217 protein-coding genes, 3 tRNA genes and 1 riboswitch (2 of these 221 cut by a window edge) are annotated in these 226,690 nt (G+C 67.1%); of the genes, 108 read left to right on the top strand and 112 right to left on the bottom strand.

The genetic code is table 11. The annotated features are described in order from the left end of the window. From CAURIS_RS04345 to CAURIS_RS04335, 3 genes are all read left to right on the top strand, one after another. Positions 1–730, top strand: partial view of a hypothetical protein gene (locus CAURIS_RS04345; protein ID WP_290342995.1) — the 3' portion only. It extends 206 nt beyond the left edge of the window; the window shows 730 of its 936 coding nt (coding positions 207–936); its start codon lies beyond the left edge, outside the window; its stop codon occupies positions 728–730. Positions 731–749: 19 nt separating this feature from the next. Then, entirely contained in the window at positions 750–4,376 is a 3,627-nt protein-coding gene (locus CAURIS_RS04340; protein ID WP_435384036.1) for an ABC transporter ATP-binding protein, read from the top strand. A gap of 124 nt (positions 4,377–4,500) precedes the next feature. Beyond that, positions 4,501–8,259, top strand: a complete 3,759-nt coding sequence (locus CAURIS_RS04335; protein ID WP_290342993.1) for a multifunctional oxoglutarate decarboxylase/oxoglutarate dehydrogenase thiamine pyrophosphate-binding subunit/dihydrolipoyllysine-residue succinyltransferase subunit — start codon at positions 4,501–4,503, stop codon at positions 8,257–8,259. Positions 8,260–8,362: 103 nt separating this feature from the next. Here CAURIS_RS04335 and CAURIS_RS04330 read toward each other — a convergent pair whose 3' ends face one another. Together CAURIS_RS04330 and CAURIS_RS04325 are read right to left on the bottom strand one after the other, a co-directional pair. Beyond that, entirely contained in the window at positions 8,363–9,085 is a 723-nt protein-coding gene (locus CAURIS_RS04330) for a hypothetical protein (protein ID WP_290342992.1), read from the bottom strand. Between the two features lie 34 nt (positions 9,086–9,119). Further along, positions 9,120–9,650, bottom strand: a complete 531-nt coding sequence (locus CAURIS_RS04325; RefSeq protein WP_290342991.1) for a YflT domain-containing protein — start codon at positions 9,648–9,650, stop codon at positions 9,120–9,122. 120 nt (positions 9,651–9,770) lie between these two features. On the opposite strand from CAURIS_RS04325, the gene CAURIS_RS04320 reads away from it, so the two are divergent. Beyond that, positions 9,771–10,925: an Mrp/NBP35 family ATP-binding protein gene (locus tag CAURIS_RS04320; RefSeq protein ID WP_290342990.1), complete on the top strand. Its 1,155-nt coding sequence runs from the start codon at positions 9,771–9,773 to the stop codon at positions 10,923–10,925. On the opposite strand, the gene CAURIS_RS04315 is transcribed toward CAURIS_RS04320, so the two are convergent. The 3 genes from CAURIS_RS04315 to sigE form a co-directional block, all read right to left on the bottom strand. Next, complete coding sequence (locus CAURIS_RS04315) at positions 10,922–11,335, bottom strand: twin-arginine translocase TatA/TatE family subunit (protein ID WP_290342989.1); 414 nt, start codon at positions 11,333–11,335, stop codon at positions 10,922–10,924. The genes CAURIS_RS04320 and CAURIS_RS04315 overlap by 4 nt on opposite strands. A gap of 10 nt (positions 11,336–11,345) precedes the next feature. Then, positions 11,346–11,726, bottom strand: a complete 381-nt coding sequence (locus tag CAURIS_RS04310; protein ID WP_290342988.1) for an anti-sigma factor family protein — start codon at positions 11,724–11,726, stop codon at positions 11,346–11,348. Between the two features lie 102 nt (positions 11,727–11,828). Next, positions 11,829–12,470, bottom strand: a complete 642-nt coding sequence (gene sigE, locus CAURIS_RS04305; RefSeq protein ID WP_290342987.1) for an RNA polymerase sigma factor SigE — start codon at positions 12,468–12,470, stop codon at positions 11,829–11,831. Positions 12,471–12,587: 117 nt separating this feature from the next. On the opposite strand from sigE, the gene CAURIS_RS04300 reads away from it, so the two are divergent. Continuing rightward, positions 12,588–13,262, top strand: a complete 675-nt coding sequence (locus CAURIS_RS04300) for an O-methyltransferase (RefSeq protein WP_290343307.1) — start codon at positions 12,588–12,590, stop codon at positions 13,260–13,262. Here the strand turns inward: CAURIS_RS04300 and glgC are convergent, their stop codons facing one another. Next, positions 13,263–14,480 (bottom strand): glucose-1-phosphate adenylyltransferase, encoded by a 1,218-nt coding sequence (glgC, locus tag CAURIS_RS04295; RefSeq protein ID WP_290342986.1) that lies wholly within the window; start codon positions 14,478–14,480, stop codon positions 13,263–13,265. 103 nt (positions 14,481–14,583) lie between these two features. Between glgC and glgA the strand changes: the two genes are divergently transcribed. Continuing rightward, positions 14,584–15,738, top strand: coding sequence for a glycogen synthase (gene glgA / locus CAURIS_RS04290; protein ID WP_290342985.1), 1,155 nt, complete (start codon positions 14,584–14,586; stop codon positions 15,736–15,738). A gap of 15 nt (positions 15,739–15,753) precedes the next feature. Next, positions 15,754–17,157, top strand: coding sequence for a GH32 C-terminal domain-containing protein (locus CAURIS_RS04285; protein ID WP_290342984.1), 1,404 nt, complete (start codon positions 15,754–15,756; stop codon positions 17,155–17,157). Positions 17,158–17,170: 13 nt separating this feature from the next. Here the strand turns inward: CAURIS_RS04285 and CAURIS_RS04280 are convergent, their stop codons facing one another. Genes CAURIS_RS04280 through dapE form a run of 7 tightly spaced genes read right to left on the bottom strand, consistent with a single transcriptional unit; the run spans position 17,171 to position 22,129 of the window. Then, on the bottom strand, positions 17,171–18,028 hold the full coding sequence (locus CAURIS_RS04280; protein WP_290342983.1) for a methyltransferase domain-containing protein: 858 nt from the start codon (positions 18,026–18,028) through the stop codon (positions 17,171–17,173). 36 nt (positions 18,029–18,064) lie between these two features. After that, complete coding sequence (locus CAURIS_RS04275; RefSeq protein WP_290342982.1) at positions 18,065–18,235, bottom strand: DUF3117 domain-containing protein; 171 nt, start codon at positions 18,233–18,235, stop codon at positions 18,065–18,067. Then, positions 18,177–18,620: a hypothetical protein gene (locus tag CAURIS_RS04270; protein ID WP_290342981.1), complete on the bottom strand. Its 444-nt coding sequence runs from the start codon at positions 18,618–18,620 to the stop codon at positions 18,177–18,179. Before CAURIS_RS04270 ends, CAURIS_RS04275 begins: the two co-directional genes overlap by 59 nt. A 3-nt stretch (positions 18,621–18,623) precedes the next feature. Further along, positions 18,624–19,358, bottom strand: a complete 735-nt coding sequence (locus tag CAURIS_RS04265) for a glucosyl-3-phosphoglycerate synthase (RefSeq protein WP_290342980.1) — start codon at positions 19,356–19,358, stop codon at positions 18,624–18,626. After that, on the bottom strand, positions 19,355–20,182 hold the full coding sequence (gene folP / locus CAURIS_RS04260) for a dihydropteroate synthase (protein WP_290342979.1): 828 nt from the start codon (positions 20,180–20,182) through the stop codon (positions 19,355–19,357). Before folP ends, CAURIS_RS04265 begins: the two co-directional genes overlap by 4 nt. After that, a complete protein-coding gene (locus CAURIS_RS04255) occupies positions 20,183–20,989 on the bottom strand; it encodes an LOG family protein (protein ID WP_290342978.1) in 807 nt (268 codons plus the stop codon). Positions 20,990–21,028: 39 nt separating this feature from the next. Continuing rightward, positions 21,029–22,129, bottom strand: a complete 1,101-nt coding sequence (gene dapE / locus CAURIS_RS04250) for a succinyl-diaminopimelate desuccinylase (protein WP_290342977.1) — start codon at positions 22,127–22,129, stop codon at positions 21,029–21,031. Positions 22,130–22,241: 112 nt separating this feature from the next. On the opposite strand from dapE, the gene CAURIS_RS04245 reads away from it, so the two are divergent. The 4 genes from CAURIS_RS04245 (at position 22,242) to dapD (ending at position 27,050) form a co-directional block, all read left to right on the top strand. After that, positions 22,242–23,177 (top strand): 2,3,4,5-tetrahydropyridine-2,6-dicarboxylate N-succinyltransferase, encoded by a 936-nt coding sequence (locus CAURIS_RS04245; RefSeq protein WP_290342976.1) that lies wholly within the window; start codon positions 22,242–22,244, stop codon positions 23,175–23,177. 73 nt (positions 23,178–23,250) lie between these two features. Continuing rightward, positions 23,251–24,669: an amino acid permease gene (locus CAURIS_RS04240; protein ID WP_290342975.1), complete on the top strand. Its 1,419-nt coding sequence runs from the start codon at positions 23,251–23,253 to the stop codon at positions 24,667–24,669. Beyond that, the gene (locus tag CAURIS_RS04235) at positions 24,666–26,066 is read left to right on the top strand and encodes an amino acid permease (RefSeq protein WP_290342974.1); all 1,401 of its coding nucleotides are present in this window, start codon (positions 24,666–24,668) and stop codon (positions 26,064–26,066) included. The genes CAURIS_RS04240 and CAURIS_RS04235 overlap by 4 nt, the downstream gene beginning before the upstream one ends. An 18-nt stretch (positions 26,067–26,084) precedes the next feature. Next, a complete protein-coding gene (dapD, locus tag CAURIS_RS04230) occupies positions 26,085–27,050 on the top strand; it encodes a 2,3,4,5-tetrahydropyridine-2,6-dicarboxylate N-succinyltransferase (RefSeq protein WP_290342973.1) in 966 nt (321 codons plus the stop codon). Positions 27,051–27,075: 25 nt separating this feature from the next. On the opposite strand, the gene CAURIS_RS04225 is transcribed toward dapD, so the two are convergent. From CAURIS_RS04225 to typA, 7 genes are read right to left on the bottom strand one after another with little or no spacing between them, the layout of a single operon-like run. Further along, on the bottom strand, positions 27,076–27,666 hold the full coding sequence (locus CAURIS_RS04225; protein WP_290342972.1) for a GtrA family protein: 591 nt from the start codon (positions 27,664–27,666) through the stop codon (positions 27,076–27,078). A 41-nt stretch (positions 27,667–27,707) separates the two neighbouring features. Then, positions 27,708–28,832, bottom strand: a complete 1,125-nt coding sequence (gene dapC, locus CAURIS_RS04220) for a succinyldiaminopimelate transaminase (protein WP_290343306.1) — start codon at positions 28,830–28,832, stop codon at positions 27,708–27,710. A 21-nt stretch (positions 28,833–28,853) separates the two neighbouring features. Further along, a complete protein-coding gene (gene fdxA, locus CAURIS_RS04215) occupies positions 28,854–29,177 on the bottom strand; it encodes a ferredoxin (RefSeq protein ID WP_070421608.1) in 324 nt (107 codons plus the stop codon). Positions 29,178–29,189: 12 nt separating this feature from the next. Beyond that, entirely contained in the window at positions 29,190–29,567 is a 378-nt protein-coding gene (locus CAURIS_RS04210; RefSeq protein WP_290342971.1) for a hypothetical protein, read from the bottom strand. After that, positions 29,564–30,433 carry an N-acetyl-1-D-myo-inositol-2-amino-2-deoxy-alpha-D-glucopyranoside deacetylase gene (mshB, locus tag CAURIS_RS04205; RefSeq protein ID WP_290343305.1) on the bottom strand — a complete coding sequence of 290 codons (870 nt, stop codon included), beginning with the start codon at positions 30,431–30,433 and terminating at the stop codon, positions 29,564–29,566. Before mshB ends, CAURIS_RS04210 begins: the two co-directional genes overlap by 4 nt. Before the next feature lie 39 nt (positions 30,434–30,472). Then, a complete protein-coding gene (locus CAURIS_RS04200; protein ID WP_290342970.1) occupies positions 30,473–32,080 on the bottom strand; it encodes an ABC transporter family substrate-binding protein in 1,608 nt (535 codons plus the stop codon). Positions 32,081–32,091: 11 nt separating this feature from the next. After that, positions 32,092–34,008, bottom strand: coding sequence for a translational GTPase TypA (gene typA, locus CAURIS_RS04195; protein ID WP_290342969.1), 1,917 nt, complete (start codon positions 34,006–34,008; stop codon positions 32,092–32,094). A gap of 202 nt (positions 34,009–34,210) precedes the next feature. On the opposite strand from typA, the gene CAURIS_RS04190 reads away from it, so the two are divergent. Continuing rightward, positions 34,211–34,882 (top strand): Rv1157c family protein, encoded by a 672-nt coding sequence (locus CAURIS_RS04190; protein ID WP_290342968.1) that lies wholly within the window; start codon positions 34,211–34,213, stop codon positions 34,880–34,882. 2 nt (positions 34,883–34,884) lie between these two features. Next, entirely contained in the window at positions 34,885–35,421 is a 537-nt protein-coding gene (locus CAURIS_RS04185) for a ribonuclease FAU-1 family protein (protein ID WP_290342967.1), read from the top strand. 27 nt (positions 35,422–35,448) lie between these two features. Here CAURIS_RS04185 and CAURIS_RS04180 read toward each other — a convergent pair whose 3' ends face one another. From CAURIS_RS04180 to CAURIS_RS04165, 4 genes are all read right to left on the bottom strand, one after another. Beyond that, positions 35,449–37,152, bottom strand: a complete 1,704-nt coding sequence (locus CAURIS_RS04180; protein ID WP_290342966.1) for a dipeptide ABC transporter ATP-binding protein — start codon at positions 37,150–37,152, stop codon at positions 35,449–35,451. After that, complete coding sequence (locus CAURIS_RS04175) at positions 37,149–38,123, bottom strand: ABC transporter permease (protein WP_290342965.1); 975 nt, start codon at positions 38,121–38,123, stop codon at positions 37,149–37,151. Before CAURIS_RS04175 ends, CAURIS_RS04180 begins: the two co-directional genes overlap by 4 nt. Next, a complete protein-coding gene (locus CAURIS_RS04170; RefSeq protein ID WP_290342964.1) occupies positions 38,116–39,042 on the bottom strand; it encodes an ABC transporter permease in 927 nt (308 codons plus the stop codon). Before CAURIS_RS04170 ends, CAURIS_RS04175 begins: the two co-directional genes overlap by 8 nt. A gap of 112 nt (positions 39,043–39,154) precedes the next feature. Beyond that, positions 39,155–40,768: a peptide ABC transporter substrate-binding protein gene (locus tag CAURIS_RS04165; RefSeq protein WP_290342963.1), complete on the bottom strand. Its 1,614-nt coding sequence runs from the start codon at positions 40,766–40,768 to the stop codon at positions 39,155–39,157. Between the two features lie 333 nt (positions 40,769–41,101). Between CAURIS_RS04165 and CAURIS_RS04160 the strand changes: the two genes are divergently transcribed. From CAURIS_RS04160 to CAURIS_RS04140, 5 genes are all read left to right on the top strand, one after another. Continuing rightward, positions 41,102–42,016, top strand: a complete 915-nt coding sequence (locus CAURIS_RS04160) for a DUF808 domain-containing protein (protein ID WP_290342962.1) — start codon at positions 41,102–41,104, stop codon at positions 42,014–42,016. A gap of 115 nt (positions 42,017–42,131) precedes the next feature. After that, positions 42,132–42,566 carry a cupin domain-containing protein gene (locus CAURIS_RS04155; protein ID WP_290342961.1) on the top strand — a complete coding sequence of 145 codons (435 nt, stop codon included), beginning with the start codon at positions 42,132–42,134 and terminating at the stop codon, positions 42,564–42,566. A gap of 154 nt (positions 42,567–42,720) precedes the next feature. Further along, on the top strand, positions 42,721–43,686 hold the full coding sequence (locus CAURIS_RS04150) for a hypothetical protein (protein WP_290342960.1): 966 nt from the start codon (positions 42,721–42,723) through the stop codon (positions 43,684–43,686). A gap of 65 nt (positions 43,687–43,751) precedes the next feature. Continuing rightward, a complete protein-coding gene (locus CAURIS_RS04145; protein WP_290342959.1) occupies positions 43,752–45,053 on the top strand; it encodes a DUF4185 domain-containing protein in 1,302 nt (433 codons plus the stop codon). A gap of 10 nt (positions 45,054–45,063) precedes the next feature. Continuing rightward, a complete protein-coding gene (locus tag CAURIS_RS04140) occupies positions 45,064–46,506 on the top strand; it encodes a DHA2 family efflux MFS transporter permease subunit (protein WP_290342958.1) in 1,443 nt (480 codons plus the stop codon). Positions 46,507–46,513: 7 nt separating this feature from the next. Here the strand turns inward: CAURIS_RS04140 and CAURIS_RS04135 are convergent, their stop codons facing one another. Next, the gene (locus tag CAURIS_RS04135; RefSeq protein WP_290342957.1) at positions 46,514–46,939 is read right to left on the bottom strand and encodes a GNAT family N-acetyltransferase; all 426 of its coding nucleotides are present in this window, start codon (positions 46,937–46,939) and stop codon (positions 46,514–46,516) included. A 21-nt stretch (positions 46,940–46,960) separates the two neighbouring features. Between CAURIS_RS04135 and CAURIS_RS04130 the strand changes: the two genes are divergently transcribed. Together CAURIS_RS04130 and CAURIS_RS04125 are read left to right on the top strand one after the other, a co-directional pair. After that, positions 46,961–47,725: a spermidine synthase gene (locus tag CAURIS_RS04130; protein WP_290342956.1), complete on the top strand. Its 765-nt coding sequence runs from the start codon at positions 46,961–46,963 to the stop codon at positions 47,723–47,725. Between the two features lie 31 nt (positions 47,726–47,756). Beyond that, the gene (locus tag CAURIS_RS04125; protein WP_290343304.1) at positions 47,757–48,170 is read left to right on the top strand and encodes a GNAT family N-acetyltransferase; all 414 of its coding nucleotides are present in this window, start codon (positions 47,757–47,759) and stop codon (positions 48,168–48,170) included. 3 nt (positions 48,171–48,173) lie between these two features. Here the strand turns inward: CAURIS_RS04125 and CAURIS_RS04120 are convergent, their stop codons facing one another. Beyond that, positions 48,174–49,661, bottom strand: a complete 1,488-nt coding sequence (locus tag CAURIS_RS04120; RefSeq protein ID WP_290342955.1) for a purple acid phosphatase family protein — start codon at positions 49,659–49,661, stop codon at positions 48,174–48,176. A 153-nt stretch (positions 49,662–49,814) separates the two neighbouring features. Here CAURIS_RS04120 and CAURIS_RS04115 point away from each other — a divergent pair, with 153 nt between their 5' ends. Both CAURIS_RS04115 and CAURIS_RS04110 read left to right on the top strand, forming a co-directional pair. Continuing rightward, complete coding sequence (locus CAURIS_RS04115) at positions 49,815–49,976, top strand: hypothetical protein (RefSeq protein ID WP_290342954.1); 162 nt, start codon at positions 49,815–49,817, stop codon at positions 49,974–49,976. Between the two features lie 91 nt (positions 49,977–50,067). Beyond that, positions 50,068–50,595, top strand: coding sequence for a hotdog fold domain-containing protein (locus CAURIS_RS04110; RefSeq protein WP_290342953.1), 528 nt, complete (start codon positions 50,068–50,070; stop codon positions 50,593–50,595). A gap of 2 nt (positions 50,596–50,597) precedes the next feature. Here CAURIS_RS04110 and CAURIS_RS04105 read toward each other — a convergent pair whose 3' ends face one another. Further along, the gene (locus tag CAURIS_RS04105) at positions 50,598–51,674 is read right to left on the bottom strand and encodes an alcohol dehydrogenase catalytic domain-containing protein (RefSeq protein ID WP_290342952.1); all 1,077 of its coding nucleotides are present in this window, start codon (positions 51,672–51,674) and stop codon (positions 50,598–50,600) included. A 520-nt stretch (positions 51,675–52,194) separates the two neighbouring features. On the opposite strand from CAURIS_RS04105, the gene cmtR reads away from it, so the two are divergent. Next, positions 52,195–52,554, top strand: coding sequence for a Cd(II)/Pb(II)-sensing metalloregulatory transcriptional regulator CmtR (gene cmtR, locus CAURIS_RS04100; RefSeq protein ID WP_290342951.1), 360 nt, complete (start codon positions 52,195–52,197; stop codon positions 52,552–52,554). Further along, entirely contained in the window at positions 52,551–54,443 is a 1,893-nt protein-coding gene (locus tag CAURIS_RS04095) for a heavy metal translocating P-type ATPase (protein ID WP_290342950.1), read from the top strand. Before cmtR ends, CAURIS_RS04095 begins: the two co-directional genes overlap by 4 nt. Before the next feature lie 273 nt (positions 54,444–54,716). Here CAURIS_RS04095 and ychF read toward each other — a convergent pair whose 3' ends face one another. Further along, complete coding sequence (gene ychF, locus CAURIS_RS04090) at positions 54,717–55,802, bottom strand: redox-regulated ATPase YchF (protein WP_290342949.1); 1,086 nt, start codon at positions 55,800–55,802, stop codon at positions 54,717–54,719. 93 nt (positions 55,803–55,895) lie between these two features. Here ychF and CAURIS_RS04085 point away from each other — a divergent pair, with 93 nt between their 5' ends. From CAURIS_RS04085 to CAURIS_RS04075, 3 genes are read left to right on the top strand one after another with little or no spacing between them, the layout of a single operon-like run. Next, complete coding sequence (locus tag CAURIS_RS04085) at positions 55,896–57,278, top strand: AI-2E family transporter (RefSeq protein WP_435384025.1); 1,383 nt, start codon at positions 55,896–55,898, stop codon at positions 57,276–57,278. Positions 57,279–57,316: 38 nt separating this feature from the next. Then, positions 57,317–58,366, top strand: coding sequence for a DNA recombination protein RmuC (locus tag CAURIS_RS04080; RefSeq protein WP_290343303.1), 1,050 nt, complete (start codon positions 57,317–57,319; stop codon positions 58,364–58,366). 38 nt (positions 58,367–58,404) lie between these two features. After that, complete coding sequence (locus tag CAURIS_RS04075; RefSeq protein ID WP_290342947.1) at positions 58,405–59,034, top strand: DUF6542 domain-containing protein; 630 nt, start codon at positions 58,405–58,407, stop codon at positions 59,032–59,034. 12 nt (positions 59,035–59,046) lie between these two features. On the opposite strand, the gene CAURIS_RS04070 is transcribed toward CAURIS_RS04075, so the two are convergent. Beyond that, a complete protein-coding gene (locus CAURIS_RS04070) occupies positions 59,047–60,000 on the bottom strand; it encodes a 4-hydroxy-3-methylbut-2-enyl diphosphate reductase (protein ID WP_290342946.1) in 954 nt (317 codons plus the stop codon). Positions 60,001–60,134: 134 nt separating this feature from the next. Here CAURIS_RS04070 and xseA point away from each other — a divergent pair, with 134 nt between their 5' ends. Further along, the gene (gene xseA, locus CAURIS_RS04065) at positions 60,135–61,391 is read left to right on the top strand and encodes an exodeoxyribonuclease VII large subunit (RefSeq protein WP_290342945.1); all 1,257 of its coding nucleotides are present in this window, start codon (positions 60,135–60,137) and stop codon (positions 61,389–61,391) included. Positions 61,392–61,426: 35 nt separating this feature from the next. Then, a complete protein-coding gene (locus tag CAURIS_RS04060) occupies positions 61,427–61,744 on the top strand; it encodes an exodeoxyribonuclease VII small subunit (protein ID WP_290342944.1) in 318 nt (105 codons plus the stop codon). Positions 61,745–61,748: 4 nt separating this feature from the next. Here the strand turns inward: CAURIS_RS04060 and CAURIS_RS04055 are convergent, their stop codons facing one another. Then, the gene (locus tag CAURIS_RS04055; RefSeq protein ID WP_290342943.1) at positions 61,749–62,321 is read right to left on the bottom strand and encodes a DUF4245 domain-containing protein; all 573 of its coding nucleotides are present in this window, start codon (positions 62,319–62,321) and stop codon (positions 61,749–61,751) included. 167 nt (positions 62,322–62,488) lie between these two features. Between CAURIS_RS04055 and glpX the strand changes: the two genes are divergently transcribed. From glpX to CAURIS_RS04030, 5 genes are all read left to right on the top strand, one after another. Beyond that, the gene (gene glpX / locus CAURIS_RS04050; RefSeq protein ID WP_290342942.1) at positions 62,489–63,514 is read left to right on the top strand and encodes a class II fructose-bisphosphatase; all 1,026 of its coding nucleotides are present in this window, start codon (positions 62,489–62,491) and stop codon (positions 63,512–63,514) included. A gap of 80 nt (positions 63,515–63,594) precedes the next feature. After that, positions 63,595–64,995 (top strand): class II fumarate hydratase, encoded by a 1,401-nt coding sequence (locus CAURIS_RS04045; protein ID WP_290342941.1) that lies wholly within the window; start codon positions 63,595–63,597, stop codon positions 64,993–64,995. Positions 64,996–65,037: 42 nt separating this feature from the next. Further along, a complete protein-coding gene (locus CAURIS_RS04040; protein ID WP_290342940.1) occupies positions 65,038–65,568 on the top strand; it encodes a hypothetical protein in 531 nt (176 codons plus the stop codon). A gap of 45 nt (positions 65,569–65,613) precedes the next feature. Continuing rightward, a complete protein-coding gene (locus tag CAURIS_RS04035) occupies positions 65,614–66,240 on the top strand; it encodes a TetR family transcriptional regulator (RefSeq protein ID WP_290342939.1) in 627 nt (208 codons plus the stop codon). Then, complete coding sequence (locus tag CAURIS_RS04030) at positions 66,234–67,775, top strand: MDR family MFS transporter (protein WP_435384024.1); 1,542 nt, start codon at positions 66,234–66,236, stop codon at positions 67,773–67,775. The genes CAURIS_RS04035 and CAURIS_RS04030 overlap by 7 nt, the downstream gene beginning before the upstream one ends. Here the strand turns inward: CAURIS_RS04030 and CAURIS_RS04025 are convergent. From CAURIS_RS04025 to CAURIS_RS04015, 3 genes are all read right to left on the bottom strand, one after another. Beyond that, a complete protein-coding gene (locus CAURIS_RS04025) occupies positions 67,772–68,308 on the bottom strand; it encodes a GNAT family N-acetyltransferase (protein WP_290342938.1) in 537 nt (178 codons plus the stop codon). The genes CAURIS_RS04030 and CAURIS_RS04025 overlap by 4 nt on opposite strands. Before the next feature lie 103 nt (positions 68,309–68,411). Continuing rightward, a complete protein-coding gene (locus CAURIS_RS04020; RefSeq protein WP_290342937.1) occupies positions 68,412–68,993 on the bottom strand; it encodes an LGFP repeat-containing protein in 582 nt (193 codons plus the stop codon). A gap of 69 nt (positions 68,994–69,062) precedes the next feature. Continuing rightward, entirely contained in the window at positions 69,063–69,680 is a 618-nt protein-coding gene (locus CAURIS_RS04015) for a LysR family transcriptional regulator substrate-binding protein (protein WP_290342936.1), read from the bottom strand. A gap of 23 nt (positions 69,681–69,703) precedes the next feature. On the opposite strand from CAURIS_RS04015, the gene CAURIS_RS04010 reads away from it, so the two are divergent. Then, a complete protein-coding gene (locus tag CAURIS_RS04010; RefSeq protein WP_290342935.1) occupies positions 69,704–70,084 on the top strand; it encodes a DUF5997 family protein in 381 nt (126 codons plus the stop codon). On the opposite strand, the gene glyA is transcribed toward CAURIS_RS04010, so the two are convergent. After that, positions 70,081–71,373: a serine hydroxymethyltransferase gene (gene glyA, locus CAURIS_RS04005; RefSeq protein ID WP_290342934.1), complete on the bottom strand. Its 1,293-nt coding sequence runs from the start codon at positions 71,371–71,373 to the stop codon at positions 70,081–70,083. The genes CAURIS_RS04010 and glyA overlap by 4 nt on opposite strands. A gap of 134 nt (positions 71,374–71,507) precedes the next feature. Between glyA and coaA the strand changes: the two genes are divergently transcribed. After that, a complete protein-coding gene (gene coaA / locus CAURIS_RS04000; protein ID WP_290342933.1) occupies positions 71,508–72,431 on the top strand; it encodes a type I pantothenate kinase in 924 nt (307 codons plus the stop codon). Positions 72,432–72,560: 129 nt separating this feature from the next. Here the strand turns inward: coaA and CAURIS_RS03995 are convergent, their stop codons facing one another. From CAURIS_RS03995 to mca, 3 genes are read right to left on the bottom strand one after another with little or no spacing between them, the layout of a single operon-like run. Further along, complete coding sequence (locus CAURIS_RS03995; protein WP_290342932.1) at positions 72,561–73,331, bottom strand: isoprenyl transferase; 771 nt, start codon at positions 73,329–73,331, stop codon at positions 72,561–72,563. Between the two features lie 44 nt (positions 73,332–73,375). Next, on the bottom strand, positions 73,376–73,669 hold the full coding sequence (locus CAURIS_RS03990; protein ID WP_290342931.1) for a hypothetical protein: 294 nt from the start codon (positions 73,667–73,669) through the stop codon (positions 73,376–73,378). Continuing rightward, complete coding sequence (gene mca / locus CAURIS_RS03985; RefSeq protein WP_435384023.1) at positions 73,670–74,599, bottom strand: mycothiol conjugate amidase Mca; 930 nt, start codon at positions 74,597–74,599, stop codon at positions 73,670–73,672. 79 nt (positions 74,600–74,678) lie between these two features. Here mca and CAURIS_RS03980 point away from each other — a divergent pair, with 79 nt between their 5' ends. The 3 genes from CAURIS_RS03980 (at position 74,679) to CAURIS_RS03970 (ending at position 76,389) form a co-directional block, all read left to right on the top strand. Further along, positions 74,679–75,164: a DUF4307 domain-containing protein gene (locus CAURIS_RS03980; protein ID WP_290342930.1), complete on the top strand. Its 486-nt coding sequence runs from the start codon at positions 74,679–74,681 to the stop codon at positions 75,162–75,164. Between the two features lie 132 nt (positions 75,165–75,296). Further along, a complete protein-coding gene (greA, locus tag CAURIS_RS03975) occupies positions 75,297–75,821 on the top strand; it encodes a transcription elongation factor GreA (protein ID WP_290342929.1) in 525 nt (174 codons plus the stop codon). Between the two features lie 58 nt (positions 75,822–75,879). Beyond that, complete coding sequence (locus CAURIS_RS03970; RefSeq protein WP_290342928.1) at positions 75,880–76,389, top strand: hypothetical protein; 510 nt, start codon at positions 75,880–75,882, stop codon at positions 76,387–76,389. Between the two features lie 73 nt (positions 76,390–76,462). Here CAURIS_RS03970 and CAURIS_RS03965 read toward each other — a convergent pair whose 3' ends face one another. Then, complete coding sequence (locus CAURIS_RS03965; RefSeq protein ID WP_290342927.1) at positions 76,463–77,257, bottom strand: Bax inhibitor-1/YccA family protein; 795 nt, start codon at positions 77,255–77,257, stop codon at positions 76,463–76,465. 230 nt (positions 77,258–77,487) lie between these two features. Between CAURIS_RS03965 and CAURIS_RS03960 the strand changes: the two genes are divergently transcribed. The 7 genes from CAURIS_RS03960 to CAURIS_RS03930 all read left to right on the top strand — a co-directional run bounded on the left by CAURIS_RS03960 (position 77,488) and on the right by CAURIS_RS03930 (position 84,413). Next, complete coding sequence (locus tag CAURIS_RS03960) at positions 77,488–78,294, top strand: ABC transporter ATP-binding protein (protein ID WP_290342926.1); 807 nt, start codon at positions 77,488–77,490, stop codon at positions 78,292–78,294. After that, complete coding sequence (locus tag CAURIS_RS03955) at positions 78,291–78,935, top strand: ABC transporter permease (RefSeq protein WP_290342925.1); 645 nt, start codon at positions 78,291–78,293, stop codon at positions 78,933–78,935. The genes CAURIS_RS03960 and CAURIS_RS03955 overlap by 4 nt, the downstream gene beginning before the upstream one ends. Beyond that, on the top strand, positions 78,932–79,612 hold the full coding sequence (locus CAURIS_RS03950) for an ABC transporter permease (protein ID WP_290342924.1): 681 nt from the start codon (positions 78,932–78,934) through the stop codon (positions 79,610–79,612). Before CAURIS_RS03955 ends, CAURIS_RS03950 begins: the two co-directional genes overlap by 4 nt. Before the next feature lie 11 nt (positions 79,613–79,623). Next, positions 79,624–80,568: an ABC transporter substrate-binding protein gene (locus CAURIS_RS03945; RefSeq protein WP_290342923.1), complete on the top strand. Its 945-nt coding sequence runs from the start codon at positions 79,624–79,626 to the stop codon at positions 80,566–80,568. 70 nt (positions 80,569–80,638) lie between these two features. Continuing rightward, positions 80,639–81,535 (top strand): phytoene/squalene synthase family protein, encoded by an 897-nt coding sequence (locus CAURIS_RS03940; protein ID WP_290342922.1) that lies wholly within the window; start codon positions 80,639–80,641, stop codon positions 81,533–81,535. Next, positions 81,528–83,081: a phytoene desaturase family protein gene (crtI, locus tag CAURIS_RS03935; protein ID WP_290342921.1), complete on the top strand. Its 1,554-nt coding sequence runs from the start codon at positions 81,528–81,530 to the stop codon at positions 83,079–83,081. The genes CAURIS_RS03940 and crtI overlap by 8 nt, the downstream gene beginning before the upstream one ends. A gap of 54 nt (positions 83,082–83,135) precedes the next feature. Beyond that, a complete protein-coding gene (locus CAURIS_RS03930) occupies positions 83,136–84,413 on the top strand; it encodes an alpha/beta hydrolase (RefSeq protein WP_290342920.1) in 1,278 nt (425 codons plus the stop codon). 10 nt (positions 84,414–84,423) lie between these two features. On the opposite strand, the gene CAURIS_RS03925 is transcribed toward CAURIS_RS03930, so the two are convergent. The 6 genes from CAURIS_RS03925 to CAURIS_RS03900 all read right to left on the bottom strand — a co-directional run bounded on the left by CAURIS_RS03925 (position 84,424) and on the right by CAURIS_RS03900 (position 92,673). Continuing rightward, positions 84,424–85,959, bottom strand: a complete 1,536-nt coding sequence (locus CAURIS_RS03925; protein WP_290342919.1) for a hypothetical protein — start codon at positions 85,957–85,959, stop codon at positions 84,424–84,426. Between the two features lie 267 nt (positions 85,960–86,226). After that, a complete protein-coding gene (locus CAURIS_RS03920) occupies positions 86,227–86,808 on the bottom strand; it encodes a DUF3558 family protein (RefSeq protein ID WP_290342918.1) in 582 nt (193 codons plus the stop codon). 140 nt (positions 86,809–86,948) lie between these two features. After that, a complete protein-coding gene (locus CAURIS_RS03915) occupies positions 86,949–87,803 on the bottom strand; it encodes a hypothetical protein (RefSeq protein ID WP_290342917.1) in 855 nt (284 codons plus the stop codon). Positions 87,804–88,290: 487 nt separating this feature from the next. After that, a tRNA-Leu gene (locus CAURIS_RS03910) sits at positions 88,291–88,364 on the bottom strand. A gap of 44 nt (positions 88,365–88,408) precedes the next feature. Then, positions 88,409–92,023 carry a transcription-repair coupling factor gene (mfd, locus tag CAURIS_RS03905; RefSeq protein ID WP_290342916.1) on the bottom strand — a complete coding sequence of 1,205 codons (3,615 nt, stop codon included), beginning with the start codon at positions 92,021–92,023 and terminating at the stop codon, positions 88,409–88,411. Then, positions 92,020–92,673 (bottom strand): TetR/AcrR family transcriptional regulator, encoded by a 654-nt coding sequence (locus CAURIS_RS03900; protein ID WP_290342915.1) that lies wholly within the window; start codon positions 92,671–92,673, stop codon positions 92,020–92,022. Before CAURIS_RS03900 ends, mfd begins: the two co-directional genes overlap by 4 nt. Positions 92,674–92,953: 280 nt before the next feature. Between CAURIS_RS03900 and CAURIS_RS03895 the strand changes: the two genes are divergently transcribed. From CAURIS_RS03895 to hisC, 4 genes are all read left to right on the top strand, one after another. Beyond that, entirely contained in the window at positions 92,954–94,201 is a 1,248-nt protein-coding gene (locus CAURIS_RS03895) for an MFS transporter (RefSeq protein WP_290342914.1), read from the top strand. A 100-nt stretch (positions 94,202–94,301) separates the two neighbouring features. Continuing rightward, positions 94,302–95,741, top strand: coding sequence for a bifunctional UDP-N-acetylglucosamine diphosphorylase/glucosamine-1-phosphate N-acetyltransferase GlmU (glmU, locus tag CAURIS_RS03890; protein ID WP_290342913.1), 1,440 nt, complete (start codon positions 94,302–94,304; stop codon positions 95,739–95,741). 8 nt (positions 95,742–95,749) lie between these two features. Continuing rightward, positions 95,750–96,727, top strand: coding sequence for a ribose-phosphate diphosphokinase (locus tag CAURIS_RS03885; RefSeq protein WP_290342912.1), 978 nt, complete (start codon positions 95,750–95,752; stop codon positions 96,725–96,727). Positions 96,728–96,739: 12 nt separating this feature from the next. Further along, positions 96,740–97,783, top strand: coding sequence for a histidinol-phosphate transaminase (gene hisC, locus CAURIS_RS03880; RefSeq protein WP_290342911.1), 1,044 nt, complete (start codon positions 96,740–96,742; stop codon positions 97,781–97,783). Here hisC and CAURIS_RS03875 read toward each other — a convergent pair. Further along, a complete protein-coding gene (locus CAURIS_RS03875; RefSeq protein ID WP_290342910.1) occupies positions 97,776–99,248 on the bottom strand; it encodes an NAD-dependent succinate-semialdehyde dehydrogenase in 1,473 nt (490 codons plus the stop codon). The genes hisC and CAURIS_RS03875 overlap by 8 nt on opposite strands. Positions 99,249–99,502: 254 nt before the next feature. Between CAURIS_RS03875 and CAURIS_RS03870 the strand changes: the two genes are divergently transcribed. The 4 genes from CAURIS_RS03870 (at position 99,503) to CAURIS_RS03855 (ending at position 103,149) form a co-directional block, all read left to right on the top strand. Then, positions 99,503–100,873 carry an MFS transporter gene (locus CAURIS_RS03870; RefSeq protein WP_290342909.1) on the top strand — a complete coding sequence of 457 codons (1,371 nt, stop codon included), beginning with the start codon at positions 99,503–99,505 and terminating at the stop codon, positions 100,871–100,873. Between the two features lie 195 nt (positions 100,874–101,068). After that, positions 101,069–101,701 carry a 50S ribosomal protein L25/general stress protein Ctc gene (locus tag CAURIS_RS03865; protein WP_290342908.1) on the top strand — a complete coding sequence of 211 codons (633 nt, stop codon included), beginning with the start codon at positions 101,069–101,071 and terminating at the stop codon, positions 101,699–101,701. Between the two features lie 53 nt (positions 101,702–101,754). Beyond that, the gene (pth, locus tag CAURIS_RS03860; protein ID WP_290342907.1) at positions 101,755–102,321 is read left to right on the top strand and encodes an aminoacyl-tRNA hydrolase; all 567 of its coding nucleotides are present in this window, start codon (positions 101,755–101,757) and stop codon (positions 102,319–102,321) included. 3 nt (positions 102,322–102,324) lie between these two features. Then, positions 102,325–103,149, top strand: a complete 825-nt coding sequence (locus tag CAURIS_RS03855; RefSeq protein ID WP_290342906.1) for a fumarylacetoacetate hydrolase family protein — start codon at positions 102,325–102,327, stop codon at positions 103,147–103,149. Between the two features lie 3 nt (positions 103,150–103,152). Here the strand turns inward: CAURIS_RS03855 and CAURIS_RS03850 are convergent, their stop codons facing one another. Then, a complete protein-coding gene (locus tag CAURIS_RS03850; RefSeq protein WP_290342905.1) occupies positions 103,153–104,055 on the bottom strand; it encodes a nitronate monooxygenase in 903 nt (300 codons plus the stop codon). Between the two features lie 18 nt (positions 104,056–104,073). Between CAURIS_RS03850 and pth (CAURIS_RS03845) the strand changes: the two genes are divergently transcribed. Next, the gene (pth, locus tag CAURIS_RS03845) at positions 104,074–104,673 is read left to right on the top strand and encodes an aminoacyl-tRNA hydrolase (protein WP_290342904.1); all 600 of its coding nucleotides are present in this window, start codon (positions 104,074–104,076) and stop codon (positions 104,671–104,673) included. Between the two features lie 44 nt (positions 104,674–104,717). Next, entirely contained in the window at positions 104,718–106,352 is a 1,635-nt protein-coding gene (locus tag CAURIS_RS03840; RefSeq protein ID WP_290342903.1) for a peptide chain release factor 3, read from the top strand. Here CAURIS_RS03840 and CAURIS_RS03835 read toward each other — a convergent pair. The 6 genes from CAURIS_RS03835 to CAURIS_RS03810 all read right to left on the bottom strand — a co-directional run bounded on the left by CAURIS_RS03835 (position 106,349) and on the right by CAURIS_RS03810 (position 112,575). Then, positions 106,349–107,437 carry an inositol-3-phosphate synthase gene (locus CAURIS_RS03835; protein ID WP_290342902.1) on the bottom strand — a complete coding sequence of 363 codons (1,089 nt, stop codon included), beginning with the start codon at positions 107,435–107,437 and terminating at the stop codon, positions 106,349–106,351. The two genes, CAURIS_RS03840 and CAURIS_RS03835, sit on opposite strands and share 4 nt — an antisense overlap. Before the next feature lie 193 nt (positions 107,438–107,630). Continuing rightward, complete coding sequence (locus CAURIS_RS03830) at positions 107,631–108,503, bottom strand: patatin-like phospholipase family protein (RefSeq protein ID WP_290342901.1); 873 nt, start codon at positions 108,501–108,503, stop codon at positions 107,631–107,633. Between the two features lie 66 nt (positions 108,504–108,569). Next, positions 108,570–109,457, bottom strand: a complete 888-nt coding sequence (locus tag CAURIS_RS03825) for an SDR family oxidoreductase (protein ID WP_290342900.1) — start codon at positions 109,455–109,457, stop codon at positions 108,570–108,572. Positions 109,458–109,501: 44 nt separating this feature from the next. Beyond that, positions 109,502–110,638 carry a YihY/virulence factor BrkB family protein gene (locus tag CAURIS_RS03820; protein ID WP_290342899.1) on the bottom strand — a complete coding sequence of 379 codons (1,137 nt, stop codon included), beginning with the start codon at positions 110,636–110,638 and terminating at the stop codon, positions 109,502–109,504. Positions 110,639–110,659: 21 nt separating this feature from the next. Next, positions 110,660–111,022: a DUF2200 domain-containing protein gene (locus tag CAURIS_RS03815; RefSeq protein WP_290342898.1), complete on the bottom strand. Its 363-nt coding sequence runs from the start codon at positions 111,020–111,022 to the stop codon at positions 110,660–110,662. A gap of 32 nt (positions 111,023–111,054) precedes the next feature. Continuing rightward, a complete protein-coding gene (locus tag CAURIS_RS03810) occupies positions 111,055–112,575 on the bottom strand; it encodes an SLC13 family permease (protein ID WP_290342897.1) in 1,521 nt (506 codons plus the stop codon). A gap of 114 nt (positions 112,576–112,689) precedes the next feature. On the opposite strand from CAURIS_RS03810, the gene CAURIS_RS03805 reads away from it, so the two are divergent. From CAURIS_RS03805 to CAURIS_RS03795, 3 genes are all read left to right on the top strand, one after another. Next, positions 112,690–113,082 carry a hypothetical protein gene (locus CAURIS_RS03805; RefSeq protein ID WP_290342896.1) on the top strand — a complete coding sequence of 131 codons (393 nt, stop codon included), beginning with the start codon at positions 112,690–112,692 and terminating at the stop codon, positions 113,080–113,082. Positions 113,083–113,573: 491 nt separating this feature from the next. Beyond that, a complete protein-coding gene (locus CAURIS_RS03800) occupies positions 113,574–114,551 on the top strand; it encodes an SMI1/KNR4 family protein (protein WP_290342895.1) in 978 nt (325 codons plus the stop codon). Positions 114,552–114,870: 319 nt separating this feature from the next. Next, on the top strand, positions 114,871–115,839 hold the full coding sequence (locus CAURIS_RS03795) for an SMI1/KNR4 family protein (RefSeq protein ID WP_290342894.1): 969 nt from the start codon (positions 114,871–114,873) through the stop codon (positions 115,837–115,839). Positions 115,840–116,415: 576 nt separating this feature from the next. Here CAURIS_RS03795 and CAURIS_RS03790 read toward each other — a convergent pair. Then, positions 116,416–116,769, bottom strand: coding sequence for a hypothetical protein (locus CAURIS_RS03790; RefSeq protein ID WP_290342893.1), 354 nt, complete (start codon positions 116,767–116,769; stop codon positions 116,416–116,418). Between the two features lie 47 nt (positions 116,770–116,816). Further along, on the bottom strand, positions 116,817–118,469 hold the full coding sequence (locus CAURIS_RS03785) for an FAD-binding dehydrogenase (protein ID WP_290342892.1): 1,653 nt from the start codon (positions 118,467–118,469) through the stop codon (positions 116,817–116,819). Positions 118,470–118,670: 201 nt separating this feature from the next. On the opposite strand from CAURIS_RS03785, the gene CAURIS_RS03780 reads away from it, so the two are divergent. Next, complete coding sequence (locus tag CAURIS_RS03780) at positions 118,671–119,867, top strand: NAD-dependent epimerase/dehydratase family protein (protein WP_290342891.1); 1,197 nt, start codon at positions 118,671–118,673, stop codon at positions 119,865–119,867. Beyond that, positions 119,868–121,025 (top strand): glycosyltransferase family 4 protein, encoded by a 1,158-nt coding sequence (locus CAURIS_RS03775; RefSeq protein WP_290342890.1) that lies wholly within the window; start codon positions 119,868–119,870, stop codon positions 121,023–121,025. Here the strand turns inward: CAURIS_RS03775 and CAURIS_RS03770 are convergent. Both CAURIS_RS03770 and CAURIS_RS03765 read right to left on the bottom strand, forming a co-directional pair. Beyond that, positions 121,022–122,422, bottom strand: coding sequence for a glyceraldehyde-3-phosphate dehydrogenase (locus tag CAURIS_RS03770; RefSeq protein WP_290343300.1), 1,401 nt, complete (start codon positions 122,420–122,422; stop codon positions 121,022–121,024). The genes CAURIS_RS03775 and CAURIS_RS03770 overlap by 4 nt on opposite strands. A gap of 194 nt (positions 122,423–122,616) precedes the next feature. Continuing rightward, on the bottom strand, positions 122,617–123,615 hold the full coding sequence (locus tag CAURIS_RS03765; RefSeq protein ID WP_290342889.1) for a 3-hydroxyisobutyryl-CoA hydrolase: 999 nt from the start codon (positions 123,613–123,615) through the stop codon (positions 122,617–122,619). Between the two features lie 227 nt (positions 123,616–123,842). Here CAURIS_RS03765 and CAURIS_RS03760 point away from each other — a divergent pair, with 227 nt between their 5' ends. Then, on the top strand, positions 123,843–124,403 hold the full coding sequence (locus CAURIS_RS03760) for a DNA-3-methyladenine glycosylase (protein ID WP_290342888.1): 561 nt from the start codon (positions 123,843–123,845) through the stop codon (positions 124,401–124,403). Here CAURIS_RS03760 and ppk2 read toward each other — a convergent pair. Together ppk2 and CAURIS_RS03750 are read right to left on the bottom strand one after the other, a co-directional pair. Further along, positions 124,400–125,233 (bottom strand): polyphosphate kinase 2, encoded by an 834-nt coding sequence (ppk2, locus tag CAURIS_RS03755; protein ID WP_290342887.1) that lies wholly within the window; start codon positions 125,231–125,233, stop codon positions 124,400–124,402. The two genes, CAURIS_RS03760 and ppk2, sit on opposite strands and share 4 nt — an antisense overlap. A 52-nt stretch (positions 125,234–125,285) precedes the next feature. Further along, complete coding sequence (locus tag CAURIS_RS03750; RefSeq protein ID WP_290342886.1) at positions 125,286–125,609, bottom strand: putative quinol monooxygenase; 324 nt, start codon at positions 125,607–125,609, stop codon at positions 125,286–125,288. Between the two features lie 154 nt (positions 125,610–125,763). Here CAURIS_RS03750 and CAURIS_RS03745 point away from each other — a divergent pair, with 154 nt between their 5' ends. Genes CAURIS_RS03745 through CAURIS_RS03735 form a run of 3 tightly spaced genes read left to right on the top strand, consistent with a single transcriptional unit; the run spans position 125,764 to position 129,851 of the window. Beyond that, entirely contained in the window at positions 125,764–126,525 is a 762-nt protein-coding gene (locus tag CAURIS_RS03745) for a LamB/YcsF family protein (RefSeq protein WP_290342885.1), read from the top strand. Further along, entirely contained in the window at positions 126,522–128,072 is a 1,551-nt protein-coding gene (locus CAURIS_RS03740) for a 5-oxoprolinase subunit B/C family protein (protein ID WP_290342884.1), read from the top strand. The genes CAURIS_RS03745 and CAURIS_RS03740 overlap by 4 nt, the downstream gene beginning before the upstream one ends. Before the next feature lie 42 nt (positions 128,073–128,114). Continuing rightward, entirely contained in the window at positions 128,115–129,851 is a 1,737-nt protein-coding gene (locus tag CAURIS_RS03735) for an ATP-binding protein (protein WP_290342883.1), read from the top strand. Positions 129,852–129,861: 10 nt separating this feature from the next. Here CAURIS_RS03735 and CAURIS_RS03730 read toward each other — a convergent pair whose 3' ends face one another. Beyond that, a complete protein-coding gene (locus CAURIS_RS03730; protein ID WP_290342882.1) occupies positions 129,862–130,644 on the bottom strand; it encodes a putative hydro-lyase in 783 nt (260 codons plus the stop codon). A gap of 11 nt (positions 130,645–130,655) precedes the next feature. Next, a complete protein-coding gene (locus tag CAURIS_RS03725; RefSeq protein WP_435384022.1) occupies positions 130,656–131,900 on the bottom strand; it encodes an NRAMP family divalent metal transporter in 1,245 nt (414 codons plus the stop codon). A 126-nt stretch (positions 131,901–132,026) separates the two neighbouring features. Here CAURIS_RS03725 and CAURIS_RS03720 point away from each other — a divergent pair, with 126 nt between their 5' ends. From CAURIS_RS03720 to CAURIS_RS03710, 3 genes are all read left to right on the top strand, one after another. Continuing rightward, the gene (locus tag CAURIS_RS03720; RefSeq protein WP_290342881.1) at positions 132,027–132,845 is read left to right on the top strand and encodes a TraB/GumN family protein; all 819 of its coding nucleotides are present in this window, start codon (positions 132,027–132,029) and stop codon (positions 132,843–132,845) included. 102 nt (positions 132,846–132,947) lie between these two features. After that, positions 132,948–134,426, top strand: a complete 1,479-nt coding sequence (locus CAURIS_RS03715; protein ID WP_290342880.1) for an anaerobic C4-dicarboxylate transporter family protein — start codon at positions 132,948–132,950, stop codon at positions 134,424–134,426. A 36-nt stretch (positions 134,427–134,462) separates the two neighbouring features. Continuing rightward, complete coding sequence (locus CAURIS_RS03710; protein WP_290342879.1) at positions 134,463–135,812, top strand: M20 family metallopeptidase; 1,350 nt, start codon at positions 134,463–134,465, stop codon at positions 135,810–135,812. A gap of 16 nt (positions 135,813–135,828) precedes the next feature. Here CAURIS_RS03710 and CAURIS_RS03705 read toward each other — a convergent pair whose 3' ends face one another. The 5 genes from CAURIS_RS03705 to CAURIS_RS03685 all read right to left on the bottom strand — a co-directional run bounded on the left by CAURIS_RS03705 (position 135,829) and on the right by CAURIS_RS03685 (position 141,685). After that, the gene (locus CAURIS_RS03705; protein WP_290342878.1) at positions 135,829–137,631 is read right to left on the bottom strand and encodes an ABC-F family ATP-binding cassette domain-containing protein; all 1,803 of its coding nucleotides are present in this window, start codon (positions 137,629–137,631) and stop codon (positions 135,829–135,831) included. A gap of 83 nt (positions 137,632–137,714) precedes the next feature. Further along, positions 137,715–138,695, bottom strand: coding sequence for a 4-(cytidine 5'-diphospho)-2-C-methyl-D-erythritol kinase (locus CAURIS_RS03700; RefSeq protein ID WP_290342877.1), 981 nt, complete (start codon positions 138,693–138,695; stop codon positions 137,715–137,717). After that, positions 138,685–139,536, bottom strand: coding sequence for a 16S rRNA (adenine(1518)-N(6)/adenine(1519)-N(6))-dimethyltransferase RsmA (gene rsmA / locus CAURIS_RS03695; RefSeq protein ID WP_290342876.1), 852 nt, complete (start codon positions 139,534–139,536; stop codon positions 138,685–138,687). Before rsmA ends, CAURIS_RS03700 begins: the two co-directional genes overlap by 11 nt. 32 nt (positions 139,537–139,568) lie before the next feature. Next, complete coding sequence (locus tag CAURIS_RS03690; RefSeq protein WP_290342875.1) at positions 139,569–140,729, bottom strand: resuscitation-promoting factor; 1,161 nt, start codon at positions 140,727–140,729, stop codon at positions 139,569–139,571. Positions 140,730–140,863: 134 nt separating this feature from the next. Beyond that, positions 140,864–141,685 carry a TatD family hydrolase gene (locus CAURIS_RS03685; protein WP_290342874.1) on the bottom strand — a complete coding sequence of 274 codons (822 nt, stop codon included), beginning with the start codon at positions 141,683–141,685 and terminating at the stop codon, positions 140,864–140,866. A gap of 12 nt (positions 141,686–141,697) precedes the next feature. Between CAURIS_RS03685 and CAURIS_RS03680 the strand changes: the two genes are divergently transcribed. Next, positions 141,698–142,078, top strand: a complete 381-nt coding sequence (locus CAURIS_RS03680; protein ID WP_290342873.1) for a DUF3806 domain-containing protein — start codon at positions 141,698–141,700, stop codon at positions 142,076–142,078. Between the two features lie 10 nt (positions 142,079–142,088). Here the strand turns inward: CAURIS_RS03680 and CAURIS_RS03675 are convergent, their stop codons facing one another. The 10 genes from CAURIS_RS03675 to rsmI form a co-directional block, all read right to left on the bottom strand. Next, a complete protein-coding gene (locus CAURIS_RS03675; RefSeq protein WP_290342872.1) occupies positions 142,089–142,898 on the bottom strand; it encodes a MurR/RpiR family transcriptional regulator in 810 nt (269 codons plus the stop codon). Continuing rightward, complete coding sequence (gene phnE / locus CAURIS_RS03670; RefSeq protein ID WP_290342871.1) at positions 142,861–143,745, bottom strand: phosphonate ABC transporter, permease protein PhnE; 885 nt, start codon at positions 143,743–143,745, stop codon at positions 142,861–142,863. The genes CAURIS_RS03675 and phnE (CAURIS_RS03670) overlap by 38 nt, the downstream gene beginning before the upstream one ends. Next, positions 143,746–144,453: a phosphonate ABC transporter, permease protein PhnE gene (phnE, locus tag CAURIS_RS03665; protein ID WP_290342870.1), complete on the bottom strand. Its 708-nt coding sequence runs from the start codon at positions 144,451–144,453 to the stop codon at positions 143,746–143,748. A 101-nt stretch (positions 144,454–144,554) separates the two neighbouring features. Next, a complete protein-coding gene (phnC, locus tag CAURIS_RS03660) occupies positions 144,555–145,361 on the bottom strand; it encodes a phosphonate ABC transporter ATP-binding protein (RefSeq protein WP_019194191.1) in 807 nt (268 codons plus the stop codon). Between the two features lie 16 nt (positions 145,362–145,377). Beyond that, positions 145,378–146,385, bottom strand: coding sequence for a phosphate/phosphite/phosphonate ABC transporter substrate-binding protein (phnD, locus tag CAURIS_RS03655; protein WP_290342869.1), 1,008 nt, complete (start codon positions 146,383–146,385; stop codon positions 145,378–145,380). Continuing rightward, entirely contained in the window at positions 146,378–147,103 is a 726-nt protein-coding gene (locus CAURIS_RS03650) for an HAD family hydrolase (RefSeq protein ID WP_290342868.1), read from the bottom strand. The genes phnD and CAURIS_RS03650 overlap by 8 nt, the downstream gene beginning before the upstream one ends. A gap of 141 nt (positions 147,104–147,244) precedes the next feature. Next, positions 147,245–148,420, bottom strand: coding sequence for an MFS transporter (locus CAURIS_RS03645; RefSeq protein WP_353959246.1), 1,176 nt, complete (start codon positions 148,418–148,420; stop codon positions 147,245–147,247). After that, positions 148,417–150,285, bottom strand: a complete 1,869-nt coding sequence (gene metG, locus CAURIS_RS03640; RefSeq protein ID WP_290342867.1) for a methionine--tRNA ligase — start codon at positions 150,283–150,285, stop codon at positions 148,417–148,419. The genes CAURIS_RS03645 and metG overlap by 4 nt, the downstream gene beginning before the upstream one ends. 25 nt (positions 150,286–150,310) lie before the next feature. Next, positions 150,311–152,041, bottom strand: a complete 1,731-nt coding sequence (locus CAURIS_RS03635) for a BCCT family transporter (protein WP_290342866.1) — start codon at positions 152,039–152,041, stop codon at positions 150,311–150,313. 91 nt (positions 152,042–152,132) lie between these two features. Next, positions 152,133–152,993, bottom strand: coding sequence for a 16S rRNA (cytidine(1402)-2'-O)-methyltransferase (rsmI, locus tag CAURIS_RS03630; RefSeq protein WP_290342865.1), 861 nt, complete (start codon positions 152,991–152,993; stop codon positions 152,133–152,135). Positions 152,994–153,052: 59 nt separating this feature from the next. On the opposite strand from rsmI, the gene pmt reads away from it, so the two are divergent. Then, positions 153,053–154,618 carry a protein O-mannosyltransferase gene (gene pmt, locus CAURIS_RS03625; RefSeq protein WP_290342864.1) on the top strand — a complete coding sequence of 522 codons (1,566 nt, stop codon included), beginning with the start codon at positions 153,053–153,055 and terminating at the stop codon, positions 154,616–154,618. Between the two features lie 23 nt (positions 154,619–154,641). Here pmt and CAURIS_RS03620 read toward each other — a convergent pair whose 3' ends face one another. Then, a complete protein-coding gene (locus CAURIS_RS03620) occupies positions 154,642–155,268 on the bottom strand; it encodes a zf-HC2 domain-containing protein (RefSeq protein ID WP_290342863.1) in 627 nt (208 codons plus the stop codon). Further along, positions 155,261–155,668, bottom strand: coding sequence for a DoxX family protein (locus CAURIS_RS03615; protein WP_290342862.1), 408 nt, complete (start codon positions 155,666–155,668; stop codon positions 155,261–155,263). Before CAURIS_RS03615 ends, CAURIS_RS03620 begins: the two co-directional genes overlap by 8 nt. A 53-nt stretch (positions 155,669–155,721) precedes the next feature. Here CAURIS_RS03615 and CAURIS_RS03610 point away from each other — a divergent pair, with 53 nt between their 5' ends. Continuing rightward, positions 155,722–156,324, top strand: a complete 603-nt coding sequence (locus CAURIS_RS03610; RefSeq protein ID WP_290342861.1) for a DNA-3-methyladenine glycosylase I — start codon at positions 155,722–155,724, stop codon at positions 156,322–156,324. 35 nt (positions 156,325–156,359) lie between these two features. Further along, positions 156,360–157,988 (top strand): thiamine pyrophosphate-dependent enzyme, encoded by a 1,629-nt coding sequence (locus CAURIS_RS03605; protein ID WP_290342860.1) that lies wholly within the window; start codon positions 156,360–156,362, stop codon positions 157,986–157,988. A gap of 1,236 nt (positions 157,989–159,224) precedes the next feature. On the opposite strand, the gene CAURIS_RS03600 is transcribed toward CAURIS_RS03605, so the two are convergent. From CAURIS_RS03600 to CAURIS_RS03575, 6 genes are all read right to left on the bottom strand, one after another. Continuing rightward, positions 159,225–159,353, bottom strand: a complete 129-nt coding sequence (locus CAURIS_RS03600; RefSeq protein ID WP_290342859.1) for a hypothetical protein — start codon at positions 159,351–159,353, stop codon at positions 159,225–159,227. A 592-nt stretch (positions 159,354–159,945) separates the two neighbouring features. Continuing rightward, a tRNA-Ala gene (locus tag CAURIS_RS03595) sits at positions 159,946–160,018 on the bottom strand. A gap of 97 nt (positions 160,019–160,115) precedes the next feature. After that, positions 160,116–161,201 (bottom strand): divisome protein SepX/GlpR, encoded by a 1,086-nt coding sequence (gene sepX, locus CAURIS_RS03590; protein WP_290342858.1) that lies wholly within the window; start codon positions 161,199–161,201, stop codon positions 160,116–160,118. Positions 161,202–161,313: 112 nt separating this feature from the next. Continuing rightward, the gene (locus tag CAURIS_RS03585; RefSeq protein WP_290342857.1) at positions 161,314–161,976 is read right to left on the bottom strand and encodes a GNAT family N-acetyltransferase; all 663 of its coding nucleotides are present in this window, start codon (positions 161,974–161,976) and stop codon (positions 161,314–161,316) included. A gap of 7 nt (positions 161,977–161,983) precedes the next feature. Further along, positions 161,984–163,243 carry a molybdotransferase-like divisome protein Glp gene (glp, locus tag CAURIS_RS03580; RefSeq protein WP_290342856.1) on the bottom strand — a complete coding sequence of 420 codons (1,260 nt, stop codon included), beginning with the start codon at positions 163,241–163,243 and terminating at the stop codon, positions 161,984–161,986. 56 nt (positions 163,244–163,299) lie between these two features. Then, positions 163,300–164,256, bottom strand: coding sequence for a UTP--glucose-1-phosphate uridylyltransferase (locus CAURIS_RS03575; RefSeq protein ID WP_290342855.1), 957 nt, complete (start codon positions 164,254–164,256; stop codon positions 163,300–163,302). A gap of 66 nt (positions 164,257–164,322) precedes the next feature. Here CAURIS_RS03575 and CAURIS_RS03570 point away from each other — a divergent pair, with 66 nt between their 5' ends. From CAURIS_RS03570 to mscL, 3 genes are all read left to right on the top strand, one after another. Continuing rightward, positions 164,323–164,898 (top strand): 5-formyltetrahydrofolate cyclo-ligase, encoded by a 576-nt coding sequence (locus CAURIS_RS03570; protein ID WP_290342854.1) that lies wholly within the window; start codon positions 164,323–164,325, stop codon positions 164,896–164,898. Positions 164,899–164,925: 27 nt separating this feature from the next. Next, the gene (locus tag CAURIS_RS03565) at positions 164,926–165,537 is read left to right on the top strand and encodes an SAF domain-containing protein (RefSeq protein WP_290342853.1); all 612 of its coding nucleotides are present in this window, start codon (positions 164,926–164,928) and stop codon (positions 165,535–165,537) included. 93 nt (positions 165,538–165,630) lie between these two features. Further along, positions 165,631–166,068 (top strand): large conductance mechanosensitive channel protein MscL, encoded by a 438-nt coding sequence (gene mscL / locus CAURIS_RS03560; protein WP_290342852.1) that lies wholly within the window; start codon positions 165,631–165,633, stop codon positions 166,066–166,068. A gap of 10 nt (positions 166,069–166,078) precedes the next feature. Here mscL and CAURIS_RS03555 read toward each other — a convergent pair whose 3' ends face one another. The 7 genes from CAURIS_RS03555 to CAURIS_RS03525 all read right to left on the bottom strand — a co-directional run bounded on the left by CAURIS_RS03555 (position 166,079) and on the right by CAURIS_RS03525 (position 170,838). Continuing rightward, on the bottom strand, positions 166,079–166,240 hold the full coding sequence (locus CAURIS_RS03555; RefSeq protein ID WP_290342851.1) for a hypothetical protein: 162 nt from the start codon (positions 166,238–166,240) through the stop codon (positions 166,079–166,081). Continuing rightward, entirely contained in the window at positions 166,237–166,806 is a 570-nt protein-coding gene (locus tag CAURIS_RS03550) for a MogA/MoaB family molybdenum cofactor biosynthesis protein (protein ID WP_290342850.1), read from the bottom strand. The genes CAURIS_RS03555 and CAURIS_RS03550 overlap by 4 nt, the downstream gene beginning before the upstream one ends. A gap of 100 nt (positions 166,807–166,906) precedes the next feature. Continuing rightward, positions 166,907–168,097, bottom strand: coding sequence for a S1C family serine protease (locus CAURIS_RS03545; RefSeq protein ID WP_290342849.1), 1,191 nt, complete (start codon positions 168,095–168,097; stop codon positions 166,907–166,909). Between the two features lie 76 nt (positions 168,098–168,173). Continuing rightward, entirely contained in the window at positions 168,174–169,508 is a 1,335-nt protein-coding gene (locus tag CAURIS_RS03540) for a HAMP domain-containing sensor histidine kinase (RefSeq protein ID WP_290342848.1), read from the bottom strand. Between the two features lie 47 nt (positions 169,509–169,555). Then, positions 169,556–170,254 (bottom strand): response regulator transcription factor, encoded by a 699-nt coding sequence (locus CAURIS_RS03535; RefSeq protein WP_290342847.1) that lies wholly within the window; start codon positions 170,252–170,254, stop codon positions 169,556–169,558. 104 nt (positions 170,255–170,358) lie between these two features. Then, positions 170,359–170,532, bottom strand: a complete 174-nt coding sequence (gene rpmF / locus CAURIS_RS03530; RefSeq protein WP_290342846.1) for a 50S ribosomal protein L32 — start codon at positions 170,530–170,532, stop codon at positions 170,359–170,361. 33 nt (positions 170,533–170,565) lie between these two features. Next, entirely contained in the window at positions 170,566–170,838 is a 273-nt protein-coding gene (locus CAURIS_RS03525; RefSeq protein ID WP_290342845.1) for a type B 50S ribosomal protein L31, read from the bottom strand. A gap of 213 nt (positions 170,839–171,051) precedes the next feature. On the opposite strand from CAURIS_RS03525, the gene CAURIS_RS03520 reads away from it, so the two are divergent. The 6 genes from CAURIS_RS03520 to CAURIS_RS03495 all read left to right on the top strand — a co-directional run bounded on the left by CAURIS_RS03520 (position 171,052) and on the right by CAURIS_RS03495 (position 174,089). Continuing rightward, complete coding sequence (locus CAURIS_RS03520) at positions 171,052–172,116, top strand: SLC13 family permease (protein ID WP_290342844.1); 1,065 nt, start codon at positions 171,052–171,054, stop codon at positions 172,114–172,116. A gap of 166 nt (positions 172,117–172,282) precedes the next feature. Next, the gene (rpmB, locus tag CAURIS_RS03515) at positions 172,283–172,519 is read left to right on the top strand and encodes a 50S ribosomal protein L28 (protein WP_290342843.1); all 237 of its coding nucleotides are present in this window, start codon (positions 172,283–172,285) and stop codon (positions 172,517–172,519) included. Next, positions 172,519–172,683, top strand: a complete 165-nt coding sequence (gene rpmG, locus CAURIS_RS03510; RefSeq protein ID WP_290342842.1) for a 50S ribosomal protein L33 — start codon at positions 172,519–172,521, stop codon at positions 172,681–172,683. Before rpmB ends, rpmG begins: the two co-directional genes overlap by 1 nt. A 3-nt stretch (positions 172,684–172,686) precedes the next feature. Next, positions 172,687–172,992 (top strand): 30S ribosomal protein S14, encoded by a 306-nt coding sequence (gene rpsN, locus CAURIS_RS03505; protein WP_019194229.1) that lies wholly within the window; start codon positions 172,687–172,689, stop codon positions 172,990–172,992. Between the two features lie 16 nt (positions 172,993–173,008). Further along, a complete protein-coding gene (gene rpsR / locus CAURIS_RS03500; RefSeq protein ID WP_290342841.1) occupies positions 173,009–173,260 on the top strand; it encodes a 30S ribosomal protein S18 in 252 nt (83 codons plus the stop codon). A 151-nt stretch (positions 173,261–173,411) separates the two neighbouring features. Then, complete coding sequence (locus CAURIS_RS03495; RefSeq protein WP_290342840.1) at positions 173,412–174,089, top strand: TetR/AcrR family transcriptional regulator; 678 nt, start codon at positions 173,412–173,414, stop codon at positions 174,087–174,089. Here CAURIS_RS03495 and CAURIS_RS03490 read toward each other — a convergent pair. The 4 genes from CAURIS_RS03490 to CAURIS_RS03475 are packed head-to-tail and all read right to left on the bottom strand — an operon-like array spanning position 174,086 to position 178,453. Continuing rightward, positions 174,086–174,892: a serine hydrolase gene (locus CAURIS_RS03490; protein ID WP_290342839.1), complete on the bottom strand. Its 807-nt coding sequence runs from the start codon at positions 174,890–174,892 to the stop codon at positions 174,086–174,088. The genes CAURIS_RS03495 and CAURIS_RS03490 overlap by 4 nt on opposite strands. A gap of 4 nt (positions 174,893–174,896) precedes the next feature. Then, positions 174,897–176,423: a bifunctional phosphoribosylaminoimidazolecarboxamide formyltransferase/IMP cyclohydrolase gene (gene purH, locus CAURIS_RS03485; protein WP_290342838.1), complete on the bottom strand. Its 1,527-nt coding sequence runs from the start codon at positions 176,421–176,423 to the stop codon at positions 174,897–174,899. Further along, positions 176,420–177,004 (bottom strand): phosphoribosylglycinamide formyltransferase, encoded by a 585-nt coding sequence (gene purN, locus CAURIS_RS03480; protein WP_290342837.1) that lies wholly within the window; start codon positions 177,002–177,004, stop codon positions 176,420–176,422. Before purN ends, purH begins: the two co-directional genes overlap by 4 nt. 21 nt (positions 177,005–177,025) lie before the next feature. Beyond that, positions 177,026–178,453 carry a cell division protein PerM gene (locus tag CAURIS_RS03475; RefSeq protein ID WP_290342836.1) on the bottom strand — a complete coding sequence of 476 codons (1,428 nt, stop codon included), beginning with the start codon at positions 178,451–178,453 and terminating at the stop codon, positions 177,026–177,028. Positions 178,454–178,655: 202 nt separating this feature from the next. Between CAURIS_RS03475 and CAURIS_RS03470 the strand changes: the two genes are divergently transcribed. Together CAURIS_RS03470 and CAURIS_RS03465 are read left to right on the top strand one after the other, a co-directional pair. Further along, entirely contained in the window at positions 178,656–179,384 is a 729-nt protein-coding gene (locus CAURIS_RS03470) for a M23 family metallopeptidase (protein ID WP_290342835.1), read from the top strand. Between the two features lie 272 nt (positions 179,385–179,656). Then, complete coding sequence (locus CAURIS_RS03465) at positions 179,657–180,346, top strand: M23 family metallopeptidase (protein ID WP_290342834.1); 690 nt, start codon at positions 179,657–179,659, stop codon at positions 180,344–180,346. On the opposite strand, the gene pcrA is transcribed toward CAURIS_RS03465, so the two are convergent. Then, on the bottom strand, positions 180,343–182,643 hold the full coding sequence (gene pcrA / locus CAURIS_RS03460) for a DNA helicase PcrA (protein WP_290342833.1): 2,301 nt from the start codon (positions 182,641–182,643) through the stop codon (positions 180,343–180,345). The genes CAURIS_RS03465 and pcrA overlap by 4 nt on opposite strands. A 70-nt stretch (positions 182,644–182,713) precedes the next feature. On the opposite strand from pcrA, the gene CAURIS_RS03455 reads away from it, so the two are divergent. Further along, positions 182,714–183,007, top strand: a complete 294-nt coding sequence (locus CAURIS_RS03455; protein WP_290342832.1) for a chorismate mutase — start codon at positions 182,714–182,716, stop codon at positions 183,005–183,007. An 8-nt stretch (positions 183,008–183,015) separates the two neighbouring features. Here the strand turns inward: CAURIS_RS03455 and CAURIS_RS03450 are convergent, their stop codons facing one another. Further along, positions 183,016–183,321, bottom strand: coding sequence for an antibiotic biosynthesis monooxygenase family protein (locus tag CAURIS_RS03450; protein WP_290342831.1), 306 nt, complete (start codon positions 183,319–183,321; stop codon positions 183,016–183,018). An 81-nt stretch (positions 183,322–183,402) separates the two neighbouring features. Between CAURIS_RS03450 and pgi the strand changes: the two genes are divergently transcribed. The 3 genes from pgi to CAURIS_RS03435 are packed head-to-tail and all read left to right on the top strand — an operon-like array spanning position 183,403 to position 187,213. Continuing rightward, positions 183,403–185,040 carry a glucose-6-phosphate isomerase gene (gene pgi / locus CAURIS_RS03445; RefSeq protein ID WP_290342830.1) on the top strand — a complete coding sequence of 546 codons (1,638 nt, stop codon included), beginning with the start codon at positions 183,403–183,405 and terminating at the stop codon, positions 185,038–185,040. 1 nt (position 185,041) lies between these two features. Then, complete coding sequence (locus CAURIS_RS03440; protein WP_290342829.1) at positions 185,042–186,529, top strand: glutamate-cysteine ligase family protein; 1,488 nt, start codon at positions 185,042–185,044, stop codon at positions 186,527–186,529. A gap of 48 nt (positions 186,530–186,577) precedes the next feature. Next, positions 186,578–187,213 carry a DedA family protein gene (locus CAURIS_RS03435; protein ID WP_290342828.1) on the top strand — a complete coding sequence of 212 codons (636 nt, stop codon included), beginning with the start codon at positions 186,578–186,580 and terminating at the stop codon, positions 187,211–187,213. Here CAURIS_RS03435 and CAURIS_RS03430 read toward each other — a convergent pair. Both CAURIS_RS03430 and CAURIS_RS03425 read right to left on the bottom strand, forming a co-directional pair. Next, positions 187,176–187,967, bottom strand: a complete 792-nt coding sequence (locus tag CAURIS_RS03430) for a DNA-formamidopyrimidine glycosylase family protein (RefSeq protein ID WP_290342827.1) — start codon at positions 187,965–187,967, stop codon at positions 187,176–187,178. The genes CAURIS_RS03435 and CAURIS_RS03430 overlap by 38 nt on opposite strands. Positions 187,968–188,001: 34 nt before the next feature. Continuing rightward, positions 188,002–192,576, bottom strand: coding sequence for an ATP-dependent helicase (locus CAURIS_RS03425; protein WP_290342826.1), 4,575 nt, complete (start codon positions 192,574–192,576; stop codon positions 188,002–188,004). Between the two features lie 29 nt (positions 192,577–192,605). On the opposite strand from CAURIS_RS03425, the gene CAURIS_RS03420 reads away from it, so the two are divergent. From CAURIS_RS03420 to CAURIS_RS03395, 6 genes are all read left to right on the top strand, one after another. Further along, positions 192,606–193,379 carry a 3'(2'),5'-bisphosphate nucleotidase CysQ gene (locus CAURIS_RS03420; protein ID WP_290342825.1) on the top strand — a complete coding sequence of 258 codons (774 nt, stop codon included), beginning with the start codon at positions 192,606–192,608 and terminating at the stop codon, positions 193,377–193,379. A 10-nt stretch (positions 193,380–193,389) separates the two neighbouring features. Continuing rightward, positions 193,390–194,187, top strand: a complete 798-nt coding sequence (locus CAURIS_RS03415; protein ID WP_290342824.1) for a thymidylate synthase — start codon at positions 193,390–193,392, stop codon at positions 194,185–194,187. Continuing rightward, entirely contained in the window at positions 194,184–194,660 is a 477-nt protein-coding gene (locus CAURIS_RS03410; protein ID WP_290342823.1) for a dihydrofolate reductase, read from the top strand. Before CAURIS_RS03415 ends, CAURIS_RS03410 begins: the two co-directional genes overlap by 4 nt. Further along, entirely contained in the window at positions 194,657–194,896 is a 240-nt protein-coding gene (locus tag CAURIS_RS03405; RefSeq protein WP_290342822.1) for a mycoredoxin, read from the top strand. The genes CAURIS_RS03410 and CAURIS_RS03405 overlap by 4 nt, the downstream gene beginning before the upstream one ends. A 17-nt stretch (positions 194,897–194,913) precedes the next feature. Then, positions 194,914–194,986: transfer RNA gene (locus CAURIS_RS03400), tRNA-Arg, on the top strand. Positions 194,987–195,366: 380 nt separating this feature from the next. Continuing rightward, positions 195,367–197,019, top strand: coding sequence for an ABC transporter ATP-binding protein (locus CAURIS_RS03395; protein WP_290342821.1), 1,653 nt, complete (start codon positions 195,367–195,369; stop codon positions 197,017–197,019). A gap of 1,143 nt (positions 197,020–198,162) precedes the next feature. Here CAURIS_RS03395 and CAURIS_RS03390 read toward each other — a convergent pair. The 3 genes from CAURIS_RS03390 to CAURIS_RS03380 all read right to left on the bottom strand — a co-directional run bounded on the left by CAURIS_RS03390 (position 198,163) and on the right by CAURIS_RS03380 (position 201,607). Beyond that, positions 198,163–198,921 (bottom strand): hypothetical protein, encoded by a 759-nt coding sequence (locus CAURIS_RS03390; RefSeq protein WP_290342820.1) that lies wholly within the window; start codon positions 198,919–198,921, stop codon positions 198,163–198,165. A 263-nt stretch (positions 198,922–199,184) separates the two neighbouring features. Continuing rightward, positions 199,185–200,063, bottom strand: coding sequence for a 3-hydroxyacyl-CoA dehydrogenase (locus tag CAURIS_RS03385; RefSeq protein WP_290342819.1), 879 nt, complete (start codon positions 200,061–200,063; stop codon positions 199,185–199,187). Positions 200,064–200,179: 116 nt separating this feature from the next. Then, positions 200,180–201,607 carry a PQQ-binding-like beta-propeller repeat protein gene (locus CAURIS_RS03380; protein ID WP_290342818.1) on the bottom strand — a complete coding sequence of 476 codons (1,428 nt, stop codon included), beginning with the start codon at positions 201,605–201,607 and terminating at the stop codon, positions 200,180–200,182. A gap of 49 nt (positions 201,608–201,656) precedes the next feature. Here CAURIS_RS03380 and CAURIS_RS03375 point away from each other — a divergent pair, with 49 nt between their 5' ends. Then, positions 201,657–203,081, top strand: coding sequence for a GntP family permease (locus tag CAURIS_RS03375; protein WP_290342817.1), 1,425 nt, complete (start codon positions 201,657–201,659; stop codon positions 203,079–203,081). Between the two features lie 35 nt (positions 203,082–203,116). Beyond that, complete coding sequence (gene panB, locus CAURIS_RS03370) at positions 203,117–203,920, top strand: 3-methyl-2-oxobutanoate hydroxymethyltransferase (protein ID WP_290342816.1); 804 nt, start codon at positions 203,117–203,119, stop codon at positions 203,918–203,920. Here panB and panC read toward each other — a convergent pair. Beyond that, positions 203,917–204,708 (bottom strand): pantoate--beta-alanine ligase, encoded by a 792-nt coding sequence (panC, locus tag CAURIS_RS03365; protein WP_290342815.1) that lies wholly within the window; start codon positions 204,706–204,708, stop codon positions 203,917–203,919. The two genes, panB and panC, sit on opposite strands and share 4 nt — an antisense overlap. 90 nt (positions 204,709–204,798) lie before the next feature. Here panC and CAURIS_RS03360 point away from each other — a divergent pair, with 90 nt between their 5' ends. Then, the gene (locus tag CAURIS_RS03360) at positions 204,799–205,641 is read left to right on the top strand and encodes a DUF1906 domain-containing protein (RefSeq protein ID WP_290342814.1); all 843 of its coding nucleotides are present in this window, start codon (positions 204,799–204,801) and stop codon (positions 205,639–205,641) included. 42 nt (positions 205,642–205,683) lie between these two features. Here the strand turns inward: CAURIS_RS03360 and CAURIS_RS03355 are convergent, their stop codons facing one another. The 5 genes from CAURIS_RS03355 to CAURIS_RS03335 form a co-directional block, all read right to left on the bottom strand. Next, entirely contained in the window at positions 205,684–207,339 is a 1,656-nt protein-coding gene (locus CAURIS_RS03355) for a monocarboxylic acid transporter (RefSeq protein ID WP_290342813.1), read from the bottom strand. 6 nt (positions 207,340–207,345) lie between these two features. Beyond that, positions 207,346–207,624: a DUF485 domain-containing protein gene (locus CAURIS_RS03350; RefSeq protein ID WP_290343296.1), complete on the bottom strand. Its 279-nt coding sequence runs from the start codon at positions 207,622–207,624 to the stop codon at positions 207,346–207,348. 267 nt (positions 207,625–207,891) lie between these two features. Continuing rightward, complete coding sequence (locus CAURIS_RS03345; protein WP_290342812.1) at positions 207,892–208,725, bottom strand: aldo/keto reductase; 834 nt, start codon at positions 208,723–208,725, stop codon at positions 207,892–207,894. Positions 208,726–208,788: 63 nt separating this feature from the next. Then, positions 208,789–209,148, bottom strand: coding sequence for an FKBP-type peptidyl-prolyl cis-trans isomerase (locus tag CAURIS_RS03340; protein ID WP_290342811.1), 360 nt, complete (start codon positions 209,146–209,148; stop codon positions 208,789–208,791). Positions 209,149–209,248: 100 nt separating this feature from the next. Further along, complete coding sequence (locus tag CAURIS_RS03335; RefSeq protein WP_290343295.1) at positions 209,249–210,487, bottom strand: citrate synthase; 1,239 nt, start codon at positions 210,485–210,487, stop codon at positions 209,249–209,251. A gap of 310 nt (positions 210,488–210,797) precedes the next feature. Between CAURIS_RS03335 and serC the strand changes: the two genes are divergently transcribed. The 3 genes from serC to CAURIS_RS03320 all read left to right on the top strand — a co-directional run bounded on the left by serC (position 210,798) and on the right by CAURIS_RS03320 (position 213,731). After that, positions 210,798–211,931, top strand: coding sequence for a phosphoserine transaminase (gene serC, locus CAURIS_RS03330; RefSeq protein ID WP_290342810.1), 1,134 nt, complete (start codon positions 210,798–210,800; stop codon positions 211,929–211,931). A 74-nt stretch (positions 211,932–212,005) separates the two neighbouring features. After that, positions 212,006–212,860 (top strand): septation protein SepH, encoded by an 855-nt coding sequence (sepH, locus tag CAURIS_RS03325; protein WP_290342809.1) that lies wholly within the window; start codon positions 212,006–212,008, stop codon positions 212,858–212,860. A gap of 10 nt (positions 212,861–212,870) precedes the next feature. Further along, complete coding sequence (locus CAURIS_RS03320; protein WP_290342808.1) at positions 212,871–213,731, top strand: DUF6928 family protein; 861 nt, start codon at positions 212,871–212,873, stop codon at positions 213,729–213,731. On the opposite strand, the gene CAURIS_RS03315 is transcribed toward CAURIS_RS03320, so the two are convergent. After that, on the bottom strand, positions 213,728–214,549 hold the full coding sequence (locus tag CAURIS_RS03315) for a TrmH family RNA methyltransferase (RefSeq protein ID WP_290342807.1): 822 nt from the start codon (positions 214,547–214,549) through the stop codon (positions 213,728–213,730). The genes CAURIS_RS03320 and CAURIS_RS03315 overlap by 4 nt on opposite strands. Then, the gene (locus CAURIS_RS03310; RefSeq protein WP_290342806.1) at positions 214,546–216,003 is read right to left on the bottom strand and encodes an NCS2 family permease; all 1,458 of its coding nucleotides are present in this window, start codon (positions 216,001–216,003) and stop codon (positions 214,546–214,548) included. Before CAURIS_RS03310 ends, CAURIS_RS03315 begins: the two co-directional genes overlap by 4 nt. Positions 216,004–216,098: 95 nt before the next feature. Between CAURIS_RS03310 and CAURIS_RS03305 the strand changes: the two genes are divergently transcribed. Beyond that, entirely contained in the window at positions 216,099–216,794 is a 696-nt protein-coding gene (locus tag CAURIS_RS03305) for a hypothetical protein (protein WP_290342805.1), read from the top strand. 43 nt (positions 216,795–216,837) lie between these two features. Here CAURIS_RS03305 and CAURIS_RS03300 read toward each other — a convergent pair whose 3' ends face one another. Next, the gene (locus CAURIS_RS03300; RefSeq protein WP_435384021.1) at positions 216,838–217,599 is read right to left on the bottom strand and encodes a DUF3027 domain-containing protein; all 762 of its coding nucleotides are present in this window, start codon (positions 217,597–217,599) and stop codon (positions 216,838–216,840) included. Between the two features lie 10 nt (positions 217,600–217,609). Here CAURIS_RS03300 and CAURIS_RS03295 point away from each other — a divergent pair, with 10 nt between their 5' ends. Both CAURIS_RS03295 and CAURIS_RS03290 read left to right on the top strand, forming a co-directional pair. Beyond that, complete coding sequence (locus CAURIS_RS03295; RefSeq protein WP_290342803.1) at positions 217,610–218,395, top strand: glutaminyl-peptide cyclotransferase; 786 nt, start codon at positions 217,610–217,612, stop codon at positions 218,393–218,395. Positions 218,396–218,405: 10 nt separating this feature from the next. Next, the gene (locus tag CAURIS_RS03290) at positions 218,406–218,903 is read left to right on the top strand and encodes a DUF2771 family protein (protein ID WP_290342802.1); all 498 of its coding nucleotides are present in this window, start codon (positions 218,406–218,408) and stop codon (positions 218,901–218,903) included. Between the two features lie 15 nt (positions 218,904–218,918). On the opposite strand, the gene CAURIS_RS03285 is transcribed toward CAURIS_RS03290, so the two are convergent. Continuing rightward, positions 218,919–219,302 carry a cold-shock protein gene (locus CAURIS_RS03285; RefSeq protein WP_290342801.1) on the bottom strand — a complete coding sequence of 128 codons (384 nt, stop codon included), beginning with the start codon at positions 219,300–219,302 and terminating at the stop codon, positions 218,919–218,921. A 260-nt stretch (positions 219,303–219,562) separates the two neighbouring features. Beyond that, positions 219,563–219,702, top strand: a riboswitch (cyclic di-AMP (ydaO/yuaA leader). Between the two features lie 7 nt (positions 219,703–219,709). Here CAURIS_RS03285 and CAURIS_RS03280 point away from each other — a divergent pair. After that, positions 219,710–220,339 carry a resuscitation-promoting factor Rpf1 domain-containing protein gene (locus CAURIS_RS03280; protein ID WP_290342800.1) on the top strand — a complete coding sequence of 210 codons (630 nt, stop codon included), beginning with the start codon at positions 219,710–219,712 and terminating at the stop codon, positions 220,337–220,339. A gap of 84 nt (positions 220,340–220,423) precedes the next feature. Here CAURIS_RS03280 and CAURIS_RS03275 read toward each other — a convergent pair whose 3' ends face one another. Beyond that, positions 220,424–220,615, bottom strand: a complete 192-nt coding sequence (locus CAURIS_RS03275) for a hypothetical protein (RefSeq protein WP_290342799.1) — start codon at positions 220,613–220,615, stop codon at positions 220,424–220,426. 53 nt (positions 220,616–220,668) lie between these two features. Here CAURIS_RS03275 and CAURIS_RS03270 point away from each other — a divergent pair, with 53 nt between their 5' ends. The 5 genes from CAURIS_RS03270 to CAURIS_RS03250 all read left to right on the top strand — a co-directional run. Next, positions 220,669–222,690: a helicase-associated domain-containing protein gene (locus CAURIS_RS03270; protein ID WP_290342798.1), complete on the top strand. Its 2,022-nt coding sequence runs from the start codon at positions 220,669–220,671 to the stop codon at positions 222,688–222,690. 74 nt (positions 222,691–222,764) lie between these two features. Then, the gene (locus CAURIS_RS03265; RefSeq protein WP_290342797.1) at positions 222,765–223,658 is read left to right on the top strand and encodes an ABC transporter ATP-binding protein; all 894 of its coding nucleotides are present in this window, start codon (positions 222,765–222,767) and stop codon (positions 223,656–223,658) included. Further along, positions 223,655–224,881 (top strand): ABC transporter permease, encoded by a 1,227-nt coding sequence (locus CAURIS_RS03260; RefSeq protein ID WP_290342796.1) that lies wholly within the window; start codon positions 223,655–223,657, stop codon positions 224,879–224,881. Before CAURIS_RS03265 ends, CAURIS_RS03260 begins: the two co-directional genes overlap by 4 nt. 99 nt (positions 224,882–224,980) lie before the next feature. Then, on the top strand, positions 224,981–226,615 hold the full coding sequence (locus tag CAURIS_RS03255) for a DNA repair helicase XPB (protein ID WP_290342795.1): 1,635 nt from the start codon (positions 224,981–224,983) through the stop codon (positions 226,613–226,615). Positions 226,616–226,625: 10 nt separating this feature from the next. Continuing rightward, a protein-coding gene (locus tag CAURIS_RS03250; RefSeq protein WP_353959245.1) for a DUF3239 domain-containing protein crosses the window boundary here: on the top strand, positions 226,626–226,690 show its 5' end (the start). Its footprint extends 592 nt past the window's final position; 65 of the gene's 657 nt are visible here — the first part of the coding sequence; the start codon lies at positions 226,626–226,628; its stop codon lies off the right edge, out of view.

Here is a 226,690-nt window from a genome sequence, read left to right as displayed (position 1 = left end):
GCGTCACCCCGAGGCAACGCCCGCCAAGGTGCAGGAGATCCTGGACAAGCACTTCCGCAATGCCGTAACTGGCACGGGAGCCGGAGTCGGGGCCGCCGCGGCCGTGCCGGGCATCGGGTTCATCGTCGGGGGCGTGACAGTGGCCGGCGAATCCGTCCTCTTCCTCGACATCGCCGTGTTCTACACGGTCGCAAGCGCCCACCTGCGCGGCGTGGATATCTCCGACCCGCAGCGCCGGCGGGCAATTGTCCTCGTGGCGCTGACCGGCGCAAAGGGCCTTGCCGTCGTTGACGCCCTGCTCGGCGAGGACGCGCGCTCCACCCCGGCGGCCGCCTTGTCGCGCTTTTCGGTCCCGCGGCTGGCGGAAATGAACAGCATTCTCACCCGCGTTGCGTTGAAGTCGCTCCAGAAGAGGGTCAGCCGGGCCTGGCTGGGCAAGATCCTCCCGTTGGGCATCGGCGCCGTCGTCGGTGTTGCCGCGAACCGAAAACTGGCGGCGCGGATCATCGGCACGGTCTTCTCCAGCCTGGGCCCGCTGCCCGAACGATTCCTCGCTGCCCTGCCCACCGCCCCGGCCGAGGGCGAGCAGCCCGCGGACGGGGAGGATGAGGGTCCGCGCAGGTTCCTCCGCTTCGTGCGCACCGCGACGGGGCACACAGCCGCTGGCCGCATGGCCGCCGACCAGGGCGATGCCGCCCCCCGCAAAGGACTGATGCGCCGTCGACGCTAAACCCAGCCCCCGGCGTGCGCTGCTTGCTGAGGCGTTCGGCGCCAACCGCACCCCCGCCGCGCTCGCATTCTTCACGGCCGTGATCGCAGCCGTGGCCCAGGTCGCGCTGCCATCGCTGACCGGGCGCGCGGTCGACGTTGCCGCCGGCAATGCCCCCGGCTCCGTCTCTGAAATCGCGTGGGCCATGGTGGGTATCGCTGTAGCCACTTACGCCCTGAACTGGTTGCGGCGCTACTCGGCGGGGCTTTTGGCCACCCGCAGCCAGCACCGCGTCCGCGTCGGCATCCTGCGCACGCTGCAGCGGCTCGACGGCCCGGGCCAGGACGACATCGTCACGGGTCAGGTCGTGTCTCGCTCGATTACGGACCTCAACCAGTTCCATATGGTGCTGGCCACTCTGCCCCTTTTTGTCACCCGCGCAGCCCAGCTTGGCTTCACCCTCGCCGTGATGTTCGCGATGGACGCGGGCTTGAGCCTGCTCGCGCTTGCCCTGCTGCCGCTGATTCTCTGGGAGGCGAACCGCTCGCGCACGGCACTCTACGCCGCGACCTGGGTCAACCAGCAGTCTGCGGCGGATCTCGCCGAGCACGTCGAGCACACCGTCTCGGGGGTGCGCGTGGTCAAGGCGTTCGGCCGCGAGGAACGCGCCATCGACGAGCTCGATCGGCTCAGCCGGCATCTCTACGCCACGAAGATGCGCACGGCGAAGCTCACGGCGCGCTTCCAGCCGGTACTGACCCAGCTGCCGAAAATCGCGCTGGTCATCACCATCGTCGCCGGCGGGCTGACCGCGATGTCCGGGGCGATCTCCCTCGGCGGGTTCGTCGCGTTCACCACCTACCTCGTCTCCATGACGGGGCTGATGAGCATGCTCACGAACCAGTACGTGCGCCTCCAGATGGGACTGAGCTCCGTCGACCGCCTCGGCGAGGTGCTCGCCCTGCGCCCCGGTCGCGCCGAGCCTCTCTCCCCCGCGCCCGCCCCACACGGCGAGGTTGGGCTCCGCTTCGACGCCGTCACCTTCGACACTGGCGGCCACCGCGTGCTCGACGGCTTCTCTCTTGAGGTCCACCCGGGCGAGTTCGTCGCCCTCGTCGGCCCGGCGGGTGCCGGGAAATCCATGGCGGTGCAGCTCGCCGGAGGCTTCTACGAGCCCGACGGGGGCAGCATCTCGCTTCTCGACGCCCACGCCAACCCCACCGATTACTCCGCCCTGCCGACAAGAGACATCCGCGGGAAGGTCACCTGCGTCTTCGACGAGGCCTTCCTGTTTTCCTCCTCGGTGCGCGACAACATCGCACTGGGCGCGCCCGACGGCGCCGCCACCGACGCGCAGGTGCACGAGGCGGCCCGCCTGGCCCGCGCTGACGAGTTCATCGAACGCCTCCCCGACGGCTACGACACCGTCGTCGGCGAGCGGGGCATGACGCTGTCGGGCGGGCAGCGCCAGCGCGTCGCGCTCGCCCGCGCGCTGCTGTCGCGGCCGAGCGTGCTCGTGCTCGACGACGCAACCAGCGCCATCGACGCCGAGAACGAGGCCACGATCCTAGCGAACCTGCGCGAGAGCCTCGGCGGCGTCGCCGTGCTCGCGGTGGCGCACCGGCAGTCCACCGTCGACCACGCCGACCGCGTCGTTGTTGCCGAAGCCGGCCGCGTCATCCTCGATGCGCCCCGCGACGAAGCCACAGCCAGCGCCGAATACCGCGCGCTCATGGACCCGGCGGGGCACCCCGCACCCGCCGCCGAGCCGTCGCACGACGAGCTCTGGCCGCCCGTGGAGGCCCCGAGTGGCGAGCACGTGCTCGTCTCCGGCCCCGGGACGGGCCGCGGCGGCGCCATCACCGCCACCCCGCAGCTGCGCCAGCGGGTAGAAAGACTCCCCGCCGCAACGGAAGAGCCGCGCGTCGACGCCGCCCGCCTCACCGCCGCGCAGCGCCCCTTCCGGATCTCCGAACTCTTCGGGGACGTGAAATGGCTAATCACCGCGACGGCCGCCCTACTCATCGTCGGAGTGCTGGCGGACCTCGCCTTTCCCACCCTCGTGCGCGCCAGCATCGACCTCGGCATCGAGCAGGGTGAGCCGGCTGTCCTGTGGCGCGTGGGCGCGCTCGCGCTGGCAGTCGTGGCTGCCGCGTGGGCGAGCGAGGCCGTCATGACCGTCCTGAGCGCACGCTCGGGCGAGCGCTTGCTCTACGGGCTGCGTCTGCGCAGCTATGCGCACCTGCAGAGGCTTGCTTTGTCCTACTTCGAGCGCCACCTGTCGGGGCGGATCATGACCCGGATGACCACGGACATCGATACCCTGTCCAGCTTTTTACAGACGGGACTGGCGCAGGCCATAGTCTCGGTAGCCACTCTCGTCGGCGTGTGCCTCATGCTCGTCGCCACCGACCCGGAGCTGACGCTCGTGGCCCTCGCCGCGGTCCCCGTCATCGTCGCCGCGACCGTCGTCTTCCGCATTCTGTCGAAGCGCTGGTACGCCGCCTCGCGTGCCCAGATCTCCGCCGTCAACGGGCAGTTCGCGGAGCTGATTGGCGGGATTCGCCCCACCCAGATGCACCTCGGGGAGGACGCCGCCCAGGCCGGTTTCGACACCGCCTCCGACACCTACCGGCGCTACCGCATGCGCTCGACGGCTCTTTTGGCCACCTACTTCCCCGGCATGCAGGCCATCGCGCAGGTCATGACGGCGATAGTCATCGCCGTCGGCGGCGGCAGGGTAGCCGGCGGCGAGCTGTCCGTCGGCGTCCTCGTCGCCTTCACCATGTACCTGGGCCAGCTCTACGGCCCCATTCAACAGCTCGGCCAGATCTTCGACTCGTGGCAGCAGGCGACGATCTCCTTCGGGCGCATCACCGAGCTGCTCGAGACCCGCACGACCGTCCCGGATAGCGGTAGGCTTCCCGGCGCCGACCGCGCCGCGGCCGCGGACCTCGCTCTCGACGATGTCACCTTCGGCTACGACCCAGCCCAGCCCGTGCTCAGCGCGGTCGACCTCACCCTGCACGCCGGCGACACGGTGGCGCTCGTTGGTCCGACCGGAGCGGGCAAGTCGACCGCCGTCAAGCTTCTTGCCCGCTTTTACGACCCCCTCTCGGGCACCGTGCGCGCGGCCGGGCGCGACATCTCCGACTTCCCGCTCCGCGAATGGCGCCGCGCCGTGGCCCAAGTCCCCCAGGAGACCTACCTCTTCCCCGGCACCGTGGCGGATAACATCGCCTACGGCGTCGACGACGCAACGGACGAAGAAGTCGAGGCGGCTGTGCGGCGCATCGGCGCGCTGGGCGCCATCGCTGGGATCCCCGGCGGGTTCAACCACCCCGTCGGGGAGAGGGGCCGGGGTTTGAGCTCCGGGCAGAGGCAGATCATCGCGCTCGCCCGCGCGGAAATGCTCGAGCCCGATCTCATGTTGCTCGACGAGGCGACCGCCACCCTCGATCCGGCCACGGAAAAAGCCGTCCTCGACGCCACCGATCACGCCACGGCCGGGCGCACCGCGGTCGTGGTTGCGCACCGCCTCGCGACAGCCGCGCGGGCCGATCGTATCCTCGTGGTTGCCGAAGGACGTATCATAGAGGACGGTTCCCACGAGACCCTCCTCGAGCGGGGTGGCGCGTACGCCCGGGCGTGGTCCGTCAACCGCTAATGGGGGTGGGTCTTGCGCACACCGCACGAAAACCGGGAGCGAGTTAGCGCTCGTTCGCGGGCCACAATTAGAGTCAATTAAGTTACCGCTTTACCCCACCCGAGAAGAGAGGCGAGCACCTGCCGTGAGCAGCGACAACACTTTCGGCCAGAACGACTGGCTGGTAGACGAGATGTTCCAGCAGTACAAGGAGGACCCCCGCTCCGTGGACAAGGAGTGGCGTGACCTCTTCGACAAGGAGGGCTCGCCCGCCTCCGCCAAGGGCACCGCAACGATCACCCCCGCTGGCGAGCGCGGCACGTCCACCGACTCCGCCACCAAGGCCAAGACCGACGCCCACGTCGCCTCCACCACCGCCGCCCCCAGCCAGGACGGGCGCGAAACCAAGGTGGACCAGGCCGCCAAGAAGGCGGAGAAGAATGGTGCCCCCACCCTGCCCAAGCCCAAGGTCTCCCCCATGGAAAAGGCCGCCTCGGCCACCGTCGAGCCGGGCGAGACCCAGCTCAAGGGCGCCCTGCGGGCGATCGCGAAGAACATGAACGAGTCGCTGAGCATCCCCACCGCTACCACGGTGCGCGAGATGCCGGTCAAGCTCATGTTTGAAAACAGGGCGCTCATCAACGACCACCTCAAGCGCACCCGCGGCGGCAAGATCTCCTTCACCCATATCCTCGGCTACGCCATCGTCCAATCGACGAAGCTGCACCCGGACATGAACAAGAGCTACCGGGAGGAGGGCAAGAAGTCCTTCGCCGTGCAGCCCGAGCACGTCAACCTCGGGCTTGCCATCGACCTGCCCCAGAAGGACGGATCGCGCTCGCTTGTCGTCGCCGCGATCAAGGGCTGCGAGACCCTCTCCTTCAACGAGTTCGTCGACGCCTACGAGGACATCGTCAACCGCGCCCGCGTGGGCAAGCTCACCATCGAAGACTTCCAGGGGGTGACCATCCAGCTGACCAACCCCGGTGGCATTGGCACCCGGCACTCCATCCCCCGCCTGACCACCGGGCAGGGCACGATCGTCGGCGTCGGCGCGATGGATTACCCCGCCGAGTTCGCAGGAGCCTCCGAGGACCGGCTGGCCGAGCTGGGCGTGGGCAAGCTCGTCACCGTGACATCCACCTACGACCACCGCGTTATTCAGGGCGCGGAGTCCGGCGAGTTCCTCCGCGACATCTCGCAGCTGCTCATCGACGACACCTTCTGGGACGAAATCTTCGCCTCCCTGGAGATCCCCTTCTCCCCGCTGCGCTGGGCCCAGGATCTGCCCAACACGGGAATCAACAAGGACACCCGCGTCATGCAGCTCATCGAGGCCTACCGCTCCCGCGGCCACCTCGTCGCCGACACCAACCCGCTGCGCTGGCAGCAGCCCGGCCTGCCCAAGCCTGACTCCCGTGACCTGCTCATGGAGACCCACGGCCTGACCATCTGGGACTTGGACCGCACCTTCCACGTCGGCGGCTTCGGCGGCAAGGAGACCATGACCCTGCGCGAGGTTGTCTCCCGCCTGCGCTCCGCCTACACCCTGCACGTCGGCGCCGAGTACACGCACATCCTCGACCGCGACGAGCGCGAATGGCTGCGCGACCGCATGGAGGCCGGCATGCCCAAGCCGACCAACGCGGAGCAGAAGTACATCCTGCAGAAGCTCAACGCCGCCGAGGCCTTCGAGAACTTCCTGCAGACGAAGTACCTCGGCCAGAAGCGCTTCTCCCTCGAGGGCGCCGAGACCCTCATCCCGCTCATGGACGCTGTCATCGACACCGCCGCGGGCCAGGGCCTCGACGAGGTCGTCATCGGCATGCCGCACCGCGGCCGCCTCAACGTGCTGTTCAACATCGTGGGCAAGCCGGTTGCGACCATCTTCAACGAGTTCGAGGGCAACATGCAGTCCGCCCAGCAGGGCGGCTCGGGGGACGTGAAGTACCACCTCGGATTCCAGGGCGAGCACATCCAGATGTTCGGCGACGGCGAGATCAAGGTCTCCCTCGCCGCTAACCCCTCGCACCTCGAGGCCGTCGACCCGGTGCTGGTGGGCATTGCGCGCGCCAAGGATGACCACCTCAGGCACACCGAGGGCCGCACCGACCACCCCGTGATGCCGCTGATGCTCCACGGCGACGCCTCCTTCACCGGCCTAGGCGTCGTCCAGGAGACGCTCAACATCTCCAACCTGCAGGGCTACTCCGTCGGCGGCACCGTCCACATCGTGGTGAACAACCAGATCGGCTTCACCACGACCCCGGACTCCGGCCGCTCCACCTACTACGCCACCGACCTGGCCAAGGGCTTCGACTGCCCCGTCTTCCACGTCAACGGCGACGACCCGGAGGCCGCGGCCTGGGTCGCCCAGCTCGCCGCGGAGTATCGTCGCGAGTTCGGCAAGGACGTTTTCATCGATCTCATTTGCTACCGCCTGCGCGGCCACAACGAGGCCGATGACCCGACGGTGACCCAGCCGCGCATGTACGAGCAGATCCAATCCCACCCCTCGGTGCGCACCCGCTACACCAACGACCTCATCGGCCGCGGCGACCTGACCAAGGAAGAGGCTGAGATCGCCGCGCGCGACTTCCACGAACAGCTCGACTCCGTCTTCTCCGACGTCAAGGCGAACGAGGGCAAGCCCAGCGAGCAGACCGGCATCACCGAGGCTCAGAAGCTCACCCGCGGCCTGGACACCAACATCACGGAGGAGACTTTCCGCCGCCTGGCCGACGCCTACCGCAACCTGCCGGAGGAGTTCACCCCCAACAAGCGACTGAACTCCGTGCTGAAGAAGCGCGGTTCCTCCTTCGAGGACGGCGATATCGACTGGGGCTGGGGCGAGCTGCTCGCCTTCGGCTCCCTGGCAGAGGAGGGCAAGTTCGTCCGCCTCGCCGGCGAGGACTCCCAGCGCGGCACGTTCACGCAGCGCCACGCCGTCCTCTACGACCCGGAGACCGGCGAATCCTACAACCCGCTCGACGCCAATGCGGTCGAGGCGGGCAACTCCGGTCGCTTTGCCGTCTACAACTCGGCCCTCACCGAGTTCGCCGGCATGGGCTTCGAGTACGGCTACACGGTGGGCAACCGCGACGCCGTCGTCGCCTGGGAGGCCCAGTTCGGCGACTTCGCCAACGGCGCCCAGACGATCATCGACGAGTACGTCTCCTCCGGCGAGACCAAGTGGGGCGAGCTGTCCTCCCTCATCGCCCTCCTGCCGCACGGCTACGAGGGCCAGGGTCCGGACCACTCCTCCGCCCGCATCGAGCGCTTCCTGCAGCTCGTCGCGGAAGGTTCCATGACCATCGCGCAGCCGTCCACCCCGGCCAACCACTTCCACCTCCTGCGCCGCCAGGCTCTCGGCGAGATGAAGCGCCCGCTCATCGTCTTCACCCCGAAGTCGATGCTGCGCAACAAAGCGGCCACCTCCCAGCCGGCGGACTTCATCGAGGTCAACCGCTTCCAGTCCGTCATCGACGACCCGAACTTCGTCGAGCGCGGCAACAAGAAGATCTCCGGCGCGGATCACTCCAAGGTGGAGACGATTCTGCTGTGCTCCGGCAAGATCTACTGGGAGCTGGATAAGCGCCGCCAGAAGGACGAGCGCGACGATGTCGCCATCATCCGCGTGGAGATGCTCCACCCGATCCCCTTCAACCGACTCTCCGACGCGTTTGCCAACTACCCGAACGCGAAGCAGATCCGCTGGGTTCAGGACGAGCCGGCCAACCAGGGCGCGTGGCCGTTCTACAACGAGCACCTGCGCAACTTCGTCGAGGACATGCCGGAGATGATCCGCGTGTCCCGCCGCTCGCAGTCCACCACCGCGACGGGTGTGGCCAAGGTCCACCAGATGGAGGAAAAGCAGCTGCTTGACGAGGCCTTCGCCAAGTAGCACCACCCCCCATCGAAAAGGGGGCCGGCCCCGCATCCGGGACCGGCCCCCTCTTTTTCGGCTTGTGCTTCACGACGCCACCCAGGCGGCGCCCCACCGACACCTACACCGGCAGCTGCTGATCCACCTCGTCCTGCGTGACCGCGGCCGGGCGGTCGGACACGCGGATACCCATGTACTCCTGCAGCCAGTCCGCCACGGCCCTTTGCGGCTCGGCGCCACCGGCGATGTCCTCCGACATCTCGGCGACATCGTTGGTGGTCAGCGCGCGCGTGGCCGAGTTGATGCCCTGCCGCTCCCCGCGCGTGAACAGGATCTTCTGAAAAACGGGGATGATGTTTTCCGGCAGGGCGTCCTCGCGCGGGCCGCCGCAGCCTTCAGCGGGCGAAGGGTCGACCGTCATGAGGTGGCCCGGCAGCACCCCCACCGCGGCCGCGTAGGTGTCCTCCGAGGGGGTCGATTCCGCTGCGGCGGATGTGCCGCCGGCAAGTAGTGCGCTCAGCTCGTCAGCTCCTGAAGGGTCGAACTGGCGCAGCGCCGTGCCGGTGCAGGTGATAGCGAAGCTCACCTCGCCCCAGCCGAGCTCGTCCGCGGGCGTCAGCGTGACAAGGTCCGCCTGGCGCCCCTGGGAGAGCAGGATCTGGTGGTAGATCTCCCCCAGAACGAGCTGCTCGGGGAAGCGCGAGTCCACCCCGACCGTCACAGCCGGCCGCTCGTCCGCCGCCGAGACGTAGGCGATGCCGTCTGCGGCGAAGCCGACACCGACGGCGAGGGCCACCGAGGCAGCGGCCACGCCCGCCGCGGGAAGCCACCGGGGCTGGGTCATTAGAGCCGATTCCTTTCTTTCGTCGCCCGAGCGGCTAGGCCTCGGGGTCGCGCGGTGCGGCGGGGGTACCGAAGCCCATCTGGGCGATGGCGTCGCGGGCGCGAGGCGCGGTGGAGGGCTCGCACAGGACGTCGTAACGCCCGGCCACGATCGTGGTCGCCGAGGAGAAGTCGCGCTTGCCGGAGGACAGCCCGTAGCTGATCGCCGCGAAAATCAGGCCGAAGATCGCGCCGATGAGCACGGCCCAGAGCAAAACGGCCCAGCCGGTGCCGGGGATGGAGAAAATGGCGAAAATCAGGCCAATGAGAAGGCCCAGCCACGCGCCCGCCAGGGCGCCACCGCCCAGCACTCGCGGCCAGGTCAGCCGGCCGGTCACGCTTTCCACCTGGATCAGGTCCACGCCCACAATCGCGAGGTCCTCCACCGGGAACTCCTGGTCGGAGAGGCCATCGACGGCGCGCTGCGCGTCGGCGTAGGTGGTGAAGCTGCCCACGGGCCACCCGGTTGGGCGTTCCGGCGAGACCTGGGGGGCGTTTCCGCGTGCGGATCCTGCGGGTTGAGTCATGTCGTGTCACGTCCTTTGTCGTATCTTCTTCGGCGCCGCATTTCGGCACCCACCCCTACTACGGTACTCACGGAAGCGGCGGTGAGGGTTCACGGGGCGGGCAGGCCTATACTGGCGTTAATGTCTACGACCCCTGAAACCACTTCCGCAATCACCGAAGATCAGGTCCGTGAGGCGCTCAGCCGCGTGGAGGACCCAGAGATCGGCAAACCCATCACCGAGCTCGACATGGTCGAATCCATCTCCATCGACGGCAACGACATCTCTGTGGGCGTGTATTTGACCATCGCGGGTTGCCCGATGCGCGACACCATCCAGTCAAACGCCTACGCCGTTCTCGAAGAGCTCGACGGGGTGGGGCAGGTCGAGGTCACCCTGCACACGATGAGTGATGAGCAGCGCCGCGCCCTGGCCATGAAGCTGCGCGGCGCGCAGACGACGCCCGAGATCCCCTTCGCCGACCCGGACACACGCACCCGCGTCTACGCCGTCGCTTCCGGCAAGGGCGGGGTGGGCAAGTCCTCCGTCACCGTCAACCTGGCCACGGCGCTTGCAGACCAGGGCCTGACGGTGGGCATCCTCGACGCGGACATCTACGGCCACTCCGTTCCCGGCCTGATGGGCGCGGCCGACGCCTCCCCGACCGTCGTGGACGATATGATCATGCCGCCGATTGCCCACGGCGTGCGCCACATTTCGGTGGGGCAGTTCGTGGAGGGCAACGCCCCCATCGTGTGGCGCGGCCCGATGCTGACGCGCGCGATCCAGCAGTTCCTTTCCGACGTCTACTGGGGCGACCTCGACGTTCTGTTCATGGATCTGCCCCCGGGCACTGGTGACGTCGCGATCACGGTGGCCCAGCTCGTGCCCAACGCCGAGCTCATCGTCGTCACAACGCCGCAGGCGGCGGCAGCCGAGGTGGCCGAGCGCGCGGGCACGATCGCCCAGCAGACCGGCCAGCGCATTGCGGGCGTCGTGGAGAACATGGCCGGAATGGTCATGCCCGACGGCAGCGTCATGAACGTCTTCGGCGAAGGCGGCGGGCAGCACGTCGCGGACCGGCTGACTGCCCTCACCGACAACGACACGGTTCCCCTTCTCGGCTCCGTACCGCTGGACCCCTCCCTGCGCGAGCACGGCGACACGGGCAACCCCGTCGCTGTGTCCGAACCGGATTCCCCCGCCGGCTCCGTGCTCAACGAGATCGCCGCGAAGCTCAAGGTGCGCCGCGACTCGTTAGCGGGCAAGAGCCTCAACCTGGGCGTGTACCGTTAGGTAATGTCCGCCCAGGAGAACCCCCCGCCCGCGGCCTCTCCCCCGTCGCCACGGGCCTGTTGAGTCGGCGGCTTCGGCACCGGGCGCGGCCCCGCGGGCCTTTCCGGAGTCGGCGTTGGCGCGGACGTAGGTTCGTCGTCCGGGTCCTCGAACAATACCTTCGTGATCGCCCGGCGCGGGCCGAGTGCCGCGTACTCGGTGACTGTGCCAAGCGGCTTGCGGAACTCCTCGAACTCCTCGAACGCCCCGTTGAGCTCCATTTCCCTCTTGGCATTGTTGACGGCCTTGCGCGCAGCGTAGATAGCAGCGCGGACGTCTTGGACGACCCCCGGAAGGCGCTCGGGGCCAATCACGATGAGGCCGATGATGAGAAGGAAGAAGATCTCTCCCCAGCCAATACTGGAAAACACGGCTCACACCTTACCCGTGGCGGCGAAGCGCGCGCAGGGCGGCGCCGACCACGTCGTTGATGATCTCGGCACCGCGGCTCGACTCCCGCTGGCCGCCCACTTCAACGCCCTCAAGGTCACCGACCTGGCTCAACCGGTCCACGAGTGTCTGCGGCGCGCGCAGCGTCTCGTCTCCGCGGCAAGTGCGCAGGCGCGCGGCGGCGGAGCGCTGGATGTACACGTCGCGCCGACACTCCGCGCACTCCGCGATGTGCGCGCACGCGCGCCGCTCAGCGGAGGCGGAGAGTTCTCCGTCCGCGAATGCGGCGATCGCCTCGGTGCTGAGGTGCTCGGTGGAACTGAAACGCGGACTGCTCGCACCCCCGGTTGACGTCCCCGTCTGCTCGGTCACGATGACGGCGCCTCCTTTCCACGGTCAGCCTCCACGGTTACGTGAGGCTTACTTATCCTCCCTTTATACTCCGCCGCGCGTGGCTCGTACGGCGCCACACGCTCAGCGTATGCGGATCAGATCGTGGGCACCGTCGTCTTCGCGGGCCTGTGCCTCGAGGTTCTCACGCAGCTGGGTGCGTCCGCGGTGGATCCGGGAGCGAACCGTTCCCATCTTCACGCCGAGGGTGTCGGCGATTTCCTCGTAGCTCATTCCCACGACGTCACACAACACCACCGCGACACGGAAATCGGGGCTCAGGTCGTCGAGGGCCTTCTGCAGGGCCGGGTCGAGGTTCGATGCTGTAAAGGCCTGCTCGGGGGTCATGTCGGTGCCGGGGACGCGCTCGTAGTCCTCGGGCAGGGCCTCCATGCGTATCTTCGCGCGGTGGCGCACCATGTCCAGAAAGAGGTTGGTGGTGATGCGGTGCAGCCACCCCTCGAAGGTGCCCGGCTGGTAGTTCTTCAGGTTGCGGAAAACACGCATGAACGTCTCCTGCGTGAGGTCCTCCGCGTCGTGCTGGTTACCCGATAGCCGGAAGGCGAGGCGGTAGACACTGTCGGCGTGCTCAGCGACCAGCTCGCCCCACGAGGGCATGTCCGCCTGGCCTGCGTCGAAAGCGGCGGTACCGCGCAGCGGGGCGGCGGGCTCTTCAGCGGGCTGCGGGGACGGGCGGCGGGCGGCGTGTGCTCGGTCGCGTGACATGGTCTCAATTCTTTCAAATCGCATATCGCAACGCCACAAAACCAACCGGCAAAATGCTGCCAATACATAAAGTTTCGCTAACGATCGTACGCCGGGTGCTCCGGAGGGGAGCCTATGATGGTGGACGTGACTGATTCTGCGTTTCGCACCATGAACGACTACATCGCGCAGCGAGCGGAGGCCACCGCGGGAGACGACATTGCGCAGGGTCTCGCCCTGGCGTTGACCCACGCGGAGGAAAATTTCCTGCCCACCCCCGGCGCTCCCCTCGGCGCGCTCCTCGGCAGCCTCGCCGCCGCCGGAGCCGCCCACTACGGGGCCGTCGCCGTCACCCCCGCCGCCGGTGCGGTGGGGCTGCATATCCTGCGCGGCCTCCCCGAGAAATCGCCGCTGACGTGCATCGACCCGGAAGCCGAGCACCAGGCGGCTGCGCGGGAGGCCTTCCGGGCGGCAGGCTTTAGCAGTTCGCGCGCGCGCTTCCTCACAGCGCACCCGCTCGACGTGATGAGCAGGCTCGCCCCCGCCTCCTACCACCTCGTTTACGCCGACGTCGCGCCGGTGGAGTTGAGCCCGCTCGTCGCGGCCGCCTGGCCGCTTCTCGCTCCGGGCGGGACGCTTGTCATCGCAGATTCGCTTCTCGACGGCACGGTGGCCGACCCCACGCGCCGTGACCGTGACACGGAGGCGGCCCGCGCGGCGGAGGAGGACGTCGATAAGCTGGGCGAATCCAAGGAAGCCCTGGTTACCCGCCTGCCGCTTGACGGCGGTATCACCCTGATCACGCGGCGCTGACTAGACCACCTGGTTCTTGCCCACGACCACGATGCCCTGGGGGGACACGGTGTAGCGCTGCCGGTCACGCTCCAGGTCGACGCCGATGATCTCGCCGTCGGAAACGTAGACATTTTTGTCCAAGATGGCGCGGCGCACCACCGCGCCCTTGCCCACGCGCACCCCCGGCATGAGAACGGAGCCCTCGACAGAGGCGCCCTCCGCGACGCGCACGTCGGTGGACAGCACCGAATTGCGCACCGTGGCCCCCGAGATGATGGAGCCGGAGGCGACAATGGACTCCTGCGCGATGCCCCCGATGACGAACTTGGCGGGCGGGAGGTTGCTGTCCTCGGTGGAGTGAATCGGCCACGCCTTGTTGTACAGGTTGAACACCGGGTGCGACGAGATGAGGTCCATGTGGGCCTCGTAAAAGGAGTCGATCGTGCCCACGTCCCGCCAGTAGCCTTTGTCGCGCTCGGTGGCCCCCGGGACGGAGTTCTGGGAGAAGTCGTAGACGTGGGCCTCGCCGAGGTTGACAAAGTACGGGATGATGTCGCCGCCCATGTCGTGGTCCGAGTCCTCGTTCTGCTCGTCCTCGAGCAGGGCCTTGATCAGCGCCTCGGTGGAGAAGACATAATTGCCCATGGAGGCGTAGGTGACCTCCGGGTCGTCCGGGGTGCCGGGCGGGTCCGCAGGCTTTTCCAAGAACTCGGTAACCGTACCGTCGTCGTCGGCCTGGATGCAGCCGAAGGCGCTTGCCTCCGCGCGGGGCACGCGGATCCCGGCGACCGTGGCCGCCTTGCCCGAGCGGATGTGGTCCTCGACCATCTGCGAGGGGTCCATGCGATAGACGTGGTCGGCACCGAAGACGAGGACGTAATCCGGCATATCGTCGTAGATGAGGTTGAGCGACTGTACGATCGCGTCCGCGGAGCCGTTGTACCAGCGCTTTCCGCGGCGCTGCTGAGCGGGCACGGAGGCGATGTACTGCGGCGTCGGGCCCGACACATTCCACGCGGTGGCCACGTGCCGGTCGAGGGAGTGCGACTTGTACTGGGTCAGCACTGCGATGCGCATGTAGCCGGCGTTAACCAGGTTGGACAGCACAAAGTCAATCAGGCGGTAGTTGCCCCCGAACGGCACCGCGGGCTTGGCGCGGTCAGCGGTGAGAGGGAACAGGCGCTTTCCCTCGCCGCCCGCGAGGACGATGGCAAGAACTCTCGGCTGGGTCTTCACACTCCGCCAGCCTAGGCTGTTTCTTCCCGCAGCGCACGGGTTTATTCCGCCCCTTACTGTGCGTCAGTGCACCACCCGGCATTCCTCACTAGGCTCGGCGGGTATGAGAGTCGGAATGATGACGAGAGAGTATCCCCCGGAGGTCTACGGGGGAGCCGGCGTCCACGTCACCGAGCTGACGCGCTTCATGCGCGAGATCGTCGACGTGGACGTCCACTGCATGGGGCAGCCGCGCGATGAGGCCGGCGTCTTCGTGCATGGTGTCGACCCCGCGCTCGAGGACGCGAACGGGGCGCTGAAGACCCTGTCGACGGGCCTGCGCATGGCGCACGCGGCGGCCGAACTTGACATCGTCCACTCCCATACCTGGTATTCCGGCCTCGGCGGGCACCTGGCGGGCCTGCTCCACGACATCCCCCACGTGGTCACCGCCCACTCCCTCGAGCCGGACCGCCCGTGGAAGCGAGAGCAGCTTGGCGGGGGCTACGATGTCTCTTCCTGGTCCGAGAAGAACGCCATGGAGCACGCCGACGCCGTCATCGCCGTCTCCGCGGGCATGAAGGAATCGATCCTCGCCGCCTACCCGCGTATTGCCGAGGACAAGGTCCACGTTGTCCTCAACGGGATCGACCCGGCGACGTGGTACCCGGGCGAGGCCACCATCGCCGAGGAACTCGGGGTGGACACCAGCCGGCCCGTGGTCGCCTTCGTCGGCCGGATCACCCGCCAGAAGGGCGTTCCGCACCTGCTCAAGGCCGCGCGGCTTTTCGACGCCGACATCCAGCTCATCCTCTGCGCGGGCGCGCCCGACACACCCGAGATCGCGGCCGAGACCGAACAGCTCGTCGACACCCTGCGCGAGGAGCGCGAGGGCGTGTTCTGGGTGCAGGACATGCTACCGGCGGAGAAGGTACGCGAGGTGTATGCCACCGCCGACGTCTTCGTCTGCCCCTCGGTGTATGAGCCTCTCGGCATCGTTAACCTCGAGGCCATGGCGTGCGAGACCGCGGTCGTCGCCTCCCGCGTCGGGGGTATCCCCGAGGTCGTCGTCGACGGCGAAACCGGTGCCCTGGTCGACTACGACCCGAACGACCCGGAGGGCTTCGAGCGCGGGCTCGCCGAGGCCGTCAACGCGATCGCGACCGACCCGGAGCGCTCCTCCCGCCTGGGCCGCGCTGGCCTCGAGCGGGCACGCCGCGAGTTTTCTTGGGCCACGATCGCCCAACAGACCGTCGATATTTATTCCAGCTTGATTTAGAGGTACCTACACACAATGAGCGTTTTCCGTCCCGAACTTCACATCACGGCAGAAAGCGGCATCCTCGAAGCCGCGGCAGGCGTGCTGCGCCACGCCTCGCCCGATGCCGACGACGACACGTGGCACGTTTTTTACCAGTACAAGCCCTCCCCCGACGAGCCCAGCCGGTGGGGGCATGCCGCCTCCGAGTCCAACCCCTTTGACTGGGTCGAGTGCAACGACGCTGTCGCGCCCGCGGCCGGGGAGACCGGCGTGCGCGCCGGCTCCGTCGTCGCCGCCCGCGGCGGGGTAGACCTGTACTTCACCTCGGTGACCGAGTCGGACACGTCGGTTCAGATCGCCCACGCGGACGACCTCGAGGAGCTGTGCGACGACGTCAACGAGGACTACTCCGTGAGCGCGGCCTTCAGCCGGCGCGGCAACGTCGTATCCCAGGGAGCCGGCTTCACCCGTTTCCGCTCCCCCTGCGTCGTGCCGGACTGGCTCGATCACTCCGACCGTGACCGCGGCCAGGAGGGCTGGCTCATGCTCGCCGTCACCGGCCCCGCGGACAGCCCCGAGATCGTGGTGCTCAGCTCAGGCGACGGGACCTCGTGGAAGGCGCATGGCGCGCTGAGCTTCGAGGGCGACCCCGGCTTCACCCCGGCGGAGGAGTGCATTGTCGCCCCGCGCATCTTCCGCCTGCGCGACGAGGTGGACGGGCAGATCTACGACGTCCTTTTGATCACCCTCGAACGCAACGGCCGCGACGAGACCGTCTACGTCACCGGCACCCTGCGCGGCTCCCACTTCGAGGTGCGCACCCCGGCGCAGCCCGTCGACCGGGGCCACGACTTTTCTCGCCCCCGCACCACGAACTACACCAATGGGTCGAGCGAGATCCCCACCCGCTTCGACCGCGCCTACATCTTCGGCTCCATGCGCAGCTCCGGGCGCGGCGCCGACCTGACCACGGAGCGCAACTGGGAGGCCGAAGGCTGGGCCGGGGCGCTGAGCCTGCCGCGCCGCGTGACCCTGCAGGACGGGAGGCTCTTCCAGACCCCGGCGCCGGGGTTGCCCGACGCCGTGTCCGAGGCCCGCAGCGCGAAGCTATGGACGGGGATCTGCGAGATCCCAGTGGGCTCCTCCGTTACGGCGGAGATCCTAGACGCGAGCGGCGAGCCCACCGCCGTAGTTACACACCGCGGCGACACGATTGAGGTGGACCGACTCGACGGCGCGCCAGCGGTGTCCGACCTTCACGACGATGACGAGGACGCCATCACGATTATCGTTGACGGTTCGACTCTCGAGGTCTTCGCCGGCGGCGGTGCCGTCACCATGTCCTCGCGCGTGTGGCCGGAGGGGGGCTGCTCCGGCATCCGGGTTCGTTCCGCAGACGACGCCCTCATCCACGGGGAGTGGCGCCGCGGAGACTAGACGCCGCCGGGCTTCAGGCCTTGCGGAATCGCAGGAGCTTGGCCCGCGCCGTCACGTCAAGGTGGTCGGGCAGTTGCTCGACGCGCTGCGCCAGGACCTCCGGGTCCAGGTGGCGCGCCGAGGGGCTCATGCCCACCTGAGCGGCGATGGAGCTGCGGTCCAGGCGGATCGGGAACTCCACGAGCTCCGCTTCCCCCACCTGCGCGAGATGGCCCTGCGTCTGCTCCAGCAGCCGCTGCACCTTGTTCTTCTCCACGCCGAGGATTCCCAGCGGCTCGCGCAGCTCGTCGAGGTGGCCGGCGTCAGCCACCAAGATGACGGCCTCGCCGCCGTCGGTGAGCACGCGCGCGAACTCGGCCGGGTTGCGGGGCGCGAAGATGACGGTGAGGGCGTCCACTGAGCCGTCGCGAAGCGGCAGGCCCTCCCACACGTCGGCGACGACCGCCCCGATCCGGGAGTGCGCCTTAGCCAGGTGTTTCGCGGCCGGGGTGGAGATGTCGATGCCCACTCCGCGCGATCCCTCGATGCTGTCGAGGGTGTGAGACAAGTAGTAGCCGGTCCCCGCTCCCACCTCGAGGATGACGGGCTCGGCCGCGTGGGACTTTTCGACGGCATCTGCGACGCGCTCAGTGACCGTCTCGACGAAGGGGGCGAAGTAGCCCCGCGAGAGGAAGACCTCGCGGGAGGTGACCATGTCCGCGCTGTCACCCTCGTGATGGATCCCGCCACCCCCAGCGAGCGTGACGTAACCCTGACGCGCTACGTCGTAGGAGTGCCCCGTTTCGGAGACGAGGCGGGAAAAGTCGTCCGCCCCCCGGAGCGGGGACAGGTCGACGGGGTCGGCGAGGACGTCAACGATGTCTTTGAGCATGGATCGATTTTAGCGTGCCCCGCCGCCACGCGGGACCTACGCTCCCGCCGCCTCGGTGAGCAGCTGCCCCAGCTCCGCGGCCTCCTCCTTCGTCATCTCCACCACGAGGCGGCCGCCGCCGTCAGAGGGGATCCGCATGACGATCTTCCTACTCTCCTCGACCGCTTCCATCGGTCCGTTTCCGGTCCTCGGTTTCATCGCTGCCATAGTGGCCCTCCTGCGTTTCGCCCCGCGCGCGGGCGGGTTCGCCTGCGGCGGGTGCTGTTTCTTTTCTGTTATATTCTACTCCCTTTCCCGGAGCGGGGACGCCCGGTTGGGGCGCTCGTCCAACATTGGCCCGCCCGTAGGGCTGCCCGGTGAGCTGCGCAATGACGGCGTCCACCTGGTCCATCTGGTAGCCGCGGTGGACGACCTCGAAGGTGACGTCGCCAACCCGCCCGTCCTCCAGGACGCGGCGGTTGTGCTCGATGACCGCGGGCGGAGCCGGGAGCGGCTCCAGCGCCTCGCCGCGGCCGAACACTCGCGCCGACAGTAGAAAGCCGAGCGTAGCGACGAGCGCAACGACCACGATGAGCAGGATCCACGAGAGCATGGGTTAAATAGTATCGCGGTGCCACGCGGGCCGTTGCTCAACCGCGCGCGCGTACCCGGCGCGCGAGAGCAACGTGTGGGCGACAACGTCGGCCATGGGGGCGAGCTGATCGAGGGGGCGGTTGCGGTGCACGCGCACTCCCAGCTCCACCTGGGCGACGGCGCCCGGGCCGAAGCGCTCTGCGACGTCGACAAGCAGTCCCGCCTCCACCCCGTAGCCCGCGACGAAGGGCAGCCTCAGGGCGGTGTCGCGGCGGATCGCGTACTCGCCGGCGAGCGGCTGGTCGATGTGCCCCAGCGCGGGAAAAAGCTGCCTGATTAGCGGCTTCGCGGTGAGCTCGGTGACCCGCCCGCCGCCAGTCGCACGGCCCTTAAAGCCCCGCGAGTAGGAGGCCTTGACCAGGTGCGCCCCCTCTGCAACAGGCGCGGCGAGCGCGTCGATCCACTCGCCGCGCAGGGAGGTCACGTCGGCGTCAACGAACACCACGACGTCCCCGCTCGCCGCGTAAACCCCGCGCCACAGTGCCTCCCCCTTGCCGGGGCGCGTTTCGACGTCTGGCGCGATTTTGCGCCAGTTGAGAACGCGGGCTCCCGCCTCGCGCGCGGCCTGTGCGGTGGCGTCGGTGGAGTCGGAATCGATAACGAGCACCTCCTCCGCGCGCGAGGCCAGGCAGGCCTCAACGACCCCCGCCACCGTCTCTTCCTCGTTGAGAGCTGGGATAACCACCGAGACCTTCACGCGAGCCCCCTCACGGTGTTCGCCGGGGGCGCCTCGCCCGTGATCGCGGCCGTCATGGCGATGACGTCGAGGGTGTCGCGCACCTCGTGGACGCGGAAGGCCGCCACACCCCGGGCCGCGCACCACGCGGTTGCGGCGAGGGTGCCCGCCACCCGTTCACCGACCGGCCGATCCAGGCTCTCCCCCACGAAGTCCTTGTTACTGAGGGCCATCAGCACCGGCCAGCCCGTGTCCACGAGCCGGTCCACGTGGCGCAGCAGCTCGAGGCCGTGGAAGGTGTTCTTGCCGAAGTCGTGGGTCGGGTCAATGTAGACGCGCTCCTCCGGCACCCCGCACGCGGCTGCGCGCTCCGCCAGCTGCGTCGTCTCCCGGATCACGTCCGCGACGACGTCGTCGTAGTGGACCCGGTAGGGCCGCGTGCGCGGCGTGGCACCGCCGGTGTGGGAGCAGACGTAGCCGACCCGGTTGTGGCCGGCAACCGCGACAAGCTCGGGGTCGTAGCCGGCCCAGGTGTCGTTGATGAGGTCGGCTCCGGCGTCGATCGCCCGCTGCGCGACCTCGGCGCGCCACGTGTCCACGGAAATTGAGACGTCCGGGTGGCGCTCGCGCACGGCGCGGATGAGCGGGACGACCCTGTCGCTCTCCTCGGCGACGGTGACCTCCTCGCCGGGGCCGGCCTTGACGCCCCCGACGTCGATAATCGCGGCTCCCTCCGCCACCGCCGCGGAGGCGCGGGCGCAAGCTGCGTCGAGGCCGAAGGTGGCGCCTTTGTCGTAGAAGGAGTCAGGCGTCCGGTTCACGATCGCCATGACCTGGGCGGGCATCTAGCGGGCGCCCCCTTCGTCCTTCCTGCCGCGGATGCGCTCGTCCGTCATCACTTCGTGCGCGCGCACAATGTGCGCGACGGCCTCGTCGACCGAGTCGGTGAGCAGGAAGAGCTCGTCGTCGCCTGCGGAAATGAGGCCGCGGGCAAGCTGCTGGCTGCGGATCCATTCGACCAATCCGCCCCAGAACTCGCAGCCCAGGAGCACCATCGGGAAGTTGGTCACCTTGCCGGTTTGCACCATCACGAGCATCTCGAAGACCTCGTCGAGGGTGCCGTAGCCTCCCGGCAGGGAGATAAACGCCTGGGAGTACTTCAAGAACATCGTCTTGCGGGCGAAGAAGTAGCGGAAGTTCAGCCCAAGGTCGACCCAGTCGTTGAGGCCCTGCTCGAAGGGCAGCTCGATGCCGAGGCCCACGGACATGCCGCCGGCGTTGTGCGCGCCCCGGTTCGGCCCCTCCATCAGCCCCGGGCCACCGCCGGTAATGACGGCGTACCCGGCCTCAACAAGCGCCGCGCCGAGCTCGCAGGCCTGCTCGTACTCCGGGGTGCCCTCCCCGAGGCGGGCCGAGCCGAAGACGGTAACGGCCTTCGGCAGGTCCGACAGGGCGTCGAAGCCGGCGACGAACTCAGACTGGATGCGCATCACGCGCCACGGGTCGGCGTGCTTCCAGTCGTGATCGGAGCTGCCCAGCGACTCGAGCAGGCGCTGATCATAGGTGGACGCCTGCTTGTCCTCGCTGCGCAGCATGAGGGGACCGCGCAGCTTGCGCTCGCGGTCGGGTTTCGGGGTTTTGTGGGGCGCCACGTTTAAGCCCTTCCGGTGTCTCGGACTAGTGCTGGTGCGCTAGTGGTTGTCAGGGGTCGTTTCGGCCGCCAGGTAGGCGTCGAGGGTGCGCCGCACAGCGCGGATCTGCTCCACCGGACACTGCTCGTCCTTCTTGTGGGCAAAACCCGGGTCGCCTGGACCGTAATTGACGGCCGGAATGCCAAGGTTAGAGAAGCGAGCCACGTCCGTCCATCCGAACTTGGCACGAAAGGTCCCCCCGACCGCGTCCACCAGGCCCGCCGCGACCGGGTCGTCGAGGCCCGGCAGGGCGGCCGGGGCAATGTCGTCCCACACGAGCTCGAGGCCCTCCTCCAGCGCGAGGACGTGCTCGAGGTGCTCCTTCGCCTCCTCCACGCTGCGGTCCGGCGCGTAACGGAAGTTGACCACAAGCTGGGCCTCGTCGGGGATGGTGTTGGTGGCCACGAAGCCGCTCATCCCCACCACGTTGAGGCCCTCACGGTACTCGCAGCCGGCGATGGTCACGCTGCGCGGCCGGTAGTCCGCGATGCGGGTGAGCACCCCGGCGAGCCGGTGCGCCGCGTTCTCACCCAGCCAGCTGCGCGCGGAGTGGGCGCGGGTGCCGTGAGCGTTGACGGCCACGCGGATCGACCCCTGGCAGCCGGCCTCGATGATGGCGCCGGAGGGCTCGCCCAGCAGGGCGATATCGCCGGCGAGCAGCTCGGGGCGGTCGCGCTCCAGGTGGTAGAGGCCGTTGTACTCCGAGGCGACCTCCTCTCCCTCGTAAGCGATGAGCGTCAGGTCGTAGGGCGAGCTTTCAGACGTCGCAAAGCGCGCGAATGCCCCCAAATAACAGGCCAGGCCCGATTTCATGTCCACTGCCCCGCAGCCGTGGAGGATCCCCTCGCTCATCCGGTGCGGGGTGTTGCCCGCCAGCGGCACCGTGTCAACGTGCCCCGCGAGCACCACGCGCTGGTTCTTAGCGTTGTTGGTCCGCGCAACGACGGTGTTGTTGTTGCGGATCAGCTCGATGCCCTCGAGCTGGTTCAGCGCCTCGTGGATCGCGTCGGCGATCGCCTCCTCGTGGTGCGAGGGCGATTCGATGTCGATCAGCGCCGCGGTCAGGTCAACGGGGTCAGCAAACAGGTCAAGGGTAGCCACGGGGCCATCCTATCCGCCGGGTCGCGCCGCCATGCTGGCCGGTTATGATAGCCGCATGGCGGGGTTGGACCTAGGTACAAGCGCGGGCACAAGCGCGGGCACGAGCGCGGGGATGAGCACGGCAGGAGCACGCGCGACCGGCATCGCGAACATCGCGTCCGACGGGACGGTGCTGGACACGTGGTATCCCGCCCCGACCCTCATCACGGGCGAGGAAGAGACGAGCACGCTTGTCGACGGCACTCAGCGCGTCTCCGCCCGCGAGCTGTCCGACCGGTTTCTCAACCTGGTGGGCATGGACCGGGACCGCCTCGTTGAGCTCGTCCCTGTGCGCACCACTATCTCAGATCTCTCACAACCCCCGCGCGACGCGCACGACGTCTACCTGCGCCTGCACCTTCTTTCCCACCGGCTGATCCGGCCGCTAGAGCTCAACCTCACCGACTGCCTGACGCACCTCGTGCCGGTGGTGTGGACGAACAAGGGCCCATGCCTGCCGGATAACTTCGAGTTTGTCCGGGTCAACCTGCGCGCCCGGGGGCAGATCCACGTCTACGGCATCGAGCGGCTGCCGCGCATGGTGGACTACGCGGTCCCCTCCGGTGTCTCCATCGCCGAGGCCGACCGCGTCCGCCTCGGCGCCTACCTCGCCCCCGGGACATCCGTTTTGCGGGAGGGTTACGTGTCCTGGAACGCGGGCGCGCTTGGCCCCGCGCGCATCGAAGGGCGCCTCTCCTCCGCCGTCACCATTGGCGAAGGCACCGAGCTCGGCGTCTCCTCGACGCTGATCGCCGCCCCCGGCCAGGACCGCAACCGCCTGCCCCTGCGCGTGGGCAGCAACTGCCGCCTCCACCCCTCGGCCGGGGTTATCGGTGTGCCCCTCGGGGAGCGCTGCGAGATCGGCGTCAACGTCATGCTCGAGCCCGACACCGCCGTATCCGACTCACGATCCGGAACGGTCGTCCCGGCCCGCGAGATTGCAGGTCACAGCGATATCAGCATCGCCTACGAGCCCCACTCGGCCTGCCCCGTGGTCCGCCCGCGCTGAACCTGCGGGCGAGCGGCGGGGAGAAAACACGACCAGTGTCATGCGGCGTGGAGACAATGTTTAGAGTAAAGCCATGTCTCACACAGTTTCACCGCCGGCGCAGGCGGGCGGGCTGCGCCGCGAGCTGAAGACCCGGCACCTGACGATGATGGGGCTCGGCTCCGCCATCGGCGCCGGGCTCTTCCTCGGCACCGGCGTCGGCATCCAAGCCGCCGGGCCTGCCGTCATCCTCGCTTACCTCGTCGCGGGGGCCATCACCGTCTGCGTCATGCAGATGCTCGCGGAGATGGTCGCCGCGCGCCCCTCCTCGGGGACGTTTTCCACCTACGCGGAGCAGGCCTTCGGGCCGTGGGCGGGCTTCGCCGTCGGCTGGCTGTACTGGTTCATGATGATCATGATCATGGCCGTGGAGATCACGGGCGCCTCCGCCATCATCGCGAACTGGCTCGGAGTCTCGCCGTGGATTCCGGCGCTGGCGGCGATCCTGCTCTTTACCGCGGTAAACTTCGCGGACGTACGCAACTACGGGGAGTTCGAATTCTGGTTCGCCCTGATCAAGGTCGCGGTTATCGTCGCCTTCCTCGTTTTGGGGACATTGCTGTGGCTCGGAGTTCTGCCCGGCACCGACTTCGTCGGTCTGTCCAACGTCGCCGAGGTCGGCTTCATGCCCAACGGCTGGGGCGGCGTCGCCACCGCACTGCTCGCCGTCGCCTTCGCCTTCGGCGGGATCGAGATGGTGACCATCGCCGCGGCGGAATCCGAGCGGCCGGAGACCGCGGTACACTCGGCCATTCGCTCCATCATTTGGCGCATCAGCATCTTCTACGTCGGCTCCGTCATCCTCATCGCGCTGCTGTTGCCCTACGAGCAGATCGACGGCGCCGAAGACGCCTCGGAATCCCCCTTCACCGCCGTGCTGCACCTGGCCAACATCCCGGGCGCCGTGGGAATTATGGAGGCCGTCATCGTCGTCGCGCTGCTGTCCGCCTGCAACACGCAGATCTACGGTTCCTCGCGTTTCCTGCACAACCTCGCTGAGCGCGGCGACGCCCCTTCGTTCTTCCGCGCCACCGACTCGCGCGGCGTGCCGCTTCGCGGGGTGGTCGTCTCCGTGATCTTCGGTTTCGTCGCCGTCGCCCTGCAGTACTGGAACCCCCCTGGCCTGCTGCCCTTCCTCCTTAACGCCGTCGGCGGGTGCCTCGTGGTCATCTGGTTCGTCATCGCCTTCTCCTTCATCCGCCTCCACCCGCAGCTGAAGCACAACGGCGAGCTGACCCACGTACGCATGTGGGCGCCGTCCGTGCTGCCCTGGGCGACGGTTGTGCTGGCCGCCGCCATTGTCGCGCTCATGGCCACCACCCCGGACGGGCGCTTCCAGATCCTCGCCGTCGCCGTCGTCGTCGGCGTGATCACCCTCGTGGGAGCCATATACACCTCCACCTCCACCTTCCGCCGCAACGCCGCTGCGGCAGCTGAAAGGAATGTTCGATGAGCACATCCGTACCCGCCACTCCCTCCAACGGGGACCTCGGAACAGGTCTGAAGTCGCGCCACCTGACGCTCATGGGCCTCGGCATGGCCGTCGGCGCCGGCCTCTTCCTTGGCGTCGGCGTGGGCATCCGCGCCGCCGGGCCCGCCATCCTCCTCGCCTACGTCATCGCCGGTCTCGTGGTCATCGCGGTTATGCGCATGCTCGGCGAGATGGCCGCCGCGCGCCCCTCCCCCGGCTCCTTTGCCACCTACGGGCGCCAAGCCTTCGGCAACTGGGCCGGGTTCTTGCTGGGCTGGCTGTATTGGTTCCTCCTCATCATGGTCGGCGGCGCGGAGATCACAGGCGCCTCGGCGATCATGGCGGGGTGGTTCGGGGTGCCGCAATGGGTACCCGCGCTCGTCGCGGTCACCGTGTTCGCGGCCATCAACCTGGCGCAGGTGAAAGGCTTCGGCGAGTTCGAGTACTGGTTCGCCATGATCAAGATCGTCGTCATCGTCGGCTTCCTCATCATCGGCGCGGCGCTGTTCTTGGGACTGCTCCCGGGCACCGACTTCGTCGGATTCGACAACGTGCGCGAGTCCGGCTTCGCCCCCAACGGCATCACCGGCATCGCCGCTGGCCTCCTCGCCGTGGCCTTCGCCTTCGGCGGGATCGAGGTGGTCACTATCGCGGCCGCCGAGTCCTCCAACCCCGCCAGCGCGGTCAGGCGGGCGGTGAACTCCATCGTCTGGCGCATCGCGATTTTCTACATCGGCTCCGTCATCATCATTATTCTGCTGCTGCCGTACAGCACCATCGACGACGCGGATTCCGCGGCCGACTCCCCCTTCACGCAGGTACTCCAGATGGCGAACATTCCGGGCGTGGTCGGCTTCATGGAGGCGGTCATCGTCCTCGCGCTGCTCTCGGCGTTCAACGCCCAGATTTACGGCACCTCGCGCATGGCGTTCCAGCTGGCCAAGGACGGGGACGCGCCGCGGTGGCTGCGTTCCACCAACGCGAGCGCCGTGCCCACCAACGCGGTGATCCTCTCTGTCGTCTTCGCCTTCGCGGCCGTCGGTTTGCAGATGTGGAATCCGCCGGGCCTCCTCGACTTCCTCATGAACGCCGTGGGCGGGTGCCTCATCGTCACCTGGATCATGATCACCCTGAGCTACATCAAGCTCCACCCCGTGCTCCAGGCCCGCGGCGAAAACACCGAACTTAAGGTCCGCGGCACCAGCTGGGTCCCCTGGGTGACCTTGGCCGCGCTCATCGGCCTGACTCTGCTCATGCTTACCGACGACTCCTCCCGCGCCCAGATCATCGCCGTCATCATCGTCTCCGCCGTCATCATCGCTGCTTCCTTCCTGCGCCACGGCAGGTCCGCCACAGCAAAAGAGAGCGCCTCACGGTGATGCTTTAAGCTGGGAGGCATGACTTCAGCGATCGCTCGTGGCATTGCCACTGTTACTTACGACGGTACTGTCCTCGACGTCTGGTTCCCGGCCCCGAAGCTGGGCGAACCTGTCTCCCACAACGGCACCGAACGGCTGGAGGAGCCGGACGCCCGCTTCGCCCACCTCGTCGGCCCCGACGAGGACCGCGGCGTGGCCCGCGTGGCAGTGGAAACCTCCATCGCGGACCTTGACGAGCCCGCGATCGACACCTACGACGTCTACCTGCGCCTCCACCTGCTCTCCCACCGCCTGGTCGCCCCCCACGGGGCGAACATGGACGGCGTTTTCGGCCTTCTGGCCAACGTGGTGTGGACCAACTACGGGCCGTGTGCCGTCTCCGACTTCCAGATGACTCGCGCCCGCCTGGCCGCGCGCGGCCCGGTCGTGGTCTTCTCCGTGGACAAGTTCCCCCGCATGGTCGACTACGTGGTGCCCTCCGGCGTGCGCATCGGCGACGCCGACCGCGTCCGCCTCGGCGCGCACCTCGCCGAGGGCACAACCGTTATGCACGAGGGTTTTGTCAACTTCAACGCGGGCACCCTCGGAGCCTCCATGGTCGAGGGCCGCATCTCCGCCGGCGTCACCGTGGGCGACGGCACCGACATCGGCGGCGGCGCCTCCATCATGGGCACCCTCTCCGGCGGCGGCAAGGAAACCATTGTCCTCGGCGAACGTTGCCTCCTCGGCGCCAACGCGGGCGTGGGCATTTCGCTTGGCGACGACTGCATTGTCGAAGCCGGCCTCTACGTCACCGCCGGCACTAAGGTCACGCTCACGGCCCAGGTCGCGGAGGCCCTCGGCCACGACGCCGGCGCCACCGTCAAAGCCCTCGAGCTCTCCGGCGCCAGCGGCCTGCAGTTCCGCCGCAACTCCCTGACTGGCGCCGTCGAGGCAGTCGCCGCCAAGGGCATCGAGCTCAACGAGGACCTGCACAAGAACTAGCCCGCCACCGGGGGTGCGTCGCGCCCTACATAACCCGCTCGAGGGGCGCGACCTTGGGCCTGCCGAACACCCAGAACTTGTTGATGAGGAAGTTCGCCGGCATGGCGATCAGCGTCGCGAGGGCTTGGGCCCAGTAGGACTTGGTGCGAAGGCCGGTGGAGTCGTCGAAAATTGCACTCGGCAGCGCGATCGGCGACGTCGGGTTCATAAACAGGGTGAGAAAGACGAGGGAGACCAAGAAGGCCCCGAGGCCCGTTGCGAGGAACGGAAAGAAGCCCTGCAACCAGGACCGCTTGGGCACGTCCCGGAAGGTCCACGACCTGTTGAGCTGGTAGTTCCACAGGTTTGCCACGACGAAAGCGATCGTGGACAGCACGTGGTACCAGCGCACGTTCCAGCGGGTGCCAAAGAGGTTAAAGAACACGTCGCTCTCGTGGGTGGCAAAGCCGTTTTCGAGCAGCTTCTTGGTCACGTAGAAGATCAGGAGGTTGACCACCACCCCGGAGCCGCCAACGATGCCGAAGCGGACGAACTCCTTGAACCCGGCGCGCAGGCGCATCGTCAAGGCAGTGCTCCCGCCGCGGGTGGGCGGGGCGGTCGTGCGGGTCGGCGTCATCAATATCCTTCCCCTTGGCTGTTCATCGGGCGTTAACCCGCTTATCCTAGCCGCTCGCCCCCGCCATTCCCCAAAAGCCGGTCGGCGGCTTCCTTAATTTTCGCGTCCGTGGCAGTCAGCGCGATGCGCACGTGCCGCGCGCCCGCCGGGCCGTAAAAATCTCCGGGAGCTGCGAGGATGCCGCGATCGGCGAGCCAGGAAAGCGTCTCCCGGGCGTCCGCTTCCTCCCGGCGGGCCCACAGGTACAGCCCGGCTTCTGAGTCGTCGACGGCGAATCCGGCGTCGATAAGCGCCTTGAGCAGCACGGCGCGCCGGTTGGCGTAGGTGAGGCGCTGGAGCTGCTCCTGGGTGTCCTGGGACAAGGCCGCGACCATGGCGTGCTGGACGGGGCCGGGGACGATGAGCCCGGCGTGCTTACGCACGAGCAGCAGCTCCTGGACGAGGGCCTCGTCGCCCGCGATGAATCCCGCGCGGTACGAAGCCATGTTCGAGGTCTTGGACAAAGAGTGGATGGCCAGCAGGTTCGTGTTATCTCCGCCACTGACCCGCGGGTCGAGCAGGGAAACGGGGTCAGCGGACCACGGCAAGCCCATGTAGCACTCGTCGGAAGCGATGATCGCGCCGGTTTCGCGGGCGAACTCGACCCAGCGGCGCATCTCCCCCACGGAGCGCACGCGACCCGTCGGGTTGGACGGGGAGTTGACGTACACCAGCGCGGCCCCCTCGACGGGCTCGTCCGAGCGCACCACCTCGCAACCGGCGATGAGTGCCCCGACCTCGTAGGTGGGGTACGCGACCTCCGGGATGACCACCCTCGCCCCGCGCAGGCCGAGGGTCGTCGGCAGCCAGGCGATGGCCTCCTTGGTCCCCACCACTGGCAGGACGGACTCCGGCGAAAGGCCGACAACGTTGTAGCGGCGGTCGAGGGCCTCGACGATGGCGCCGCGCAACTCGGGAGTGCCCGCCGTCTGCGGGTAGCCCGGGGCGGCGGCGTTCTCCGAGAGCGCGAGCTGGATGGCGGGGTCGACGGCGTCGACGGGGGTGCCCACGGAAAGGTCGATCAGGCCGCCCGGGTGCCGTGCAGCCCTCTCCTTCACGTCGGCGATGGTGTCCCAGGGGAAGTCCGGCAGGCTGCGGCCCAGCGGTGTGCGGTCGGTCAATGGAATGCTCCTCCCGTCGGGCGCGGCCTAGTCCTGGTTCTGGGGCGGCAGCGCGGCGACAAAGGGGTGGTCGAAGTCCTGCGGGCCGGTCTTGGCGGCGCCACCCGGGGAACCGAGCTCGTCGAAGAAGCCGACGTTCGCGTCGTAGTACTCGCTCCACTCGTCCGGCGTGTCGTCCTCGTAGAAAATCGCTTCAACGGGGCAGGCGGGCTCGCAGGCGCCGCAGTCGACGCACTCATCCGGGTGAATGTAAAGCATGCGCTTGCCTTCGTAGATGCAGTCGACGGGGCACTCTTCTACACAGCCGCGGTCCATAACATCCACACAGGGCTGGGCAATCACGTAAGTCATGGGGCCATTATGTCACTTGGCCCGGACCAGAGGCCAAACGGCTCCTGCGGTTCCGGCGAGGAGAAGCAGCACCGTCAGAGCGCTCTGCGGGACAAGGCTGATGCCCGTACCCGGCGCGACGAGCATGAGCAGAATCAGGCTCCCCAGCCACACGGCGTAGGGAACGAGCGCCACCCCAGCGCTTCGCGACCACAGCCGCGCCGTCCGGGTCAACACCGCGTTGAACAGTGCCGCGATGACGATGGAGACGGGAAAGGGGATCCCGGCGATGCTCGCCTGCAGGTAGACGACCTCCAGAAGCGCCGACAACGCCGCCCCCACACTGAGCCAGACCAGGCCGCCGACGGCCTCACCCCGGCTGAAGTCGTCGCGCACGACCGACCCGGTCACTTGCGCACCCCCTCGAGCAGTCCGCCTCCGGGCACCAGGGGCAGGCCCGCCCCGGTGCGGTAGTGCTCGCGGCGCGTGATCACCTGGGTGATCAGGTTCGACAGCGCGTAGGCGGTGAGCGCGCCGCCCGCCACGGCCGGCTCGGGGTTTGTGACCGAGGTGGAGCCGTCGCCGATCCAGATCTGGGTAGCGTGAGCGCGCATCGCAGCAACCTTCGCCCCGTAGGTGGCGTCGTCGAGTTCCACCCAGGTATCCGTGGCGTCCACCGCGTCGAGCTCCCCCGGCTCCGGCAGGCGCCAGCCCCGCGGCGCCTCGGCCGGCAACCCCCCCTCCAGCTCGGAGCGCAGACGGGCGGCCCACACCAGCCGCGGAACCCCGGTTTTTTCGGCCGCGGCGTGCGCAATCTCGTGGGCGCGGATGTGATCGGGGTGGCCGTAGCCGCCGTGGGGGTCGTAGGTGATCACGAGGTGCGGGCGTTCGGCGGCGAAGATCTCCGCAAGCTCCTCCACCGCCTCCTGGCCGGAGTTGACGAAGGCCCGCGGGTTCCGGCTCGCCGCGGAGCCTGCCATCCCGCTATCGCGGAAGCGCCCGGCGCCGCCGAGGAAGACGCCGCGCACGCCGAGGGCCGCAAGCGCGGCGTGCAGCTCGTGGATGCGGAAGCCGCCGAGCTGGTCGGCGGCGTCGGCGACGAGCTGGCCGTAGGTCGAGCCGATCACCTCCCCCTCCTCGCCGAGCGTGCAGGTAACCACGAGCACGTCGGCGCCGCGCCGGGACAGGTCGGCGAGGGCGCCGCCGGTCGAAATCGACTCGTCGTCCGGGTGGGCGTGAACCGCCACCACCCGGTAGCCCTCGAGGTCGCGCTGGATGTCGCTCACTGGTCTACTCCTTTACTCATCACTACATCACTAGGTGGGCGCCTCGTCCGGGTTGGGGCGGCCGAGGCGCCACTGCGCCGCCGTGTCCAGGCCCCCGGGCCACTGCTCGAGGTCAGGCGACGGGCCTACGATACCGTCCGTCAGTCCGTGGATACGCCGCTCGTGGAGCACCGGGACCCAGACCGCGGCGGCGTCGAGCGCCTCCGCCACGGCGGTCTCTGCCAGCGTGCCGCGGAGCCTGCCGGCGAGGATGTCGTCCGCCAGGGCCTCCGTCTCCGGTGTGCACAGCCCCGAGAGGTTTCCCGCCCGGTGCGTCCCCGGCTGGCAGTACAGGCGCCCGGCTAGCTCGGGCGCGGTGCCGGTGTCTGTCCTCCAGCCCACGACGACGTCGACGACGCCAGCGGGAAGCGCCTCCCCCGCGAGGCTCTGCGTGTCGGTGGAGACGACCTGCGCGGCCACTCCGCGCGCGGCGAGCACGTCGACGAGCGAGCGGGCGGCGGCCGCGGCCTCGAGGTCGGCCGGGTCGGCGCCGACGCGCACGGGGTGGTACCTGCCCACGAGCTCGGGCAAAAGCGCCGGGGCGTCCTCGGAAACGGGGCGGTGCGTGGCCACGGGCAGGTCCGAGGCGCGCCCAGCTGCGACCCGGGCGAGGAGGGGGACGTCGATAAGCGAGCGAAGCTCCTCACGCGCCTCGGGGGTGGAAAGTAAGGGTGAGGAGACCGAGAGCGTCACCCCGAGGGTTCGCGGCCCGTCGACGAAGCGCGTCTGCACGTCGGGAACGAGGGAGAGCACGGTGCCCGTGGTTTCCTTGGGCACCTTGTCCACGAAGGCCAGCTGCCCCACGCGCAGCTGGTCGGCGAGCTGGGTCGTTTCGCGCACGCTGGCGAGTGTGAGGATGTCGATGTGCGCGGGAGAAGTGCCCCAGAAGCGATCGTTGCGGTTCAGTGTCAGCGTGCCGCGGCCGCGGTCGACGTTGGAGACGGCGAAGCGCCCCGCAGAAGCCGGGATCGTTTCGCTCAGCGCGGTGGCGAAATCGGAGGCGTCCGCGGAGAGCACGTGGGAGGGCAAAAGAAAGTCGAACAGCGAGGTCCAATCACGCACCGGGGCTGCGAAGTCGACGTCGACGGTCTTGCCCGCGTCCCCAGAGACGCGCACCTGCGCTATCGCCCTGTAGCCCGCCGGGTCCACCACCCCCGGGGTCGACGCCATCCCGCGCCACAGGTACACGAAGTCACTCCCGGTGATGGGGGTCCCGTCGGACCACTGCGCTTCCTCGGCGATGACGTAGCGCACCGTCATCGCGATGTCCGGCGCGGGCGTCGTGGCAAGAACCGTCGCCGCGTCTAGCACGTCCGGGTCTCGCACCCCGTCCACGAAGGCGCTCGGCAGCACGAGCTTTGCGACGTCGCGCACCACCTCCGACTCGTCCGCCACGAGGTGCGGGTTCATGCCGTTGCGCAGCGGGTCAACCCCCACCTGCACCTGAGTGCGGGTGCGCACGGTGCCGGTGGGGGTCTCCGTTTCGGTGTCGGTCTCCTCCACCAGCGGCGGCGGGCCTGGCGAGGCCGCGCAGCCGGCGACGCCGACGGTGAGGAGGGCCGCGGCAAGGACCGCCGCGGCGGGGCGCAGGGGTGTCATCCCCCGGGATTTTACTTGTTCATCTGCTTCGCGCGGGAACGGGCGCGGCCGCGCTCGGTGGAGTTGAGGATGATCTTGCGCACGCGCATCGCCTCCGGCGCCACCTCCACGCACTCGTCCTCGTCGCAGAACTCGATCGCCTCGTCGAGGGAGAGGGTGCGGGCCTTGGCCAGCGTCACCGTGGCGTCGGCCGTGGCCGAGCGCATGTTGGTGAGCTTCTTCTCCTTGGTGATATTGATATCCATGTCCTCGTCGCGAGTGTTCGCGCCGACTACCATCCCCTCGTAGGTCTCCGCACCCGGCTCGACGAAGAAATCGCCGCGGTCCGCGAGCTGCTGCAGCGCGTAGGCGGTGACCTGGCCGGAACGGTCGGCAACGAGCGAACCGGTCGGCCGGCCCTTAATCTCGCCCGCCCACGGGCGGTGCTCGATGGAGTAGGAGTTGGCGATGCCGGCGCCGCGGGTTTCCGTGAGGAAGGTGGTGCGGAAGCCGATCAGGCCGCGCGCGGGGACGTCGAACTCCATGCGCACCCAGTCGCCGGAGCCCGCGTTGCTCATCGCGGTCATCTGGCCCTTGCGCGTGGCCAAAAGCTGGGTCACCGCGCCCTGGTGCTCCGCGGGCACGTCGATGATCATGTGGTCGTAAGGCTCGTAGACCTTGCCATCTACCTCCTTCGTCACCACCTGCGGCTTGCCCACGGTGAGCTCGAAGCCCTCGCGGCGCATCGTCTCGATGAGCACCGTCAGTGCCATCTCGCCGCGGCCCTGGACCTCCCAGGCGTCGGGGCGATCCGTCGGCAGGACCTTGATGGAGACGTTACCGATCAACTCCTGTTCCAGGCGGGCCTTGATCAACCGGGCGGTGAGCTTGTCGCCACCGTTGCGCCCCGCCATCGGGGAGGTGTTGACACCGATGGTCATCGAGATCGCCGGGTCGTCGACCGTGATGCGCGGCAGGGCCTCGACGTTGTCGACGTCCGCGAGGGTGTCGCCGATCATGATCTCCCCGATGCCGGAGACCGCGGCGATGTCGCCGGCGACGACCTCGCCGGTGGCGGGCACGCGGTCGAGGCCCTCGGTGACGAGCAGTTCGGCAATCTTGACGTTTTTCACCTGCTGCTCGCCGTCCGCGTCGTAGTGCACCCACGCCACGGTGTCGCCCTTCTTCACGGAACCGCGGTACACGCGGATGAGCGCAATGCGTCCGAGGAAGGAGGAGGAGTCGAGGTTGGTCACCTGCGCCTGGAAGGGAGCGTCCAAGTCCGCGGAGGGCTCGGGAAGGACATCGTAGATGACGTCGAAAAGCGGCTGGAGGTCGTCGTTGTCGGGCAGCTGCCCGTTGCCCGGGTTGGTCAGGCTGGCGCGGCCGGCGCGACCGGAGGTGTACAGGACAGGCAGCTCGAGGAGGTTCTCGGCGGCCTCGGCCGCCTCCGGGTCCTCCAGGCCTGCACCGAGCTCGAGGAGGAGGTCCTGGGCTTCCTCGACGACCTCGTCGATGCGCGCGTCGGGGCGGTCGGTCTTGTTCACACAGATGATGACGGGCTTTTTCGCCTCCAGCGCCTTGCCCAGCACGAAGCGGGTCTGCGGGAGGGGGCCCTCCGAGGCGTCAATGAGAAGAACGACCCCGTCGACCATGGACAGGCCGCGCTCGACCTCGCCGCCGAAATCGGCGTGGCCCGGGGTATCGATGACGTTGATGACCAGGTCCCGGCCGTCCTTGCCCTTCCCGGCGCGGCGGATTGCCGTGTTCTTGGCCAGGATGGTGATGCCGCGCTCGGATTCGAGTTCGCCCGAGTCCATGACACGATCGCCGTGCTCGCCGTGGTCACCAAACACGCCGGACTGCTCTAGCATGGCGTTGACGAGGGTGGTCTTGCCGTGGTCGACGTGCGCCACGATGGCGACGTTGCGAAATTCAGGGTGCGACACTGACTCCGTGCTCCTTTGGAGGTTGGGGTGTAAAGAACGCTTAAACCCTACCCCCGAGGCAGCCGAATCGCACTGTCGCAGCCCGCCGCACGCGCACATCGTCCGCCGGATCTCGCTTGACGCCCCGTTTAAAGCGACTATCGTGACAGGAGTTACACCAGTCAACACCTGATTATTATTTTCTTCCGCAAAGGATACTGTCGTGCCCCACCGCCACGCCCGCCGCCTGCCCCGCCTCGCCGCCGCAGCGACCGCCCTCGCTCTCGCCCTGGCCGGCGCTCCGAGCGCGGCGGCCCACTCCAGCACTCCCCTCCTCGACGAGCTCGGCCGCCCTACCCAGCCGGTGATCGACGCAGTCAACCACTTCGCCGACCAGCCCTTCGTCCCAGACTCGGTGGCGGACGCACTGCGCGCCGCAATGGACTTCTACGGCGGTGGCGACCAGATCGGAGGCCCTGACCTGCCCGAAGACGCGCCGCACTTTGCCCAATTCTTCTGGCCCACTGTTTCGCTCAACTGCATCGGACCCGGTTTGCACTCCACGGCCTCCGCCATCGCCGTGCCCGGCCCCGCCGAGATCCCGGCCCCCGGCGCCCCGGCCGGCCACGCCGCCTTCGTCTTCACGGCGCTGGGCACCCCGCCCGCCTCCGTGGAGCAGAACGGAATGAACGTGTACTGGGTGAACGTTTCCACCGGGCGCACCGGCGTAACGCCTCTAGGTAACAACGGGATAAACCCAGCAGGACCGGCAACCCTGTCAGGGACTGCGGACACGGGCCCAGGCCACGTTCTCGCCGCTGTGGCGGGAGCAGTCCGCACGACCGGCAATACCTGCCTTTTCGCCCCGACCGCCGCTAGTTTCATCGTGAGGTAATCATGAGCGCTGACCTTCACCCCGTGAAGCAGGAGACTTTTGACACGACGTCGAACACCAACACAGACCCAAAGGGTTTCCTGCGGGAGGTGGACACCTTCCGGGTGACCGACTTCGGCCTCTACATGGCGCGCGGGGCCAACCACCCCAAGTTCGGTTACCTCGAAAGCTGGCTTTTACCCGAACTGGGCCTGCGCGCCAACATCTTCCACTTCCGCGAGGGTGTCCAAGCCGCGCAGGACTTCTACTTCGATGTCGCCGACATCGACGTCGACGGCGGCGTGTGGCGCACCCGCGACCTGTACGTCGACCTCGTCTCTTTAACCGGCAACCCGATCGACGTCCTCGACATCGACGAGCTCGCCGCCGCCACCTCCGCGGGCCTCATCACAGCGGAGGAAGCCGAAAAGGCCATGGACGTCACCCTCAACGCGGTCGAGGGCATAACGCGTCACGACGACGACGCCATGCGCTGGCTGCGGGCCCTCGGCATCGAGCTCACCTGGGCCGACAGAGTCGAGCTCGCCCCCGCAAGCTAGCGCCGCGGGGGCCTGGGCGGGGCGGCGCTAACCCAAGTCGATACCCAGCTCCTCTCCCGTGCCGAGCTCTATGTTGAGACCGGGCACCGAGTTGATCAGGTTCTTCGTGTACTCGTGCTGGGGCGCGCCGAAGACCGCATCGGCCGAGCCCTGCTCCACGACTTGGCCCTGGCGCATGACCACGATGTCGTCCGCGGTCTGGCGCACGACGGCGAGGTCGTGGGTGATGAACAGGTAGGACAACTTCAGTTCCTCCTGCAGCCCGGTCAGCAGGGTGAGGATCTGGTTCTGCACCAGCACGTCGAGCGCCGAGACAGCCTCGTCGAGGACGATGACCTCCGGGCGCAGCGCCATCGCGCGGGCAATGGCGATGCGCTGGCGCTGCCCGCCGGAGAGCTCGTTCGGGTAGCGGCGCATGGCCGAGCGCGGCATCTGGACCATGTCCAAAAGCTCCGCGACGCGCTCCTCGCGCTGCTTGCGGTTGCCCACCTTATGCAGAGTCAGCGGCTCCTCGATGCAGCGGTAAATGGAGTACATCGGGTCGAGGGAGCCGTAGGGGTTCTGGAACACCACCTGCATCTTGCGGCGCATGTCAAAAAGCTCGCGGCCCTTCAGCGAGGAGACGTCGCGGCCCTCGAACTCAACACGGCCGCTGGTGGGCTCGAGCAGCGAGAGCACCATGTTCGCCACCGTGGATTTACCCGAGCCGGACTCCCCCACGAGGGCCAGCGTCGATCCGCGGCGCAGGTCGAATGTGACGTCATCAACCGCGCGCAGGGTCTTTTTGGCGCCGCGCTGGCCGCGCACGTCGAACTCCTTGACCAGGTTCTTCACACCCACGACCACCTCAGAGCCGGAGGCCTCGTGGGCGAGAGCCTCGGAGGTGTGCAACCCTTTCGCCTTCGCCGACTGGATGCGCGCCGAGGCCAGCGAGGGCGCCGCCTTCACGAGGCGTTGGGTGTACGGGTGGCGCGGGTGGCGCAGGATTTTCAGGCTCGGGCCCTTTTCCACGATGCGCCCGCGGTGCATGACCACGAGGAAATCAGCGCGCTCGGCTGCCAGCCCAAGGTCGTGGGTGATGAACAGCAGTGCGGTTCCCAGTTCCTCGGTGAGCCCGTCGAGGTGGTCCAGGATCTTCTTCTGCACCGTCACGTCGAGCGCGGACGTCGGCTCGTCGGCGATGAGCAGCTTCGGGCGCGCCGCCAACCCGATGGCGATGAGCGCGCGCTGGCGCATACCGCCGGAGAACTCGTGGGGGAACTGTTTCGCGCGGCGCTCCGCATCCGGCAGCCCCGCCTCCTCCAGCACCTGCATCACGCGCTCGTGGCGCTGCGAGCCCTCCACGACGTTATTCGCGCGCAGCGCCTCCTCCACCTGCGTGCCAACGCGCCACACCGGGTTCAGGTTGCTCATCGGATCCTGCGGCACCAGCCCGATCCTGCTGCCGCGAATATCACGCCACTCCTTCTCGCTCAGGGCCGTAAGTTCTTCGCCCTCGAGCTTGATCGAACCGTGGGTGACTTTCCCGGTGCCGGGCAAAAGCCCGAGGATGGACATCGCGGCCGTCGACTTGCCGGAGCCGGATTCGCCGACGATGGCGACGGACTGGCCGGGGTAAACGGTGAGGTCGAAGTCGCGCACGGCCTCGACGGTTCCTGTGGTGGACTCGAAGGTGATCTTCAGGTCCTCGATCTCGAGCAGGGGCTCTTCGTTCAACACTTTCTCACTCATCGCGTCCGTGCCTTCGGGTCGAGGGCGTCGCGCACCGCGTCGCCCATCATGATGAAGCTCAGCACCGTCAGGGCCAGAGCAATTGCTGGATAGAACAGCACCATCGGCTGGGTGCGCAGCGAAGCCTGAGCGGCGGAAATGTCGCCGCCCCAGGACACGACGGTGGACGGCAGGCCGATGCCCAAAAACGACAGCGTCGCCTCGGCGACGATGAACGTTCCCAGCGCCACGGTGGCGTAGACGATGATCGGCGCCGCCGCGTTCGGGATAATGTGCGAGCCGATAATGCGCACGTCCGAGGCCCCGAGTGCGCGCGCGGCGGTGACGAACTCGTCGTTTTTCACCGCGAGGACGGCGCCGCGGGTAATGCGAGCGATCTGGGTCCAGCCGAACAGGGACAGGGCGAACACCACCATCCACACCGAGCGGTCATTCCGGAAGACGGACATCACCACAATCGCGGCGAGCACCAGCGGCACCGCGAAGAAAATGTCGGTCAAGCGCGACAGAATCGTATCCCACAGGCCTCCGTAGAAGCCGGCAATCGCCCCCACGAGCCCGCCGACGAGAGTGACCAGCAGCGTCGTGAGCACGCCCACCGTCACCGAGGCGCGCGCGCCGTACACGGTGCGCGAGTAGATATCGCAGCCCTGCCGGTCGAAGCCGAAGGGGTGGCCGCTGCGCGGGCTGTCGAGGGAGTTGGACAAGTCGCAAGCTCGCGGGTCCACACTGGTAAACAGACCCGGCGCGATGGCGAGCGCTAGAGCGAAGAAGATGAGGACGGCGGAAACCCAAAACAGGGGACGTCGGCGCAGGTAGCGCCACGCCTCGCCCCACTGGCTCAGCGGAGCAGACGAATCAGGGACGGCGTCGACGGCGCCCAGGCCGACCTCGTCCGAGTCCGCGATGAAGTACTGCTGGCCACGGCGGGCGTCGACGTCGTGAAGCGATGCGGGAGTGGTGTCAGACATAGCGGATCCTTGGGTCGAGAACGGCGTAGAGGAGGTCGACGATGAGGTTGGCCACGATATAGACGATGACGAGCACGGTGGTAAACGACACAACGGTCGCCGGCTCGCCCTTGATGATCGCCTGGTAAATCGTGCCGCCTACGCCGTTGATACCGAAGATGCCTTCGGTGACAATCGCGCCGCCCATCAGGGCGCCGAGGTCCGCACCGAGGAACGTGACCACGGGGATAAGCGAGTTGCGCAGCACGTGGCGCGTCATCACCTGGCCCCCGCCCAGGCCCTTCGCCCGGGCAGTGCGCACGTAGTCCGCGCGCAGGTTCTCGCTCACCGACTGCCTGGTCAGCCGGACCACGTAGGCGCACGAGAGCGCGCCGAGCACGATAGCCGGCATGAGCAGAGCCTCGAAGGTTTCGTTGCGGCCCACCGTCACCGGCAGAAGGCCCCACTTCACACCCACGACGTACTGCAGCACGAAGCCGATGACGAAGGATGGAACGGCGATGACCACGAGGGAGGCAACCAGGATGGTCGAGTCGAAGATGCCGCCGCGGCGCACACCGGCGATGACGCCGAAGATGATTCCGAAGACAGCCTCGAAAGCGAGAGCCATGACCGCGAGTTTGACCGTCACAGGGAAAGCGTTCGCCATGACGGAGGAGACCGGCTGGCCGGAGAAGGTCGTTCCGAAATCGCCGGTGAAGATGCCCTTGATATAGAGCAAGTACTGGACAATGAAAGGCTTGTCGAGGTTGTATTCGGCCTCGATGCGTGCGCGCGCCGCGTCCGACAGACCGCGGTCGCCGCCGAGGGCGGCAACGGGGTCGCCCGGCATGAGGAACACCAGCGCGTACAGAAGCAGCGTGGCACCGAAGAACACCGGGATCATCTGGAGCAGCCGTCGCCCGATATAACGCAACATGTTTGCGGGCTCTCCTTATACCTGAATGAGCGTGAGGGGAGTGAAAGTGGGTGAACGCCAAACACCCCGCCGGCGGGCCGGAGGGGTGAACGGGCTCTAGCAGGCCACGAAGCTAGTTCTTCGTGATCTCGTAGTAGACCGGCAGGGACTGCCAGCTAAAGGTGACGTTATCCACCAGCTCGGAGTAACCGCCGGTGACATTCGAGTACCACAGCGGAACGGCCGGCAGGTCCTGGAGCAGGATCTCCTGCGCCTGGTTGTACGTCGGGTTCGCCTCCTCCGCGCTGGCCGCGCCGGCGGCCTCATTCAGCAGAGCATCGAACTCGGGGTTGGAGTAGTCGCCGTCGTTGGAGCCAGCGCCGGTGGCGTACAGCGGCGCGAGGAAGTTACCCAGCAGCGGGAAGTCGGCCTGCCAGCCGGTGCGGAACGCGCCCTCGATGGTGCGGCCGGTCACGTCGTCGCGCAGCGACTTGAAGTCCGGGTACGGGTTGCCCACAGCGTCGATCTCGAGGGTGTTGCGGATCGAGTTCGCCACCGCGTCCACCCACGCCTGGTGTCCGCCATCGGCGTTGTAGGAGATGGAGAACTGGCCGGTGAACGGCGCGATCGCGTCCGCCTCCTCCCAGAGGCGCTTCGCCTCCTCCGGGTCATACTCGAGCACCTCGGCGCCGTTCAGGCTGTCCGAGTGGCCCGGGATGACCGGGGAGGTGAAGTCGGTGGCGGGCGTGCGGGTGCCCTCGAAGATCGTCTCGGTGATCTGCTCGCGGTCGATCGCGCGCGAGATCGCCTGCCGGCGCAGCTGCCCCTCTTCGCCAGAGAAGTGCTCAAGGTTTTCCGGGATGGTGAAGGACTGGAAGATCGCTGCCGGCTGGTTGACGGCACGCTCTCCCAACTCGTCTTCGAAGGTGGCAAACGCGGAGTCCGGGATGGCGTCCAGCACGTCGAGGTTTCCGGCCAAAAGGTCTGCGTAGGCGGCGTCCTGCTGGGCGTAGAAGACGAAGGTGATGCCGTCGTTCTGCGGCTGCCGGTCGCCGTTGTATTCCTCGTTGGGAACGATGGTGGCGTCCTGGTTGTGGTTCCACTCGGCAAGCGTGTAGGGGCCGTTGCTCACCGGGTTCTCGCCGTAGGCGGCGAGGTCATCGTAGGCGGAGGGGTGCAACGGGAAGAAGGCGGAGTAGCCGAGCTGCTCGGGGAAGTCAGCCTCCGGCTGCTCGAGCTCAATGGTGAAGGTCCGCTCGTCGACAACCTGCAGACCCTCCATCGCTTCCTTACCCTCTTCGAAGCCGAGAATCGGCGCGTAGAAGGACGCTGCCAGCAGGGCTTCCTTCATGGTGTAGTTCCACGCGTCCACGAAGTGATCGGCCGTGACTTGGGTGCCATCGGACCACCGCGCGTCCTCGCGCAGGGTGACGCGGTAGGTCTTGTCCCCCTCGAGCTCGATCGACTCCGCGAGATCGTTGTGGGACACACCCTCGCTGTCGTAGTACTTCAGCCCGGCGTAGATCATGTCGACGATGCGCCCGCCGCCGTTTTCGTTGGTATTGCCCGGGACAAGGGGGTTTTGCGGCTCGGTGCCATAGGCCGTGACGTAGTTGGTGCCGCCGCCTTCGCCGCCCTCGCTGCCCTCGCCTCCTTGCGCGTCGTCCGAACCGGAATCGCCACAGGCGGCAAGGCCGAGTGTCAGGCCGCTAGCCGCGATTACTGCTGCTGCCTTGGTAAAGCGCACAGCTCCTCCTTTACTTCTCGCGCGGTACAGCGCGGTGGTTTAGTCGGGAAACAACCATCAGTGTGGCGGACCACACAGAATAGGCTTCACACATTTCACCACACACACTCAGCAAACCGGACATTTTTTGTTAACTTTCTGGCCACAAAGTCTTTTCGTGCAGGCTAAACGGGCGCCGTGGCGGGGGTAGCTCCACCCCCGCGTGCGCGTGTCAGGCGGCATGGAGCGGTTCCGGCGCGCCGGAGAAGACGTCGACAAGCATCTCGCTCGCGACGCGCTAAAGTTAGGCGCTATTCCTCCCGGGTGTCCCACCCCCGACCGAAAGGCGCCTCCATGTCCGGTGGTCTCCTAGCCTTGCTTGACGACGTCGCGCTTATCGCGCGCAGCGCAGCGTCCTCTGTCGACGACGTCGCCGGAATGGCGGCGAAAACCTCTACGAAAGCGGCGGGCGTGGTCATTGACGACGCCGCCGTCACCCCCCAGTACGTCGCCGGCGTGAGCCCCGCCCGCGAGCTGCCGATGATTTGGCGCATCACCAAGGGCTCGCTGCGCAACAAGCTGCTCATCATCCTGCCACTTGCGCTGCTGCTCAACGCGGTGGCGCCGTGGGCGCTGGTACCACTCCTCATGCTCGGCGGCGCGTACCTGTGCTACGAGGGCGCGGAAAAAATCGCCCACAAGATCTCCTCTTCGGCGCACGAGGAGGAGCGGCGCGCGGTGAACAAGACGGCTGAGGACGAGGACGCGCTGGTCAAAAGCGCCATCACCACCGACCTCATTCTCTCCGCGGAGATCATGATCATCTCCCTCGACGAGGTCAAGGACCAGCCCGTGGCGATGGAGGCGGCGGTCCTCATCGCCGTGGCGATCCTCATTACCGTCGCCGTCTACGGCGCGGTGGCGCTTCTTGTCAAGATCGACGACATCGGCCAGGGCATGATCCGGCGTGGGCGCGCCCCAGGGCTCGGCCGCGCCCTGGTTAAGGGGATGCCCTACGTACTCTCCGCGATCGGCGTCGTCGGCACCGTGGCCATGTTGTGGGTCGGCGGGCACCTCATCATCCGCGGGTTCCACGAGGTCTTTGGCTGGCATTGGCCGCACGACCTCATCGAGCGCGGTGTCAGCGCCGTCGGCGGTGGTTTTGCGGGTTGGCTCGTGGACACCGGTGTGTCCCTCGTGGCCGGCCTGATCGTTGGCTTCGTCGTTTTCGGGATTGTCTCGCTTGTAGCCTCCGCGCGACGCCGCTGAGCCCCGCCCGCTGAGGCCCTCGCTGCCGGGCACGGCGCTGCTCGGGCCGCGGCCGGTGGCGGCGAAAGTCACTATGGTGGGAAGTGCACCCGAAAACCCCACAGAAGGAGCAGATATGTCTGACGTACTGCGCACCGATCACGGCCCCGGCCCCTTTGTCATGGACGTGGAGAAGGCCACCGTCGACAACGACGCCTTCCGCGACACCCTGTGGACCGGCAAGAACCTCCAGCTCACGGTGATGTCCATCCCGCCGGGTGGCGAGATCGGCGCCGAGATCCACGACGGCCACGACCAGTTCCTGCGCCTCGAGGCCGGCAAGCTGCGCGCCCAGATTGGCAGCAGCGAAAACGACCTCGAGGTCGACCAGGTCGTTGAGGACGACGACGCGATCTTCGTCCCGGCAGGCAAGTGGCACAACTTCGTCAACGAGTTCGACGAGACCGCCAAGCTCTACTCCATCTACGCCCCGCCGGAGCACCAGCCGGGCACCTTCCACCAGCAGAAGGCGGACGCCGACGCCGACGAGCAGGAAACCTCCGGCGTCTAATCGCGCTCGCTGCCGCGAGGCTACCCCGAGCTACAGGGCTCGGGGTTTTTCGGTTTTCGGCGCCTGCAATACCGCCCGACAGCGCCCTGCGCTGCTCTGCCTACAATGACTCGGGTACGCGCCCGCCAGAACACCCAAGCGAAGGAGTCTACCGATGACCTCGCAGCACTATGTTCTCTCCCCGTCCGCGTGGGGCGCGGCCGAGGAACTACCGGTGGATAACCTCGTCCAGGCATTTTTGTTTTCGGATTTCGCCGCGGTCACCGGCACGAGCTACGTCGCCGTGAGCCTGCAGCCGGACCCGTTGAGCGGGGCGTGGCGCGTGCGCTACCGCGGGGGCGTACTCGGCGAGGTTGGGGCCGCCGAGCGGGGGCGCTTCCCGGACGTCCAGGCGGTGCACGCCGCAGGACTTCTCCCCGAGACGCTCGCCGGGGTGCGCCTCGACCGCACCACCGGGCTGTTCGAGGCGACCGTGTTCCTCCCACCCGCCCCCCTGGCCGTCCCGCGCAACGACGCCCCGCAAGGATCGCGGGTGCTGCCCGCCGGCGACATGGTCCCTGTGGACGCCTCCTCAGGGGACTACTCAGCCGCGGAGATCGCCGAAGCCTCGCCGGGCCAGTGGATCGTCGGGCTGCGCGTGCTTGACGGGGTGGTCGTGGCCACCCTCGGCCCGCGCGTCCTCGGCCACGTGCCGGAGGAAGACAGCCGCGTGATCGGTCCGGCGCTTGAGAGCAGCTCCGGCGCCACTTTTTCCGCCCGCGCCTACTTCCTGGAGGGAATGGCCGGGCTCGACCTTGACACAGGGGCTTCCTCCCCGTCCGCGGCCGCAGCCTTACCCGGCCTCGGCGCGCGCCGGGCCTCTCGCCCTGGCGCGGAGGTGACGGAGTTTCCGGACGGCACGTGGGCGGTGTCCGTGGCGCGGGAGGAGGCCGCCGACGACGTTTCTCACGCCCAGGGTGCCCGGCGCATATCCACGCCCCCGGCGCCGAGCGTCGATTTCACCCCGACGCGGTCGTGGAGCGTATCGGCGGGCAACTACCTCACCGAGGTGGAGAAGGTACGGCTGCGGCGCCAGGCGGAGGGTGCTGTCGTGGAGGGGCGCCACCGGCTCGTCGATTAGGAGCGCAAACACTTCTGGGGTGCTACAGTCACGGTGTTTCCCGAATTAACATTCACGAGGCTGCCATGTATTTTCCCTCCCGCGCCCTTGCCGTGCTCGCCGCCGGGGCCACCGCGCTCACCCTGGTCACCGCCCCGCTCGCCAGCGCCCAGAGCTCTCTGTCCTCCGCGTCCTCCCTGTCCTCCCTGTCCTCCGCGTCGTCCTCGACGCTCGGCAGCTCCGGGCGGGTGGACAACTCGGACCCCTTCCCCCTGCCCAAAGAGCCCGGAACGCCGGTTGAGATGCCGGGCGGTGTTGTCGTTCGGATCATGGGGGACCTGCTCGGGCGCGGTTTCTCCGACCACGTCGGTTTTCGCTCCGGCGACCTCGGCATCATGGCCCCGCTGCGCAAAAATGGCGAGTTCGCCCTCATCTTCGGCGATTCCTTCCGCGGCGCGACCCTGGGGGCCGGCGAGTGGCTGAGCCCCGTCGGCGTCGTCGCGCAGCTGGCCGACGGCATCATCGAGATCCTGCGCCCGCTCAACCCGGGGGGACGCGTGGAGCAGCTGATCCCCTACGACCGCTCAGAGGGCGACACCCTCACGTTGATCCCCTCCGATGTGATCAACATCGACGGCACCCTCTACCTGCAGGGAATGTGGAACCGCGGGATCGGCAACGTCCTGTACACCCAGATCTGGAAGTCCATCGACGACGGGGCCACGTGGTCCTCTCTGGGCACCACGAGCGCCGACTATATGAAGGGGATGGGAAACCTCATCTCCTGGGAGCGCGGCAGCGACGGCTACATCTACGTTGTTTCTTCCAGCTTCACGCGCAAGCACGACGTTTATCTGTCGCGTTTTCGCCTTGAGCAGATCGGCGACCGCACCTCGTGGCAGCTCTACGACCCCACCACCGGGCAGTGGTCCTCCCAGGCCACCCCGATCCTGTCTGACAACGTGCGCGCCGGCGAGATGAACCTGCGTTACATCGACGGCTACTGGGTGCTGGTGATGTTCAACGAGGAAACGCTGCAGATAGAGGTCCGCGCCTCCACCGAAATCGCGCGCGACTGGAACGACGTCCCCGTGGCCGTCGTGGCCACAAACGGCCCGTGGCGCAACCCGCAGACCCCGGCGAACTTCTCGCAGCCCTATGGCGGCTACATCGTGCCCGGCTCCACCCTGGCCAACATGGATATCGTCGTTTCGCAGTGGAACACCGCCACGAACGCGCGCTACAACGCGACGCAATTCAACGTCACGGGCCTAGACACCTTCTTCGGCCTCGCGCGGCCGGCAACAGTGGACGCGAGCGACATCGAGGTCACCGAAGCGCCCGCCTCCCCGGGCACGCTTATCGACGCCCCACCCGGCGCGCTGTAAAGTTCGGTCGGTGACCGACACCCAGCGCACTCCCCCGTGGCCGGCCCTGCTGTCCATGATGCCGGGGTTCTTCATGATCCTGGTGGACTCCACCATCGTCTCCGTGGCCATCCCCGCCATCACGGCGGGCCTTGACGCCGGCTACAACCAGGTCATCTGGGTCAACAGCGCCTACCTGCTGGCCTACGCGGTGCCGCTCTTGGTCACCGGGCGCCTCGGCGACCGCTTCGGGCCGCGCTCGCTCTACCTCGCGGGCCTCGCCGTGTTCACCGTGTCCTCGCTGGCCTGCGGGCTGGCGGGGACCGTCGAGGCACTCATTATTGCCCGCGCCTTCCAGGGTTTGGGCGGGGCGATGGTGACGCCGCAGACGATGTCGGTGATGATCCGCACCTTCGCGCCGAACGAGCGCGGCGGCGCGATGGGCGTGTGGGGCGCGACCGCCGGTCTGGCCACCGTCACGGGCCCACTCCTCGGGGGCCTGCTTGTCGACGCCGCCGGGTGGCCGTGGATCTTCTTTGTCAACGTCCCCGTCGGCGCCGTGGGCCTTATCCTCGCCTGGATCCACGTGCCTGCCCTGGAGCGCTTCGCCCGCAACTTCGATTGGCCGGGAGTTGCCCTGAGCTCAGTGGGCATGTTCGGCCTCATCTTCGGCATCCAGGAGGGCGAGAGGCTCGACTGGGACCTGCGCGCGTTCGGCCTCATCGGGGCCGGGTTGGCGCTTGTCGCCGTGTTCCTGTGGACGCAGGCGCGGACCCGCCGTGACGCGCTCGTGCCGCTCGTGCTCTTCTCCGACCGCAACTTTTCGCTCGCCGCGGTGACGATCGCGACCGTCGGTTTCACCGTGTCAACCGCGATGATCCCGTGGATGATCTACGTCCAGTCGGTCCCGGGCCTGTCACCAACCCAGGCCGCGCTGCTGATCCTGCCCTCCGGCATCGTCTCCGGTTTCTTGGCCCCGTGGATCGGCTCGCTCACCAACACCCACCCGCCGAAGCCGTTCGCTGTGGCCGGGCTCGCGCTCACCGGCACGTCGGTGGCATTGACGGCACTTCTGGCTAACCCGCAGATAAACCCGGTGTGGATGCTCGCGGTCTCCGTCGTGGCGGGCCTGGGCAATTCGATGATGTGGGGGCCGCTTTCAATGATCGCCACCCGCAACCTCAACCCGCGGCTGGCCGGGGCCGGATCCTCGGTGTACAACACGGTGCGCCAGGTCGGGGCTGTTGTCGGCTCGGCCTCCATCGCCGCCGCCATGTCCACTCAGCTCGGCGCGCGCGTGGGACCGGGGGCGGCGGCCGCTCCGGCGCAGCCGGGCCCCCTCCCGGAGCCGCTGCACGAGCCTTTCGCCCAAGCGATGTCCGCCTCCCTCTGGGTTCCGGCCGGTGTGATCCTCGCCGGCGCCGCCGTGGCGCTCTTCTTCGCGCCGACACGCTCGTGGGGCGACGGGGACTGACGCGCTCCTAGGCCTCCAGCGACGTGCCCCACACCGGGGCGTCGAGGCGGCGGAAGCCGACGCGCTCCCAAAACGCCACACCGGCGTCGTTGCCCGGGGCGATCATCAGGCAGGCGCTGCTCGCCCCCTGCTCCCGCAGAAACTCCCTCGCCCCCTGTGCAAGCAGGCGGCCGATTCCGCGGCCCTGCACACCGGGGCGCACGCCGGTCATGTGGATCCAGCCCAGGTGGCCGTCGTACCCCGCAATGCTCGCTGCGTGGATGGCACCCTCGGCGTTGTCATCCTCGACGACGATGACCGCGCTGCTCGCGTTCGCGAGCGCGCGGTCGAAGTCGCGCGGCGGGTCGTTCCAGGGCTGGGTGATCCCGGAGGTGTCCCACACCTCGAGGACGGCCTGCTTGTCTGCGGGGGTAGCGTGGCGCACTGTCGGCATGTCAGACAACAATAGTCTTTTATGCAGCAGCGCAAGCCGCGTCACCCGCGGAAGCGGATCGAGGGCACCTACCCCACCTCGACGGGCACCGCGCGCATCGTGGCCGACCCGGCGCGCGACGGCGCCTACACCCTCGAGGTCAACGACGTGCCCGGCTCCCACGTCGTCCTCGGCGCTCCCGAGGTCCTCACCTTCGACTACATGCAGTGGATCGCGGGGCTCATCGACGCTCCCCCAACCACCGTTCACCTCGGCGCCGCCGCCTGCTGCCTGCCCTCCTACGTTCACCAGCGCTGGGGCGCGCGCACGGTTGCGGTGGAGATCGACGCGGAGCTGGCCCGCCTCGTGCGCTGGGCCTTCGAACCGGACGTGGAGATCGTCGTCGCCGAGGCACGCGCCTTCACCCACGCGCTTGCGCCTGGCTCCGTCGACGTCCTCGTGCGCGACGTCTTCTCGGGTCCCGCCACCCCCCGGCACCTGACCACCGTGGAGTTTTACCGCGCCGCTCACCGCGCCCTCGCGCCGGGCGGCGTGTACGCGGCGAACGTTGGGGACCGGGCGGGGCTTCCCGAAACGCGCGCGGAACTGGCGGGGCTTCGCGAGGTCTTCGCCCACGTGGGGGCGATCAGCACCGCCGACATGCTCGACGGCCGCGCCTATGGCAACATCGTGCTCGCCGCCTCCGACCGCCCGCTCACCTACGCAGGCCCCGCCCTTTTCCGAGGCGCCGAATGGGCCACGCAGCTTGGCGGCACGCCACGCCACGACAGGAAGGACCCCACGTGATCCGGCTCGCTCAGCTTCACGACGCCCCCCCCTGCTGGCCACGCTCCTGCGCGATTTCAACACCGAATTCGGGACCCCAACCCCCGCCCACGAGGTTCTCTCGCGGCGTTTCGCCGCCCTGCTCGCCTCCGACGCCGCCTTTGCGGCGCTCGCCGCGCCGGACGAGGGCTTCGCCCTCGTCACGCTACGCCCCACCCCCTACTGGGACGGGCCGGTCGCTGTCCTCGACGAGCTCTACGTGCGCCCCGCGCTGCGCTCTCGCGGCATCGGCTCGCGCCTGCTCGAGCGCGTCGAGTCCGAGCTCGCCCGGCGCGGCTGCCTGGAGCTGCACATCAACGTCGACGCGGCAGACTCCGGGGCCAGGCGCTTCTACGAGCGCCACGGGTACTCCAACCGCGACCCGGATTCGGGCTCCGAGATGTATATCTACCTGCGCGAGCTGTGACGCCTAGAAGCGCAGCAGGTTGAGAGCGAGGCCGGCCAAGGCACCCAGGGCCGCGACGGCCACGGCGATACCGGCGATCGCTCCGACCGAAGAGCCAGTCGAGCTGGAAGAACCGGCAGAGCCGGACCCGGAGGGCGCCGGGGTGTCCTGCCGGAGCAGGGTGACGTCGTCGACAAGCGTGCCGTCCGCCGCGTTGAGGCTGCGGACCTGCAGCGTGGTCGGCGTGATGTTGACGACGGAGTAGTCCGGCGTGCGGTCCTGGTTCCACAGCGCGATCGTCGGGTGGTTCAGGCCGCGTGCGCGCGACTGCTCCAACGTCATGTCCGGGTACGTCTTGCCGTCATTGCCCTGGTAGTCGTAGTACTTCCCGCCAACCGCGGTGTTCAGCGTGAGGTAGAGGACGTCACCTTCCTCCGGGTGCAGCACGTCCCCGGGTGCGGCGTAGTGCTCCGGCACCTTGGGTTGCGCGCCGTTGATGAGGTGCGAGCGGTTGTGCATGTGGTCGTGCCCGTTCAGCACCACATCCACCCCGACCTCGGAGAAGACCGGGCCGAGCACCTCGCGCATCCGCACGATGTCGTCGGAGGTGTAGCGCCCACCCTGGGAGTGGAAGGCGAAGTGGTTCGCCACGATGATCCAGTCCTTGCCCTCGCCGTGAGCGGCCACGGTATCGCGCACGAAGGCTGCTTGCTCGTGTAGGCCCGCGTCGTCCTTTCGGTTGGAGTTCAGAGCGATGAACAGGGCGTTGTTCTGTTCGAAGAAGTAGTGCGAGGTATCGTCCAGCTCGTTGGGCAGGTTCCAGTGCTCCTTGAAGTGCCGCCGCGCCACGGGCAAGGGCAACACCTCGTGGTTGCCCTCGAGCGCTGCGGTGCGGAATTGGCGCAACTGAGGCGCCGAGAAGAACGCGTTGTACTGGCCGAGCGGGCCAATCAGATCGCCCCAGCCCTCCACCTGGTCCCCCAGGCTGAGGATGAGGGAAGAGTCGGGGTGGGCCGCGGTGGCGCTGTCCAGCGTCTCGCGCCACGTGGCGGCCTGTTCGGATATTTTGACATCCACGCCGATCTGCGCGTCGGCCACTGCGAGGAACGTCCAGTTGCCATCGCCGTCGTCGATAGTGAAGGATTCCGGCGTGCTCCACCCGCCCGCATCCGAGCCGATTTGGTAGCTGTAGGTCACCCCGGGGTCGAGGCCCGCGAGCTCGGCATGTCTCGAGCGGTACGCAATGGCGCCGAAGTCTGCCTCGCGGGCCGTGACCTCGCGCACCGCTGCGGGGTCGTTCACCGGGGCGACGCGCACGACCTCGGGGCCCGCATGGTCCGAGCGCCAGGAGAAGTTCACGCTCCTTGCGTCCGCCCCCACCCCCGTTGCCACGCGGTAGATGGGACCGCCTGCTGACGCATCCGCGGGCACGGCGTGAACGGCGGGGGTGCAGGAGAAAACGATCGCTGCGGAGGTAACCAGGGCGGTTCGTGCAACGCGGGGATGTGGCATGACGCAACCTTCAGATAGTCGAAAGAATACCTGTATATAAGAGCACATCTTTGTGTCTGGCGGTTGAATTCGGTATGAGCGCTAGGTTGCGCTTTCGCTACCTGGCGTAGCATGGGCACCTCACTGCACCGTCAAGCGAGAGAAAGGAACGCCATGCACAACGACCCCGCCAAGCCCGGCTACTCCTCCAAGGACAGCACCAACAAGCCGGTGGATCGTGACGATGACCAGCTGGCGCAGGATACCGGGTCCCACCTCGGCTACGGCGAGGAGGCACCCGAGAGCGTCGACGAAAGCCAGCGCGGCGACAACTAGGCGTCGACAACGCGCGAGCGCGCCGCGAGACCGATAGGCAATTACGCTTAACCGGCCCGCGGCGCGTCGTGCATCACTATTATTTCCGGGTATGACCCACGCTACTCAGTCACGCCCCGCGGCCCCCGAGGCCGACAACCGCATCGCCGCACTGTGGGACAGGTTGAGCACTTCCCCCCTCAAACGCGGCGTGTTCTCCACCATCTACTCGCTCAAGGCCCCCTATTTCCGCACCGTACTTCCGCGGGTGCGTGAGGTCGTGCCCGGGCAGCGCGTAGTCATCCGCCTAGGCAAGTGGTGGGGCGTGAAAAACCACATCGGCACGTTCCACGTCATCGCCGCGCTCAACGGCGCAGAGGCGGCCATGGGACTGCTCTGCGAGACGACGGTGCCCCCCACCCACCGCTGGATCCCCCGCGGCATGCGGGCGGACTACCCCGCGAAATCCACGGGCGGTCTGACAATCACCGCCACCGCGGACTTCCCTGACTTCGCAGAGATCACCCGCGAGACCGGCGGCCAGCTGGTCACCCTCACCTGCCAGATCGTCGATGACGCGGGCGTTGAGCCGGTGACCGCAGAGATCGACGTCTGGGTCACCGCCAAGCGGCCACGGTAGTCCTAGCGCTCCGGGGCGACCAGGATCTTGACGGACGTGCCTTCCTTGTCCAACAGCGCCGCAAAGCCCTTCTCCACGACGTCGTCGGGCGCGATCTTCGCGGAGATGTACGGATCCAGGTCGATGCGCCCGGAGTGGACGGCGTCGATCGCCTCGTCGTAGTCCCTGCGGGTGTAACCGTAGGCACCCTGGACGACGATCTCGGTCCGGTGCAGGCCCTTGAGCACGTCGAATTCCAGCGGCTTGCCGGGAATGGCGACGAGCTGCAGGTGGCCGCCCGGGTGAAGGGTGCCCGCCAGCTCGTGGATCACCGGGATAACACCGGCGCAGTCGAAGGCGACGTCGGCAAGCAGCCCGTCGCTGTTCTCCTTGACCACCTCAAGCAGGTCCTCCTCCATCGGGTTGACGCCAACCTCGGCCACCCCCGTCTTCAGGGCGAGATCGCGGCGCGCGGAGTTAGGTTCGGAGATGATGACGCGGGCGCCGCGGGCGGTCGCCACCGCCGCAACGAAGACGCCGATCGGCCCGGCACCGCCAACGACGACGACGTCGCCCTCCTCGACACCGGCCAGGCGCACCGCGTGCGTGGACACGGCCAGCGGCTCGATCATCGCCGCGTGCTCCAGCTCCATATCGCCGACCGGCACGGCCACTTGGGCCGGCACGTTCACGGCCGCGCTCAGGCCGCCGCCCCAGCCGGACAGGCCCAGGCCCCACACCTTCTGGCAAAGGTTGGTCTTGCCCGCCTTGCACGCGACGCACTCGCCGCACCACACGCCGGCCATAACCGCGACACGGTCGCCCTCCTTGAGGTCTTCGACGCCCTCGCCGACAGCGGTGACGGTGCCGGAAAACTCGTGGCCCAGGGTGACGGGAAGCGAAGCCCCGGTCACAGGCTGCGGCTTGTCCTCGTCCGGGGTGACCGGGTAGGACGGGCCGTCCTGGTAAAGGTGGAGGTCGCTGCCGCAGATGCCGGCCCAGCCGACGTCGAGGGTGACCCAGCCCTTCTCAGGGGCGCCGGGCTCCTCGACCTCATCGACGCGCAGGTCCTTGGCTCCGTAGAGACGAACAGCTTTCATGTCGCTTTTCCTTCCTTAGTCTGAAAATGGACACCCTCTACGTTACCCCCGTAGGGTTTATCCATCATCCGGCTTGGAAAAGGGAGGGACGGAAAAGCCGCGCCCGTTCGCTCTCGCCTTCGCACGCTTTTCGACGCCAACCCGAAACCGTGGCGCCTTGAATCGCGGCGCGGGGCGCTTCGACGCCCGTTAGACGTTGAACTTGAACTCCACGGTATGTAGTTGCAAAGTTACTTTCTCGTTAGCCTGCAACAATCAGAAAACAGTAATTACGTCAGTACACAGAGAACATATGGGCGCATGGAAACACGTAAAGGTTTTGCGGGATGGCGTGGACGTCAACGTGAAGATTCTGGAGAACCTCACCGCCCACGTCGCTCCCGCGCTGGGTGGCAGCCGAACCACAAAGGATCAGTCATCTGCTATCCCATCGACTAATTCCTGCAGGTCGCAGGACCTTCGCGCAACTGTCAGTTCAGTGCATGTTGAATAGTTCAGCGCACGTTGTATTATTCAGCACATGCTGACTATCGATTCGCGCCTCGACGTCATGAACCGGCTCGGCCGGGCCATGGCTGATCCGACACGCTCCCGAATCCTGATGACCCTACTCGACGGTCCGGGCTACCCGGCCGAGATTTCGCAAAGCTTGGATCTGACCCGCTCTAAGGTCTCGAACCACCTGTCCTGCCTACGCGATTGCGGCATCGTCGTCGCTGAGCCGGAGGGCCGTAAGGCCCGCTACGAAATTGCCGATCCGCACCTCGCGGCGGCGCTCGAAGCGCTGGTCAACGCGACGCTGGCCGTCGACGAGAATGCCCCCTGCCTCGACACTGAGTGCTCGGTGCCCGGCTGCGGCGAGAAAAGAACGGACGCATGAGTTCAGCATGTGGATGCGAACACGAACCCGCCACGGAGATCGAAGAGCTCGATCGGCCATGGTGGAAGGACCCCGAGCTACTGCTACCGATCTTCTCCGGCGTAGCCCTCATTACAGGACTAGCGCTAGACTGGTCCGACTTGGAGACGCCCGCAACGGTACTGTATTGGCTTGGCCTGCTGTTGGGCGCTTACACGTTCGCACCTGGAGCGATCCGGAACCTTGTCACGAAGCGCAAGCTCGGCATTGGCTTGCTTATGACGATCAGCGCGGTCGGCGCGGTGATCCTTGGTTTCGTCGGAGAGGCCGCAGCACTGGCGTTCCTGTACTCGATCGCCGAGGCGCTTGAAGACAAGGCGATGGACCGGGCCCAAGGCGGACTGCGGGCACTGTTGAAGCTGGTACCGCAAACCGCGACCGTGCTGCGCGACGGTACGACGGCCGAGGTCGCTGCGAAGGACCTTGAGGTTGGCGAGCTAATGGTCGTACGCCCCGGGGAGCGAATCGCCACGGACGGCATCATTCGATCCGGACGCTCCAGCCTTGACACCTCAGCGATCACCGGAGAATCCATTCCGGAGGAGGTTGCGCCCGGTGACGAGGTACCCGCGGGAGCGATCAACTCCGTCGGTGTGCTGGCGGTCGAGACGACCGCAGCTGGAACGGACAACTCGCTGACCACACTCGTCGACCTCGTCGAACAGGCGCAGGCGGAGAAGGGTGACCGCGCCCGGATCGCCGACCGAATTGCCCAACCCCTAGTGCCCGGGGTGATGATCCTGGCGGTGCTGGTCGGCGTAATCGGCTCACTGCTGGGCGACCCCGAGACGTGGATCACCCGTGCGCTGGTGGTCCTAGTCGCAGCGTCGCCGTGCGCGCTGGCAATCTCCGTGCCGCTGACGGTCGTGGCCGCGATCGGCGCGGCCAGCCAGTTCGGAGTAGTCATCAAGTCCGGCGCGGCGTTCGAGCGACTCGGCGGCATCCGTCACCTAGCGGTGGACAAGACCGGAACCCTTACCCGCAACCAGCCCGAGGTTACCGGAGTGGTCCCGGCAGACGGATTCGATCGGGCGCAGGTGCTTTCCTTCGCGGCGGCGGTTGAGCAGCAATCGACGCACCCCCTCGCCGCGGCGATCGTGGCAGCGGAGCCCGAAGCGCCCACAGCCTTGGATATCAGCGAGGAAGCCGGTCATGGCATCGGCGGCACCGTCGAAGGCCGACGGGTGCTGGTGGGCAGCCCCCGATGGATCGACGCCGGGCCACTGAAGGCGGACGTTGAGCGCATGGAGCCCGAAGGCCAGACCTGCGTCCTGGTCACCGTCGATGACGCTCTCGCCGGGGCGATCGGGGTGCGCGACGAGCTGCGGCCCGAGGTTCCCGAAGCCGTGCAGTCCCTGCACGACAACGACGTGGAAGTGAGCATGCTCACCGGCGACAACACTCGCACCGCCCGGGCGCTTGCTGAAATCGCCGGGATCGACGACGTGCGCGCCGAGCTGCGACCGGAGGACAAGGCAAGCATCGTCGCCGAACTCTCCTCCAAGACGCCGACGGCGATGATCGGCGACGGCATCAACGACGCGCCGGCACTGGCGGGCGCAACGGTGGGCATTGCGATGGGAGCAACCGGCTCTGACGCCGCGATCGAGTCCGCTGACGTCGCCTTCACTGGCCACGACCTCCGGCTGATCCCGCAGGCGCTGCAGCACGCCCGCCGAGGCAGCAGGATCATCAACCAGAACATCGTCCTGTCCCTGGCCATCATCATCGTGTTGATGCCACTGGCGATCAGCGGTGTGCTGGGACTGGCCGCCGTCGTGTTGGTACACGAAGTCGCCGAAGTCATCGTGATCTTGAACGGCCTGCGGGCCGCACGAGCGAAACGCTGAGGCTGTGACTGGCAAGTCTTATAAGGGTTAAACCACGCGCCGAGCGCGCACACACGTTGGACCAGGCGAGTCATTCGAGTTCACCACCTGGTCCTTCTCGATGCGTGCAGGCACGGGAACTGTAGGTGAACCTAATAGTTCAACGGCCCGATACCGCTTGCAGATTCTTCACACGAGGTAGCGGAATGAACCGAGGCCGAACGAAAACCGGAGTTAGAGACAGCGCTCTTCAACCTACCCCCCAATAACGCGAAACGCCATTAACGCCTCGCGTTACACGTTGAACTTAAACTCCACCACGTCGCCGTCCGCCATGACGTAGTCCTTGCCCTCCTGGCGCACCTTGCCGTGGGCGCGGGCCTCGGCCATCGAGCCCAGCTCATCGAGGTCGTCGAAGCTGACAATCTCGGCCTTGATGAAGCCCTTCTCGAAGTCGGAGTGGATCACCCCGGCGGCCTTCGGCGCGGTGTCGCCCTGGCGGATCGTCCACGCGCGCGCCTCCTTGGGCCCCGCGGTGAGGTAGGTCTGCAGGCCGAGGGTTGCGAAACCAGCCTTGGCCAGGGTGTTCAGGCCCGGCTCCTCCTGCCCCACGGCAGCGAGCAGCTCCGCGGCATCCTCCTCGTCCAGCTCGAGCAGGTCCGTCTCGCTCTGGGCGTCGAGGAACACGGCCTCTGCGGGTGCGACGAGAGCGCGAAGCTCGTCCTTTGTCGCGTCGTTGGTGAGCACCTCCTCATCGGAGTTGAACACGTAAAGGAAGGGTTTAGCCGTCATGAGGTGCAGATCGCGCAGAAGCGCCAGGTCAAGCTCGCCCGCCTTGCCCGCGGCGAACAGGGTGCGGTCCCTCTCGAGCACTTCCTGCGCCTTTGTCACCTCCGCGACGGTGGCGGCGACCTCCTTGTCCTTGCGCGCCTCCTTTTCCAGGCGCGGCAGGGCCTTTTCAATCGTCTGCAGGTCTGCGAGGATCAGCTCGGTGTTGATCACGGCGATATCGCTGGCCGGGTCGACCTGCCCGTCGACGTGGATGACGTTGTCGTCCGAAAAGGCGCGCACCACCTGGCAGATGGCGTCGGCCTCGCGAATGTTGGCCAAAAAGGCGTTGCCCATGCCCTCGCCCTCGGACGCGCCCTTGACGATGCCGGCGATGTCGACGAACGACACGGTGGCGGGCAAGATCCGTTCGGAGCCAAAGATCTCCGCGAGCCTGGCCAGTCGCGGATCGGGCAGCTCCACCACGCCCACGTTGGGCTCGATGGTGGCAAAAGGGTAGTTCGCCGCCAACACGTCGTTACGCGTCAGGGCGTTGAAGAGCGTGGATTTACCCACGTTGGGCAGACCGACAATTCCAAGAGTAAGGCTCACAGCCGCTCATCCTATCCCACGGCCCGGTGACGGCCCTCGCGGGGAGCGTGCGAGGCGCCGCCGGGGACGTCGCAAAGCGAGGGCCGATGGGGCATGATAGTGCGGGTGAGTACCGACGACGAGGATCGCACCCCCGACGACCAGATCGACCGCGGGGTAGTTATCAACGAGTGGCTGAAATCAGCCGCGATGTTCACCCTGCGCGTGCTCATCCTCGCGCTGTTTCTTTTCGCGGCGAGCCAGCTCATCGGAACCTTCTGGGCGGGCATTCTTCCGGTGGTGCTCGCGCTCATCGTGTGCACGGTGCTCGCGCCGCTGTCGACGTTCATGCGCCGCAGGCGCGTTCCCGCCGCCCTGGCCTCGATCCTCTCCATCCTCGCGTTTTTCGGGGCCGCCGGTTTCATCGGCTCGCTCATCGCACCCGACATCGTGGCCCACTCGCAGATCCTCTACCTCCAGGCCCTTGAGGGCATTCAGAGGCTGCAGCTGTGGCTGCAGGGCCCGCCGCTGAACATCGACCCGGAGGAGCTGAACAACGCGATCAACGAGATTGCGAACTGGCTGCAGAACCAGGCCGGGGCCATCGCCGGCGGGGTCTTCGCCGGGATTGGCACCGCGGCCGGAGTCGCGGTCACCCTCACCGTCGTGCTCGTGCTTACCTTCTTCTTCCTCAAAGACGGCCACCGCTTCCTGCCCTGGCTGCGTTCCGCCACGGGCGGCCGCACCGGCCTGCACGCCACGGAGCTGCTCACCCGCGCGTGGAAGACGCTCTCAGGCTTCATCCGCGCACAAGCAGCAGTTTCGCTTGTCGACGCCTTCTTCATCGGTGTGGGCATCGCCATCGTCGGGGTGCCCATGGCGTTCACCCTCGCGGTGATCACCTTCTTCGCCGGCTTCATTCCGATTGTCGGCGCCGTCGTCGCCGGCGCCCTCGCTGTCCTGGTCGCACTGGTCTCGCTGGGCTTTACCGAGGCCCTGATCGTGCTCGTGATCGTCATCGCCGTGCAGCAGCTCGAGGGCAACGTTTTGCAGCCCGTGCTGCAGTCCCGCGCCATGAACCTGCACCCGGTGATCGTCCTCGTCTCCGTCACTGTCGGCGGCGGTCTCTTCGGCCTCATCGGCGCCTTCCTCGCGGTCCCCGCCGCCGCCATGATCGCCGTGTGCTACCGCTACGTCCTGGACATGCTGAAGATCCACGCCGGCGAGAGGACCGCCGCCCAGCTCGACTTCGCCACCGAGGAAGGCCGCGCGATCGCCGAACTCGAAGAGCGCGAGTCCGTCTACGAGCGTAAGGAGTGGCGCGGTGACCGCGACTGGGCCCCCGCCGCGGTCACCAGCGACTTTGCCCCCGAGTCCTCGTCGACGAAGGCGAAACCCGGCTGGCACAAGCTGCGCGACAGCGAACGTCTGCGCCGCCTCACACAAACCGACGCTTTCGCAAAGTTGTTCGAACGGAAGGGCCGCTCCGAGGATTAGCGTCCGGGACGTATGGCACACTGCTGCCCATGTCCGCGATGTCCATTGCTTCCGCGCTTGTCGTCTTCTCAGCCGGCCTCGTCCTCGGCGCCCTCGCCTGCTACGCCGCCGTACGCGGCCGCACTGCCCCGCCCCCGCCAGCCAGCCCGACCGACATGGCGCCGGTCACGCGAGCCCTGGAGCGCCTCGCGGGCCACCTCGACGACATGGACGAGGACCGGGCCGTCGCCTACTCCGCCCTAGCCAGCCAGGTTCAGGCGATCACGCGGACCTCGGCGCGGCTGTCCGACCGCACAGATCAGCTCATCTCGGCCCTGCGCTCCCCGCAGACCCGGGGCCGATGGGGGGAAATGCAGCTGCGGCGTGTCGTCGAGCTCGGCGGCATGCTCGAGCACTGCGACTTCGACGTCCAGCACAGCGCGCTTATCGACGGCACCCGCGTGCGCCCAGACATGCTCATCCGTCTCTCTCACGGCCGTTCAATCATCGTCGACGCCAAAGTCCCCTTCTCTTCCTACCTCGACGCGCTCAACACGGAGGACCCAGAAGAAAAGCAGGCGTACCTTCGCCGCCACGCCCACCTACTCCGCCAGCACGTGGACACCCTGTCGTCCAAGGCCTACATCGAGGCCTTCCAGCCCACGCCCGAGTTCGTGGTCATGTTCGTGCCCGCGGACCCCTTCCTCGACTCTGGCTTGGCTACCGATCCTGAGCTGCTCGATTACGCCTTTTCCCGCGACGTCGTCATCGCCACGCCCACGACGCTGTTCGCCCTGCTGCGCACGGTGGCGCTCGGCTGGCGCCACGAGGCGATGAACGACAAAGCCAAGCAGGTCCAACGCCTAGGCGCCGAGCTCTACCAACGCCTCGCCACTATGGGCGAGCACTACAACCGCGTCGGCCACGCCCTCGAAAAGGCCGTGGAGGCCTTCAACGCCACCGCCGCCTCCATCGACTCCCGCGTCATGGTCACTGCCCGCAAGCTCGACGAGCTGGGGGTGCCTGCCCGAACCACCCGCGGCCGCTTACCCGAGCTGCACCGCGTCTCCGCCTCGCCCCGACACGCGGCCGAAGAAAGCGGAGACTGAGTCCATCCGCGGCCCGGGGGTAGGTAGAATGACCCGACGTGTCACACCCGTCGTCCCGCACCTCCCACGCTCAACGAGCGACCTTCGTCGGGCTGCCGACCGGCTCTGGCATCGCCATCATCTTCGCCGCGGTATTCACCGGCGCCCTCATCTCTATCTACGCAGAGCAGATCGGCTGGCCGTTCCTCGTGCTCTTTGCTGCGGGATCGGTGCTGGTGGCGACGTTAGTCAACGTCAAGGGGCTGGCGCTTACCGTCCTGTGCGCCCCGGTCTTCTACGCCGCGGGCATCGTCGGCGCAGGGTACGTCATCGCGCGGGCGAACACGACCACCGAGGGCGCAGGCATCTCGCGGACCTCACTTCTTGCCATGGCATATCCGCTCGCCGAGTTCTTCCCCGTCCTCGCCGCGGTCACAGTCGGCTGCGCGGTGATCGCCTTCCTCCGCGTTGCGCTGATCAAGCGGCACAATGACCGCGTGGAAAAGCGCGAGATCCGGGACCGGAGCCAGGCGGCGGCAAGCAACCGGCGCACGACCAACCAGAGTCGGCGAGCGCGCGCCCGAGCTAACTCTGTCACCGTCGAGGAGCTGATGCGGCGCCGCACGGCCCCGACAGACGCCGAGCGCTCGCCGAGGCGCCGCCTCGGCGAGGATCTTTACCGCGATTAGGGCCCGCGCTTCTTACACCCGTGCCGCGCGCAGGTCGCGCGGCAGCGAAAACGTGATGGTTTCCGTCGTGGTGGTGACCTCCTCAACGTCCGTAAAGCCGCGCTGCGCCAGTGAATCGACCACATCGCGCACGAGGATCTCCGGAACGGAGGCACCGGAAGTGATCCCCACGGTGTCCACCCCGTCCAGCCACGCATTTTCGATCTGGTGCGCGTAGTCCACCAAGTGGGCGTCCTTCGCCCCGGCTTCGAGGGCCACCTCGACGAGGCGCTTCGAGTTCGAAGAGTTCTGCGAGCCGACCACGATCATCAGGTCGGCGCGCGGGGCAATCGCCTTCACCGCCACCTGACGGTTCTGGGTGGCGTAACAGATGTCGTCGCTCGGCGGATTCTCCAGGTTCGGGTAGCGCTCATGGAGCTTATTGACGATCACCATCGTCTCGTCGACCGACAACGTCGTCTGGGACAGCCAGACGAGCTTCTGCTCCTCCGGAAAGTCCGGCAGGGCCTCGACCCCCTCGACACCGTCGACAAGGTGCGTGACCTCCGGGGCCTCCCCTGCCGTTCCCTCGACCTCCTCGTGGCCTTCGTGGCCCACCAGCAAGATGTGGTAGCCGTTGCGGGCGAAACGCTTTGCCTCGTTGTGCACCTTCGTCACCAGCGGGCAGGTCGCGTCGAGGGTAAGCAGGTTCCGCTCGGCGGCCGAGTTGCGCACCGCCGGGGAGATCCCGTGAGCGGAGAAAACAAGGTGCGCCCCCTCCGGCACCTCGTCGGTCTCCTCGACGAAAATCACGCCCCGCTCCCGGAGCGTTTCCACAACGTACTTGTTGTGCACGATTTCCTTGCGCACGTAAACGGGTGCCCCGTACTTCTCCAGCGCTTTCTCCACGGTCTCGACCGCCCGGTCGACGCCTGCGCAGTACCCGCGGGGGGCGGCGAGAAGAACCTTCTTACCCTGATCAGTCATGGAACCTAGGGTATCGAATCACCGTCTAAAAGGACAGGCACCACTATGCTGGTGATGTTTGCTGGGGGCGCGCGTGCGCGCGGCACTCCCCCGCGCTGACCGAGGTATTCAAGAAAGGGGCGGGCATCGTTTCCGTGACACAGACTTCCCACAACTCTGCGGCGAGCACCCCCGAGTCACCGTGGGCCGTATCCAAGCTCAACCAGTCGGTCAAAAGCTGGGTGGAAAAGCTCGGCTGGCTCTGGGTCGAGGGTCAGCTCACGCAGGTCAACATGAAACCGACCTGGAAGCTGTCCTACCTCACCCTGCGCGACACGCAGGAGCAGGTCAGCGTCCAGCTCACGGCGAGCACGTCCCTTTTGCGTTCTCTGCCCACCCCCCTCAAAGACGGCGACCGGGTGGTCATCTACGGCAAGCCCGCGTTCTACGCGGGGCGCGGCTCCTTTTCCATGTGGGTCACAGAGATCCGCCACGTCGGCGAAGGCGAGCTTCTCGCCCGCATCGAGCGCCTGCGCGCTCAGCTCGCCAGCGAGGGCCTGTTCAGCCCCTCCCGCAAAAAACCCCTGCCCTACCTTCCGCGCACCATCGGCCTGATCACGGGTAAAGGATCCGCCGCCGAGCGCGACGTGCTCTCCGTAGCCCAACAGCGTTGGCCCGCTGTGAGCTTCGCCGTGCGCAACACCGCGGTCCAGGGCGCCAACGCCGTACCCGAGGTCATCGCCGCCCTCCGCGAGCTCGACGCCGACCCGCTTGTCGACGTCATCATTATCGCCCGGGGCGGAGGATCCGTCGAAGACCTCCTCCCGTTCTCGGAGGAGGCACTCCAACGCGCCGTCGCCTCCGCCACCACGCCAGTCGTCTCGGCAATCGGCCACGAGCCCGACAACCCGGTGCTGGACAACGTCGCCGACCTGCGAGCCGCCACACCGACGGACGCCGCCAAGCGCGTCGTCCCCGACGTCGCACAGGAGCACGCGCTGCTCGACGAGGCCCGCTCCCGGATGAACGCGGCCCTGCGCGGCTGGGTCCAGCGCGAGCGCTCTACCCTCCAAGCCCTGCGATCGCGCCCAGTGCTGGCTAACCCCCTCACGCCGATTCAGCAACGCCGCGAGGAGGTCGACCGATCGCGTTCCCTCATCCGGCGCGACGTCAGTTACCTGCTGGACAAAGAAAAGGCGGCGGTCCGCGCGCTACGCGCGCAGGTCTCGGCCCTCGGCCCGGCGGCGACCCTGGCCCGCGGTTACGCCGTGGTGCAGGTGATTCCGCGCGACCACAGCGAACCGGAAGTCGTCACCAGCATCGCGCAGGCCCCGCCAGGTTCGCAGCTGCGGATCCGCGTCGGGGACGGCTCGATCACCGCCGCCGGGATGGGCACCACCCCAGCCGACTAGCCTCACACCACCGAAAACACAAGGAGCAAGGACTCATGAGCGAACCCACGCAAAACACTTTCGGCGCCGGTCAGGGCGGACAAGCTGCGCTGCCGGACCCGGAGAACCTCACCTACGAGCAGGCCCGCGACGAACTTATCGAAACGGTGAAGATCCTCGAGCTTGGCCAGATGAGCCTAGACGAATCCCTCGCCTACTGGGAGCGCGGCGAAGCGCTGGCCAAGCGCTGCGAGGTCCTCCTCGACGGCGCCGCCCAACGCGTGGAAGCCGCCATCGATACGCGCTCCGCCGAGGGCCCGGACGGGCAAGACAAGCCAGAGGCGGCAGACGCGCACCAGAACTCCCAGCAGTAAGGGGCTAACCGGCCGGAAGAGGCTCGCTGCTCAGAGTGGTTGCGATTACCTCGCGGCGCTCCTCGTCCGTCCCGGCGCCGGTGACCACGAGTCGTACGTCGCCGGCGTCCACCGCCCACACGTCGCGCACGTCTTCGGCTTCAGAGGTGAACACCTGCGCCTCAACGCCGTCGATGGTCTCGGAGCGCTCGTACTCTCGTGGGTGCGCGTCGAGCCCGCGGACGGCGTCTTCTACGCTCGCCCCGGTTTGCGTGAGCTGGATATATCCCTGGTCCGGAGTGACCCAGCCGACGACCGGCGCGGGGGCGCCGTCAATCACCGAGCGGCGGGCGGAGTTCGTCGTCCATTCCTCAGGCAACTGCGGGTGGCGCACGGGAAAATCGACGGCACGGGCCTCTAGGCCGAGGAAGGTCTCCGCGTCGACCTCCTGGACCGGCCCACCCTCGGGCTCACCCGGGTTAAAGGAACACAAGCCGGTGAACCCGACGACCAGGAGCATGGCGACGACGATGATCGCCATGTTGATCGCCATGTCCCGGCCGTCCTGGAAAATGCGGGGTTTATCGTCGGATGCCACGCGCCCTAGTATGACACGAGCCCCCGGCCACCCCCGTTAGAAGGTGGGAGGAACGAATAACGGGAGCCGAAAGTGGAACAATAGGGCGGGCGGAATGCCCGCGCATACCCCCGCGCCGTTCCCAGCGGCGCGCAACGAATCTTCTACAGCTCAGGAGGCTTCCTTCGATGACGCACACTTCGCCGACGCACGGGTCCACGGAGCACCCGGACCGTAACCTCGCCCTGGAACTGGTGCGCGTCACGGAAGCCGCCGCGCTGGCCTCGGGCCGCTGGGTCGGGCGGGGAATGAAGGAGTCGGGGGACGGCGCGGCCGTCGACGCGATGCGCAAGATGATCAACTCGGTCAGCATGGACGGCGTCATCGTCATCGGCGAGGGTGAGAAGGACGAGGCCCCGATGCTGTTCAACGGCGAACTAGTGGGCAACGGCACCGGCGCCCAGGTCGATATCGCCGTGGACCCGGTCGACGGGACAACGCTCATGGCGGAGGGGCGCCCGAACGCCATCTCGGTCATCGCGGCTGCGGACCGGGGCACGATGTACAACCCGAAGGATGCGTTCTACATGAACAAGCTCGCCGTCGGGCCGGAAGCGAAGGGCACCGTGGACATCACCGCGCCTGTGGAGCACAACATTAAGGCCGTCGCGAAGGCGAAGGGCGTGGCTCCCGCCGACGTCACCGTGGTCGTGCTCGACCGCACCCGCCACGAGCAGCTGGTGCGCGAGATCCGCGAGGCCGGCGCGAAGGTGCGCTTTATCGCCGACGGCGACGTCGCGGGCGCGATCGCGGCGGCCCAGGACACCAACTCCATCGACATCGCGATGGGCATCGGCGGCACCCCCGAGGGCGTGATCACAGCCTGCGCCATGAAGTGCCTCGGCGGCGAGATCCAGGGTCAGCTCGCGCCGCAGTCGGAGGCGGAGCGCACCGCCGTGCTGGCCGCGGGCCACGACCTCGACCGCATCCTCGGACTTGACGATCTCATTGCCACGGACAACTGCTACTTCGCCGCCACCGGTGTGACCAACGGCGACATGCTGCGCGGGGTGTCGTACCGCAAGAACGGGGCCACGACCCGCTCCCTGGTCATGCGCGCGCGCTCCGGCACGGTGCGCTACATCGAGTCGATCCACCAGCTATCCAAGCTGCAGTCCTACTCCGTCGTCGATTACTCCGGCCCCACCGATTAACCGACCAGCGCCGCGCCCGCACCGGCGCGAGCGGGCATAATCTCTAGTTGAACATTCCCCGAACAGAAAGATTGAGTTTCATGGCTGATCAGGAATACCGCATCGAGCACGACACGATGGGCGAGGTCAAGGTGCCTGTCGACGCACTGTGGCGCGCGCAGACCCAGCGCGCCGTGGAGAACTTCCCCATCTCTTTCCGCCCGCTGGAGTCCCAGCAGATCCGCGCGCTCGGGCTGCTCAAGGCCGCCTGCGCGCAGGTGAACAAGGACCTGGGCAACCTCGACGCCGCCAAGGCTGACGCGATCATCGCCGCCGCCAAGGAAATCGCAGACGGCAAGCACGATGACCAGTTCCCGATCGACGTGTTCCAGACCGGCTCCGGAACCTCCTCGAACATGAACACCAACGAGGTCATTGCCTCAATTGCCAAGTCCAACGGCGTCGAGGTCCACCCGAACGACGACGTCAACATGGGCCAGTCCTCGAACGACACCTTCCCGACGGCCACCCACGTCGCCGCCACGGAGGCCGCTGTCGCCGACCTCATCCCCGGACTGAAGGTCCTGCACGAATCCCTCGCCAAGAAGGCCGCCGAGTGGCACGAGGTGGTCAAGTCCGGCCGCACCCACCTCATGGATGCCACCCCTGTCACCCTCGGCCAGGAGTTCTCCGGCTACGCCCGCCAGATCGAACTCGGCATCCAGCGCGTGGAAGCTGTCCTGCCGCGCCTCGGCGAGCTGCCGATCGGCGGCACCGCCGTGGGCACGGGCATCAACACCCCCGCCGAGTTCGGCGGCAAGGTGACCGAGGAGCTGATTAAGCTTTCTGGTGTCGAGCAGCTCTCCGAGGCAGAAAACCACTTCGAGGCGCAGGCCAACCGCGACGGGCTTGTCGAGTTCTCCGGCGCAATGCGCTCGGTGGCGGTCTCCCTGTACAAGATCGCCAACGACATCCGCCTCATGGGCTCTGGCCCGCTGGCCGGCTTCGGCGAGATCCACCTGCCGGACCTGCAGCCCGGCTCCTCCATCATGCCGGGCAAGGTCAACCCCGTCCTGTGCGAGACGGCCACCCAGGTCTCCGCGCAGGTTATCGGCAACGACGCGGCCGTCGCTTTCGCCGGCACGCAGGGCCAGTTTGAGCTCAACGTCTTCATCCCCGTGATGGCCCGAAACGTGCTCGAGTCCTCCCGCCTGCTGGCTAACACGGCCCGCCAGTTCGCCACCAAGCTCGTCGACGGCATCGAGCCGAACGTCGAGCGCATGAAGGAACTGGCCGAGTCCTCCCCCTCGATTGTCACGCCGCTGAACAGCGCCATCGGCTACGAGGCCGCAGCGAAGGTGGCCAAGACGGCCCTCGCCGAGGGAAAGACCATCCGGCAGGCCGTCATCGACCTCGGTTACGTCGACGGCGAGAAGCTCACCGAGGAAGAGCTGGACAAGCGCCTCGACGTGTTGAGCATGGCCAACACCGACAGGAACTAGGCCGAAACCGGGCACCGTTCGCCCACCGATTGGGGGTTTGCCATGCCCGATTCCTTCAGCGAGCTCCGCGGCGCCGGGGGATCCAGTAGGGCGTGGGTGATCGGCGGCATCGCCGTCCTTGCCGTCGCGGTGCTCGCCGCCGTGGCCGCAGCGACGTACGCGCTGTCGCGCCCCGCCGCCGAGCGCAGCCCGCTGCCCCAGGTTGTCACTGTCACCGCGCAGCCCACCCCGCTTGACGACGCCCCGCGCGCCGACTCCCCCGCCCCTGGCACGTATTCCGGCTGGCTGACCTCCTCCTCGCCGCGGGGGGAATCCGGCTGGAACGGGGTGCTCACCTTCGGCGGGGACAGCGCCATGCTGTCGTATCCCGCCAGGAACTGCACGCTGCTGCTGACGCGAAGCGGCGAGGACGCGTGGGCTGCGCGCGCACTCACCAGGCGCTGCCCTGCTCACGATGGAACGTGGGAGTTGCACGAGGTCGAGCCGGGCGTGATCGAGATTGCGCTCGACGGCGCAGGCGGCGAATCCGTCCACGGGGCGGTGTCGTGGGAGCCCCCCGAAACCGCCGGATAACGCATACAGTTGCGAAATTGTGCACCGGGTGTAATCTCACACTCTGTGCATGAAAATAATGACGGGCTCCGGGAGCGCAAGCGGCGCGAGACACGTCGGCGCATCATCGAGGAGGCCATGAGCCTCGTGGAGAGCCGGGGCTTCGACGCCGTCACCATCGAGGACATCTGCCGGGCCGCCGACATCTCGCGGCGCACCTTCTTCAACTACATGGACTCGAAGGACGAGGCCGTGCTGGGGTCATTCCCCTTCGCCCTTCCTGACGAGGCCTTCGAGGCCATCGCGACGACACCGTCCGGCAACGTTCTCGAGCTGATATTCAGCCAGCTCACGGTGCGCCCAGATGCCCTGGGGCGCGATCACCTCTTGCGCCGCAGGGCTATCTTGAAGCGAAATCCGGCCCTGGCGGGCGCCGCTTTCGAGCGCGGTGGGGAAACCCTGATGCGGCTCGGGCGGGCCGTCGACAAGCATCTTGGGAATTTTCCGGAAGACCGCAAGCTGCCCGAAGCGCCGACGCAGATCGAGGCCAACGCGATCGTCAACCTCTTCTACGTCTCCGTCTCCACCTACCTCAGCAATCCGGATTTCCCCGCGACGGACCCCCTCGGGGTGGATTCACTGCGCGCGGCAGCCCGTTTCCACATCGATCTAGCAAAGGAGCTCTCGTGGTAGATACAGCCGAGGAACGCCCCCGCGTCGGCCTCATCTTCACTGCCCTGCTGACCACCATGCTCATGAGCTCGCTGGGGCAGATGATCTTCGCTACCGCGCTGCCCACGATCGTCGGCGAGCTCGGCGGGGTGGATCACATGAGCTGGGTTATTTCCGCCTTCCTGGTCACCATGACGATAGCCCTGCCCGTCTTCGGCAAGCTTGGCGACGGCGTCGGGCGCAAGTGGCTCTATATCGTCGGCATCGCCTTCTTTCTGGTCGGCTCCACGCTCGGCGGCTTCGCCTCCTCGATGGGCATGCTCATCGCAGGGCGCGCGATCCAGGGCTTCGGCGCCGGCGGCATGATGGTCTGCGCCCAGGCCATCATCGCCGAGGTCGTCCCCGCCCGGGAACGCGGCAAGTACATGGGGGCGATCGGCGCGGTCTTCGGCGTCGCCTCTGTCCTCGGCCCCGTCCTCGGTGGCTGGTTCACCGACGGCCCGGGCTGGCGCTGGGGGCTGTGGATGAACATTCCTCTCGGGCTGGTGGCGATGGCTCTGTCCGCCGCGGTGCTCAAGCTGCGCACCGGCTCCGTGCGGGGTCTCAACTTCGACTGGCTCGGCACCCTGTTCATGGTGGTGGCCACTACCTCGCTGATCCTCACCACAACGTGGGGCGGCACCCAGTACGAATGGGGCTCGCCGATCATCCTCGGGCTGATCGCCGCGACCATCGTCTCCTCCGTGCTGTTTGTCCTCGTCGAGGTTCACGCCGCGAACCCGCTTATCCCCATGTACCTGTTCCGCAACCGCAACATGGTGCTGACCACCGTGGCGGGGCTCGTCCTCGGAATCGCGATGATGGGCTCGCTGGGGTATTTGCCCACCTACCTCCAGATGGTCCACGAGCTCACGCCGACCGACGCCGGCCTGATGATGCTGCCGATGGTCCTGGGCATGCTGGGTACCGGAATCGGCGTGGGGTTCCTCATCTCGCACAGCGGTCGCTACAAGATCTTCCCGCTGCTCGGCATGGGCTTTGTCGCGCTCGGTCTATGGCTGCTGTCCACTCTCGAGGTGAGCACGTCCCTGCCGATTCTCGGGCTCTATATGTTCATCTTCGGCTTCGGCCTCGGGCTGGTCATGCAGGTGCTGGTGCTCATCGTGCAGAACTCCTTCGCCCTGTCGATGGTGGGTACCGCCACTGCCGCGAACAACTTCTTCCGCCAGATCGGCGGCGCACTCGGCGCCTCCCTCATCGGCTCTCTGTTCGTGCACAACATGACCGAGAACCTGCGCGAGCGCGTTCCCGACGCCCTCACTTCGATGGGGCCGGAGGCAGAACCTTACGCAGAGGCATTCACCTCCGGGTCGGCGCGACAATCGCTGACCCCAGAGGCCGTGGGCATGCTTCCCGACGCCCTCCGCACCGCCGTCCTCACGAGCTATAACGACGGGTTGACGCCAATCTTTTTGATGCTCGTGCCCCTTGCCCTTCTCGCTCTGGTCCTCCTCATCCCAGTGCAGGAGGACCCGCTGAAGGAGACCATCAGCTAGCGCCGCTTCTCCCCCGGCTTCGGCAGCAGCAGCTCATAGATGTCGGTGTCGCGCCACTCTCCTTCCATATCGCCGTAGGTCATCTTGGCCATGTGGTGGAAGGTGCCCACCTTCGCGAACCCCCGGGAGGTGTGCAGGCCGGCGGAGCCTTCGTTTTCGGGGAAAATCCACGAGTGGATGGACCACTTATCGAGGTCGATGCAGGCTTCGATGAGCCGGTCGAGCAGCGCTCCCGACACCCCGCGGCCCCGCGCGTCCGGGTGGGAATAGATCGAGTCCTCCACCACGCCGTGGAAGACGGAGCGCGACGACGCCGGCGCGGCTGAGACCCAGCCGAGGATCTTGTCGGGGTTGTCGTCGTCAACCGCGACGAACACCGCCTCCATGATCTTCTTCGCCGTGAACTCCTCCCATGTCGGCCCCTCCGTTTCATAGGTGGCATGGCCGGAGCTGAGGCCCATCTCGTAGATGGCGCGTACCTGCGAATAATCATCGCGCCGGATGGGACGGATCGTAAAACCGTTCTGAGACATGTCGACAATCTTTCACTTTTCCATCCCGCAGCGCAACGAAGACGCGTAAAGCCCTGCTCCGGCCCCGTGCGTGGGGCTAGAACAGGGCTTGTGCGAGTGCTATTTACTCCTCGATAACGTTGGCGGTGAAGACACCGTCAGCGCCACGGACCCACTCGATGCGGCCGTTCTCAAACTCCTGGACCCAGCCTTCCTGGTCCGGGTGAACCTCCTCAGGCGCAACCGGGAAGCCCAGGGAGGAGTCCGCGCGGACATTGGTCAGCCAGTTGTTGGCAATCTCACCCCACGTCGGAGCGCCACCGGTGTTCTCGTTCCAAGCGACGTAACGCTCCTCGTCATAGGAGACGATCCAGCCGTTCTCGGTCTCCTCAACCTCGACCGGCTCGCCCCAGTCCGGCTCCGCGTACTGGCCCATGGCGTCCGCAAGGCCCTGCGGCACCAGTACCGTCGCGCCGTCCGCGGTGGTCACCTCGACGGTGACGCCCTCGGCGGTGTCACCGCTCTCGTTAGCCTGCTCCTGCTGCTCCTCGGGCTCCGGGGTGACCTCCTCGGCGTTCTCCTCCTCGGTGGTCTCCTGGGCCGTGGTCTCCTCGGCGGGCTGCTCCTCTTCGTCCGCGCATGCGGTAAGGCCCGTCACGAGTGCGAGCGCGGCAACGCTTGCAGCGATCTTCTTGCGAACAATCATCTTAAAGCTGTTCCTTTCGTTGTAGGTATCACCTGTACCAACCACTGTACGGAAAAATCTCCAGACGTGTCATCGCCGCCCCCTCCGCGACCCCCTCGAACGGCGTTCAGAATAGCCCTTAACCTGGTTTTTCGATCCGCGGGAAGAATTTACGGTTCGGCCCTTTGCCACGCCGACAAAGTCCTGGATCGCGTCGGAATCGGCTACTTTTTGCCACACCAGTGCGATAGTCGTGACGGGCGCGGCTTCGTCGATTAGTTCGAGCGCGGCCACCTGTTTTTTCGCCAGAATCTTCAGCAGCGGACGCGGCGCGAAGGCGACGCCGACGTTCGCCGCGACGACCTGGAGGGCGTCGCGAAGCTCGCCGATTTCCGCGCCGGCGGCGAACTCAAACGTCACGATCTCACCCTCGAGGTCCGCGCGACGCACGGCGCCCCCCACCTCGGCGTAGACGGATTCCTTCGGCACGGCAACACCCGGCGCCTCCTCGTACAGCTTGACCACGTGGTGCCGCTCGCTCACGCGCTCGTCTGGCAGTCGGACCAGCGCGAGGTCGCAGCGGCCTTCCCCGAGTTCCGCGAGCGGGTCGTCGCGCCCGGCCGCCTCGATCGCCTCGCGCCTGAACGCCTCGTAGCGGCGCAGCCATTTGCCGGGTTCGGTTCCTGTGACGAAGGAAAGCCTGAGCATGGGTCAATGCTACCGTCAAGGCCATGACGCAGAACCAGCCTTCGGGCACCGCAATGAAGCCCGCCACCGCGGCGAAGAAGCTCGGAATCTACCTCCCCGCCACCCCGCAGACCTTCCAGGAGGGTGCCGTAACGCACGCCGAGCTACGCGCTCTGCAGAACAACCCTCCCGAGTGGCTGAAGCAACTGCGACTGAACGGGCCTCACCCGCGGCCGGAGGTGGCGCGCAAGCTTGGCATCAGCATCACCGCCTTGAAGGCCAACGGAATGGACAAGCCCTTGACTACCGAGGACATCAAGGCGCTTCTGGCGGATCAGCCCGCATGGCTGCGAAAAGCCCGCACTACCTTGGCCGAGGAGCGCGGGCTTGATGAGGGCCTTAATGAGGGCCAGGAAGAGGGTTAGAGCAGCTTCCAGTCCTCGAGGTCCGGGTAGAGGGGGTACTTCTCCGCGAGCTTGTCGACGCGCGCGTGCAGCGCCTCGACATCAGCGCCGTCGCCCTTGATGAGCACCTCCGCGATGATCTCGGAGACCTCGCGGAAGTCCTCCGCCTCAAAGCCTCGCGTGGCCAGCGCCGAGGTGCCGATGCGCAGTCCGGAGGTGACCTTCGGCGGGCGCGGGTCGAAGGGCACCGCATTGCGGTTGACGGTGATGCCCGCGCGGTGGAGCAGGTCCTCCGCCTGCTGGCCGTCCATGTCGGAGTTGCGCAGGTCCACCAAAACGAGGTGGACGTCCGTGCCGCCGGAGACGACGTCGATGCCAGCCGCCTTGGCGTCCTCCTGCGTCAGGCGCTCGGCGAGGATGGTCGCGCCGTCGAGCGTGCGCTGCTGGCGGTCCTTGAACTCCGGGGTGCCGGCGATCTTGAAGGCGGTGGCCTTCGCGGCGATGACGTGCATGAGCGGCCCGCCCTGCTGGCCCGGGAACACCGTCGAGTTGAGCTTCTTGTGCAGTTCGAGGTCGTTGGTGAGGATGAAGCCGGAGCGCGGTCCGCCGATGGTCTTGTGAACGGTGGAGGAGACAACGTGCGCGTGAGGCACCGGGGAGGGGTGCAGGCCCGCGGCCACGAGGCCGGCGAAGTGCGCCATGTCGACCCACAGGTAGGCGCCGACCTCGTCCGCGATGGAGCGGAACTCTGCGAAGTCCTGCTGGCGCGGGTAGGCCGACCACCCGGCGATGATCACCTTCGGCTTGACCTCGCGGGCCTGCTCGCGCAGCTTCGCCATGTCGATGGTGTGGGTGTCCTTTTCCACCTGGTAGGCGGCGACTTTGTAGAGCTTGCCGGAGAAGTTGATCTTCATGCCGTGGGTCAGGTGACCGCCGTGGGCCAGGTCGAGGCCGAGGATGGTATCGCCCGGCTCCGCCAGCGCCATGAGCACGGCGGCGTTTGCCTGAGCTCCCGAGTGCGGCTGGACGTTGGCGTACTGCGCGCCGAAGACCTCCTTGGCGCGGTCGCGAGCCAGGTCCTCGACGACGTCTGCATACTCGCAGCCGCCGTAGTACCGGCGGCCCGGGTAGCCCTCAGCGTACTTGTTGGTGAACACCGAGCCCTGTGCCTGCAGCACGGAACGGGGTACGAAGTTCTCGGAGGCGATCATCTCCAGCGTCTCGCGCTGGTGGCCCAGCTCGTTGCGGATGGCCTCGTAGACTTCGGGGTCGAATGAGGCCAGATCTTGATAGCGAAGGTCGTCAGACACGTGCTCGGGTCCTTTCGGTGGATTCTTCAATAGGGGGCTGCCCTAAAAAGGGCGTACCAAGCAGTATATTCACCGCCTGCGGGTCGGGCACCCGCTTTTTCGTGCAAATCCTTAGAGGTGACACAATGGAGTGCATGTCCCGCGCTGCCGAATCCAGCCCGTACGTCGATTTCCCGCGCGAAGCGTGGCGCAAACGGCGCGCCGCCTGGCCCCAGGTCCTCACCGAGGCCGAAGTTGCCCAGCTCAGCGGCATCGGGGAAAACCTCGACCTCAACGAGGTGGCCGAGATCTATCTGCCGATCTCCCGCCTCATCCACCTGCAGGTCCTAGCCCGCCAGAAACTCACCGCGGCGACGGAGACCTTCGTGGGGGCTCCCATCCACGTGCCCTACGTCATCGGGCTGGCAGGCTCTGTGGCTGTGGGTAAGTCCACCACCGCACGCGTGCTCCAAGTGCTCCTGCAGCGCTGGGAATCCCACCCGCGGGTGGACTTGGTCACCACCGACGGCTTCCTCTACCCCAGCGCCGTGTTGAGCGAGCGCAAACTGATGGGGCGCAAGGGCTTCCCGGAGTCCTACGACAGGCGCCAGCTCATGCGCTTTGTCACCGAGGTCAAGTCCGGAAACCACGAGGTGCTCGCGCCCGTTTATTCCCATAATGCCTACGACATCATCCCGGGCGAATACCAGGTCGTGCGCCAGCCTGACATCCTCATTCTCGAGGGCCTCAACGTGCTACAGACGGGGCCGACGCTCATGGTCTCGGACCTCTTCGACTTCTCCCTTTACGTCGACGCCGCGACCTCTCACATCGAGCAGTGGTACATCGACCGCTTCCTTAAACTACGCACCACCGCCTTCCGCCAACCCGGCGCACACTTCGCCCGCTTCGCCGACCTCGACGACGAGCAAGCGACCAAAGAGGCGCGCGAGATCTGGCAGTCCATCAACCTGCCGAACCTTGTGGAAAACATTCTCCCCACGCGGGTGCGCGCCTCACTCGTCCTGCGCAAGGGCCCCGACCACTCCGTCGAGCACGTGCGCATGCGCAAGCTTTAACGACGCCCGCCTGGCCTCGTTCTATTCCCCCCACGTCTCCCCCTTACGGTATGCCACGGTGTACCTCAGCCCGCTTCTCGCTGCGCTCACCGCCGCTCCTTCCGCGGCGCGGGGCTGTCGGGGCTGCTCCTACTTGCCGAAGCGTCGCGATCGTTGCGAATAGTCCCGCAGCGCGCGCAGGAAATCGATCTTACGAAACGCCGGCCAGTACGTGTCCGTAAACCAAATCTCCGAGTAGGCGGCCTGCCACAAGAGAAACCCGCTCAGGCGCTGCTCCCCCGAGGTGCGGATGACTAGGTCAGGGTCCGGTTGCCCCGAGGTGTACAGGTGGCGCGAGACCGATTCGATGGTGACGGACTTGGACAGGTCGCTGGGGGGAACACCGGCGGCGACGGAGGCGTCGATAAGCGAGCGGACGGCGTCGACGATTTCCTGGCGCCCGCCGTAACCCACGGCGATGTTGACGCTCAGGCCGGGCTTTTCCGTCGTCGTAGCCGCGGATTTGCGCATCCTGTCGGCGACCTCGGCCGGCAGCAGGTCGAGGTGGCCGACCAACTTGATCCGGCACGTGTAGTTTTCAGTGGCTAGGTCGTCGACGACGCCGGAGATGATGTCGAAGAGGAGCTCGACCTCCTCCGTGGTGCGCTGCAGGTTCTCCGTGGACAGCAGGTAGATGGTGACTACGTCGACATCCTGCTCCGCCGACCAGCGGACAAGCTCGCCGATCTTGGCGGCACCGGCCCGGTGGCCGTGGGAGATATCAGTGTAGCCCGACTCGCGGGCCCAGCGCCGGTTGCCGTCGGCCATGACGGCGATGTGTTTGGGGCGCGGCTTGCCGCGCAGTTCGCGTTTGAGCCGCGCCTCGTAAAGAGGGTAGAGAATCTTCGCCAGCGCTGTCACGCCTACTACCCTATCCTGCCGCCAGGTGGCCCGAATACACGGGATTAGAACCGAGACTTGCGGCGTTGATCGAGCACCCCAGCCTCCGCCATCGCCCGGTCCACGGCCTCTTCGTCGAAGGGATCAATGCCGCGGGCCTCCGCGAACAGGCGGCGCCGGTGGAAGCGCGAATAGCGGCGATGGAAAGAAAAACCGATGAACAAAACGACCACCAGAAGGCTGACGATAAGGAGCAGGCCAATCGGCGAAGCCTTACCGAACTCCGGGCCGACGGGGGTCTGCGGTGGTGCCTGGGCGATGATCCACCCGGAGGCGTTCGTGAGGGCGTCGATAGGCATCTAGTTCTCCCTGGAAGCGCCGGCGTCGACGCCGGCGAACAAGTCGTCTTCGGGCAGCGTGGTGGCAACGCGGCTGTGGGCCAGCTCGAACTCCTCGGTGGGCCACGCCTTCTGCTGGTCTTCCACCGGGCTGGCCAAAAAGGCGCCGGCGGGGTCGATCTGCGTGGCGTGGGCGGTCAGCGCCGCGGCCCGGCGGTCGAAGTAGTCGCTGCACTCGATCTGCGTGGTCACGCGGCTCATGATGTCGGCCTCGTTGCTTTGCCATCGCTTGATCATGACGCCGTACGGGCTGCGCTCGCCACGCTCGAGAAGCATCTCGTGGAGGCGTTCCATGCGCTGCAGGATGAATCCGTGGGAATAGTAGATCTTCTGCGGGGCCCAGGGCTCGCCGAGCTCCGGCGCATAGTCGGCGTCTCCGGCCCTGTCCCACGCGAGCATGGAGACGACGTGGACCTTGATGTGGTCCGGGTGCGGGTAGCCGCCGTTTTCGTCGTAGGTGATGACGACGTGCGGACGGAACTCGCGGATCACACGAACAACCTCGCGGCAGACCGTATCATCATCCTCCAACGCGAAACAGCCCGCCGGCAAGGGCGGCACAGGGTCCCCCTGGGGCAGGCCCGAATCCTCGAAGCCCAGCCACTCGTGCTCGACACCGAGGGCGGCGGCGGCCTGCGCCATCTCCTCCTCGCGCACGTTTCTGATGTTCTCCAGCACACCCGGCCTATCCATCGCCGGATTGAGAATGTCGCCGCGCTGGCCGTCGGTGCAGGTCAGCACCTTGACCCTGTCGCCTTCTGCTGCGTACTTCGCCATTGTGGCCGCGCCCTTGGACGACTCGTCGTCAGGGTGGGCGTGAATTGCCAAAAGGCGCCTGCCGCTCACTGTGTCCTCCCGGTTGCGTAGGGGCTTTCCTTCAACCCAACTCATCTTAGTACCATCTGCGATGAAGTCATTTTCCGCTTCCAGCACTCGTCTAGCCCCCTCTACCATCAAGGAATCATCGCTCGTGTCCTCGTCTCGGCCCCGCACGGATCAGCCCGCCGACCGCCGCCCCTTTGCCCGCTACGGCCGGGCCGGAAAGGCTGCAACGCCGCGCGGGATCGGCGGCAAGGTCCTCGTGGTCGCCCTCGTCGTGGTCGTTGTCCTCATCGCCGTCGCATTTGCCCGCACCCTCGTGGAGAGAAGTTCGGTTCCCGTCACGGCCGACTTCATCACGCAGGAGGCTGTCGACGACTCCACCACCCGCCTGTGGATCGACGTAACCCGGCAAAACACCGAGGTGCCTTCCTACTGCATCGTCACAGCGGTGGACTACAGCTTCGCCGAGGTGGGGCGACGCGAAGTGGTCGTGCCCGCCGGCGGCGAGCCCCTCACCCGCATTGGCGTGGACCTTCCCGTCCGGGAGCCGGGCGTCTCGGGGAGGATCTACGGCTGCTCGGAGGACATCCCGTTCTACCTGGACACCAGCGCCACGCACACCGAGGCGCGCTAGCGCGATTGTCACGGGCGCCCGCGTGGTAGGATTCGCCTGTATATTTGCATGTTCCACCGGCGAGCCGAGCCGAGCGCTACCCTGCGCAGCGGCCGCTCGCCTGACGTAATCCAAAGGGGAGGTCCACACCTCATGGCTGAAACGCAGCAGCAGTACATCACCCCGGAGATGAAGGCCAAGCTCGAAAGCGAGCTGCAGGCTCTCATCGACAACCGCCCGAAGATCGCGGCGGAGATCAACGAACGCCGCGAAGAGGGCGACCTGAAGGAGAACGCGGGCTACGACGCCGCCCGCGAGCAGCAGGACCAGGAAGAGGCCCGGATCAAGCAGATCTCGGAGATCCTCGCAAACTCCACCACTGAGCGCGCGGGAGTCATCGAGGGCGTCGCCCACGTCGGCTCGGTCGTCCACGTCTACTACAACGGCGACGAGAACGATAAGGAGACCTTCCTCATCGGCACCCGCGCCGCCTCGACGGGCAACAAGGACCTGGAGACCTACTCGGAGAACTCTCCGCTCGGCGCGGCGGTGCTCGGCGCCTCCGAGGGCGAAACCCGCACCTACACCGCGCCGAACGGGCGGGAGATTTCGGTAACGATCGTGGACGCCGCGCCGTATGATTCGGTTAAGGCTTCCACGCCCCGCGCGCAGCCCTAAAGACGCGCTCTGTCATGTGATATTCGAAACTTCGCAGCACGAAAATAAGGATTGATCCGTGAACCTCTCTTCCTCCCGCACAGCAGTAGCCGCCGGTTTCGCCGCCGTCGCGGCCCTCGGTTTGGCCGCCTGCTCGCCTCCTGGTGAGGTCGACTCCGAGCAGAAAGTGGACACCGCGACAGACCAGGACCCCAACTCCTTAAGCGGCGGCACGGCCCAGAGCCACGACGCGAGCCCCACCAACGTCGCCGAGGTGGCCACCAGCACGGCGCCCGCCGCCGACTCGCTGCCCGTACTGCGCAACTGCGGCGAAGCCGGGGAGATCGAGCCCAACCAGGTCGACCTCGCGTGCGCGGAACAGAACGACTTCATCGAGGACATCGAGTGGAACGAGTGGAGCGCGGACCTCGCCACGGGCGTGGGCACGCGCGTGACGCGCGAGCCGGACCGCCGTGTCGAAGACATCGAGATCGTTCTCGGCAACCCGGAGCTGATTGACGGCGAGCTGCAGTTCACCACCGTCACCGTCGACGGCATATCCATCAACCCGGAGAGCCAGTACAACTAGTTCCGCCCGAAAAGGCAGGCCCTTCCCCGCGCGTTGCGGGGAAGGGCCTGTTTTTGTAGCCAGCGCAGGGGCGCTAGTTCCTGTTATCCACGAAGTACGCCAGCAGGCGCAGGATCTCCGTGTAGAGCCAGACGACGGTGACCGCGAGACCGAGGGCCACTCCCCAGGCCATGTTCGCCGGCGCTCCGGTGCGCACCAGGCGGTCAGCCATATCGAAGTCCTGCAGGAAGCTGAACGCTGCGAGGCCGATGCACACGAGGCCGAAGATGATGGAGAGCATTCCGCCGTCGCGAAGCGGGTTTGCCTGCGTGAAGATGGCCAGCAGAAGGTTGCCCAGGACCATGATCGCCACGCCAAAGATCGCGCCGGTAAGGATGCGGTTGAAGCGGGGGGTGACGCGGATCGCGCCCGTCTTGTAGACGAAGAGCATGCCGAAGAAGACGCCGAGCGTGCCGATGATCGCCTGGAAGATCAGCGCACCGGCGTTAGCGTTGCCCACCAAAAAGCCGCTGAGCACCAGCGAGAACCCGCCGACGAACAGCCCCTCGAAGGCCGCGTAGACCAGCGTGACGGCCTTGCTGCCGAACTTGCGGCCAAAGGCGTGCACCAGGACCGTGATGAAGCCGCCGATCGCACCGACGAAGGTCAGCCCCATGGCGAGGTTCGGGTTGCCGCTGAGAGCGATACCGAAGTTAATGACGGCGAACAGCACGATCACGCCGAGGGTGATGCCGGCCTTGGTCACGACATCGTCGATGGTCATGGGGCGCTCGTTGTCGAGCTGGGCCGGCTGCGAGGGCTGGTAGCCGTACCCGCCCTGGTCGTGCGCCCCCGGCAGCGAGTTCAACACGGGGTTATTGGTTTTCACTATGCCCTTTTCCTTTCGTCATAGGTTCACGTGGTTCACATGGGCCAACGCTATACCCAACGTTATGGACATCCGTTTAGTTCCCGAGTCCACACATAAGGCGTGTTTTCCCTGGATTCGTGCCGGGCAAGCGACGTATCAATGCGCAGCGCGCCGTTGGCCATTCAGGTAGGTGACCCCGACAGATAACCGCGCGCTTCCGGCTGAGTGATCGACTACGTTGGTTCCACATGATTGAGTTCCGCGGCGTCAGCCTGACCTACCCTGGCATGGACTCGCCTGCCGTCGACGCATTCAGCCTCACCGTGGAGAAGGGTTCGACGACCGTATTCGTAGGCCCGTCTGGGTGCGGCAAAACTACTCTGCTGCGCATGGTCAACCGCATGGTCCAGCCCGACTCGGGCAGCGTTTTCGTCCGTGGCCACGACGTCTCCGGAGCGGATCCGGTCGCGCTGCGGCGCAGCATCGGTTACGTCATGCAGCACTCCGGGCTCATGCCCCACCGCACCGCCGTCGACAACGTCGCGGATGTTGCGGCGCTGGGCGGGGCGTCGAAAAGCGAGGCGAAAGCCCGCGCCGAAGAGATGCTCGAGTTGGTCAACTTGGACCCGGCCTTGTTCGGGCGCTACCCCGCGGAGCTTTCGGGCGGGCAGGCCCAGCGTGTCGGCGTGGCACGCGGGATGGTCTCCCGCCCGGACGTGCTCATTATGGACGAGCCCTTCGCCGCGGTGGACCCGGTGGTGCGACGCGGGCTGCAGCGCGAAATCCTTTCCCTGCGCGAAAAGTGGGAACCGACCATCCTCATGGTCACCCACGACGTGGACGAAGCCTTCCTGCTCGGCGATCGCGTTGTGCTGCTCGGCGAGGCCGCACGGATCCGGCAGTCGGGGACGCCAGAGGAGATCCTGGCGCACCCGGCGAGCGAGGAGGTCCGCGAGTTCATCGGCGCCGAGGAGCGCCGCCTGCGCACGTGCCAACGCGGCGGGGAGACCTTCGTCGTCGACGCGGCGGGCCACCTTAAGGGGGTGCTGGAGTGAACTGGAACTGGCTGGCCGCAAACAGCGACCGAATCGCCTCGCTGGCGTTCGACCACCTCGCCTTGTCCCTGCCCGCGATCGCGCTGGCCTTTTTCATCGCGGTGCCCATCGGCTGGGTGGCCCACGCCTCGGGGCGCGCCCGCGAGGTCATCGTGGTGGCCACGAGCCTCATTTACGTCATCCCCTCCCTGGCCCTGTTTGTCTTGCTGCCTCTCCTTCTCGGGACCTCCGTGCTCTCCCCGCTCAACGTGGTGGTCGCCATGACCATCTACGGCATAGCGCTCATGGTGCGCTCCGCGGCGGACGCTTTCGGCGCTGTGCCCCCGGCCGTCGTGCAGTCGGCGGTGGCGGCCGGCTACACCCCGCTCGCCCGCGTGCTGCGGGTGGAGCTGCCGCTCGCCGGCCCCGGTCTGGTGTCCGGCCTGCGCGTCGTCGCCGCGTCCACCATCAGCCTCGTCTCCGTGGGAGCGCTGATCGGCGTCCAATCCCTCGGCACCCTCTTCACCGAAGGGTTCCAGCGCTCCTTCACCACCCAGATCATCGCGGGCCTCGTAGCCACGGTCGCCCTCGCCGTGCTTATCGACGTCCTCCTCGTCGCCCTGGGCCGCCTCTCCATGCCCTGGAGGAGGGCCCGAGCATGAACCAACTTCTCGACGCCTTGGGCTTCGTGGGCGACCCGGCGAACTGGACGGGCGCGGCCGGTATCGGCGCGCGGCTCGCGCAACACCTTGGATACACCGCCCTGACCGTCGCGCTCGCGGCGCTTCTCGCCGCTCCGCTGGGGGTGGCGGTGGGCCACTCCCAGCGCGGGTCCGCCGCGGTGCTGGCCGCCGCGGGAGCCCTGCGCGCCCTTCCCACCCTGGGACTTTTGACCTGGCTGACCATCGCGATCCCGGGCGGGGTCACGGCCCCTCTCGTGCCGGCCACGATTGTCCTCGTCGTGCTCGCGATCGCCCCGCTCGTAGCGGGAATCGTCGCCGGGTTCGACTCGATCGAGCGCGACGTTGTCCACTCAGCCCGCGCCGCGGGCTTCAGCGAGGCGCAGATCCTCGCCCGCGTAGAACTCCCGCTCGCCGCCCCGGTGATCGTCGGCGGCCTGCGTTCCTGCGTGGTCCAGGTGATAGCGACGGCGACAGTCGTGGCCTACATCGGGCTCGGCGGGCTGGGGCGCTACCTCATCGACGGTCTCGCGGTGCAGGATTACCCGCGGATGGTGGCGGGGGCGGTGCTGGTGAGCGCGCTGGCGCTTGTGCTCGACCTCGCGCTGGCCGCAGTGCAACGGGCGGTCCGCCCACGCGGCCTGGCGCGGACACGTTAGAGTTGGTTGATATGAAAACCGCTACCCGCGCCACCTCCTCCCTCGGCACCTGCATCCTCGCCACGCTGACGCTGAGCGCGTGCGGCACGTCGGACCCCTTCGCCGAACAAGGCCCCGCCCCCGCGGATCCGGCGGGCGCCGAGACTGTCGTCATCGGCACGGCTAACTTCCCGGAGTCCGAGATCATCGGCCGCATCTGGGCTGAAGCGCTGCGGCAGGAAGGCTTCGAGGTGACCATGACCTCGGGCATCGGATCGCGGGAGGTCTACCTCGGGGCGCTGCAGGAGGGCAACATCAACGTCGTGCCGGAATACTCCGGCAACTTGGCCCAGTTTTACGGCGAGCTGCCGGAGGGCGCGGATGAGTCAGACGTCGATAAGGCGCTGGGTGAGTCCCTGCCGGCGGGCCTCGAGGTCGGTGACTTCAGCGAGGCGGAGTCGAAGGACGCCTACCGCGTGACCCGCGAGCTGGCCGAGCAGTACGGCCTGGAAACGATCGCTGACCTGGACAAGCTCGACTCCATCGTCATCGCCGCCCCGCCGGAGTTCACCGAGCGCCCCTATGGGCCGCAGGGTTTGAGCAGCGTCTACGGCATTGACCCCGCCAAGGTGGAGGTGAACCCCATCTCGGACGGCGGTGGCCCCTTGACCGTGCAGGCGCTGATCGGCGGCGCGGCGAATGTGGCGAATATCTTCACCACCTCCCCTGCCCTGCTCGAGGACGGCTCCGAGGCGGACCTAGTCATCCTGGAGGACACCGAGCGCCTCATCCCGCCGCAAAACGTCCTGCCGGTGTTCGCCGCAAACTCCCTCCCGGAGGGCGCGCTCGACGTCATCAACGCCGCCAACGCCGTACTGACCACGGAGGACCTCGAGGCTATGAACCTACGCAACGTGGGCAACGAGCGCGCCGAGCCGGAGGAGATTGCCAGGGACTGGGTGGCGCAGAACCTCTAAGCGGCCGGTGCTAGTCCCCGGTGCTGGGCCTCAGTGCTGGGCCCCGGTGCTAGCCTTGCACTCGCCCGCGATGAAGGACGTAAACCCGATGGCAGACCCAGACACCCCGCACCCCCTCACCCGCTACGACGCGATGTGCGACGCCGCGGCGGCGGAGGTCATCGCCACCTACTCCACCAGCTTTTCCCTGGCCACTCGGCTTCTTCCGCCCCGGCAGCGCCGCGACATCCGCAACCTGTACGCCATGGTGCGCATCGCGGACGAGATCGTCGACGGCGCCGCGCACTCCGCGGGCCGGGACGTCGCCACAACACTCGGCGCATACGAGAGTGCCGTCCTAGCCGCACCAGACCACCGCTTCCACCCGGACCCCGTCCTCCACGCCTACGCAGCAAGCGCGCGCCGGTGCGACTTTGACCCCGAGCACGTGCGCTCCTTCTTCGCCTCCATGCGCCGCGACGTGACGCAAACGCACCACGACGCCGCCAGCTTCGACGCCTACGTTTACGGCTCCGCTGAGGTCATCGGCCTGCTGTGCCTGTCGGTTTTCCTCGCCGGGCGCGAGGTCGACCCCGCTGAGCGGGCGGAGATGGAGCGCGGCGCGCGGACCCTGGGCTCGGCCTTCCAGAAGATCAACTTTCTGCGGGACTTCCACGAGGACCACGGCGCCCTCGGGCGCCTCTATTTCCCCGCCCTGCAGGACGCCCCGCTTGACGACGCCCTCAAAACCTCCCTCATCAGCGACATCCGCACCGAGCTGGACGCGGCGCGCGCGGCGATCCCGCTCCTGCCCCTGGCCTGCCGCCCCGCGGTCGCCGCGGCGGAGGCCCTGTTCCGCGACCTCGCCGACGCCCTCGACGCCACGCCCGCCGCCGCGCTGGCCGCCACCCGCGTCCGTCTCTCCGCGCACCGCAAGCTGCTCGTCACCGCGCGCGCCGCCGCGCGAGTGGGGGCACGCCGTGGCTGAGCGCAGCGCCATTGTCATCGGCGCCGGCGTCGCGGGGCTGGCCACCGCCGCCCTGCTGAGCAGGGAGGGATACGCCGTCACGGTCGTCGAACGCCTCGGCACCATCGGCGGGCGCGCCGGCGAGGAACGCATTGACGGCTTCCGCTTCGAAACGGGCCCGTCCTGGTACCTCATGCCGGACGCCTTCGACCACTTCTTCTCCCTCTTCGGCATGCGCACCGAGGACCTCCTCGACGTGGTCGACCTCACCCCAGCCTACCGGCTGTTCCCGGAGGGGCGGCCGCCCATCGACGTGGAATCCGGCCGGGAGGCCTCCACCGAGCTTTTCGAGTCGCTCGAGCCGGGGGCCGGCGCGCAGCTGAGGGAATATCTGGACTCGGCCTCCGAGGCGTACGGGTTGGCCGTCGATAAGTTCTTGTACACCACCTTCTCCTCGCCGCGCCCTTTTTTCAGCCGTGACCTGCGGGGACGCTACCGCGACCTGGCCCGGTTTTTGCGCGTGCCCCTGAGCAGGTTCGTCGCGGAGCGTTTCACCGACGTTCGGCTGCGGCAAATGCTGACCTACCCCGCCGTTTTCCTTTCCTCCCACCCGGCCCACACCCCCTCGCTCTACCACCTCATGAGCCACACGGACCTCGTGCAGGGGGTGAAGTACCCGCGCGGGGGCTTTTCGGCGGTGATGGGCGCGCTGCGCGACCTCGCCGAGGCGAACGGCGCGCGGATCCTGCTGAACAGGGAGGTCACCGCCATTACCTACCGCGGCGCGAGCGCCACCGGGGTGCAGTGCTTGGGCGGCCCGCCGTTGCGCGCCGACGTCGTCGTTTCCGCTGCCGACTTGCGTTTTACCGAGACCCGACTGCTGCCGCCCGCGCTGCGCACGTACGACGCACCCTGGTTCGCCTCCCGCGATCCCGGCCTGGGCACCGTGCTGCTCATGCTCGGCGTCGAGGGCGAGCTGCCCCAGTTATCGCACCACAACCTGCTGTTCAGCGCCGACTGGGACGCCGACTTCGACGCAGTCTTCGACGGCCCGATTCCGCAGCGCCCGCTGCAGGCCTCGCGCTCGATCTACATCTCCAAGCCCTCCGCTACAGAGCCGGGTGTGGCCCCCGCTGGCTGCGAGAACCTCTTCGTGCTCGTCCCTACGCCCGCCGCGGAGGACCTCGGGCACGGTAACTTGTACCACCGCTCGGCCTCGGCTGCGGTCGAGGCGATCGCGTCGGCCACGCTCGAGCTCATCGAGTGCCGGTGCGGTATCCCGGACCTGCGCTCCCGGATCCGCGTCCAGCGCACCCTGGGGCCCGCCGACTTCTCCGAGCGCTACCACGCGTGGTCGGGCGGGTCGATCGGGCCGGCCCACACGTTGCGGCAATCGGCATTTCTGCGTGGCTCCAATCGCTCGAAAAAGCTGCGCAACCTCTACTACGCGGGCGCGACGACGGTGCCGGGCGTCGGCGTGCCCATGTGCCTGATTTCGGCCGAAAACGTGATCAAGCGCCTGCGCGGCGACCGCAGCTCGGCACCCCTCAAACCGGGCACGGCGTAGCCCGCGGTGTGTTCTAATTTTGGCAGAATATTTTTCCCCGCCAAAGGAGACGTCATGCGCCGCCCCCTGACCGTTCTTGCCAGCCTCGCCGTCGCTGCCGCAGCAGCCGCGCCCGCCGACGCCAGCTCCGTCGATTCCTCCTCGCGGCTTATCCCGCCCGCCGTGGTCCAAGCGGGCGAGCCAATGCGCGAGGTCGCGCCCCGGCGCGTTCCCACCTTCGACAGCGGTTTGTCCATCCCCGCGCCCTCCGGTCCTGTGGGCACGGCGCTCGCGGAGGTCCCCTTGGACCCGCGTGTGGGGCTGAGCAGCGCGGCCCAGCAATTCCGAGTGGCGTACACGACCGTTAACCAGCACGGGCAGCCCACCGTGAGCACGGGCGCCGTCTTCCTGCCGCATGGCCAGGCCCCAGCGTCGGGGTGGCCGGTGCTGGCGTGGGCGCACGGCACAGTCGGGCTGGGAGACGAGTGCGCTCCCAGCATCAACGAGCGCTCTGCGCGGGACGCCGAATATCTCAACCGGTGGCTGGACCTCGGCTACGCCGTCGTGGCCACTGATTATGCCGGGCTGGGCACCCCTGGCGCCCACAGCTACCTCAACGGCCACGTCGCCGCGACCAACGTTGTCGACTCCATCCAGGCCGCCCACCAGGCGAGTTTCGGCCCCTCGCTGTCGAAGCGCTGGGCGGTCATCGGCCAGTCCCAGGGCGGCGGGGTGGCGCTGCACGTGGCGCACCGGGCGACCGCGTTGAGCAGTCAGCTCGGTTTGGACTACCGCGGGGCCGTGGCCACCGGCGCGCCCGCCTACATCGAAGAGATCGTCATCGCCGCCGGCCCCACGTTCCCCCCGGTTCCACTGCCCTCCGGCCTGACCACCTACGGCCTGTACATCCTCGCTGCGGTCGAGGAGGCCCACCCCCACCTCGACATCAACTCTGCGCTGACCCCGGAGGGCCGCTTCATGGTTGACCAGGCCACACGCAGCTGCTACTCCGAGGTCGCCGCCGCCTCCGCCGGCACGAGCCTCTCCCGCGCCTTTTCGCGCCCGCTGAGCGACGTCCCCGGGCTCGCCCCGGCTATCCGCTCCTTTATGTCCACCCCCACCGCGGGCTACGATAGGCCCGTTTTTGTGGGCCACGGCCTCACCGATATTGATGTCCCCTCCCCCATCGGCATCGCCTTAAACAGCCAACTCTGGCTCAACCAGTTCGCCGCCAACGCCGGAGCGCGCAACGCTCGCGTCGAGGTGCGCTGGTACCCCGCCGACCACAGCGGGACGGTGAATCTCTCGACCACCCACTCCGCGCCGTTCCTCAGCGAGATCTTCGCCGACTGATGGACCGTGGCTAGCGCTGCGGCTGCGTGACGTTAAATCCAATGACGCCTGGGAGTACCGCCGGCGCCTGCCCGAGCAGCGCCCGCAAGTTCCCGTCCCGTTCGACGGCGCTGGTGACGGCCTTCACGCGCGCACCCCTGCGCGTATCCTCGCTGCCGCGGCGCGGGACCCCGCCCGCGGGCCCCATTGGTCCGCCCGGCCCCGCCGGGCCTGCCACGCCCGACACCGGCGCCGCGCGGGGCCCCGCTTGCGCGGCCGTGGGTGCGCCTGTGATTGAGGAGCGGTTCGCTCCGTCAGCCGGGAGGCCGACGGTGCCCGCCCCAACACCACCAAACTGTGGACGCCCACTACCGCCGGCGTGGCCAGCACCACCCAGCTGCGGGCGGCCGGTGGCCCGGTGATGTCCGGCCCCGCCCCCGACACCGAGCCCAGGCACGATAGAAGTTCCTGCGGCGCTACCGGGGCGGGGGCTGCTCTGCGCGCCCAACAAACCTCCGGGCAGCGGCACCCCCATCCCCATGCCGGACGCGCCCGCGCCTGGCGCCGCTCCGCCGGCTCCCAAACTGGCCCCGGGAGTAAGCGTTGCGGGCATGCTCGGCGCGGCGAGCGCAGCCGCCTGCATCGGTGTTGCCCCCGCGGAGATCGCCTCGACAACTTCGGGGGTGATCGCGCTGAACTGGGAAACAACCTCATCCGGCGTCCGCGCCTGCGCTAGGTCTCCGTAACCGCGCTGGCGGAAGGCATCGGCGACAATTGTAGGCAGCCCAATCTTGTCGAACTCTGGCGCGGCCGCCACACTTACTGCCCCCGGATTGAAGTGGTCCCCAGGCATGTCCGCCAAGTCCGGCAAGAGCTGGTTGAACACGGGTTTCGTGGGCACCAGGCTCGCCGTCAAGGTCGATGGAAATGGCGCCAGGTACGCCTGTTCAAAGGCAATCTTTTGCTCCGGCGAGGGAAGCGCGGCCCAGGTCGCGTACGCTGCCGCGGTAAGCACCTGCTTCGCCGCAGCGACCGAGGCAAGGTTCGCCGTGTGCGAGGCCATCGCCGTTGCATGGGCAGCATACGTTCCGCCGGCCCATTGGATGCGGTTGATGTGCCCCAGTGCGGCCTGCACCCAGCTCGTCGCCGCCGACGACGTGAGCGCCGCCTTCGCCCCCTCGAGCGCCGCAACCGTTTCCCCCAGCCTCGCCGCGGTGGCACCCCACTGCCCGGACGCCGTAGCTGCCTCAGCGGGGTTGGTGGCGGACAGCAGGCTATGCAGGCCCGGAAGCGAGAACTGAGGTCCCGCCACCGGCGCCGCGTTGGCGAACCGGCCTGTCTTAGCGTTCACCAATGCCGGCGCCGGGGCTGCCGCTTGGGCTCTCGACGCCGCCCTCGCAACGGCGCCCTTGACGACACCGATATGGGACACCAAACGAGAGAAGTCGGCGTCTGCCCTCACCGTATTGTTCAGGTTCGACTCCAACAGCACAGCGGCGTCCCGGATGTGCGAGGCAAACGCCTTGGACGACATCGGCTCGTACGTGCCCGCAACCGTGCCGTGCATCCGACCCGCCATGTCGAGACCCGACACCGGGGAGAACGCGGCCAACGAAGTCAATAAACTCGGCGAGCTCGCGTTAAAGATGCTCCGCGCTGCCGCGTCTAACTGAGCCACTGCGCTTCTTACAGACCCCACGTCTAGAAATAGCTGGCTACCCATCTGCTGCCCCCATGTAGATTTCCCCCGAAAAGTGATGAACAGCTGCTATGTTAACGGTTTTCCTCTTGCGCCCCCTTCGTTCGATGCACACGATAGTGGACGCACAGAGTGCTAGAGGTTGTAGAGAGCCTGCAGACTGCGACTAGCACGCTCGCAAAGCGGAATGACGTCTGCATCGGCGAAGAAGGAATTCGCTACTGCACTAAAGGCTCCCCGCTCCGTGTCGACCACCGCGAAGCAAACGCCCGAATCAACTTGTGGTTGATAGAAGTAGACCCCAGGAATATCGCCTGCATCGATCCCCTCGATGAATCTAGCCTGTGCAGCGGATATTTCACGATTAGCCGCATTAGTCATGAAGCCGACATGAACATCACGGTCCTCAGTCTCAAACATGCATGCTGATTTTTGTGCGATCGGGTCGTAGCCAAGGTCGTCTTTACCCACGAAGCCCGCTGCGGCGAACTCCTCGTCGGTGATCTCCGCGCACGGGTTAAACAGGTTCTCGCCAATGGTGTACGGATCGTAGTCACCTAAGACGAGGTCACCACTCTGGAAGTGGAAGGCTGGCACCTCCTCGACCGGCGCGGCCTCGTTCGCAGGCTGCTGGGCCTGTGGGCTGTTGCACGCTGCAAGGGTCGTCGCTACGCACACTGCGACGACGCATGGAGTCGCCCCCCGGATGATTCTCATTGTCTCCCCCACATCACCATCCATTGATGCTTACCCACGCAGCATACAAGGCGCGAGACGGTGTGCGCAGAGATCTGCAGAAGAAAAACCTCGACCCAGGTCCACCCTGGATCGAGGTTGCTCGTACTACGGCAGGCGCCCTAGAAAGAGCTGCCCTTTAGCATGGGTGCGGACGATCCGGGGATGTTGAAGAGCGCGCGGAAGAACTGCAGAATTGAGGCGAAGATGTTCATGAGCAGTTGCTTCAGATCCGAGGAGGCCACCGGCGGGGTGGGTTCCGGCTGCGCAGAGGTGGTCGTGGTCGGCGACGCGGTCGGCGCTGGCGGGACCGGATCGGCCGCGAGGACCTTCACGGCGGGCAACAGATCCGCTGGGAGGTTAGTACCGCCCTTAGATGGGTAGTGGGTGTCGTGTTGGGACAGCCCACAACGGATGAACGCACTCACCTTGAGGTTGATAAAAAGCGCTTTCGCGGTGGCGTCCGTGTACAGCTGCACGAAGGATTCGGGGCTGAACGTCGCGGCGTCGGCGGCGTTGATACTCGGCTGGATCGTCTCACCCGCCGTAGCACTTGCCTTCATCTTCAGGGTGACCTTGGGCACGTCAACGACGTAGCTGTTCGCCACTTTCTGCGCTTCGAGGCCGCCATGCGCGAATTGCGCACGGTTGCCCTTCGACCACGTGGTCACGTCGGCGCCACTTTGCCCGGTGAAGTGCAAGCGATTTCCCTCGCGCTTCACGGCAACGGCCGGGCTTCCGCCGCTGGTCTCAACGGACTCGATGGTGGCGTTGCTTGGCAGGTCCACCCACAGGTTAAGCTGGCTCACCTTGTTCACAGTCGCCGTAGCAACCGAGGCCTTGAAGCTCGCGGGGAAGGACACCTGGCCGAGATCGATCGTGTAGTCGAACTCCTCGTTCGCCTTAACAGTCGCCGGGGCGGTGACCTTCGCTGAAATCTTAAAGGCGGAGTAGGCCGATTCAGCGGAGTTGTACACGCCCTCTGCCTGCTTAGCAGGGCCGGGTGGGTCTTTCAACTGCAGGTTGCAGGCCAAGGGCAAGTTCACAGTCGTCGTTGCGGAATCTGCGTCCGCAAAAGGGGCCGTTACGAGGCCCACACCGAGGCCCAAGGCCGTAAGCGCGGACACGAGCGCACGCGAATTTTTGGTCATGAAACTCCGATCACGAAGAGGAAACACTGGGACTCACGTCATGGCCTCACGCTCCACCATCACAGTGAGTTAACGAGATTATATACGTAGAGTAATCTTTTACCACCCTTTTCTCATGCCACTTGCCTGTCACGCGGGTAAAGCTCGTCGGGCACTCCGCTTTTCCGATAGCACTGAAGGCCAACACCCCCTCAGCCAAACAGTCCGAGGTTGTCCGGATGAGGAAAACCTAAAACTCTCTTCTACGACGCGGTGCGCGAAAAAACATGGGCCCCGAGACATAACCAGAACTATGCCTCGAGGCTTCACACGGTGCCCCCAGTGGGACTCGAACCCACACTGAATCGATTTTAAGTCGACTGCCTCTGCCGATTGGGCTATGGGGGCATGCCCGAATATCTTACGGGACCGGGCGCGCAACCCGTAGACGCCTACTCGCTCACCGAAAACACCTTCTTTTTCTCCTCCGCCGGCGTCGACCCCGTCACGGAGATTTTCTCCACGTCGAACATCTCGGACAGAAAATCGGAGACCCATTGGAGAAGTTCGACGTCACGAAGCGTGGGCTGGTTGACTCCCTTGGCGGAGCGGGGGAACGGAACCTGGAGGGCCTTGGCCGCGGCGCGGTAATTCGCGCCCGGATAGAGGCGCTTCAGGCGCACCTGCTTCGAGTCCGGCAGCTCGACGGGCTGGAACTTCAGGCGAGAGCCCTGCACCACGATGTCGGACACCCCGGCGCGCCGCGCCTGATGGCGCAGCCGGGCCACCGCCATGAGCCGCTCGACCTCGGTGGGCAGAGGGCCGAAGCGGTCGACCATTTCGTCGGCGACCTTTGCCAGGCCGGCGTCGTCGCGGGCCTCGGCGAGCTTGCGGTAGGCGTCGAGGCGCAGGCGCTCGGAGTTGATGTAGGACTCGGGGATATGCGCGTCCACGGGCAGGTCCACACGGATCTCCTTCGGCCCCTTGTCGGTCGCGTCCACTGTCTCGCCCGACATGAGGGCTTTAAAGGTCTCCACGGCCTCTCCGACGAGGCGGACGTACATGTCAAAGCCCACCCCTGCGATGTGGCCCGACTGCTCGGCGCCGAGCACGTTGCCCGCGCCGCGCATCTCGAGGTCCTTCTGCGCCACCGCCATGCCCGCGCCGAGGTCGTTGTTCTGCGCGATGGTGGCCAGGCGGTCGTAGGAGGTCTCGGTGAGCGTTTTGTCCTTCGGGTAAAGGAAGTAGGCGTAGGCGCGGTCCCGGGAGCGGCCCACGCGCCCGCGCAGCTGGTGCAGCTGGGAAAGCCCCATGTTCTGCGCGTTCTCCACGATCAGGGTGTTCGCGTTCGCGATGTCGAGGCCGGTTTCGACGATGGTGGTGCACACCAGCACGTCGTAGTCCCTATTCCAGAAGCCCTGGACCGTCTGCTCGAGGACCTGCTCCGACATCTGGCCGTGGGCCACGACGACGCGGGCCTCCGGGACGAGCTCGCGCAGGCGGCGTGCGGTTTTCTCGATGTCGGTGACCTTGTTGTGGATGTAGAAGACCTGGCCGTCGCGAAGCAACTCGCGCCGGATGGCGGCGGCGATCTGCTTGTCCTCCTGCGGGCCGACGTACGTCAGCACCGGGTGGCGGTCCTCCGGCGGGGTCGTGATCGAGGTCATCTCGCGGATGCCGGTCAGAGACATCTCGAGGGTGCGCGGGATCGGCGTCGCCGTCATCGTGAGCACGTCGACATGCGACTTGAGCGCCTTGATGTGTTCCTTGTGCTCGACGCCGAAGCGCTGCTCCTCGTCGACCACGATGAGACCGAGGTTCTTCCAGTGCACGCCCGTTTGCAGCAGCCGGTGGGTGCCAATGACGACGTCAATAGAGCCGTCGGCAAGCCCCGCGAAAATCTCCTTCGATTCCTTCGTAGTGGTAAAGCGCGACAGCTCGCGCACGGTGACCCCGAAGCCGTCCATACGCTGGCTGAACGTGGAAAAGTGCTGCTGGGCCAGAAGGGTCGTGGGCACGAGCACCGCAACCTGCATACCGTCCTGGACAGCCTTGAACGCGGCGCGCACTGCCACTTCCGTCTTGCCGAAGCCGACGTCGCCGACGATGACGCGGTCCATCGGGACGGGCTTTTCCATGTCGGACTTCACTGCCTCAATTGCGGTGAGCTGGTCCTCCGTTTCCACGAAGGGGAAGTTGTCCTCCATCTCGTGCTGCCACGGGGTGTCCGGGGCGAAGGCGTGGCCCGGCGCGGCCTGACGCTTGGCGTAGAGCTCGACGAGCTCCCCGGCGATTTCGCGCACCGCCGCGCGCGCCTTGCGCTTGGTGTTTTTCCAGTCAGACCCGCCCATCTTCGATAGCGACGGCTGCTCTCCGCCGGAATACTTGCTCAGCAGGTCCAACGACTCCATGGGCACCCAGAGCTGATCGTTCGGCTGGCCGCGCTTGGCTGGCTGGTACTCCAGAACGATGTACTCGCGGCGCGAGTCCTCGTCACCGGCCTTGACCGTGCGCTCCGCCATCTTCACGAATTTGCCGATGCCGTGCGTGTCGTGGACCACGAAGTCCCCCGGCTTGAGGGCGAGGGGATCCACTCGGTTGCGCCGCCGCGGGGCGCGCCGCTTCGCGCCCGCGATGTCGCCGACGCGGTTGCCCGTCACGTCGGTTTCGGTGACCACCACCAGGTTCGGGCCGGGAAAGACCAGACCCGCGTGTGAAAGCGCCTGGTACAGGGTCACCGCCCCGGCGACCGGTTCCATGCCGGGGGTGGCTAGGCGCGCCGAGATCCCGCGTTCGCGCAGACGCTCCGCCGTGCGCTCCACGGTGCCTTTCGCCGGGGCGACGAACGCGGCCGTACCGCTGTTGTCCGACAGGTGCAGCTTCAGCGTGGCGTAGAGCTGCTCGATGGCCTTCGGATCCCCCTTCGGTGCCGGCGCCGGATCGAACTCCAAAGGCAGGGTCTCCTCGTCCGCGGCGGAGAACATACCGGGCGGGGCGAAGGTCCACCACGCCACCCCGGCTTTCCGCGCGCTGACCTCCAGGGAGTCAAAGGAGCGGTACGAGCTTGGCGAGAGGTCCAGCCCCTCCACGGCGACGGGTCCCTCGGCGCCCATGGCGGCGGCCTCCCAGCCGGCCTCGAGGAACTCGCGGTCGGTCGCCTCCAGGTCCGCCACCCGCGCCTTCACCTTCTCCGGCGAGGTCACGAGCACGATCGCCCCTTGCGGAAGCAACTCGGGCAGGGCCGCGAAGGGGGCGTCAGTGAGCACCGGGATGAGCGCCTCCATCCCATCGGCGTAGGTGTGCTCGGAAATGCGGGTCAGCAGCTGCACCAAGGTCGGGTTCGACGGGTATTGCCGGGCGAGTTCGGCGGCACGGGCGGCCACGGGGGCGTCGATAAGCAATTGGCGGGCGGGGAAGAACTCCACGGCCTCGACCTCGTCTATGGCGCGCTGATCGGCGACCGAGAAGGTGCGGATGTCGGTGATTTCGTCACCCCAGAACTCGATGCGCACCGGGTTATCGGCTGTGGTCGGGAAGACGTCGATGATGCCACCGCGCGTGGCGAACTCCCCGCGCTTGGACACCATGTCGACGTGATCGTAGGCGTAGCCGACCAGGCGCTGCGTCAGCTCACCAAAGTCGTGTTCCTGCTCGCGAGCCACCGCGATCGGTTCTATCGCGGGCAGCACCGGCTGGCACGCGGCGCGGGCGGCGGCGACGATGACGCGCGGCATCTCCCACAGCACCTTCGCGCGCCTGCCGACGACGTCCGCCGCGGGCGAGAGGCGCTCGTGCGGCAGCGTCTCCAGGGCGGGCAGCTGCGCCACCTGCTCCTCGCCCAGCAGGGCCGCGAGCTCGGCGGCGAGGTCCTCCGCCTCGTGCCCGGTCGCCGTGACCAGGAGGACGGGCGTCTGCCTCGCCAGCGTGGCCGTGGCCCAGCTGCGTACCTGGTCGATGCCGGTGACGTGGAGGCGCTCCTTTCCAACGCTGCCCGCCAGCCCCTTCAGCTTCGGGTCGCCGGCTGCGACGGTGAGCAACCCGCCGAGGGCGGGCGTGGTGTCGGTCATTCGTCCTCCGTGATGTCGTCGTTCGGGTCCGGGTTCGGGCCGTCGTGAGCAGGCTCAATTTTCGGCGTCGCTTCCATCCCGCGCAAACCGTTCCAGGCCAGGTTCGCGATGTGGGCCGCCACCGTGTACTTATCCGGCGAGCGCTGGTCCAGCCACCACAGCGCAGTGTTCGACGCGGTGCCCACTAGCGCCTGCGCGTAGAGGGGCGAGATCGACGGATCGAGGCCGCGGTGATTAAACGCCACGCCGAGGAACGAGGAGACCTGCGCGATCGACCGGTTGAGCAGGGTGGAAAAGGTCCTCTCCTCCCCCGGCACCTGGCCGTGAACCAGGATCATAAAACCGTCCGTGTTTTTCTCCACAAACGTCAGCAGAGCCACGATCCCGCCTTCGATGCGCTCGCGCCAACGGCCCTGCGAGATCGCCTCGAGGATCATCACCTCGAGCTCGGCGGTGTCCTCGTCCACGATCGCCTTGTACAGCCCGTCCTTGCCGCCGAAGTGCTCGTAGAGGACCGGTTTGGACACCCCGGCGCGCGCCGCGATCTCCTCTACTGACACACCGTCGAGCCCCCGTTCGGCGAAGGCCGCGCGACCGATGGAGATCAGTTGCGCGCGGCGCTGGGCACGTGACATTCGCTGGCGAGCCATGCCCACCACTCTACGGACGATTTACCCGAGCCCCGGTATGAGGCTTTGCCGCCCCATCCGCTAGAATGAGCAACTGCCTTTCCCCATGGTGTAATTGGCAACACTACGGTTTTTGGTACCGTCATTCTAGGTTCGAGTCCTGGTGGGGAAGCTCTGTGGGGAAGCTCAGCGGGGAAGCTCTATTTCAGTCAACCGCGCTCAGCAGCACCGGCCCCTGAACCGGAAAATTAGTACATGCTTATCCGGCGGACCCCGCGCGGCGCTTTTACGATTAACCGTTATGAGCGAGGAAACGCCGGGAAAGCCGGAGCACCAGGAAGCTAATGCCCGGCGATTCATCTGGTCCAACGGCCTGCAGGGAATCGGCGACCAGATCGTCGCGGCGAAGACGGTCCTGCCGTGGCTGTTCACCGCCGCCGGCGTGCCGGCCGCACTGACTGCCCTACTCGTACCGGTCCGCGAGTCTGGGTCCATGCTGCCCCAGGCGGCGTTGAGCCCGTGGATCAGCTCGAAGCCGGAGCGCAAGCGCATCTGGCTGCTGGGCTCCCTCGGCCAGGCAGCGGCGGCGGCCGGGATCGCCGTGGCGGCGATGTTCCTCAAAGGCGTCGTGCTCGGCGTCACGGTCATCGCACTGCTGGGCGTCTTGTCGGTCTTCCGTGCGATCTGCTCGATCACGGGCAAGGACGTACAGGGGCGCACGGTGGAAAAGGGCCGGCGCGGGCTCATCACCGGCCGCGCGACGGCCTTGTCCGGGGCGTTCACCCTTGCCATCGGCCTCGCTTTGACCTTTCTGCCGGAACAGCCGCCGCGCTGGGTCATCGTGGCGCTCCTCGGCGGCGGCGCGGCCACCTGGGTGCTGGCCAGCCTCGTCTTCTCCCGTATCCAGGAACCACCCGGCAAACACGAAGTAGAAGAAAAGGACCGGAGTTGGGTCCGGGCCACCTACGACCTGGTCCGCGACGACAAGCCTTTGCGCCGGTTCCTCCTGGTGCGCTCACTGATGCTGGTGACCTCCCTGTCCACGCCGTTCATCATCGTGCTCGCCCAGCAGGAGGGCCAGGACTTGACGGGCCTGGGCGCCTTCGTCATCGCCTCCGGCGGCTCCGCCCTGATCGGCGGCCGCGTTTCCGGGATCTGGTCGGACAAGTCCTCCAAGAATGCGATGGCGGTCAGCGCGGCCACGGCCTCGGTGGTGCTCGTTGTGCTTGTGGCGAGCGCGTATTGGGCGTCGTCAAGCGTGAATGCCTGGGTCATGCCCCTCGGCTTCTTCCTGGTCAACCTCGCGCACACGACGGTGCGCGTCTCGCGCAAAACCTACCTCGTGGACATGGCCGAGGGTCCGCGGCGGACCATGATCACGGGGGCCTCGAACACCGTCATGGGCGTGGTGCTGCTTGTTATGGGCGCGATCACATCGCTGCTGGCGTCCTTCGGGCCGGCGATCACGCTGCTGTTCCTCGCGGCGATGGGCCTCATCGGCGTTATCGGCGCGTCGAACCTGAAGGACGTCTCTCAGCGCGCCGGTTAAGCGTTAAGCTGTCTGCGGACCGCGCAGCGCCTTTTCACGCACTGCCAGCCACGGAAAGCAAGCCCAGGAAAGCAACCAAATAAGGAAAGGGAGTCCCCGAGTGCCCCACCACTCCGAATGCGCCGTCATCGTTCTCGCCGCAGGCGCGGGAACACGCATGAAATCGGACACGCAGAAAACGCTGCACGAGATCGGCGGGCGCAGCCTGCTCTCGCACTCCCTGCACGCGGCCGCCTCGGTCTCCCCCTCGCACCTCGTCGCGGTCATCGGGCACCAGCGTGAGCAGGTCGCCCCCGCCGTCGCCGCCATCGCGGACCAGATGGCGGCGAAGGTACTCACGGCCGTGCAGGAGGAGCAAAACGGAACCGGCCACGCCGTCCAAGTGGGCCTCGAGGCGCTGCCCAACTTCAACGGCACCGTCGTGGTGACCAACGGGGACGTGCCGCTGCTGACCGGCCACACCATCGAAGCGCTCATCGAGGCCCACGAGTCCGCCGGCGCCGCCGCCACCGTCCTCTCCCTCGAGTCCGAGAATCCTACCGGCTACGGGCGCATTCTTCGCGACGCCACCGGGGCCGTCCAGGGCATCGTCGAGGAGAAGGACGCCGACGACGCGCAGAAGCTCATCACCGAGGTCAACTCCGGCGTGTTCGCCTTCGACGGGGGCGTGCTGCGCGAGGCACTGACCCGCATTACCACCGACAACGCCCAGGGAGAGCTCTACATCACCGACGTTATCGGCATCGCGCGCGCCGACGGCAAGACGGTTGCCGCCTTTACGGCCCCCGACGCCCGCGAACTTGCCGGCGTCAACGACCGCGTCCAGCTCGCCGCGGCGGGCAGGGAGCTCAACCGCCGCACCGTCGAGGCCGCCATGCGCGCCGGGGCCACCGTCATCGATCCCGCCACGACCTGGATCGGGGTGGATGTGGAGATCGGCCGCGACGTCATCATCCACCCGAACACCCAGCTGTGGGGGTCCACGAGCATCGGCGACCGCGCCGAGATCGGCCCCGACACCACCTTGACCGACATGGAGGTCGGTGAGGAGGCCACTGTGGTGCGCACCCAGGGCGAGCTCGGCGTGATCGGCGCCCGCGCCACCGTCGGCCCCTTCACCTACATTCGCCCGGGCACGGAGCTCGGCGAGGACGGCAAGCTCGGCGGCTTCGTTGAGTCGAAGAACGCCAAGATCGGGCCTGGCTCGAAGGTGCCGCACCTGACCTACATCGGCGACGCGACCGTGGGCCGTGAGTCCAACATCGGCGCCTCCAGCGTCTTTGCCAACTACGACGGCGTGTCCAAGCACCACACCACCATCGGCGACTACTGCCGCACCGGCTCCGACACCATGTTCGTCGCCCCGGTCACGGTCGGTGATGGCGCGTACACGGGCGCGGGTACAGTAGTGACCCAGGACGTGCCAGCGGGAGCCCTCGCCATCAAGGAGGGCCGCCAACGAAACATCGAGGGCTGGGTGGAGAAAAACCGGCCTGGCACGGATGCGGCCGAGGCCGCGAAGAAAGCACGCGAGAAGTAAGGAACACCATGACCGGATATTCCACCGAGAGCCACAAAGACCTCAAGCTTTTCACCGGCCGCGCCCACCCCGCGCTTGCCAGGGAGGTAGCCAAGGAACTCGGTATCGAGCTCGTCCCGACGACCGCTCGCGACTTCGCCAACGGCGAGATCTTCATCCGCTTCGAGGAGTCCGTCCGCGGTTCCGACTGCTTTGTCATGCAGTCCCACTCCCAGCCGCTGAACAAGTGGATCATGGAGCAGCTCATCATGATCGACGCGCTCAAACGCGGCTCGGCGAAGCGCATCACCGCGATCCTGCCCTTCTACCCCTACGCCCGCCAGGACAAGAAGCACCGCGGCCGCGAGCCCATCTCCGCTCGCCTCATCGCCGATCTTCTCTCCGCCGCGGGCGCGGACCGCATCGTCTCCGTCGACCTGCACACGGACCAGATCCAGGGCTTCTTCGACGGCCCGGTCGACCACATGCACGCCATGCCCATCCTCACCGACTACATCAAGTCGAAGTACCCGCTGGACAACCTCTGTGTGGTCTCCCCCGACGCCGGCCGCGTCAAGACCGCCGAGAAGTGGGCCAATACGCTTGGCGACGCCCCCATGGCCTTCGTCCACAAGACTCGCGACATCGACGCCGCCAACAAGGTCGTGTCCAACCGCGTTGTCGGCGACGTTTTGGGCAAGGACTGCATCCTCATGGACGACATGATCGACACCGGCGGGACCATCGCCGGCGCCGTCGGCGTGCTCAAGGACGCCGGCGCCAAGTCCGTGCTTATCGCCACCACCCACGGCGTCTTCTCCGGCCCCGCCCGCCAGCGCCTCAGCCAGTGCGGCGCCTCGGAGGTCATCACCACCGACACGCTGCCGCAGGACACCGAGGGCTGGGACAACCTCACCGTCCTTTCCATCGCCCCGCTCCTGGCCAAGACGATCCACGAGATCTTCGAGAACGGCTCGGTGACGACGCTGTTCGAGGGCCAGGCCTAGGGGTAGCCCGCAATGATCCGCCCGGACCTTAGTGACCTGCCCGCCTACGTACCCGGGACGCGCAATGAGACGGCGGTGAAGCTGTCCTCCAACGAGAGCGCGCACGCGCCCCTGCCCTCCGTCCGGGAGGCGATGGGGGGAGCCCTCGACGAGGTCAACCGCTACCCGGATATGGGCGCCTCCACCCTCCGCGCCGCCCTGGCGCGGCACCTTGGGCTGAGCCCTGACCGCGTTGCGGTGGGTACCGGTTCCTCGGCGCTGTGCCAGCAGCTGGTTACCCTCGCCGCGCAGCCCGGCGACAACGTCGTCTTCCCGTGGCGCTCCTTCGAGGCCTACCCCATCTTCACCAGGATCGCCGGCGCCACACCGGTCGCGGTGCCGCTCACCGCGGACTACCGCCTCGACATGCCCGCGCTTGCCGGCGCCATCACGCCGCGGACACGCGTAGTCTTCGTGTGCAACCCGAACAACCCGACCGGCACCACCATCACGGCCGACGAGTGGCGCACCTTCATCGAGGCCGTACCGCGCGACGTCATCGTCGCGCTTGACGAGGCCTACGCCGAGTACAACCTGGCCACGGACTCCCCCGTTGCGACCGAGGAAATCGCCTCCCACCCGAACGTCGTGGGCCTGCGTACTTTTTCCAAGGCCTACGGCTTGGCCGGCGCGCGCGTGGGCTACGCGTTCGGTGCCCCCGAGATCATCACCGCCTTGAACAAGGTCGCCGTGCCCTTCAGCGTTAGCTCCGCGGCGCAAGTCGGTGCTCTGGCCTCGCTGGAGCAGCAGGAAGAGCTGCGGCGGCGGGTGGCGGGCACCGTCCGCCAGCGCGAGCGCGTCGGCGAGGCCCTCGCCGCCTACAGCAGCCCCTCCAGCCAGGCGAACTTTGTGTGGGTCCCCGCCGACGCTCTCGACGCCCCCGCCGCCGACTACGCCGAACGCCTCGCCGCGCGCAACGTGCTGGTCCGCGCGTTCGAGGAGGGCTTGCGCATCACCGTTACCGACGACGAGGAGACCGAAGCCTTCCTCGCCGCCTGGCGGCAAGTGACTAGTTAGCCTTCTGGTACGGGTCGCGGGTGCCGATGAACTGCACCTCAGTGTACTCGGCCATCCCCTCGCGGGACCCCTCGCGCCCCAGCCCGGAGGCCTTCACACCGCCGAAGGGGATCGAGGCGTCCGAGACCACGCCCGAGTTGAAGCCCACGATGCCGAACTCGAGGGCGTCCGACGCGCGGAAGATCATGTCCGGGTCCTCCGAGAAAACGTAGGAGGCCAGGCCGTACTCGGTGTCGTTGGCGATCTCCCACGCTTCCTGCTCGTCCTTGAAGGTGAAGATCGGGGCGATCGGCCCGAAGATCTCCTCGCGGAACACCTTGGCCTCCTTGGAGGCCCCGGCGATGACGGTAGGGGCGTAGAAGAACCCCTTGCCCTCGAGGCGCTCGCCGCCGGTTAGGACGGTGCCGCCGTGGGCGACGGCGTCGTCGACAAGCTCCTGCATGTGCGCGACGGCCTTCTCCTCGACGAGCGGGCCGACCTCGACGCCCTCGTCGAGGCCGTTGCCGACCTTCATGGCCTCGATCGCGGCGACGAACTTTCGGGTGAATTCGTCCGCCACATCCTCGTGGACCAGGATGCGGTTCGCGGCGGTGCACGCCTCACCGATGTTGCGCATCTTCGCCGACTTCACGCCCTCCACGGCCAGATCGAGGTCCGCGTCCGGGAAGACAATGGCCGGGGCGTTGCCGCCGAGCTCCAGCGAGATGCGCAGGATGTTCTCCGCCGCCAGGCCCATCAGCGTCGAGCCGACGGGGGTGGACCCGGTGAACGAGACCTTGCGCAGGCGCGGGTCCGCCATGATCGGCTCGGAGACGTCGGAGGCCGAGCGCGAAGAGACGATGTTGATCACGCCGTCGGGCACGCCCGCTTCGACCATCGTCTGCACGAAGTACTGCATGGTCAGCGGGGTCAGCTTCGCCGGCTTAATGATCACGGTGTTGCCCGCCGCCAACGCCGGCGCGATCTTGCGGGTTGCCATGGAAAGGGGGAAGTTCCACGGAGTGATGAGCAGGCACGGGCCGACGGGCTTGTGCACGGTAAGCATTCGGTTGTCCTTGCCCGGGTAGCGGTTGGTGTGGCCGAAGAAGTGGTTCGCTTCCTCGGAGAACCACAGGAGGTAGTCGGCCCCGTAGTCCACCTCCCCGCGCGCCTCGCCGAGGGCCTTGCCCATCTCGAGGGTCATGAGGGTGGCGAACTCCTCCTTGCGCTCCTTCACGAGGTCGTAGCCGCGCCGCAGAATCTCGGCGCGGGTGCGCGGTGCCGTCGCCTCCCAGCTCGCGCGCGCCCTGTGCGCCGCATCGAGGGCCGCGACGGAATCCTCGCGGGACCCCGAGGACATCGTGACCAGAACCTCCTCGGTCGCGGGGTTGAGCACCTGGTACGTCTCCCCGGAGGAACCCTCACGCCACTCGCCGCCAATGAACAGGCGGGTTTCCACCTTCGCCAGAAGCTCCTGAATATCCATTTTCTACTCCTTGCTCATATGCGTTCTTGCGTCGCGTCCGCTCACGGCGTGCCAGAGCTCTCGCACGCCCGCCGAGCCGACACTTTCTGGTGTACCAGTTTCCCACCCCTAAGGCCCCCGAAAAGCGAAAACCGGCCGCAGGGGTGACTCCCGGCGTGTTTCTCTGGGTCATTTGCTTGCGGATACTATGATCCTCAAAAAAATTCTCCCAAGCTGCGGATCACATCCCGGCGCCCGACTGTAAAGGCGAATGTATGCACTCACCCGACCAGCCAGGAAAAGCCGTCGAGCGACGCAAGGTCGTCGCAGCCACAACGATCGGCACAGCCATCGAGTGGTACGACTACTTCCTCTACGCCGCGACGGCCGGATTGGTGTTCAACCAGCTCATGTTCAGCGGGCTCGGCCCCGAGGCGTCGACCATCGTCAGTTTCCTGACCGTCGGCCTGTCCTTCCTCTTCCGCCCCCTCGGCGCGTTTCTGGCCGGGCACTTCGCTGACAAGGCAGGCCGCCGCCTCGTGCTCATGGTCACGCTGGTCGCGATGGGCGCGGCCACGACGCTGATCGGCCTGCTCCCCACCTACGCCGCCATCGGTGTCTGGTCTCCCGTACTGCTCATCACCTTGCGCATCATCCAGGGGATTTCCGCCGGCGGCGAATGGGGCTCCGCGGTTTTGCTCAGCGTCGAGCACGCCCCAACCGACCGGCGCGGGCTCTACGGCGCCGGCCCCCAAGTTGGTGTCCCCCTCGGCTTGCTTTTGTCCTCCGGCGCCCTGGCCGCGATGGACGCGATCGCCCCCGGCGATGCTTTCCTCGAGTGGGGCTGGCGCGTGCCCTTCCTCTTCTCTGCAGTCCTGGTCATCATCGGCATCCTCATCCGCCTCCGGGTTGAGGAGTCGCCCGTCTACGAGGAGATGTCCACCATAAAGCAGGTGGAAGTGAGCAACCCGATTGGCACCCTCCTGCGCCGCTTCACCCCGCTCGTGCTCATGGCCTCGCTCCTCTTCGCCGCCAACGGCACCGTCGGGTACATGACCACCGGCGGCTACATCCAGAACTACGCCACCGGGGCGCTGGGCCTCGACCGCGGCGACATCCTGCTGGCCGTCACCGTTTCCGGTTTCACTTGGATCTTCTCCACGGCCTTCGCGGGCTACATCTCGGACATCATCGGCCGGCGCAGCACCTACATCATTGGCTTCATCGTCCAAGCGGTCGGGGCGCTGGCACTGTTTCCCCTGGTGAACACCGAAACACTCGGGGCTATCTACGCAGCGCTCATCTTCCTCACCGTCGGCCTGGGCCTGACCTACGGCCAGACCGGCACGACCTACGCCGAGTTCTTCCCCGCCTCCGTGCGCGCCTCGGGTGCCTCCATCACCTACGCCCTGGGCTCCATCCTCGGCGGCGCATTCGCCCCCATGATCGCGGCAGCCCTCTACCAGAACACCGGGACCACGTGGGCCATCACGGCGTACCTCGTCATCGCCTCCCTCATCGGCCTGGCCGTTGCCCTGTGCCTGCGCGAACGCAAGGGCATCCCGCTCGACCACGACCACGAGCAGCTGCAGACCACCGGGCACTTCATCTGGGAGCGCCCCGCACGTCAGCCCGAGCACGTGTAACGGAAGCGGTTTTTGCGCGGCCTTGTTGCGGTGGTAGCATGTCCTCCGTCTCGGCGAGGGCCCGTTAGGGGCCGTTATCGACGCGATATGAATGCAGACTCTTTTGCGGCCTGCGATCACTCGACGAGATGTCACCGTTCAGTGGTCGCAGGCCTTTCCTGTGACCGTACGCATTCACCACGAGGGAGAATACTTATGGCTACCCCCCAGGTCATCCAGGCAGAAAAGCGCGAGGAGTTCGGCAAGGGCGCGTCGCGCCGCCTGCGCCGCGCGGGCAAGGTCCCGGGCGTGCTGTATGAAGCCGGCATCGACAACGTGCACTTCGCCGTCGACCGCCTCGAAATCACCGCACTCGTGCGCAACGAGGGCATCAACGCCGTCCTCGAACTCGAGGTCGAAGGCAAGAAGCTGCTGTGCATGGTCAAAAACGTCGACCAGAACGTGCTGACGCTCGATATCGACCACGTTGACCTGCTCGGCGTCAAGCGCGGCGAGAAGGTCGTCGTCGAGGTCCCCGTGGTCACCGAGGGCGAGGCCCACCCGGCTGCCATCGTGCTGCAGGAGGCCGACGTCATCGAGATCGAGGTCGACGCCCTGAACATCCCGGATGAGCTCACCGTGTCCATCGAGGGCAAGGAAGTCGGCGAGCAGATCACCGCCGCCGACATCGCCCTGCCGGAGGGCGCGCAGCTGATCACCGATCCGGAGACCCTCGTGGTCAACTTCACCTTCGAGCAGAAGGATGAGGAGCTCGAGGAAGCCGCAGCTGAGGCCGAGGAGGGCGGCGCCGAAGCGGGCGCCGAGTCCACCGAGGAAACCGCCGAGTAACAGCCGAGTAACAGCTCAGCGGACGCGGCGGGAGCGTCACCTATGATGGGCGCGTGACTGACTCCCCCGTGCTCTTCGTCGGCCTGGGCAACCCCGGCCCCCGCTACGCTGCGACGCGCCACAACGCCGGCATCCTCGTCATCGAGGAGCTGCTCGAGCGCGCCTCCCCGGCGTCGGCCCAGCTCAGCGCCCACAAGCGGACCAACACGGAGCTCGCCGAACTCGCGGCTGGGCGCCTCCTGCCGAAGCGGCGGGCCGTGGTGGCGCGCGCCCGCAGCTACATGAACGTCTCAGGGGGCCCCGTCAAGGTCCTCGCGGACTACTTCGGGGTCGCACCCGCCGACCTCTACGTGGTCTACGACGAGCTCGACCTCGACCTCGGCGTGGTGAAGCTGCGCGCTGGCGGAGGCGACCACGGCCACAACGGGCTGCGCTCGGTGACCAAGGCCCTGGGTACCCGCGAGTACAACAAGTTAGCCGTGGGCATTGGCCGCCCCCCGGGCAGGATGGCCCCCGCCGACTACGTGCTCAAGCCCTTCGGCCGCAAGGAGACCGAGGAGCTTCCCATCGTCGCGGCGGATGCGGCGGACGAGCTGCTGCGCGCGGCCGGTAGCGTGTAAAACATGCGCCTTGCCACACTGAGAACGAACAACGTGACCGTCGCCACCCGCCTCACCGCGGAAGCCGAGGCGGTGGTGATACCTGGCTACGCCGACGTCGGGGCGTTGTTGGCGGAGCCCGACTGGCCGGAGATCGCGGCCGCGGGCGGGTCGACGGTGCACGTAAACCGGGCAGACTTTGCCCCCGTAATCACCCGCCCCGGGAAAATTGTCTGCGTGGGGCTCAACTACGCGAAGCACATCGACGAAATGGGCCACGATCGCCCCGCTGTGCCCACGCTCTTCGTGAAATTCGCCGACGCCCTGATCGGCCCCTACGACGACGCGATAGTGCCGAGCTTCAACGCCTCCGGCCTCGACTTCGAGGGGGAGCTTGCGGTTGTCATCGGCGCACGCGCGCGGCACGTCGACGCCGAGGCGGCTAAAGCCTGCATTGCCGGGTACTCCATCATCAACGACTACACCCAGCGCGACTACCAGTACCGCACCCAGCAGTGGCACCAGGGCAAATCCCTCGAGGCGACGGCGGGCTTCGGCCCCTGGCTCGATACCGAGTGGACTCCGGGGCCCGCTCTCGAGACCACACTCAACGGGGAGAGGATGCAGCACGCGCCCACCGACGACCTGGTCTTTAGTCCCGCTGACCTGGTGGAGTTCATCTCGCACCTCTACCCGCTCAACCCCGGCGACGTGATCGCCACCGGCACGCCCGACGGCGTCGGCCACGCCCGCACGCCGCGGCGCTACCTCGGCGAGGGAGACACCGTGCGTGTGTCCATATCGGGTCTCGGTCACATCGAGAACACAACCCGCGTCGTCGGCGCGTAACTTTTAGGGGGTAAGCTCCGCCTCGATCTGCGCGGCGGGTGCCTCGCGCAAGCTGCCGTAGTCCTTACCGACTAAGCAGTAGGTGTTGTCGGGCACCATCGGCTTCAGGTACGGATAAATTGCCGGCATATCCCTGTGCTCGCGCGTAAACCGCGTCTCCACACCACGCGCCCACCGACCGGAGAAGGCCCGAGAGATCACCGATCTCCCGCCGGAGCGCAGCAGGGAGCGGTTCGCGGCGCTCGTGCCCGCCTCGTCTGCCAGCAGGAAAGCGCTACCGCACGCCACTGCTTGGGCACCGGCTGCAATCAGCCGCCCCACGTCCTCGCGCGTGCGTACCCCTCCCGCCGCGATGAGGGGCACGTCGGTCTCTGCTCTGACGGCGTGGAGGAGCATGTCGATGGGGCGCTCGTCCGGGCGCTCGTTTTGGTCCCACGTCCCCCGGTGGCCACCGGCCAACGGACCTTGGACAATCAGCCCGTCCGCGCCGCGGGTGGCGGCCTCGCGCGCCTCACTCTCACAGGTGACCGTCACCCACGCCTCGGAGCCCACCTTGTGCACCCGCTCTATCTCAGCCGCGCTGAAGCAACCGAAGGTGCTGGACACGACGGCGGGCGACGCCTCCAGGACAATGTCGAACTTTTCCGCAAATCCGCTGGTCACATCCGCTTCAGGGACCGACGCTCCGAGCTCCCGGGCGACGCGCTCAACGGTCTCGCGCGCGGGCTCCGGCTGCGGGTAAAAAAGGTTTACTCCGTAGAGCCCGCGCACCTTCGCCAGCTGTTCGCGCGCGCTTTCGGCGGAGCAGGTGCCGAAGGCGAGGAAGCCGAAGGCGACGGCGTTGACGAGAGCGGGCGTAGTGGGCCCGCCCGCCATTGGGGCTGCGACGACAGGAGGAAGCTGCATGCGGACTATGGTATAGCCATGCCCGGATTCCTCGCGCGCTTCTTTCGGTCCCGCCCTGCCCCGCTTCCCGAAGCACGCTGGCTGGTTATGGGGCTGGGCAACCCAGGCGAAAAGTACGCCGCCAGCCGCCACAACGTGGGGTACATGGCCGTAGAGGAAGCCCTGGAGCAGCGCGGCTGCAGCCTGCAGCCGGTGCGCGGGATCAAGGCACACCTCGCCGTGTCCGGCGACGTCGCCTACGCCCGGCCCACCACCTATATGAACGAATCCGGCCAGGCAGTTGGCCCGCTGGCGCAACGCCTCTCGGTGCCGGCGCAGCGTATCGTCGTGCTGCACGACGAACTCGACCTGCCGCCGGGCACCGTGCGCCTGCGCCGCGGGGGCAGCGAAAACGGCCACAACGGGCTGAAATCGCTCAGCGAGCACTTGGGCACCCGCGACTACATCCGGGTGCGCATCGGCATCGGCCGCCCGCCGGCCGGGACGGCCGTGCCGGAGTGGGTGCTCTCCGCCATCGAAGGCGACCCCGCGGCCCAGATCGCCACCGCAGCGAAGGCGGCGCACCTCGTCGTTGCCGAGGGGCTGAGTAAGGCCCAAAACGTCATCCACTCCCGGTAGCGCGATTCCTGTTCCGGCCGCCTGCGAGCTAGGCTTAACACCCTATGAGCACCGTTTCCGAGGCCGCGCGCCGCCGCACTTTCGCCGTCATCGCCCACCCCGACGCCGGTAAGTCCACGCTGACAGAGGCGCTGGCTTTGCACGCTCACGTGATCTCCGAGGCGGGTGCCGTGCACGGCAAAGGCAACCGCAAGTCCACCGTCTCCGACTGGATGGAGATGGAAAAAGACCGCGGCATCTCCATCGCCTCCTCGGCGCTGCAGTTCGAGTACCTCCCCGAGGGCGCCGGCACCGGCGAGCCCTACGTGATCAACCTCGTGGACACCCCGGGCCACGCCGATTTCTCCGAGGACACCTACCGCGTCCTCTCGGCCGTCGACGCCGCCGTCATGCTCATCGACGCCGCCAAGGGCCTCGAGCCCCAAACGCTCAAGCTTTTCCGCGTGTGCAAGGCGCGGGGGCTGCCCATCGTCACCGTGATCAACAAGTGGGACAGGGTCGGGCGCGAGCCGCTCGAGCTTGTCGACGAAATCGTCACCGAAATCGACCTGCAGCCCACTCCCCTCTACTGGCCCGTCGGCGAGGCCGGGGACTTCCGGGGCCTGGCCCACATCAACGCCGAGGGAGAAGCGGACAACTACATCCACTTCATCCGCACCGCGGGTGGCTCGACGATCGCCCCGGAGGAGCACTTCTCCCCGGCGGAGGCGCTCGCCCGCGAGGAAGGCGCATGGGAGACAGCCGTCGAGGAGGCGGAGCTGCTGGCGGCCGATGGCGCCGTGCACAACCAGGAGCTCTTCGAGCAGTGCGTTACCTCCCCGGTCATCTTCGCCTCCGCGATGCTCAACTTCGGGGTGCACCAGATCCTGGATACACTGTGCGCCATCGCCCCCGCCCCGGCCGGCAGGGACTCGGACGAGACGGCGGTGGAGGCGTCGACAAGCGCGATGGATGCCCGCCGCGAGCTCGGCGACGACTTTTCTGGGGTCGTGTTCAAGGTGCAGGCCGGTATGGATAAAAACCACCGCGACACGCTCGCGTTCATGCGCGTGGTCTCCGGGGAGTTCGACCGCGGGATGCAGGTCACGCACGCCCAGTCGGGCCGCAGCTTTTCCACGAAGTACGCCCTCACCGTCTTCGGACGCACCCGCGACACCGTCGAGACCGCCTACCCCGGCGACATCATCGGCCTGGTCAACGCCGGTGCGCTGGCGCCGGGCGACACCATCTTCGCCGGCCGGAAGGTGCAGTTCCCGCCCATGCCTCAGTTCGCCCCCGAGCACTTCCGCACCCTCCGGGCGAAATCCCTGGGCAAGTACAAGCAGTTCCGCAAGGCGCTGGACCAGCTCGACGCCGAGGGCGTGGTCCAGATCTTGCGCAACGACCTGCGCGGCGACGCCGCCCCCGTCATGGCGGCCGTCGGCCCGATGCAGTTCGAGGTCATGCAGGCGCGCATGGAAAACGAGTACAACGTGGAAACCGTCACCGAGCCCGTGCCCTACTCCGTGGCCCGGCGCACCGACGCGGAATCAGCCCCCGAGCTCGGCCGCCAGCGCGGGGTGGAGATTTTCACCCGGTCCGACGGCGAGCTGATCGCCCTGTTCGGCGACAAGTGGAAGCTGGCCTTCATCGAAAAGGAGCTCCCGAGCCTGACCATGGAGCCGCTCGTCGCGGACTAGCCCGCGATGAACGCCTCGAGGCGTGCGCGGGCCTCGTCGTCGGCGAGCTGGACCGGCGGGGACTTCATCAGGTACGAGGAAGCCGGCTCCACCGGGCCCGCGAGGCCGCGGTCGAGCGCGATCTTGGCGAGGCGGATGGCGTCGATGATGACACCCGCGGAGTTCGGGGAGTCCCACACCTCCAACTTGTACTCCAGGTTGAGCGGCACGTCCCCGAAGGCCGTCCCCTCGAGGCGGACGTAGGCCCACTTGCGGTCGTCGAGCCACTGGACGTAGTCCGACGGGCCGATGTGCACGTTGCGGTCCTCCACCTTGCCCGCGATGGGCCCCTGCGACAGGTTCGAGGTCACGGCCTGGGTTTTGGAGATCTTTTTGGACTCCAGCCGGTTGCGGTCCAGCATGTTCTTGAAGTCCATGTTGCCGCCCACGTTGAGCTGCATCGTGCGCTCCAGGCGCACGCCCCGGTCCTCGAAGAGCTTGGCCAGCACGCGGTGGGTGATGGTGGCGCCGACCTGGCTCTTGATGTCGTCGCCGATGATCGGCACGCCGGCGTCGGTGAACTTTTGCGCCCACTCGGGGTCCGAGGCGATGAATACCGGCAGCGCGTTGACGAACGCGCAGCCCGCGTCGATGGCGGCTTGCGCGTAATACCGATTGGCCTGTTCGGAGCCGACCGGCAGGTAGGACACCAGGACGTCGGCGTTGGCGCTGCGGAGCGCCTGCGCCACGTCAACGGGGTCTGCGGGGGACTCCTCGATGGCGGAAAGATAGTGCTCGCCGAGGCCGTCGTACGTCGGGCCGCGCTGGACCGTAACGCCGAGGTCGGGGACGTCTGCGATTTTGATCGTGCAGTTCATGCCGGACTCGGTGGCCTCCGCTAAGTCCTTGCCCACCTTGTCGGCGTCCACCTCGAAGGCGGCGACGAATTCGACGTCGCCAACGTGGTAGTCACCCAGTTTCACGTGCATCAGCCCGGGCACCTTCTCCTCGGGCGGGGTGTTCCTGTAGTACTCGACCCCCTGGATGAGGGAGGTGGCGCAATTGCCCACGCCCGCGATGGCGACCCTGACCTTGTTGCTTCCCATGTCCGTGCGTTTCTCCTTGTGGTTCTCCCGGCGGCTTCTCCGCGGCTTCTGGTCGAACCAACTGTGGCAGGTCTGTGCTCCGGCTGGTAGCCCGCGCGCAGGCTTTATCGATAAAGTGATCGGCGCAATATAGCCCAAGCGCTGCGGTAATCACCATAGTGTGATCTAAGACACGTTTGGTGGTGAAACGCAGCTACCCGCGGGTGAGGAAGTCCTCCCACGCGGCCCATTCCGCGCCCATCTGGCGCTCGCCGGCGGCGAAGTTGGCGCGCAGCTTCTCCACGTTGCGCTCCGTGGAGCTGACCTGCATGTCCTCGGGGAAGAACAGGTGGGCGCGGCCCTCCTGCTCCAGCTCGAGGAGGCGCTGCTTGGAGGCGTTGTAGCGATCGGGGCGGTCGATGAGCGCCTGCGCGACGGCCGGGGTGCGGCGCAGGACGCGGCGCACCATGTTCGGCCGCCCCACCTGCGGCCGCACGTAGTCGCGCGGCTTCGTGCCCACGAACAGGAACTTCTCGTATCCCGCGTCCTCCGCCTCCGCGATGGAAATACCGCCCGAGGTGCCGAGCGCCCCGTCGACGTAGGGCACGCCCCCGATGTAGCGCATCGGCATAATGAGCGGCAGCGTCGAGGAGGCGCGCACAAAGCTGTTCATGTCGGCGCGATCGTGGATGTCCTCTCGCGTGAAGTGCACGGACTCTCCCGTGTCCGCCCTGGTCGCCGCGATGTTCATGTGGGCCGGGTTGGCCTCGAAGGCGTCGTAATCGAAGGGGAGATCGGCGTCGGCGGAGCGCTCGTAGATGAACTCAGCGTTGAAGTAGCCGTTACCGCGCAGAAGCGACGACACACCCCCAAAGCTGGGGTTGTTGGCGAAGTCGACGAAGCTCTCCCGCGCGCGGCGCACGTCGCGCGAGAGGTAGTTGACGGTGTGCGTCGCCCCAGCAGAGACTCCCCCGACCCACCCGAACTGCACGTCGTGCTCAATGAGCGTGACCACGCACGGCGAGGTGTAGGAATTGCGCATCCCGCCGCCCTCGAAAATCAGTGCTGTGTCGCGGGCATCAATCATGACGCCCCATGCTACCCACGCCGCGCCCGTCCGGCAGGCGGGGTGGGGCGTCGACAAGCATGGGCCCTAGGGCGTCAGGGCCCCTCCGGTGACCGACAGCGTCGACCCGGAAACGTAGGAGGCGTCCTCGGAGGCGAGGTAGACGTAGGCGCCCGCGAGCTCCGCGGGCTGGCCCGCCCTGCCGGTCTCGGATCCGTGACCGAACTTCTGGACCTTCTCCGGCGGCTGCCCATGGCTCGGCTGGATCACCGTCCAAATGGGGCCCGGCGCGACGGCGTTGACGCGGATGCCTCGCGTGGGAAGCAGCGCCATGGACAGCCCCTTGGCGAAGTTGTTCATCGCCGCCTTGGTCATGGCGTAGTCCAACAGCGTCTCGGAGGGGTCGTAGGCCTGGATCGAAGAGGTGAAGATGATCGAGGAGCCCGCCGGCAGGTGCTTGACCGCCTCCTTCGTCACTCGGAAAGACGAGTAGAGGTTGGACTTCATTGTCTCGTCGAAATCCTCGTCGGTGATGTCAAGGATGTCCTCGTGGTAGATCTGCCGGGAGGCGTTGTTGACCAAAATGTCCAGCCCGCCGAGCTTGTCGACGGCAGTGGTGACCGTCTCCACGCACGTTTGCGCGTCCCGCAGGTCGCCGGGGATGGCCACGGCGGTGCGCCCGGCCTTTTCGATGGCAGCGATGACCCGGTCTGCGTCCGGCTGCTCCTCCGGCATGTAGGCAATGGCCACGTCCGCCCCCTCGCGGGCGTAGGCAACGGCGACGGCGGCGCCGATACCGGAGTCACCGCCGGTGATGAGCGCCTTGCGCCCGGCCAGCCTGCCGCTGCCCTCGTAGGAGTCGAGCCCAATGTCAGGCACGGGGTCCGCCTTGGTTTCCAGGCCGGGGTGGCTCTGGGACTGGTCCGGCGGCGAGACGCGAGGGTACTTGTCGCGGGGGTCAATGAGGTTCGTCATGACATCCTCCAATAAGCGTTGGCTAATCAGTTGCCTCTCCCACGCTACAGATTTTCGCGGCGACGGTTCTTCACCTTCTCCGCGATCCGGTCCAGCCGGCGCTGTGTCCGCAACCGGATGCGGACCGAAGCCGCGGACTTCGGCGGCGCCTGAATGACGCGTTCCGAGTCGTACCCCACCTGGAGCTCTTTCGCCCGCAGCACCTCCGCGTCGATCTTGACCCCGACCACCAGCACGATATTCATCACCCACACCAGAACGAGGACCATGAGCACGGTCCCGAAGGCCCCGTAGGCGCTTTGCACCCCGACCACGGTCACGTACCACGAGAACCCGACCCAGATCAGGGAGCTGACGAAGAACGCGAGAAAGGAGCCGTAGGTCACGGGCCGAAACCTCCCCCGTCGTACATTCGGGGTCACCTGGTAGAGCACGGAAAGTAACCCGAGGGCGATCAGGGCGACGACAGGGTAACGCAGCCAATCCCACACCGGAAGAAACACGAGCACGAGGTTCTCCACCTCCTCTTCGAGTCCGAAGGGACGTGCGAGCGGCGCCACGACCCCGGTAAAAACGGACTCTCGGGCGACGAGCCCCACGAGCAAGAGCAGCACTCCGACCGCCATCACGAGCGTGACCAGCCACATTGTCAGCCACGTCATCGCGAACGTCCTGCCCTCCTCACGGCCGTAGATCACATTGGCGTTGCGGGAAAAGGAGCGGACGTAGGCCGAGGCCGACAGCAGCGTCACCGCAATGGAGATGACCAGCGCGATAGTGCTGTCGGAGGGCGAGCCGACGATGGTTGCGAGCAGGCCCATCGCTTCTTCTTGCAAAGCCTCCGGCACGTAATTTTGGACCAGATCAGTGAGCAGGAGCGGCGCCTCGCCGCCGTCGCGGGGCAGCAGCAGCAACACGAGCGAGTAGATCGCCAAAATCATCGGCGCAACGGCGAGCACCGTGTAGTACGTCAGGCTCGCCGCGCGGTCGACGACGTCGTCGACGGAGAAGTCAGCCACCGCCCTTCGCACCACGAGGTGCAGCCCCGGCCAGCTCAGTCGGTTGCCCCGCCACGCTAACGGGTCGGGCAGATCTTCGGGGGGCGTGACCGCCTCCACGTGCTGGGTGCCGTAGGGCTGGACGAGGTCGGCACGGCGGGAGGCGGCGTCGGGGCGTTGCATGCCTTCCACCGTATCGTGTGCTCAGCGGGGCGAACGCAGGATGTTCTCGATCTTCTTCCCGCGGGCGAGCTCGTCGACCACCTTGTCCATCCAGCGGATCCGCTGCATCAGCGGATCGGTGATCTCCTCCACGCGTACCCCGCAGACCACGCCGGTGATGAGGGTGGCGTGGGGGTTGAGACGTGGCGCGGAGGCGAAGAACTCGCGCAGGGTTTCCCCGGACTCGGCCGCGGCGTGCAGACCGTCCGTTGTGTGCCCGGTGAGCCAGGTCAGGACGTCGTCAAGCTCCCCCTGGCTCCTGCCCTTCCTCTCTACCTTGGCGAGGTAGTTGGCGTAGATGTCGCCGAAGCGATAGCCACCGACCCGCGCGAGTGTGTCGTCCATGCCTGGTTACCTTAGCCGCCTGCGGGGAACTTCTACACCAGTCCGATCCAGTTCCAGTAGGTCGCAGACAGCAGCAGGATGAGCAGGTAGCCAACGACGGTCAGCGGGATACCCGCCTTGAGGAACTGCTTCGTGCTGAACGCGCCCGTCCCGTAGGCCAGCATGTTCTGCGGCGCGGAGATCGGCAACAGGAAGCCGAAGCTGATCACAAACTGCTGGATGATGACGAAGCCCAGCCCGCCGTTCGGCAGGTCGAGTGTGGCGGCGAGGGCGATGAACACCGGGATCAGCGCGGAGGCCAGCGACGTGGCGGAAGCGAAACCGAGGTGGATGAGGATGTTGAACAGGGACACGATGGCGATCGTGGCGAGGATCGGCATGGCATCCAGCCCGAGCAAGCCGAAGGTCTGCTCCGACAGCCACGCCGCGGCCCCGGTGTTGAGCAGGAAGGAGCCGAGCGAGATGCCCACCGCGAAGACCACGAGGGTGCCCCAGTTGATGTTTTCCTGGGCGTACTTCCAGTTCATGACCCCCACCACCGGCAGGAGCATGAGGCCGATGGCGACGATGGTGATGACCGAGGAATCGATCGGGTGGAGGATCCCCTCGGTGGCCCAGAAGACCAGCAGCACGACGGCGATGGTGGTCAGCCGCTTTTCCGCCCCGGTCATGGGGCCCATCTCAGAGAGCTGATCTTCCACGAGCTTGCGGCCGCCCTTGATGGATTCCACCTCGGGCTTGATGGCTGCGCGCATGATGAAAAACAGTGCGATGGACATGAGGACTGACCAGGGTGCCGCCCAGATGAACCACTGCCCCCAGGACACGGTGACCCCCATCTGGTCCTCGATGAAGCCGACGGCCACTAGGTTCTGCGCGGCCGCGGTCTTGATACCGACATTCCAGATGGACACAGCCTGAGTGGCGGTGATGACCAGCAGGGCGGAGAGCTTCGAGTTGACCGCCAGGCCGAAGGCCGCGACCATGCCCAGCAGGATGGGCACCACGGCGCCCGCGCGAGCGGTCGCCGAGGGAACGAAGAAGGCGAGGATGATCGAGATGGCGATGGCGCCGACGACGATGTGGGAGACCTTCTCCCCCGCGATCTTCAGCACGTAGAGGGCGATGCGCCGGTGCAGACCGGTCGCCTGCATGGCCGTGGCGAGCGCGAGCGCCGCGGCGACGAGCGCGACCGCCGAGGTGGAAAAGCCGTTCAGCGCGATCCCCAGAGCGCTGCTCGTGCCGAAGAGTTCGTCGGGGTTGTCCGGGTCGGGCGAAAGCCCGACAAGCAACGAGATGAGCGCGATGATCAACACCGAGCTGACGGGGTAGCTCACGGCCTCGGACACCCACATGATGACGGCGAAGGCCAACATACCGAGGGCGATCTGCCCCTGCCAGCCGATGGTCTCCATCGGCAGCAGCAAGACAGCGATCAGTGCGACGAAGGCGAGAGCGAAGGCGACGGGTTTGGTGCGTGTGCGGGCCGGCCCCTTTTCAGTTTTTTCTACGGGCGGCGCGGGGGCGGCGGGCTGGTCTGTTACTGAACTCACAGCAAGGTCCTCCTTTATCATTGGCCACACCTAAAAGTTTAATAACCTTGATCTAAACCGGGGCATGATAATGGTCACGTCCGCGCGCCCCGTGGGCAGGGATACACTGCCGCCATGGGCTTCATGGACAGACTCAGCTCCCTGTTCGGCGGCGGCGCGCGTCTCGTCGACTACCCGGAGGAGTACCGCAGCGTAGAGGTACCTACTCTGCGCGTGCATACGGCGAACCTCTCCCCGGACACGGAGGAGACCCTCGTTATCATCACCCTCGCCTCGCTCGATCCGCTGTCGCTTCTCGACGCCCCAATACGCCTCACCAGCGGTAGTGAGCGCCCGGTCACGTTCGTGCCCGTGCGCACGCCGAACGACCCGGCTCTCGACCCCACCCTGGGGTGGATCGTCCCGGTCACGCCCGAGACGGCGGCCGAGATCGAGGCGTTGCCGCCTGGGCCTGGCGCGCACGAGCTCTCCACGCTGCACGTGGGTTTCGTGGTCGAGGCAGCCTGATCGCCCCCGGCTACGCGGAGCTTTCGAACAGTGGCGGGTGTCAAGTCGTGGGTCGTGGTGTATCTAGTTTCGAATTGTGGTGATGTTTGGGGGCGTGTTGTCAGGGCCCGGCTCGGGGCTGGGGTGGGGGTGTGATCATGCGGCGATCTCGTTTCCTTCTGCCGGGGCGGCGTCGATCGTGCCGGCAGCAACGATGCCTGTGGTCTGCTCGAGACTGGTCAGTGACATGTGGCATTTCTGTTGGATCCTTCTCACTCGTGGTGCTCGGCGAGTACCGCCCCGACCAGACGGGCGCTCTCGGAATGGGCCTACGCGCGCCCCGACAGCAGCGAAAGGCCCTGTCAGCAGACGTACGCGGAGTTTATCCACGGCTACAATGACCGTCGAGCCCACACCGCCATCGACGGCCTCACCCCCTCACACGACGCGTTCACAACGTCACGGGGAAGCACACTTTAACTGGCCCAACTGCACGTAAGGAGAAAGCAACAATGACCTTTTCCAAATTCTTTTCTGAACCCGCTGAACCGGCTGACGATGCCCGCCTCGCCGAGATCGAGCATGCCATCGGCAGAAAACTGCCCGACGACTACCGGGCCTTGATCAAAGAAACCGGCGGCGGCACCCTCAAACTCGACAAGTGCGTCATGCCGGGCCTCCCCGAAGGGGTCGGAGGCCTGGCAACCGACGACATCTTCGGCAACGGCAGCACACGTACCGGCCTCCCCCTCGATCTGGCCACCGATGCCACCTACCTCATGGAGGAATGGGAAATCCCCGAGGAGGTTCTCCTGTTCGCCACCACCGAAGATGGCATGCACAACTGCTTCGTCATCAACTACGACCTCCCCGACTACCCCGCAGGGGTTATTCTGCACCTCGACACCGACCCCGGCGGGAAAATGACCCAGGTCGCCGACTCCGTCACCGACTTTTTCACCAAACTCGAACCCTACAACCGAGATGACGAAGAAGACTCCCCAAGCGCAGGCCAAGAGGGGATGGGAATCAAAGGCGTGTGGCACGGAAAACTTTCCGATGACCTCACCCGCGCCATCGCCGCAACTCCCACCCCCGACATGGAATACCTACTGCGTAAAGCAGTCGCACCCCTAGCCAACTCATTTGGGCTCAGTATGATGCACAACAGTAACGAGGGGAGGCGATTTCAAGACCTTCTTTACTGGGTGGCGCAACACGTCCAACCGCACCCAGATCCACTGACCTACATGGGACTAAGCACCACCATTCTCACCCCTAACATGTACACGTTGATCGGCAAATCCTTCCTCGCCGACGGTCAAAAATACGGCTTCATTTGGAACCAGCCCACCGTCGAGTGGTGGTGGAAAATACGAGTCGAATACAACATCATGACCGAAACCCCCGCCGGCTACATCATCGACGAGGACTACATCAACACCATCATCGAAAACCTCCGCAAAGAAGACCCAATAACCGAGGTCTAACTCGAATCTTGTTCAGCCCCCTCCGCTAGGTATGCATACCGGGTGGTCCGTCCGATCCCGAGTCGGCGGGCCACCTCCGCTTTGGGCACACCACCGGTCACCCACTGGTTGGCCTGCGCAACCCGGGAGCCGGTAAGTACTTCCGCGCGACCTTTGTACACGCCGCGGGGTTTTCGCACGGGCATCCTGCCTGGTGCTCCGTGTCTCACGTGCCCTTTAGTGCAGCTCATCCCGAAAGATCTCCACAATCCACAATGCTGTGCGTCACACTGGCGGATACGCTCTATGGGCCAAACCACTCACTTTGTAAAGGACAACCATGACCGACTACAGCACTCTTTTTGAATACCCGGCACAGCCAGCAGATGAACAGCGCATCCGTGAAATCGAGCACGGCCTGGGCCGTCGCCTGCCGGATGACTACACACGTCTCCTCTCTCAGACAGGGGGAGGGTCCCTGAGCATGAACACCTGCTACCTCCCAGAGATAGAACTTCCCGACGGTGACGTGATCGAGGTTGCCGTAGACAGCATCTACGGCAACGGAACGACCTCCAACAACTCGAATGTCGACTTGCTAGAGCAGGCAGCCTTCTTGATGGAGGAATGGGAAATCCCCCGTGAGGTCCTGCTATGCGCGGACAGCGAAGACGGCATGCACCAGTGCTTTGTCATCAACTACGACTTGGCTGAGTTTCCAGCAGGATCAGTACTGTATCTCGACACCGACCCCGACGGTGCAAAAGTACTAGTCGCAGACTCATTCGACGACTTCCTGGCCCAACTTGAACCATACCCCTCCGCTAGTGAGGCAGAAGAAGTCAGCCAGGACGGCATCGGCATCAAAGGAGTGCGATACGGCGCACTGTCCCAGCCACTCCAGCAAGCACTAGCCGCCACCCCAACACCAGATATGGAACAGTTGCTGCGCAAGGCGACTGAGCCGATCACAAATTCCACAGGGGTAGCGATTACCGGAGATACGCCAGAAGGCCTCACCTTTTACGACGTGGTGTACTGGCTCGTCCAGCACGTTGAACCGCAAAACGATCCCAGGACATATGGCCGTTGGGGGCGCGAAGGGCAGGAACTGACATTCGGGGATTTAATGGGCGACTCATTCACAGTCCCTGGCCAGAAGTACGGCGGGGTAGGCTACACATTGGGGTCAATCATTACGTGGTGGAATCGCCGGGTTAAAGAGGGCGTTCTGACAGAGACAGAAAACGGCTACATCATGGATGAAAGCTACATCAACCAGGTTCTCGATCGCCTTCGCCAGAATTAACGGATTGCTGCTACATACTCACCCTGCCTGCGTACTAAGACCAGGCTCCTAAAGCTTCATCTTCAGGGAGAAATTCTCTACGTGCGGGGAAGATATGTGTACAAGGTGGCCCGTCCGCTCCCGAGCTGGCGGGCCGCTGAAGCGTCCTGGGTTTGGTTCCTACCTCTGCTACGGAAGGATTGGGCACTATGCCTAGGAAGTATTCTGCCGAGTCCAAGGAGAAGGCGGACCATCAGATCATCGAAAGGCAGATACACCACCACCGTGGACTTGACCGGGGTCGATCTTTTTATCCAAGCGGCGTCCCGTGCGGTTGGCCCTCCGAACCAGGCCGTTCACTTACGCCCGCAGCTCCTTCGGGTTCATCTTCCCCGCGACCTCCATGGCCTGCGCGTAGATTCCCGGCCGGCCCGGGTCGGAGTACCCGTTGAGGTTGTGCAGCGCCTGGATGATAATGCGCTGCTTCCCCTCGCTCGCCGTACGATCGCGGGCGGCCTTCCGCGCCCGTTCTTCGTCCTTGCGCTCGTCCTCCGCGCGTCGGCGGGCCTCCTCGTCGGGTCCTTCGTCGACGGGAGCCTATTCCGGGTCTGCGAAGAGGGCTGTGCCCCGGGAGAGCCACTCGAATGCTGTGGCGCGCGAGACGCCCATGCGCTGGATGAAGTACTCCACCGGGTACGTCGCCACGACGAACGCGCCGGCGTTGGCGCACTGGCAGATGAAGGCGAAAGAGGCGTAGATGCCGCCGAGGTAGGCTAGCGCTTCTCGCAGCTTCTCCAATGGCCGATGGGTCGCGGTGAACTGCCGTGCATCGGGCTGCGCCATCGCCTCGGCGACGACCGGGAGGCTGCGCTCGATCTGATCAATATGGTGTTCATGGCGGTGCTCACAGCCCTCCCCTTCCGCGTGGTATTGGCCATAAACGTACGCCACCACCCGGACACCAACCATCCTTTTTTGGACCTCTTTTTCGAATGTGCCTAGGCGCGCCCCAGCGCCTCCCCCACACGCTTACCCGAGTGGATACACCCGCCCAGGAAGGTCCCCTCCAGGGCGTTTTTGCCGTGCATCCCGCCGCCGCCGAAGCCGGCCGCTTCGCCGCAGGCGTAGAGGCCCGCGAGTACCTCGCCTTCGGCGGTCAGCGCGCGCCCCGAGAGGTCCGTCTCGATCCCGCCGAGGGTCTTGCGGGTCAGAACGTGCAGGCGCACCGCGATCAGCGGCCCCTTCGACTCGTCGAGCAGCCGGTGCGGCGGGTGCACGCGCACGATCTTGTCCCCGAGGAAACCACGCGCCATACGGATGTAGTTAACCTGGATGTCCTTGGAAAACGGGTTGGCCGTCTGCGCGTCGCGCTCGACCAGCTGGCGGCGGACGTGGTTGACGTCGATGGGGACGTCGCCAAGCTTGTTCATGCCCTCGACGAGTTCTTCGACCGTATCCGCGGTGACCCAGTCGACGCCGTTGTCCTGGAAGGCCTTGATCGCTCCAGGCGTACCCGAGGAGAGCTTACCCGCGAGCTTCTTCAGGGACTTGTCCGTCAGGTCGGGGTTTTGCTCCGAGCCGGAGAAGATGAATTCCTTATCGGCAATCGCCTGGTTGAGCACGAACCACGAGTAGCCGTGCCCAGTCCGCCCGATGTGTGCGAGCGCCTCGATGTTGTCCGACCCCGGGAACAGGTGGGTGGGCAGGCGCGTGCCGGTCGCGTCGAGCCACAGCGCGCTGGGCCCGGGGATAATGCGGATGCCGTGGCCCGGCCACACGGGGTCCCAGTTGATCATGCCCTCGGGGTAGTGCCACATGCGGTCGGTGTTGACCAGGCGGGCCCCGGCTGCGGCGGCGATGTCGATACCGCGCCCGTCCACGAACTCGGGCACGCCCGTGACCAGGTTCTCGGGGCACGGTCCCCAGCGCTCGTCCGGCCACGAACGGCGGACCTTCTCCAGGTTGCCGCCGATACCGCCGGTGGCCATGACCACGGCCGCGCCGCGCAACTCGAAGGGCTCGAGCTCGTCGCTATTCGACGCCTCCCCGCGCGCCCCGTGATCCTCCGCCAGCCGGGCCCCCCGCACGCCCACGACGCGGCCGCCCTCGACGATGAGCTGGTCGACCCGGTGGCGGAAGCGGAACTCCACCCTGCCCTCCTCCGCGGCGCGCAGGACGGGTTCCCTGAACACCCGGACGACCTCGGGGCCCGTTCCCCAGGTGACGTGGAAGCGCGGCACCGAGTTACCGTGACCCGACGCGTCGCCCGAGCCGCGCTCGGCCCAACCCACCGTGGGTAGGACGCGCAAGCCAAGCTCCTTGAGGTAGCCGTGCATCTCGTTGGCCGCAAAGCGCACGAACTCCCTGCCCCATCTGCGCGGCCAGGTGTCGTACTCGGCATCGTCGTAGTCGGCGGAGTTCTCCCAGTCCATCCAGGCGAGTTCTTCGGTGTCCTTGACCCGCATGAGCCGCTGCTCCGGGGAGCCCGCCATGAACAACCCGCCAAGGGACCAGAAGGCCTGGCCGCCGAGGTTTGCGCTGCTTTCCTGGTCGACGAAGATGACTGTTCGCCCCGCTTTGCTCGCCTCATACCCCGCGACGAGGCCGGCGAGACCGGTACCGACAATGATGACTGCCTCAGTTGTTTTCATGGGCGAAACACTACCGAACGCGGGCCCCCCGTGTCCCGGAAAGTACCCTCCGCGTCACCAAGCGTTCACCCGGTTCGCCGAGCGCCTTGTTGGCGCAAACTGTAATCTTGCTAGAAGCCCGTGGCTGAATGCGTCGCGGCTAATACGTCGAGCGCGAGCACGCGCTAAGTTCGAAGAACGAGTTCGGAGAAAGGGATTGTTGTGCGGATTGCAGTTCTTGGCGGTGACGGATTCTGCGGCTGGCCGGCGGCGTTGCACCTGTCCGACCTCGGCCACGACGTCACCATCGTGGACAACCTCTCGCGGCGCGCCATCGACGAAGAACTCGGCGCGGAGTCGCTCACCCCGATCGCGTCGATCGAGGAGCGCCTGGCCGCGTGGACAGAGGTCTCGGGCCGCGAGATCGGCTTCGTCAACCTTGACGTCGCCCGCGACTTCGACGGGCTGCTCGAGTTCATCACACGCGAGCGCCCCGACACCGTCATTCACTTCGCGGAGCAGCGGGCGGCACCGTACTCCATGAAGAACCACCGCACGAAGCGCTACACGGTGGACAACAACGTCAACGCCACGCACAACCTGCTCGTCGCCATCGTCGAATCGGGCCTCGACGTCCACGTCGTCCACCTTGGCACCATGGGCGTCTACGGCTACGGCACCGCCGGGATGAAGATCCCGGAGGGCTACCTCGATGTCACCGTCTCCACCGACGAAGGCGGCACGGTTGAAAAGCAGATCCTCTACCCCACCAACCCCGGCTCCGTGTACCACATGACGAAGGTGCTGGACCAGAACCTGTTTGCCTACTACGCCAAGAACGACGAGCTGCGCATCACCGACCTGCACCAGGGCATCATCTGGGGTACGCACACCCCGCAGACGGAACGCGACGAGCGCCTTATCAACCGCTTCGACTACGACGGCGACTACGGCACGGTGCTCAACCGCTTCCTTATGCAGGCGGCCGTGGGCTACCCACTGACCGTCCACGGCACGGGCGGCCAGACCCGCGCGTTCATCCACATCCGGGACATGGCCAAGTGCATCCAGCTCGCGGTGGAGAACCCGCCGCAGCGCGGCGAGCGCGTCAAGATCTTCAACCAGATGACCGAGACCCACCGCGTGCGCGATCTCGCCGAGCTCATCTCTCGAATCTCCGGCGCGGAGGTGGCCATGGTGCCCAACCCGCGCAAAGAGTCAGCGGAAAACGAGCTGCACGTCTCCAACGACACCTTCCTCAGCCTGGGCTTGGAGCCGACGTTCCTCGAAGAGGGGCTTTTGCGCGAGGTCGAGGACGTGGCCAAGAAGTACGCGGACCGGGCGGACCGCTCGAAGATCCCGGCGCGGTCCCTGTGGACCGCCGCCCAGGCCGAAGGCGTACCCGACGGCGAGAAGTAAATGCGCATCGCCGTCTTCACCGAGGTCTTCCTGCCGAAGATCGACGGGGTGGTCACCCGTACGTCGCGCACCCTTGAGCAGCTCGCCGACATGGGCCACGAGGTGCTCGTCTTCGCCACCGGCAACCCGCCGAGCGAATACGCCGGCTTCAAGGTGGTCTCGGTGCCCTCCCTACCGTTCTGGCCGGTCTACCCGGAGATCCACTTCGGCCTGCCCTCCCCCCGCATGCCGCGCGCGCTCGCGGAGTTCCGCCCCGACGTCGCCCACGCCATCAACCCAATGTGGACGGCGGGGTTTTCCGCCCTGTACGCGCGCGGCAGAGGCATCCCGGTGGTCGCCTCCTTCCACACCGACGTCCCCGAGTACACCCGCAGGCTCGGTATTTCCTGGGTGAGGCCGCTGGCTAAGTTCGGCCTACAGCTGTTCCACAATCGCGCCGAGCGGAACTTGGTCACCTCGGCCCCGATGCTTGAGAAGGCCGCCGACTACGGCCTGAGCAACCTCGAGCTGTGGCCGAAGGCCGTGGACACCGAGGGATTTTCCCCTTCCCGCCGTTCTCTCGAGGCCCGCACTTTGCTTAGCGACGGCCACCCCGACGCGCCCCTCGTCACTTACGTCGGCCGGATCTCTGCTGAAAAAGATGTCGAACGCACCCTCGGAATCATGGAGGAAGTGCGCCGCACGGTCCCCGACGCCCGCCTAGCGCTCGTCGGCGAAGGCCCCCAGTATGCTCAGCTGCGCGAACGGATGGACAGGGAGTGGATCACCTTCACCGGCTATCTCTCCGGCGACACCCTCGCCGCGGCATTCGCCTCCGGCGACGTCTTCCTCTTTCCTTCCACAACCGAGACGCTCGGCTTTGTCGCCCTCGAGTCTTTCGCCTCGGGAGTTCCCGTGGTGGGCGCCTGCGCGGGCGGGGTCCCCTTCGTCATCAACGACGGTGAGACCGGTTTTCTCGTCGACCCGCAGCTTCCTGATTCCGCGTGGGCCGAGCGGGTGGTGGAGCTACTGCGCGATGCGGACACCCGCGACCGGATGGCGCGCGCGGCCCGCCAGGAAGCCGAGCGCTGGTCCTGGCGGGCCTCCACCGAGAAGCTCGTCGAGGTCTACGAGGCGGCGGTGCAGGCCGCTGCCCAGCGCCGCACAACCACGAGTTAGCGAATCTCCTGAGGGTCCTTGCGCTCCGGGTAGATGTTCGGGCGCACGCCGCCGATCTCCTCGACGATGCGGATGACCTGGTTAGAGTAACCGTACTCGTTGTCGTACCAGACGTAGAGGACGAGGTGGTTGCCCGAGGCGATCGTGGCCAGGCCGTCGACCACGCCGGCGTGGGTGGAGCCGAGCAGGTCGGTGGAGACGATATCCGGGGAATTGATGTAGTCGATCTGCTGGCGCAGGTTCGAATCGGTGGACACGCGGCGGAGGAAGTCGTTGACCTCGTCCTTTTCCACCTCGCGCTCGAGGTCGAGGTTCAGCACGGCCATAGAAACGTCAGGGGTGGGCACGCGGATGGCGTTGCCGGTCAGCTTGCCTTCGAACTCGGGCAGCGCCTTGGACACTGCCTTGGCCGCGCCGGTTTCGGTGAGCACCATGTTCAGCGCGGCGGCACGCCCGCGGCGCGGGCCCTTGTGGTAGTTGTCCGCCAAGTTTTGGTCGTTGGTGTACGCGTGCACGGTTTCCACGTGCCCGTGTTTCACGCCGTAGCGGTCGTTGATCACCTTGAGCACCGGGGTAATGCCGTTGGTGGTGCACGAGGCCGCGGAGATGACGCGGTCGGACTCCTCGCCGGTGATGTCGGCGTGGTTGACGCCGTAAACGATGTTGCGCACATCCCCCTTGCCCGGCGCGGTGAGAACGACGCGGTCGACGCCCGTGGAAGACAGGTGCTGGGACAGGCCCTCGCGGTCGCGCCAGCGGCCCGTGTTGTCCACCACGATGGCGTTGTCGATGCCGTAGCTGGTGTAGTCGATCCCGGCGGGATCATCCGAGTAGATCATCTGGATCGGGGTGCCGTTGGCCCAGATGATCTCCTTGTCCGCGTCGACGGAGATCGTCCCGTTGAAGGGGCCGTGGACGGAGTCGCGGCGCAGCAGGGAGGCGCGCTTGACGATGTCGTCGGCGCCCTTCTTGCGTACAACCACCGCGCGCAGACGTACGCCGCCGTACATCGCCTCGCGGGCGATGAGGATGCGCGCGAGGAGGCGGCCGATGCGGCCGAAGCCGTAGAGGACCACGTCGCGCGGTTCGAGCTCGTCGCCGCCGTTGATCACCTCGCCAAGCTCCGCTTCGAGGAAGGACCGCAGGTCCTGGCCCTCGGCGCGCGAGAAGTTCTTGGCCAGGCGCCCGAGGTCGATGGACGCAGTGCCGAGGTTGAACTGGACGAGTTCCCTGAGGATCGGCAGCGTGTCATCCAAAGGCAGCTCCCGCTCGACGATGCGCCGGGCGTAGCGGTGCGCCTTGATGATGTCGATGTCGGTCACTCCCACAAGCAGCCGCCCGTAGATCGAGGTGACCACGTTGTTCTCGCGGTGCAGCTGGCTGATCAGGGGAAGCATCTCCTGCGCGAGGGTCAGCTTGTGGTTCCAGTCGTTGGGGGTGGAGGTAGCTTCAGTCACAATCGTCCTTCGTGGGTGCGGGCTCGACAAACTAACAAAACTGTGTGCGCCCCCGGGGGTGCGCGCTGGGGGTCAATTCTATCGGATCACCCCGCCCCGGGAGCCATACCGGGCACTGCGAGGTTACCCCCGGCTTAGCGCAGGACCTCGCGGTATTTTTCGGGCCCCTGCTGCGGGGTGAAGCGGGCATCGTGCGTCTTGTCCACGAGCACCGCCCGCACCCCCTCAGCGAAGTCGGGCTCCCGGGACAAAACCGCGCCGAGTGTGCGCTCGTTGCGCAACGCCCCCTCGAGGTCGCGCTCGGCGTTGACGCGGACGAGTTCGGCCGCGGCGACAAGGGCGGAGGGCGAGGCCTGCGCGGTGAGCTCGCCGACCAACTTTGCCAGGTCCGGGTAGTCGCCGAGGCGTTCGGTGATCTCAGCCCAGGTGCCGTCGAAGACGGCGTCGATCTGCTCGTACCAGGGCTCGAGTGTGGCGGGCCCGGCTTCGACAGCTACCTCGTCGAGCACGCCGAGACCTTCCGCGGCGATGCGCTCGGCGAGCCCGTCGAGCGAGTCCACTTTGTGCGTGGCCAGGCCGGTGGCGAGCATGTCGTCGGCCGCCAGGCGGTAGCCGGTGAGCGCGAGGAACGCCCCGAGGGACTGCGAGGGGTGACCGGGCAGGCGCTGCAAGAGCCAGCTCATCCCCACGTCGGTGACAAACCCGATGTTCATCTCCGGCATGGACGCGACGGCTTCCTCGGTGACAACCAGATGGGAGCCGTGCGCCGAGACTCCCAGCCCACCGCCCATATCAACGCCGCCGACCAGAGCAATGTAGGGCTTCGGGTAACGGGAGATCTCCAGGTTGAGGGCGTACTCCTCCGCGAAGAAGCGGTCCACCTCGTCGGCGTTGCCGTTGAGCACGCCCTCGCGCGCCGCGCGGACGTCGCCGCCGGCGCAAAAGTGCTTGCCGGAGGAGCGGATGACCACCTGGTCTATGGCATCGTCGTCGCGCCAGGCGTCTAGGGCCTCCGCGATCAGGGAGACCATCCCCCTGTTCAGGGAGTTCAGGGCCCTGGGCCGGTTGAGCGTGATGATACCGGTGCGCTCCACCACGTCCGTGATTACCTGTGGTTCCTCATGAGAAGTCATGTCCCAAGTGTTCCACAACACTGCCGACCAGGCCCCGGGAATCAACCGTTCGATTGGTTGACTCCACCCACGGCGTGTTGTACATTAGGCTAGCCTTACCTATAGAAAGGGGGCGATCGCCCAGTAGTTCCGCACAGCATTTCTCGTTGGACGCCCCGGGACCGCCACATGCCCGGGGCGTCACCCTGTATCGGCACCGATAACCCGGTGCGCATAGCATCGGGTCGATGGACATCGACTTCACCGCCCCCGCCGACATCGTCGCCCCGCAACTGCTCGGCTGCCTCATCACCCACAACGGCGTGACAATCCGGCTGACCGAGGTGGAGGCCTACCTCGGCTCCTCCGATCCCGCCGCGCACACCTACCGGGGAAAGACGGCGCGCAACGCGGCGATGTTCGGCCCACCCGGGCGCCTCTACGTCTATCTCTCCTACGGGATCCACCACAACGGCAACATCGTCTGCGCGCCGGAGGGCGAGGGCCAGGGCTGCCTCATGCGCGGCGGGGAAGTCGTCGCCGGGGAGGACCTCGCCCGCCAGCGGCGCCAGCGGCCCGATCGCGCGCCGATCCAGCACGAAAACCTGGCGCGCGGCCCCGGCAACCTGGGCCGGGCGCTCGGGCTCGAGCTGGCGGACAACGGCACGCCCGTCGAGATCAGCGCGCGCGAGGACGAGCCCGAATGGGTGCGCGGCCCACGCGTCGGCATCTCGAAAAACACCGAGGCGCCTCTGCGGTTTTGGGTGCCCGGGGACGCGACTGTGTCGACGCCGCGGGGGCGTCGCTAAGCCTTCTTCTCGAGCTTCCTGGCCACGTCGGGCACGTAGTTGAACTCGTTGCGCGGGGGGCGCTTGTAGCCCTCGCCCTCCGGCCGGTCGGGGATTTCCGGCAGGTCCCGCGCAATCCGCTCGTAGGGGATGGTGGACAAAAGGTGCGATATGACGTTGATGCGCGAGCGCTTCTTGTCCTCGCTTTCGACCGTGTACCACGGGGCCGAGGGGATGTCCGTGTGCACGAACATCTCGTCCTTCGCCCGCGAGTAGTCCTCCCAGCGAGTGATGGATTCGAGGTCCATTGGCGAGAGCTTCCAGCGCCGCAGCGGGTCCTCCCGGCGGGCCTCAAAGCGGCGCAGCTGCTCCTCGTCGGACACGGAGAACCAGTATTTGCGCAGCATGATGCCGTCCTCGACGAGGAGGCGCTCGAAAATCGGCGCCTGGTGCAGGAAGCGGCGGTATTCCTGCGAGGTGCAAAAACCCATGACTCGCTCGACGCCGGCCCGGTTATACCACGAGCGATCGAAGATGACGATCTCGCCGGCGGCCGGGAGGCGCTCGACGTAGCGCTGGAAGTACCACTGCGTCCGCTCGCGCTCCGTCGGCGCAGGCAGCGCTTCGATTCGGCAGGTACGCGGGTTGAGGTACTGCGTGATGCGCTTGATCGCCGAGCCCTTCCCGGCGCCGTCGCGGCCCTCCATGACCACGACGAGCCGCGCGCCCGTCTCCACGACCCACTGCTGCATGTCCACCAGCTCGGCCTGCAGGCGCAAAAGCTCCTTTTCGTACGCCTTCTTCGACAGCTTCGGCGGCTTTCCGGACTTCTTCTTTTTCGCCTCGCTCATGCCTGTCCACGCTACCGTGACCGGCCGCGCCCCTGACTTCTACTCCGGAGTTCTACTCCACCTTGAACTCCGCCATCTCGTCCCACTCGGTTTTGCCCTCGATGAGGGTGTTGATGATGGAGGGGGTCTCAACCAGGATCGTCGGAAACAGCTCGGCCGCCCGCTCGAAATGCTCGGAGTTCACGTGCGCCTCCGCGGCGTCGTCCGCGAAGCCCTCGACGAGGATGTAGCGGCCCGGGTTATCGGTATCGCGGTACCAGTCGAAGAAGAGGCAACCTTCCTCTGCCCGGGTCGCGCGGGTGAAGTCGTCGACGAGTTCGCGGAAGTTCTCCACGTACTCGGGCTTCGGGATGAACCTGACGTTCATCAAAATCATGCGCCCCAGCGTACAAGCACGGCGGAACAGCCCGTCGCCGAAACTCGGCGCCGGGCGCGGTATAAATAAGGCATTGACCACGTGTGGCGAGGGCGCATCCGCCCCAAGCCGCACTCCGTTTCTTTTTGTTTCTTTTTTGGGAAGGCACACGAACGTGAGCACAACCATCGACCTCAACGCCGACCTGGGCGAAACCACGGCCGGCAACCCCGTTGCCGACGACGCCGCCATGCTCGAGATGGTCTCCAGCGCGAACGTCGCAGCCGGCTTCCACGCCGGGGACCCCCACTCCATCGCCGGGACTCTCGCCGCCGCCGCGCGGGCGGGGGTCGTCGTCGGCGCGCACCCCGCCTACAACGACCCGGCCGCCTTCGGCCGCCGCTTCGTGGACTACGCCCCCGCCGAGCTTGCCGACGAAGTGCTCTACCAGATCGGCGCCCTCGACGCGCTCGCCCGCGCGAACGGCACACAGGTGCGCTACGTCAAGCCGCACGGCGCTCTCTACAACACCATCGTCCACCACGAGGCGCACGCCCGCGCGGTGGTCGACGGTATCAAGGCGTACAGCCCCGACCTGCCCGTCATGCTCCTGCCGGGCGGGGTGGCCGTGGACATCGCCGAACGCGCCGGCCTGCGCGTCGTCCGCGAGGCCTTCGCCGACCGCGGCTACACCCCGGACGGCACGCTCGTGCCCCGCCGCGAGCCGAACGCCGTCATGCACGACCCCGACGCCGTGGCCCGCCGCGTCCTCCAGGTCGCGGCGACCGGCTCCGTCACCGCCGTCGACGGCACCGAGATCAACGTCGACGCCGAGTCCGTCTGCGTGCACGGGGATTCCCCGGGCTCGGTCGAACTGACCCGCAGCGTCGTCGCGCGCCTGGCCGACGAGGGCATCGAGATCAGGAGTTTCCTGTGAGCGCACCCGTGGTCAAGCGCGTGGGCAGCCGCGCGCTCATCGTCGATTTGCCTGACCTAGCCACGGTGATGGACTGGCACGCGGCTCTCACCGCGCAGCCGCTGCCCCGCCAAACGGACGTCGTCGCCGCCGCGCGCACCGTACTTGTCACCTTCGACTCCCCCGGCGCGGCCACCGCTGCAACCGAGGCGCTCGCCTCCTACGCCCCGGACGCCGCCGCGCGCGCAACCGCGCGCGACATCGAGATCGAGGTGCTTTACGACGGCGCCGACCTGGCCGAACTCGCGGATTCGCTCGGCATGAGCAGCGCCGAGCTGATCGACTGGCACACCTCCACCACCTGGGTCGCCGCCTTCGGCGGCTTCGCCCCGGGTTTCACCTACTGCGTCCCGGAGCAGCCCGGACGCGCGCTGGACATCCCGCGCCGCGCGACCCCGCGCACCCAGGTTCCCGCGGGCGCGGTGGCGCTCGCGGGCGACTTCTCCGCCGTCTACCCGCGCACCTCCCCCGGCGGGTGGCAGCTGGTGGGCACCACGCGCACTCCGATGTGGGATTCCGCCGCCACGCCGCCGGCTCTGATCTCCCCCGGCGACCGCGTGCGCTACGTGGCCGTCGATGAGCTGCCGGAGCAGGCCGCTCACAGCGAACTCCACCTCCGACGCCCGCCGCGGCGGCCCGTCTTCACCGTCGAGGACCCCGGCCTGCAGGCGCTCTACCAGGACCGCGGCCGACCGGGCAACGGGGATATCGGGGTGACCACCTCGGGCTTCGCCGACAGCGCCTCCGCGCACGCCGCCAACGCCGCTGTGGGCAACCCGCGCGGGGCGACCCTGCTGGAAAACGTCGGCGGCCTGGCGCTTCGCGCCCTGACCGAGGCCGTCGTCTGCGTCACCGGCGCGGAGGCCGACATCACGGTCGACGCCCGCCCGGTTCTTGCCGCCCAGCCCGCCATCGTGCCGGCGGGGGCCCAGCTGGTGGTCTCCGCCCCGCGCACGGGCATGCGCACCTACGTCGCGGTGCGCGGGGGGCTTGTCGCCGACGCTGAGCTGGGCTCCGCGGCCGCGGACATGCTCTCCGGCCTCGGGCCGGCGCCCCTCGCGGAGGGCGACACCGTCTTCCTCTCGCTCGGCCGGCCGCAATCCACGAGCACTCTCCTGTCCAACCCGCTGCGCGTGGCGCGCGAAGGCGCCGACACCGTCGGCGTGGTGCGCTGCGTCCTCGGCCCCCGCGACGACTGGTTTACGCAGGAGGCCGTGGAGCGCTTCCTGTCCACGACCTTCACCGTCACTCCGGAATCGAACCGGGTGGGGCTGCGGCTCGAGTCGGACGACCCGCTCGAGCGGGGGCGCGAGGGCGAGCTGGCCTCGGAGGGAATGGTGGCCGGGTCCGTCCAGATTCCCCCCTCCGGCCAACCGGTGCTCTTCCTGCGCGACCACGCAGTCACCGGCGGCTACCCGGTCATCGCGACGGTCATCAGCGAGGACATCGACGTCGCCGCCCAGCTTCCCCCCGGCGGAAAGATCCGCTTCGAACTTTATTCCGTGTAAAAGACGTGTAAAAGACACGTCAAGGTAAAAGGACTTTTCTCCATGACTCTCAACGCCGTACTCATTGCCAACCGCGGCGAGATCGCCGTGCGCATCGCCCGCACCGCCCGCGACCTCGGCATCCGTTCCATCGCCGTCTACTCCGAGCCCGACACCGGCGCCCTGCACACCCGCGTCGCCGACGAGGCGTACTTGCTGCCAGGCAACACCTCGGCCGAGACCTACATGAACATCCCGGCCCTCATCGACATCGCCCACCGCGCCGGGGCGGACTGCCTGCACCCCGGCTACGGCTTCCTCTCCGAAAACGCCGACTTCGCCCGCGCGGTGCAGGACGCGGGCCTGACGTGGATCGGGCCCGCCCCCGAATCCATCGAGCTTCTCGGCGACAAGCTCGCCGCCCGCGCCGTCGCCGTCGAGGTCGGGGCTCCGCTCGCCCCAGGCACCTCCGAGCCGCTGTCGAGCTGGGAGGAGGCGCGCGACTTCGCGGACGAGCACGGCATGCCGATTGCCATCAAGGCGGCCTTCGGCGGCGGCGGGCGCGGCCTGAAGGTCGTCTTCGACGAAGAGGACATCGAGGAGGGCTTCAACTCCGCGGGGCGCGAGGCGCGCGAGGCCTTCGGCCGCGGCGAGTGCTACGTGGAGAAGTTCCTCACCCACCCCCGCCACGTCGAGGCCCAGGTCCTCGCCGACACCCACGGCAACGTCGCCGTCCTGGGCACCCGCGACTGCTCGACGCAGCGCCGCTTCCAGAAGCTCATCGAGGAGGCCCCCGCGCCCTTCCTCACCGAGGAGCAGCGCCGCAGCATCGAGGAGGGAGCCCGCGCCATCTGCGAAAAGGCCGGGTACGTCTCCGCCGGCACCGTCGAATACATCGTCTCCGAGGACGGCACCGTGTCCTTCCTGGAGGTCAACACGCGCGTCCAGGTCGAGCACCCCATCACCGAGGCCATCACGGGCGTGGACATCATCGCCGAGCAGTTCCGCATCGCCGACGGCCAGCCGCTTTCTTTTGCCGGACGCGACCCAGAGATCACGGGCCACGCCTTCGAGTTCCGCATCAATGCCGAGGACGTCACCAACGGCTTCGCCCCCTCCCCGGGCACCATCACGCACTTCGACGTCCCCACCGGCCCCGCGGTCCGCATCGATTCCGGCGTGACCACCGGTTCGACGATCCCCCCGTACTACGACTCTCTCATGGGCAAGCTCGTCGTGTGGGGCCCGGACCGGCGCACCGCCATCAGCCGCGCCCGCCAAGCCCTCTCCGAGTTCCGGATCGAGGGCGTGCGCTCCGTGCTCCCCTTCCACCGCGACATGATCGACGCCCCCGCGCTGACCGGCGAGAGCATCGCCGTCTACACCGACTGGGTGGACCACAACTACTCCCCCGCGGCCAACCACGAGGTCTCGGACATCGAGCAGCTTTACGACGAGCGCACCAGCGTGGTCATCGAAATCGACGGCAGGCTCCACACCGTGGGCATCCCGGTCTCCCTGCTCAGCGCCGGGGGCGCGCGCGGCGGGGAGGGCGCCACCCCCGAGGCCGGCGCGGGCGCCGAGGCCGGGGCGGGCGCCGTGACCACGAAGTACGAGGCGACCATCGTCGAATGGCTCGTCTCCGACGGCGATAGCGTCTCCGCCGGCGACGCGCTGGCAACCATCGAGGCGATGAAGATGGAGTCCACCATCAAAGCCCCCACCGACGGGCAAGTCGCCCTGGTGGCGAAGCAGGGCGAGCGCGTGAAGGCGAACGCGACGATCGCCACGATCTCCTAGAAAAGCGCCCCTAGGGCACCTGGTAGAAGCTGTCACGCACGTCCGTGACCAGCATCTGCCCGGGCGAGTGGCAGATGGCCAGCTCGGGCTTGGAGCGCATCACCGCGGCCTGCGGGGTCACCCCGCAGGCCCAGAACACCGGGATGGTTCCCGGGGCGATGTCCACGGCGTTGCCGAAATCCGGGGCGGAAAGATCCCGGATCCCGATTGCAGCGGGGTCACCCACGTGGACGGGCGCGCCGTGAACCGCCGGGTAGCGCGAGGTCACACGCACGGCGTCCGCCACCTGCGACGCCGGGATCGGGCGCATGGAGACCACCATCGGCCCCGAGAAGACGCCGGCTGGGGCGCAGTCGATATTCGTGAGGTACATGGGAACGTTGCGGCCCTGCTCGATGTGGGCGACAGGGATACGCGCGCTGAGAAGCGCCTGCTCGAACGTGAAGGAGCAGCCGATCAAGAAGCCGACGGTGTCGGGGGTCCAGTACTCGCCCGCGTCGGGGGTTTCGGCGATGAGCTGGCCGTCGCGGTAGATCCGATACGAGGGGATATCGGTGCGGATGTCGCCGCCGGCAAAGAGCTCCGAGGTGGTCTGGCCCGCCTCAAGCACGCCGAGTAGGGGGCAGGGCTTCGGGTTGCGCTGGGCGAACAAGAGGAAGTCGAAGGCATAGCGCTTGTCGAGGGCAATGAGGTTCGCTTGGGCATAACCAGGCGCAAAGCCCGCGGTTGTGGGCACCTGGGTGGTGCGAGACAACGCGCGGGCTTCGGCCGGGGTAAAGGAAGCGGGGTTCATACCCCGCTATCTTAGGCCCAGAGGGCGGACAGGCCTGCGATCGAGCGCACGCCCATGAACACGGTGAGCACCAGCACAAGCGCGCCGATGATCAGCAGCCACACCGGATACTTGTACCCCTCCAGCAGGTCCTTGCGGCGCCACGCAGCCCACATCACCACCGCGAAGCCGATAGGCAGAATCAGGCCGTTGAAGGCGCCGGCGAAGATGAGCAGCGTCTGCGGGGCGGTGCCCAGCACGAGGTAGAGCACGGCGCACACGGCGACGAAGGCGACCGTCATGATGTTGCGGGTGCGCTCCTTCGTCTGCTGGGTGGTGATGAAGGAGATCGAGGTGTAGGAGGCCCCGATCACCGACGACAGCCCCGCCGCCCACAGGACCAGGCCGAAGGCGCGCAGCCCGAACTCGCCCGCCGCCTCGTAGAAGGCGGAGGCCGCGGTGTTGTCCTGCGACAGGGTCACACCAGTGGCGACCACGCCGAGGACCGCCAAGAAGAGAAGCACGCGCATGATCCCGATGACGACGACGCCCAGCACCGAGGAGGCTGTGATCTGCTTCAGGTTCCCCCGCCCGGCGTTGCCGGAATCGATGAGGCGGTGGACACCGGCGAAGGTGATGTAGCCGCCCACGGTGCCGCCGATGAGGGTGGTGATGACGAGGAAGTCGACCTCCTCGGGCAGGACGGTCTGGCGCAGCGCCTCGCCCACCGGCGGCTGGGAGACGATGGCGACGTAGAGCATGAGCAGGATCATGATGGCGCCGAGGGCCACCACGATGCGGTCGAGGGCCACCCCGGCGCGCCGGGAGAGGAAAATGAAGATGGCGATGGCCGCGGACACGCCGCCGCCGATCCGGGCGTCGATGCCAAACATGGCGTTAGTGCCCAGGCCTGTTCCCGCGATGTTGCCGATGTTGAACACCGCGCCGCCGGCGAAGACGAGCACGGCCATGACCCAGCCGAGGCCCGGCAGCACCTTGTTGCCCAGCTCGTTGGCCCGCAGCCCGGAGATGCCGAGGACGCGCCACACGTTGAGCTGGATGGCGATGTCGACGAGGATGGACAGCAGGATGGCGAAGGCGAAGGCCGCCCCCATCTGCACCGTGAAGACGGAGGTTTGGGTGAGAAAGCCCGGGCCGATCGACGAGGTGGCCATCAAGAAGACGGCGCCGACGGCGGGGCCGATCCCCTTCGGGGCCTGTACCTGGCCCTCTACCTGGGCCTTTGTCGACCCGCCAGTATGATTCGAGTCCGTCATGGACCCCTCCTTTTGTGCCGGAGATGATGAGTTCACCACATCTTAAAGGGGTGAGAGCCAGGACACATAAATGATCCGCGCACCCTTACCCCGTGCTACCCCTGCCATCCCCGCTAGCGTGGGAACATGCCCTCCCCGACCGCTTTTTCCGATTCCCTCTTCTGGTCCGTGACCTCCCCGGCTGGGGCGGAATCACTGGTCTTTGGCACGATCCACGTCATCGACGACACCAAGATTGCGCTTCCCCTCGCCCATCTGGAAAAAGCGCTGCGCCAGAAAGGCACGCTCGTGCTGGAAATCGACCCGCGCGACCTCGACGAGCTCCGGGAGCAGGGGCTGGACAGCCTGCGCGGCGGCGAGGAGGAGGAAAGCGCCAGCGAGACGCTTTCGCCGCGGGACGTCGAGCGGCTGGACACCGTGCTTGCCTCCTCGCCGCGCCTCGCACCCATGAAAGACGAGCTGATGCGGCTTCCCGCCGCCTCTCTCGTGCCGCTCGTCGGTTCGGAGGAGCAGCTGCGCTCGCCCCTGTTTAGCCGCGCCACCCTCGAGCCCGAGCTGTACTTCGCCGACTACGCGCGACGCGTCGGCGCGGACGTCGTCGCGCTCGAAAACGTCGACGTCCAGCTGGCGCACCTGCGCGAGGACGCCGATCTTCCCAGGGCCTTAGACAGCTACTTCGCGGCGGACAGCATCGACATCTTCGAGCGGTACGCGCGGCAGGACCTCGACGTGCTGGCGGACAAGGACTTCACCTCCCCCGCCATGCTGCGGCGCAACCGGGACATGGCCGCCGCCCTGCAGCGTGCCGTGAGCGAGCGGGAGGCGCTGGTGCTCGTAGGCGTGGCGCACCTGCCCCGCGAATCGGGGATCCTCGCTCGCCTCGCCCGGGCCGGGTGGGGTGTGAGCCGGGTCGAGTTGGGCGTCGAGAAGCGCGCCGCGACTTGATGCTCGCCACAGTTGCTTCTTCTTTGGGGCTAGATAATTTACGATAGAAATTATTAAACCGATCAATTTTCCCCATGAATTGCAACTGAACTAGGAGTCAGTATGGATGTCACCATCCTCGTCCTTCAGCTGGTGATCATGCTGCTGTGCATCTGGATCGGGTCGCGCCAAGGCGGTATCGCGCTCGGTTTCTGGGGAGGGGTTGGCCTCCTCGTCATCACCTTTGGTTTCCGCCAGGCCCCCGCCGAACCCCCCGTCGACGTGATGCTCATCATCCTCGCCGTCACCTGCGCCACGGCGGCGATGCAGGCGGCCGGTGGTATCGCGTTCCTGGTCCGCCTGGCGGAAGGCATCATTCGGCACTACCCGCGCCGCATCACCATCATCGCCCCGCTCGTGTCGTACCTGTTCACCTTCGCCGCAGGAACCGGCCACATCCTCTACCCCCTGCTCCCGGTCATCCACGACACCGCGCTGCGCAACGGCATTCGCCCGGAGCGCCCGATGTCCGTCGCGGTGATCGCCTCCTTCCAGGGCATTACCGCCTCCCCGGTATCGGCGGCGATGGCGGCGCTGATCGTGGTCGTCGAACCGATGGGCATGTCGCTGCCGCAGATCATGCTCATCGCCGTGCCCGCCACCCTGCTCGGCGTGCTCGCCGCGTCCCTGGTCATGCTGAACTGGGGCAAGGAACTGGAAGATGACCCGGTGTTCCAGGAACGCGTGGCCAGCGGCGAGGTGGAGGACATCCCGGCCTACGTCAGGGCCCAGCGCATGGCCAAGCGCCGCAACATCTCCGTGGACGAGGCGCTCGTCGAGGTCCTCGGCTCGGAGCCGAGCCCCGAGGAGCGCGAATCCCTCGTGGCGCTGGCGGAGCACCGCCCCGAGGAGGGCGGCCAGCTCGAGGAGGATGCCCTCGCCGAGGACAACGGCGCGCGGGCCGGTTCGCCGCGGATCGCCGCGGCGATCTTCCTCGTCGCCGTGCTCACCGTCGTCGTCCTCGGCGCCGTGCCGGGGTGGCGCCCGCCGAACGCCGACGGCGAGCCCCTCAACATTGCGATCGTCATCCAGATCGTCATGCTCGGCGCCGCGGCGCTAATCGCCACCGTCACCCGTGTCGACGTCAAGCACATCGCCACCTCCTCGATCGCGCGCACCGGCCTGGTGGCCATCGTGGGTATCTTCGGCTTGGCCTGGCTCGGCCTCACCGTCATCGAGGCAAACCAGGAGATCATCGTCGACGGCCTGTCCACCATGGTGTCCAACCAGCCCTGGACCTTCGCCATTGCCCTGTTCGCCGCCTCAGTCGTGCTGTTCTCCCAGGCCTCCACCACGCGCACCCTCATGCCGCTCGGTGCCACGCTCGGACTGGCGGCGCCGCAGCTGGTGGCCATGTGGCCCGCGGTCAACGGCTCCTTCTTCCTGCCCACCTACGGCACGGTGGTGGCCGCGCTCAACTTCGACCGCACCAACACCACCAAGATTGGCAACCTGGTACTCAACCACTCGTTCATGGTCCCAGGCCTTGTCGCCGTGGCCGCCGCAGTGGCAGCGGGCCTTCTGCTCGCCAGCTTCTTCTGACCCGTTCACCTCTCGCATAGATAAGGACACCCCGCCGTGGATTACACCGCACCGCACGAGCCGACCACCCCGTACGACGGCTACATCAAGCACGTCGAGGCCGATACCGCCGCCCGCAAGAAGGTCCTGCGCTACCGCGCCCCGGACCAGGAGGGCGCCTCGGAGCCGCTCAGCCGCGAGCTCGAGCAGATCGTCGAGGAGATCTCCGCGGACATCATCGAGCTTTCCCAGCACCTGCACGCCAACCCGGAGGTCGCGTTCGAGGAGCACGGGTCCGTGGCAAAAATCCAGGAGATCCTGCGGCGCCACGGCCTGGACCTGCGCAAGGGCGCCTACGGGGTGGAGACAGCCTTTGAAACGCAGGTCGGCTCAGGCCACGGCCCCACCATCGCCGTGCTCTCCGAGTACGACGCCCTGCCCGAGATCGGCCACGCCTGCGGCCACAACGTCATGGCCGCGACCGGCATGGGCGCGTTCATCGCCATCGCGGAGCTGCTCAGGCGCCACCCGGACGCGTTCGACGGCACGCTGAGGTACCTGGGTACCCCCGCCGAGGAGGGCCGCTCCGGCAAAGAGCACATGGCGCGCGGCGGTGCCTTTTCCCCCGCGGACATCGACGCCGCCATCATGCTGCACTCCTACGGATTCGACCTGGCCGACCAGGTGTGGCTGGGCCGGCGCGTTCTGCGGGTGACCTTCCACGGCGTCTCCGCCCACGCCTCCTCACAGCCGTTCATGGGACGCAACGCGCTCGACGCAGCGAACCTGACCTACACCGGCCTGGGGCTTCTGCGCCAGCAGATGCCGCCTATCGACCGCGTCCACGCGATCATCACCAAGGGCGGCACGCGCGAGTCCATCATCACCGAGACCGCCGAGATGAAGTTCTACGTCCGCTCCAAGTACCCGGGCACTCTCAAAAACCTCTCGGAGCGCGTCGAAAACGTGGTCAAGGGAGCGGCGCTCATGGCCGGTTGCGGGGTAGACATCGAATGGGACGAGCACCCCGCCACCCTGCCGGTGCGCACCAATGACCAGCTGCTGTCTCGCTGGGTCGAGGCACAGCGCCGCCGCGGCCGAGAGCCCCTTCCGCTGGGCGTTGTCAGCGAGGACATCGCGGCGTCCACCGACTTCGGCAACGTCTCCTACCGAGTCCCGGGCATCCACCCGTTGGTCAAAGTCGCGCCCGAGTCCTCTGCTCTGCACACCCGCGCCTTCGCCGCCTCCGCGGGATCCGCCGCCGGCGACAAGGGCGCGGTCGACGGCGCGTATGGCTTGGCGCAGGTCGCCCTCGACTTCCTCACCGACGCGGCGCTGCGCGACGCGGTCAAGGCGGAGTTCGAGGCCGCCGGCGGCACCACGGACGTGGCCCACTTCTTCGACTAGGCCGAAAGGCCCACGCTCAGCCCTCCAGCTGCTCCCCCAGCTCGAGCCACTGCGTCTCCAGCTCCTCACGCTGCCCCCGCAGCCCAGAGGCCTTTTCTGTCTTTTCCCCGATCTCCTCGAAATCGGGGTCGCTCCCCTGCGACAGCGCCGCGACCTCGGATTCCAGCGCGGCGATCTGCTCGCCGAGCTTGTCCATTTTCCGCTCCAGCGAGCGCATCTTCTTCGTCAGCTCGTGCTGCTCCTGCGCGGAGACCGCCCCCGCCGTTTCCTCGGCCTTGTCTCCGGCCTCGCCGAGGTCCAGCACGCCAGCGGGGCCCTCCATCGCTTGACGACGCCTCAGGTACTGCTCAATTCCCCCCGGCAAGTTGGTTAGGTTGCCGTCCCCGAACAGCGCGTAGGTGGAGTCCGCGATGCGCTCGATGAGGTAGCGGTCGTGGGAGATAACCACCAGGGTGCCGGGCCAGCCGTCCAGCAGGTCCTCGAGCTCCTGCAGGGTGTCGATGTCGAGGTCGTTGGTGGGCTCGTCGAGAAGCAGCACGTTCGGCTCGCCCATGAGCACCCTCGTGAGCTGCAGGCGACGGCGCTCCCCGCCGGAGAGGTCGCCGACGGGGGTGCGCTGGCGCTTCGGGGAAAACCCGAGCCTTTCGGCGAGCTGTGAGGCCGACAGCTCCTTTTTCCCCAGGGAGATGTAGGTGGCCACGTCCTCCACCGCCTCGATCACCCGGCGAGTGGGGTCGAGATCATCGAGCTCCTGGCGCAGCCAGCCGATGCGGGTGGTCTGACCCTCGATGCGCCTGCCCGCCGCCAGGGGGTACTCGCCGGCCAAGGTGCGCAAGAGCGTGGTCTTACCGGAGCCGTTGACCCCCACCAGGCCGATGCGCTCGCCAGGCGCGAGGCGCCAGGTCAGGTGGTCGACGAGGGTGCGCCCGTCGGGGGCGTCGATACGCGCGTCCTCGAGCTCGATGACGACGCGGCCCTGGCGCTGCTTCGAAAACGCCATGAGCTCGACGCTGTCGCGCGGGGCGGGGACGTCGGCGATGAGCGCCTCGGCGGCCTCGATGCGATACCGCGGCTTGGAGGTCCGGGCGGGCGCGCCGCGGCGCAGCCACGCGAGCTCCTTGCGCGCGAGGTTACGGCGGCGTTGCTCGATGGCGTCGGCCTGGCGGGCGCGCTCGGCGCGGGCGAAGGTCCAATCGTTGTAGCCGCCCTCGTAGACGTCCACCGTGCCGTCGTGTACCTCCCAGGTTAGCGTGGCCACGGTGTCGAGGAACCAGCGGTCGTGGGTGACCACGACCACCGCGACCTTGCGGCTGAGCAGGTGCTCGGCGAGCCACTGCACGCCCTCGACGTCGAGGTGGTTAGTGGGCTCGTCGAGCACGACGAGGTCGAGGTCGTGGACGAGCGCCGCGGCGAGGTTGACGCGGCGGCGCTCCCCGCCGGAGAGGTTGCCCACGGCCGTGTCCAGGCCGAGCTCGACGACGCCGGTGCCCTGCAGCACCTCGCGCACCTTCGCGTTCGACGCCCACTCGAAGGTCTCCAGGCCCAGCGGCTCGACGACGGCCTGACCCACGGTCAGGGACTCGTCCAGCTCGAAGCGCTGCGTCACCACGGCCATGCGCAGGTCCGAATTGTGCGAGACGCGCCCCTCGTCGGGCGGCTCGATGCCGGTGAGCACCTCGAGCAGGGTCGTCTTGCCGCCGCCGTTGACGCCGACGATGCCGATGCGGTCGCCGGTTTGGACGCCGAGGGAGACGCCATCGAGCAGCGTTTTCAGCCCCCACGTCTTGGAGACGTTTTCGAGATTGATCAGGTTAGCCATAGGCCCTCAAGTTTAAGGGGTGCTTCGCGGCCGCCTCCCGCCCGCCGGAGTTTTGTCTCGTGGCACGGGCCACGCGCACGCATTTACAACGCGTGCGCGCCCGGGGCGGGGCCGGCGGTGAAAAAGGCCTCGTAACCGGGGAAGCGTTGCGCTAGTTCCGCGAGCACCTGCGCCGCGTGCTCCTCGTCTCGGCACAAGACCGCGACCGTGGGGCCCGACCCGGAGACGAAGGCCCTCAGCCCGAGTTCGGCGGCCTGCTCGAGCAGCGGGCGAAGCTGCGGGCGCATCCGCACAGCGGCGGGCTCGAGGTCGTTGTGCAAGGCGGGGGCCAGGGCCTCGGGTTCGCCGGTGAGGAGGGCCCGGGCCAGCGCGGCGGTGTCGAGGTGCGCGACGAGGGCGGGGTTGTCGTGGCGGAGGTCGTCGAGAAGCGAAAATGCCTCTCCCGTGGGCAGGCCCACGCGGGGGTTGACAAAGACCCAGTGGTAGCGCCCGCGCGCCATCATCTCCACGAGCTCGTCGCCGCGCCCGGTCCCCAGCGCCGTGCCCCCCGCCAGGCAGAAGGGCACATCCGCACCGAGGGAGCGGGCGAGGCGGCCCAGAGCGTCCTCGCCCAGCGGGGCGTGCCCGTAGGCGCCGACGTAGTCGTTGGCGGCCACGAGCGCCGCTGCGGCGTCTGCGGAGCCGCCCGCCATGCCGCCGGCGACGAACACGTTCTTTTCCACCACGACCTTCACCCGCGGCAGCTCGACGGCCGCGCGCGGGTACTGGCGCCGGTACTCCTCGACGACCGCGTCGACGGCGCGCCAGGCGAGGTTCGCGGGCCCGTCGATATCCTCCCCGGGCTCCGCGACGCCGTAAAACGTGCTCATGCCCTCCACGACGGAGCCCGCGGAAACAGTCTCGAGCGCGGGGCTGACCAAAAGCCGCACCGCTTCCCTCCGCTCGACCGCCTGGAAAACGGTCACCAGCTCGTGGTAGCCGTCGCGGCGCGCCTCACCGACGCCGAGGTGCAGGTTCACTTTGCCCGGCGCGGAGGCGGAGAACTCCCGCGGCTTATCCTTCACGCGCAGCCCCCAGCCCGGCGAAGTCCGCCACCGACAGCTTCTCCCCGCGCAACCCCGGGTCAATGCCCGCCTCGCGCAGCGCGGCCTCCGCGGCGGCCGGCGAGCCGTAGACGCCGGCCAAAGTGGAGCGCAGCGTCTTGCGGCGCTGGGCAAAGGCGGCGTCGACGAGCTCGAAGACAGCGTCGCGCTTGTCGCGGGGGTAGGGGTTATCCACGTCGATGCGCACGAGCCCGCTTTCGATGTTGGGCGCGGGCCAGAAGACGTTTTTACCGATCACCCCGGCGCGCGAGACGGTGCCGTAAAACGAGGCCTTGACGCTGGGCACACCGTAGATCTTGGAACCCGGCTCGGCCGCAAGCCGGTCCGCCACCTCTTTTTGCACCATGACCAGGACGCGGCGGATGGAGGGGAACTGCGCCAGCAGGTGCAGCAGCACCGGCACCGAGACGTTGTACGGCAGGTTGGCCACCAGGGCGGTCGGCTCGACGTCGAGGTCGGCGCGCGTGACGCGCAGAGCGTCTGTGTTCATCACGCTGAGGCGCTCGGCGTGGTAGGGGGCGCGTTGCTGCACCGTCTGCGCGAGCCGACCCGCCAGGCGCGGGTCGATCTCGAGGGCGACGACACGGCGGGCCGTGTCGATGAGGCCGAGCGTGAGGGAGCCCAGGCCCGGTCCGACCTCGACGACGACGTCTGAGGGTTCGAGGCCCGCTGCCGCGACGATGCGGCGCACTGTGTTGGGGTCGTGGACGAAGTTCTGGCCGAGCTTTTTCGTCGGCACCACGTCCAGTTCCTGCGCCAGCTCCCGGATCTCCGCCGGGCCCAGCAAGTGGGCTTCCGTCATGGTGGTCTAGGGTAGCAGCGCCCCCGCGCCCTCTAGCGCAGGCCGAGCTTGGCGGTGCAGGCGGGCCACGCGCCCCAGCCCTGCGCGGCCTGGGTCTTCTCGGCGATGGCGATCTGCTGCTCGCGGGTGGCCTGGTCCGCCGTCGGGGCGTAGGCAGTGCCGCCGTAGGCCGCCCAGGTGGACGGGTTGAACTGCAGGCCACCGTGGTAGCCGTTACCGGTGTTGATGGACCAGTCGCCGCCGGACTCGCACGCCGCGATGGCGTCCCAGACCGAGCCGTCGGCCACGGCGGGGGCCGCGGGGCCGGCGGTGGCGGTCCCGGCGCCGGCGGTAGCCGTCACGGTCGGCTTAGTCCCACGGGCGATCGTCGCCGGCTTCGCCGCGCGGGTCTCCTTCTCCTGGGCCTCGCCGGTCGACTCCACCTGGCCGTTGACGGTGACGGTGCGGTAGGTGATGGTCTTCTCGCCCTTCTCACCCGGCTCGCGCACCTCTTCTTCCCCGGCCGCGAGGTTCTGGTCGTCGACGTAGTTGGCGGGGGCGTCGAATTGGACTGTCTCCACGGTCTGGGCCACCTCGACGCGGTCGATGCGGATCTCCATGTTCTCCTCGACCGGGGCGTCGAGGGCCACGCTGACGCGGTCGTTCGAGTCGACCGCGATCCCACGCGCGGCCAGCAGCTCGCCCACGGTCTTTTTCGCGGCGGAGGTGTAGACGACCTCTCCGCCGTCGTTGACGGAGACGATCTTCGGGGTGGTGACGTCGATGGTCATGCCGTCGGTGACCGGCTGGCCCGGGTCGACGTCGGTGGCGACGGCCGCGTTCATCCCGGCCTCTCCGATCAGGTCCGCGACGGTCGCCGCGGTCGAGGTCAGCTGCTGCTCGGCGCCGTCGACGACGAGGGCAACCGGCTTGGCGGTAACCACGGTCACGGTGTCGCCGCTGGCGATTTTCTCCCCCGGCGCAGGGGAGACGAGGTCCGCGGCGCCAAGGCTCACCCCCGCCGCCCGGAGCACGCCGTCGACATCGCCCGCGTACGTGCGCACGTGGGAGGCCTCGCCGTTGACGTCCACGGTGACCGCCTTCTGCGCGGCGACGGCCGTGGCCCCTCCTCCGACGATCACTGCGCCCGCGACGCTGCCGGCGACGACGCGGCGGGTCGCGGTGGTGCGGGTGTTGATTCGCTTGGCAGACATATACGAAGGTTCCTCAGGTCTGTGTCGGGTGCGGCGGTAACAACAAGTCGTAACAATACGATAACGATGGGCCTCACGCAAGAACGCCCGGACGGCAAGGTATCACCATTCACATCGGCCCCACCGGCCACTTTTTAGAGGCCGAAAACGCGGTCAAAGGTCGCAGCAACCTCGCCCGCTAGCTTCTCGACGCCCACCCCGCGCGCCTCCGCCACCACCCGCGCTGTGTGCCCGATCAGCGCCGGCTCGTTGCGCGCCCCCCGGTACGGCTCCGGGGTCATGTACGGCGCGTCCGTCTCAATGAGCACCTGCCCCGCAGGGGCCAGCGCCGCGGCCTCGCGCAGCTGCGCGTTGCGCTTGAACGTCACGTTTCCCGCGAAGGAGAGCACGTACCCGCGCTCGATCGCCTCCCGGGCGACCTCCAGCGGAGAGGAAAAGCAGTGCAGCATCACCTCGCGCGGGCGCGGAGAATCAGCCAGGATACGCAGCAGATCCTCGTCGCCCTCGCGGTTGTGGATCATCAACGCCCTGCCGCTGTCCACCGCGAGCTCGATATGCCAGCGCAACGCCTCCTCCTGCACGTCGAGCGGCGCTGTCGAGCCGGGGTCGTGCGAGATCCAGTACGTGTCTATGCCCGTCTCCCCCACCGCCACACAGCGCGGATCGTGCGCCATCTCCCGCAGCCGGGCGCGCGCCGCCTCGTCGAGCTCGTGGGCGCGCGTCGGGTGGATCGCGCAGGCAGCGAAAATACGCGGGTTCGACTGCGCCGCGGCGAGCGCCGCCTCCGCCTCCTCCAGCCCGTCGCCGACGGTACACACACGCTCCACGCCGGCCTGCAGGGCGCGCGCCACCAGCTCGTCGGCGTCGGGGCCTGTGGAGGCGAGGTGGGTGTGAGCGTCGATAAGCCCCGCGACCTTTGGCGCGGGGACGGGTGTGGGGCGCGATTTCTTGCTCATAGGATCAACCCTATGGCATACACAGATCTCACTTCCGCTACCCGCCGCCAGCTTGCGGCCGACCTCGCCGAGGCCGCGGGCCGCGGCGTCAACGGCAGCGTCGACGCCATCGTCGCCTCCTTCGAAGAGGAGCTCGCTTCCTACCTGCAGCTTGACGACGACCTCAAGCGCGCCTACCCGCGCGGGGAGACCGCCCGCGTCTTCGGCACCGCGCTCGGCGAGGCCCTCGTGCGCGAGCACGGCTTTCGGTGGGCCATGCTGTCCGACGACTACGGCACCGACCTCGTCGTCGTCCGCGGCGACAAGTACACCGCTCCGCTCGTCGTCGTCCACACGCGCTTCGACGACGAGGAGACCGGCAAGCTCACGACGTTTGTCGGGCAGTTTTTGTAGATGTTGGGTGCTACCCTTCGAGAGACTCGCCGACGAGAGCCATCACCGTTGCGCGCCACTGCGCGCTGCGCTCGCCGCGTTCGGCGTGAAGAGCTTCAACCAGCTGCTCAGTGAGCACCATCAAGGCTGCTCGCGACGTGTAGAGCAACTCCGCTTGGAACGAGGGGTCAACCGGTGGGACAAGGAGGATCACATCCGCGAGCTCAGCCACGGGCGAAGGCGCAAACGACGTCGCGGCAATGACCGTCGCCCCGCTATCGCGCGCTTGAGATACGACCTCGAGAGTCGCTCGATTCGCCCCCGAGCCCGAGAAAACAAAACACACGGAGCCGTCGCCCAGAGAATGCGCCGCAATGCGCTGGGTCATTGTATCAGCGTGAAATTCTGCCGGGCGACCAGCGGAAATCAGCCTTTGTGCGAGGTCAAAACCCAGCGGCGCGGACAGACCGTTGGCAGCGACCAGCACCCGATCAGCACCATCGAGCAGGTGCACGGCACGCGACAGTGATTCTTCATCAAGCGCAGCAAAAGAATCGTCCAACCGTCGAGAAAAAGCCGCAACGTTGCTCCGCACGGTGTCGATCAGCGATTCATGGCCGTCTGATATTCCCCCCGGGGGAGCGCCGACGACCTGTTGCGCCAGCGCCACACGTAGTTGCGGGAAACCAGCGTAGCCCAGGCTCTGCGCGGTGCGAACGACGCTCGCACGGCTAACACCGACGAGGTCAGCTAACTGCTGTGCTGTCATTTCGACAGCTGCTGCCGGATCAGCCGCGATCGCTTCAGCGACCGCGCGCTCCTTCGGCTGCAACGAGGACATCGCGGCGGCGATCCTCACGCTCGGAATCGCTCCCGGTCTCGGGGACACTGGCACGAACGGTGGCTCCTCTCATGATGCGGTTGCGAATGGCGCCGGAAATCACGTCGACAACCATCGTGGCGATGATGATGACGATGAGCGTCATACCTACCACGTCCCACTGACGATAGTTGGTGTAGTTCGACAGCATGTCGCCTATGCCGCCAGCCCCCACCATGCCCAGTACCGCGGAGGTTCGGATGTTGATCTCGAAACGGTACAGCGCGAAGGAAATGAGCGCCGGAGCGGCTTGAGGCCACAACGCCCAACGCACCGTCTCGGCCGTCGTACCTCCAGCAGCGCGGACGGCCTCAGCAGGGCCCGGTGGCAGCGACTCGATACTCTCGTATGCCCACTTCGATTGCTGGCCGATGCCAGAGATCGCAAGCGCCAACACACCAGTGAACGGAGTCAGGCCGGTCACAGTGAGCAAAATAATTGCAATCACCGCTTCAGGGAAAGCGCGGATCACAGCGAACAGCCCTCGGAGTGCTGCACGTAGCCATGCCGGGCCAACTCCCCTAGCCGCCAGCATGCCAAGCGGAATCGCAAAAATGACGGTACCGATCATGCCGATCCACGCCATAGAAATGGAACGCCACATCTCTGTCAGCGCCCGTGATAAACGCGACGTGTCGGGGTCCTTGAACATCAGCGTGAGGTACTCCCACACCTGGGCGGGGACCTGGGGCAGGTCGCTCCACGTGATGCGCAGAGAGGAGAAAGACACCACAATGACCACCGCGATGACGATCGAGACCACAGTCTCGTATGTCTTCCTCGGTGTGCGGGGAAGCGTCATGTCCATTTAGATCAGCCTCTTTCGCAACCAGTTCGACAGCATCTCCACCAGCACGACGACCGCGAGGATCTCTAGGATGATGATGGACACGTCCTCGTACGCGAAGAACGAGCGACGCTCCTCGAGCAGGCGCCCGATTCCACCTGCACCGACAAGCCCTAGGATTGCCGAGACTCGGACGTTGAGCTCCAGCGTGTACAGCCACTGGTTCATGAACAACGGCATGACCTCCGGAAGGGCCATGGCGCGATTGATCTGAAACTGGGTACCACCCGCTGCGCGCCCAGCCTCAATGTATCCGTGATTTTCGGAGTCGATCGCCTCGGAGACAAGCTTGACCACGATGCCAATGTTGAAGAGAAAAAGGGTGATCACGCCGGGCAGTGCGCCAACGCCGACCATCGCCACGAGGATCGAGGCGTAGACGAGATCTGGTACAGAACGCACGACGTTAATTACGGTGCGGACAATGGCTCGCCCGACACTGTTTGGATTCGTCGGAGTGGCGGCCCACAACGTCAGTGGAATCGAGATCACAGCAGAAAGCACCGCACCGACTATGGCCATTTGTAATGTCTCCACCATCGGTCCTACTGTCCTAGGGACGAAGGCGAGGTTCGGCTGGAGCATTTGCAGCAGTTTGTCGGCACCATTGCGCCAGTTCCTCGCTATCGACGCAATGTCGACGTCGATGCCGCCGATGCGCGGCGTCATGGTGAGAGCAGTAAATCCGACGACGGCCACGACAATCAGAGCCGTTCGTACACGCTGCGTAGGCTTCTCCGGCAGCGTGGGCCGCATATGCGCAGGCGTCATCAGCGCCTCCCCGTCATATCACCCGGCAGCACGCTACGCCCGTAGATCTGCTCGAAGTCAGCATCTGTCGCGTCGGCGGCCGGACCATCGTAGACGAGCTCGCCCTGACGTAGACCGACCACCCTCGTTGTGTACTGGCGGGCGAGATCAATGACATGCAGATTAACCAGCACAGTCAATCCTTGCTCCCGGTTGATGCGCATTAGGTCAGCCATCACCGAGTGAGCTGTGGGCGGGTCGAGGGAGGCCACTGGTTCGTCGGCAAGCATGACGGCGGGCTGCTGGGTCAGAGCCCGTGCGATGGCGACACGCTGCTTCTGCCCTCCGGATAGCGCACCAGCGCGGGCCCATATTTTCTCGAGCATTCCGACGGAATCTAAGCAGCGGAGCGCAAGCTCCTTGTCCTCGTCCGCCGGAATGTCGAAGAGGGAACGCCACCAAGGCGTACGAGCGAAAGTGCCGACCAGCACGTTGTGGTAGACATCGGTACGCTCCGCCAAATTAAATTGCTGGAAGATCATGCCGATCTGGCCGCGTGCTTCGCGTAGTTGCTTGCCCTTGAGTTCGCTGATGACGTGCGGGCCAACGCTGACCCGTCCTGCGGTCGGCTCGGCGAGACCATTGATGGTTCTAATCAGCGTCGATTTGCCGGAGCCGGAAAGCCCCACGACGGCAACCATCTCACCAGGTTCTATCCGAAGCGAGACGTCTTTCAGGGCTTGCGTCCCGTTCGGATACGTCACGGAGACGCTATCGAGCACAATAGGCCACGGCTCGCGGGTGTGGCCAACATCATCCTGCAGCATGGCGGTTCCTTGTGTTCTAGGAGCTGAAACGGGTGTAGATCTCGCCGTAGCGTTCGATCTCTTCCTCGTTCGTTTCCTTCGTCCAGTCGGTCAGTCCGACGAGGTCCTGCATGACCTGCTTGGCCTCGTCCGAGGACTCGGCGTAGGAATCCATGAGGTCAGCGAGCTGGGTCTTGAGGTCCTCCGGAAGGTCCTCGGTGACCACGACTCCACCGTTGGGGATCATCTCGGTGTAGGCGAAAGCAACCAGTTCGGTTGCTGCCTCGGGGGCCTCGGCGAGGATGGACGAGCGGGCATCCCAGAAACCAAACCCGACCTCAGCGTCGCCCCTGAGAACTGCGAGCATGGCGTTGTTATTTCCTTGCACTGGGACCTGGGAGAGGGAATCAACGTCAACGTCCTCATCCTCAAGTGCAACGATCGGGTACTGGTAGCCCGCCGGGGACGTTGCCGCTTGGAATGCAACTGCCGTGCCCGGCTCGAGGTTGTCAAACGCGCCGGTTGCCGCTGGCCCCTGGCCTGTCGCCGTGGCTCCCGCGTTCTCGATACCGTTGCAATACGCGAACTCAGTGTCCTCGGCCTCGTACGTAGCCATCACCGGTTCTTCCTCACAGTACTTGTCCGGGTCATTGGTGAAGGCCACCGATGCGTAGGAGGTCGCTCCAAAGCGAACGTCACGCAGGATGAGCTCAGCGTTGTGCTGCGTCATGGCGTTGTACAGGGAGCCCGCGTCTGTGATAGCGACCTGTGCTTGGTTTGCCCCGATCGCCTCAACAGTCGCAGCGTAGTCGTTCGCCACAACACCGTTGACCTCGATGCCGAGGTTCTCGGACAAGTAGTTCGTCAGCGGCTCGAGCGCCTCCGCGAGGTCCTCGCCTTCAGTCGATGGAACAAGAGAGACCGTGATGGAATCGGGCCAGTTCGATGCCTCGTCGGAGCCGCTGTCCTGATCAGAGGAACAACCCGTCAAGCAAAGCACTGCGGTAGCAGTCAGAGTACCGAGCGCAAGTGCAGAATTACGCATGAGAAATACCTTTCGGACTAGGTGTCGGGTGAGATGGTGAATGAGGTGGTGTCAGGGTGGGTGATTGCGAGACCCACGCGCACAGCTCGCCGCGAAGATCAGTAAGCGTTGCCCCGCGCATCGTCACCTCGGCGTTCGTCCCTGTTGCTGTCGCCCCAACGAGTGCAGTATCCGCACCCAGATCGAAGGCGGGCTGTAGGTCGAACTCGATGATGTCTCCCACCGCCAAAACTGGGCCGTTCTTCAGCAATTGCCGCAGGATGGGGTAGAGCCCGTCCGGCTTACCAACGTTGAAGTGGAGCTGGTCAAAGCAGTGGTACACACCCCAGGAGTCAAGAACTCGCTCGACTCCTACGCGGGGCGCGTTCGTGGCAAGGTGCACATGAGCGTGCTGGCTCAGCCCCTCAAGTAAAGGCACAACTTCATCTGGAGCCTTCACTGGAGCTTTCGCTGTACCCAAGATTTCTCGGCTGGTCTGGTAGGCCTGCTGCATCGTCCAAGAAGAGACCCCGTCCTGCGCGGCCAGTTCCCCCACGATGTGGTAACCATCACGGTACATGGGGCTCCCCGCGTCGAATGCTCGCAGCGCCTCTTCGACTCGGGAAACGAAAGCTTCTCCGGCCGACGGGGCCACAGCTTTGGCGTAGGCCAAAACTGGCCCGTGCCCGATAGCGAGCGTTCCATCGAAGTCGAAAACCACACTGCGAGTCACTGCCACGATCTCCCTCAATTATGGACGATGCGTTCACGCTATCTTTTCTAGATGAACGGTCCGTCCACACTGTGTAAACTTTGCATGAAGAAACACAAAGGGCCGTCGGTATCCCGACGGCCCTTTGCCCGAATCATCGCCAGACGCCTACGACCGCCCCGCCAGCTCGTCTTCGATGTAGACCTTCCGCGCCCCGATCACGCCGAGACCGCCCATCAAAAGGGCGAGGACGATGAGCGCGATGAGGATCGGTGTGAACGAGCCCGCCGCGTCGTAGCCGACGCCGACGAGCAGCGGGCCAATCGCCGCGAGGATGTAGCCGATGGGCTGGACGAACCCAGCCAGGCGCGCCGTGCCCAGCGCGGTGCGCGTCCTCGCGGGCATGAGCGCGATGGCCAGCGGGAAGCACCAGCCTCCGAAACCCAGCAGAGCGCTCCACGCGATCGGGGCGGCCGCCGGGGCGAGGAGGATCCCCGCGTAGCCCGCCGCCGTGAGCACGCCGAACAGCAGGACGAGCGGGGTCAGGGTCCTTGCCCGCGAAATCACCGTGGGCAGCACGAGGCCGCCGAGCGCGCCGATCAGCCCGATCAGGGACAGCCCCAGCGCTCCCGTCTCGGCGGGCACACCCACGGTGCCGAGGATGGTGGGCAGCCACCCCATCTGGATGTAGGCGGTCATCGACTGCAGCCCGAAAAAGAACATGAGCGCGACCGCCGTGGGCGAGCGGTAGATTCCCGCTCCCCCGCCGGCCTGTGCCTCGTCGCCGGAAGGCTTATCGACGCCCACCTTGCCCCACACCACAAGCCACACGACGGCCTGCACCAGCGCGGAGACGGCCCACAGCGCGAGGGCGCCCTGCCACGTGTCGGTGACGAGAGCACTCAGCGGGCCGGCGGCCGCCGAAAGCGATAGCGACACCGAGTACACGGTGGTCATAGCGACGATGTGCGCTCCGCCGTACTGCTTGATCCACGCGGGCAGCAAGACGTTCGCCAGGGCGATCCCGCCCGCCACCGCCACGGTGGACAGGATGAACAGGGCGATGTGCGGGGCGAAGGGCCGCAACGCCAGGCCCAGGGTGGACAAGATGGCCGCGCCGGCCAGCGTGGGCGATAGCCCCACCCGGCGGGCAAGCGGCACGGCCGTCAACCCGACGATGCAGAACATCAGGCCGGGCAGAGCGGTGATCACGCCGCCGAGCGAGGCGGGGGCGCCGTAGTCGGCGATGACCTCGTCGAGCACGGCCCCGACGGAGGCCATGCCGGCGCGCAGGTTAAGCGCGGCGGTGAGGACCGCGACGAACGCGAGAACCGGCCGAATCACTGCTGCGTCGCTGCCCACTCGGGGCCCGTCACCCCGAGCTCGGGGTCGAGCTTGGTCACCAGCGGGCTCGGCTTCGACAGCGCCGTGCCGGGGACGACGTCTACGCGCTTCCACACCGCCTGCTGGCCGACGTAGTCACCAGTGATGATCGGGTAGGTCTGGCCCCGGGCGGGCAGGCCCACGCCGACGAGGTCGAACTCCGCGTCGTCGGTGACCTCCTCCACGCGCGGTAGCGCGGCCCACTGGCCGCTGCGGCCCAGCGTCTCGTGGACCTTCTGCGCGGTGTGCGGCAGGAAAGGCGTGAGCATGGCGTTGCAGTCGGAGACGACCTGCAGGGCCGTCCACAGCACCGTGGCCAGCCGCTCGCGGTTGGCCGGATCCTTGGCCAGTTTCCACGGCTCCTGCTCGGCGATGTAGGCGTTGGCCTCTCCGACGACGTGCATCACCTGGGTAATCGCGTTCTTGAAGCGGGCGCGATTCAGCGCCTGCCCCGCGGAGTCGAAGGTGCGCTCGGCGAGGTCGAGGATGGCCTGGTCCGACTCGTTCAGCTGACCGGGGGCCGGGACCTGGCCGAAGTTCTTGTGTGCCATGGACACGGTGCGGTTGACCAGGTTGCCCCAGCCGTTAGCCAGCTCGTTGTTCACGCGGCGCACAAACTCGTCCCAGGTGAAGTCCGTGTCGTTGTTCTCCGGGCCAGCTACGGCGATGAAGTAGCGCAGCGGGTCCGGGCCGAACTCCTCCAAGAAGTCCTTGACGTAGATGACCACGCCCTTCGAGGAGGAAAACTTCGAGCCCGACATGGTGAGGAACTCCGAAGAGACGACCTCGGTGGGCAGGTTCAGCTCGCCCAGGGCGTGCTCATCGCCCCCCTTGGAGCCCTTGCCCGCGTAGCCGAGGAGCTCCCCCGGCCAGATCTGCGAGTGGAAGGTGATGTTGTCCTTGCCCATGAAGTAGTAGCCCGGCGCGTCAGCGTCCTGCCAGAACGCCTTCCACGCGTCCGGGTTTCCGGAGCGCGCCGCCCACTCAATCGAGGCGGATAGGTAGCCCACCACGGCGTCGAACCACACGTAGAGCTTCTTCGCCGGGTTGTCGGCCCAGCCCTCCACCGGCACGGGGATACCCCAGTCGATGTCGCGGGTCATCGCGCGCGGGCGCATGTCCTCGAGCAGGTTCAGGGAGAACTTCAGCACGTTCGGGCGCCAGTCCTTGCGCGTTTCCAGCCACGCCTTCAGGGCGTCGTGAAGCGAAGGCAAATCGAGCAGGAAGTGCTCGGTGTCCACGAACTCCGGCGTCTCCCCGTTGATCTTGGACACGGGGTTGATCAGATCCGCTGAATCGAGCTGATTGCCGCACGTGTCGCACTGGTCGCCGCGGGCACCGTCCGCCCCGCAGATGGGGCACGTCCCCTCGATGTAGCGGTCCGGCAGAGTTCGGCCCGTCGAGGGCGAGATTGCCCCCTTCGTCGTCTCCTTGACCATGTAGCCGTTGGCGTAGAGCCCCTTGAACAGCTCCTGTACCACCGCGTAGTGGTTGCGGGTGGTCGTGCGCGTAAACAGGTCGTAGGAAAGCCCCAGCCCCGCAAGGTCGTGCACGATCTGACGGTTGTAACGGTCCGCCAGTTCCTTGACGGTCACGCCCTCCTTGTCCGCCTGGACAAGCAGCGGGGTGCCGTGCTCGTCGGTACCTGAGACCATGAGCACGTTGTTGCCCTTCATGCGCTGGTAGCGGGCGAAAACGTCGGAGGGAACGCCGAACCCCGCGACGTGGCCGATGTGGCGCGGGCCGTTGGCATACGGCCAGGCCACGCACACGAGGATGTTGCGCCCGGAGAGATCGGATTCAGAAGCTGTCTCAGGGGAAGTCATGCGTTCCAGCATAAGTTACGGCGCTCTAGCTGCGCTTCTCGGCCTCGTGCGCCTCGCGCAGGGCGCGACGCTCGTTGGTCAGGCGGCGGGCGAAGTTCTCCTGGTCCTTCATGTTCAGATAGACCCTATCCGTGGAGACGTCGCGCACAATCGCGAACATCAGCGCAATGAGGATGAGCAGGAAGGGCGTCGCCGCCACGATGGTCACCGACTGCAGGGAATCCAGGGCGTCCTCCCCGCCCGCAAGCAGGAGCGTCATGCCCACGAAGGCGGTGCCCAGGCCCCACATCGCCGCGAGCCAGGGCTTCGCCTCGGTGCGGCCGTTCTGCGACATCGAGGCCATCACCGTGGAGGCCGAGTCGGCGGAGGTGATGAAGAAGGTGCCCAGCAGGAGCACCGCGAACAGGCCGATAATCGTGCCGCCGGGAAGCGAGTGCAGCAGGTTAAACAGCTGCTCCTCGGAGCCGCCGTCGCCGAAGATGGACTCTCCGATCTGCTCGAAGTGGATCGCGCTGCCGCCGAAGATGGCGAACCAGATGGTTGACAGCAACGAGGGCACAAAGAGCACAACGAGGCAGAACTCGCGGATCGTGCGCCCGCGAGAGATCCGGGCCAGGAACATGCCCACGAAGGGCGACCAGGAAATCCACCACGCCCAGTAGAAGATGGTCCAGTCGGCGAGGAAGTCCCCGGCGGTGCCGTCGGCGCTCGACGCGGTGCGCCCGGCCATGAAGAAGAACTGGTCGAGGTACGCCCCCAGCGAGGTGGGCAAAAGGTTGAGCAGGTTCACCGTCGGCCCGACGACGAAGACGAACACAGCCAGCACCGCGGCGATAACCATGTTTGCGTTGGACAGCCACTGGATGCCGCGGCCCACACCCGACATCGCGGAAAGCAGAAACGCAAGGGTGAGCACGCTGACGATGCCCACCGTCAGCTGGGTCGACGTGTTGTTGACCAGGCCGGAGGCCTCAAGCCCCGCGGTGATCTGCAGCGCACCCAAACCGAGCGAGCAGGCGGTACCGAAGATGGTGGCGAAGATGGCGAAGCCATCAATGATCTTGCCCGGTACGCCGGCCGCGGCTTTCTCGCCGATCAGGGGGATAAACGCGCTGGACAGCAGCTGCTTGCGCCCGAGGCGGAACGTGGAGTAGGCGATGGCCAGACCGAGGATGGCGTACACGGCCCAGGGGTGCAGCGTCCAGTGGAACATGGTCTGCGCCATCGCGGTGCCCACCTCGTTGGGCTCGCGCCCAGGCACGCCGTCGCGGTACATCGCCAGCGGCTCGGAGGCGCCGTAGAACATCAGGCCGATGCCCATGCCGGCGGCGAACATCATCGCAATCCACGAGGTGGTGCGGAACTCCGGCTTCTCGTCCGGCCCGCCGAGGCGGATGGTGCCGAAGCCGGAGACGGCGATGACGATGACGAAGACGACGAAAACGGTGCTAAACAGCACGAAGGCCCAGCCAAGGTTGTCAATCACCCAGCCGAAGGAGGCGTCGGCGAAAGCGGAGAAGCTCTCCCTGCCGAGCATGCCCCACAGCACCACGCCGACGACAATCGCCGCAAGTGGGGCGATAATCGCCCAGTCGATTGGCGCGTTCTCATCCTCCGCGGCCCCCTCGATCTTCCCCTTCCGCGGCTGTGCAAGCGTTTCGCCGCGACTGTCCGCCTTGAGCAGCTCCGCCAGCTCGCCGGCAGCGGAGGTCTGCGCTTCCGCGTCCGGCAGGCGATCCGGGTTTTCGCGTTCCATGCTTTCACTCTCCTTCACACACATTGTTTTGCCAAGCTTATTTCAGCGATTGCCAGGAAACATGGATAACGCTAACGCAGCCGCGTGTCTTTTACGAATTATCGCTGCGCGCCAGGAGAGCTTCGTCGTAGAGATCGCCCGTTTTCACCCCGTGCGCGCGGGCCACCTCCTTCACGGCGTCTTTCAGGCGTTCACCTGCTTCAACCCGCGCCAGCACCAGCCCCACCAGGTCCTCCGGATCAGCCTGTGGCGCGGCGCCCCCTTCGATCACCACCGTGACCTCCCCGCGCACGCCCTCGGCCGCCCAGTGCGCGAGTTCGCCGAGCCCGCCGCGCTGGACCTCCTCGTACTCCTTGGTCAGCTCGCGGCACACCGCGGCGCGGCGGTCCGCGCCGAGCACCTCAGCGGCCTCCCGGAGCGTAGCTTCGACGCGGTGGGGGGATTCGAAAAAGCACACAGCGCGCTGCTGCCCGACCAAGGATTCCAGCCACGCCCGCCGCGCCCCGGCCTTCCGCGGAGCGAAGCCGTCGAAGATGAAGTGGCCGACGTTGAGCCCCGAGAGAGCCAACGCCGTGGTCACCGCAGATGGCCCGGGAAGGCACGTCACCGGGACCCCGGCGTCGTGCGCGGCGGTGACCAGCGCGTGGCCGGGGTCCGAGACGAGCGGCATGCCCGCGTCCGAGACCACGACGACGAGGCCGTGGCGGGCAGCGGCGACGAGGTCGGAGACGCGCTTGTCCTCGTTGTGGTCGAAGTTGGATACCACCCTCCCGCGGATCTCGACGCCGAGTGCCGCGGCCAGGTTGCGCGTGCGCCGCGTGTCCTCGGCGGCGATGATATCCGCACAGCCGAGCGCCTGCCGCAGCCGCGGCGAGGCGTCACCAATGTTGCCCAGGGGCGTCGCCGCGACCACGACACCCGCGGCGGGCAGCGAAAATTCGGACGGGCTCATGCACCCAGCATTGCACACGGTCCGCAACAGGGCCGGGCCCGCCCAGTAAGATCCGATGGGTGCTTACCCTTCGCCGCCGCCCCAGCGTCACCCACCCCAGCGTCACCACAGTCCCGTGGGCGCGACGCGACACGCTGAGCCTTTTCGGCGTCACCGCCGCCGCCCTGTTCACGCGTTTCCTGGGCCTGACACTTCCCACGGCGGGCGGCACCCCGATCTTCGACGAGAAGCACTACGTGCCCCAGGCCTGGGACGTGGTGCGCAGCTGGGTCAACCCCGTTATCGGCGGGATCGAGGCCAATCCGGGGTACGGTCTGGTGGTCCACCCCCCGCTGGGCAAGCAGATCCTCGCGGTCGGCGAGGCGCTGTTCGGCTACACCCCGCTCGGCTGGCGGTTCATGGCGGCCCTGTTCGGCTCGGCGGTAGTGGCCTTCATCTTCCTGCTCACCCGGCGCTTAAGCCAGTCCACCACACTCGCCACCCTCGCGGGCGCCATCGCGGTGTGCGACGGCGTCCTGCTCGTCTCGGCGAAGTTCGGCATGCTGGATATCTTTCAGGTACTGTTCATCGTCGCCGCGAGCTGGACCCTGGCCGGGGACATGCGCCAGGTCACCCAGCGCTACTCCGAGGCCGCACAGTCCGGGCGCATGGGCTCCAGCGCGTACGGCCCCCGCCTCGGCTTCCGCTGGTGGCGCTTCGCCACCGGCGTGCTGCTCGGCCTGGCACTTGCGGTGAAGTGGTCCGGCCTGTACTACATCGCGTTCTTCGGCCTGCTCAGCGCCTTCGGGGACCTCTGGCTGCGCCGCCGCTTCGGGGTTCGCGCCGCGGTGCGCGGCACGCTGCTTCGCGACGTCCCCTCCGCCCTCGCCTCCCTCGTCCTTCTCCCGGCCGCCCTCTACCTCTGGTCATGGCGGGCGTGGTTCGCCTCCGAGACCTCCGTCTACCGCCACGCGGCGGTCGACGGCACCATCGCCGCCAGCGACTGGCCCTGGCTGGCCCGCCTGCCCGACGCTGCAGGTTCCTGGCTCTACTACCACTTCTCCGTTTTGGAGTTTCACTCCTCGCTCACCACCTCTTCGGGCCACTCACACCCGTGGGACTCGAAGCCGTGGGCGTGGCTGGTGGCGGCGCGGCCGATCCTCTACTACTCCGCGACGGACCTAGAATGCGGCCCCTTCACTCCGTGCCGGGAAATGATCTTCCTCTTCGGTACCCCCGCGATCTGGTGGCTGACCATCCCCGTCCTCCTGTGGGCGGGGTGGACGTGGCTCACCCGCCGCGACACGCGCGTGATCATCCCACTCGTTGCCTTCGCGGCCGGGTTCGTGCCGTGGCTTGCAGCCTACGACCGGCAAATGTACTTCTTCTACGCCGCAGCTCTGGTGCCCTTCACCATTGTCCTCATCGCCCTGGCGCTGGGCCGGATCGCCCGGGCGGGCCGCCCCGTCCCCTGGCGCTGGTTGCGCCGCCTCGCCGGATACCCCATCACCTCGGGGCAGGCCGCGGTCATCGTCTACATGGCCGTCGTGGTGGCCATGTTCTTCTACTTCGGGCCCATCCTGTACGGCATCCGCGTGCCGGAAAGCTACTACCAGTCGCTGATGTGGCTGCCGAGCTGGACCTAGGGCGCCCTCCCCGGGGCGGGGCACTAGGCCGGGTCCGCCCCCAAGAGGCGCCACGCGCACCGCAGGTCCGCGCCGCGATCCGTCGCCCAGGCGAGCACGAGCACCACGAAAGACACGAGCTGCAGCGCCAGCGGGCCGAGGGTTCCCCGCGGCGAATCGAGGATGAGGTCGCGCACGGCAAAGCCGAGGGTGAAGGTGAACATCGTGCCCACGATGAGCAAAATGCCGGGGATCTGCGTCGGCTTCCACGCCGCGAAGCCGAGCGCGAGGGCCACGCCGAAGCGCACGGCCGCGTCGTCGGGGGAGGCACCAGCCGCGACGAGGGTGACCGCCCACACCGCCCACACGAGCGCGACGACGACCAGCGCCACACGGCACAGCGACAAGAGCAGGAAACGGCGCCGCGAAAAGCGCCGCCATTCGCTTTCCACCCCGGCAAGGATCGCCTCGGACAGATCGGGGGGCGGGGCCATGCCACCCCCGACCTCGGCGAAGCGCAGGTTCTTCGACAGCGCCACCAGCCGCTCCCAAAAGGCGCGACACTCCTCGCACTGCGCCAGATGGGCGTCGATAACCGCGTCGTCAACGCCCGTGCTCTCCCCGTCCAGCCGGGCCGACAGCGCGGCCTGGACCTCCTCGTGGCTAACCACGCGTCAACGCCCTATCCAGGCTGGCCCGTCCCGAGCCGAAAACCACAACGACGAACAGCGTCGCCGCCAGCACCATCGGGTACTCCACCCCGCCGTCTTCGACGAAGAACCCCTGGCTCAAGTGCACAAAGTAGCCGGCGGCCAGGACCAGCAGCGCGAGCACGGTGGCCACGATCGTGGTCAACAGGCCGATGATGAGTAGCGCGCCCCCGATGAGCTCCACGGTGCCCGAGATGTAAGCCGACAACGTCGGCTGCGGCATGCCGGCCTGGCCGAGCGTGCGCGCGGTCTGCTCCATGCCGACATCGAACCAGGCGCGGTATCCCCGGGCGACAAAGACGGCCCCGGCGACTATGCGCACGAGGAAAAGCGCGAAATCGCGAACCGCGGGCCTGTTCATGGGTGTAAGACTACCCATGGAACCACAGTGCGGAAACATCGGTCTAAGGAGATATGAGCGATTCACTCGGCCCCGTCGTGGGCGACGACGGACGGGCGCGACCCCCGTGGGCGGCCCGCGACCCCCTTTTAATGCACTACTACGACACGGAGTGGGGCATGCCCGTGCGCGACGAGCGCGGCATGTTCGAGCGGGTCTGCCTCGAGGGCTTCCAGGTGGGCCTGTCGTGGCGCCTCGTGCTGCAGCGCCGCGACGCGCTGCGCCGCGCCTTCTTCAACTTCGACCCCGATCGGGTTGCGCACATGACAGGGATCGAGCATTTGCTTGACGACGCCACCTTGATCCGCAACCACCGCAAGCTCGCCGCCCCGGTGACAAACGCGCAGGCCACGATCGCTTTGCGCGAGGAGGGCACCCACCTCGGCGAGCTGGTGTGGTCCTTCCAGCCGAAAGAAACTCCCGCCCCGCGGACGATGGAGGAGGTTCCGACCCAGTCCCCGGAGTCGGTCGCCCTCGCCGCGGAGCTCAAGCGGCGCGGCTTCACCCTCGTGGGGCCGGTCACGATGTACGCGCTGATGGAATCCGTCGGCGTCATCGACACCAACCTCGTGGGCACGTGGCGCCGAGGCGCCTCCGGAATCTGGCATGCTGGGTAAGGCTCACCAGTACCGCCAAGGAGGTTAGCCCACCTATGCACACCGGAGCCGCCATCGTTCGCACCCTCGAAAACCTCGGGGTCACCCGCGCCTACAACGTCCCGGGAGAAAGCTTCCTCGCCGTCCTCGACGGCCTCCACGATTCCGACATCGAAACCATCGTCTGCCGCCACGAGGCCGGGGCGACGTTCGCCGCCGAAGCGCACGGCAAGGCCACCGGCCGGGCCGGGGTGGCGCTTGTCACCCGCGGGCCGGGCGCCGCCAACGCGAAGATTGGCGTCTACACCGCCTGGCAGGACGAAACGCCGCTTGTCCTTTTCATCGGCCTGATCCCCACCTCCGACCGTTACCGCGACTCCTTCCAGGAGTTCGACCCCGTTGGGTGGTTCGGCGAGATCACGAAAGGCGTGTTCGTTGTCGACGACCCGGAGCGCGCGAGCCGGATCGTGGCCAACGCCTTCCACCTCGCCGAATCCGGCCGCCGCGGCCCCGTCGTGGTGGGCCTGCCGGAGGACCTCATCGAGCTGCCCTTTGAGGGCCAGCTTTCCCACCCGATCGCCCCCGCCCACGGCGCTGTCTCGCCGAAGGACATCGACGTGGTGGCCGGGGCGCTGCGCGGCGCCGAGCGTCCCCTCGTCGTCGCTGGCGCGCAAGGATGGACGCAGGACGCGTGCGAGGCGGTTCGCCACTTCGCCGAAAAGCACCAGATTCCCGTCCTCGGCGAGTTCCGCGCCTCGGACCGCATCCACTTCGACTCCCCCGCCAACGCCGGCTGGCTCGGCACCGCCAGAAGCGACCACGCCGCGGAGCTTTTGGATACCGCCGACGTCGTCGTCTGCCTCGGCGCGAAGCTCAGCGACAAGCCGACCGACAACTTCACCCTGCGCCAGGACCCCGACGCCTGCACCATCGTCGTCAGCGCCGACGCCGAGCTGAAGGGCCACGCGAGCTGCGTCACCCACCACATCCTCGCTGACCCCAGCGTCTTTGCCACCACCCTGGACCGCATCGACCTGGCGGGCGCGCCGGACACCGCGGAGTGGTTTAACAGCGCGCGCGCCCACCACGAGCAGTTTTCCACCCCCACCACCTTCGACGACGTCGCCGACGGCGCTGTGGATTTCAATGACGTGATGCGAGCCGTCGTGAAGCGACTGCCCGATAACGCCCTGTGCACCTTCGGGGCCGGCAACCACTGCGCCTGGCCGCAGCGCTTCTTCCCCACCCGGACCTACCCGTCGATGCTGGCCACGCGGCTCGGGGCGATGGGCTACAGCGTGCCCGCGGCGCTTGCGGCGAAGCTCGCGCTCCCCGAGCGCACCATCGTGGCGTTCAGCGGCGACGGGGAACTGCTCATGAACGGCCAGGAGATCGTCACCGCAGTGCGCTACAACGCGCCGATGCTCGTGGTGCTTGTGGATAACGCCGAGTACGGCACGATCCGCCAGCACCAGGAAAAGCTGTACCCGGGGCGCGTCTCCGGCACCCAGCTCGACAACCCCGACTTCGCGGCGTGGGCGCGCTCCCTCGGGGCGTGGGCCGAAACCCTCTCAGGCGCCGACGAGGTCGACGCCGCGGTCGGACGCGCCTTCGACGCGCTCGCCGACGGCCGGGTGGCCCTCCTTCACGTGCTCGTGGACCAGGAGCACGCCTCGCCGAGCTAGCGGACCGGCTAGTCGCTGTCGGTCCCCTCGAAGGCCTCCTTGACGGCGCTGGGGTTCACGACCGCGATGACGAGCCCGACGATGATGTCGAACCACACTGCGGGCCCCACGAAGGTGGCCAGACCGGCGGCGATGATGAGGACGTTGGCGAGGGCGTCGTTACGCGCGGCACAGAAGGCGGAATGTTTTCAGCGCCAGCCCGTACGAATCGAACCCTGCGTGATGTCAAGGGCGTAGCCGTATGCATACCCGCCTCGTCTGGATCAACACCGATCCAGGACCTCAAGCTTCCCAACAGCTCGGAAATTAAATCCCCCACCACATCCCACGTCTTGAACGAGAGGAGGAGTATCCGTCGCGAAATTATCGACCTGGCAAGCAGTGAAAGTGAAGCAGCGTGGCGCGACGGCTGCGTCATGCCGCCGGGCAACAGTAACAAGCGCGGGATCGAGGCACCATCGCCGTGCCCTGTTTCTGACCTCACCATTTCGCAATTTCCCCATCGTGGAGTCATTTAGGCAAGCCAGTACTCCTCCGCTCCTTAGCAGTCTCTCCGGAGTCGGGTCCCTCTGAGTCTTTCGGAAGAGCTGAATTAGCTGTCCCAGAACTATTCTTTGTGGTTTTCCTTTTCTCCCGGTACGGGCCGATAAACCACCACAGAACCACGATAAATACAGCAACGAAAACCCAATAGATTAACCAAAACGCGCCTTGCAATCCGGTGACTAGAATTCCCGCACAAAGCAAGATAACGCTGATGAGCGAACCCATACACGCACGCTTCCAGTTTGACACTGCTTCGTCGTAGGGGTTTGTGTCAGGATCAGACCCCTTCGGATCCGATTCTCCGAAACGGCGAGCGAACCGCTTGTCTAGGGTTCGAATGATTGTCGGCCCAAGTGTGATGGAATATCCGATATATATAGCGGATAAACCGTGAGCGAAATTCGACGACTTTCCGGAACTCAAGTCGACGTAGGTAAGAACTAATAGTGCAAGATCAACGACGGGAGTGGCAATTAACAACCCGGCCCCGATCCGGGGGGCCCGCAATGCATACCGAGTCAAAAGTCCAGCGAGAAGTAGAATCCAGAACAAAACCTCGGCTACCACGATAGCTACAAGAATCAAGCGTCGGCCTCCAAACTGTAAGCAGTTTTGAATTTGGGATAGAAGTTATGCTGCGGGAGGCCTGGTTTTTGGGGAACCCAGATATCCCGCAGCTACGCCCGCGATTTAGCCGCCGCAGCAGCAGCCCGCCGGGGGGGGCAAGAGCAGCGAGCGGTGATGGGCTCGGACCTCGGACACGAGCCTGGAGGAGCCAGTCGAGATGTCGTCCGACAACGCGTTAATCAAAGTGGACATTTACTTCACCTTCTTTTCAGGTTGACGATAGCGAGATCCCAGAAAGCACTTTCCGGGATGCGTCCAAAGCTACCATCACCTAAAGCCCGCAGCAGGAGCCGAGATGTTTTTATTCACTTGCGTGAGCATAACATTCATCGCGATTTACGCTTCTATTCACGTTGAGGGGAGGGAACGGTTACCGCATCCGAGAAGGCAAGCGCACGTTTGATGAGCGCGCTTCATATGAATCGACAGAGTATCGAACTCAAGGGGCTGGGCGGACGCCCAGCGGGCGACGCCACGGTTTCCCTGGGCGGCTGACCCAAGCACGGCAGTTAACCGTTCAGCGACGTTCGGAACTTCGCGGGACGTCACGCCGATGCGACTCTTTACCGAAGCTAGCGACGCGTGAAATCTCACCCAGCGGGCTACCTTTCGGGGAGCGCTCGCAACACCCGCGCGCCGTGGGGCAGGCGCGTGGCGGGGCTGGTGGTTGTAGTGCGCCCCCTCGTACATCAACGCCGGTGTGACACGGGCTGAACAGCTGCAGCACCCCTCCCCGGAAAACAGAAAAGACGCCCACCTCCTCCCGAGGTGAGCGTCCTCATTGTGGAGCTAAGGGGAATCGAACCCCTGACCTTCGCATTGCGAACGCGACGCTCTACCAACTGAGCTATAGCCCCAGTGCACCGAAGTGCCTGTGCCCCGGTGCCTGTGCCCCGGCGCAGAGATGACTTTACTCCTGCCCCGCCAGAAGACTAAACCGGCAGTTCAGAAGGGCTAGCTGGCGCGGGCTACGGTGTGGCCCGTGGGCCGCTCGGACGGCTCGCCGGCGTAGAGGGGAAGATCGTCGAAGTCCGGGCTCTCATCGTCGCGCTCCACCATCACCGCGCCCGGAGGTCGGCGAAAAGGGGAGGCACCGGCCGAACTTCCCGCCGTAACCACACCCATCCTGGCGCGCCGCAGCTGGCGGACGCGGCGCGCGTGCAACGCACGCTCCTCGCGCACCACTTGGCGCAGGGCGACCATGAACCAGACGGTCAGAGCGATGGTCGCGACCGGCACAAGCCAGACCCACCCGCCGAGGACGAACGCTGCGACGAAGGCAAGTACGTCGGCGATGATCAGCCCGCCCAGCGTGCGCTGGCGGCGTTTGAAGCGGTCCTCCTTGGAGTCCTGCTCGCGGTCCGGGTCCCAGCCACCGCGGCCACGCCGGGCGCGGGCGAATTCGATTTCCTCGTCGGTCAACTCCTCGGATTCTTCCGGGGCCTCGTCTTCGGCCGCCTCCGGAAGCGCGGAGTGCTCCCCGTCGGCGCTCTCGCCGGCTGCGGCGGCATAGTCCTCGGTGACGTAGCCGTAGTCCGCGGGCGAGACGTAGGAGTCCTCGAGGGCATAGGGCCCCTGCTCCTCCTCTTCTTCCAGCAGCAGCGAGTAAGCGGTGGAACCGGAAGCGTCCGGCTCGTCCGCAGCGTCCGCAGCGGACGAGGAGTCCGCGGCGTCCTCAGCGTCGGGGGCGTTAGCGGCGACAACCGCTTCGTCCTCCACGACCTCCCCCTCGAGGGGCTCATCGCGGCGAGCGAAGAATCCGCGCAGCGACACTCCCCCTTCCCTTTCCGGCGCGTCACCTTCCACCTCGACGACTTCGTAGTCCTGGGTGTCTTCCTCGAAGCGGTGGACGTCGGCGCGAGTCAGCCGGGGGCGGCGCCGACCCGGCACAGGTGCGGTACCACCGGAGTGAAGCACGCGAGTTTCCTCGTAGCCCTCGCCGGAGCGGCGGATCGGCTTGTTGTTGCCCATCACCATCGGGGCGAGGACGATCGCCCACACGACGATGATCAAGACGATGACCAGGCTGAGGCTGCCCATGGGCTCGCCACCTTTCTGCTAACGCTGCACTCGGAGAATCACTCCAACGCTATCGGCCCGCACTGCATCAACCGTGCAGGCACGCCGCAGAATGAGCGGCAAAAAGGTCGGCCTAGGCGGGCCGCGCTCGGCCCGCGGCGACAAGCCTCACGACGGCGCTTTCCCGGTAGTCCTCCTTGTTCAGCGCGACGAAATGGTGGTCGCGCCACTGGCCGTCGATATGCAGGTTGCGCCGCAGGTAGCCCTCCTCCCGGTAGCCGTTCGCGGCGAGGACCCGGCCGGAGGCGGGATTGGAGGGCAGGTAGGTTGCGGTCACGCGGTGCAGCCCGACGCGCGCGAAGGCGTGGTCGGTGCCGAGGGCGCATGCCGCCGTGGCTACCCCCTGCCCCATGTAGGCGGAGTGAACCCAGTAGCCGATCCAGCATTCGCTGACGGAGCCGTGCTGGATGTTGCCAAGGGTCACCTGCCCCGCGAAGCGGCCGTCGACCTCGATGGCGAGGGGCACGACGGTACCGTCGGCGGCCATGCCGCGCAGGTTGGCCCAGTTGCGCCGCCAGGCGGCCGGGCTGTGGGCGCTTTCCCACGTGTCCGGCACCGTCGGCTCGACCGGTTTGAGCCAGGCTTCGTCAGCCAGGCGTGCCTGTGACCAGGCGCGCCCGTCGCGCCCGCGCACGGGGCGCAGGTGAACATGCCCCCCACCGGGTAGCACCAGCGCGGGCGTTGACTCGGGCCACCCCGGGGTGTAGGGGCTGCCTGCCATAAGGAAGCGCATCATCGACAGCTCAGGAGCGCTGTTGGAGGAAGACGACGTCGACCACGTCGCCGGGGCGGATCTCGGTGACGTCCTCGGGGACCTCGATCATGGCGTTGGCGTCGGCGAAGCCCGCGAGCAGGTGGGCGGGGCCGCCGCCGGGCCCGCCGAGGCCCTGGACCAGGTAATCCCCCGTCTCGGCGTCGCGCATGAGGCGCGCGCGGATAAAGCCGCGCCGGCCCGGGATGGACTGGATGGCGCCAAGCGAGCGGGCGTGAACGGCCCGGCGCGAAGGGGCGCGCTTGCCAAGTGAGGCCCTGATCGCCGGCCGGATGATCGTCTCGAAGATGACCAGCGCGCTCACGGGGTTCGCGGGCAGCAGGAAGGCGGGGATGCGCTCGTTCCCCACCAGCCCGAAGCCTTGGACGGAGCCGGGGTGCATGGCCACCCGGGTGGTGTCGATCTCGCCGAGCTCGGCGAGTGCCTCCTGAACGGCGCCCGCGCCGCTGCCGCCGACCGCCCCGAGGATCACCACGAGCTCACTGCGCGCGACCTGGTTGGCGATGGTTTCCTTCAGCCGCCGCGGCTCGGCGTTGATGATGCCCACCCGTTGCACGTCCGCGCCCGCTTCGCGCGCCGCGGCCGCCAGCGCGTACGAGGCGACGTCGTAGACCTGCCCCAACCCGGGGTCGCGGCCGATGTCGACGAGCTCGAGCCCGTAGGCCATCACCGCGACGCGCGGGCGGGGATGCACGAGCACCTTGTCCCGTCCGGTGGCGGCCAAAAGCCCAATCTGCGCCGGGCCGAGCACCGCCCCGGCGCTCACGGCGACATCGCCCGGCTGGATGTCGTCGCCCTCTTTGCGCACGAAGTCCCCCGTGCGCACGGAGCGCAACGCGCTGACGCGCTTGCGGCCGCGGTCGGTCCACTCGAGGGGCAGGACGGCGTCTGCCAGAGTGGGAAGAGGAGCGCCCGTGGCCACACGGACGGCCTGCCTGGGCTGCAGGCGCAGCGGCTTCTGCGAGCCCGCGGCGACCTCGCCGACGACGGGAAGGGACGCATCGACGGGCCCGGGGTTTTCGCGCGAACCGAGGGCGACCGCCCCGCCGACGTCGACGGCCCGCACCGCGTAGCCGTCGACCGCGGCCTGCGAAAAGCCCGGCAGAGAACGCGTCGCGGCGACCTCCTCAGCGCACATGAGCCCGAGGGCGTCGGCAATGTTCACGCGGATGGGGTCGGGCGCCGCGGCGGCATCGATCACCATCGCCAGCTGGTCTTCAACGCTGCGCATGGACGTGTCCTACCCCTTTCAGCGATTGGGAGAAGATTGAGTGAAAATGTACCCGCCTACTGCGCCAGGTGGGGGTTTTCCGCCTCAAACTCCTCAATGATCCGCTTGACCGCCTTGTACAGCGCCGGTCCGTACTTCTCATTGCGCAGGCCGAAGTCGACGTTGGCGGGAATGTAGCCGCCGGGGTTGCCCAGGTCGTGGCGCTTTCCCTCGTGGACGACAACGTGGACGGGGTGGCCTTCCCGAATCATCAGTTCGATGGCGTCGGTAAGCTGCAGCTCCCCGCCCTTGCCCGGCGTGATGCGGCGCAGGGCGTCGAAAATGGCCCGGTCGAGCAAGTAGCGCCCGGCGGCGACGAGCGTCGACGGGGCATCCTCGGGCGCGGGCTTTTCCACCATGCCGCGCACGCGCTTGACCTCGAAATCCCCCAACCCCGCGCTCACCTCGGCGGGAAGCTCCTCGACGTCGAAAACGCCGTAGTTGAACACCTCATCCCGCCGGACGTTGAACGCGCACAGCACCGAGCCCCCGAGCTGCGCGCGCACCTGCGCCATCTTCTCCATCACGCCGCGGGGCAACACGAGGTCATCCGGCAGCATGACCGCCACCGCGTCCTCGCCGTCCGCGAGAGCGCTTTCCGCGCAGCCGACGGCGTGTCCGAGGCCCAGGGGCGCGCTCTGCTCCACCGCGACGGCCTCGATCAGGCCCGCGGCGCGCGAGACCTTGTCCACCTCCGCAGTCTTACCGCGCTCCGCGAGCGTCTCACACAGGTGCTCAAACGAGCCGAAATGCCGCATGATCTCCTGCTTCTCAGGCGCGGTGACCACCACCATCCGCTGCGCCCCGAGCTGCGCGGCCTCCGCCGCGATCAGCTCGATGCCCGGGGTATCCACCACCGGCAGCAACTCCTTGGGCACTGTTTTCGTCGCGGGCAAAAAGCGCGTCCCCATCCCGGCAGCGGGCACGACGACCGTCTTGACACCCTGCAGCGGGCTCGTGTTGGAATTCTGCATAATTGCCGAGCTTACCCGCCCCCGAGGCGCCACCCGCTCTTTGACTCCTGTGCGACAATAGTGGCCATGAGCACAAAACAGGACGTCCGCCAGGAGCGCATTGCTTATCGACGTTCCCTCCGCGCCTCGCCCTCAACCAAAGCGGAACTGGACGCGGCGCTCGCCCGCAACGCCGCCGCCTTCGTGCGTGAGCGCGGCATGACGGGCAACGTCGCGGCCTATTTCCCGCTCCCCTCCGAGCCGGGCGGGGACGCCCTTCTGCCGGCGCTCGCCGAGGCCTGCCGCACCGTTTTCCTCCCCATCTCCCTGCCCGACGGCGTCTTGGCCTGGGCCGTCTACGACGGCGCCGCCGCCACCGAGGGAGCGTTGGGGATCACCGAGCCCACCGGCGCCAGGTTTACCTCCCGCGTCCTGCGCTCGTGCGATGTCGTGCTGGCGCCGGCGCTCGCCGTCGATACGCAGGGCATGCGCCTGGGCAAGGGAGCGGGCTACTACGACCGCGCCCTCGCCGGGCTCAGCGTGCCCGTCGCCGCGCTTGTCTACGACGAGGACGTCCTCGACCACGTGCCCCACGACGCCCACGACGTTCCCGTCGCCGCGGCGCTCACCCCGAGCCGGGTCATGCAGTTTCCGGGAACCTAGGTCGGCCCCGCTGCGTCTAATGGAGGTATGAAACTCCTCGACGCCCTGTGCACCCCCAGCCACCGCCGCAGCGTCCTTGTTCGCCGCGCCGCGGCCCTGATCTTGGTCGCAGCCGCCGCGCTCAGCGCCGCCGCCTCGCGGGCTGGCGAGCCCGCCGTGCTCGTCTTTGCGCGCGACGTTGCGGCCGGCACGGTCCTGGAAAGCGGTGACGTTGAGGTGCGCCGCATGCCCCCCGGGGCCGTTCCGGCCGGTGCGCTCACCGACCCCGGGGAGGCGGAGAACAAGACCCTGGCCGCGGCTGCCGCAGCGGGGGAGGTCGTGACGGCAACCCGGCTCGTCGGCCCAGAGCTGAGCCGCAGCCTGGCCCCGGACGGGGACTACACCATGGTCCCCGTCGTCCTCGCCGAGCCGGAGATCATTCCTCTGCTGCACCACGGCGCCCACGTCAGGGTGATCACCTTGGCCGCGGAGACGGGGGCACCTGTGACGGTGGCCGCTGGCGCACGTGTCGTGGTGGCCGCGAAGGAAACGGACGAGCCGAGCGTGCTGCTTCTTTTGCGCGCCGACGAGGCGGCCGCCGTCGCGGCCGCCTCCCTCGCCGCGCCGCTGACCGTCGTGCTGGAAACGCCGCCGCCCTAAGCCGTTTTACTGGCGCTGAGCCCCGTGATTATCGTGGCCGTGTCCGTTACACTTCCACGACCACGCGCCCCAGGGGCGCTACTAAGGAGAAACATGCTCAGAGGCTTCAGGGACTTCATCCTGCGCGGCAACGTCGTCGAACTCGCGGTCGGCGTCGTCATCGGCTCCGCGTTCACCGCGATCGTCACCGCCTTTTCGGACGCGATCATCAACCCCCTGCTCAACGTCTTCGGCGGGGCCGAGGTCGGCGGCCTGAAAATCCACATCCTGCCGGGCCGGGAAGACACGGCGCTGGACTTCGGCATGCTGCTGACGGCGATCATCAATTTCCTGCTCATCGCCGCCGTCGTCTACTTCTTCATCGTCACCCCGATGAACAAGCTCGACCAGCTGCAAAAACGTCACCGCGGTGTCGCCGAGGAAACGCCCGCGCCGACCGACACGGAGCTGCTCACCGAGATCCGCGACCTCCTCGCGGATCAGGCCTCCGGTGCGGCGGGTGGTGCCCACAGCCGGCAAGAGCCCCGCTAGCGCATTTTCTCTAGCCGTCCCAGTCGCCCCCGTAGTGCGGGGGCCTTTCGTTTCTGTAGAAGTCCTCGTCGATGCGCTCGACGCCGGTCGCGCTGCCTTCCGTCGGTGTGTCCGCCTCGCGGTCGTAGTCCACGTCCGCCGGGCGCTTCGCCCGCCTGCGCGGGCGCGTCACGGGAGGCTGTACTGGTTGAGCTCGCCCACCAGGTGGGTCACCAGGGGCGCGCAGGTGGAGATCCCGTCGCGGATGGCCTGGCGCGAGGGCGCGAGGTTCACCACCACCGTCGAGCCCGACACCCCGCAGATTCCGCGCGAGGTGCACGCGTCAACCGCGCCGCACGCCTGGCCGGAGGACCGGATGGCCTGCCCCACGCCCGGCACCAGCTTGTCGATGACGCTGCGCGTCGCCTCCGGAGTCTTATCCCGCGGCCCCACTCCGGTCCCGCCGACGGTGAGCACGAGGTCGGCCCCGCCGACCACGCCTGTCTCAATGGCCTTGCGGATATCCGACTTCTTGGACTTGACGCGCACCACACCGTCGATGGTGAAGCCGAACTCCCCGAGGAGCTCGCACACCAAGCGGTCCGTGTCGTCGCCCTCCGCTTCGAAGCGGTAGTCGGAGACGAGCACTACCAGCGCGGTGGGCAGCAGGGGCTGTTCCTCCTTTTCAGCCGCGAGGAGAACCGCCTCGTCGGGCTCGCTGAGCTCATACGTGTCGAGAGATTCCAGTGCGTCCGTCATGACGTTCTCCTTCGGTGAGCGCGGTGTCCAAAGCCGCCGTGTCTAAAGCCACAGTCGCCGGGGTCGTTGGCGGGCGACATATGCCTGTTCCGCTATGAACTTACTCCGAACTGAGCGTTACCTCCACCGTTTCAACCTCATCGGTTCCCTGCCGACGAACCTCCAGCTCAACGGTCTCGCCGAAGTCCCGGGACCGCGTCGCCGCGATAAGCGCGTCTGCGGTATCAATGGGGCGATCGCCCAGGCGGGTGATCACGTCGCCGACCTCCAGGCCGGCCTCGTCCGCCGGGCTGCCCGGCTCCACCCCGGCGACGAAGGCGCCTCCGCCGGTGTTGCGGATGTCTACCTGCACGCCGAGCATCGGCTGCGTCGCCTCGCCCGTCTCGATGAGCTGCTGCGCGACCCGCTTGGCAAAGTTCGACGGGATGGCAAAGCCGAGTCCGATCGAGCCGGATTCGCCGCCCATGCCCGTCGACAGCGACGCGATGACGGAGTTCATGCCCACGAGGTTGCCGTTCATGTCCACAAGCGGGCCGCCGGAGTTTCCGGGGTTGATGGCGGCGTCTGTCTGGATGCCGTCCATCAGCGAGCTTTCCGTGAACCCCTGGGCGGCGCGGACGGGACGGTTGAGGGCGGATACGATGCCGCTGGTCACCGTCGCCGAGAGGCCGAGCGGGGAGCCGACGGCCACGACGTCTTGGCCTACCTGGAGGTCGTCGGAGTCGCCGAAGTTGATCACTGGCAGGTTCGCCGCGTCGTCGATCTTGACCACGCCGATATCGGTGTCCACGTCGGAGGCCACGAAAGTCGCGCTGTGGCGGGAGCCGTCGTTGAGCGTGACCACGATTTCCGCCGCCCCGTTCTCGCCCGCGGAGATGACGTGGTGGTTGGTCAGAACGTAGCCGTCGGAGGAGATGATGGACCCAGAGCCCTCGGCCACGCCCGTGCGACCCGCCACTTCGAGGGAGACAACGGCGGGAAGGACCGCCGAGGCGACCTCCTCGACGGAGCCCTCGGGCGCGGGGCTGTCGCTGCTGACGCTTTCGGCCTGCAGGGCGTTGTACGCCTCTGCCTGGGAGTTATTGCTGGCGAAGGTCCCGCCCGCGTAACCGGCGCCCGCTCCGATGAGCAGCGCCGTGACCGCCGCCACCGCGATGGCGGTCCCGACACCGGGGCCCTTGCGCTGGTTGGTTGCGGGCGGGGAAGAGACCTCGGGCTGGTCAGCGGTAGGTTCGGAGGTGACGGGCCGACGCTCCGGCTCGTACGGCTGCGGCGGCAAGTTATTACTCATAAGCGCCCATTATTCCTTTTCCCTCTGCGTGGCGGCTAGTGGGCGGGGGCGGCGCCTCGTAACGTTGTCTGTGCATTTACTGGGCGACGTTGGCCCCGGCAGGTTCCCACCCGGGCAGCACCACGCGGAAGCGCGCCCCACCGTCGTCCGACTCCCCCGCCTCGATTGTCCCGCCGTGGCGCTCCACCACGTGCTTGGCAATGGCAAGCCCGAGCCCCGACCCCGGCATCGCCCGGCCCTCCGGCGAGCGGTAAAAGCGCTCGAAGACGCGCTCGCGCTCCCCTGCTGGGATACCTGGGCCGGAATCGTCGACAGTGAGCGCAGCCTCCCGGCGCCCGGCCTCCAGCCTGAGGCGCACGGTGGCACCCGCCGGCGACCACTTCGCCGCGTTGTCGAGGAGGTTGACAGGCACGCGGGCCAGCTCGTGGCGGTCCCCGTGCACGACCCACGGGTCGAGCACGGCGTCGAAGGTGACGTCCAAGCGGCGTCTTTTTACCCTCTCGAGCGCCTCCCGCACGACCTCGTCGACGCGGACCGGAAGAGTTTGCCTGGGCGGTTCGTCCTCGCGGGCGAGATCAATCAGATCGCCGATCAGCGCGGACATCTCGTCCATTTGCGCGATGACATCGCGCTCCAAGGCGTCCTTTTCCTCCTTCGGCAGCTGCTCGAACTGCCCGGAGCGACTCGCCATCATGAGCAGCTCGATGTTCGTGCGCATCGACGTGAGGGGCGTTTTCAGCTCGTGGCCCGCGTCAACGACAAGGCGGGCCTGGCGGCGCCTGGATTCCGCCAACGATTCCATCATCCCGTTGAACGCGGAGCTCAGCCGCGCCAGTTCGTCGTCGCCTTCGACTGTGATTCCGCGCAGCTCCTCGGTGTTGCTCACGTGCTCCACCGCTTGCTCCAGGCGCCGGATCGGCCGCATGGCCGCCCGCGCCACGAGTTCGCCGACCGCCCAGCTAAGCAGCAGCGCCAGCCCAACAACCACGACGAAGATAATGCCCAGGCCCCGCAGGAGGTGCTTTTCCGGGTCCGGGCTCTGCGCGAGGGCCACCGCGCTGTTTTCCGGCCCTCGCTTGACCACCACTCGCTCGCCGCCGACCTCACGCACCGAGGTTTCCACCCCATTGTCGTCGCGCACGAACTCGCCCCCGACCGGAACGGAGTCCCCGATATAGGCGGCGTTGCCGGGGAAAACGTAGGCGGCCCTGACGTCCGGGTTGAAGCGCTTGAAGGCGGTCAGGTTGCGCGCCATATCCTCGACGCCGCTGGCCTCCTCGATATCCTCGAGGAGGACGCAGGCCTTCGTTTCCAGCTCGTCGTCCGTGCTTGCCTCGACGGCTTCCTGGGCGACCCAGTAGCACGCTACGGTGGCGGCACCGACGAGGAGCACACCGACCAAAATTGTCACGAGTGTGCGCAGCGTCGGGTCCGCTGCTGGGTGAAGGCCCCGCTCTGTCACGGGGCGGACTCCCGCAGGACGTATCCGACCCCTCTGACGGTGTGGATCAGCCTGTCTTCACCGCCCGCCTCCGTCTTCCGCCGCAGGTAGCCGATGTACACCTCGAGGGCGTTGCCCGAGGTGGGGAAATCGTAGCCCCAGACCTCTTCCAGAATGTCCTGGCGGGAGAGCACCTGCCGGGGGTTTTCCAGGAAGTAGCGCAGAAGCGAAAACTCGGTGCGGGTCAACGAGATCGCCCGCTCGCCGCGGCGCACCTCCCGGGTATCGGTGTGCAGCTCCAAGTCCTCAAATTGCAGGCTCTTGCCCCCGCGCCGGCCACCGGAGACGGACTCGAGGTTCGCCCGGCGCAGCAGCGAGCGCATCCGGGCCAGGAGCTCCTCGAGCGCGAACGGCTTGGACAGGTAATCGTCCGCCCCCGCGTCGAGGCCAGCTACCCTGTCAGCGACGCCGTCGCGGGCGGTAAGCATAAGAATCGGCTTTTCATAACCGGTGGACCGCAGGTTGCGGCACACACTCAGCCCGTCGAGCTTGGGCATCATTACGTCCAGAATGGTCAAATCGGGCTGCTCGTGGCGGATCGAGGCGAGCGCCTGCTCGCCGTCCTCCGCGAGGACCACCTCGTATCCGTTAAACATCAGTGAGCGGCGCAGAGATTCGCGCACCGCCTGTTCATCATCGACCACAAGAATTTTCATGTTTACATTATGACTTATACGTATCGTACCCCGTCAATCGGGGTATAATAAGATTCGAATATGAAAAACCGGGCAGCCCGAAAGCTGCCCGGTTGACGAGAGTTTTAGAACTGCTCGACGTCGATAAGCCCGGCCTTGGCCGCCTTCACCAGACGGCGCGGGATGCGAACCTCCTGGCCGTCGATCTTGACGGTCTGCAGCTCAGGGTTGTTCGCCTTCCACTGCGAGCGGCGGGCGTGCGTGTTTGCGCGGGACTTGCGGAACTTAGGGGTTGCCATGCTTTCTTATCCTCCTTCGACCTTCTCGGTGCCCTAGTTGGCGGTCTTCTTCTTGCGGCGAGCCATGCCGCCGAAGCGCTTGTTGAACTTCTCAACGCGGCCGGCGGTGTCCATGAGACGCTGCGCACCGGTCCAGAACGGGTGGGACTCGGAGGTCACATCGACGACGACGAGCGGGTACTCGTTGCCGTCCTCCCACGTATCCGTGCGGTCGGAGGTCATGGTGGAACGGGTCAGGAACTTGTGCCCGGTATTACCGTCCTGAATGATCACCGGGTGGTAATCCGGGTGGATCTCATTCTTCATCTCTTATTCGTCTCCCTCAGGATTGAACTTCGGGTCGGTTCCTGCCACAGGGCGGATCGTGCCCGAGTTGGGTGCGAAAATGGTCAGGGCCCGGCCTAAGCCGGACAACCCGCAACATATTACCGCCCCCGCGCGCGTTTACCTAATCCCACCAGCATGCTTGACGACGCCACCCGGGCGCCCACCACGAACCCAGCGGCTTAGACTACCTCGGTGCGCCTTTCCCGATTCGCGTCGCTTCTCTGGTGGCCTTCGGCGGCGGTGGCCGCCTTCGCCGCCCTGGCCCTGACCGACCCCGGAGCCGCGCAAGGCCTCGCCTCCCAGCTCGCTCCGGTGCTCGGCTTTGCCGCGGGAATGTCCGCGATGGTGAACCTGGCTGCGCGCGAGGGCGTATTCGCCTACCTAGCCTCGCGCATCGAAGGCACGCGCTACACCTGGGCCTGCTTCCTTGCGCTAAGCGTCCTGGTCACCGTCTTCCTCTCGCTGGACACGACAGCGCTCATGCTCACGCCGCTGGCGGTCGCGCTCGCCCGCCGCAACGGACTGAGCACCACCGCACTCGCCTTGTCGGTAGTGTGGGTGGCCAACCTGTCTTCCCTCATGCTTCCGGTCTCGAACCTGACCAACCTGATGGCGCTGCGCTTCTTCGCCGGCCCGTACGACTTCCTCGCCGCCTCGTGGGCGCCCGCCCTCGCAGGTATCGGCGTCGCGGTGGCGGCCTCGTACTGCGCCCGGGCGTATTGGCCCGCCGGAAAGCCCGCGGCGCCGGGCCGTGACGTTCCTGCCCCGAGAGCCGCGCTGGTGATCGTCGGGCTGACGGTGTTCGCCCTACTCACCCCCCTGCCTTTCTGGCTCACCGCCGCAGCCTCCGCTGTGGCCATGGCGGCGATCGCGGGCCCCATTTCCCTGCGAGGCCTCATCCCCTGGCAGGCCCTGTGCCTCGTGGTCGCGGTCTCCTCCGCCGCCGCCTTCCTCCCCGATGTTTCCTTCCCGCCCGACGCTCACCCGCTCTGCGCGGCGCTGGCGGGGGCGGCGGGCGCGAACCTCATCAACAACCTCCCCGCGTACCTGCTGCTGGAGGACCCGAACGCGTCGCTGCCCCTCCTGGTTGGCGTGAACTTCGGTCCCCTTGTCACTCCGTGGGCGTCCCTGGCTACTCTGTTGTGGCACGATCAGCTTCGACGGGCAGGTGTTGACCTGCCGTGGCGCACCTTCGCGTGCTGCGGTGCCGTGCTCGCACCCGTGGCCGTCGCCGCCGGCGTTTTCGCGATTAGGTGATAGGCGCCTGAGCCTGTATTGTTGACTACCGCTGTTGTCGAAGTACACGTTTACGCCTGCGTCAACCGATTGCTACCGGCACCCTCGACGGACCTCACACCTCGGGCGCTGTGCCTCCCTCACCGGCAGTCAGTGCGTGGGCGGCAGAAGAGAAGGAAGCTAACCCATGTCGGCACATTGCCAGGTCACGGGACGGAAGCCGGGTTTCGGCAAGACCGTCTCGCACTCGCACCGCCGCCACTCGCGCCGTTGGAACCCCAACGTGCAGAAGAAGCGGTTCTACCTGCCCTCCGAGGGCCGTACCATCACCCTGACGGTTTCCACCAAGGGACTCAAGATCATCGACCGCGACGGCATCGAGTCTGTCGTCGCCGCTATCCGCGCGCGAGGTGAGAAGGTCTAATGGCACGTAACGATATCCGCCCCATCATCAAGCTCAAGAGCACCGAGGGCACCGGCTACACCTACGTCACCCGCAAGAACAAGCGCAACAACCCGGATCGCATCACGCTGAAGAAGTACGATCCGATCGTTCGCAAGCACGTCGAATTCCGCGAGGAGCGATAATTTATGGCTAAGAAGTCTAAGATCGCCAAGAACGAGAAGCGCAAGGAGATCGTCGCTCGCTACGCGGAGCGCCGCGCTGAGCTCAAGGCGATCATCCGTAACCCCGAGACCTCCGACGAGGATCGTCTCGATGCACAGTTCGAGCTGAACCGCCAGCCGCGTGACGCCTCCCCGGTGCGCGTCCGCAACCGCGATTCCCACGATGGTCGCCCGCGCGGTTACCTCCGTAAGTTCGGCCTGTCCCGTGTCCGCATGCGCGAGATGGCTCACCGCGGTGAGCTGCCGGGCGTCCGCAAGTCTTCGTGGTAAGGAGGAGCCTGAAACTATGAAGCGCAACAACAACCACCGCAGGGCGCGCATGGAGCAGTCCCGCCGCCCGAAGAAGAACCCGCTCAAGGCCAAGGGCATCGAGCAGGTTGACTACAAGGATATTGAGACCCTGCGTCTTTTTATCTCCGACCGTCACAAGATCCGTTCCCGCCGCGTGACCGGCCTGACGCCGCAGCAGCAGCGCCAGGTGTCCACCGCGGTGAAGAACGCCCGCGAGATGGCTCTTCTGCCGTTCACCAGCCGCTAAGACTCGGTTGACGATAACAGCGTAGAGTCTTTCGACCCACCCGCCCCACTAAATCCGGGGCGGGTGTTTTCGTACCCGCGCCTGCCGGTCGTGTACCGTGCTCGTGTACCTTTTGGTGAACAGGTTGGAATTGAGGAAGGCAGGCTCAGCGATGGCCAAATCGGTCGGTCGGCCGAGGAAAAACAGCCCGCGGCGCCGGGGCACAACGGCGCGAGAGGAAATCCTCGACGCCTCATCGGAGCTCTTCACCACCCAGGGCTTCGCCACGACGTCGACGCACCAGATCGCCGAGGCTGTCGGCATCCGCCAGGCCTCGCTGTACTACCACTTCCCCTCCAAGGCCGACATCTTCCTCACGCTGCTCATGGGCACCGTCCAGCCCTCCCTCGATCTCGCCTCCGATTTGGCGAAGTCGGACGAGTCACCGGCGCTCAAGCTGTGGGCACTTGTCGCCGCGGAGACACGAATCCTGCTTTCCTCCAATTGGAACATCGGCAGGCTCTATCAATTGCCCATTGCCGTCTCGCCGGAGTTCAACGCCTACCACGAGGCCCGCGCCGAGCTCGAGGGAATCTTCCGCGACCTCGCCGCTTCCATCGTCGGCGACGACGACCCACGCATCGAGCTTCCCTTCCACATGACGCTCTCCGCCGTCGAGATGCGCGACAACACGGGCAAAGCCCCCTTTCCGCTTGTCGACGACGCCCTGCCCGCCCCCTCGGTCATGATCGCAGACGCGGTGCTTGACGTCCTCCACGCCGACCTGCCCGACAATCGCGGCATGCGCACTTTGGACCTCGTTTCGCAGGTCCAGGAGGCCGGCTCCTAGCCGCAGCGGACCACGGGCAGCGCCTCGCGCACCACGTCCAGGCGCGCCGCGATTTCGTCGGCCATGGCCTGTGCGTCGTCATAGCCTCCCGATTCTGGCGCCACGACAAGCGCGACGGCGATCTGCCCGCCGTTCGGGTGAGGGAGCAGGCCGAGTTGGCGCACGAGGTAATTGCCGTCCTCGTCGTCGCCCCAACCCCCCTTGAACTCCGCTCCCTCGATCCGGCCCAGCCCGTAGGCCTGCTCCTCGGTGATTTCGCCCATCAGCTCGAGAACGCGCTGCGCGCCGTCGATGCAGGGCAGGTTCGCCGCGAGAGTCGCCTGCTGGCTCACCGTAAACTCCATGGCCCCGAGCGGCTCCTGGACCGAGTTCTCCATTCCCACGTTGGCGTCGTACAGGACGCGGTCCACTGCGCCCTCGCTCAGCCCGTCCCAGAGGGTCCAGGCCGCGTCGTTGTCCGAGATCGTCAGCGCGTCGGGCGCCAATTCCTCGGCGAACTCCGGGTCTTCTTCGTAGGCGGCGATGGAGATGGGCACCTTGATCGTCGACCATGCCGCCTGCGGGGTGTTATCCCCCCACGACAAAACGCTGCCCGGCCCCGCGATGGCGATACCCACCGTCCCGCCGTATTCGGTCTCCAGGTTGTCCATGAGATCGTGCAGGCTCGCTACCACGTCCGGGTCCCACACGTTGGGTACGCTGACGCGCAGGGTCTCGATGGCCGGCTGCTCGGGTGCGCTATCGGGGGCCGGGCTGCATCCCGCCACCACGAGGGCGGCGATGAGGCAGGCGGCCCGGCGCATTGCTCTAGTGGCTAAAATGACGAGTCCCGGTGAGATACATGGTCACGCCCGCCTCCTTGGCGGCGGCAATGACCTCGTCGTCGCGAATGGAGCCGCCGGGCTGGACCACGGCGGTGATGCCGGCGTCGGCAAGCACCTGGAAGCCGTCCGCGAAGGGGAAGAAGGCGTCGGAGGCGGCGACCGCTCCGCTGGTGCGGTTGCGGCCCGCGTCGAGGGTATTGGCGCGCTCGACGGCGAGCTTCGCGGAATCGACGCGGTTTACCTGGCCCATGCCGATGCCCACGGAGGCGTTGTCCGAGGCAATGAGGATCGCGTTGGACTTCACGCAGCGCACCGCGCGCCAGGCGAACTCGAGCTCCGCGAGGCACTCGGGGCTGGCCGGCTCGCCGGCGGCCAGGGTCCAGCTCGCCGGGTCGTCGCTCTCGGCCTGATACGTGTCGCGCTCCTGGACAAGGAACCCGCCGGAGATCTGGCGGATCTCCTCGTGCGAGCGCTCCGGCTCGACCTCGAGGATCCGCAGGTTCTTCTTCTCCTTCAGAAGCTCGAGGGCCTCCGGGGCGTACGAAGGAGCGAGGATGACCTCGGTGAAGATCGGCTTGATCTGGCGCGCCATCTCCAGGGTGACCTCACGGTTGGCGGCGACAACCCCGCCGTAGGCGGAGACGGGATCGCAGGCATGGGCCTTGCGGTGCGCCTCCGCGATGGAGCCGTCGGACACGGCGACACCGCAGGGGTTGGCGTGCTTGATGATGGCCACGCAGGCGCGCTCGTGGTCCCACGCCGCCCGCCAGGCCGCGTCCGCGTCCTGGTAGTTGTTGTAGCTCATCTCCTTGCCGCCGTGCTGGAGGGCGTCGGCAAGCCCCCAGCCCTCGTTGATAAGGCGCGCGCTTTGGTGGGGGTTCTCCCCGTAGCGCAGCTCGCCGGAGTCCTCGGCGTCGAGCTGCTCCTCCATCCAGTCGGAGACGGCGGCGTCGTAGTCCGCGGTGTGCGCGAACGCCTGTGCCGCGAGAACGCGGCGCTGTTCGGCGGTGAAGCCGCCGGCCGCAATGGCCTCTTCGAGGTCGCCGTACTGCTGCGGGGAGGTGACGATGGCCACCGAGGGGTGGTTCTTTGCCGCGGCGCGCACCATCGACGGGCCCCCGATGTCGATCTGCTCGACGCATTCGTCGAAGCTGGCACCGGAAGCCACGGTCTCCTCGAAGGGGTACAGGTTGACCACCACGAGCTGGAAGGGCTCGATGCCGAGCTCCCGCAGCTGCGCGGCGTGATCATCCTTACGCAAGTCGGCGAGGATGCCAGCGTGGACTGCGGGGTGCAGCGTTTTCACCCGCCCCTCCAGAACCTCGGGGAAGCCCGTGATGTCGGCCACCTCCGTCACCGCGACCCCGGCCTCGGCGATGCGCCTGGCTGTGGAGCCCGTGGAGACGATCTCCACCCCCGCCTCGCCGAGGGCGCGGGCGAGCGCGTCCACGCCGGTCTTGTCGTAGACGCTGACCAGTGCGCGCTTGATGGCGATGCGGTTTTCCGTCATGGGAACGTGACCTTTCCGTCGTTGATGGTCGCGCGCCGCAGGACATCGACAATCAGCGCGCGCTCGTGTTGCTTGATTCGTTCGTGGAGCTGCTCCTGGGTGTCCCCGTCGAGCACCTCCACCGCCTTCTGGGCGATGATCTCCCCGGTGTCCACGCCCTCGTCGATGTAGTGGACGGTGGTTCCGGTGACTTTCACCCCGTACGCCATAGCGTCACGCACCGCGTGCGCGCCCGGGAAGGCCGGCAGCAGCGCGGGGTGCGTGTTAATGAGCCGCCCCTCGAAGCGCTCGAGGAACTCCGGGCCGAGGATGCGCATGAACCCGGCCGAGACGACGATGTCAGGGGACACGGCCGCCACCGCGTCACGCAGGCGCTCGTTCCACGCCCGGCGGTTCCCACCGAAGGCGATCGTTTCCGTGGGAACCCCGGCATTTTCGGCCCGCTGCAGGGCCGTGCACTGTTGGTCGGCCACGACGAGCGCGACGGTATAGGACTCGCCCTGGTTATCGAGGATCGCCTGCAGCAACGTGCCGGAACCCGACACGAGGACGGCAGCTTGTATGGCGGCGCGTTCAGTCACGCACCTGAGTGTAGACCCGCCTCAGCCCTGCGTCTCAGGGGGCACCCACTTCGTGCTGCCGCCGCCCTCCGGTTTCACCTCTTCTTCATCTTCCGTTTCCGTCCCCTCCGTTTCCGCCTCCTCCGGTTCAGGCTCTGTTACTTCAGGTTCGTCTCGCTCTGGCGTTTCTTCCGGCCCAGTTTCTTCCGGCCCCACGGGCTCCTCCACCTCAGCTTGCTTATCGACGCCCCCCTGGCGCGCCCGGAGCACACCCCACGCGATCGCTCCCGGCACCGCCACCCACGCGAAGGCTAGCAACGGGAAGGTCCCCGGATTCACCCCGACCCAGCCGTAGGCCCCGGCGGCGCCTCCGGACAAGAGGGTGAGCACGAGGCAAAAGGCCGCCAGCCACGCGGCCGTGGCAAAGACGTAAAGAAGCGAAGCCCGCGCCCGCAGCACGTGCGACACGGCCCAGTAGATGACGATGGCCGCGGGAACGAGCATGAGCGCGGGCGCCCAGGCGGCGGCCTCGCCTGGGATCGCCCCGAAAAGCGGCAGCGGCGGGAAGGCGACGTTGTCGACCGCAAAGAGCGAAGCCTCCGCGTCCGCGTAGCCGAAGCTGCCGCCCATGAGGACCCCGAGCGCCGCCGCCGCGGCATTGGGCAGGTACAGAAGACTCAGCACGCCGATAGCCACTGCCCCACCGGTGGACAAGACGGGGAACTCCTCGATGAGATCGCCGACGCGCTCGTGCCCGGCCGCGAGGCAAACCAAGAACGCGGCCCCGGCCGCTCCGAGCAGGACGGGCAATAAGCGCGAGGCGGACTGCGCCGAGGCGACGACGAACTCCGGCACCTTGTAGCGGCGTGCGAGCGCCCGCCACAGAACTGTTCCCATCCCCACCGCGAAGGCCACTCCGTGAACAGCAAGCGGCGTCAGCAGCGCAGGCGCGACGGGGGGCAGCTCGACCGGGTAGACCGTCGAGGCGTCGCCGACCATGAACAGCGCGATAGCGCTCAGCGTCAGGGAGGTCGCGGCCGTAAGAGAAACCAGGACAAAAAGGTCCGCGACACTGACCCGTGAACGAATCGCGGCGCGCACCCGCGCCGCGAGAAGCGCGATCACACCCATAACGGGCAAGAGGGGAAGGATGCCGAGAGTCACCCCGTCGTAACGCAGCGGCGCCCCGTGGACCGCGAGCCACGCGGAGCCGATGGAGCCGGGTAGGTAGGCCATCGGCGCGCCCGTTCCCCCGATCGCAGCGAGGCAGAGGACCGTAACAATAAGCACGATCACGAGCTGCGGGATCACGATGGAAGGAAGATACTGACGCAGCCTGCGCCCCAGCGTCGTGGGCGCGTTCGGCTGCTCCGGGCGGCGCGTGGAGGCGGGAACGCTGGCGCGGACGGGTTTCCGCCGCGTGCGTTCTTTCCGGTTGCTGCTTGCTCGGGGGCTCGACTTGTTGCTCATCGCCTCCAAGAGTGCCACTCGGCCGGGCTGAGAGACCCCAAGACACCCCCGTAACACTCGGCGGCGCGCAAGCGAAGAAATATTTTTGGCAACTGGCTTGCCTTACCGAAACCGATTCGTTACAGTAACCGTTCGTAGATAACAGGAAGGTTACAATCCCCTCCCACGGTGTGACCTTACGGACGATCTAAAAGAGGCATTGATGATCACTTCGACTTCGCAGGCTCGCAAGGGCGGAAAGCACCGCAAGCAGTCCCCCAACAAGGGCCGTGTCGCGCTCGTCGCCGTTACGACGGGTGCTGTTTCCACCGCTGGCGTCTCCGGCGCCGCAGCAGCCGCCCTGAGCAGCGACAAGAACGTCGAATCTAACGTTGATTTTGAGCTTGCCTCGGATTCGAGCAGCGCGGTGCCCGATGCCTCCGCGGCCGCGCCTCAGGTCTTGGCCATCGCCGAGTACAAGCCGGTCGAGAACCTCGTCGAGCAGCTCGACAAGGCTGTGCAGCACTCCGATATCGTGGCCAAGCTCGACGCCGCCGCCCGCCTCCCGCTGAGCATCAAGCCCGCCGACGGAACCTTTACCTCCGGCTTCGGCGTGCGCTGGGGAGCCATGCACAACGGTATCGACATCGCCAATGTCATCGGCACCCCGATCCGCGCCGTCGCCTCCGGCACCGTGATCGACGCCGGGCCGGCCCAGGGCTTTGGCAACTGGATCCGCATCCGCCACGAGGACGGGGCCGTGTCCGTCTACGGCCACATGTCCACCCTCGGCGTCACCGTGGGCCAGCAGGTCGAGGCCGGCCAGGAGATCGCCGGCATGGGCAACGAGGGCTTCTCCACCGGCTCGCACCTGCACTTCGAGATCCACCCCGACGGCACCACCCCGATCGATCCGGTGCCGTGGCTCGCCGAACGCGGCATCACGCTCTAACGCGAACGCCTTCTGCCCCGGTAGCGCCGCTGGCGCCGCCGGGGTTTTTTCGTGCCACACTGCGCGGGGGCGGGGGTACCCACCACCCCCACCATTCGTAACAATTTCAACATTTTTCACTTGCGTTTCGGGGTCGCTGAACTGGGATTTCACTCGAAAACAGAACATGCATTCGCCAAAAACCCTGGCTGAGGCGTTGCCCGGCGCCACAGCGAGCGATAGATTCTAACGCGGTAGACGGCTCAATTGAAGTGAAAAGGTATCTCGAACGTATGAAGCGTATTCTCCTCACCACAGCAACGGCCCTAGCCGTCGCATTCACCACCATCGCGCCCGCGCACGCCCTCACTATCAATATCGGCGGGGAGCCGGTGTCCAGCGAGCAGGAGCTCGTCAGCGCGCTGGCCAAGGCCGCAGCCAAGATCACCGTCACCGGAGCGACGCTGAAGGCCGGAGACTACGAGGTGGTGTATGACCCCCGCATCATCGGCGAGCGGCTCGGGATCACCCTGCCCGAGGATCCCGGCAACACGGTCGTGCAGCAGCGTGGCGCGACCGCCGACGGGCGCACCGTCATCTTGCCCGCCTCGGGCCGCATCAGCTCCGGCTTCGGGCCGCGCTGGGGGGCGATGCACCTCGGCGTCGACATCGCCAACGACTTCGGCACCCCCATCTACGCCGTCATGGACGGCACCGTGATCAACGCTGGCCCGGCCCGCGGTTTCGGCAACTGGGTCGTCATCGAGCACGACCACGGCGAAGTCTCCGTCTACGGGCACATGGCCGAGTACAGCGTCGCGGTGGGTCAGCGCGTCGCCGCCGGGGAGCAGATTGCCACCATCGCCAGCGAGGGCCAGTCGACGGGGCCGCACCTGCACTTCGAGATCAAGCCCGACGGCGTCAACCAGGTTGACCCGCAGGTATGGCTGCTCGAGCAGGGCATCGACACCTACTCGTCCTAGAGCTTTTCCATCGGCACCCCGCCGATGAGCATGAGCCGCACGGTCCCCGACGAGCCGAAATCGACGGTCACGGTCTCGCGCACCCCCGACCCCTCCACGGTCTGCACGGTGCCGAGGCCGTATTTTGCGTGGTTCACCCTGTCCCCAGGCGCGAGCTGGAGGTTCTTATTCACCCTGGCTCGGGTGCCCGCCCCGGCTGGCCTGCTGCGGGGCCTGCGAGTCCCCCACGCGTCATGGCTCCCGGCGTCCTCCCCCTCTGGGCCGCTGCGCCGCCACTCCACGAGCTCATCCGGCACCTCCGCGAGGAAGCGGCTGGGCGGGTTCGTCACCGGGGTCCCCCAGGAGGCGCGCAGCGCGGCGCGGGTCAGGTATAGGCGCCTTTTCGCTCGCGTGATGCCCACGTAGGCCAGGCGGCGTTCCTCCGCCAGCTCCGCCGGGTCCCCCAGCGCGCGCAGGTGCGGGAACTGCCCGTCCTCCCAGCCGGTGACAAAGACGCAGGGAAACTCCAGCCCCTTCGCCGTGTGGAGGGTCATCAGCGTGACTACCCCCTGCTCGGTGTCGGGGACCTGGTCGGCGTCGGCTACCAGCGAGACCTTTTCCAGGAAGGCCTCGAGGCTACCGGGCATGGGCTCGCCCTCGGAGAGGGCGTCATCGATCTCCTCCTGGCTCATGTACGCCACCTGCAGCGCCGCCTCGGAGGAGAACTCGCGCGCCACCGACACCAGCTCGTTGAGGTTGTCCAGCCGCGCCCCGTCCTGAGGGTCGTTGGACGCCTCCAGTTCCGCGCGGTAGCCGGTCTCCTCCAGGATGCGCGAGACCAGCTCGCCCAGGTCCGGCTCCCCTGTGGCCTCGTTGCGCATGTCCTCCTGAGCGGCGCGCAGCCCGTCCATCAGCGAAAGGAAACGATCGATCGCGTTGCGCGCCCTAGTGGCGAGCATGGGCACCTCCTCGCGCAACGCGGCCCCGAAGCTGATGCCGCGGTTCTCCGCGTGCAGCGCCACCATCGCCTGGGCTTTGTCCCCGATGGCGCGTTTGGGCACGTTGATGATGCGCCGCAGCGCGACGGTGTCGTCCGGGTTAGACAGCACCTTGAGGTAGGCCACGATGTCGCGGATCTCGCGCCTTTCGTAGAAGCGCGTCCCGCCCACTACCTTGTATGGGATGCCCGAGCGGATGAAGATGTCCTCCAGGGCCCGCGAGGCGTTGTTGGTGCGGTACATCACCGCGATGTCGGAGTAGGGCACCCCGGAGTCGGCGAGCGTATCGATCTCGGTGGCGATAAAGCGCGCCTCGTCGTGCTCGTTGTCCGCGACGTAGCCGACGATCTTGTCCCCTGTGCCCTGGTCCGTCCACAGCCTCTTGGGGCGCCGCCCCTCGTTCTGCGCGATGACGGCGTTCGCCGCGCTGAGGATCGTCTGCGTGGAGCGGTAGTTCTGCTCCAGCATGACGGTCGTGGCATCCGGGTAGTCGCGTTCGAATTCCTCGATGTTGCGGATCGTCGCGCCGCGGAAAGCGTAGATCGATTGGTCTGAATCACCCACAACTGCCAGCTCCGGGGCGTCGGGGCCGGTGCCCACGAGGGTGTGGATCAGGGCGTACTGGGCGTGGTTGGTGTCCTGGTACTCGTCCACCAGCACGTGCCGGAAGCGGCGCCGGTAGTACTCGGTAACCTGGGGGTGCTCGGCGAAAATGCGCACGACCTCCCCGATGAGATCGTCGAAATCGAGGGCATTGGACTGGCGCAGCCGCCGCTGGTACTCCCCGTACACCTCGGCGACGGTCGTCTCAAAGGGGTTGCGCGTTCGCGCCGCGTCCGCGGCCGCGCGCTCGGGCCCCACCAGCTCGTTTTTCAGGTTGGAAATAGCGTTGGCCAGCGTGCGCGCGGAGAACTTCTTTAAGTCGAGGTTGAAGTCCTTGGCAATCATGCCGAGCAGGCGGCGCGAATCATCGCTGTCGTAGATGGTGAAGTTCGTGTTCAGCCCCGGCACGAGCTGGGCCTGCTGGCGCAGGATGCGCACGCACACGGAGTGGAAGGTGGCCACCCACATGCGCTCGGCGTCCGGGCCGACCAGCTGGCCCACGCGTTCGCGCATTTCCGCGGCGGCCTTGTTGGTGAAGGTAATCGCCAGAATCTGCCACGGTGCCACCCCCCGGTCCTGCAGCAGGTGAGCGATACGCCGGGTGAGCACCGCCGTCTTTCCGGAGCCCGCGCCGGCGACGATAAGGAGGGGGCCGCCCGAGTGCGTCACGGCGGCCTCTTGCTGCGGGTTAAGGCCCAAAACGAGATCTGAGTTCATGATGAACTCCACCCTACAATCCCCTCCCGACACGCCCAGCGGCGCGACTGCGGTGGCATAATCTCCCAGCATGAGCGATTTCGACATCCGCCTGCCCTCGGGCACCGACGACCCGCTGTCGGACGCGGAGATTCAGCAGTACCGCAAGGAGATCGACCGCCTCGACAGGGTCATCCTCGACGCGGTCAAGCGGCGTTCCCAAGTGTCACAGGCGATCGGCAGGACACGCATGGGCTCGGGCGGCACCAAGCTCGTCTACACGCGCGAGGTAGCCATCATCAACCAGTTCCGCGACGAGCTCGGCGAAGACGGGCCAGCCTTGGCGTCGATTCTGCTCCGCCTCGGCCGCGGGAAGCTGGGCTAGAAGGGGCGCTACTGCTCTAGCGAATCGAGCACAACCTCGAACTCAAGCAGCTCAGCGCGGGAGGAGACGGGGGTGCGCTCCTGGCCCGCGTGCGAGGCCCTGCCCTGCCCCTGCCACCACGCCTCGTAGGAGGCCTCGTCCGCCCAGCGGGTGACCACAAAGTAGCGCTCCTCGCCCTTGACGGGGCGCAGCAACTGGAAGCCCTCGAAGCCGGGCTGCTCGTCGATCGCGTGCTTGCGGGCGGCGAACCGGCGCTCCAGCTCCTCGCCGCCGCCAGCGGGAACGGTGATCGCGTTGATCTTCACAATGCTCATGCTCCTCAACAATACGCACGCACCTGGGACTTTTTCACTAGCGTTAAAAGAAGCTGGCACTTATGAGTCGAGGAGGAGCCCATGCCCACCATCACGTCTACCAACGCCTGGCAGCAGCTGGACGCGTTGTACCAGCGCGTCCACGCGACCACACTGCAGGAGCTGTTTAGCGCCGACCCCGCCCGTGCGGAGAAGCTCACCTTCGACGTCGCGGGCCTGCACGTTGACCTGTCGAAGAACCTCATCGACGAGGAGGTTCTCTCCGCCCTCGTCGCGCTCGCGGAGGAGGTGGGCCTCAAACAGCGCATTGAGGACATGTTCGCCGGGGAGAAGATCAACAGCACCGAATCCCGCTCCGTGCTCCACACCGCGCTGCGTCTGCCCGCGGGTTCCGAGCTGAACGTGGACGGCCAGGACGTCCCCGGCGACATCCACGAGGTGCTCGGTCGGATGCGCAACTTCGCTACTGCGCTGCGCTCGGGTGAGTGGCGAGGCTACACCGGGCGCGCGATCACGAAGGTGGTCAACATCGGTATCGGCGGCTCCGACCTCGGCCCCGCGATGGCGACGAAGGCGCTGCGCCCCTACGCCACCGCCGGGATCACCGCCGAATTCGTCTCTAACGTCGACCCGGCCGACATGACCGCGGTCCTGGACAGGATCGACGCGGAGGAGACCGTGTTCATCGTCGCCTCCAAGACGTTTACCACCCAGGAAACCCTGTCCAATGCGCACGCCGCGAAACGGTGGCTGCTGGAAAAGTTTGGCGGCGACGAAAGGGCCGTCGAAAAGCACTTCGTGGCCGTTTCGACGAACGCCGAGAAGGTCGCCGAGTTCGGCATCGACCCGGCGAACATGTTCCCCTTCTGGGACTGGGTCGGCGGGCGCTACTCGGTCGACTCCGCAATCGGGTTAGCCCTCATGGCGGTGATCGGCGCGGCCGACTTCATGCGCTTCCTCGAGGGTTTCCACGCCGTCGACGAGCACTTCCGCTCTGCCGAGCTGTCCGCCAATGTCCCCGTACTCATGGGCCTTCTCAACATCTGGTACCGGAACTTCCACGGCGCGCACACCCATGCCGTGCTGCCCTACTCGGAGGACCTCGCGCGCTTCCCCGCCTACCTGCAGCAGCTGACCATGGAGTCCAACGGCAAGGGCGTCACCCGCGGCGGCGAGGCGGTCGCCTACGACACCGGCGAGATTTTCTGGGGCGAGCCGGGCACCAACGGCCAGCACGCTTTCTTCCAGCTCATCCACCAGGGCACCACCCTCGTCCCCGCCGACTTCATCGGCTTCGCCTGCCCCCACGAGGACCTTCCCACCGCCGACGGGACCGGGTCAATGCACGACCTTCTCATGGGCAACCTGTTCGCGCAGACGAAAGTGCTTGCCTTCGGCAAAACGCACGACGAAATCGCGAGCGAGGGCGTCGACGAGGATCTCGCCCCGCACAAGGTGATGCCGGGCAACCGTCCCAGCACCACGATCCTCGCCGAAAAGCTGAGCCCGCGTACCCTCGGATCACTCATCGCTCTCTATGAGCACATCGTGTTCACTGAGGCCGCCGTGTGGGACATCAACGCCTTCGATCAGTGGGGGGTTGAGCTGGGCAAGCAGCAAGCCAACGAGCTCGCCGCCGCCGTCTCGGGCGCGGCGGAGCCGGACACAGGCGACGCCTCCACGGACGCACTCATCACCTGGTACAGGAGCCGGAAGTAACATGGGCGACTCACTTTCCACGGACACCTACACGGCGCGGCAGCGCTCGATCTACCGCAAGCGCCTGGAGGACGAGCTCGAGGTCTTCGACCGCCACCTGCAGCGCGCCGAGTTCATCAACCAGGGCACCATCGGCCTCGAGCTGGAGCTCAACCTCGTCGACGATCAGATGCGCCCGGCCCGGCGCAACCAGGACGTGCTAGAGCACCTGGACGAGGACTACCAGTCCGAGATCGGCGCCTACAACATCGAACTCAACCTGCCCCCGTCAAGCCCGGCTGGCGACGGCCTCGCGCAGCTGGAAGCCGCCCTCAGCGCGCGCCTGCGCGCGGCCAAGGATGCGGCCGCAGCCTGCGGGGTGCGCGTAGCGATGATCGGCACGCTACCAACCCTGACCACGGAGTTCCTCGAGGACCCGGAGTGGATCACCAACGAGTTTCGCTACCGGGGCCTCAACAACTCCGTCATGGAGTCGCGCGGCGAGCTGGTCCGCATCGGCTTGAGCCGGGTGGAAAGCGTCGAGCACGACTTCGAGGGCATCGCTACCGAGTCGGCCTGCACCTCGATGCAGCTGCACCTGCAGGTCGCGCCCGACCGCTTCGCTGCGGCGTGGAACGCCTCCCAGGCCATCGCCGGGGTGCAGGCGGCCCTGAGCGCAAACTCGCCGCTGTTCCTCGGCCGGCGCCTCTGGCACGAATCCCGCATCCCCGTGTTCACGCAGTCCATCGACACCCGCACCAAGGAGCTCATCAACCAGGGTGTGCGCCCCCGCGTCTGGTTCGGCGAGCGGTGGATCACCTCCGTGTTCGACCTGTTCGAGGAGAACGTGCGCTACTTCTCCCCGCTCATCCCCGAGGGCCGCGTCGAGGCGGGCAAGCCCATCATGACCGGCGAGAACCCCGGGCTGCACTACCTCAACCTGCACAACGGAACCGTGTGGCGGTGGAACCGCCCCATCTACGACCCCAACGGGGAGCTGTCCCACATCCGGGTGGAAAACCGCCTGCTGCCCGCCGGCCCCACCGTCAAGGACATGGTGGCCGACGCCGCCTTCTACTACGGCCTGGTGAAATACCTGGGCACGCAGAACCGGCCCGTGTGGTCGCGGCTGCGTTTCGAGCAGGCCGCAGCGAACTTCGAGGCCGGCGCCCGCGACGGTTTGAGCGCCAGGATGATGTGGCCCACCCTGGGCACCATCGAGGTCGCGGAGCTCGTCGTCGACCACCTACTCCCCCAGGCGCGCGAGGGGCTGGCGTCGCTGGACGTCGACGAGGCCAGCATCGACGAGTACCTCGGCATCATCGAGGGGCGTGCCCGCCGCCGCCAGAACGGCGCGAGTTGGCAGCTCGCCGCGCTGAACGAGGTCGGGGCAGGCACCACCCCCGGCAGCCCGGAGCGGATGGAGGCCCTCGAAAGGGTTCTCAGGCAATACCTACGCAACGAGGAGGACGGCGCGCCGGTGCACACTTGGTCGCTCAAGGTGCAATAGGGCACAATGAGGGGCTGATTTTGGTCCCCTGAGGAAGGCTCCCCACACATGCAAGCGATCATCGACTGGATCGTCAACCTGATGGAGGTGCTCGGCGCCCCCGGCGTCGGCATCGCCATCCTGCTGGAAAACCTGTTCCCGCCGATCCCCTCCGAGGTGGTCCTGCCCCTGGCGGGCTTCACCGTGTCCCAGGGCTCACTGAACTTCGTCGCGGTGTTCATCTGGTCTGTCGTCGGCGCGGTGGTCGGCGCGTACATCCTCTACGGGCTCGGCGCCTGGCTCGGGGCGGACAGGCTGCGCCGCATCGCGGACTGGATGTGGCTGGTCAAGGAGTCGGACGTCGACAAGGCCCTCGACTTCTTCGACAAGTACGGCCGGGCTTCGGTGCTCATCGGCCGCCTCATCCCGGGGGTGCGCTCGCTCATCTCCATCCCCGCTGGGCTGGCACGTATGAATCTGCTCACCTTCGGCCTGTGGACCACGCTGGGCTCGGCGGTGTGGAACATCATCCTCATCACGCTTGGCTTTTACCTCGGGGAGAACTGGAGCATTGTCGAGGAGTACATCAACACCTACTCCAACGTTGTCTACGTCATCCTCGCCCTGATCATCGTGGGTATCGTGGCCTTCTTCATCTGGCGCGCGGTCAAGGAGAAGGCTGGCACGAAGGACACCACCAGATAACCCGCTCCAGATCGCCCGCCCCGCCGAGGAAGCCCTTGGTAATCAGCGTGCCGCACCTGCGGCAGGGCTTGTTGTTGCGCCCGAAGACGTAGCTCGTCTCCCCGGCCCGCTTGATCCCCGTGGTCACCCGGACCGGGGAGTTTCGGTTCGCCCACATCAGCTTGCGCGCGATGCGCACATGCTTGTCGACGTCCACCCGGCGCACCGGTTCAGCTGGATGCGCCCCGGCGATGAAGCAGATCTCGGCGCGGTATTCGTTGCCGATCCCGGCCGCGTTTTTTTGATCCAGCAGCGCCCTGCCAATTTCCAGGTCGGGGTGGCTGCGAATGCGGCGCGCCACCTCCTCGTGGTCGAAGTTCTCCGCCAGCATGTCCGGGCCGAGGTAGCCCATACGCTGGGGGTACTCGCGGGCGGGAAAAACATCCACCAGCCCGAGCTGGTGGCCCACCAGCTCGATCTCCCCTTTGGGGTCGTCGAGGCGCAGCACCACGCGGGCGGTGTGGCCGGGCTTTCTCCACCGGGCGCCGGCACGGTGAATGGCCCACGTTCCTTCCATTTTCAGGTGCGTGTGCAGGATGTCCGCACCGAACTGCATGAACAGGTGCTTGCCGTAGGGCCAGACGCGCCGGCAGAGCGTGCCGGAAAAATCCACCGTGGCGTAGCGGGGAACGCGCAGGTCGCAGCGGGTCACGCGGCGGCCTTCCATCCACTTCAGGCGCGCGGCCAGCTGGTAGACGGAATCACCTTCGGGCATCGGTTGGCCTTTCTCGCATCCGAGCAGTGTAGCGCTAGTCGTCGAAGCTGAGCTCATCGACGGCCTCGGCCACCGTCCTGCCCCGCCGCTTGGGCGCGGCGGCGGCCGACCCGCCGATGCGCGCGCCGCGGGGCGTTACGGCGGCGCCGTAGTCGCGCAGGCGGTAGGCGGACTCTCCGTTGAGCTTTTCCACGCTGACCGGGCGCATCCGGCCGCGCTCGACGGCCTCGGCCAGGGCCGCGACGACGGTCTCGAGCGGGTCGCCGGTGTCCGGCGGGAAGTGGTCGAAAAACGTCGTCATGGTTTTGCCGCCGCGGGTGAGGTGGGCGGCGAGGAGGCCGTCGATAAGCACGACGACGGCGCCCGCGCTGCGCGTCGGGCCCTGCTCCGGCCAGGGCAGCGCCGCGCCGTAGGGGTTAGCGGGGTCGGTGGCGGCGAGGACGTAGACGCGCGGCTCGCGCGTGCCGGAGGGCCAGCCGGCGACGTCCTCGGAATCCTGGTGTCCGCGCAGGCGGTCAATGGTGGCGGGCGTGGAGAACTGGGCCGCGCCGAGGCCGTCGATGAGGTAGCCGCGCATGGCCTTGCCCGATTCCTCGAAGCCGCTGAGCACCTTGTAGGCCAGGGCGAAACCGCCGACGACGTCCTCGGCCACCACCGCGCCGCGGGTGACCATCCCGTAACGGTCCAGCCACGCCTCCCCGAGCGCCACGGAGCGGCGCGTGGGGTCAGCGTCGGCGGCGGGCGAGGCCGCCCAGCGCCCCACCATGTCGGGCGGGGTGGCGGAGCTAAAGGAGGTCCGCCCCGAGCGCACCCGCGAGCGCGAGGGACGCCGCCGCGCCCGGTGCGCGGTCCTGCCCCCGGCCAGCCGCGCGCGGATGGGGGCGAAGGAGTCCGGGGAGACGAGCCCCGCTTCCACCAGGTCCCACACCGATTCGCGCAGCTCCTCCGCAGTGGTCGACCCGGTGAGCAGGTCGGTGAACAAAAACCCTCCCCCGGCGCGGATTTTCTCCATCACCTGCGCCTGGGTGAGCGAGAGCAAAGGCTCGTCCACCTGCGGGGCGAGCTGGGCGGCGTAGTCGGTGGGCAGGAGCATGATCCACGGGTCGCGCGCGCCGGCCTTGCCGGCGCCGACGATGGCGATTTCGCCGGAGGAGGTGAGCTCGTCGAGCATCTCGGGGCGGTAGTCGCCGACGCGCGAGGGCAGGATCCACGACTCCCACGCCGAGGCGGGCAGGCGCACCCCGGCGAGCTGCTCGACGGCGGCGAAGACGCCGTCGGCGCCGCGCAGCGCGGGCGTGACACCGACGGGGGCCACGTTGAGCCAGGCAGGCACGAAGCGCCCGTAGGCGGACTGGCTCACCGGGCGGGTCTGGGCGCGGGCGCGGGCCAGCGAGCGGGAGCGGATCAGGCGCAGCACCTCGGGGGCGACGTACTCCTTTTCCTGAACCCCCTGGCGGTAGCGGCCCTCGACCACCTTGTCGGGGTCCAGCGCGGCGTGGGCCGCGCCGATGGCGAGGCCGAAGGCGCTCGCGAGGTCGCGCAGCGTGAACGGGCCGCGGGTGCGCACCCAGCGGTTGACCAGCTGGGTCAGGGCGTCGGGGACGGTGGCCTGCCGGGCGGCCACGCCGGGCGGGACGGGGATGCCCAGGCCGTCGCGAAGCAGCGGCGCGTCGAGGCTCTGGGCGATGTGCTCGCGGCCGCCGATGCGCACCCGCATCACGCGCGCGCCGAGGGAGGACTCCAGCCCGGCCAGGGGCACGGGCGTGTAGTCGGCGAGCTCGTCGAGGGGCACCGGGCCCACCATGCGCAGCGTGTCCGCGAACTGCTCCGGCGTGGTGGCGCGGCCGAGGCGGCGCAGCGAGGCGTCGACCTCCGCGATGATCTCCGGGTCGAGCAGGTCGCGCAGCTCGACAGTGCCCAGCAGCTTGGCCAGAAGGGCCGGGTCCAGTGAGAGCGCGGCGGCGCGCTTTTCCGCCAGTGGGGTATCGCCCTCGTACATGAACGCGCCGGTGTAGTTGAACAGCAGCGAGGAGGCGAAGGGGCTGGGCTGGTCGGTGGTGACCTCGGCGATGCGCACGCGCCGCGTGGCAATGTCTCCCATCACGGTGCGCAGGGAGGGCAGGTCGTAGACGTCCTGGAGGCACTCGCGCACCGTCTCCAGGATGATCGGGAAGGACGGGTAGTTCCGGGCGACGTCGAGGAGCTGCTGGGCGCGCTGGCGCTGCTGCCACAGGGGGGCGCGTTTGCCGGGGTTGCGCCGCGGCAACAGCAGGGCGCGGGCGGCGCACTCGCGAAAGCGCGAGGCGAACAGGGCGGAGTTGCCCACCTGCTCGGTGACGATGTCGGAGATCTCCTCGGCGTCGAAGATGAAAAGCGACCCGCCCGGCTCCTTCTCCCCCTGCGGCAGGCGCAGGACAATGCCGTCGTCGCCGGCGACGGCCTGGGCGTCCATGCCCGTCTCCTGGGACACCCGCCACCCGGCGGCCAGCGCCCACGCGGCGTTGACGCCCTTGCCGAAGGGCGTGTGCAGGACCACCCGCCAGTCCCCCAGCTCGTCGGTGAAGCGCTCGAGCACGAGGGTCTTTTCGTCGGGGACTATCCCCGTCGCCTCGCGCTGCTCGTCGAGGTAGGCCAACAGGTTGCGGCGCGCATTGTCGTCGAGGGCCGGGTCGAGGTTCTCCCCCGCCTCGCGGCGGAACTGCCCGAGCGCCAGCCCCAGCTCGTAGGGCCTGCCCAGGCCGTCGCCGGACCAGAAGGGTAGCCTGCCGGTGTGCCCGGGCGCCGGGCTGACCTGCACCTGGTCGCGCGTGATGTTCTCGATGCGCCAGCTCGACGCTCCGAGGGTGAACACGTCGCCGACGCGGGACTCGTAGACCATCTCCTCGTCGAGCTCGCCGACGCGCCGCGGCGCCGCGTCCTCCGCGCCGACGAGGAACACGCCGAACATGCCACGGTCCGGGATGGTGCCGCCGCTGGTCACCGCCACGCGCTGCGCCCCGGGCCGGGCTGACAGCACGTTTCCCTCGAGCACTGCGCGCGGGCGCAAGTCGGCGAAGTCGGTTGAGGGGTAGACGCCGATGACCAGGTTGATCACGGCGTCGTAGACCTCGCGGGCGAGGTCGCGGTAGGGCCAGGCGCGGCGCACGGTGTCGTACCACTCGTCGACGTCGAGGTCGGCGACGCTCACGGCGGCGATCGTCTGCTGCGTGAGCACGTCGAGCGGGGAGACGGGGGTGTGCAGCTTTTCGATCATTCCGGCGCGCATCCGCGGCACCGTCACCGCCGTTTGCACGAGGTCGGCGCGGTGCTTCGGGTAGAAGGTGCCCTCCGAGACGGCGCCCACCGTGTGCCCGGCGCGCCCGACGCGCTGCAGGCCGGAGGCGACCGAGGGCGGGGACTCGACCTGGACGACCAGGTCCACCGCGCCCATGTCGATACCCAGCTCGAGAGAGGAGGTGGACACGACGGCGCGCAGCGAGCCCTCCTTGAGCATCGTCTCGGTGAGCAGGCGCTCCTCCTTGGACACGCTGCCGTGGTGGGCGCGGGCGATGACCGGGGCGGCGTGGCCCGCGGTGTCGGTGGCCTTCATCAGTTGGGCAGGGGGGCGTCGTAAAGCAGGGCTCAGGCTCTCGGGGTCGTGCTCTTTCGCCCACAGCTCGTTGAGCTGGCTGGTCAGGCGCTCCGCCGAGCGGCGGGAGTTGACGAAGACGATGGTCGAGCGGTGCTCCATGACCTGCTCGTAGACGGCGCGCTCGATGTGGGGCCAGATGCTGGGGCTCGCCGCGGGTGCGTCGAGTTGGTCGTCGATGACCGCCTCGCCGATGGTGGAGGCGTCCTCGGGCACCGGCAGGTCGCTCATGTCCTCGACGGGCACTGCGACGTCGAGCTCCCACTTCTTCTCCCCCGGCGGGTTGATGATGTTCGTGCGCGGGCCGAGGAAGTTCGCCACCTCGTCTAACGGCCGCACCGTGGCGGACAGGCCGATGCGCTGGAAGTGCCCGGCGATGAGCGCGAGGCGCTCCAGCGAGAGGGTGAGGTGCACGCCGCGCTTGGTGCCGGCGAGCGCGTGGATCTCGTCGACGATGACGGTGTCCACGCTTGCCAGGATCCCCGCCGCCTTGGAGGTGAGCATGAGGTAGAGGGACTCGGGCGTGGTGATGAGGATGTCCGGCGGCCGGCGCAGCTGGCGGGCGCGCTCGGCCTGCGGGGTGTCTCCCGAGCGCACCGCCACGGAGATGTCGGGCATGTCGCGGCCGAGGCGCTGCGCCACCCGCGCGATGCCGTTGAGCGGGGCGCGCAGGTTGTTTTCCACGTCGACGCCGAGCGCTTTGAGCGGGGAGATGTAGAGCACCCGCACCCCGCCGTGCGTGGAGGTCTGCGCGCCGTCGATGGGCAGGGCCTGCTGCCCCGCGCGTTCGACGAGGCTGTTGAGGGACCAGAGGAAGGCCGCGAGCGTTTTACCGGAGCCCGTCGGGGCGACCACCAGGGAGTTCTCCCCCGCCGAGATGGACTCCCACGCCTCGGCCTGGACGCGGGTGGGCGCGGCGAAAACCTCCCGGAACCAGGTGGATACCTGGGGGTGGAAGCGCTCCAGAATCTCCTCGGGCATGGCTGTCACTCTACGGTAGGGTCATAACCATGACGGCTTCGTACTCTGACTTCCGGCTGACCAACCTGATCGCGCAGGGCACCGGCGAGATTCTCAAGGGCATCCGGGGTGTCGGCCTGCTGCGGGGCCGCGAGCTCGGCGAGGCGGGCGACGACCTCGCCCAGAACTGGATCGCCCGGGTGCTGTCCCAGCACCGCCCGGAGGACGGCTTCCTTTCCGAGGAGGCGGCGGACAACCAGGAGCGCCTGGGCAAGGACCGGGTGTGGATCGTCGACCCGCTCGACGGCACCAAGGAGTTCGCCACCGGCCGCCAGGACTGGGCTGTGCACGTCGCACTGGTGGAAAACGGGGTGCCCACCCACGCCGCGGTGGGCCTGCCGGACTTGGGGGTGGTGTTCAAGTCCTCGGACGTGCGCCACGTCTCGGGCCCGTACGCGCGCAAGATCGCCCTGTCGCGCAACCGCCCGCCGGCGATCGCGGGGGCGGTGGCCGAGGCGCTCGGCTTTGACACCGTCGGCGTAGGATCGGCGGGAGCGAAGGCGATGCGCGTCCTGCTCGGCGACTACGACGCCTACGTCCACGCCGGCGGGCAGTACGAGTGGGACCAGGCCGCGCCCGTGGGCGTTTCGCTGGCGGCGGGGCTGCACTGCTCGCGCCTCGACGGCTCCGAGCTGCGCTATAACAACGCGGACACCTACATCCCCGACCTGCTCATTTGCCGCCCCGAGCTGGCCGAGGAGATCCTGAGCATCTGCGCCGCCTTCCGCGACGAGCACGGCGACTACGAAGGCCCCGCGGCCTAGAAAGGTATCCATGGTTCCCACCCCCTACGAGGACCTGCTTGACGACGTCCTCACCAACGGAACCCCGAAAGGCGACCGCACCGGCACCGGGACGCTCAGCGTCTTCGGCCGCCAGCTGCGCTACGACCTCTCCGAGGCCTACCCCCTGCTGACCACCAAGCGCATCTACTTCAAGGGCGTCGTCGGAGAGCTGCTGTGGTTCCTCCGCGGCGAGTCCAACGTACGCTGGCTGCAGGACAACAACATCCGCATCTGGAACGAGTGGGCCGACGACACCGGGGAGCTCGGCCCGGTCTACGGCGTGCAGTGGCGTTCCTGGCCCACCCCGGACGGCCGGCACGTCGACCAGATCGAGCAGGCGCTTGCGACGCTGCGAGACAACCCGGATTCGCGCCGCAACCTGGTTTCGGCGTGGAACGTCGCCGAGCTGGACAAGATGGCGCTTTTGCCCTGCCACCTGCTGTTTCAGCTCTACGTCGCCGAGGGGACCCTGTCCATGCAGGTCTACCAGCGCTCGGCCGACATGTTCCTCGGGGTGCCCTTCAACATCGCCTCCTACGCCCTTTTGACCCACATGTTTGCCCAGCAGACAGGGCTGAAAGTCGGCGAGCTCATCTGGACGGGCGGGGATTGCCACATCTACAACAACCACATCGCGCAGGCCAAGGAGCAGCTCTCCCGAACGGCGCGGCCCTACCCGCAGCTCGCGCTGCGCAAGGCGCCCTCCCTGTTCGAGTACACCTTCGACGACATCGCTGTCGAGGGCTACGCCCCCCACCCCACCATCACAGCGCAGGTGTCCGTATGATCGGCGCGATCTGGGCCGAGGACCTCGACGGCGTCATCGGCGACGGCGCGGGCATGCCGTGGCACCTCCCCGAGGATCTCAAGCGCTTCAAGGCCGTGACGCTGGGCCACCCTGTCATCATGGGGCGCACCACGTGGGAGTCGCTCCAGGTGCGCCCGCTTCCGGGCCGGGATAACATCGTCGTCTCCTCGCGCGCGCCCGGCGAGTGGTCGCGCGGCGCCACCGTCGTGCCGCGGCCGCCGGAGGAGTTCGACGGCGACGCCTGGATCATCGGCGGGGCGCAGCTCTACGCCGCCACGCTCGATACAGTGGACGTCATCGAGCGCACGCTTATCGACGCCCGCACCGCCCCCTCCACCCCCGTCTACGCGCCCCGCATTCCCGACGCGTTCACGCTGGTTTCCGAGGCGGGCTGGGAGACGTCGACAAGCGGGCTGCGCTACACGTCCCAACGTTTCGAAAGGACAGCATGACCATCTACGCCACCACCTGGTGCCCCTTCTGCCGCTCACTGCTCGCCGCCCTGAGCGGCACCGACATGGACTACGAGGTCGTCGACGTGGACCAGGACCCCGAGGCCGCCGCCTGGGTCGAGTCCGTCAACGGCGGCAACCGCGTCGTGCCCACCGTGCGCTACTCCGACGGCACCCACGACACCAACCCGCCGTTCGCGCAGGTCAAGGCCAAGTACGAGGAGCTTAACGCGTAGGGTACGCTACCTGTATTGCCCTAGTAGCTCAGTGGATAGAGCACGGCTCTCCTAAAGCCGGTGTCGGAGGTTCGATTCCTCTCTGGGGCGCTTTGTCATGAGTCGCGTCATGCTTGACGCATGAGTCGCGACATGCTGGACGGACCGGCATCCCAGTTGTTTTTGTTCTGGGGTGTGTCAAGCCCCGGGTTTCGTAGAGGCTCTTTTTCTTGGTTTCCTAGAGGGTGTCAGGTGTTTTGTGCGTGAAACTCTTTCAGATCAGAACCTCATACACGAACAAACGGACACTCTCAGCCGAGGAGGTCTCGCCCTCCACATCTGAGTATGGGGTGATGCCGGTCCGTTCGGCAGGCTACGCGCAAGATGAGGATCCTGTCTTTTGCTATCGTTTTAGGGTGCGAAATGGAATCGCTGAGGCACTGCATCAACTGTAGTCCTCCGGCTAGAGCCTGAACCAGGGTGTTTGAATAATGACTGTCTTTAACCTTCTGCGGAGCAATGCTGGGCTGATCACTCTAGGAATCGTCCTGTCATTGTTAACCACCGTTGTTACTCTTTTCCAACCCGCGCTCGTCGGCCAATTGATATCCGGAGTCAGTAGCGGAGAGTTTCAGCAACCCCTTGTACTGCTGCTGCTAGCTATTCTGGGCTCAACCCTTTTGACAGCCGCCACTATGTACGTGGTCTCAATCGCAGCGGATCGAACGGTCCGTGACATGCGCAAAAAGATCACGAATCACCTTCTCTACCTGCGGGTGGGCGAGTTCGAAAAGGGCGGGTCAGGTAGCTTTACCACACGGGTCACGTCAGATACCTCCATCGTGAGTACTGCTTTTTCTTCCACCCTTACTGATTTCGTCGGGGGGTTCACCGTCATCATCGGTGCGCTTATCTATATGGCGGTGGTGGACTGGAAATTGCTCCTGGTTGTTGTAGCAGTGCTGCTGGTGGCCTTAGTGGTTATTGTGGCTATCTCGAGCTCGCTACAAAACCACTCTTCGAAAGTACAAGACCACCTTGCAGCGCTCGGGGACATTCTCCAGTCGGCGTTATCTGCAATTCGAACTATCAAGGCTTTTCGGGTGGAAACGAGAGTCATTGGCAACTTGGCAACCGAGATCGACCACGCCTACCGAAACCGGCGGAGGATGAGTTTTGTAGAAGCCGTTCTTGAGCCCTTGAGCACTGTAACGTCCTACATTGCACTTCTCGCGGTTGTTCTTTTCGGCTCCATTAGGTTGAGCAACGGTGATTTGTCGGGAGAGTCACTTACCGTCTTCGTTACCGCGCTATTTCTGATGCTTGCCCCGATCGTGCAGGTGTCTCAGTCCCTTGGCACCTTCTTTGAAGCGCGAGGGGCACTGGACAGAATTAACCGGCTTTTCAGCCTCGAAGTCGAAGATTCAACCGAGTCAGATTCGCTTCCCGGTCCCAGGTCCATCCCCGCTGGCTCCGTTGAGTTTGACTCAGTCTCGTACAGCCGGGAGGGGCAAACGATCTTAGATAACGCATCCATAACGGTGCCCGCAGGCGAGAAAGTGGCGCTCACAGGCGCTTCTGGCGCCGGGAAAACCACCATATTCAGTCTTCTGCTGAAGTTTTACGATGTCTCGTCCGGCCATATCCGTGTTGGAGGACAAGACCTCGAAGACTGGAACAGAAGGGCTCTTCGAACCATGGTTGCGTATGTTGAACAGGAGCCTGACCTACTTCCCGGCACGCTCAGAGAGAACCTGATCCTCGGCACAGAGGAGAGTTTCGGCGACGAAATACTAATCGCCATGCTAGATCAGTTCGGGTTGAAGAAGTTTGCCAGCGCCGATGGACTAAGCAGGTTAGTAGGCTCCGGTAATAGTGGATTGTCGGGCGGGGAGCGACAGCGAGTTGCCATCATCCGCGCTGTCCTTCAAAAATCGCCGGTCATCCTTGTAGATGAGCCAACATCCGCTCTCGATTCAACGTCAGCAGAGCTGTCCATGAGCAGGTTGTTGGAGACCGATTCCACGGTCATCTTCACCTCCCACGATGCAAACATCGTGAGTCTGGCAGAACGGACCCTCGTAGTGGCCGACGGAAAGATCGTCGAAAGCACACCAAAAAGGAGGCAGTCTACAGATGCGTAACCACGTCCTCTTACTGGCGCAACCAGGGGGCCAAGTGCACGGTGACTGGCCTCGAACCCGGCTGGCGGGGCGAGCCTGGTCGCACCGTGAAGCCGTCGGTGGTTTACTATTCGCCGGACTCGGCGACGTTGTTTCAGCCGCTTGTGGGCCGCATGATCGGGTTGCGGATGCGCTAGGCTTTGGCGCGCCGCTCGACACTGGGCTTCCTGTATCGCTGTGATGTATCAGGCCCGTGTTGAGGGCGTCGAGCGCCAGACCGGTACGCAGTGTGGCGCGGATACTCGCCAGCCGGCGATCATCCAAGGAAAAACGTCCATGACGAGCACCACGAGGGCCAGCCCGCGTGCGCGCGAACGTAGGTCAGATCGGCGAGCCAGAGCTGCATCGCGGCGGCAACGAACTTCCGGCTGATCTTGCGGGCACCCCGATGCCCTCGGCCAGCCAGACGCCGAGATTCCCGCGTGCCGGGGGCGATCTGGCCTGGGCGGCGGAGTGATCGCGCGGAGCGTTCTGCGCACGACATCCTTCAAGCCGCCACAGATCGGCTCAAGCACGAACCGGCCCCAGTGTTGGCCGATAAAGCCACGCTCGTCTTCCACATCTCGTTGGCCCGGCGCAGTTGACGGACTTCACGTTCGAGCTCGGCCTGACGGACCCACCTCCGCAACGCTCCACGGTGCACCCCGAACTGACCGGCGGCCCGCCTGATCGCCCCGCAGGCCGAATCAGGGCCCGTCCGAGAGTTCATCGCTCACCGCGTAGCCCGCTGCTAGAACTCAACGCTGTACTTCCTCGGTACCGTCGGACTCTCATCATCTTTCCCGGGCTTGAAAGCCTCCACCAGACCCGGGGCGAACCTGCGACGCAACGGGGTAATGGGCTACTTTTCCGCGCCGAAACGGACCACTTCCCAAGCCGAACTGGACTACCTACATCAGATCAGACGTGGCCGGAGCATGCCGGAACGCGCGATATAAGTGGTTCCTGATGCCCACGGTGAACGCAATGATTGCAATGACGGTGACGCCACAAGCCTTGGGTGCCAACAGACCTGGCCCCTCCTCCCCTCGCCTCGAGGGGAAGGCTCAAGATACTGAGTATCCGGGCGGGGCGTCGGGGCCCGCTGCTTGCTCCGGGGTGGCCCTAGAGGCGCTCGAGGATCATGCCCCGAGTGTCGTTGACGGCCTGAATGGACGCCTCGTCGGTCGCGCTGGTGCTCAGGCTAACGATGGCGCCGTTCTTCTCCGCGAGGGTGCTGTACACCTGCAAGGGCTGACCGTCGCCGACGTCGGTGGTCTGGATCATCGAGTAGCCGTCCTCCGCGTCGGCTTCGAAGGGCTGCTCCTCGACCGTGACGGTTTGGGTGAGGCCCGCCACCTCGACAGTCATGGAGCTGCACTGGTCGAGGTTGACCGCCGCGTTAGCCAGCGGATCGTCCGCGATGGACGAGTCGTAGGCGACGATGTTGAGGTCGTCGATGATCGCGGTGCCGATCGTCAGCGTTTCGGGCGCGATCTGCGAGGAGTCGAAGGAACCCGAGCTCTCCCGGAACGCCTCGTCGCAGGCAGGCGGCTCGACACTGACGTCTTCGAACTCGCCGCTGGTGAGTTCGGCGACCTCCTTGAACTGCGCGATCTCCTCGGGCGTGCCCACGCTGATCTGCTGGTCCTTGTAGGTAATGCCTTCAAGCAGCGTGGTGAAGTCGTGATCTGCGGGCTCCTCCGCCGCGGTATCGTCCGCCGGGGCGGGCGAAGGGCTCTCCGCGTTCTGCGCGTTCGCCGGATCGTCCTGGGCCGTCTCCGGGGCGGAGCCGACAGGATCCTCCTGCTCGCTGCAGCCCGCCACCGCCAGAAGCCCGGCGGCCGCGGCAGTAGCTCCCAAAGCCTTGAGTGTGCGAGTCATAGGTTCTCCCATTCCTGTCATTCGAGGTGTACGGTCGTTTCCTGCGCGCCGCAGGCGCGGTGTCCTTCACTATAGACACCCCCGGCGCCGGGGACGAGGGCGTTGTGCTCGGCGCGGTCCCCGCCGCGCGCCGAACCGGGCGCTCAAATGGAGATCCATGTGCTGGGCCCTGCGCGTGAGCCGTGGCGTCGATAAGCATGAGAAAACCCGCGCAGCGGCACCTGATGTGCCACCGCGCGGGCTGCCCGAAGGTTTAGCTCACGCTACTTCTCGCTGTGGTCGTAGAAGCCCTTGCCGTTTTCGGCGCCGTAGCGGCCCTCGTCGAGGTAGTCCTCCTTGACGGTCTTGACAAAGCGCTCCTGCCACTCGGGGACGTCGCCCTTTTCGATCTCGTTGGACTCGATGGCGTAGAGCGTGCGCAGGCCCACCAGATCCATGATCTCGAACGGACCGTCCGGCGAGCCGGTGGACACCTTCCAGTCATTGTCGATGTCCTCGATCGTGGCGTAACCATCGATCCACAGCTCCTGTGCCGCCCGCAACAGCGGGATGAGCAGGGAGTTGAGGATGTAGCCGCCCTTTTCCTTCTCCAGCACGGCCGGCACCATGCCGATCTCCTCGGCGAACTCGGTCAGCGTCTCCACGAGCCCGTCCTTGGTGCCCTTGTGCGGCATAATCTCGGCGATGTTGCGCACCCAGATGTTGTTGGCAAAGTGGATGTGCAGGAAGTCCTCCTCGCGCCCGCTCGACGGCGCAATGTCGGAGGGCAGCATCGTCGAGGAGTTAGAGCTAAAGATTGCCCCCTCCTTGGCAGCCTTGCCCACCTTGGACCACACGTCGTCCTTGATGTCGGCCTTCTCCGGCACGGCCTCGATAATGAGGTCGGCCTCCTTCACGGCCTCCTCCAAGTCGGACGTCTGCTTCAGGCGCTCGCGGGCCTCGGCGACACCCTCCTTCGTGGCGTCTTCGACCTCGCCGACGTAGCGGTCCTCGAAGGAATCGAAGCGCTTCTTCGCAGCCTCCACCGCGTCATCGTCGATGTCCCACGACGTCACGTTGAAGCCCTTGTAAGCAATCTGGAAGGCAATCTGAGCGCCGAGGACGCCAGCGCCAAGAACGGTCACATTCTTGATGTCAGTCATAAATCCGTCTCCTTGAACGTATCGTTTTTCGGTGACATAACCACGATACGTCCGTTTCGGAGAACCTTCAACGGCTATTGCAAATAATTTCCAAAAATCCACCCAGCCAACGCCGCCTAACCTGCGGAGGACGACTGCCAGGAGGACAGCCCGCCCGGGCCGCCCGCCTCCATCCGGTACACGCCCGTGACCGCGCCCTGCCACCACACGCCCCCGGGCGTGATCGTGCCCACCATCTCCAGGGTGTCCCGCAGCGGGGTGTGGGCGATTCGGTTGCGGGAGGTCACGGCGCCCGTGGAGGCGTCGATAGTAATGGCGTCGAAGGCGAGGCCGGTCACGCCGAAAAGCGGCGGGCGCTCGACGGTGTAGATCGTGTTGTTCGCGGTGGACAGGCGCGGCACGGCCGCAGAGGCGATGGGCTGGGACCAGGAGCGCACGCACTGCCCCCCGGCGGCCTCCGGCACCTCGAAGCGCTCCATACCACCGGTGAAGGCGGCCAGCGGCGGGTTGCTCGGCCCGGCACCCTCCGGCACCGCCGGGTAGGGGTAGCCGTAGGTGCTGGCGACGACCACGGAGGTGCCCACCCCAATCGCCGAGTTCTCCGTGCCGCTGCGCCCTGGGCTAAACAGCGGGGCCGAGCAGACCGGAGCGCCGTCGGCGGCGGAGTAGACCAGCAGGTGCTCCTGGTCGTCGGCGTTGTCCGTGATGGTCACGTACTCGCCGCCCGTGGGTCCGAAGAACGTGGGCGTCGCGCCGGTGCCCCAGCTCAGCTGGCCGGGCTTGCGGGCGCTGCCGCGGTCGTAGGGTTGGCGCCACAGCACCCCGCGGTCGGCCGTCAGCACGTAGAGGGCGTGCGAGGTCGCCACCGCGACGCGCTCGCCGTGGGCGGAGATGGAGTTGTCGATGCGCTCGCCCGCGCCCGGCGTGGCCTGCCCCAGCTGGAACTCGCGCAGCGCGGGGGCAGAATGGTTGCCCTCGTCGGCGGCGAGCACGCCCACGCGCCCGCGGGCCGTGGCCAGCCAGATGTTGCCGGCGGAATCGGGCACGAGCCCGACCACGGAGTCGCCCGGCGCGAGGAGTCCGGCCACGTTGAAGCGCTCGTCGACGGCGATGGTGGCCGCGCCGCCGCCGGTGTTCTTGGCCAGCTTGACCAGCTCGTTGTTCCCCGTGACCAGGACCAGCCGGCCGCGTTCGTCGAGGTAGGCGTAGACGCCGCCGAGCAGGGAGCCCTTGGGGATGTCCATGCTGGCGAGGGTTTTGCCGCTTAGCGGGTCAAGGAGCATGGCCACGGGCGCGCGGTCGATGATTTTCGTGCACAGCGCCCAGATCGCACCGTCAGAATCGGCCAGGATCGTCGGACACGCCGCCGCCTTGACGTGGAAGTCCGCCCGGAGAGGGCCCGGGGCGGGCCCGGCGAACGCGAAGGTGTCGGAGGACTCGGCGTCGCCGTGCATCGTCGCCACGGCCGAGGTCGCGGCTGCTAGGGGCGCGCCCACGGCGAGGGCGGCCGCGGCCAGGAGCGCTGGCAGGGTACGGGAAAACACTCACACAGCATAGAAGCCGCGCCCCGGGCCGTCTAACATATTCCTCCGCGTGAATAGAACCGATTGGAGCACCATGACCGGCCTGCCGCTCATGGCGGCGTTCGCCGTCGCCATCGCCGTTTTGATCCTCATGATCTCGGCCCTGAAGGTCCATCCCTTCCTGTCGCTTCTTGGGGTCTCGCTGGCGTTCGGCCTCGTCGGCGGCGTGCCGCTGCTCGACGCCGTGGGCCCCGACGGCGAGGTTAAGACGCCGGGCATCGCCACCCTCATCGGCGAGGGCTTCGCCGAGACCTTCGCTTCCTTCGGCCTCGTCATCATTTTCGGCACGCTCATCGGCCTCCTCCTCGAGAAGACGGGGGCGGCCTTTCAGCTCGCCGACGCCCTCGTGCGCGTCATCGGCACCCGCCACCCGGTCCTGGCCATCGAGCTGATGGGCTGGGTGGTTTCCATCCCTGTGTTCAGCGACTCCGGCTACGTCATCCTCAACCCGGTGCGCAAGGCCTTGGCCCAGCGCACCGGGGCTTCCCCCGTCGCCATGGCGATCGCCCTGTCGGCGGGCCTGTTCACCTCACACGTGTTCATCCCGCCCACCCCGGGGCCGATCGCCGCGGCCGCGAACCTGGGGCTGGAGGACAGCCTGCTGCTCATCATCGGGCTCGGCGCGCTCGTCTCCCTGCCGGCGCTCGCGGTGGCTTACGCCTACGCGGTCTACATCGGCTCGCGCATCACCACCCCGGAGAGCGAGGCCGTGCCGGACGGGGACGTCGCGGCGGCCTACGAGAAGCTGCGCGCCTCCTACACGCGCCTGCCGTCGACGGCGCTGTCCGTCTCCCCCATCCTCGCCCCGATCCTGCTCATGGCCGCAGGCTCCGTGGCCACCGCGCTGGACTACCGCGAGGGCGCCGGGGCGCTCGTGGTCTTTCTGGGCACCCCGACGATCTCGCTGGCCATCGGGTTCGTCCTAGCGTTCTTCCTGCTCGTGCAAACCGGCATGGCGGGCAGCTTCCACTCCTTCACGGAGGAGGGGCTGCGCACCGTCGGGCCGATTTTGCTCATCACCGCCGCCGGCGGGGTGCTCGGACGCGTAATCGCGGCGACGGACGTGGTGGACTTCATCGCGGACAACGCCACGCAGCTGTCCCACCTGGGGCTGCTGTTCCCTTTCCTCGTCACCGCGATGTTCAAGACGGCGCAGGGCTCGACAACTGTCGCGATGGCCACCACCTCCAGCATCGTCGCCCCGCTGCTGCCCGCGCTCGGGCTGGCCGACCCCGTCGAGGTGGGGCTGGCCGTGATGGCGATTGCCGCCGGCTCCCTCGTCGTCTCCCACGCCAACGACAGCCACTTCTGGGTGGTCACCAACCTTTCGCAGCTCACTCCGCAGCAGTCCTACCGCTCGCAAACGGTGGTGACGGCCCTGATGGGGGTCGCGTCCATGGCGTTCATCTGGGTTCTCGGGCTGGTTCTGGCCTAGTGCGTGTCAGATCTGGCGCCTTTTAGACTGTCCCCATGACCAGCTACCTCTCCCCAACCACAAAGGTCCGGGTATCCGACCTGAAGGCGAAGAAGCGCTCCGGCGAAAAGTGGGCCATGCTCACCGCCTACGACTACTCCACGGCGCGCGTTTTCGCCGCCGCGGGGATCGAGTGCCTGCTCGTGGGCGACTCGGCCGCCAACGTCGTCTTCGGCTACGAGACGACCAACCAGGTCTCCCTCGACGAGATGGCCTACCTCGCCGCCGCGGTGGTGCGCGGTGCGGGCAACGCGCTCGTGGTTGTGGACCTGCCCTTCGGCACCTACGAGGCCAGCGACGAGCAGTGCGTCAAAAGCGCCACCGAGCTCGTCCGCCGCAGCGGCGCGCACATGGTCAAGCTCGAGGGCGGGGCACGGATGGCGGGGCGGATCCGCGCGCTGAAAAACGCGGGCCTGGCCGTGTGCGCCCACGTGGGGTTCACCCCGCAGTCGGTGGACAACCTCGGCGGTTTCAAGGTGCAGCGGGCCTCCGTGCAGGAGGACACGGACGCCGTCGTCGACGCCGGGGCGGACATGGTCGTCTTCGAGATGGTCCCGGCGGCGCTCGCCGCGCAGATCACGCAGGCCTGCCCCATCCCCACCATCGGTATCGGCGCGGGCGCGGGCACCGACGCGCAGGTGCTGGTGTGGCAGGACTTGGCCGACCTGCCCGCCGGCGGGCGTAGGCCGCGCTTCGTGCGCCAGTTCGGCGCCGTTGGCGAGGAGCTGGCGCGCGCCGCCGCGGCCTACAAGCAGGCAGTGGCGGAGGCCACGTTCCCCACCGACGAGCACACGTTCTAGACCGCCACGTTGTCTATCAGCCGCGTCGATCCCACCCGCGCGGCCACCAGCAGCCGCTTCGGGCCCGCGTAGCCCGCGGCGACCGGTTCGAGCCCCGCCGTGGTGAGCTCGAGGTAGTCGAGGTCGACGCCCTCGGTGGCGTCGATAAGCATGCGCGCCTTATCGACGTCCTTCGTGGCCAAAGCCTGCGACAGCACGCGCGCCACCTCGGCCTCACGCGGAGACAGGTAGCGGTTGCGCGAGGACATCGCCAGCCCCGATTCTTCGCGCACGATCGGGCAGCCGTGGACGCGCACGGGCAGGTTGAGGTCCTCCACCATCTGCCGGATGAGCACGAGCTGCTGGTAGTCCTTCTCCCCGAAGAAGGCGTCGGTGGCGCGGGTGAGGGCAAACAGCTTGGCGACGACCGTGAGCACCCCGGCGAAGTGCGTCGGGCGCGACGCGCCCTCCAAAATCGCGCCGGTGGGGCCGGGATGGATGGTGGTGCGCGGGCCCGCCGGGTACATCGTGGCCACGCTCGGGGCGAAAACCGCGGCGACGCCCTCCCCCTCGAGCAGGGCGAGGTCCTCGGCGAGCGTGCGCGGGTAGGCGTCGAGGTCCTCGCCCGGGGCGAACTGGAGGGGGTTAACAAAGATGCTCACCACCACTGGCGCGTCCAGCTTCGCCGCCTCGCGCACGAGGGAGAGGTGGCCCTCGTGCAGCGCCCCCATGGTGGGCACGAGGCTGATGGCCGTGGCACCGCCGAGGGCACCGTGCAGCTCGTCGGGAGTGTGGGTGAGTGCAGTCATGCCGGACAGGCTACTCCCCCGGGGTCCGGCCGAAGGTGATAAGTTACGCGTGTCAACTCCAGTTACCCGTGGGACCGCCAGGAGGAACCCATGACCCACCGCCGCTTCACCCGCCGCGACTTCTTCACGGCCGCCGCCACCGCCGCAGCAGCAGGTGCCCTCGCGCCGCGCGCCGCCGCTCAGCCCCGCGTGCTTGGCACGGTGCTCGACTACTCGGCGGGCGTGCCCACGGGCCGCTCCGTCCGGGCCGCCGGCCACCTTGGCGCCGTGCGCTACGTCTCCCAGCCACGCCCGGGCGCGTCCTGGATGCGCGGCAAGCCCGTCCTATCCAACGAAACGGAGGATTTCCGCGTCAACGGGCTCGCCACGGCCTCCGTCTACCAGTACGGCAAAGGTGACACTGCGGACTGGCTGGCCGGAGCCGCCGGGGCCACCACCCACGCCCCGCAAGCCATCGCGCTGCACCGCGCCGCGGGCGGGCCGACGGGGCGCCCGATCTACGTGGCCATCGACGATAACCCCACCCGCGCCCAGTACGACTCCCAGATTCGCCCCTACCTGCGCGCCTTCTCGGCTGCGCTGGGCGCCGCCGGGTACCAGACGGGAGTGTACGGCAACTACAACGTGATCCAATGGTGCGTCGAAGATGGCATCGGCACCTACTTCTGGATGCACGACTGGGGCTCCGGCGGCCGCATCCACCCCCGCGCCCAGCTGCACCAGCCCTCGGGCCGGCGGACCTTTATCGACGGCGTCGAATGCGACGTCAACAACGTTTTCGCCACCGACTGGGGCCAGTGGACGCCCGGCGGCGCTTCTCTCCCGCCAGCCCCCGGCCCGCTTCAGCAGGCGGTGCAGGCCTCCAGCCAAGCCTCCTCGCAGCTGCCCGTTGACCAGGTGGTAAGCGCCGCCCGGGCAATACTGGGCAAGTAAAAAAAGGGGACCTCGCGGTCCCCTTTTTCTTCTCTTCCGGTCTTAGTGGTCGACCGGGGCCTCGACGCCCACACCCGTCAGGGAGCGGACCTCCATCTCCGCCTGGAGGTGGTCGAGGTTGTCGGGCTTGCCCAGGAACGTGCCCACCACGCCGGCGAGGAAGGCCAGCGGGATGGAGACGATGCCGGGGCTGGTCAGCGGGAAGATCGCCCAATCAGCGTCCGGGAACATCGCGTTCGGCGCGCCGGAGACAGCCGGCGACAGGATGATCAGCAGCAGGGCCGAGCCCAGGCCGGTGTAGATCGAAGCGACGGCACCGGTGGTGTTGAAGCGCTTCCAGTACAGCGAGTACAGGATGGTCGGCAGGTTCGCCGAGGCCGCGACGGCGAAGGCCAGGGAGACCAGGAAGGCGACGTTCTGGCTCATCGCCAAGATGCCGAGCACGATAGCGACGATGCCGATGACCACCACGGTGATGCGGGAGACGCGAACCTGCTCCGCCTCGGTCGCCTGGCCGTCGCGAAGCACAGCGTCGTAGACGTCGTGGGCGATGGACGCGGAGGCCGTAATCGCCAGGCCCGCGACGACCGCCAGCACGGTGGCGAAGGCGACGGCAGAGATGAGCGCCATGAAGATGGATCCGCCCAGCTCGAAGGCGAGCAGCGGCGCTGCCGCGTTCGCCGCACCGGGCGCGGCCAGGATGCGGTCCGGGCCGACGAGGGCCGCGGCGCCGTAGCCGAGGACCAGGGTGAGCAGGTAGAAGGCGCCGATAAGGACGATGGCCCAGGTCACGGACTTACGCGCTTCCGTCGCGGTGGGCACGGTGTAGAAGCGCATGAGCACGTGCGGCAGGCCGGCGGTACCGAGGACCAGGGAGAGGCCGAGCGAGATGAAGTCGATCTGCGAGGTCAGCGTGGCGCCGTAACGCAGACCAGGGGCGAGGATCTCAGAGGCCTCGTAGCCCTGCTCCTGGATGTACTGGGAGCCCGCGTGCATGTCCACGGCGTCGCTGAACAGGGTGTTGAACCCGCCCCGCACGGCGACGAACACCAAAACGGTCATGATGGCCACACCGCCGATGAGCAGCACGGCCTTAATCATCTGCACGTAGGTGGTGCCCTTCATGCCGCCGATGAGCACGTAGGCGATCATGACGATGCCGACGACCAGCACGCACGCGGCCTGGGCGCCGAAGGAGTGCAGGTTGAGCAGCACCGAGACGAGCGAGCCGGCGCCCGCCATCTGCGCGATCAGGTAGAACAGCGAGACGAACAGGGTGCCGAAGGCGGCCGCGACGCGGACCGGCTTCTGGCGCAGGCGGAAGGACAGCACATCCGCCATGGTGAAGCGGCCAACGTTACGCAGCGGCTCGGCCACCAGCAGCAGCGCCACGAGCCACGCCACGAAGAAGCCGATGGAGTAGAGGAACCCGTCGTAGCCCGTCAGCGCGATCGAGCCGACGATGCCCAGGAACGAGGCTGCAGAGAGGTAGTCGCCGGCGATGGCCAGGCCGTTTTGCGTGCCGGAGAAGGAGGCGCCGCCGGTGTAGAAGTCGGCGGACTCGCTCGTGGTCTTCCCGGCGCGGGTGACGATGAAGAGGGTGACGATGATGAAGACGGCAAAGATAGCGATGTTGAGCAGCGGGTTGCCCACGCCCTCGGCTTCCGCCGCCTCCTGAGCCAGGTACAGGGTATTCATCTCTTTCTAGCCCTCCATCTCTTCACGGATGCGCGCCGCGCGCGGCTCGATGTTCTTGTTGGCGTAGACCACGTAGGCCCACGTGATGAGGAACGTTGTCACGAACTGGAGAATGCCCAGCCAGATACCTACGTTCAGCCCCAGGAAGGGTTGTGCCATGGCGTCGGCGAAGAACGTCGCCACGAGGACGTAGAAGAGGTACCAGATGAAAAACGCCGCGGAGACCGGGAAGGTAAACCCCCGGTACGCCTTGCGCAGTCCTTGAAACTCGGGGCTTTTCTGCATCGCCTCGAATTCGCCCGGGGAGGGCTCGCGGCGGGTGGGGACGCGGGTCGATCCTTGGGACACGGCCTCATCCTTTCTTTGCTCTGTCACTGAAAATGCCGTTGCAGGCAGCACTATGGTGCGCGCAACCAGACATGAAGAATGTAACCCAATGCACACGAGCAAAAGATAGGTTTTGCCTTACTACGCGTCAGGCGCTCCCCCCGCCACCCCCGGCAGGCCCCCTCACCTGCCTAAACGAAAGATAGTATGTGTACCCCCGCGGTCTTAACGGCTCTCCGGGAACACGCGGGGATCGCCCCACATACGCCCGCTCTCCACGGCGCCCAGCGCCGCCACGTCCTCCGCGTCGAGCTCGAGCTCCACCGCGGCGAGGTTTTCCACCAACCGCTGCGGGTTCGCCGTTTTCGGGATCACCGAGCACCCCAGCCCCATGAGGTACGCCAAGACGACCTGCGCCGGGGTGGCCCCGTGCTTGTCGGCGACGGCCACGATCTCTGGGGCGTCGAAGTTCGCGCCACGCGCCAGGGGCGCCCATGCCTCCGTGAGCACGCCCTTTTCGCGGTGGTACTCGCGCAACTCCGGCTGGGTGAAGCCGACGTGGAGCTCCACCTGGTTGAGCGCGGGGACAACCCCGGTTGCCTCGATTACCTCATCGAGGACCTCCGGGTAGAAGTTGGCCACGCCAACGGACTGCAGCTGCCCCAGGCCCTGCAGCTTAGTCAGCTGATCGAAGGCCTCGGTGTAGAGCCCGCGCTGGGGCCACGGCCAGTGCACGAGATACAGGTCCACGAAGTCCAGGCCGAGGCGCTTCAGCGACTCCTGGTAGGCCTCGCCCGCGCGGTGCTGGTCGTCGTTCCACAGCTTGGTGGTGACGAAGAGCTCCTCGCGGGTGACGTCCCCGGCCGCGATCGCGTCTCGGATCGCCTTTCCTACCTCGGCTTCGTTGCCGTAGAGCGCTGCGGTATCAATGTGCCGGTAGCCGAGCTCGATGGCGGTGCGGACAATCGTGCCCACCTCCTCCCCCGGGAGCTTGTAGGTGCCCAGGCCGAGCAGGGGCAGGTCGTAACCGTCGTTGAGGGTGGTAACAGGAATGCGCATGGCCCCTATTGTGCCACCGGAAGGCGGCGCAAGGGGCCAGCAGCTTGGCCGAGAGACGGCGCGCTAGTTCGCGTCGAGCAGGTCGATGACGAAAACGAGGGTGCGCCCCGACAGCGGGTGCCCGCCGCCCGCGGGGCCGTAGGCCTTCTCCGGCGGGATGGTCAGTTCTCGGCGGCCGCCGACCTTCATGCCGGGGATACCCTCCTGCCAGCCTTCGATGAGGCCCGCGAGCGGGAACTCCGCGGCCTCGCCGCGGTCCCAGGAGGAGTCGAACTCCTCGCCGGTTTCGTAGTCCACGCCAAGGTAGTGGACCTTGACGTAACCGCCGGCGACGGCCTCGTCCCCTTCGCCGATGGTGAGGTCCTCGATCACGAGGTCTACGGGGGCCGGCTCCTGCGGAACCTCAATGCTGGGCTTTTCCATAATGAATACTCCTTAATTAACGAAAAACCGCCGAGAATGCGCTCCCAAGTATAAGGGAAACGTCACTCTCGGCGGTACGGGTACTCCGGGCTCGGGCGGCCTAGCGCTGGTCGCGCGGCAGGAAGGGGCGCTGGGTGGCGCCGGTGTAAATCTGGCGCGGGCGGTTGATCTTGGAGTTCATCTCCAGCTGCTCGCGGTAGTGGGCGATCCAGCCCGGGAGGCGGCCGATGGCGAACAGGACGGTGAAGAAGTCCGTGGGGAAGCCCATCGCCCGGTAGATCAGGCCGGTGTAGAAGTCGACGTTCGGGTAGAGCTTGCGGGAGATGAAGTAGTCGTCCTTCAGGGCGATCTCCTCCAGCGACAACGCCAGGTCCAGCAGCTCGTCGCCGCCGAAGTGCTCGAGCACCTCGTGGGCGGTGTCCTTGACGATGGCCGCGCGCGGGTCGTAGTTCTTGTACACGCGGTGGCCGAAGCCCATGAGGCGCACGCCCTTTTCCTTGTTCTTCACGCGGTTCATGAAGTCGGTGGCGTCGCCGTCGTGGTTGTTCTTGATGTCCTCCAGCATCTCCAGGACGGCCTGGTTAGCGCCGCCGTGCAGCGGGCCGGCGAGCGCGTTGATGCCGCCGGCAATGGAGACGAACATGTTGGCCTGGGCGGACGCGATCATGCGCACGGTGGAGGTGGAGCAGTTCTGCTCGTGGTCGGCGTGCAGGATGAGCAGCTTGTCCAGGGCCTTGACCAGGATCGGGTCGATCTCGTAGGGCTCCGTGGGGTAGCCGAACATCATGCGCAGGAAGTTCTCGCGCGCGTTCAGGGAATTGTCCGGGTACATGTAGGGCTTGCCCTGGGAGGCGCGGTAGGCGTAGGCGGCAAGCATGGGCACCTTCGCCATGAGGCGGACGGTGGCCTTGTCCAGCTGCGCCTCATCCAGCGGGTCGAGCTGGTCCTGGTAGTACGCGGAGAGAATGTTGACCGAGGAGGCCAGCACCGCCATCGGGTGGGCGTTGCGCGGGAAGACGTTGAACGCCGCCTTGAAGTCTTCGTCAAGAAGCGTGTGGTGGCGGATCTCCTGGTTGAAGGACTCGAGCTGCTCGCTCGTCGGCAGCTCGCCGCGAATGAGCAGGTAGGAGACCTCGTTGAAGGTGGCATTGTTGGCCAGGTCGGCGATGTCGTAGCCGCGGTAGCGCAGAATGCCTTCCTCGCCGTCGATGTAGGTGATCTTGGACTCGGTGGAGCCGGTGGAGACGTAGCCCGGGTCGAAGGTGACCAGGCCCGTCTCGCTGAGGAGCTTGCCCAGCACGAAACCGTCGTTGCCTTCGGTCGCGCGCATGATGTCCATCTCGTACTCACCACCGGGGTAGTGGAGTACGGCCTTGTCGTTGTTTTCGGAAGCCACTTTTTACCTTTCCACGAAATAGGGGCGCCCCCCAAACACCACCCCGCGGTGCCCACGCTGGGATACTCCGGGCGTTGGGATACCTCGGGGTGGCCTTCTTAAGGGGAGGATCTCTGTAGGAGCCAATCCTAGCAAAGTTTGTGATACGCACGACAACATTCGCGCTTTTGAACCCCCACCACAGTTGACCCCGCTCAACACCGGTAGTGCATACTGTTATGCAAACTTCGCAACTGCTTAAGGAAGGGCCGCAATGAGCTCCTACCCCGCCATCCCCACCGACCTCATCCCCGCTGACGGCCGCTTCGGATGCGGCCCCTCCAAGATCCGCGGCGAGCAGATCCACGCGGTAGCCCAGGCCGCCGACACCGTCCTCGGCACCTCCCACCGGCAGCCGCCGGTGCAGAACGTGGTGGGCGCCATCCGCGAGGGCCTCGCCGAGCTGTTCGCCCTGCCGGAGGGCTACGAGGTCGTCCTCTCCCTCGGCGGCGCGACCGCCTTCTGGGACGCCGCCACCTTCGGGCTCATCGAGCGCGCCTCCGCCCACCTGTCCTTCGGCGAGTTCTCCTCGAAGTTCGCGAAGGCCGCCGCGAAGGCACCGTGGCTCGCCCCGCCAGAGGTGGTCACCGCCGAGCCCGGCTCGGCCCCCTCCCCGGGCGAGCTCGCGGACACCGACGCGGACGTCGTGGCGTGGGCGCACAACGAGACGTCGACAGGCGTGATGCTCCCCGTCACCCGCCCCAACGCCTCCTCGCTCGTGCTTGTCGACGCCACCTCGGGCGCCGGGGGCCTGCCCTTCGACGCCTCGGCGGCCGACGTCTACTACTTCTCCCCGCAGAAGTGCTTCGCCGCCGACGGCGGACTCTGGCTGGCGGCGATGAGCCCGGCGGCGCTCGAGCGCGTGGAGAAGATCGCCGCCTCCGGCCGCTTCATCCCGGCGTTTTTAGACATCAAGACCGCCGTGGACAACTCGCGCAAGAACCAGACGTACAACACCCCGGCCGTGGCCACGCTCGTCATGCTCGCCAACCAGGTGGAGTGGATGAATGATCACGGCGGGCTCGCTGGGATGGTTGCGCGCACGGAGGCGTCGTCACGCGTGCTCTACTCTTGGGCCGAGGCCCACGACCTAGCCACTCCCTTCGTCGCCGACCCCGCGGCGCGCTCCCTGGTCGTCGGCACCATTGACTTCGACGAGTCAGTCGACGCCACCGAGCTCGCCGCGGCGCTGCGCCGCAACGGGATCGTCGATACGGAGCCCTACCGCAAGCTGGGGCGCAACCAGCTGCGCATCGGCATGTTCCCCGCGGTGGCCGCGGCGGACGTGGAGAAGCTCACCGCGGCCATCGACTTCCTTCTGGAACACGGCGTCGGGCGCGCACGTTAGCCGCAGCGCATGAGTTAAGCTGGTCACATTGCCTACGGCCTCGTCCACGCCCTCAATCGACTGAAGGAGTTTGAATGCGCGAGCTGCACCTCATCGAGGAGGAATCGACGGAGACCTTCTACGTTCTCCGCGACGCGGACGGCGTCCGCTACCAGCTCGCGCGCGCCGAGCTCGACGGGAGCACTGAACCCGCCGATGAAACCCCCACCTTCACCGAGGTCGCGGCCGAGCGCAGCCTGCCCGAGCCGGACCCGCGCTTCTCGACGCCCCTATCGCTGCGCCCCAACGAGATCCAGTCGCGCATCCGCGGCGGCGCCACCCCCGAGGAGCTCGCGGAGGAGATGGGGGTGGCCGTCAGCCGCCTCGAGGTCTACGCCCACCCGGTTCTCCTCGAGCGCGCGCAGGTCGCCGAGGCGGCGAAGCAGTCGCACCCTGTGCGCGAAAACGGCCCGGCCAAGCTGACCCTCTTCGAGATCCTCGCTACCGCCTTCGCGGCCCGCGGCCACTCCATTTCCGCCGCTACCTGGGACGCCACCCGCGAGCCCGGCGACGACTGGGTGGTCCACCTGCGCTGGCAGGCCGGGCTGAGCGACAACGAGGCACTGTGGTCGTTTAGCCGCTCGATGGGCTCCGCTCCCACCACGGAAGCGCGCAACGCCGCGGCCGCCGACCTGACCGACCCCGACTTCGCGCCGCCAGTGCGCTCGCTGACCGCGGTCAACGACGCCAACGACGCTCCCCCGGGGCCCGCCGCGGGCACTGGGGCCGCGGACAGCGGGGACGCCGAAGACGTCGTTGCCGAGGGCGACTTCCTCCAGCACCCCGAACCCGAATCCCGGCCCCAGAAGCGCTCGCGCCGCGCCGTCACCCCGCACTGGGAAGACGTCCTGCTCGGCGTGCGCACCAACACGAAGCGCCCGCGCAAGTAAAGGGAAAACGATGAACTACCCCGCCGTTGTCACCGTCTGGTTCGTCACCGCCGCCGACCCCGCCGCCGTCCTAGGCGGCGAGCCCCGGGCGGACCGCGGCTTCGGGCGCAAGCTGCTCGCCCAGCTCAACCCCTCCTGGCCCATCACGCCGATCGGAGAGTTCCCCCTCAACCGCTCCTCCACCCCGGGCCCGGCGGAGTTCTACATCGCGGGTTACCCCGGCGTGGCGGTGGTGCGCACCTTCGTCGAGGACGTCTCCGTCCTCTCACAGGCGCTGCCGCAGCTGCGCGCGAGCCTGCCCTCCTCCGACACCTATATTTTCGCCGCGGGCACCGACAGCGACTTCGCCGGCTTCGCCCACTTCGCCGGCACGCAGGTGCGCCGCGCCTTCGCCGCGACCCGCAACGCCGTCCTCGAGGATGTCGGCCTTCCCGACCCCTTCGAGCTTCCCTTCTGGGCGGGCGAGGAGGCCGAGCAGGTCGGCGGGATTTCTTTGCCCTTCGACCCGGCCGACCTCGCCCGTGTGGCCGAGGAGAACTGGATCGGCGTTCCGGTCTCACCCGCCGGACCCGATATCCACGTCGTGGGCTACGCCGTTGACGGGCGCCCGGAGCCCAAGATCGACTCGCCCGCACCCACCACTAAGCCCACCACTAAGACTGTCTCCGAGGTCGCCGCCGCATTCGCCGCGGGTGAGGCGGGCTACGACGACTACGAGGTCACGGAATCCTCCGAGGCCGAGGGCGACGAGTTCGCCAGGCTTGCCGACGCCACCGTCGCCGCCGCCCGCCGCGTCGGCCGCGGTATCAAGCGCCAGGCGCGCACCGTGCGCGAGCGCATCGCCGAGCGCATCCGGCACTCGGACCGCTAGGCGCCTGCCTGGCGCGCCCTTTCGTAGAAGGCGACGGCGGCCGAGGTGGCGACGTTGAGCGAGTCCGTGCCCTCGGCCATCGGGATCTTCGCGCGCACGTCGGTGGCGCGCATCGCGTGTTCGGTCAGGCCCGGCCCTTCCGCGCCGACGAGGAGCGCAACTTTGTCGTTTTCCCGGCCGGCCAGGGCGTCCTTGATGTGGACGGCGCCGTCGGCGGGCGTGAGGGAGACGAGCCACCAGCCTTCGTCGCGAAGCTGCTCCAGCGAGCGCTGCCACGTCGTGCTCGTGCCGTCCAGGTGGGCGAACGGGGTGCGCAGCGCGTGGCCCATGGACACGCGGACGCTGCGCCTGTAGAGCGGGTCGGCGGTGGCGGCGCCGAAAAGCACGCCGTCGACGCCCATGCCGGCGGCGTTGCGGAAGATGGAGCCGATGTTCTCGTGGTCGCCGACCCCCTCGAGGACGACGACGGTGCGGGCGCCTTCGATGACCTCGGCGACGCTCAGCGGGGCGGGGCGCTCCCCCACCGCGAGCAGGCCGCGGTGCATGTCGTAGCCGGCGACCGAGCCAAGCAGCTCGCGGGTGACCTCGTAGACGGGCACGCCCGGCGGCAGCTGGGCGCCGAAGTCGGCGAGGAAGGAATCGAGCCGGCCGCCGAAGCCGATGACGCTGCGGACGGGGAAGCGGGATTCGACGAGGCGGCCGCACACGAGGGGGCCCTCGGCGAAGACGAGGTCTTTCTTTGTGTCCGAGTGCTTCAGGTCGCGGATGTCGTCGAGGCGCGGGTCGGCGGGGTCGGTGATGGTGGTGCGGCGCGTCATCCCAGGGCCTCCATGATCGGGCCGTGGGCGAAGAAGACGACGAAGAGCGCGGAGATGACCCACATGATCCAGTGGATCTCTTTGCGCTTGCCCGCAAACAGCGCCATCAGCGTAAACGAGATGAAGCCCACGCCGATGCCGTCGGCGATGGAGTAGGTAAACGGCATGGTGGCGATGGTGAGGAAGGCAGGCAGGGCGATGTAGAACTTCGACCACTCGATGGTGCCCACCTGCATCATCATGAGTGCGCCCACGACGACGAGGACGGGGGCGGCGGCCTCGATGGGCACGATGCCGTAGAGCGGGGTGAAGAACATGGCGAGCAGGAACAGCACGCCGGTGACCACGTTGGCCAGCCCGGTGCGGGCGCCGTCGGCGATGCCCGCCGAGGAGTCCACGAAGACGGTGTTGGACGAGGAGGACGCGGCGCCGCCGAGGACAGCGCCGAAGCCCTCGACGACCAGGGCGCGCTTCAGGTTGGGCAGCTCGCCGTTGTCGTCGGTCAGCTGCGCCTGGCGGCCCAGGGCGGTCATGGTGCCCATCGCGTCGAAGAAGTTCGCCAAAACGAGGGTGAACACGAGCAGCGAGGCGGCGACGACGCCGGCGTGGACGAAGGCGCCGAAGAGGTCGACGTCGCCGACGATGGACAAGTCGGGCACCCCGCCGAGGGAATCAGGCAGGGAGGGCACCGCCAGCGCCCACCCCGAGGGCGAATCGGCGGCAGAGCCGGCGCCGACGACAGCCTCGACGATCAGGGCGATGACCGTGGTGGCCACGATGCCGAGGAACAGCCCGCCGGGGATGTTGCGGATCACGGCGAAGCCGCAGATGAGGAGGCCGATGACGAAGACGAAAGTGGGCCACGAGGCAATCGAGCCGTCGATGCCGAGCTGGACCGGAACGGTAGTCATCGCCTCGTCGGGAACGCGGCGGACAAATCCGGCGTCAACGAGCCCGATGAGCGCGATGAACATGCCGATGCCGACGGACATCGCCGCCTTCATCGAATCCGGGATGGCACGGAAGACGGCGGTGCGGAAACCGGTGACGGCGAGGATGCAGATGATGATGCCGTCGATGACGACCAGCCCCATCGCCTCCGGCCAGGTCAACCCCTGCTGGCCGACGAGGGTCACGGCGACGAGCGTGTTGAGCCCCAGGCCCGTTGCGATGCCGAAGGGGTACTTGGCCACCACGCCGAACAGGATGGACATCACGCCGGCCGCGAGGGCCGTCGCCGCCGCGACCTGGGGGACGCCGAGGACCACGCCCTCGCGGTCCGGGCTCGTTCCGATGATCAGCGGGTTCAGCAGGACGATGTAGGCCATGGCGAAGAAGGTGACCACTCCGCCGCGCACCTCGGTGCCTACCGTGGAGCCGCGCTCGGTGATGTGAAAAAATCGGTCGAGCCCTCCGCCGGGGCGGCGCCGTGCTGTGGATTCGCTGGTACTCACGTACTGCTTCCCTTCGTTGTGCGTTCTCGCGCGATGAAGTTGTCGGTCTAAGCCTGTCACCGCCGGGGCGAAATGAGAAATTGAGGAGTATTGTCGTGCAGGTTTTTTCCTTCGTGGTCACGGAGGGCACCGTCGTCGACGCGCCCGCCTACGCCCGGGCCCTCCGCGCGCTCGGTGTGTCCGCGGCCGATTTGAACCGCCTTCGCGTGCGCCTCTCCCTCGTCTCGGGCACCCGCCGGGCGGTAATCGAGGTCAGCGGCGGCCTCGCGGCGCTTTCCCTGCGCCCGCTGACCCCCTCGCCCGAGGAAATCACCGTCGATTCCTCCCCGCTGCGCGACGAGCGGGAAAACCCGGCCGTGCACGGCCCCGACTGCGGGTGGCAGCGCTTCGCCCTCGCCTCGCTGTCCACGCACGAGGGCCTGCTTATCGACGCCCACTCCCGCGTCCCCCAGGCCATCGCCGCGGCCCTGCTCACTATCGCGACCGACGGCACCGCGCGCGTGCGGGTATCGGGGCACCCGCATACGACGCCCTCTATCGCGCTGGACGGCGTGCTGGACATCCTCGCGTGGCGGGGCGCGACGATCGATCCCGCCCCGGCCGGCTTCCGCGTCGCAGATCTCATGGAGGCGGAAACCTGGCTGGTCGACCCGGTCTACGGAGCGCGCCTCGTCTCCGGTTGGCGCGAGTACGCCGCGACCGTCGGCGGACGCACCGCGCTGCAACGCGCCGGGCTTCCGACGCACAGGGAGGTCAACGAGCTGCGTCGGGCGCGGGCCTCGTCGTTCTAAACAGTTTGTACGAGCCCAGTATCACGCGCCCAGTACCACGCGCCTAGTACAGGGGCTTTTCGTCGTCGTAAGGCGTGCCCGCGGAGCTGGCCTCCGTGTCAACCTCGGTGTCGGAGTGCGCCCCACAGCCGTAGCTGGCGGCCACGACGCGCCCGTCGGCGGAGTACTCGTTGGTGCACACCCCGAAGTTGTCGCCGACGGGCTCACCCAGCGGCACCCAGAACGCGCAACTGCGACAGTGCAGGGTGGCCTGCTCGGCGAACTCGCTGTTGGGACCGAACTCGCCGGTGCGCCAGCGCGTTTTCGCGTCCTCTAACCCGGCGCGGGTGAGGTAACGCTTGGTGTCGCGCCCGGCGAAGGTCACGGCGTCGCGGGAGAAGGAATCCTCGGTGAGGCGGTCGTCGTCGGGCGCGGGCGCCATGAGGTCGCCCGGGCCGAGGTCCCCGGGCCGCAGGCGCTCGGAGTAGGGCACCCAGTCGGGCGCCTCGAGGGCGTCGCCGCTCGGCGAGGGAACGAGCGCAACCTCGTTGACGGTGACCCAGGTGGAGCCGGTGGCGCAGGCCACGACCGCGTTCCACTCCCAGCCCGGGTAGCCCGGCTCGTCCGCCGCGAAGCGGTGGGTGGCCACGTTGGGGCTTACCCCCGCCACGCCGATGTGCTCGCCCACCTCGCCCCCGGCGATCTCTTCGAGGGCCTCCCTGGCGGTGGCGACGGCCCGGTCCCCCAGCAACGGGCGGCGGGGGCGGGAGGAACGGGAAGATCTGGTGGAAGCAGACACGCACTCATTATGCGTGAGGTGGTGCATGATAGTGAGCATGGGTCTTTCTGCGCGCGCCTTTTGCTACCTCGCCGTGCTTTCCGTCGTGCTGCCCGGCGCGGCGGCGTGCTCGGCCGCCGCCGAAGGTCCGGAGCAGCTGCAGGCGGTCGTCCAGGCCCGCTACGACTTTGACCCCGGCAGCTTCACCCAGGGCCTCGAGGTCGCCGAGGACGGCACCCTCTACGTGGGCACCGGCCAGGAGGGCGAGTCGCGGGTGTACCGCCGCACGGTCGAGGGCGACGAGCTGGTCAGCGCCGGGCTCGATCCGGAGTACTTCGGCGAGGGCATCACCCGCGCGGGCGAGCACCTGTGGCAGCTGACCTGGCGCAACGGGGTGGCCATCCAGCGCGACGCCGAGACGCTGGAAGAGACGGGGCGTGCCGGAATCGACGGGGAGGGCTGGGGCCTGTGCGCGCGCCAGGACGAGCTGATCTATTCCGATGGCACCAGCTACCTGCGGCGGATGGACCCCGAGACGATGCAGGAGCGCGAGCGCTTCGAGGTCACCCTGGAGGGCAGCCCCGTCAGCGGGATCAACGAGCTCGAGTGCGTGGGCGGCGCGGTGTACGCCAACGTCTTCCTCACCACCGATATCCTCCGCATCGACGCCGACTCGGGCGCGGTCACGGCCGTGATCGATGCGTCCGGGCTGGAGAACAACGCAGCCCCCGACCCGAATAACGTCCTCAACGGCATCGCTCACATCCCGGGCACCGACGAGTTCTACCTCGCGGGCAAACGCTGGCCCGACCTGTACCGCGTCAGTTTCGAACCCGCCGGTTAGACTCACCGCCATGAGCTCAACCAAGAAGGTGCCCGCCTGGGCGCAGCTGCTCGTCCTTGTCGTGGGCGTCGCCCTCGTCGTGGGCGGCTTCGCGCTCTTCCTTGAGTGGCAGCGCTCCCGGCCCATCACCCCGCCGGGCGAGCTGCGGGTGGAAGTAGCCAACGGGGACTCCGTGCTCCTCGTGGAGCCGTACACCATCTGCGAGCTCGACGAACAGTGCGACGGCGGCGAGCCCCCCAGGTTCGAGCTGGACGAGTCCTCGCCGGTCACCTTCACCCTGCCGGAGGAGATCGCCTCCTCCAGTTGGAAGCTTCTCACCATCTACGACGACCCGGGGGCGAACGAGGAGCAGCTTTTCCAGTCCGGCCAAGCGGAAAACGCCACCGCGGACCCCGTGAAGGACGGCGCGCGCCTCGTCGTCGCCGAGGTCTCCTTCCTCACCGTGGACGCTGCCGCAGGCGGGGAGGAAACCCCCGTGCTGGCAACGTGGTCGGTCGCCTTCGAATAGGACGCGGCCGTTCAGTTAGGCGTCGAGCTCCTTCGCCACGGCACGGAGGATCTCCGCCACCTGGCGCGCTTCCTTGCGCTCGGGGTAGCGCCCGGCGGTCAGTGCCGGCTGGACCTGGGTTTCGATGAGCGTCATGACGTCGGCAAGCATGCTGCCCAGCTCCTCGGGCTTGCGGCGGTGGACGGGGCGCCGCTTCGGCGTTTCGAGCACGGCGACGCGCAGCGCCTGGGGGCCTTTGCGCCCGGCCGCGAAGTCAAACTCAATGCGCTGGCCTGCGACGAGGTCCTCCACGCCTTCGGGCAGGACGGACTTGCTGATAAAGACGTCCTCGTCGCCCGGGTTGGACGCAAAGCCGAAGCCCTTGTCCGCGTCGAACCACTTCACCTTTCCAATCGGCATGTCCGTCCCCTCTTTCTTTTGCGATAAGTCCTGTAAAGACCGCCTATCATACCCGCGCGCGGGGCGGGAGAGAAGAGCAGCCTCCATTGCGCGTGACATAGTTCACACTACGCGCATGACCTGCGAAAACACTGTCATATGGGACGGTTTGATGGCCGTTCCGTGTCGCTTACGTGACTCAATCGTTACAAAGCTATAAAGTGTCGGCCATGCCCATACGGGCGAGACCTTGAGCGGGGCCCGCCGAATCCTGCCCGGCCCCGCGCACGCAACTGAACTTCACAGGGCAGGAGCGGGGAACCCACCGCGCGCCGCGCACGGGGTGAAGCCGCACCGACAGCGGCCTGGCGCCTCCGCCAGAACCCGACAGCTAACTTCGCAGGCGACAACAAGAGAGGACAGACTTCATGGGACGCCACACCAAGCAGACCGTATCTTTTGCCGCCAAGGCACTCGCCGGCACCGCAGCCGCAGCCGCCCTGAGCGGCGTCGTCGCCCCGCAGGCCTCGGCTGCCCCCGACTCCGACTGGGACCGCCTCGCGCAGTGCGAGTCCGGCGGTAACTGGTCCATCAACACCGGCAACGGCTACCACGGCGGCCTGCAGTTCTCCCCCTCCACCTGGGCGGCCTACGGCGGCACCGAGTTCGCCCCGACCGCCAACCTGGCCACCCGCGAGCAGCAGATCGCCGTCGCCGAGCGCACCCTCGCCGGCCAGGGCTGGGGCGCGTGGCCCGCCTGCTCCGCGAAGCTCGGCCTGAACTCCGCCCCCACCCCGCGCAACGTCTCCGCCGCACCGGCGCCTGCCCCCGCCCCCGCCGCGGCACCGAAGCAGCAGTCCACCGAGACTGAGGTCGACGCCCTGTACAAGCAGGTCGTGTCCAAGCTGGCCGAGTACAACATCCACGTACCCGCCGTGGTCCACGACACCTACAAGGCCAACCGCGACAACTACAACGCGTTCTACAACGCCAACAAGCCGCTTATCGACGCCCTCCTCGCGGGCGACGTCGCTGCCGCGCTGGCCGCACTGCGCTAAGCACGGCTCAACGGGCGCTACGCGAAAAACCGCCTGCCCCGGCGTTATCGCCGGGGCAGGCGGTTTACTGCGCTCTGGGCGCGTTTAACGGTTGATGCGCGTGGTGGGGTGGACGTAGCCGGTTTCCTCGTACGGGCGGGGAAGGATCAGGTCGTCCCCGAAGGGGCTGGATGCGCCGGCGAGGGAGGAAGTGATCTCGGTGACGGGGTGGCCCGTGGGAGTGTATTCGGGCCAGGCCGGGTTCTTGCGGCCGATCTTTTCTACGTCTTTAACCATACCCCATATTCTTTCACGTCCGCCGCCAAAACGCACGTACACTCACCCCCATAATGGACGATCTCATCTCCGCCCTCGCCGCGATGTCGGACGAGGAGCTGCGCACGCTCATCCAGGCCCGCCCCGACGCCACCTTTCCCACCCCGCCCTCGCTGGCCGCCCTGACATCGCGGCTGAACCTGCCGGCATCGCTGGCGCGTGCGCTGCGCCGACTCAACGCCGCCGACATCGCGGTGCTGGAAACACTCGTTGACCACGGCGCGGAGCTCGACCCCGTCAGCGCCGCACACCTCGAAGGCCTCCCCGTCGACGCCGCGGCGAGCGTGGCAAAGCTGCGCGCGTGGGGGCTCGTCTACGGCGAAAGCGGCCTGCGGGTCGCGCCCGGCGCGCTGGCCGGGCTGCCCCCGGGATGGCGCATCCTCGACCGCGCGCCGGAGGGGCTCACCGCACAGGTGGAGGCGCTCGATGCCGAGTCCCGCAGCGTCCTGGAGAGGCTGGCGCAGGCTGGCGGTGTCGGCATGATGCGCTCTTTGAACCCGACGGTGCGCTCCCTCATCGACGCCGACCTTCTCGTCCTGCAGGGCCCGAACACCGTACGCCTGCCCCGGCCCGTGCGCGAGGCGCTGCGCGGCGAACAGCCGCGCGAGTACCCCCTCGCCCCACCGCCCACCGACCCCGTGGACCAGCAGGCGGTGGACCGAGAAGCCGCCGCCCAGGGCCTCGACGCCGTGCGCGAGACGCGGCAGCTGCTGGTGCGGCTGCTTGCCGAACCGCTGCCGCTGAACAAGGACTCCACCGTCGGGGTGCGCTCCCTCCAGGGCCTGAAGAAGCAGCTCGGCTTCGACCCCTCGCTCGTGATGACCACCGGCGAGGCCGCGGGGATCCTCGGACGCGGCGACGATGACGCCGAGCGCCCGGTCCTCGCCGCCACGCGCGAGGGACTGCTCTGGCTCGACGCGCCGCTGGCGCAGCAGTGGGCGCTCCTTTTGAGCGCCTGGGTCGCCTCCCCCTGGCGCATCGACACGGACGCCCGGCTTTTCGACGACACCACGCACGCCCCCGGCCTCAACAGCGCGCGGGCGACGGTTGTCGAGGACCCCGCCTCGCTGTTCTACCGCGCCCCGGTGGTGGCCGCCGGTATGTCGGAGGACTTCATCGAGGCTGCTGTGCGCGAGGCGCACCACTTTGGCGCGCTCGGCGGCGAGCACGCCTCCACTCCCCTGCGCGCTCTCTTGGCAGGCGGCGACGTCGTGGCCTCCGCGGGGGAGCTCGTACCGCCGGAGGTCGAGGAGGTCATCGCGCAGGCCGACCTGACGCTTCTCATCCCGGGCCCTCCCACCCCCGACACGGCGCGCGCTGTGGAGGCCTTCGCCGACCTCGAGTCGCCGGGGCTCGCCAGCGTCTACCGCATCTCCGAGGCCTCGCTGCGCCGCGCCCTCGGCGCCGGGTGGGGCGCTCGCGAGCTGCACGAGTGGCTCTCCCAGCACTGCATCGGGCAGGTTCCCCAGGCGCTGAGCTTCCTCATCGACGACGTCGCCCGCAACCACGGGGCGTTGCGCGCCGGGGCGGCGCTGAGCTACGTGCGCACCGAGGACCCGGCACTTTTGGCAAGGGCGGCGGGGGTGGTGGTGTCGCTACGCGTGCTCGCACCCACCGTGGCCGTCTCGGAGCTGCCGCTTGCGAAGCTCATGGCCGAACTGCGCGCGGCCGGGCTCCAGCCGAGCGCGGAGGACTCCACCGGGGCCGTGCTCAATGTCGCACCGGACCCGGTGCTGGTGCGCGCCACCCCCGCGCGCCTGCCCCGCACCCCGGCCCCGCGCGACACCGAGGAGGTGCTGCGCGCGCTGCGCACGCGCGGCGAGGCGCCGACAACGGACGCGCTGGGCATCATCCGCGCCGCCGCCAGGGCGCGGCACCGGGTCACCCTCGGGTTCGTGGACAGCGCCGGGGCACAAAGAACCCTGACCATCGTGCCGTTCAGCGTCACCGCGGGCCAGCTCGACGGACAGGACGTGGACAGCGGGCGCGTCGTGCGGGTACCCCTGGCGCGGGTAACGGCGGCCGAGCCGCTGTAGGTGAGCGGCGCTGGCGACTTTGTTATCCTTGCCTTAGCTTTCTCGCCGCCCCCTACCCTTATGGAGATCCCCGCATGCCCACTCTGGACGTCAATAACCTGCATAAACGCTTCGGCGAGGTGCAGGCCCTTACCGGGATGAGTCTGAGCGTGCGCCCCGGCGAGGTCTACGGTTTCGTCGGCTCCAACGGCGCCGGGAAGTCCACCACCATGCGCATCGCGCTCGGCGTCCTCTCCGCCGACGAGGGCGAGGTGCTTTTCGACGGCACCCCGTTGAACAACGACACCCGCCGCCGCATCGGCTACATGCCGGAAGAACGCGGCCTCTACAGCAAGGACGCGATTTTGGAGCAGCTGGTCTTCTTCGCCCGGCTGCACGGGCTGCAGCGGAAGGAGGCCACCGCGAACGCCACCGCACTGCTGGAAGAACTCGGCCTCGCCGAGCGCGCGGACGACCCCCTCGAATCGCTGTCCTTAGGCAACCAGCAGCGGGTGCAACTGGCGGCGAGCCTGGTCCACGACCCGGACATCCTCATCCTGGACGAGCCCTTTTCGGGCCTCGATCCCGTCGCCGTCGACACGATGAGCTCGATGCTGGTCGCCAGGGCCCGCTCCCGCAACATCCCCGTTTTGTTCTCCTCCCACCAGCTCGACCTGGTGCAAAGGCTGTGCGACCGCGTCGGCATCGTCTCCGCGGGCGCCATGGTGGCCGAGGGCACTGTCGCGGAGCTGCGCTCCCGCGGCCCGTTGCGCTTCGAGGTGCGCACCCGCGCCCGCGGCTGGTACCCGGACGGCGTGAACGTGGTATCCGAGGAGGAGGACAGCGTTGTCCTGGAACCGCAGGACAACGCCGAACCCGACGTTGACCAGCGCATCCTCCAGGCCGCCCTGGCGGCCGGGCCGGTGCGTTCCTTCTCGCCCGTCGCACCCGATCTCACCGACCTGTTCAAGGAGGCTGTCCAGCCGTGAAAGACCTGCCGCCCTACTCCCCGATCGGCGCCGCCGCGACGACGGCCGAGCGCGAGATCCGCGGCCTCGCGCGGAGCAAATCAACCTGGTTCGCGCTGCTGTTCCAGCTCGTCGTCATCGTCGCTGCGGTCGCCTTCATCTCCTGGCAGGTCGACCAGGACCCGCCGGAGGCAACACGCTTGGCCGTCGCGGGCGTGCCCGCCGAGCCCTTCGAAGACGCCGGGGCCCAGGCCGACGAGGTGGCGGACCGCGCCGCCGCGGAGCAACAGGTGAGAGACGGCGAGGCCGACGCCGCTGTCGTGGGCACCGATACTGGCTGGGATCTGTTGGCCAACGGTACGCCCTCCCCGACCGTCGCAGCGCTGGTCGCCATCGTCGCCGACGAATACTCGACGGCACAGGCTCTGGACGCCTTCGGCCTCAGCGCGGACGAATTCGCTGCCGCGGCGCCGGACACCGAGATCACCACCGTGGACCTGACGGAGCCTCAGGCGGGGTCCGAGTCGGGGCCGGAGGAGGAATCCGAGGGAAGTTCCAGAAGCGCCGCTGAACTCGCCCGCCTCGTCACCGCGCTCGGCGTGACGCTTCTGCTCATGGTGACCGTGATCTTCTTCTGCGTGAAGGTGGGCAACAGGGTGGCCACCGAGAAGGACTCCCACGTCGTCGAGCTGCTGTTGACCACGGTCCGGCCGTTCGACTTTCTGCTGGGCAAGATTCTCGGCAACTTTGCCATGGCCTTTATCAGCGGCGCCATCGTCATCGCGGTGACGGCGGGCGCACTCGCCCTCAGCGGGGTCACAGACGCTGTGCCCTTCGACTGGTCGATCCTTCCGCTCATGCTCATCCCCTTCTCCTTGTCCCTGCTGTTCTTCAGCACCCTTTACGCCGCGGCGGGTGCCATGGTGAAGCGTTTGGAGGACCTGGAGGCGACGCAGGTGCCCATTCTCATCCTCCTCATCGCCTCCCTGTACGTCCCCTTCTTCGGCTGGTCCGCCACGGACCAGACATGGATGCAGGTGCTCAGCTGGATTCCGCCGTTTTCCATCTTCTCCGCGCCGATCAGCTACGCGGCCGGGGACATGCCGCCGCTGCAGCTCGCGGCCTCCCTCGCCGTTTCGCTCGTCGCGTCGCTCGCCGTGACCTGGCTGGCCGCGCGTATCTACCGCGGCACCATCTTGAACAACGGTTCCAAGTTCTCCTGGGGCCGGGCACTACGCGCCTAGCGCCCGGCAGGAGCATAATGGGTGGTCTTCCCCGAGATTAGGAACCGGGATCAGGAACCGGGATCACGAACGGGGATCAGGAACGGAGAAAGGAACCCAGTGCCCGACGGCCCGCTCATCGTTCAATCGGACAAGACCGTGCTTTTGGAGACCGCCCACCCCCAGGCCGGCCTCGCCCGGGCCGCGCTCGCCCCGTTCGCGGAACTCGAGCGCGCCCCCGAGCACGTCCACACCTACCGGATCACTCCCTTAGCGCTGTGGAACGCCCGCGCCGCCGGCTTCGACGCGGAGACCGCAGTAGACGTGCTCGAGCGCTACTCGCGCTTCCCGGTGCCGCAGCCGCTGCTTATCGACGTCGCGGAGACGATGGCCCGCTACGGCCGCGTCAGCCTGGTCAAGCACCCGGCCCACGGCCTCATCCTGGAGGCCGACGAGGCCGTGCTGCTCACCGAGATCACGCGCCACAAGAAGATCCGCCCGCTGCTGGGCCAGGCGATCGACGAGACCACCATCGCCGTGCACCCCTCCGAGCGCGGGCGGATTAAACAGGAGCTGACCAAGATCGGCTGGCCCGTCGACGACCGCGCCGGCTACGTCGACGGCGAGGCCCACCCGATCGCACTGGACACCAATGGCTGGCAGCTGCGCGACTACCAGCAGTACGCCACCGAGGCCTTCTGGCAGGGCGGCTCCGGAGTTGTCGTTTTGCCCTGCGGGGCCGGCAAGACGGTGGTGGGTGCCGCCTCGATGGCCCAGGCGCAGACCACCACCCTCATCCTGGTCACCAACACGGTGGCTGGCAGGCAGTGGCGCGACGAGCTTGTGCGCCGCACAACGCTCACCCCGGAGGAGATCGGCGAGTACTCCGGGGAAAAGAAGGAGATCCGCCCGGTGACCATCGCGACGTATCAGGTGGTCACCCGCAAGACCAAGGGAGAGTACAAGGCGCTGGAGCTTTTCGATTCGCGCGACTGGGGCCTCATTATCTACGACGAGGTCCATCTCCTGCCCGCCCCTGTGTTCCGGATGGCCGCGGACCTGCAGTCGCGCCGGCGCCTCGGGCTGACGGCGACGTTGGTGCGCGAGGACGGCCGGGAGGAGGACGTGTTCTCGCTCATCGGACCGAAGCGCTACGACGCCCCCTGGAAAGAACTGGAGATGGCGGGCTACATCGCCACCGCCGAGTGCGTGGAGGTGCGCACCACGCTCAACGAGGACGAACGCCTCGCCTACGCCACCGCCGAGACGCGCGAGCGCTACCGGGTGGCTGCGTGTTCGGCGGGCAAGCTGCGGGGCGTCGATAAGCTTCTGCGAAAGCACGCGGACCAGCAGGTCCTCATCATTGGGGCCTTCATCGAGCAGCTGGAGAAGATCGCGCAGCGCACGGGCGCGCCGCTTGTCGACGGGAAAACGAGCACGAAGAAGCGCGAGGAGGCCTTCGCCGCCTTCCGCTCGGGTGAGATCCGGACGCTGGTGGTGTCGAAGGTGGCGAACTTCTCCATCGACCTTCCTGAGGCGGCCGTGGGGATCCAGGTCTCGGGGACCTTCGGCTCGCGGCAGGAGGAGGCGCAGCGGCTCGGACGGCTACTGCGCCCGAAACACGACGGCACCGAGGCGCGTTTTTACACCATCGTCGCCCGCGACACCCTCGACGCGGAATACGCGCTGCACCGGCAGCGCTTCCTCGCGGAACAGGGTTACGCCTACCGGCTCGTCGACGAGGACGACCTATAGAATCGTCCACATGAGCGAGATGAAGGTGTTCCAATTCGACGTGGACGAGGCGTACGCGAAGCAGCACAACGAGAT

Source organism: Corynebacterium auris (assembly GCF_030408575.1).
In the GTDB taxonomy this organism is placed as follows: Bacteria; Actinomycetota; Actinomycetes; order Mycobacteriales; family Mycobacteriaceae; genus Corynebacterium; species Corynebacterium auris.
Note: the sequence above shows the minus strand (reverse complement) of the source record. Positions and strands in the feature narration are given on the sequence as shown.

Coding starts and splice junctions, on each gene's coding strand:
- CAURIS_RS04330 (WP_290342992.1), bottom strand. CDS start 9,085: ATGACCCAGCCCCGGTGGCTTCCCGCGGCGGGCGTGGCCGCTGCCTCG.
- CAURIS_RS04325 (WP_290342991.1), bottom strand. CDS start 9,650: ATGACTCAACCCGCAGGATCCGCACGCGGAAACGCCCCCCAGGTCTCG.
- CAURIS_RS04320 (WP_290342990.1), top strand. CDS start 9,771: ATGTCTACGACCCCTGAAACCACTTCCGCAATCACCGAAGATCAGGTC.
- sigE (WP_290342987.1), bottom strand. CDS start 12,470: ATGTCACGCGACCGAGCACACGCCGCCCGCCGCCCGTCCCCGCAGCCC.
- CAURIS_RS04300 (WP_290343307.1), top strand. CDS start 12,588: ATGGTGGACGTGACTGATTCTGCGTTTCGCACCATGAACGACTACATC.
- glgA (WP_290342985.1), top strand. CDS start 14,584: ATGAGAGTCGGAATGATGACGAGAGAGTATCCCCCGGAGGTCTACGGG.
- CAURIS_RS04285 (WP_290342984.1), top strand. CDS start 15,754: ATGAGCGTTTTCCGTCCCGAACTTCACATCACGGCAGAAAGCGGCATC.
- CAURIS_RS04280 (WP_290342983.1), bottom strand. CDS start 18,028: ATGCTCAAAGACATCGTTGACGTCCTCGCCGACCCCGTCGACCTGTCC.
- CAURIS_RS04275 (WP_290342982.1), bottom strand. CDS start 18,235: ATGGCAGCGATGAAACCGAGGACCGGAAACGGACCGATGGAAGCGGTC.
- CAURIS_RS04270 (WP_290342981.1), bottom strand. CDS start 18,620: ATGCTCTCGTGGATCCTGCTCATCGTGGTCGTTGCGCTCGTCGCTACG.
- folP (WP_290342979.1), bottom strand. CDS start 20,182: ATGCCCGCCCAGGTCATGGCGATCGTGAACCGGACGCCTGACTCCTTC.
- CAURIS_RS04245 (WP_290342976.1), top strand. CDS start 22,242: ATGAGCACGGCAGGAGCACGCGCGACCGGCATCGCGAACATCGCGTCC.
- CAURIS_RS04240 (WP_290342975.1), top strand. CDS start 23,251: ATGTCTCACACAGTTTCACCGCCGGCGCAGGCGGGCGGGCTGCGCCGC.
- CAURIS_RS04235 (WP_290342974.1), top strand. CDS start 24,666: ATGAGCACATCCGTACCCGCCACTCCCTCCAACGGGGACCTCGGAACA.
- dapD (WP_290342973.1), top strand. CDS start 26,085: ATGACTTCAGCGATCGCTCGTGGCATTGCCACTGTTACTTACGACGGT.
- CAURIS_RS04225 (WP_290342972.1), bottom strand. CDS start 27,666: ATGACGCCGACCCGCACGACCGCCCCGCCCACCCGCGGCGGGAGCACT.
- fdxA (WP_070421608.1), bottom strand. CDS start 29,177: ATGACTTACGTGATTGCCCAGCCCTGTGTGGATGTTATGGACCGCGGC.
- CAURIS_RS04200 (WP_290342970.1), bottom strand. CDS start 32,080: ATGACACCCCTGCGCCCCGCCGCGGCGGTCCTTGCCGCGGCCCTCCTC.
- CAURIS_RS04185 (WP_290342967.1), top strand. CDS start 34,885: ATGAGCGCTGACCTTCACCCCGTGAAGCAGGAGACTTTTGACACGACG.
- CAURIS_RS04180 (WP_290342966.1), bottom strand. CDS start 37,152: ATGAGTGAGAAAGTGTTGAACGAAGAGCCCCTGCTCGAGATCGAGGAC.
- CAURIS_RS04175 (WP_290342965.1), bottom strand. CDS start 38,123: ATGTCTGACACCACTCCCGCATCGCTTCACGACGTCGACGCCCGCCGT.
- CAURIS_RS04170 (WP_290342964.1), bottom strand. CDS start 39,042: ATGTTGCGTTATATCGGGCGACGGCTGCTCCAGATGATCCCGGTGTTC.
- CAURIS_RS04160 (WP_290342962.1), top strand. CDS start 41,102: ATGTCCGGTGGTCTCCTAGCCTTGCTTGACGACGTCGCGCTTATCGCG.
- CAURIS_RS04155 (WP_290342961.1), top strand. CDS start 42,132: ATGTCTGACGTACTGCGCACCGATCACGGCCCCGGCCCCTTTGTCATG.
- CAURIS_RS04150 (WP_290342960.1), top strand. CDS start 42,721: ATGACCTCGCAGCACTATGTTCTCTCCCCGTCCGCGTGGGGCGCGGCC.
- CAURIS_RS04145 (WP_290342959.1), top strand. CDS start 43,752: ATGTATTTTCCCTCCCGCGCCCTTGCCGTGCTCGCCGCCGGGGCCACC.
- CAURIS_RS04135 (WP_290342957.1), bottom strand. CDS start 46,939: ATGCCGACAGTGCGCCACGCTACCCCCGCAGACAAGCAGGCCGTCCTC.
- CAURIS_RS04130 (WP_290342956.1), top strand. CDS start 46,961: ATGCAGCAGCGCAAGCCGCGTCACCCGCGGAAGCGGATCGAGGGCACC.
- CAURIS_RS04120 (WP_290342955.1), bottom strand. CDS start 49,661: ATGCCACATCCCCGCGTTGCACGAACCGCCCTGGTTACCTCCGCAGCG.
- CAURIS_RS04115 (WP_290342954.1), top strand. CDS start 49,815: ATGCACAACGACCCCGCCAAGCCCGGCTACTCCTCCAAGGACAGCACC.
- CAURIS_RS04110 (WP_290342953.1), top strand. CDS start 50,068: ATGACCCACGCTACTCAGTCACGCCCCGCGGCCCCCGAGGCCGACAAC.
- CAURIS_RS04105 (WP_290342952.1), bottom strand. CDS start 51,674: ATGAAAGCTGTTCGTCTCTACGGAGCCAAGGACCTGCGCGTCGATGAG.
- cmtR (WP_290342951.1), top strand. CDS start 52,195: ATGCTGACTATCGATTCGCGCCTCGACGTCATGAACCGGCTCGGCCGG.
- CAURIS_RS04095 (WP_290342950.1), top strand. CDS start 52,551: ATGAGTTCAGCATGTGGATGCGAACACGAACCCGCCACGGAGATCGAA.
- CAURIS_RS04085 (WP_435384025.1), top strand. CDS start 55,896: ATGATAGTGCGGGTGAGTACCGACGACGAGGATCGCACCCCCGACGAC.
- CAURIS_RS04080 (WP_290343303.1), top strand. CDS start 57,317: ATGTCCATTGCTTCCGCGCTTGTCGTCTTCTCAGCCGGCCTCGTCCTC.
- CAURIS_RS04070 (WP_290342946.1), bottom strand. CDS start 60,000: ATGACTGATCAGGGTAAGAAGGTTCTTCTCGCCGCCCCCCGCGGGTAC.
- CAURIS_RS04060 (WP_290342944.1), top strand. CDS start 61,427: ATGAGCGAACCCACGCAAAACACTTTCGGCGCCGGTCAGGGCGGACAA.
- glpX (WP_290342942.1), top strand. CDS start 62,489: ATGACGCACACTTCGCCGACGCACGGGTCCACGGAGCACCCGGACCGT.
- CAURIS_RS04045 (WP_290342941.1), top strand. CDS start 63,595: ATGGCTGATCAGGAATACCGCATCGAGCACGACACGATGGGCGAGGTC.
- CAURIS_RS04040 (WP_290342940.1), top strand. CDS start 65,038: ATGCCCGATTCCTTCAGCGAGCTCCGCGGCGCCGGGGGATCCAGTAGG.
- CAURIS_RS04025 (WP_290342938.1), bottom strand. CDS start 68,308: ATGTCTCAGAACGGTTTTACGATCCGTCCCATCCGGCGCGATGATTAT.
- CAURIS_RS04020 (WP_290342937.1), bottom strand. CDS start 68,993: ATGATTGTTCGCAAGAAGATCGCTGCAAGCGTTGCCGCGCTCGCACTC.
- CAURIS_RS04015 (WP_290342936.1), bottom strand. CDS start 69,680: ATGCTCAGGCTTTCCTTCGTCACAGGAACCGAACCCGGCAAATGGCTG.
- CAURIS_RS04010 (WP_290342935.1), top strand. CDS start 69,704: ATGACGCAGAACCAGCCTTCGGGCACCGCAATGAAGCCCGCCACCGCG.
- coaA (WP_290342933.1), top strand. CDS start 71,508: ATGTCCCGCGCTGCCGAATCCAGCCCGTACGTCGATTTCCCGCGCGAA.
- CAURIS_RS03990 (WP_290342931.1), bottom strand. CDS start 73,669: ATGCCTATCGACGCCCTCACGAACGCCTCCGGGTGGATCATCGCCCAG.
- mca (WP_435384023.1), bottom strand. CDS start 74,599: ATGAGTTGGGTTGAAGGAAAGCCCCTACGCAACCGGGAGGACACAGTG.
- greA (WP_290342929.1), top strand. CDS start 75,297: ATGGCTGAAACGCAGCAGCAGTACATCACCCCGGAGATGAAGGCCAAG.
- CAURIS_RS03960 (WP_290342926.1), top strand. CDS start 77,488: ATGATTGAGTTCCGCGGCGTCAGCCTGACCTACCCTGGCATGGACTCG.
- CAURIS_RS03950 (WP_290342924.1), top strand. CDS start 78,932: ATGAACCAACTTCTCGACGCCTTGGGCTTCGTGGGCGACCCGGCGAAC.
- CAURIS_RS03945 (WP_290342923.1), top strand. CDS start 79,624: ATGAAAACCGCTACCCGCGCCACCTCCTCCCTCGGCACCTGCATCCTC.
- CAURIS_RS03940 (WP_290342922.1), top strand. CDS start 80,639: ATGAAGGACGTAAACCCGATGGCAGACCCAGACACCCCGCACCCCCTC.
- CAURIS_RS03930 (WP_290342920.1), top strand. CDS start 83,136: ATGCGCCGCCCCCTGACCGTTCTTGCCAGCCTCGCCGTCGCTGCCGCA.
- CAURIS_RS03925 (WP_290342919.1), bottom strand. CDS start 85,959: ATGCACGGCACGGTTGCGGGCACGTACGAGCCGATGTCGTCCAAGGCG.
- CAURIS_RS03920 (WP_290342918.1), bottom strand. CDS start 86,808: ATGAGAATCATCCGGGGGGCGACTCCATGCGTCGTCGCAGTGTGCGTA.
- mfd (WP_290342916.1), bottom strand. CDS start 92,023: ATGACCGACACCACGCCCGCCCTCGGCGGGTTGCTCACCGTCGCAGCC.
- CAURIS_RS03900 (WP_290342915.1), bottom strand. CDS start 92,673: ATGGCTCGCCAGCGAATGTCACGTGCCCAGCGCCGCGCGCAACTGATC.
- CAURIS_RS03895 (WP_290342914.1), top strand. CDS start 92,954: ATGAGCGAGGAAACGCCGGGAAAGCCGGAGCACCAGGAAGCTAATGCC.
- CAURIS_RS03885 (WP_290342912.1), top strand. CDS start 95,750: ATGACCGGATATTCCACCGAGAGCCACAAAGACCTCAAGCTTTTCACC.
- hisC (WP_290342911.1), top strand. CDS start 96,740: ATGATCCGCCCGGACCTTAGTGACCTGCCCGCCTACGTACCCGGGACG.
- CAURIS_RS03875 (WP_290342910.1), bottom strand. CDS start 99,248: ATGGATATTCAGGAGCTTCTGGCGAAGGTGGAAACCCGCCTGTTCATT.
- CAURIS_RS03870 (WP_290342909.1), top strand. CDS start 99,503: ATGCACTCACCCGACCAGCCAGGAAAAGCCGTCGAGCGACGCAAGGTC.
- CAURIS_RS03865 (WP_290342908.1), top strand. CDS start 101,069: ATGGCTACCCCCCAGGTCATCCAGGCAGAAAAGCGCGAGGAGTTCGGC.
- CAURIS_RS03855 (WP_290342906.1), top strand. CDS start 102,325: ATGCGCCTTGCCACACTGAGAACGAACAACGTGACCGTCGCCACCCGC.
- CAURIS_RS03850 (WP_290342905.1), bottom strand. CDS start 104,055: ATGCAGCTTCCTCCTGTCGTCGCAGCCCCAATGGCGGGCGGGCCCACT.
- pth (WP_290342904.1), top strand. CDS start 104,074: ATGCCCGGATTCCTCGCGCGCTTCTTTCGGTCCCGCCCTGCCCCGCTT.
- CAURIS_RS03840 (WP_290342903.1), top strand. CDS start 104,718: ATGAGCACCGTTTCCGAGGCCGCGCGCCGCCGCACTTTCGCCGTCATC.
- CAURIS_RS03835 (WP_290342902.1), bottom strand. CDS start 107,437: ATGGGAAGCAACAAGGTCAGGGTCGCCATCGCGGGCGTGGGCAATTGC.
- CAURIS_RS03830 (WP_290342901.1), bottom strand. CDS start 108,503: ATGATTGATGCCCGCGACACAGCACTGATTTTCGAGGGCGGCGGGATG.
- CAURIS_RS03825 (WP_290342900.1), bottom strand. CDS start 109,457: ATGACGAACCTCATTGACCCCCGCGACAAGTACCCTCGCGTCTCGCCG.
- CAURIS_RS03820 (WP_290342899.1), bottom strand. CDS start 110,638: ATGCAACGCCCCGACGCCGCCTCCCGCCGTGCCGACCTCGTCCAGCCC.
- CAURIS_RS03815 (WP_290342898.1), bottom strand. CDS start 111,022: ATGGACGACACACTCGCGCGGGTCGGTGGCTATCGCTTCGGCGACATC.
- CAURIS_RS03805 (WP_290342896.1), top strand. CDS start 112,690: ATGGGCTTCATGGACAGACTCAGCTCCCTGTTCGGCGGCGGCGCGCGT.
- CAURIS_RS03800 (WP_290342895.1), top strand. CDS start 113,574: ATGACCTTTTCCAAATTCTTTTCTGAACCCGCTGAACCGGCTGACGAT.
- CAURIS_RS03795 (WP_290342894.1), top strand. CDS start 114,871: ATGACCGACTACAGCACTCTTTTTGAATACCCGGCACAGCCAGCAGAT.
- CAURIS_RS03785 (WP_290342892.1), bottom strand. CDS start 118,469: ATGAAAACAACTGAGGCAGTCATCATTGTCGGTACCGGTCTCGCCGGC.
- CAURIS_RS03775 (WP_290342890.1), top strand. CDS start 119,868: ATGCGCATCGCCGTCTTCACCGAGGTCTTCCTGCCGAAGATCGACGGG.
- CAURIS_RS03770 (WP_290343300.1), bottom strand. CDS start 122,422: ATGCTTCCCCTGATCAGCCAGCTGCACCGCGAGAACAACGTGGTCACC.
- CAURIS_RS03765 (WP_290342889.1), bottom strand. CDS start 123,615: ATGACTTCTCATGAGGAACCACAGGTAATCACGGACGTGGTGGAGCGC.
- CAURIS_RS03760 (WP_290342888.1), top strand. CDS start 123,843: ATGGACATCGACTTCACCGCCCCCGCCGACATCGTCGCCCCGCAACTG.
- ppk2 (WP_290342887.1), bottom strand. CDS start 125,233: ATGAGCGAGGCGAAAAAGAAGAAGTCCGGAAAGCCGCCGAAGCTGTCG.
- CAURIS_RS03750 (WP_290342886.1), bottom strand. CDS start 125,609: ATGATTTTGATGAACGTCAGGTTCATCCCGAAGCCCGAGTACGTGGAG.
- CAURIS_RS03735 (WP_290342883.1), top strand. CDS start 128,115: ATGACTCTCAACGCCGTACTCATTGCCAACCGCGGCGAGATCGCCGTG.
- CAURIS_RS03730 (WP_290342882.1), bottom strand. CDS start 130,644: ATGAACCCCGCTTCCTTTACCCCGGCCGAAGCCCGCGCGTTGTCTCGC.
- CAURIS_RS03725 (WP_435384022.1), bottom strand. CDS start 131,900: ATGACGGACTCGAATCATACTGGCGGGTCGACAAAGGCCCAGGTAGAG.
- CAURIS_RS03720 (WP_290342881.1), top strand. CDS start 132,027: ATGCCCTCCCCGACCGCTTTTTCCGATTCCCTCTTCTGGTCCGTGACC.
- CAURIS_RS03715 (WP_290342880.1), top strand. CDS start 132,948: ATGGATGTCACCATCCTCGTCCTTCAGCTGGTGATCATGCTGCTGTGC.
- CAURIS_RS03705 (WP_290342878.1), bottom strand. CDS start 137,631: ATGGCTAACCTGATCAATCTCGAAAACGTCTCCAAGACGTGGGGGCTG.
- rsmA (WP_290342876.1), bottom strand. CDS start 139,536: ATGACGGAAGCCCACTTGCTGGGCCCGGCGGAGATCCGGGAGCTGGCG.
- CAURIS_RS03690 (WP_290342875.1), bottom strand. CDS start 140,729: ATGTCTGCCAAGCGAATCAACACCCGCACCACCGCGACCCGCCGCGTC.
- CAURIS_RS03685 (WP_290342874.1), bottom strand. CDS start 141,685: ATGAGCAAGAAATCGCGCCCCACACCCGTCCCCGCGCCAAAGGTCGCG.
- CAURIS_RS03680 (WP_290342873.1), top strand. CDS start 141,698: ATGGCATACACAGATCTCACTTCCGCTACCCGCCGCCAGCTTGCGGCC.
- CAURIS_RS03675 (WP_290342872.1), bottom strand. CDS start 142,898: ATGTCCTCGTTGCAGCCGAAGGAGCGCGCGGTCGCTGAAGCGATCGCG.
- phnE (WP_290342871.1), bottom strand. CDS start 143,745: ATGGACATGACGCTTCCCCGCACACCGAGGAAGACATACGAGACTGTG.
- phnE (WP_290342870.1), bottom strand. CDS start 144,453: ATGACGCCGCGCATCGGCGGCATCGACGTCGACATTGCGTCGATAGCG.
- phnC (WP_019194191.1), bottom strand. CDS start 145,361: ATGCTGCAGGATGATGTTGGCCACACCCGCGAGCCGTGGCCTATTGTG.
- phnD (WP_290342869.1), bottom strand. CDS start 146,385: ATGCGTAATTCTGCACTTGCGCTCGGTACTCTGACTGCTACCGCAGTG.
- metG (WP_290342867.1), bottom strand. CDS start 150,285: ATGACTTCCCCTGAGACAGCTTCTGAATCCGATCTCTCCGGGCGCAAC.
- CAURIS_RS03635 (WP_290342866.1), bottom strand. CDS start 152,041: ATGGAACGCGAAAACCCGGATCGCCTGCCGGACGCGGAAGCGCAGACC.
- rsmI (WP_290342865.1), bottom strand. CDS start 152,993: ATGAGCCCGTCCGAATTTTCGCTGCCCGCCGCGGGTGTCGTGGTCGCG.
- CAURIS_RS03615 (WP_290342862.1), bottom strand. CDS start 155,668: ATGAACAGGCCCGCGGTTCGCGATTTCGCGCTTTTCCTCGTGCGCATA.
- CAURIS_RS03610 (WP_290342861.1), top strand. CDS start 155,722: ATGAGCGATTCACTCGGCCCCGTCGTGGGCGACGACGGACGGGCGCGA.
- CAURIS_RS03605 (WP_290342860.1), top strand. CDS start 156,360: ATGCACACCGGAGCCGCCATCGTTCGCACCCTCGAAAACCTCGGGGTC.
- CAURIS_RS03600 (WP_290342859.1), bottom strand. CDS start 159,353: ATGTCCACTTTGATTAACGCGTTGTCGGACGACATCTCGACTGGCTCC.
- sepX (WP_290342858.1), bottom strand. CDS start 161,201: ATGGGCAGCCTCAGCCTGGTCATCGTCTTGATCATCGTCGTGTGGGCG.
- CAURIS_RS03585 (WP_290342857.1), bottom strand. CDS start 161,976: ATGATGCGCTTCCTTATGGCAGGCAGCCCCTACACCCCGGGGTGGCCC.
- glp (WP_290342856.1), bottom strand. CDS start 163,243: ATGCGCAGCGTTGAAGACCAGCTGGCGATGGTGATCGATGCCGCCGCG.
- CAURIS_RS03575 (WP_290342855.1), bottom strand. CDS start 164,256: ATGCAGAATTCCAACACGAGCCCGCTGCAGGGTGTCAAGACGGTCGTC.
- CAURIS_RS03570 (WP_290342854.1), top strand. CDS start 164,323: ATGAGCACAAAACAGGACGTCCGCCAGGAGCGCATTGCTTATCGACGT.
- CAURIS_RS03565 (WP_290342853.1), top strand. CDS start 164,926: ATGAAACTCCTCGACGCCCTGTGCACCCCCAGCCACCGCCGCAGCGTC.
- mscL (WP_290342852.1), top strand. CDS start 165,631: ATGCTCAGAGGCTTCAGGGACTTCATCCTGCGCGGCAACGTCGTCGAA.
- CAURIS_RS03550 (WP_290342850.1), bottom strand. CDS start 166,806: ATGACGGACGCACTGGAATCTCTCGACACGTATGAGCTCAGCGAGCCC.
- CAURIS_RS03545 (WP_290342849.1), bottom strand. CDS start 168,097: ATGAGTAATAACTTGCCGCCGCAGCCGTACGAGCCGGAGCGTCGGCCC.
- CAURIS_RS03535 (WP_290342847.1), bottom strand. CDS start 170,254: ATGAAAATTCTTGTGGTCGATGATGAACAGGCGGTGCGCGAATCTCTG.
- rpmF (WP_290342846.1), bottom strand. CDS start 170,532: ATGGCAACCCCTAAGTTCCGCAAGTCCCGCGCAAACACGCACGCCCGC.
- CAURIS_RS03525 (WP_290342845.1), bottom strand. CDS start 170,838: ATGAAGAATGAGATCCACCCGGATTACCACCCGGTGATCATTCAGGAC.
- rpmB (WP_290342843.1), top strand. CDS start 172,283: ATGTCGGCACATTGCCAGGTCACGGGACGGAAGCCGGGTTTCGGCAAG.
- rpmG (WP_290342842.1), top strand. CDS start 172,519: ATGGCACGTAACGATATCCGCCCCATCATCAAGCTCAAGAGCACCGAG.
- rpsN (WP_019194229.1), top strand. CDS start 172,687: ATGGCTAAGAAGTCTAAGATCGCCAAGAACGAGAAGCGCAAGGAGATC.
- rpsR (WP_290342841.1), top strand. CDS start 173,009: ATGAAGCGCAACAACAACCACCGCAGGGCGCGCATGGAGCAGTCCCGC.
- CAURIS_RS03495 (WP_290342840.1), top strand. CDS start 173,412: ATGGCCAAATCGGTCGGTCGGCCGAGGAAAAACAGCCCGCGGCGCCGG.
- CAURIS_RS03490 (WP_290342839.1), bottom strand. CDS start 174,892: ATGCGCCGGGCCGCCTGCCTCATCGCCGCCCTCGTGGTGGCGGGATGC.
- purH (WP_290342838.1), bottom strand. CDS start 176,423: ATGACGGAAAACCGCATCGCCATCAAGCGCGCACTGGTCAGCGTCTAC.
- CAURIS_RS03475 (WP_290342836.1), bottom strand. CDS start 178,453: ATGAGCAACAAGTCGAGCCCCCGAGCAAGCAGCAACCGGAAAGAACGC.
- CAURIS_RS03470 (WP_290342835.1), top strand. CDS start 178,656: ATGATCACTTCGACTTCGCAGGCTCGCAAGGGCGGAAAGCACCGCAAG.
- CAURIS_RS03465 (WP_290342834.1), top strand. CDS start 179,657: ATGAAGCGTATTCTCCTCACCACAGCAACGGCCCTAGCCGTCGCATTC.
- pcrA (WP_290342833.1), bottom strand. CDS start 182,643: ATGAACTCAGATCTCGTTTTGGGCCTTAACCCGCAGCAAGAGGCCGCC.
- CAURIS_RS03455 (WP_290342832.1), top strand. CDS start 182,714: ATGAGCGATTTCGACATCCGCCTGCCCTCGGGCACCGACGACCCGCTG.
- CAURIS_RS03450 (WP_290342831.1), bottom strand. CDS start 183,321: ATGAGCATTGTGAAGATCAACGCGATCACCGTTCCCGCTGGCGGCGGC.
- pgi (WP_290342830.1), top strand. CDS start 183,403: ATGCCCACCATCACGTCTACCAACGCCTGGCAGCAGCTGGACGCGTTG.
- CAURIS_RS03440 (WP_290342829.1), top strand. CDS start 185,042: ATGGGCGACTCACTTTCCACGGACACCTACACGGCGCGGCAGCGCTCG.
- CAURIS_RS03435 (WP_290342828.1), top strand. CDS start 186,578: ATGCAAGCGATCATCGACTGGATCGTCAACCTGATGGAGGTGCTCGGC.
- CAURIS_RS03430 (WP_290342827.1), bottom strand. CDS start 187,967: ATGCCCGAAGGTGATTCCGTCTACCAGCTGGCCGCGCGCCTGAAGTGG.
- CAURIS_RS03425 (WP_290342826.1), bottom strand. CDS start 192,576: ATGCCCGAGGAGATTCTGGAGCGCTTCCACCCCCAGGTATCCACCTGG.
- CAURIS_RS03420 (WP_290342825.1), top strand. CDS start 192,606: ATGACGGCTTCGTACTCTGACTTCCGGCTGACCAACCTGATCGCGCAG.
- CAURIS_RS03415 (WP_290342824.1), top strand. CDS start 193,390: ATGGTTCCCACCCCCTACGAGGACCTGCTTGACGACGTCCTCACCAAC.
- CAURIS_RS03410 (WP_290342823.1), top strand. CDS start 194,184: ATGATCGGCGCGATCTGGGCCGAGGACCTCGACGGCGTCATCGGCGAC.
- CAURIS_RS03405 (WP_290342822.1), top strand. CDS start 194,657: ATGACCATCTACGCCACCACCTGGTGCCCCTTCTGCCGCTCACTGCTC.
- CAURIS_RS03395 (WP_290342821.1), top strand. CDS start 195,367: ATGACTGTCTTTAACCTTCTGCGGAGCAATGCTGGGCTGATCACTCTA.
- CAURIS_RS03390 (WP_290342820.1), bottom strand. CDS start 198,921: ATGACTCGCACACTCAAGGCTTTGGGAGCTACTGCCGCGGCCGCCGGG.
- CAURIS_RS03385 (WP_290342819.1), bottom strand. CDS start 200,063: ATGACTGACATCAAGAATGTGACCGTTCTTGGCGCTGGCGTCCTCGGC.
- panB (WP_290342816.1), top strand. CDS start 203,117: ATGACCAGCTACCTCTCCCCAACCACAAAGGTCCGGGTATCCGACCTG.
- panC (WP_290342815.1), bottom strand. CDS start 204,708: ATGACTGCACTCACCCACACTCCCGACGAGCTGCACGGTGCCCTCGGC.
- CAURIS_RS03360 (WP_290342814.1), top strand. CDS start 204,799: ATGACCCACCGCCGCTTCACCCGCCGCGACTTCTTCACGGCCGCCGCC.
- CAURIS_RS03355 (WP_290342813.1), bottom strand. CDS start 207,339: ATGAATACCCTGTACCTGGCTCAGGAGGCGGCGGAAGCCGAGGGCGTG.
- CAURIS_RS03350 (WP_290343296.1), bottom strand. CDS start 207,624: ATGCAGAAAAGCCCCGAGTTTCAAGGACTGCGCAAGGCGTACCGGGGG.
- CAURIS_RS03345 (WP_290342812.1), bottom strand. CDS start 208,725: ATGCGCATTCCTGTTACCACCCTCAACGACGGTTACGACCTGCCCCTG.
- CAURIS_RS03340 (WP_290342811.1), bottom strand. CDS start 209,148: ATGGAAAAGCCCAGCATTGAGGTTCCGCAGGAGCCGGCCCCCGTAGAC.
- CAURIS_RS03335 (WP_290343295.1), bottom strand. CDS start 210,487: ATGGACATCATGCGCGCGACCGAAGGCAACGACGGTTTCGTGCTGGGC.
- serC (WP_290342810.1), top strand. CDS start 210,798: ATGAGCTCCTACCCCGCCATCCCCACCGACCTCATCCCCGCTGACGGC.
- sepH (WP_290342809.1), top strand. CDS start 212,006: ATGCGCGAGCTGCACCTCATCGAGGAGGAATCGACGGAGACCTTCTAC.
- CAURIS_RS03320 (WP_290342808.1), top strand. CDS start 212,871: ATGAACTACCCCGCCGTTGTCACCGTCTGGTTCGTCACCGCCGCCGAC.
- CAURIS_RS03315 (WP_290342807.1), bottom strand. CDS start 214,549: ATGACGCGCCGCACCACCATCACCGACCCCGCCGACCCGCGCCTCGAC.
- CAURIS_RS03300 (WP_435384021.1), bottom strand. CDS start 217,599: ATGCACCACCTCACGCATAATGAGTGCGTGTCTGCTTCCACCAGATCT.
- CAURIS_RS03295 (WP_290342803.1), top strand. CDS start 217,610: ATGGGTCTTTCTGCGCGCGCCTTTTGCTACCTCGCCGTGCTTTCCGTC.
- CAURIS_RS03290 (WP_290342802.1), top strand. CDS start 218,406: ATGAGCTCAACCAAGAAGGTGCCCGCCTGGGCGCAGCTGCTCGTCCTT.
- CAURIS_RS03285 (WP_290342801.1), bottom strand. CDS start 219,302: ATGCCGATTGGAAAGGTGAAGTGGTTCGACGCGGACAAGGGCTTCGGC.
- CAURIS_RS03280 (WP_290342800.1), top strand. CDS start 219,710: ATGGGACGCCACACCAAGCAGACCGTATCTTTTGCCGCCAAGGCACTC.
- CAURIS_RS03275 (WP_290342799.1), bottom strand. CDS start 220,615: ATGGTTAAAGACGTAGAAAAGATCGGCCGCAAGAACCCGGCCTGGCCC.
- CAURIS_RS03270 (WP_290342798.1), top strand. CDS start 220,669: ATGGACGATCTCATCTCCGCCCTCGCCGCGATGTCGGACGAGGAGCTG.
- CAURIS_RS03265 (WP_290342797.1), top strand. CDS start 222,765: ATGCCCACTCTGGACGTCAATAACCTGCATAAACGCTTCGGCGAGGTG.